The 230,686-nt window shown below is 52.7% G+C and carries 172 protein-coding genes, 1 tRNA gene and 1 riboswitch (1 of these 174 cut by a window edge); of the genes, 42 read left to right on the forward strand and 131 right to left on the reverse strand.

What is annotated here, in order from left to right; translation table 11 throughout:
* Positions 1 to 29 precede the first annotated feature (29 nt).
* The 12 genes from ACFPOF_RS32170 to ACFPOF_RS32225 form a co-directional block, all read right to left on the reverse strand.
* Complete coding sequence (locus ACFPOF_RS32170; RefSeq protein WP_378140471.1) at positions 30 to 608, reverse strand: SCO family protein; 579 nt, start codon at positions 606 to 608, stop codon at positions 30 to 32.
* 24 nt (positions 609 to 632) lie between these two features.
* The gene (locus ACFPOF_RS32175; protein ID WP_378140047.1) at positions 633 to 989 is read right to left on the reverse strand and encodes a c-type cytochrome; all 357 of its coding nucleotides are present in this window, start codon (positions 987 to 989) and stop codon (positions 633 to 635) included.
* 39 nt (positions 990 to 1,028) lie between these two features.
* Positions 1,029 to 1,496, reverse strand: a complete 468-nt coding sequence (locus ACFPOF_RS32180) for a FixH family protein (RefSeq protein WP_378140049.1) — start codon at positions 1,494 to 1,496, stop codon at positions 1,029 to 1,031.
* A 173-nt stretch (positions 1,497 to 1,669) separates the two neighbouring features.
* The gene (locus ACFPOF_RS32185; protein WP_378140050.1) at positions 1,670 to 3,880 is read right to left on the reverse strand and encodes a helix-turn-helix transcriptional regulator; all 2,211 of its coding nucleotides are present in this window, start codon (positions 3,878 to 3,880) and stop codon (positions 1,670 to 1,672) included.
* Between the two features lie 38 nt (positions 3,881 to 3,918).
* Positions 3,919 to 5,571 carry an extracellular solute-binding protein gene (locus ACFPOF_RS32190; protein ID WP_378140052.1) on the reverse strand — a complete coding sequence of 551 codons (1,653 nt, stop codon included), beginning with the start codon at positions 5,569 to 5,571 and terminating at the stop codon, positions 3,919 to 3,921.
* A gap of 27 nt (positions 5,572 to 5,598) precedes the next feature.
* The gene (locus tag ACFPOF_RS32195) at positions 5,599 to 6,501 is read right to left on the reverse strand and encodes a carbohydrate ABC transporter permease (protein ID WP_378140054.1); all 903 of its coding nucleotides are present in this window, start codon (positions 6,499 to 6,501) and stop codon (positions 5,599 to 5,601) included.
* Positions 6,502 to 6,512: 11 nt separating this feature from the next.
* Entirely contained in the window at positions 6,513 to 7,331 is an 819-nt protein-coding gene (locus ACFPOF_RS32200) for an ABC transporter permease (RefSeq protein ID WP_378140056.1), read from the reverse strand.
* 256 nt (positions 7,332 to 7,587) lie between these two features.
* Positions 7,588 to 9,486 (reverse strand): family 20 glycosylhydrolase, encoded by a 1,899-nt coding sequence (locus ACFPOF_RS32205; protein WP_378140058.1) that lies wholly within the window; start codon positions 9,484 to 9,486, stop codon positions 7,588 to 7,590.
* A gap of 475 nt (positions 9,487 to 9,961) precedes the next feature.
* Positions 9,962 to 10,162, reverse strand: a complete 201-nt coding sequence (locus ACFPOF_RS32210) for a cold-shock protein (RefSeq protein WP_378140060.1) — start codon at positions 10,160 to 10,162, stop codon at positions 9,962 to 9,964.
* A 298-nt stretch (positions 10,163 to 10,460) separates the two neighbouring features.
* Complete coding sequence (locus ACFPOF_RS32215; RefSeq protein ID WP_378140062.1) at positions 10,461 to 11,918, reverse strand: S-layer homology domain-containing protein; 1,458 nt, start codon at positions 11,916 to 11,918, stop codon at positions 10,461 to 10,463.
* A 133-nt stretch (positions 11,919 to 12,051) separates the two neighbouring features.
* Positions 12,052 to 12,744 carry a response regulator transcription factor gene (locus ACFPOF_RS32220; protein ID WP_378140064.1) on the reverse strand — a complete coding sequence of 231 codons (693 nt, stop codon included), beginning with the start codon at positions 12,742 to 12,744 and terminating at the stop codon, positions 12,052 to 12,054.
* On the reverse strand, positions 12,741 to 14,219 hold the full coding sequence (locus tag ACFPOF_RS32225; RefSeq protein ID WP_378140066.1) for a sensor histidine kinase: 1,479 nt from the start codon (positions 14,217 to 14,219) through the stop codon (positions 12,741 to 12,743). The genes ACFPOF_RS32220 and ACFPOF_RS32225 overlap by 4 nt, the downstream gene beginning before the upstream one ends.
* A 169-nt stretch (positions 14,220 to 14,388) precedes the next feature.
* Between ACFPOF_RS32225 and ACFPOF_RS32230 the strand changes: the two genes are divergently transcribed.
* On the forward strand, positions 14,389 to 16,443 hold the full coding sequence (locus ACFPOF_RS32230) for a molybdopterin-containing oxidoreductase family protein (protein WP_378140068.1): 2,055 nt from the start codon (positions 14,389 to 14,391) through the stop codon (positions 16,441 to 16,443).
* 262 nt (positions 16,444 to 16,705) lie between these two features.
* Here ACFPOF_RS32230 and ACFPOF_RS32235 read toward each other — a convergent pair whose 3' ends face one another.
* The gene (locus ACFPOF_RS32235; protein WP_378140070.1) at positions 16,706 to 17,707 is read right to left on the reverse strand and encodes an oxidoreductase; all 1,002 of its coding nucleotides are present in this window, start codon (positions 17,705 to 17,707) and stop codon (positions 16,706 to 16,708) included.
* Positions 17,708 to 17,726: 19 nt separating this feature from the next.
* Positions 17,727 to 18,887: an acyl-CoA dehydrogenase family protein gene (locus tag ACFPOF_RS32240; protein WP_378140072.1), complete on the reverse strand. Its 1,161-nt coding sequence runs from the start codon at positions 18,885 to 18,887 to the stop codon at positions 17,727 to 17,729.
* Between the two features lie 113 nt (positions 18,888 to 19,000).
* Here ACFPOF_RS32240 and ACFPOF_RS32245 point away from each other — a divergent pair, with 113 nt between their 5' ends.
* Positions 19,001 to 20,098, forward strand: coding sequence for a carbohydrate kinase (locus tag ACFPOF_RS32245; protein WP_378140074.1), 1,098 nt, complete (start codon positions 19,001 to 19,003; stop codon positions 20,096 to 20,098).
* A complete protein-coding gene (locus tag ACFPOF_RS32250; RefSeq protein ID WP_378140076.1) occupies positions 20,095 to 21,027 on the forward strand; it encodes a pseudouridine-5'-phosphate glycosidase in 933 nt (310 codons plus the stop codon). The genes ACFPOF_RS32245 and ACFPOF_RS32250 overlap by 4 nt, the downstream gene beginning before the upstream one ends.
* 52 nt (positions 21,028 to 21,079) lie before the next feature.
* On the opposite strand, the gene infC is transcribed toward ACFPOF_RS32250, so the two are convergent.
* Positions 21,080 to 21,568 carry a translation initiation factor IF-3 gene (gene infC / locus ACFPOF_RS32255; protein ID WP_378140078.1) on the reverse strand — a complete coding sequence of 163 codons (489 nt, stop codon included), beginning with the start codon at positions 21,566 to 21,568 and terminating at the stop codon, positions 21,080 to 21,082.
* A 271-nt stretch (positions 21,569 to 21,839) separates the two neighbouring features.
* On the reverse strand, positions 21,840 to 24,242 hold the full coding sequence (locus tag ACFPOF_RS32260; protein WP_378140080.1) for a type IA DNA topoisomerase: 2,403 nt from the start codon (positions 24,240 to 24,242) through the stop codon (positions 21,840 to 21,842).
* A 109-nt stretch (positions 24,243 to 24,351) separates the two neighbouring features.
* Between ACFPOF_RS32260 and ACFPOF_RS32265 the strand changes: the two genes are divergently transcribed.
* Positions 24,352 to 24,753: a DUF1761 domain-containing protein gene (locus tag ACFPOF_RS32265; RefSeq protein ID WP_378140082.1), complete on the forward strand. Its 402-nt coding sequence runs from the start codon at positions 24,352 to 24,354 to the stop codon at positions 24,751 to 24,753.
* Between the two features lie 67 nt (positions 24,754 to 24,820).
* On the opposite strand, the gene ACFPOF_RS32270 is transcribed toward ACFPOF_RS32265, so the two are convergent.
* Positions 24,821 to 25,420: a Uma2 family endonuclease gene (locus ACFPOF_RS32270; RefSeq protein ID WP_378140084.1), complete on the reverse strand. Its 600-nt coding sequence runs from the start codon at positions 25,418 to 25,420 to the stop codon at positions 24,821 to 24,823.
* Positions 25,421 to 25,753: 333 nt separating this feature from the next.
* Between ACFPOF_RS32270 and ACFPOF_RS32275 the strand changes: the two genes are divergently transcribed.
* Genes ACFPOF_RS32275 through ACFPOF_RS32285 form a run of 3 tightly spaced genes read left to right on the forward strand, consistent with a single transcriptional unit; the run spans position 25,754 to position 26,677 of the window.
* A complete protein-coding gene (locus ACFPOF_RS32275) occupies positions 25,754 to 26,038 on the forward strand; it encodes a hypothetical protein (protein ID WP_378140086.1) in 285 nt (94 codons plus the stop codon).
* A complete protein-coding gene (locus ACFPOF_RS32280; RefSeq protein WP_378140088.1) occupies positions 25,966 to 26,466 on the forward strand; it encodes a hypothetical protein in 501 nt (166 codons plus the stop codon). The genes ACFPOF_RS32275 and ACFPOF_RS32280 overlap by 73 nt, the downstream gene beginning before the upstream one ends.
* 25 nt (positions 26,467 to 26,491) lie before the next feature.
* Positions 26,492 to 26,677 (forward strand): hypothetical protein, encoded by a 186-nt coding sequence (locus tag ACFPOF_RS32285; RefSeq protein ID WP_378140090.1) that lies wholly within the window; start codon positions 26,492 to 26,494, stop codon positions 26,675 to 26,677.
* Between the two features lie 114 nt (positions 26,678 to 26,791).
* Here ACFPOF_RS32285 and ACFPOF_RS32290 read toward each other — a convergent pair whose 3' ends face one another.
* Complete coding sequence (locus ACFPOF_RS32290) at positions 26,792 to 27,085, reverse strand: hypothetical protein (RefSeq protein ID WP_378140091.1); 294 nt, start codon at positions 27,083 to 27,085, stop codon at positions 26,792 to 26,794.
* A 113-nt stretch (positions 27,086 to 27,198) separates the two neighbouring features.
* Between ACFPOF_RS32290 and ACFPOF_RS32295 the strand changes: the two genes are divergently transcribed.
* Positions 27,199 to 27,666 carry a hypothetical protein gene (locus ACFPOF_RS32295; protein WP_378140093.1) on the forward strand — a complete coding sequence of 156 codons (468 nt, stop codon included), beginning with the start codon at positions 27,199 to 27,201 and terminating at the stop codon, positions 27,664 to 27,666.
* Positions 27,667 to 27,721: 55 nt separating this feature from the next.
* On the opposite strand, the gene ACFPOF_RS32300 is transcribed toward ACFPOF_RS32295, so the two are convergent.
* From ACFPOF_RS32300 to ACFPOF_RS32310, 3 genes are all read right to left on the reverse strand, one after another.
* On the reverse strand, positions 27,722 to 29,131 hold the full coding sequence (locus tag ACFPOF_RS32300) for a sensor histidine kinase (protein WP_378140095.1): 1,410 nt from the start codon (positions 29,129 to 29,131) through the stop codon (positions 27,722 to 27,724).
* On the reverse strand, positions 29,128 to 29,808 hold the full coding sequence (locus ACFPOF_RS32305; protein ID WP_378140097.1) for a response regulator transcription factor: 681 nt from the start codon (positions 29,806 to 29,808) through the stop codon (positions 29,128 to 29,130). The genes ACFPOF_RS32300 and ACFPOF_RS32305 overlap by 4 nt, the downstream gene beginning before the upstream one ends.
* A 101-nt stretch (positions 29,809 to 29,909) precedes the next feature.
* A complete protein-coding gene (locus tag ACFPOF_RS32310) occupies positions 29,910 to 30,311 on the reverse strand; it encodes a hypothetical protein (RefSeq protein WP_378140099.1) in 402 nt (133 codons plus the stop codon).
* Between the two features lie 674 nt (positions 30,312 to 30,985).
* Between ACFPOF_RS32310 and ACFPOF_RS32315 the strand changes: the two genes are divergently transcribed.
* Positions 30,986 to 32,116, forward strand: a complete 1,131-nt coding sequence (locus ACFPOF_RS32315; RefSeq protein ID WP_378140101.1) for a hypothetical protein — start codon at positions 30,986 to 30,988, stop codon at positions 32,114 to 32,116.
* 435 nt (positions 32,117 to 32,551) lie between these two features.
* Here the strand turns inward: ACFPOF_RS32315 and ACFPOF_RS32320 are convergent, their stop codons facing one another.
* From ACFPOF_RS32320 to ACFPOF_RS32350, 7 genes are all read right to left on the reverse strand, one after another.
* Entirely contained in the window at positions 32,552 to 32,911 is a 360-nt protein-coding gene (locus ACFPOF_RS32320) for a DUF1304 domain-containing protein (RefSeq protein WP_378140103.1), read from the reverse strand.
* Between the two features lie 27 nt (positions 32,912 to 32,938).
* Positions 32,939 to 35,266, reverse strand: coding sequence for an MMPL family transporter (locus tag ACFPOF_RS32325; protein WP_378140105.1), 2,328 nt, complete (start codon positions 35,264 to 35,266; stop codon positions 32,939 to 32,941).
* 143 nt (positions 35,267 to 35,409) lie between these two features.
* Entirely contained in the window at positions 35,410 to 36,006 is a 597-nt protein-coding gene (locus tag ACFPOF_RS32330; RefSeq protein WP_378140107.1) for a TetR/AcrR family transcriptional regulator, read from the reverse strand.
* A 282-nt stretch (positions 36,007 to 36,288) separates the two neighbouring features.
* Positions 36,289 to 39,009 (reverse strand): discoidin domain-containing protein, encoded by a 2,721-nt coding sequence (locus ACFPOF_RS32335; RefSeq protein ID WP_378140109.1) that lies wholly within the window; start codon positions 39,007 to 39,009, stop codon positions 36,289 to 36,291.
* Between the two features lie 38 nt (positions 39,010 to 39,047).
* Positions 39,048 to 39,869 (reverse strand): carbohydrate ABC transporter permease, encoded by an 822-nt coding sequence (locus ACFPOF_RS32340; RefSeq protein ID WP_378140111.1) that lies wholly within the window; start codon positions 39,867 to 39,869, stop codon positions 39,048 to 39,050.
* A gap of 4 nt (positions 39,870 to 39,873) precedes the next feature.
* The gene (locus ACFPOF_RS32345) at positions 39,874 to 40,755 is read right to left on the reverse strand and encodes a carbohydrate ABC transporter permease (protein WP_378140113.1); all 882 of its coding nucleotides are present in this window, start codon (positions 40,753 to 40,755) and stop codon (positions 39,874 to 39,876) included.
* 100 nt (positions 40,756 to 40,855) lie between these two features.
* Positions 40,856 to 42,241, reverse strand: a complete 1,386-nt coding sequence (locus ACFPOF_RS32350; RefSeq protein WP_378140115.1) for an ABC transporter substrate-binding protein — start codon at positions 42,239 to 42,241, stop codon at positions 40,856 to 40,858.
* Positions 42,242 to 42,431: 190 nt separating this feature from the next.
* Here ACFPOF_RS32350 and ACFPOF_RS32355 point away from each other — a divergent pair, with 190 nt between their 5' ends.
* From ACFPOF_RS32355 to ACFPOF_RS32365, 3 genes are read left to right on the forward strand one after another with little or no spacing between them, the layout of a single operon-like run.
* A complete protein-coding gene (locus tag ACFPOF_RS32355; protein WP_378140117.1) occupies positions 42,432 to 44,264 on the forward strand; it encodes a cache domain-containing sensor histidine kinase in 1,833 nt (610 codons plus the stop codon).
* The gene (locus ACFPOF_RS32360) at positions 44,261 to 45,835 is read left to right on the forward strand and encodes a response regulator (protein WP_378140119.1); all 1,575 of its coding nucleotides are present in this window, start codon (positions 44,261 to 44,263) and stop codon (positions 45,833 to 45,835) included. Before ACFPOF_RS32355 ends, ACFPOF_RS32360 begins: the two co-directional genes overlap by 4 nt.
* Before the next feature lie 3 nt (positions 45,836 to 45,838).
* Positions 45,839 to 46,393 carry a DUF1697 domain-containing protein gene (locus tag ACFPOF_RS32365; protein WP_378140121.1) on the forward strand — a complete coding sequence of 185 codons (555 nt, stop codon included), beginning with the start codon at positions 45,839 to 45,841 and terminating at the stop codon, positions 46,391 to 46,393.
* A 137-nt stretch (positions 46,394 to 46,530) separates the two neighbouring features.
* Here ACFPOF_RS32365 and ACFPOF_RS32370 read toward each other — a convergent pair whose 3' ends face one another.
* From ACFPOF_RS32370 to ACFPOF_RS32535, 34 genes are all read right to left on the reverse strand, one after another.
* Positions 46,531 to 47,268, reverse strand: coding sequence for a tyrosine-protein phosphatase (locus ACFPOF_RS32370; protein ID WP_378140123.1), 738 nt, complete (start codon positions 47,266 to 47,268; stop codon positions 46,531 to 46,533).
* Positions 47,268 to 48,101, reverse strand: coding sequence for a carbohydrate ABC transporter permease (locus ACFPOF_RS32375; RefSeq protein ID WP_378140125.1), 834 nt, complete (start codon positions 48,099 to 48,101; stop codon positions 47,268 to 47,270). Before ACFPOF_RS32375 ends, ACFPOF_RS32370 begins: the two co-directional genes overlap by 1 nt.
* Positions 48,102 to 48,119: 18 nt before the next feature.
* Positions 48,120 to 49,100, reverse strand: a complete 981-nt coding sequence (locus ACFPOF_RS32380) for a carbohydrate ABC transporter permease (RefSeq protein WP_378140127.1) — start codon at positions 49,098 to 49,100, stop codon at positions 48,120 to 48,122.
* 109 nt (positions 49,101 to 49,209) lie between these two features.
* Positions 49,210 to 50,589, reverse strand: coding sequence for an ABC transporter substrate-binding protein (locus ACFPOF_RS32385; protein ID WP_378140129.1), 1,380 nt, complete (start codon positions 50,587 to 50,589; stop codon positions 49,210 to 49,212).
* Between the two features lie 77 nt (positions 50,590 to 50,666).
* Positions 50,667 to 51,491 carry a metallophosphoesterase family protein gene (locus ACFPOF_RS32390; protein WP_378140130.1) on the reverse strand — a complete coding sequence of 275 codons (825 nt, stop codon included), beginning with the start codon at positions 51,489 to 51,491 and terminating at the stop codon, positions 50,667 to 50,669.
* 8 nt (positions 51,492 to 51,499) lie between these two features.
* Positions 51,500 to 52,504, reverse strand: coding sequence for a metallophosphoesterase family protein (locus tag ACFPOF_RS32395; RefSeq protein WP_378140132.1), 1,005 nt, complete (start codon positions 52,502 to 52,504; stop codon positions 51,500 to 51,502).
* 511 nt (positions 52,505 to 53,015) lie between these two features.
* The gene (locus ACFPOF_RS32400) at positions 53,016 to 53,663 is read right to left on the reverse strand and encodes a GntR family transcriptional regulator (RefSeq protein ID WP_378140134.1); all 648 of its coding nucleotides are present in this window, start codon (positions 53,661 to 53,663) and stop codon (positions 53,016 to 53,018) included.
* A 78-nt stretch (positions 53,664 to 53,741) separates the two neighbouring features.
* Entirely contained in the window at positions 53,742 to 54,962 is a 1,221-nt protein-coding gene (locus tag ACFPOF_RS32405; protein WP_378140136.1) for an MFS transporter, read from the reverse strand.
* A 161-nt stretch (positions 54,963 to 55,123) separates the two neighbouring features.
* Positions 55,124 to 56,683 carry an aminomethyl-transferring glycine dehydrogenase subunit GcvPB gene (gcvPB, locus tag ACFPOF_RS32410; protein WP_378140473.1) on the reverse strand — a complete coding sequence of 520 codons (1,560 nt, stop codon included), beginning with the start codon at positions 56,681 to 56,683 and terminating at the stop codon, positions 55,124 to 55,126.
* A gap of 34 nt (positions 56,684 to 56,717) precedes the next feature.
* Positions 56,718 to 58,118: an aminomethyl-transferring glycine dehydrogenase subunit GcvPA gene (gene gcvPA / locus ACFPOF_RS32415; RefSeq protein WP_378140138.1), complete on the reverse strand. Its 1,401-nt coding sequence runs from the start codon at positions 58,116 to 58,118 to the stop codon at positions 56,718 to 56,720.
* Positions 58,119 to 58,394: 276 nt separating this feature from the next.
* Positions 58,395 to 59,177 carry an SDR family NAD(P)-dependent oxidoreductase gene (locus ACFPOF_RS32420; RefSeq protein ID WP_378140140.1) on the reverse strand — a complete coding sequence of 261 codons (783 nt, stop codon included), beginning with the start codon at positions 59,175 to 59,177 and terminating at the stop codon, positions 58,395 to 58,397.
* Complete coding sequence (gene ebgA, locus ACFPOF_RS32425; protein ID WP_378140142.1) at positions 59,170 to 62,367, reverse strand: beta-galactosidase subunit alpha; 3,198 nt, start codon at positions 62,365 to 62,367, stop codon at positions 59,170 to 59,172. Before ebgA ends, ACFPOF_RS32420 begins: the two co-directional genes overlap by 8 nt.
* Positions 62,368 to 62,449: 82 nt before the next feature.
* Positions 62,450 to 63,262, reverse strand: coding sequence for a carbohydrate ABC transporter permease (locus tag ACFPOF_RS32430; protein WP_378140144.1), 813 nt, complete (start codon positions 63,260 to 63,262; stop codon positions 62,450 to 62,452).
* Positions 63,259 to 64,236, reverse strand: a complete 978-nt coding sequence (locus tag ACFPOF_RS32435) for a carbohydrate ABC transporter permease (protein ID WP_378140146.1) — start codon at positions 64,234 to 64,236, stop codon at positions 63,259 to 63,261. The genes ACFPOF_RS32430 and ACFPOF_RS32435 overlap by 4 nt, the downstream gene beginning before the upstream one ends.
* A gap of 97 nt (positions 64,237 to 64,333) precedes the next feature.
* Entirely contained in the window at positions 64,334 to 65,623 is a 1,290-nt protein-coding gene (locus ACFPOF_RS32440; protein ID WP_378140148.1) for an ABC transporter substrate-binding protein, read from the reverse strand.
* Between the two features lie 262 nt (positions 65,624 to 65,885).
* Complete coding sequence (locus tag ACFPOF_RS32445) at positions 65,886 to 68,177, reverse strand: beta-glucosidase family protein (protein WP_378140150.1); 2,292 nt, start codon at positions 68,175 to 68,177, stop codon at positions 65,886 to 65,888.
* Between the two features lie 7 nt (positions 68,178 to 68,184).
* Positions 68,185 to 69,366 (reverse strand): response regulator, encoded by a 1,182-nt coding sequence (locus ACFPOF_RS32450; RefSeq protein WP_378140152.1) that lies wholly within the window; start codon positions 69,364 to 69,366, stop codon positions 68,185 to 68,187.
* The gene (locus ACFPOF_RS32455) at positions 69,347 to 71,125 is read right to left on the reverse strand and encodes a cache domain-containing sensor histidine kinase (protein ID WP_378140154.1); all 1,779 of its coding nucleotides are present in this window, start codon (positions 71,123 to 71,125) and stop codon (positions 69,347 to 69,349) included. The genes ACFPOF_RS32450 and ACFPOF_RS32455 overlap by 20 nt, the downstream gene beginning before the upstream one ends.
* A 9-nt stretch (positions 71,126 to 71,134) precedes the next feature.
* A complete protein-coding gene (locus ACFPOF_RS32460) occupies positions 71,135 to 71,956 on the reverse strand; it encodes a carbohydrate ABC transporter permease (RefSeq protein WP_378140156.1) in 822 nt (273 codons plus the stop codon).
* 15 nt (positions 71,957 to 71,971) lie between these two features.
* Positions 71,972 to 72,865, reverse strand: coding sequence for a carbohydrate ABC transporter permease (locus ACFPOF_RS32465; RefSeq protein WP_378140158.1), 894 nt, complete (start codon positions 72,863 to 72,865; stop codon positions 71,972 to 71,974).
* Between the two features lie 65 nt (positions 72,866 to 72,930).
* Complete coding sequence (locus ACFPOF_RS32470; RefSeq protein ID WP_378140160.1) at positions 72,931 to 74,274, reverse strand: extracellular solute-binding protein; 1,344 nt, start codon at positions 74,272 to 74,274, stop codon at positions 72,931 to 72,933.
* A 64-nt stretch (positions 74,275 to 74,338) separates the two neighbouring features.
* Positions 74,339 to 75,451 carry a Gfo/Idh/MocA family protein gene (locus tag ACFPOF_RS32475; protein WP_378140162.1) on the reverse strand — a complete coding sequence of 371 codons (1,113 nt, stop codon included), beginning with the start codon at positions 75,449 to 75,451 and terminating at the stop codon, positions 74,339 to 74,341.
* 25 nt (positions 75,452 to 75,476) lie between these two features.
* A complete protein-coding gene (locus tag ACFPOF_RS32480) occupies positions 75,477 to 76,328 on the reverse strand; it encodes a sugar phosphate isomerase/epimerase family protein (protein ID WP_378140164.1) in 852 nt (283 codons plus the stop codon).
* Positions 76,329 to 76,641: 313 nt separating this feature from the next.
* Positions 76,642 to 77,844: a response regulator transcription factor gene (locus ACFPOF_RS32485; RefSeq protein ID WP_378140166.1), complete on the reverse strand. Its 1,203-nt coding sequence runs from the start codon at positions 77,842 to 77,844 to the stop codon at positions 76,642 to 76,644.
* Positions 77,804 to 79,579, reverse strand: a complete 1,776-nt coding sequence (locus tag ACFPOF_RS32490; protein ID WP_378140168.1) for a cache domain-containing sensor histidine kinase — start codon at positions 79,577 to 79,579, stop codon at positions 77,804 to 77,806. Before ACFPOF_RS32490 ends, ACFPOF_RS32485 begins: the two co-directional genes overlap by 41 nt.
* A 158-nt stretch (positions 79,580 to 79,737) precedes the next feature.
* Positions 79,738 to 81,468, reverse strand: coding sequence for an amylo-alpha-1,6-glucosidase (locus ACFPOF_RS32495; protein ID WP_378140170.1), 1,731 nt, complete (start codon positions 81,466 to 81,468; stop codon positions 79,738 to 79,740).
* 172 nt (positions 81,469 to 81,640) lie between these two features.
* Entirely contained in the window at positions 81,641 to 82,465 is an 825-nt protein-coding gene (locus ACFPOF_RS32500; RefSeq protein ID WP_378140172.1) for a hypothetical protein, read from the reverse strand.
* A gap of 36 nt (positions 82,466 to 82,501) precedes the next feature.
* On the reverse strand, positions 82,502 to 84,229 hold the full coding sequence (locus ACFPOF_RS32505) for a polysaccharide deacetylase family protein (RefSeq protein WP_378140174.1): 1,728 nt from the start codon (positions 84,227 to 84,229) through the stop codon (positions 82,502 to 82,504).
* 16 nt (positions 84,230 to 84,245) lie between these two features.
* Positions 84,246 to 85,244 carry a zinc-dependent alcohol dehydrogenase gene (locus ACFPOF_RS32510; RefSeq protein ID WP_378140176.1) on the reverse strand — a complete coding sequence of 333 codons (999 nt, stop codon included), beginning with the start codon at positions 85,242 to 85,244 and terminating at the stop codon, positions 84,246 to 84,248.
* Between the two features lie 40 nt (positions 85,245 to 85,284).
* On the reverse strand, positions 85,285 to 88,965 hold the full coding sequence (locus ACFPOF_RS32515) for an RCC1 domain-containing protein (protein ID WP_378140178.1): 3,681 nt from the start codon (positions 88,963 to 88,965) through the stop codon (positions 85,285 to 85,287).
* A gap of 46 nt (positions 88,966 to 89,011) precedes the next feature.
* Entirely contained in the window at positions 89,012 to 89,827 is an 816-nt protein-coding gene (locus ACFPOF_RS32520) for a hypothetical protein (RefSeq protein WP_378140180.1), read from the reverse strand.
* 25 nt (positions 89,828 to 89,852) lie between these two features.
* Positions 89,853 to 90,536, reverse strand: a complete 684-nt coding sequence (locus tag ACFPOF_RS32525; RefSeq protein WP_378140182.1) for a carbohydrate ABC transporter permease — start codon at positions 90,534 to 90,536, stop codon at positions 89,853 to 89,855.
* Positions 90,537 to 90,716: 180 nt separating this feature from the next.
* A complete protein-coding gene (locus ACFPOF_RS32530; RefSeq protein ID WP_378140183.1) occupies positions 90,717 to 91,586 on the reverse strand; it encodes a carbohydrate ABC transporter permease in 870 nt (289 codons plus the stop codon).
* A 137-nt stretch (positions 91,587 to 91,723) separates the two neighbouring features.
* Positions 91,724 to 93,106, reverse strand: a complete 1,383-nt coding sequence (locus ACFPOF_RS32535) for an ABC transporter substrate-binding protein (RefSeq protein WP_378140185.1) — start codon at positions 93,104 to 93,106, stop codon at positions 91,724 to 91,726.
* Positions 93,107 to 93,377: 271 nt separating this feature from the next.
* Between ACFPOF_RS32535 and ACFPOF_RS32540 the strand changes: the two genes are divergently transcribed.
* Positions 93,378 to 94,748: an extracellular solute-binding protein gene (locus tag ACFPOF_RS32540; protein WP_378140187.1), complete on the forward strand. Its 1,371-nt coding sequence runs from the start codon at positions 93,378 to 93,380 to the stop codon at positions 94,746 to 94,748.
* A 16-nt stretch (positions 94,749 to 94,764) separates the two neighbouring features.
* Here ACFPOF_RS32540 and ACFPOF_RS32545 read toward each other — a convergent pair whose 3' ends face one another.
* On the reverse strand, positions 94,765 to 95,346 hold the full coding sequence (locus ACFPOF_RS32545; protein WP_378140189.1) for a Uma2 family endonuclease: 582 nt from the start codon (positions 95,344 to 95,346) through the stop codon (positions 94,765 to 94,767).
* 195 nt (positions 95,347 to 95,541) lie between these two features.
* Between ACFPOF_RS32545 and ACFPOF_RS32550 the strand changes: the two genes are divergently transcribed.
* A tRNA-Asp gene (locus ACFPOF_RS32550) sits at positions 95,542 to 95,618 on the forward strand.
* Positions 95,619 to 95,708: 90 nt separating this feature from the next.
* Positions 95,709 to 96,674 carry a tRNA glutamyl-Q(34) synthetase GluQRS gene (gluQRS, locus tag ACFPOF_RS32555; protein ID WP_378140191.1) on the forward strand — a complete coding sequence of 322 codons (966 nt, stop codon included), beginning with the start codon at positions 95,709 to 95,711 and terminating at the stop codon, positions 96,672 to 96,674.
* Positions 96,675 to 97,190: 516 nt separating this feature from the next.
* Here the strand turns inward: gluQRS and ACFPOF_RS32560 are convergent.
* The gene (locus ACFPOF_RS32560) at positions 97,191 to 98,150 is read right to left on the reverse strand and encodes an alpha/beta fold hydrolase (protein WP_378140193.1); all 960 of its coding nucleotides are present in this window, start codon (positions 98,148 to 98,150) and stop codon (positions 97,191 to 97,193) included.
* 115 nt (positions 98,151 to 98,265) lie between these two features.
* Entirely contained in the window at positions 98,266 to 100,317 is a 2,052-nt protein-coding gene (locus ACFPOF_RS32565) for a Na+/H+ antiporter (RefSeq protein ID WP_378140195.1), read from the reverse strand.
* 178 nt (positions 100,318 to 100,495) lie between these two features.
* On the opposite strand from ACFPOF_RS32565, the gene ACFPOF_RS32570 reads away from it, so the two are divergent.
* The 8 genes from ACFPOF_RS32570 to ACFPOF_RS32605 all read left to right on the forward strand — a co-directional run bounded on the left by ACFPOF_RS32570 (position 100,496) and on the right by ACFPOF_RS32605 (position 109,040).
* On the forward strand, positions 100,496 to 100,900 hold the full coding sequence (locus ACFPOF_RS32570) for a CBS domain-containing protein (protein ID WP_378140197.1): 405 nt from the start codon (positions 100,496 to 100,498) through the stop codon (positions 100,898 to 100,900).
* A 197-nt stretch (positions 100,901 to 101,097) separates the two neighbouring features.
* Positions 101,098 to 101,451 carry a VOC family protein gene (locus ACFPOF_RS32575; protein ID WP_378140199.1) on the forward strand — a complete coding sequence of 118 codons (354 nt, stop codon included), beginning with the start codon at positions 101,098 to 101,100 and terminating at the stop codon, positions 101,449 to 101,451.
* Between the two features lie 4 nt (positions 101,452 to 101,455).
* A complete protein-coding gene (locus ACFPOF_RS32580; protein ID WP_378140201.1) occupies positions 101,456 to 102,883 on the forward strand; it encodes an MDR family MFS transporter in 1,428 nt (475 codons plus the stop codon).
* 168 nt (positions 102,884 to 103,051) lie between these two features.
* Complete coding sequence (locus ACFPOF_RS32585) at positions 103,052 to 103,627, forward strand: PadR family transcriptional regulator (protein ID WP_378140203.1); 576 nt, start codon at positions 103,052 to 103,054, stop codon at positions 103,625 to 103,627.
* 431 nt (positions 103,628 to 104,058) lie between these two features.
* Entirely contained in the window at positions 104,059 to 104,418 is a 360-nt protein-coding gene (gene nrdI / locus ACFPOF_RS32590) for a class Ib ribonucleoside-diphosphate reductase assembly flavoprotein NrdI (RefSeq protein WP_378140205.1), read from the forward strand.
* Positions 104,405 to 106,489 carry a class 1b ribonucleoside-diphosphate reductase subunit alpha gene (gene nrdE, locus ACFPOF_RS32595; protein ID WP_378140207.1) on the forward strand — a complete coding sequence of 695 codons (2,085 nt, stop codon included), beginning with the start codon at positions 104,405 to 104,407 and terminating at the stop codon, positions 106,487 to 106,489. Before nrdI ends, nrdE begins: the two co-directional genes overlap by 14 nt.
* Before the next feature lie 54 nt (positions 106,490 to 106,543).
* Entirely contained in the window at positions 106,544 to 107,503 is a 960-nt protein-coding gene (gene nrdF / locus ACFPOF_RS32600) for a class 1b ribonucleoside-diphosphate reductase subunit beta (RefSeq protein ID WP_378140209.1), read from the forward strand.
* 61 nt (positions 107,504 to 107,564) lie between these two features.
* Positions 107,565 to 109,040, forward strand: a complete 1,476-nt coding sequence (locus ACFPOF_RS32605) for a glycosyltransferase family 39 protein (RefSeq protein ID WP_378140211.1) — start codon at positions 107,565 to 107,567, stop codon at positions 109,038 to 109,040.
* A gap of 10 nt (positions 109,041 to 109,050) precedes the next feature.
* Here ACFPOF_RS32605 and ACFPOF_RS32610 read toward each other — a convergent pair whose 3' ends face one another.
* The 15 genes from ACFPOF_RS32610 to ACFPOF_RS32680 form a co-directional block, all read right to left on the reverse strand.
* On the reverse strand, positions 109,051 to 109,944 hold the full coding sequence (locus ACFPOF_RS32610) for an NAD-dependent epimerase/dehydratase family protein (protein ID WP_378140212.1): 894 nt from the start codon (positions 109,942 to 109,944) through the stop codon (positions 109,051 to 109,053).
* Positions 109,941 to 110,933: a zinc-dependent alcohol dehydrogenase gene (locus ACFPOF_RS32615; RefSeq protein ID WP_378140214.1), complete on the reverse strand. Its 993-nt coding sequence runs from the start codon at positions 110,931 to 110,933 to the stop codon at positions 109,941 to 109,943. Before ACFPOF_RS32615 ends, ACFPOF_RS32610 begins: the two co-directional genes overlap by 4 nt.
* 265 nt (positions 110,934 to 111,198) lie before the next feature.
* A complete protein-coding gene (locus ACFPOF_RS32620; RefSeq protein ID WP_378140216.1) occupies positions 111,199 to 117,048 on the reverse strand; it encodes an S-layer homology domain-containing protein in 5,850 nt (1,949 codons plus the stop codon).
* Positions 117,049 to 117,075: 27 nt separating this feature from the next.
* A complete protein-coding gene (locus ACFPOF_RS32625) occupies positions 117,076 to 119,514 on the reverse strand; it encodes an alpha-L-rhamnosidase-related protein (RefSeq protein ID WP_378140218.1) in 2,439 nt (812 codons plus the stop codon).
* Positions 119,515 to 119,551: 37 nt separating this feature from the next.
* Entirely contained in the window at positions 119,552 to 120,385 is an 834-nt protein-coding gene (locus ACFPOF_RS32630; protein WP_378140220.1) for a carbohydrate ABC transporter permease, read from the reverse strand.
* A gap of 17 nt (positions 120,386 to 120,402) precedes the next feature.
* Positions 120,403 to 121,281 carry a carbohydrate ABC transporter permease gene (locus ACFPOF_RS32635; RefSeq protein ID WP_378140222.1) on the reverse strand — a complete coding sequence of 293 codons (879 nt, stop codon included), beginning with the start codon at positions 121,279 to 121,281 and terminating at the stop codon, positions 120,403 to 120,405.
* 89 nt (positions 121,282 to 121,370) lie between these two features.
* Positions 121,371 to 122,903 carry a type 2 periplasmic-binding domain-containing protein gene (locus ACFPOF_RS32640; RefSeq protein WP_378140224.1) on the reverse strand — a complete coding sequence of 511 codons (1,533 nt, stop codon included), beginning with the start codon at positions 122,901 to 122,903 and terminating at the stop codon, positions 121,371 to 121,373.
* A 71-nt stretch (positions 122,904 to 122,974) separates the two neighbouring features.
* Positions 122,975 to 125,203 (reverse strand): alpha-amylase family glycosyl hydrolase, encoded by a 2,229-nt coding sequence (locus ACFPOF_RS32645; protein ID WP_378140226.1) that lies wholly within the window; start codon positions 125,201 to 125,203, stop codon positions 122,975 to 122,977.
* The gene (locus ACFPOF_RS32650) at positions 125,200 to 125,379 is read right to left on the reverse strand and encodes a hypothetical protein (RefSeq protein ID WP_378140228.1); all 180 of its coding nucleotides are present in this window, start codon (positions 125,377 to 125,379) and stop codon (positions 125,200 to 125,202) included. Before ACFPOF_RS32650 ends, ACFPOF_RS32645 begins: the two co-directional genes overlap by 4 nt.
* Entirely contained in the window at positions 125,369 to 126,286 is a 918-nt protein-coding gene (locus tag ACFPOF_RS32655; RefSeq protein WP_378140230.1) for a hypothetical protein, read from the reverse strand. The genes ACFPOF_RS32650 and ACFPOF_RS32655 overlap by 11 nt, the downstream gene beginning before the upstream one ends.
* 185 nt (positions 126,287 to 126,471) lie before the next feature.
* A complete protein-coding gene (locus ACFPOF_RS32660) occupies positions 126,472 to 127,506 on the reverse strand; it encodes a LacI family DNA-binding transcriptional regulator (RefSeq protein ID WP_378140232.1) in 1,035 nt (344 codons plus the stop codon).
* Between the two features lie 172 nt (positions 127,507 to 127,678).
* Entirely contained in the window at positions 127,679 to 127,993 is a 315-nt protein-coding gene (locus tag ACFPOF_RS32665; RefSeq protein ID WP_378140234.1) for an EthD family reductase, read from the reverse strand.
* Positions 127,994 to 128,026: 33 nt separating this feature from the next.
* On the reverse strand, positions 128,027 to 128,374 hold the full coding sequence (locus ACFPOF_RS32670) for a YciI family protein (protein ID WP_378140235.1): 348 nt from the start codon (positions 128,372 to 128,374) through the stop codon (positions 128,027 to 128,029).
* Between the two features lie 174 nt (positions 128,375 to 128,548).
* Positions 128,549 to 129,064 carry a DUF1003 domain-containing protein gene (locus ACFPOF_RS32675; protein WP_378140237.1) on the reverse strand — a complete coding sequence of 172 codons (516 nt, stop codon included), beginning with the start codon at positions 129,062 to 129,064 and terminating at the stop codon, positions 128,549 to 128,551.
* A 28-nt stretch (positions 129,065 to 129,092) separates the two neighbouring features.
* Positions 129,093 to 129,566 (reverse strand): NUDIX domain-containing protein, encoded by a 474-nt coding sequence (locus ACFPOF_RS32680; RefSeq protein ID WP_378140474.1) that lies wholly within the window; start codon positions 129,564 to 129,566, stop codon positions 129,093 to 129,095.
* A 188-nt stretch (positions 129,567 to 129,754) separates the two neighbouring features.
* Here ACFPOF_RS32680 and ACFPOF_RS32685 point away from each other — a divergent pair, with 188 nt between their 5' ends.
* Both ACFPOF_RS32685 and ACFPOF_RS32690 read left to right on the forward strand, forming a co-directional pair.
* Entirely contained in the window at positions 129,755 to 130,369 is a 615-nt protein-coding gene (locus tag ACFPOF_RS32685) for a TetR/AcrR family transcriptional regulator (protein WP_378140239.1), read from the forward strand.
* A gap of 67 nt (positions 130,370 to 130,436) precedes the next feature.
* Positions 130,437 to 132,743 carry an MMPL family transporter gene (locus ACFPOF_RS32690; RefSeq protein ID WP_378140241.1) on the forward strand — a complete coding sequence of 769 codons (2,307 nt, stop codon included), beginning with the start codon at positions 130,437 to 130,439 and terminating at the stop codon, positions 132,741 to 132,743.
* Positions 132,744 to 132,828: 85 nt separating this feature from the next.
* On the opposite strand, the gene ACFPOF_RS32695 is transcribed toward ACFPOF_RS32690, so the two are convergent.
* The 9 genes from ACFPOF_RS32695 to ACFPOF_RS32735 form a co-directional block, all read right to left on the reverse strand.
* The gene (locus tag ACFPOF_RS32695) at positions 132,829 to 133,350 is read right to left on the reverse strand and encodes a hypothetical protein (RefSeq protein ID WP_378140243.1); all 522 of its coding nucleotides are present in this window, start codon (positions 133,348 to 133,350) and stop codon (positions 132,829 to 132,831) included.
* A gap of 1,443 nt (positions 133,351 to 134,793) precedes the next feature.
* Positions 134,794 to 134,919: a YwiC-like family protein gene (locus ACFPOF_RS32700; protein ID WP_378140245.1), complete on the reverse strand. Its 126-nt coding sequence runs from the start codon at positions 134,917 to 134,919 to the stop codon at positions 134,794 to 134,796.
* A gap of 303 nt (positions 134,920 to 135,222) precedes the next feature.
* Positions 135,223 to 135,792, reverse strand: coding sequence for a dihydrofolate reductase family protein (locus ACFPOF_RS32705; protein WP_378140247.1), 570 nt, complete (start codon positions 135,790 to 135,792; stop codon positions 135,223 to 135,225).
* A 194-nt stretch (positions 135,793 to 135,986) separates the two neighbouring features.
* The gene (locus tag ACFPOF_RS32710; protein WP_378140249.1) at positions 135,987 to 137,177 is read right to left on the reverse strand and encodes a hypothetical protein; all 1,191 of its coding nucleotides are present in this window, start codon (positions 137,175 to 137,177) and stop codon (positions 135,987 to 135,989) included.
* A gap of 67 nt (positions 137,178 to 137,244) precedes the next feature.
* On the reverse strand, positions 137,245 to 138,261 hold the full coding sequence (locus ACFPOF_RS32715; protein WP_378140251.1) for an HD-GYP domain-containing protein: 1,017 nt from the start codon (positions 138,259 to 138,261) through the stop codon (positions 137,245 to 137,247).
* 17 nt (positions 138,262 to 138,278) lie between these two features.
* Entirely contained in the window at positions 138,279 to 140,168 is a 1,890-nt protein-coding gene (locus ACFPOF_RS32720) for a flagellar assembly protein A (protein WP_378140253.1), read from the reverse strand.
* Between the two features lie 130 nt (positions 140,169 to 140,298).
* A riboswitch (cyclic di-GMP riboswitch) is annotated at positions 140,299 to 140,390 on the reverse strand.
* A 239-nt stretch (positions 140,391 to 140,629) separates the two neighbouring features.
* The gene (locus ACFPOF_RS32725) at positions 140,630 to 143,392 is read right to left on the reverse strand and encodes an alpha-mannosidase (protein ID WP_378140255.1); all 2,763 of its coding nucleotides are present in this window, start codon (positions 143,390 to 143,392) and stop codon (positions 140,630 to 140,632) included.
* Positions 143,393 to 143,403: 11 nt separating this feature from the next.
* Positions 143,404 to 145,740, reverse strand: a complete 2,337-nt coding sequence (locus tag ACFPOF_RS32730; RefSeq protein WP_378140257.1) for a family 78 glycoside hydrolase catalytic domain — start codon at positions 145,738 to 145,740, stop codon at positions 143,404 to 143,406.
* Between the two features lie 141 nt (positions 145,741 to 145,881).
* The gene (locus ACFPOF_RS32735) at positions 145,882 to 148,200 is read right to left on the reverse strand and encodes a helix-turn-helix domain-containing protein (protein WP_378140258.1); all 2,319 of its coding nucleotides are present in this window, start codon (positions 148,198 to 148,200) and stop codon (positions 145,882 to 145,884) included.
* 251 nt (positions 148,201 to 148,451) lie between these two features.
* On the opposite strand from ACFPOF_RS32735, the gene ACFPOF_RS32740 reads away from it, so the two are divergent.
* From ACFPOF_RS32740 to ACFPOF_RS32755, 4 genes are all read left to right on the forward strand, one after another.
* Positions 148,452 to 149,339 carry an ABC transporter permease gene (locus tag ACFPOF_RS32740; RefSeq protein WP_378140260.1) on the forward strand — a complete coding sequence of 296 codons (888 nt, stop codon included), beginning with the start codon at positions 148,452 to 148,454 and terminating at the stop codon, positions 149,337 to 149,339.
* Between the two features lie 12 nt (positions 149,340 to 149,351).
* Positions 149,352 to 150,269 carry a carbohydrate ABC transporter permease gene (locus ACFPOF_RS32745; RefSeq protein ID WP_378140262.1) on the forward strand — a complete coding sequence of 306 codons (918 nt, stop codon included), beginning with the start codon at positions 149,352 to 149,354 and terminating at the stop codon, positions 150,267 to 150,269.
* A gap of 120 nt (positions 150,270 to 150,389) precedes the next feature.
* Positions 150,390 to 151,940, forward strand: a complete 1,551-nt coding sequence (locus ACFPOF_RS32750) for an extracellular solute-binding protein (protein WP_378140264.1) — start codon at positions 150,390 to 150,392, stop codon at positions 151,938 to 151,940.
* A 97-nt stretch (positions 151,941 to 152,037) separates the two neighbouring features.
* On the forward strand, positions 152,038 to 155,223 hold the full coding sequence (locus tag ACFPOF_RS32755) for a DUF642 domain-containing protein (RefSeq protein WP_378140266.1): 3,186 nt from the start codon (positions 152,038 to 152,040) through the stop codon (positions 155,221 to 155,223).
* 160 nt (positions 155,224 to 155,383) lie between these two features.
* Here the strand turns inward: ACFPOF_RS32755 and ACFPOF_RS32760 are convergent, their stop codons facing one another.
* The 12 genes from ACFPOF_RS32760 to ACFPOF_RS32815 all read right to left on the reverse strand — a co-directional run bounded on the left by ACFPOF_RS32760 (position 155,384) and on the right by ACFPOF_RS32815 (position 178,580).
* A complete protein-coding gene (locus ACFPOF_RS32760) occupies positions 155,384 to 161,098 on the reverse strand; it encodes an Ig-like domain-containing protein (RefSeq protein WP_378140268.1) in 5,715 nt (1,904 codons plus the stop codon).
* Positions 161,099 to 161,125: 27 nt separating this feature from the next.
* Positions 161,126 to 162,658 (reverse strand): extracellular solute-binding protein, encoded by a 1,533-nt coding sequence (locus ACFPOF_RS32765; protein WP_378140270.1) that lies wholly within the window; start codon positions 162,656 to 162,658, stop codon positions 161,126 to 161,128.
* Positions 162,659 to 162,698: 40 nt separating this feature from the next.
* Positions 162,699 to 163,583 (reverse strand): carbohydrate ABC transporter permease, encoded by an 885-nt coding sequence (locus ACFPOF_RS32770; RefSeq protein WP_378140272.1) that lies wholly within the window; start codon positions 163,581 to 163,583, stop codon positions 162,699 to 162,701.
* Positions 163,584 to 163,594: 11 nt separating this feature from the next.
* Entirely contained in the window at positions 163,595 to 164,515 is a 921-nt protein-coding gene (locus ACFPOF_RS32775; RefSeq protein WP_378140274.1) for an ABC transporter permease, read from the reverse strand.
* 152 nt (positions 164,516 to 164,667) lie between these two features.
* A complete protein-coding gene (locus ACFPOF_RS32780; RefSeq protein WP_378140276.1) occupies positions 164,668 to 167,049 on the reverse strand; it encodes an alpha-L-rhamnosidase-related protein in 2,382 nt (793 codons plus the stop codon).
* On the reverse strand, positions 167,036 to 169,216 hold the full coding sequence (locus ACFPOF_RS32785) for a hypothetical protein (RefSeq protein WP_378140278.1): 2,181 nt from the start codon (positions 169,214 to 169,216) through the stop codon (positions 167,036 to 167,038). Before ACFPOF_RS32785 ends, ACFPOF_RS32780 begins: the two co-directional genes overlap by 14 nt.
* A gap of 18 nt (positions 169,217 to 169,234) precedes the next feature.
* The gene (locus tag ACFPOF_RS32790) at positions 169,235 to 170,143 is read right to left on the reverse strand and encodes an amidohydrolase family protein (protein WP_378140280.1); all 909 of its coding nucleotides are present in this window, start codon (positions 170,141 to 170,143) and stop codon (positions 169,235 to 169,237) included.
* Between the two features lie 27 nt (positions 170,144 to 170,170).
* Positions 170,171 to 170,986, reverse strand: a complete 816-nt coding sequence (locus ACFPOF_RS32795) for an AAC(3) family N-acetyltransferase (RefSeq protein ID WP_378140282.1) — start codon at positions 170,984 to 170,986, stop codon at positions 170,171 to 170,173.
* A gap of 12 nt (positions 170,987 to 170,998) precedes the next feature.
* The gene (locus ACFPOF_RS32800) at positions 170,999 to 172,585 is read right to left on the reverse strand and encodes an ABC transporter substrate-binding protein (RefSeq protein WP_378140284.1); all 1,587 of its coding nucleotides are present in this window, start codon (positions 172,583 to 172,585) and stop codon (positions 170,999 to 171,001) included.
* Positions 172,586 to 173,278: 693 nt separating this feature from the next.
* Positions 173,279 to 175,546 (reverse strand): AraC family transcriptional regulator, encoded by a 2,268-nt coding sequence (locus ACFPOF_RS32805; protein WP_378140286.1) that lies wholly within the window; start codon positions 175,544 to 175,546, stop codon positions 173,279 to 173,281.
* A gap of 70 nt (positions 175,547 to 175,616) precedes the next feature.
* Positions 175,617 to 177,305: a polysaccharide deacetylase family protein gene (locus ACFPOF_RS32810; protein ID WP_378140288.1), complete on the reverse strand. Its 1,689-nt coding sequence runs from the start codon at positions 177,303 to 177,305 to the stop codon at positions 175,617 to 175,619.
* Between the two features lie 42 nt (positions 177,306 to 177,347).
* Positions 177,348 to 178,580, reverse strand: a complete 1,233-nt coding sequence (locus ACFPOF_RS32815) for a DegT/DnrJ/EryC1/StrS family aminotransferase (protein WP_378140290.1) — start codon at positions 178,578 to 178,580, stop codon at positions 177,348 to 177,350.
* 193 nt (positions 178,581 to 178,773) lie between these two features.
* On the opposite strand from ACFPOF_RS32815, the gene ACFPOF_RS32820 reads away from it, so the two are divergent.
* Both ACFPOF_RS32820 and ACFPOF_RS32825 read left to right on the forward strand, forming a co-directional pair.
* A complete protein-coding gene (locus ACFPOF_RS32820; protein WP_378140291.1) occupies positions 178,774 to 179,334 on the forward strand; it encodes a dihydrofolate reductase family protein in 561 nt (186 codons plus the stop codon).
* A complete protein-coding gene (locus tag ACFPOF_RS32825; RefSeq protein WP_378140293.1) occupies positions 179,331 to 181,589 on the forward strand; it encodes an ATP-binding cassette domain-containing protein in 2,259 nt (752 codons plus the stop codon). Before ACFPOF_RS32820 ends, ACFPOF_RS32825 begins: the two co-directional genes overlap by 4 nt.
* 44 nt (positions 181,590 to 181,633) lie before the next feature.
* Here ACFPOF_RS32825 and ACFPOF_RS32830 read toward each other — a convergent pair whose 3' ends face one another.
* Genes ACFPOF_RS32830 through ACFPOF_RS32850 form a run of 5 tightly spaced genes read right to left on the reverse strand, consistent with a single transcriptional unit; the run spans position 181,634 to position 184,216 of the window.
* Positions 181,634 to 182,398, reverse strand: a complete 765-nt coding sequence (locus ACFPOF_RS32830) for an ABC transporter permease (RefSeq protein ID WP_378140295.1) — start codon at positions 182,396 to 182,398, stop codon at positions 181,634 to 181,636.
* A 1-nt stretch (position 182,399) separates the two neighbouring features.
* Positions 182,400 to 183,158, reverse strand: a complete 759-nt coding sequence (locus ACFPOF_RS32835; RefSeq protein ID WP_378140297.1) for an ABC transporter ATP-binding protein — start codon at positions 183,156 to 183,158, stop codon at positions 182,400 to 182,402.
* A 14-nt stretch (positions 183,159 to 183,172) separates the two neighbouring features.
* Positions 183,173 to 183,532, reverse strand: coding sequence for a DUF1048 domain-containing protein (locus ACFPOF_RS32840; protein WP_378140299.1), 360 nt, complete (start codon positions 183,530 to 183,532; stop codon positions 183,173 to 183,175).
* Between the two features lie 13 nt (positions 183,533 to 183,545).
* Positions 183,546 to 183,893, reverse strand: coding sequence for a DUF1048 domain-containing protein (locus ACFPOF_RS32845; RefSeq protein WP_378140301.1), 348 nt, complete (start codon positions 183,891 to 183,893; stop codon positions 183,546 to 183,548).
* A complete protein-coding gene (locus ACFPOF_RS32850; protein WP_378140303.1) occupies positions 183,890 to 184,216 on the reverse strand; it encodes a PadR family transcriptional regulator in 327 nt (108 codons plus the stop codon). The genes ACFPOF_RS32845 and ACFPOF_RS32850 overlap by 4 nt, the downstream gene beginning before the upstream one ends.
* A 194-nt stretch (positions 184,217 to 184,410) precedes the next feature.
* Here ACFPOF_RS32850 and rnz point away from each other — a divergent pair, with 194 nt between their 5' ends.
* Together rnz and ACFPOF_RS32860 are read left to right on the forward strand one after the other, a co-directional pair.
* Positions 184,411 to 185,334, forward strand: coding sequence for a ribonuclease Z (rnz, locus tag ACFPOF_RS32855; protein WP_378140305.1), 924 nt, complete (start codon positions 184,411 to 184,413; stop codon positions 185,332 to 185,334).
* A 79-nt stretch (positions 185,335 to 185,413) separates the two neighbouring features.
* Positions 185,414 to 185,851, forward strand: a complete 438-nt coding sequence (locus ACFPOF_RS32860; RefSeq protein WP_378140307.1) for a CBS domain-containing protein — start codon at positions 185,414 to 185,416, stop codon at positions 185,849 to 185,851.
* Between the two features lie 53 nt (positions 185,852 to 185,904).
* Here the strand turns inward: ACFPOF_RS32860 and araA are convergent, their stop codons facing one another.
* The 8 genes from araA to ACFPOF_RS32900 all read right to left on the reverse strand — a co-directional run bounded on the left by araA (position 185,905) and on the right by ACFPOF_RS32900 (position 198,652).
* On the reverse strand, positions 185,905 to 187,329 hold the full coding sequence (gene araA, locus ACFPOF_RS32865) for an L-arabinose isomerase (protein WP_378140309.1): 1,425 nt from the start codon (positions 187,327 to 187,329) through the stop codon (positions 185,905 to 185,907).
* Positions 187,330 to 187,334: 5 nt separating this feature from the next.
* Positions 187,335 to 188,033, reverse strand: coding sequence for an L-ribulose-5-phosphate 4-epimerase (locus ACFPOF_RS32870; protein ID WP_378140311.1), 699 nt, complete (start codon positions 188,031 to 188,033; stop codon positions 187,335 to 187,337).
* A gap of 2 nt (positions 188,034 to 188,035) precedes the next feature.
* Complete coding sequence (locus ACFPOF_RS32875; protein WP_378140312.1) at positions 188,036 to 189,649, reverse strand: xylulokinase; 1,614 nt, start codon at positions 189,647 to 189,649, stop codon at positions 188,036 to 188,038.
* Between the two features lie 128 nt (positions 189,650 to 189,777).
* Positions 189,778 to 192,681 (reverse strand): hypothetical protein, encoded by a 2,904-nt coding sequence (locus ACFPOF_RS32880; RefSeq protein ID WP_378140314.1) that lies wholly within the window; start codon positions 192,679 to 192,681, stop codon positions 189,778 to 189,780.
* A 53-nt stretch (positions 192,682 to 192,734) separates the two neighbouring features.
* Entirely contained in the window at positions 192,735 to 194,999 is a 2,265-nt protein-coding gene (locus tag ACFPOF_RS32885; protein WP_378140316.1) for a discoidin domain-containing protein, read from the reverse strand.
* A 37-nt stretch (positions 195,000 to 195,036) separates the two neighbouring features.
* On the reverse strand, positions 195,037 to 195,930 hold the full coding sequence (locus tag ACFPOF_RS32890; RefSeq protein WP_378140318.1) for a carbohydrate ABC transporter permease: 894 nt from the start codon (positions 195,928 to 195,930) through the stop codon (positions 195,037 to 195,039).
* 17 nt (positions 195,931 to 195,947) lie between these two features.
* Positions 195,948 to 196,847, reverse strand: coding sequence for an ABC transporter permease (locus tag ACFPOF_RS32895; RefSeq protein WP_378140320.1), 900 nt, complete (start codon positions 196,845 to 196,847; stop codon positions 195,948 to 195,950).
* Positions 196,848 to 196,927: 80 nt separating this feature from the next.
* The gene (locus ACFPOF_RS32900; protein WP_378140322.1) at positions 196,928 to 198,652 is read right to left on the reverse strand and encodes an extracellular solute-binding protein; all 1,725 of its coding nucleotides are present in this window, start codon (positions 198,650 to 198,652) and stop codon (positions 196,928 to 196,930) included.
* Positions 198,653 to 198,847: 195 nt separating this feature from the next.
* Between ACFPOF_RS32900 and ACFPOF_RS32905 the strand changes: the two genes are divergently transcribed.
* Positions 198,848 to 200,581: a sensor histidine kinase gene (locus ACFPOF_RS32905; RefSeq protein ID WP_378140324.1), complete on the forward strand. Its 1,734-nt coding sequence runs from the start codon at positions 198,848 to 198,850 to the stop codon at positions 200,579 to 200,581.
* 24 nt (positions 200,582 to 200,605) lie between these two features.
* Positions 200,606 to 202,261, forward strand: coding sequence for a response regulator (locus ACFPOF_RS32910; RefSeq protein WP_378140326.1), 1,656 nt, complete (start codon positions 200,606 to 200,608; stop codon positions 202,259 to 202,261).
* A gap of 65 nt (positions 202,262 to 202,326) precedes the next feature.
* On the opposite strand, the gene ACFPOF_RS32915 is transcribed toward ACFPOF_RS32910, so the two are convergent.
* Together ACFPOF_RS32915 and ACFPOF_RS32920 are read right to left on the reverse strand one after the other, a co-directional pair.
* Complete coding sequence (locus ACFPOF_RS32915) at positions 202,327 to 203,271, reverse strand: sugar phosphate isomerase/epimerase family protein (RefSeq protein WP_378140328.1); 945 nt, start codon at positions 203,269 to 203,271, stop codon at positions 202,327 to 202,329.
* A 26-nt stretch (positions 203,272 to 203,297) separates the two neighbouring features.
* Positions 203,298 to 204,497, reverse strand: a complete 1,200-nt coding sequence (locus tag ACFPOF_RS32920; RefSeq protein ID WP_378140330.1) for a hypothetical protein — start codon at positions 204,495 to 204,497, stop codon at positions 203,298 to 203,300.
* Between the two features lie 172 nt (positions 204,498 to 204,669).
* Between ACFPOF_RS32920 and ACFPOF_RS32925 the strand changes: the two genes are divergently transcribed.
* Both ACFPOF_RS32925 and ACFPOF_RS32930 read left to right on the forward strand, forming a co-directional pair.
* Positions 204,670 to 205,524 (forward strand): AraC family transcriptional regulator, encoded by an 855-nt coding sequence (locus ACFPOF_RS32925; RefSeq protein ID WP_378140332.1) that lies wholly within the window; start codon positions 204,670 to 204,672, stop codon positions 205,522 to 205,524.
* 31 nt (positions 205,525 to 205,555) lie between these two features.
* Positions 205,556 to 206,650 carry a GntR family transcriptional regulator gene (locus tag ACFPOF_RS32930; protein WP_378140334.1) on the forward strand — a complete coding sequence of 365 codons (1,095 nt, stop codon included), beginning with the start codon at positions 205,556 to 205,558 and terminating at the stop codon, positions 206,648 to 206,650.
* Positions 206,651 to 206,680: 30 nt separating this feature from the next.
* On the opposite strand, the gene ACFPOF_RS32935 is transcribed toward ACFPOF_RS32930, so the two are convergent.
* A complete protein-coding gene (locus tag ACFPOF_RS32935) occupies positions 206,681 to 207,526 on the reverse strand; it encodes a helix-turn-helix transcriptional regulator (protein ID WP_378140336.1) in 846 nt (281 codons plus the stop codon).
* A 149-nt stretch (positions 207,527 to 207,675) separates the two neighbouring features.
* On the opposite strand from ACFPOF_RS32935, the gene ACFPOF_RS32940 reads away from it, so the two are divergent.
* From ACFPOF_RS32940 to melA, 3 genes are read left to right on the forward strand one after another with little or no spacing between them, the layout of a single operon-like run.
* Positions 207,676 to 208,791, forward strand: coding sequence for an FG-GAP repeat domain-containing protein (locus tag ACFPOF_RS32940; protein WP_378140338.1), 1,116 nt, complete (start codon positions 207,676 to 207,678; stop codon positions 208,789 to 208,791).
* Positions 208,788 to 209,849, forward strand: a complete 1,062-nt coding sequence (locus ACFPOF_RS32945) for a Gfo/Idh/MocA family protein (RefSeq protein ID WP_378140340.1) — start codon at positions 208,788 to 208,790, stop codon at positions 209,847 to 209,849. Before ACFPOF_RS32940 ends, ACFPOF_RS32945 begins: the two co-directional genes overlap by 4 nt.
* 19 nt (positions 209,850 to 209,868) lie before the next feature.
* Positions 209,869 to 211,281 carry an alpha-galactosidase gene (melA, locus tag ACFPOF_RS32950; RefSeq protein ID WP_378140342.1) on the forward strand — a complete coding sequence of 471 codons (1,413 nt, stop codon included), beginning with the start codon at positions 209,869 to 209,871 and terminating at the stop codon, positions 211,279 to 211,281.
* A 584-nt stretch (positions 211,282 to 211,865) separates the two neighbouring features.
* Here melA and ACFPOF_RS32955 read toward each other — a convergent pair.
* The 11 genes from ACFPOF_RS32955 to ACFPOF_RS33005 form a co-directional block, all read right to left on the reverse strand.
* On the reverse strand, positions 211,866 to 212,375 hold the full coding sequence (locus tag ACFPOF_RS32955; RefSeq protein ID WP_378140343.1) for a hypothetical protein: 510 nt from the start codon (positions 212,373 to 212,375) through the stop codon (positions 211,866 to 211,868).
* A gap of 17 nt (positions 212,376 to 212,392) precedes the next feature.
* Positions 212,393 to 213,013 (reverse strand): DUF3990 domain-containing protein, encoded by a 621-nt coding sequence (locus ACFPOF_RS32960; RefSeq protein WP_378140345.1) that lies wholly within the window; start codon positions 213,011 to 213,013, stop codon positions 212,393 to 212,395.
* A gap of 689 nt (positions 213,014 to 213,702) precedes the next feature.
* On the reverse strand, positions 213,703 to 214,839 hold the full coding sequence (locus ACFPOF_RS32965) for a glycosyltransferase WbsX family protein (protein WP_378140347.1): 1,137 nt from the start codon (positions 214,837 to 214,839) through the stop codon (positions 213,703 to 213,705).
* Between the two features lie 19 nt (positions 214,840 to 214,858).
* Positions 214,859 to 215,824 (reverse strand): AraC family transcriptional regulator, encoded by a 966-nt coding sequence (locus tag ACFPOF_RS32970; RefSeq protein WP_378140349.1) that lies wholly within the window; start codon positions 215,822 to 215,824, stop codon positions 214,859 to 214,861.
* Between the two features lie 250 nt (positions 215,825 to 216,074).
* Positions 216,075 to 217,136, reverse strand: a complete 1,062-nt coding sequence (locus tag ACFPOF_RS32975) for an alpha/beta hydrolase (RefSeq protein WP_378140350.1) — start codon at positions 217,134 to 217,136, stop codon at positions 216,075 to 216,077.
* Entirely contained in the window at positions 217,133 to 218,485 is a 1,353-nt protein-coding gene (locus ACFPOF_RS32980; RefSeq protein WP_378140351.1) for an alpha/beta hydrolase, read from the reverse strand. Before ACFPOF_RS32980 ends, ACFPOF_RS32975 begins: the two co-directional genes overlap by 4 nt.
* 25 nt (positions 218,486 to 218,510) lie before the next feature.
* On the reverse strand, positions 218,511 to 219,434 hold the full coding sequence (locus ACFPOF_RS32985; protein WP_378140353.1) for a LacI family DNA-binding transcriptional regulator: 924 nt from the start codon (positions 219,432 to 219,434) through the stop codon (positions 218,511 to 218,513).
* 60 nt (positions 219,435 to 219,494) lie between these two features.
* Positions 219,495 to 221,246 (reverse strand): glycoside hydrolase family 13 protein, encoded by a 1,752-nt coding sequence (locus tag ACFPOF_RS32990; RefSeq protein ID WP_378140355.1) that lies wholly within the window; start codon positions 221,244 to 221,246, stop codon positions 219,495 to 219,497.
* 41 nt (positions 221,247 to 221,287) lie between these two features.
* On the reverse strand, positions 221,288 to 222,121 hold the full coding sequence (locus ACFPOF_RS32995) for a sugar ABC transporter permease (protein ID WP_378140357.1): 834 nt from the start codon (positions 222,119 to 222,121) through the stop codon (positions 221,288 to 221,290).
* Positions 222,121 to 223,437 (reverse strand): sugar ABC transporter permease, encoded by a 1,317-nt coding sequence (locus ACFPOF_RS33000; protein WP_378140359.1) that lies wholly within the window; start codon positions 223,435 to 223,437, stop codon positions 222,121 to 222,123. Before ACFPOF_RS33000 ends, ACFPOF_RS32995 begins: the two co-directional genes overlap by 1 nt.
* A 12-nt stretch (positions 223,438 to 223,449) precedes the next feature.
* Entirely contained in the window at positions 223,450 to 224,763 is a 1,314-nt protein-coding gene (locus ACFPOF_RS33005; RefSeq protein ID WP_378140361.1) for a sugar ABC transporter substrate-binding protein, read from the reverse strand.
* A gap of 350 nt (positions 224,764 to 225,113) precedes the next feature.
* Between ACFPOF_RS33005 and ACFPOF_RS33010 the strand changes: the two genes are divergently transcribed.
* Complete coding sequence (locus tag ACFPOF_RS33010) at positions 225,114 to 225,728, forward strand: deaminase domain-containing protein (protein ID WP_378140363.1); 615 nt, start codon at positions 225,114 to 225,116, stop codon at positions 225,726 to 225,728.
* A gap of 62 nt (positions 225,729 to 225,790) precedes the next feature.
* Positions 225,791 to 226,282 carry a hypothetical protein gene (locus tag ACFPOF_RS33015; protein WP_378140364.1) on the forward strand — a complete coding sequence of 164 codons (492 nt, stop codon included), beginning with the start codon at positions 225,791 to 225,793 and terminating at the stop codon, positions 226,280 to 226,282.
* A 69-nt stretch (positions 226,283 to 226,351) separates the two neighbouring features.
* Here the strand turns inward: ACFPOF_RS33015 and ACFPOF_RS33020 are convergent, their stop codons facing one another.
* The 3 genes from ACFPOF_RS33020 to ACFPOF_RS33030 all read right to left on the reverse strand — a co-directional run.
* Positions 226,352 to 227,287 (reverse strand): fumarylacetoacetate hydrolase family protein, encoded by a 936-nt coding sequence (locus ACFPOF_RS33020; RefSeq protein WP_378140366.1) that lies wholly within the window; start codon positions 227,285 to 227,287, stop codon positions 226,352 to 226,354.
* A gap of 84 nt (positions 227,288 to 227,371) precedes the next feature.
* On the reverse strand, positions 227,372 to 228,526 hold the full coding sequence (locus ACFPOF_RS33025; protein WP_378140368.1) for a Gfo/Idh/MocA family protein: 1,155 nt from the start codon (positions 228,524 to 228,526) through the stop codon (positions 227,372 to 227,374).
* Positions 228,527 to 228,549: 23 nt separating this feature from the next.
* Positions 228,550 to 230,686 carry the 3' portion of a hypothetical protein gene (locus tag ACFPOF_RS33030; RefSeq protein WP_378140370.1) on the reverse strand. It continues 524 nt past the right edge of the window, so the window shows 2,137 of its 2,661 coding nt (coding positions 525-2,661); the start codon falls outside the window, past its right edge — the gene reads right to left on this strand; it ends in the stop codon at positions 228,550 to 228,552.

The raw sequence follows: 230,686 nt of genomic DNA on the forward strand, positions 1-230,686 counted from the left end.
GATGGCGCAGACGATACCCCTTTTTCAGCTTATTTCAACAGTGATTTCACATCTTTGACGATCTGCTTGTAAGGCGGATCTTGCCCATCATAGCTAGCGACAACGGTGCCTGTCTGATCAACCAAATAAAACGATGTGCCGTGGATCACTTGATCGGAAGACGCATCTTTCTCAACGGCTACCTTATAGTTCGTTCGAGAAAAGCGCCGGATCTCTTCGAATGAATATCCCGTTAGGCCGTGCCAGTTGACGTCGTCCTCGCTGAACTTGCCAAAATACGCCTTCATGCCTTCCGGCGTATCGTTCTTGGGATCGACGGAGAACGATACAAGTTCGGCCTGAACATCCGCTTCCTGCAATTGTTGCTGCAGCTTCGCCATATTGGCGGTTAGCATTGGGCACACGGTCGTGCATTGGGTGAAAATAAAGTCGGACACCCACACTTTGCCGCTCAGATCGGATAACGCGAAAGGTTTGCCAGACTGATCCGTATACGTGAAAGGTTCGAGTTTATAGTTCAGATCGTTCGGCTTGTTATTGCCGCACGCCGCAATCGCCAATGCGCACGCCAGCAACAAGGCCGTCAAGAGCAACTGTCTTAACTTCATCAAAGCAATGCCCCCCCCCCTATCTTATTTTTTGGCAGCCAGCCATCCGGCGATTTGGTCGATTTCGTTCTGCGATAACTTCTTCTTGAATGCCGGCATCCCCCGCCTTCCGCCGCCGATCGTCTCCGCCAGCTCTTCCTTCGAGCGTTTGGCTCCGATCGTTTGAAGATTCGGTCCGACCCTTCCGCCCAGATCGGCGGCATGGCAAGCGATGCAATTGCTTTTGTACAGTGCCATCGCTTCCGGCGAATCCGATTCGGGTGCGGACACGGCGGCGCTTGAAGCGGCAGGGTCCGACTGTTTGCCCGAGCCGGAGTTACTTCCGCAAGCGGAGAGCAACAACATATTGATGAGCATGAATGCGACAATGGATAATTTCATATCAAAATCCCGCCTTTTCCGAATAAATGTAGTACCGAATCAATGCTTGTACGTGCTTTTGTCCGGCCTGGCGGCAGCTTCGGCAATCTCTGCGGCAGAAACGTTGCCGACGATAAGCTGCTTGCGCGGCATATTGTGCATGTTTCTCCCGGAACAATGCGCAATCACGTAATAAATGCCGGCCGCTTCGAACGTCTGCTCCATGTCGTATACGCCGTCGGTTCGATGCTCGCCTTTCACGGTGTCATGATTTTTCTGCCCCCTTTGCCATATTTCAAATTCAACTTTCTTGGCATCGTCAACCGGTTCGCCTGCTTGCGTGATTCTCGCTTCGATTCGGACAGGTTGCCCAGGCAGCGGCTTCTCCGGAATCGAACTGATCTGGACTTGAATAATCTCCTGTACTTCATTTTTATTAGCGGAATCGCCTTGCGCACAACCTGTCGTCAACCATACGGCAACAGATAGGGCGATCATCGATGCGGCTACACTTTTATTCCGGATCACCAGCTTCATGCTCCTTTGCTTCGAACGTTATTGTCCATGTTAGCAGAGCATCGAAACGGAACGGGATAGCTATAAAGAGCTAAAGAAGCGTCCGATTGTTACCGAATGATGAAAAAAAAAAAAACTTCCCACTGGATCTCTGTCCAGTGAGAAGCTTCTTTTCATTCGGGTAGTTAAAGGGGCAGCTGCGCGTATTCGTCGGGCTTGATCCCTTCGTAGCGGACGAAAGCCCGTTTGAACGAATACACATTTTCGTAACCGACACGGTGCGCAACATCGTCGACGCTGTTCTTGTCGCGCAACAGTTCCTTTGCGGTTTCCATCCGCAGCCTGCATAAATAATCGTAAAAGTTAATGCCGGTCACTTCTTTAAACAGCTTGGAAACGCCCGAAACCGACATTTGAAACAGCTCCGCGAGTTTCTTCAGCGATACGTCCGAAGCCGTATAGTTGTCGTTTACATACTGTAGCAGCTTTCCGCCGGCCTCCATCGTCAAAGGCGTGTTGGAGTAACGAACCCGCTCGCAAATAAGCATCCCCACTTCAGCCATGTAACCCCACATCGCATCCACATTTTCGGCTTTGCGCCTATTCTCGAACTGTTTGGCATAAATACCCGCGTCGATATTCAGCTCGCGAAGCACCCTCAGCATCGTTTCCATAAGCAAGGTGATCAGCTTCGCCATACTTGCCTCGGGAAGCTGCCGCTTCCGATTTTCTACCCCGATCTCATCCAAAATATGCGTCAGCGTGTCCAGATTGCCGACTTTCAGGTTGTTAATCATCTGCACTTCCCAATCGGTCGGGTAGTAATATTCCACATCCGGAAGATAGGCTTCCTTATCGTGGAGATGACTGCGTGCGAACAGCGCAACCTGCAAGCTTTCGTTAGCTGCATAATAGGACTTGCTGATGCCGACTAGTCCCGATTCGACCGCCCCGTGGAAAACGTCCGGCTGGAAGCCGCAGGCTTCCATGATTTGTACGACCATCTCGGAAGCGATATGCGCCATCGCGCCATCGCCGCCGAAAGGCTGATTGGAAGAGATAATCAATGCCTTGTCCGCGTTCGTCACCTCAAACAGTTCGTAACGAAGCTTGTGCCGGGTCATCACGCTATCCGCCGCCATGATCGTCGCGATCTCGCTCTTCCGCATCGTGTCCGCGTCATCCCTGGCGTGATTGGCGTGAAAGCTGATAACCATCGCGCAGTAAAACATCTCGTCCGTGTAGCCTAGTCGGAATTTGTTCAATTCATTCCAGTGCTGCTCGTCCGTAAAATAACCCTTCAACAAGCGCAGAAGCAGATTCGACTTCGCCGCGCTTTCGTAGTCCTGAACGGCCTGCTGAAGCCTATCGTTCTCCGTCATCAAGCGATCGAAAGATTTCTCGATCAGATTGTACTCCGATCCCGTATCGTCATTTCGTACAGCGACAGATAACTTACGCAGCAGAGCCGCAAGCGGCCGATAGCTGATCTTCGCCAGCAAGAACGCCGCGACGGCGCCGAGCGGAACGGAGATGAGAATAACAAGCAACGGGCCGAGCAGATTTTGCATGTCGAGCAGCGTATTCACCGGGTAGGTCACCGTATACTGCCAATTGCTGGCCCGAGACGGAACATCGATTCCATAGGTTGCATCTGCTTCTTGACTGTTGCCAGCCGCAGGTTGCATCAGGCGATAGATGGGCTTTTCTTGATCGGAAATGACGATTTCACTGTAGTCGCTGCCGCCGGATCGCTTCAAATAATTAGTGAAATAAGACTGGTCGATAAATAACAGCAGCACAGCGCGCGGGTTGTTGACGACCTCCAGGCTTTGAAGAACGGGGATGACCCGTTTCTGGTCATCCCATAACTTCATATTGACCGGCTGCATGATTGTAAAATAAGCGTAATCCCGCAATGCTTCGGCGAATTGCAGTCTCGTCTTCTCATCGAACTCAGCGACCGACAACATGAAGTCATCTACGGCGTATTCGCCCCACGGCGAAAAAACAAGCTTCTTCTCCGGGTAAATGACAACGCCGAACGAAAGAATGTTCAGTCCGTCGATCGTGTTCTGAAAGCTGTTCCGAATTTCCAGCTTTCGTGTCAAGTCGAACTCTTGATCGTACACATTCGAATTCGCCATCAGCTTAACGACCCATGATTCCTCGCCGAGCGCTTTGCCGAAGTTTTTCAACTCGTTTAATTTGTTATCTACGCTATCCGCAATTCGCTTCGCGTCCACCGCATGCTTCTCATGCAGCTCTCGTTTCTGCTCCATCACGTTCCGATACATGTTCAATACGCTGAACACGATGATCGGGATGAGCAGGATGGCGGTGTAGGAAAGAAACGTTTTTCGAAACGTACTGCTGGAGAAGCTTCTGTTTCGCAAGTTCGCACCTTCCTTCACCTTGATGTCTGAATGTTCTTTTACTTGATGCTGTTATAGCGGTCAAGCAATTGCTGATCGATCTCAATGAGCTGGTCGAGACCAAGCTTTTTCAACTCCGAGATGTATTGATCCCAATTGTCGAGCGACTTCTGCCCTAATGCCAGCTTCGTGGCGAGCTCGGCGGAGTACGTGTTCAGATTCGTCAAAATTTTCGTTTTGGTCTCCAGTTCCTTCTCATCCGGAATCGCCAGATAAACATCATTCATGTTGACGAAATACGGCTTGTATGTCAACATGTTCAACTCATGATCTGCCTTATACTTCGGAGCGGAAGCCAGCTCCGTTTCCAAGTTGGCGAATTGCACGCGCGGGAAGACCGTGTCCCCGGCCAGCTTCCCCCCCGACACTTTCCCCGTTTTGGCCAATTCTTCATCCGTAATACCACTAAGCATGTTCACTTTGACGCCGTTTGCTTCTGTTTTATATGTCTGACCTTCTATACCCCATAGCATCAGATCCGCATATTGTCGCGAATAGACAACATCGAAAAACTTGATCGCCGCTTCGACATTTTTGGCGTCTTTCGTAATCGCATACTTCGACCATACGAGGAACGGCGGCTCCAGTTGGGCGGCAGGCGTAATGTTATCGACAGCCTTAAGGGGCATCAACGGTTGATATTCGCCGCCTCCATTGATCGTCGGCTCCAGCCAGCTCTCCATATTATAGCTTTTTACGGAAGCGACTTTGTTTTCCGTCATTTTTTGCTGGATCTGCTCATCCTTTGCGCCGATCAGGCTCGTGTCGAGAAGCCCTTCCTTCGCAAGCCGCTGCAAATAACGGAAGTAATCTTTAATTCCTTCCTGGTACCAAGGGGAAACAATCTTTTGATTTTCTACATCGACCGCCGTAATATCCGTGCCAAGTCCGAACCACTGGGCAATTGGGCTAGCGAAGTTTGCCGGATTATACACGAGCACTTCGTCCTTCTGGCCGTTGCCGTTGACGTCCGAATCCTTCATCTTCTTCAACGTTTGGAAATACTCCTCGGCCGTCGTCGGCGCTGGCAGGCTCAGCTTGTCGAGCCAGTCTTTACGCAGCATCATCGTCAAAGCGACAGGAGCAGGATCTTTTTCCTGATACGTTTTTTTGTGCAGATTGCTGAACCAGTACATTTTTCCATCAGATGTGGTCGTCGCTTGCTTGGCAAAAGCGAACTCCTTGCTATACATTTCTTGAATATTGCCGTTGCTGTATTTTTCAATCAGAGGATTCAGATCCAGCAGGACGCCTTGCTTGGCCAAATTCAACACGGTTGTATTGTCAAGAGCGGAAATGTTCACGATATCGGGAAGGCTGCTTCCTGCCGCCATGCGCGTCTTGATTACGGTGTCATATTGCTCCCGCGGGACGAACTCGTAATCCAGCTGAAGCCCCGCGCCGCTGAAGAGCTTGTCGAGCTCCTTCCACACTGGATACTTGTCTCGCTCTTCGAATTTGATGTATTTGTTCCCGTTGGAAGGACCGAGCAGTTTAACCTCGCTTACCTGCTGCGATGACGAAGGGGAGCCTTGGCTGGAATCCGCGTTCTCCTCCGGCTTTGCGTCGTTTTTGTTGTTGCTGCAAGCCGTAACGCCAGCCAGTAAGACAACGGTAGCCAAAGAGAATAGTGCTGGTTTTTTCCAATTCATATCGTTTTCCTCCTCATAATAGGGCCGCTATTCTTTCAATGAACCAAGGAGCGCTCCCTTAATGAAATATTTTTGAAAGAAAGGGTACGTAAAAATAACAGGCAATGTCGTAAACACAATGATCGCGTATTTCAACTGAATATTCGTCAGCATGGCATACGCCGCATCTTTGGCATCTTCCATCGTTAACGCTTTCAAATCTACGGTTTGTTGGACAACGACGCGGTATAAATACATTTGCAGCGGGTGCAGCTTCTCGTTCGGCAAATAAACGAGAGCATCGAACCAACTGTTCCATATGCCGACAACCGTATAGATCGCAATAACGGCCAGAATCGGCTTCGACACGGGAACGATGATACGGAATAGCAGCTGCCAATGCGATGCGCCGTCCACGCTCGCCGATTCCTTGATCGCTTCCGGTATCGTCGCAAAGTAGGTCCGGACCAAAATGATGTTCCAAATGCTGACCGCGCCGGGAATGATCACCGCGAACATCGTGTTGTACAGTCCCAGCTTATTGACTAACAAGTAGCTTGGGATGATCCCGCCGCCGAAATACATGGGGATCAGCAGGAAAGCGATCACCCATTTGCGCCCCTTCAACTTGCGTACGGTAAGCGGGTAGGCGCCCAATATGGACATCAGGCAGTTTAAGAGCATTCCGCTGACGACATAGATGATCGTATTGGAATACGCCCACCACATTTTGGAGTCTCTGACGATCAGTTCATACGATTTAAGGAAGAACCCTTTCGGGTACCAGAAAACGTTCATCGCGGCCACTTCCATCGGGGAACTGATCGACATGATGATAACCAGATAAAACGGATAAAGCGTCGCCAGGCAAATCACGAGCGCAATCGCATACAGGATGATATCTACTGCGGTCGAGCCCTGTCTGATCCGATTGTTGACCACGACGGACATCGTGCTCCTCCTTACCACAAAGCATAATCTGAGTATTTACGGCTCAGCCTGTTCGCCATATAGAGCAGCGTAAAATTAATGATCGAGATGAGCAGGCCAACTGCCGTGCCCGAGCTGAAATTGCCGCCAAGCAAGCCGTCGCGATACAAATAAGTGCCGATGACGTCCGCTGTCTCGTACAGCGCAGGATTATAAATCAGCAAAATAAATTCGCTGTTCGCCGAAAGCAGGTTGCCGATCGCGAAGATGAGAAGGATAAATATCGTCGGTCGAATCGATGGCAGCGTAATATGGACCATTTGCTTGAACCGATTCGCCCCATCCATCTTGGCCGCTTCATACAAAGCCGGATCGATTGACGACATCGCCGACAAGTACAGGATGCTGCTCCAGCCGAATGACTTCCAAATGCTCGTAATCGTATAAAGCGCCGGAAAGTAGCGAGGTTCCGTTGTAAAAGAAATCGGCGTTCCACCGAACAGCTTAATGATGGCATTCACGACTCCGTCCGAACCGATAAAGGACAGGATCATGCCCGCTACGACGACATTCGAAATAAAATGGGGCAAATAGCTTGCCGTCTGCACGTACTTTTTGAACAAACCATTTTTCAGTTCATTCATCAGCAGCGAAAACAAGATCGGCACCCAAAATCCGAATACGAAAAAGTAAAAGCTGAGCATAAACGTGTTGCGCATCAGTCTTGAAAAATACGGTCCGTTAAAGAAATCGACAAAATGCTGAAATCCAACCCAGTGAACGCTCCCGTCAAACGCAAGAAAAGATTTGCCCGGATAGTAATCTTGGAAAGCGATTACAACTCCGTACATCGGAATGTAACAAAAAATAAAGATGTGCAATAAAACAGGAAGCATGATCAAGTAAAGCTGTACATTCTCGCGAAAGTGAAAAGGCGAATTTTTGTTTGATTTCCTGCTCGCGATAATGCTCTTCCCCCTTTACCAAGCGACTGCGGCAATTCCGGGCCCGTTCCGCATGCTTAATCATACAGGCGCCTTTCAGAATTGAGCAAGAAACATAATTTGTGCGGCTTCGCAATTTTTGAACGCCGTATTGGCGGGCTTGTCAGGTCACTTTGTTAGGGCTGGCGATCAGATGATAGGTCGTATAATAATCCGTCTGTGTGCCGCTGTGCTCCCGATCGTCGAAAAATAACCGTTCCTCCTCCAGTTCTTCAATATGCGCGATTTTTTCCGATAGAAAATCTTCTATTCGATCCTTCGCTGTCTTGATCCTCGCCGTCAAGCCTCCGTAGCGAAGATCTAGAACCTCCCAGCCGAAGGGTTTGTTCGTACTCATCCATTGCTGACGATGCGCGATTCGCAATTCGTCGATTTGAAGCAACAATGTCGGCAATTCGGTCCTCGCCATCGTCTCCAAAGCTGGTCTGTTCCCAGCATCGTACAGCTTCTTGAGGCGTATGCCTAGATCCGCTTTGCTGCTCAACACTGCGCTTATTCGGGCCGGAACCTCGAAAATCCGTTTCGCTTGCGGGCCGTTCGCTGCCAGCTCTGTATACCGCTCCTTCAGGTTACGGTAGTGCGTTGAAACATCCAGCCCTTCGATATGCTTGTCGAATAAGCCTAGCAGCACATCTTGCCAGAGCAAGTATTTAGAGGTATTGGAGATGTCTCTTTGTTTGGTGAGCAATCCGGGCACGTCGTCCAACCGTTCGATCGTCGCGAAATCCTCATACGGAATGCCGGTGCACAATGCCGTTCTGCTTCTGTACTTCGCTTCATCCCACTGCTTCGCATATGCGTGCTCGGCAAATAATTGCAGCCCGGGGAGCACTGTCCACAAATTGTTTTCCGCGCCGTTATCTCCCCATGCGGTCGCGAAAACTTCCCGCACGCCTTCTTGTTTGCATGCTTGCAAGGCAGCGTTCGTGCACTTGAAAGTCCGCTCGTAGTGCGTGCACATCCCGAGCCAGGTCCATATGCCGCCGGCGAATAGGGGCGTCGTCCCCAATTGGCGATGCTTGGAGATCATCGATTCGTATACTTTCTGCTCATAGTGATAGTAGTCCCAATAGACCAACTGCGTTCCGGAAGGAACACGCGCCGCATCCCTTGCGTCGAAGCTGACCTCCGTATCGTAATAATCATGCGTGGCTGACGCGTTGCGGAAATACATATCGCTCCAAATCATCGGCTGCAAGCCATACGATTCAACGATCTCCGCAACCTTGGCCAAGTGCGCATCCATAAGCGCTGCCGGTTCCTTGTACCCGTTCAGATCCAGAGAGCGCCCCCGCCCCAGATTGCCGGCCTCGTCCATCCCGATATGAATTCTGCGACTGCGGAACGTACGGGAAGCTTCGCTCACTAGCCGATCAATAAATTCATAAGTCGCATCGTTCCCGACAAGCAGTACGTCCTGGCTGTCCCTTAGCCGGGAGGCGGACTCCCATTTTAGGAAAGTATCCAGATGTGCCAGCGTCTGAATACATGGAACCATCTCAATACCGAGGCTAGCTGCATATGTATCCAGCTCTTTAAGTTCCTCCGACGAATATCTTCCTCGCATGTAGCCGAAATAAGGCTCCTTCTCGACTGCATAAGTATCTTCGGTGTAAAGCATAACCATGTTCATGCCCATTACGGCCATACGGCGCAACAGTTCTTTAACGCTGCCCACGGTAGGAACGGCATTCCTCGAACAATCCAGCATAAAGCCAACGGTATCGAACTGCGGTTGTTCACTAAGCTCGAACCGCTCCCCCGTCTTCATCGCTTCCGCGAGAAGCCCGATTGCCCTGTACAAATGATGGGGACTGGCATACGAAATCATCGCCTGAACACCGTCATATTCCACGATCAAGTCAGAGTTTGTGGAGGATCGTATCAACTCGACCTCCATGCCGGAATCAGACACTTTGACGCCGATCTCGGAGCATACAAGCTCAATACCTCTTCGTACTTCGTCCAATACGCCTGCAAATCGCAATTCTAGTTGTGTCATTTTCTGCTCACCCTTTCGCGGCACTTCAGCGTGCTCGTGATTTTCCGGCTTTATCTTATAGAAGTGACGCGTACCGGGGCAAGCAACATAATTTGATTGGCTGAGCAATTTTTTCACGGGGCGTTGGAACAAAAAAAACTACGACGGCACAATTCACAAACAAGCGAAAGCCCCCGCGGGAGAGAATTGCGTTACAGGCTCACCCTATCAACTGCTCCGGCGCCTGTTGAAGAACAAATAAGGATACGGCGTAAAGTTATTCCATACAAAAACCCTAATATGGGTCCTGTGGAATACCAATAACGTTATACCACCATCTTATTCTCGCTGCCGCAGCCATTTCGGGACGAATAAGACTGTGCCATAGCGCTATTTCGCTGCAAATCGGACTTTTGTTTGTCGATTGTGCCGTCGTAGAAAAAAAAACGCACCCCCTGATTGCTCAGAGAGTGCGTTCTTTCGTCAGTCGACGATATTACAGTTTAACAACGTTCTCGGCTTGCGGTCCGCGGTTGCCTTGAACGACGTTGAACTCAACGCGTTGACCTTCGTCCAGCGTTTTGAAGCCGTCGCCTACGATCGCGCTGAAGTGCACGAATACGTCGTTGCCGCCTTCAACTTCGATGAAGCCGAAGCCTTTATCAGCGTTGAACCATTTTACTGTTCCTGTTTGCATGTATTTCACCTCCAACATCCGTTGCCTCATGAACATGTTTTTATTCGGTAAGAATAAAAAAATCACAAAAAGTTAGGGTTAAGTACTCCAAAAGCATAACCCTTCCATTTTGTGAATGCAGGTCACGATTTCGATAGTATTGACTATACCAGACTCCGTTGTAAAAAGCAATCATGTACCGTTTATTCCTTACGTCATTCGCACAACCCCTTTTGCAAGCAAAACCGGCAGCGCCGTAACTGACGCTACCGGATAGCTTTGCCTTGCGGGGCAGTTTTTATTCTTCTTGAGGTTTCATTTAAGATCCGAGAACGACAGGTGCGGAAATTTTCGCCCAATCACCTACCGGTACAACGGTGTAAGCGCCGGCTTGCAGCTTGCCGCCTTGGACGTCGAAGATGCCGACGATGCCTTTGCGGGAAGAGAACCGGTATGTCGCCGTCAATTCCGATCCGTCTGCGGCGACGAGCTTCACGCTTCTTCCGGCGAGCATTTCATCGCCCGGATCTACTGCCAACGACACTTCAATCGTCGTTTCGCCCGTACGCTTCGCGGAAGCGATCGTGAGCGGTTCGGCTGCTTGGGCTACGAATGTCGGATCCTTCACCGTGAACCAATCTGCACTAACGGTATATTTCGTGCCCGATTGCAGCTTCTGACCTGCCGGGAGCCGGAATTTCGCCGCTTGTCTGCCGTCCGTCGACTGCGTGAATGGTACGTAGGCAGCAACAATCGGCTGTCCGCCTTCCGGCGTAATGGTTGCCGTGCGGCTGCGCAGCGAAGAAATAATTTGGAACGAGCGGCCTTCGAATGCATTGTTCTCGTCAAGAGCAAATGCAAGCGCACCGCGTTCACCCGCGTAAGCCTGGATCACGTAGCCGTAATCGGTCACGCCGTCGGCGCGGAACGATTCGACTTCGAACGTGTCAGAAGAGACCGAGCGCGTGCCCGCCATCCGAATGTCTTCCTGACTGGAAGCGAACGAGCCTGCTTGTTTGCCCTTGAAGGAGAAAGTATAGGTCGATCCTGGACGCTGCGTCGTTACTGGCACGATGTAAGAGGACTTCGAACCGCTCTTCAGCCGCGGCACGTTCACGATAGTCAAACCGTTATCGAACGTCAAATCCTTCATCGCCATATCGAGATTCGCTTCTTCGTCGGCGATCGCCTTGGACAAGACGACTTCTACAGTAACTTTATTTAATGCCTTCACGCTCAGCACTCTGGCCGGAGCTTCCGCTACCGCTTGCTGCGCCGCGATGACGACTTGGGCGACTTGAGCTCGAGTGACCGGGCTTAATGGGGTGTATCCTGGCAGCCACGATGTCACGTTAGCCATGTCCAACTTGGCTGAGCGAGAGACGACAAGCGCAAGCTGCGCTTGCGTGACGGGCGCCGTCGGGCTGAACTTCGTCGCGCTCGTGCCGTTCATGATACCAAGCGCGCCGAGTGCGCCAACAGGTTGCGCGTACCATGCGCCTGCTGGGACGTCTTCGAAGGAGCGGGTTGTCTGGGCTTCCAACTTAAAAGCAAGCTGTGCGATCTTCGCCAGTTCGGCGCGGGTCGCGATCCGTTCAGGCATAAGCCCGGCTTGCGTGCCATCGCCTTTCAGTACGCCCTGTTCGGCGAGCTGCGCCATCGCGTCCTGCGCCGAAGTTGTCGCCGCGCTTTCAGTCGCTGCGAAAGCCTGTCCGGTAAAAGCGGATGCCAACGTTGCAACTGCAGCCGTAGCCGCTATCGTTCTATTACTTTTCATGAATCAATCTCTCCTTTGGGGGTGCGTTATGAAGTGGTTTCTTGTTCCTGAAACCTATCTTAAACGCCTCTTCTAAACCCCCTCTAAACGAGAGATTATCAATTTCTTAAATCCCGAATACCATTTGATGAACTCACATGGCAAAACGATAACCCGCGCCCCAGACCGTCTCGATATATTGAGGATCGGAAGGATCGGTCTCGATCTTTTCCCTGAGCTTGCGGACGTGCACGGTTACCGTCGACAGATCACCCGCCGCGTCCAGTCCCCACAATTGCTCGAACAGGTGCTCCTTGCTGAACACCCGGTTTGGATGTTCCGCGAGGAAGGCAAGCAAATCAAACTCCTTCGCCGTTACCGAGATTTCCGCTCCGTTCACGAACACGCGCCTGGCTGTTCGGTCGATTTTGAGCCCGCGTACTGTAATTTCGTCGCGTTTCGTCTCGAGATCGCCTCCCCGCAGACGCTCATACCTCGACAAGTGCGCTTTCACCCGCGCGACCATCTCGCCCGGACTGAACGGCTTGATCATGTAGTCGTCCGCCCCAAGGCCGAGCGCACGGATTTTATCCACTTCTTCCTTCTTGGCGGACACGAACAGAATCGGAATGTCGAGCTTCGCCCGAATTCTCCGGCAAGCTTCGAAGCCATCGGCGTTCGGCAGCATGACGTCAAGCACGATCATATCGTAACCGCCCTGCAGCGCCTTGCGAATGCCCGCTTCTCCATCGCCTTCGATATCCGCCGAGTAGCCATTGATCTCCAGATAATCCCTCTGCAGCTCCGCGATACTCGCCTCGTCTTCGATAATCAACACCTTTTTCATCGTTCGTTCCCCCTGTCCCCGCTCCATTTTTTCAAGGCAATCGTCACCTTCGTCCCTTCTCCCGGGACACTGCTCGCCGCGATGTTCCCGCCATGCTCCTCCGCAATCTGCTTCGCGATGGCAAGTCCGAGTCCGCTGCCTCCCGTGCCGGAATTACGCGAGTTTTCCGCTCGATAGAACCGCTCGAACAGATGGGGAAGCGCCTCGGGCTTAATACCCGGACCGTTATCGGTAATCGCGATTAGCGCCTCATCCCCATGTGCGGATAACCGAATAACGATCTGTTTATTCTGCTTGTCCGCATATTTCGCGCTGTTATCCGTAATGTTAAAGAGCGCACGCTTCAGCTTCTCCCGGTCGAGCTTAACGAAAGTCGTCTCCGGCAGCTCGTCCTCATATTCGACTGCAATGCCCTTCCCCGCACAGTCGAGCGCGAGTTCCTCAGCCCAGTCCGCCGCATAACGGCCGATGTCGGCTTTCTCGAAATGAAACGGCACTTTGCCCATATCGAGCTTGGAAAACAAAAACAGTTCATCGATCAGCTTATCCATCCCGATCGCTTTCGCATAGATCGTCGACAGATAGCGGTCGAGCTTGTCCGGCGTGCCGGCGACGCCGTCCCGAATGCCTTCCACATACCCTTTAATCGTCGTAATCGGCGTTTTCAAGTCGTGCGAGATATTGGCCAGCAGCTCCTTGCGGTTCTCCTCATCCTGCAGGCGCACCTGCACAGACTCCTCCAGCCTGCGCCTCATATCTTCGAACGAGCGAAACAGTTCCCCAATCTCATCCTGTGAACGAGTTAGAACCTCGAACCCCAGCTCTCCTTCCCGGATACGGTCGGCCGCCAGCTTAAGCTCCTTAAGCGGATTAACGATACTTCGCGTCATAAAATAATTGAGCAGCCCGTTCACGACAAAGGGCAGCAGAAGCAGTAATCCGATCAGTACCGGGAACCACCGACTCGTCATTTCCCCGTAAGGACTGATTTTTTTGACAATGTACAAACTCCCCGAATCGCCGTCCGAGTAACGAAAATCGAACTTCACATAAGAATGTTTCTGGCCGTCGTTCGCCCATGTTCCCCGCACGTTAATGTTGACCATCTCATACGGCGGAAGCCGAATGTCATCTAGTTTCAACCCAAGGCTCGGCGTCGCGTAGATCGCTTGCTCTCCTTTGCGGACGATCAGTCCGGCTTTGACGGAAGGCAGCTTGTCATCCAACGTGGCGAGCAATTTCGTGTCCAGCATGCTGTCTGGCGTCTTCTTCGCGTAATAGCGCGCTTCGTCGAACGCATCCTGCTCTTGTGCCGTCACTGGCTTTAAAGCGTACTGGCGATCGAATAGATCGCGCACTCCCGTCCAGTCGCCGGTAATCGCGATCGCGACCGTCAAACCTAAGCCGACGATACATAGTACCGAAGCGAGCATCATCAGCGTATAAGACAACAGCATTCTCCGGCGTATCGGCATCGCATATTCCCCCATCATCTCACAGGATGTCCTGATCGTCCCATCGTATCGAAAAGAAATTACCGTCTTCTAACGCTGCGATTAATTTTATATTAAATGAATCTGCGGACCACAGAAACGGCGGTGCTTTTTACGGTATACTGGGGGAAGAACGGAGCGTGACTGAACAATGGCAATGACAACGACCGCGGTCGAAAAAAATAAAAATATCGTCAGGTCAGTTTGCCCTTTCGATTGTCCGGATACGTGCAGCTTGCACGTGACGATGGAGGATGGCGTCATCAAGGGCATCGACGGCAATCCGGACCATCCGGTTACGAAAGGCGCGATCTGCAACAAAGTGCGGCACCTGCATGAGCGGGTATATCACCAGGATCGGCTGATGCACCCCATGAGAAGGATCGGGGCGAAAGGAACGCTCGAGTTCGAGCCTATCACTTGGGAAGAAGCTTATGAAGAAATCGTCCGGCGGATGAAAGATGTAATTGCGCAGGACGGGGCGGAGGCGATATTGCCTTACAGCTTCTACGGCAACATGGGCATTCTAAGCGCGGAAGGGATGGACCGCCGGTTTTTCCATCGGCTCGGCGCGTCTCAGTTGGAACGGACGATATGTAACGGCGCCGGTTCGGCCGGATATCGCTATACGATGGGCGTGGGAGCAGGCTGCGATCCCGAGGACACGGTGCATACGAAATACGCGCTTGTCTGGGGCTGTAACATTGTATCGACGAATATGCACCAGGTCGTCTATTTGACCGAAGCCCGCAAACGCGGAGCGAAAATCGTCCACATCGACGTGCATCGCAACCGGACGTCCGCTTGGGCCGACGAGTTCGTGGCTATTTTGCCGGGTACCGATACCGCGCTCGCCTTAGGCATGATGCACGTTCTGATCCGAGACGGGCTGGTCGATCAGGCATTCATAGACACCAATACGGTCGGTTACGATGAGTTGGTTGCCCAAGTCGAGAAGTATCCTCCCGAGGCGGTCGCTGCGATAACCGGCGTACCTGCGGAGACAGTCGAACGACTGGCCCGCGAATACGGCACCGCGTCCCCTGCGTTCATCCGCATCGGCAACGGCTTGCAGCACCACGACAACGGCGGTATGGCCGTCCGCTCGATTGCGATTTTGCCTGCACTGACCGGTCAATGGAACGTACGCGGCGGCGGCGCCCTTAAAGGTAACGGCTACTATTCTTCGCATAACGTTCGGAAGGTCGAACGGCCGGATTTAATGCCGCGGCCATTGCCGCGTTGGATCAATATGAATCGGCTTGGCGACGCGCTGCTCTCGGCCGAACCCGCTGTGAAGTTTTTGTTCGTATACAATTCGAACCCCGCCGTCGTCGCGCCGGATCAGAACCGCGTGCGGGAAGGGTTGATACGAGATGACTTGTTTACAGTGGTCCACGATTTGTTTCTGACGGATACGTGCCGTTATGCGGATATCGTCCTGCCGGCAACGAGCCACTTCGAGAACTTGGACTTGTACGCTTCTTACTGGCATTTGTATTTGCAATTACACGAACCGATTCTCGAGCCGCTAGGCGAATGCAAATCCAACTTCACCCTATTTAAAGAGCTTGGCTTGCGCATGGGGTTCGAGGAGGATGTGTTCGACATTTCCGAGGAACAGATGATTCGGGAAGCGCTCGATTATGATTCGCCGCATATGAACGGCTTGACCTATGAGACGCTGAAGCGGGATGGCTGGGCGAAAATGAAGCTGGAAACCCCGGCGCTGTTCCCGGGACGTATTCCGACGCCTTCCGGCAAAATCGAACTGTACTCCGAGTCGATGCGCCGCGCCGGTCTGCCTCCCGTGCCGGAATATGTGCCGCTTCGGGAACCGGACGATCTACCGTTCCTGCTCGTTACCGGGCCGAACCACAGCTTCATCAATTCCACGTTCGGCAACCAGGATCGGCTGAAGCGGTTGGAGAAGCAGCCGACGGCGGACATGAACAAGGCTGACGCCGAGGCGCGCGGCTTGGTTAACGGCGATCGTGTCCGCCTGTGGAATGAACGCGGCGCAGCGTGGGTGACGCTGAAAGTCGGCGCGAACGTGCTGCCCGGCGTGCTCGTCACGCAAGGGCTGTGGTGGGAGCACGGCAACGACGGCGTGCAAGCCGTCAATGCCTTGACCTCGCAGCGGCTGTCCGACATGGGCGGCGGTGCGACGTTCTTCTCGACGCGCGTGGACGTCGCGAAGGTGTAAGGTTGTGGAAGGCCGGACATGCGGAGGTTGGCTCCGTTTGTCCGGCCTTTTTAGGATTTACTTCGGTTTTTGATGTCTGCGGAGCATGGCGTAGTTGGGTCTAGTTGCCTAGCAGGCAACTACGGCGCAGCGACGGTGCTGCGTGGATGGACGTAATTGCCCGGCGAGCAACTACAACGCTGCGATGCTGCTGCGAGGATAGACGTAGTTGCTTGAGGAGCAACTATATCTAAGGCAGCCAACAGATCCGCGTTGCTCCCAACTAATCGATCTTCCCGCTAACGTTAACGATGACGCGGCCGCGCGAGCGTCCTGCCAGCATCGCCGCGAGAATATCCGGCACCTCAGCCATCCCGACCTCAGTGGCGAGGGTAGCGAGCGCCTCCGGCTTGAACGCACCGGCCAGCGCGTCCCATACACGGATTCGCAGCTCCATCGGCGCGAAGACGGAGTCGATGCCGATGAGCCGTACTCCGCGCAAAATAAACGGGTACACCGTCGTCGGCAAATCCGCCCCGCCGGTCAAACCGCTGGCGGCGACCGCGCCGCCGTAGGAGACCGCGCCTAACACGGCGGCTAGCGTCGGACCTCCGACGCAATCAATGGCGCCCGCCCACTTCATCTTATCCAGCGGGCGCGGCTTCTCCGGCAGCAACTCCTCACGGCCGATTACCTTGCTCGCTCCCAGACGAAGCAGTTCATCCGCTGCTTCTTTCTTGCCCGTGCTTGCAACAATTTCGTAACCAAGCTTCGCCAGAATCGCGACGGACACGCTGCCAACGCCTCCAGTCGCCCCCGTCACGAGCACCGGTCCCTTGCCCGGCTTCACCCCGTTCTCTTGCAGAGCGAGAACGGACATGGCCGCCGTAAATCCTGCCGTGCCATAGATCATCGCTTCCCGCAATGTCAATCCTTGCGGAAGCTTAACCGCCCAATCGGCACGTACCCGTGCAAATTCGGCAAACCCGCCATAATGACTGACGCCCAGCTCGAAGCCCGTTACGACGATCTCGTCACCGGGCGCAAATGCATCGCTCTCGCTTGAGACGACAACACCCGCCAAATCAATGCCCGGAACAAGCGGATTGATTCGCGCGACGTTCCCGTCTGGGCTGCAAGCAAGCGCATCTTTGTAATTCACGCTCGAATAAGCGACGCGTACGAGCAGTTCGCCTGTCGGAAGTTCCGTCAGTCCAATGGCCTTCACGCCAAATTCAGTCCCGCTTCCACTTTGTTCAACAACAAGAGCATTTAACTTCTCCATCCGTTCGCCCTCCCTCCTGTTATACCGACGACAGAGCTGAGTGCTGCGCAACCGTGTGCAAATCGCGCCAAATCCGGTTAAGCGGCAAATCCTCCATTAAAGCCGTCATGCCGAGCAGTGGAAATATCATATGCGCATGCGCTAATGCGTCCCGAGCCATTCCTTTGCATATCGCCCCCACCTCGTCCGATTGCACCTCATCCAGCGTCCCGTTCATAACGAAAGCATCCCATGTTCGTTCGACCGTCTCGTAGAAGCGATCCGCGGACACGAGCAACGCAGCTCCGCCCTTCTCCACCTCATCTCGAAGCGCAGCCAACCTTCCGGGGCGACTGTTTGCCCAATCCGCTTCTCGCGCTTCCGCGAAAACACGAGCTTCCTCAATGAAATGTCGGCATACGCCAAGACAAACGGCAGCGAACGACGTCTGTGCGAACGGCAGAAAAGGATAACGGAATATCGGATCGTCAAACCGCGGTTCGCTCATAATATCGAATGTTCGCTCTGTCGGCACGAACGCGTTGTCAACGACGATCGAATGGCTCTCCGTCGCCTTCATGCCAAAAGCGTTCCAGTCGCGAACAATGCGGACTTGGTCCGGCAAAAAAGCGAACGAGCGAATCGCCTCCTCGCCAGCGGAATAATCTGAACCAGTTGAGCTAGTCAGGTCGTCCTCGCCCATTGAACCACCCGAGCGAGCCAAACCTGCTACACCGCCGGTCTCTTGCGCGCCACCCGCCTTCCGAATGCGGCAATTCGCTGTAAACAAGCTCGCGTACACGGCACCGCTGCAATATTGCCAGCGACCGCTGACCAGATAACCGCCTTCAACCGGAACAGCTATGCCGTTCGGATGACCGCTTCCCGCGACGAGCGCTTTGTCATGACCAAAAAGCTCCTGCGCCTGCTCGGACGGCAATGTCGCAGAGAAGAAACCGCCGCCCGATCCAATCGTCGCCAGCCACCCGAAGCTGCCGTCCGCCCAGGACGCTTGCTCGAACACGCGCAGCGCTTCGGGCAACGTTAGCCCAGATCCGCCAAGCGCTGTCGGCACGAACAGCTTAAACAATCCCGCTTCGAACATATAGTCGACGATGGCGGACGACAAAGAACCGTTCGCCCCTCTTGCGTCAGCGTCTTTTCTAATTTCCTCGACCATGCGATTCGGTATGCGTACCATACGTTCAACTCCATTTTTTGAAATAAAACAAAAGTTTATACAATAGACATTTGTCTATAAATGCATTACACTATCGGTATTGAAGCCACCACGGCGGGAAGGAGAGTAACCGAATGGATCGCGAACAACAAATTATGTCCCTTATCCGCCGCAATCCGTTTATATCGCAGAACGAGATCGCTGCCGCCATCGGCATTTCGAGATCGGCCGTCGCTGGCTACATCGCCTCGTTAACGAAAAAAGGCAATTTGCGCGGACGGGCTTACGTGCTTCCCGAAGATAACTCCGTTCTTTGCATCGGCGGCGCCAACCTGGACAGCAAGGCGACAAGCAAACGGCCGATCCGTCCCGCTTCTTCCAACCCTTCGAACGTGAAGGAAACATGCGGCGGGGTCGCCCGCAACATCGCGGAAAATCTCGGTCGGCTATCCGCAACCGTCTCGCTGCTAGCCGTCGTCGGCGATGACCAAGCGGGGCAATGGGTATTGAAGGAAACTGGCCGAACGGGCGTCGACACCTCGCTCTGTCAAGTAATCCCTAAGGAGAAAACGGGAACGTATACCGCTTTTCTTGACGTGACCGGGGAGATGCACGTCGCTTTCGCCGACATGGATATTTACGATAAGTTCGACGGTCGCCTGATCCAGGAAAAATGGTCGCACATCGCCGCCTCCAAGCTTGCGATTGCGGACGCCAATCTTGCCGAGAGCGGCTTAAGCGAGCTCGTCGCACGTTGCCGGGATCACTCGCTGCCGCTGTTCATCGACCCTGTCTCGTCAGAGAAAGCGAAGAAGCTGCCTGCCGATCTGACCGGCGTAACGGCGATTTTCCCGAATCTTGAGGAAGCTGTCGAGCTTGCCGGACTCACCGAAGCGGGCGTTACCGCGGATTACGCTGCGCTTGGCCGCGCGATTCGCGAACGCGGCGTGCAGCACGTCTTCATTACCGCAGGAAGCACCGGCGTCTTCTATTCCGGCGACGAAGGCGAGAAACTCGTCGCCTCTATTCCGACGGATGTCGTCGAAGTGACCGGCGCAGGGGATGCATTCGTTGCAGGCGTTGCTTACGGCATTTTGCAAGACTGTACCTATCTCGACGCTTGCCAATTCGGATTGGCCGCCGCACATTTAACGTTACAAACCGCAGATTCCGTTTCCGCCAGCCTGAGCGAGCAATCGCTACAACATACAGCCAAGGAGAGATTACAATGAACAAAATCACCAGCGAACTTTCCAGCAAATACTTGACTTTCACCGATGAAGTGCGCGAAGCGCTTGAACAAGGTCGACCGATCGTCGCCTTGGAGACGACAATCATTTCCCACGGTATGCCGTACCCGCAAAACATCGAGATGGCGAAGACCGTCGAGCGGATTATCCGCGAACAAGGCGCCGTACCGGCCACGATCGGCATGATGGACGGAAAAATCAAGATCGGTCTGAACGAGCAGGAGCTTGAAGCGTTCGGAACGACGCCGAATGTGGAAAAAGTAAGCCGCCGCGACTTCCCTTACATTCTCTCCTCCGGCAAAATCGGCGCCACGACGGTCGCCGCCACGATGATCGGCGCAGCGCTTGCAGGCATCGAAGTATTCGCGACCGGCGGCATCGGGGGCGTACATCGCGAAGGCGAGACAACGATGGATATTTCCGCCGACTTGACCGAGCTTGCGCATACGAACGTTGCCGTCATCTGTGCCGGCGCGAAGTCGATTCTCGACATCGGCCGCACGCTCGAATTCCTCGAAACGAATGGAGTGCCAGTCGTCGGTTACCAAACAAGCGAATTCCCGTCTTTCTACGCACGCGAGAGCGGCTACGGCGTCGACTTCCGCCTGGACGAACCCGCCCAAGTCGCCGACGTTCTGCGTACGAAATGGGCGCTGGGTCTCGAAGGCGGCGCGGTTATCGCCAATCCTGTTCCGGCTGAATCCGCCTTGCAGCAAGACGAGATCGAAGGTGTCATTCAGCAAGCGCTGAACGAAGCCAAGGAACAGAACATTGCCGGCAAAAAAGTAACGCCATTCCTGCTCGCCCGCATAAAAGAACTGACGAACGGACGCAGCCTTGATACGAATATCGCGCTTGTGTACCACAACGCGAAAGTAGCCGCTCAAATCGCAGTCGCGCTTAAAGCGTAACCGTCGTCTCCAACCTATTGCACCAGCTGCCAAGCGGCCGCCGAACGTCCGATTACTTCGGAAGCACCCGGACGGCCGCTTGTTTGCCGCTGAGCTGGATTCCCGTTTCTTTTTTGCCGCACGCGGCCAGATCGTTCAGCATTCGCTCCAGCAACGCTTTCGCTTTCGACCCTTCCTTGCCTTGAATTTTCACGACAAGCCGGACCGCGTTGCCCGAAGCGAGCAGCTTGTCCGCTTGCCTCATCTTCGTCTCGTAGTCGTGATCTTCGATGTTCGCGGTCAGGCGAATTTCCTTTTCCTTAAGCGGCTGATCTTTCTTCCGCTCCTCCTGCTTACTCTTGGCCGCATCCTGCTTGGCCATCCCCCGTGCAATGAGCTTGCAAGGCGGCGGGCTGCTGAACAACGACGTGCACACAAGATCGGCTTTGGCCTCCCTCGCAAGCCGTAATGCCTCGTCCCTCTTCACGACTCCCAGATTTTCTCCGTTCAAGCCCGTAAGCAGTACTTCCGAAGCTTTGATTTTCTCATTCATGACGATCATCCCGTTCACTCCTTCTTCCTATAGAAAAAAGCCTGCCCCGCGAAAGGGCAAGCTAGCGCATAGAAGCCGCTCGTAACAGCGGCCGCACGACTTATTACGTCTCTACGCTGGCATTACCCAGATCAGATCGACGGTCAGCGGCATACGGCCGCAATCTCAGCCCGACTTCATCGAGCACCCGTTTCCTTATTTCATCCACGCATGATACTTCTTCTCCACGATAGCCCATCGGCGACGAAATGGCAATGCAGCCAATCGCTTCGTTACTTGGCTATTCCCGTTCCAGCTCAAGTTCGCCGGTTGCAGGGTCTTTCAGACGAATTCTGGCTTCGAACGCTTCTTCGCCGGCACTGCCGCTCCCGCCGAATTTCAGCTTGCCAGTGCGCCCTTTTTCGACCAGCACCTTGACCATGGCGTCGGACAGCGTACGGCCGAAGCTTTCTTTCCAAATAACAAACTTACATCCGGCCTTATAATGACTGCAGCCGTAACCTTTGCGTCCCATGAAAATGCGACCGCCGCAGCCCGGATTCGGGCACATGCCGATGACCGTAGGTTCACCTGACGTTGGCGAAGCATCCGTAGTTTGGGCGGTAGAGGACCTCGTTGCGGAGGTCCTGGAGTCGGGAGCCTTGTCTGCGGAAGCGCCTTTCGGCGAGCTTCCTTTTGAAGAGGATGCCGACGATTTGCCGCTTGTTCCCCGCGTCTTTTTGGCGCCCCCAGTCCCCTCGTCACCGCTAGCCTTCGAGCCTTTCGCACCTTTAGCGCCCTTCGCAGGCGGTTCCGGTTTCGCAAATGCGTTCTTCGCCGCTGGTCTCTGAACGTTAACCTTGTCAATAATAAACCTCGTGAACCTTTTGACATTGCCCATGAACGTATCGGCCGACGCTTGTCCGCGGGAAATTTCCGTCAGTCTGCGCTCCCACTGGCCGGTCATCTCCGGCGACGTCAGAAGCTCCACTCCCGCGCCGCGGATAAGCTCAATCGCCGTACGCCCTTTCGGCGTAATCATAATCTTCTTGCCTTGCATGTCGACGTATCCGACGTTTTTCAGCCGCTCGATCGTCGCCGCCCGCGTCGCCGGGGTGCCTAGGCCGGAATCCTTCATCGCGTCTCGCAGTTCCTCGTCTTCGATCTGCTTGCCCGCGCTTTCCATCGCTTTCAGCAACGTGCCTTCCGTATAATGCTTCGGCGGCTGCGTCTCTTTCTCTTTTACTTCAACGTCGCTGCAGACAACCGGTTTGGCAGGATCGACTTCAAACGGAGCGTCGGTCTCCAGAGTCTCATCTTCGGCCGATCCGGCGCCGTCTTCCTTGTCCTTGCCGTTGTCTTTTTCCTTGGCTGAACCCGGCTTGGACGTTGGCGCATCCGCTGCATAGATCACCTTCCACCCGAGCGACAACAGTTGCTTCACCGTCGTCTTGAATGATTCCTTTTCCACCTCGGTGAACACGGTGTGTACCTTATATTCCGCCGCCGGATAGAAGTGCGAGAGGAAGCGCTTGACGATCAAGTCGTACAGCTTGCGTTCGTCCGGGGAAAGCCCCTGCGGCTTCTTCATCGTCGGCATAATCGCGTGGTGATCTTCGACTTTGGCCGGGTTGCACACGTTTTTGTTGTTTACGCTGACGAGCCGCTTGTTCGCGCCTTGCACGAAGTCTCCATATTCCTGAGAACTTCTCATCGCGTCGAGAATTTTGTGCATCTCCGGAATGTTCTGCTCGTTGACGTAGTTCGAGTTCGTCCGCGGGTAGGAGATCACTTTGTGTTTCTCGTACAGCGCCTGCGCGACATCAAGCGTCTTCTTCGCCGAGAAGCTGAACTTGCCGTTCGCTTCCCGCTGCAGCAGCGTCAAATCATACAATTTGAAAGGATACTCCTTCGTATCCTTCACCTCGTAACTTGCGATCGTTCCGGTTTTGCCCTTCACCTTGTTCGCGATCGCTTCCGCTTTCTCGGGATCGGTCAGCCTGTCCCCTTGCCATATTCCTTTATAAGGCGAGTTGTCTCCCTGGACAAAAATACCCGTAATATCATAGAACTTCAGCGAATCGAACGCTTCGATCTGTTTCTGCCTGTCGTAAATGAGCGCAAGTACCGGCGTCTGAACGCGTCCGACGGACAACAGTTCATTGTGCTTCGTCGTGAACGCGCGCGACCCGTTCATGCCGATCAGCCAGTCCGCTTCGCTTCGCGCCCTGGCCGCCTGCGTCAAGTTGTCGTATTCTGTGTTGTCCTTCAGCTGGTCGAACCCTTTGCGGATCGTCTCTGCCGTCAAGTCGGAAATCCAAAGCCGCTTGACCGGCTGCTTCAACGACAAGTGCCTAACGATAAGGGAGAAAATATGCTGCCCTTCGCGCCCGGCATCGCATGCGTTAACGAGTTCGCCGCTGCGGGCCGCCAGCTCCTCTATCACTTTCAGTTGGTCTTTCGTATTCGGGTTCGGCAGCAGCTTGAAATCATCCGGGATGATCGGCAAGTCGCCGAACCGCCATTTCTTGTATTTCTCGTCGTAGAGGTCGGGCTCGGCAAGTCCGATCAAGTGCCCGATCGCCCACGTAATAATATAGTTTTCTCCTTCTAGATAGGAGCGTCTATTCTGGGCTTTGGGCTCGATAACGGAGGCGATATTGCGGCCCATATCGGGCTTCTCCGCGATGACCAACGTCTTCAACAGCGCTCTTTCCTCTCCGATCATAGTCTCAGAATCATACCATGACACGACGGGATGTGCTATATTTCAGATAGATAACGTTTACACCATAAGAGGAGGCAACAAGAAAATGGTTCATTTGGCAGACATCAATTATTGGGCAGTGCTCGCCGCAACAGTCATGACGATGGTTCTCGGTTTTCTATGGTATTCGCCCGTTCTGTTCGCGAAACCATGGATGAAAGAAATCGGACTGAAAGCGGAAAATATGTCCGGAGGCGGGGCGGCGACATATGTATTAACAGCACTAACTGCCATTATCGGTACGTGGGTGCTTGCGGCGCTGCTTACGCTTACGGACGGTACGGTTGGCTCCGGCGTCTGCGTCGGTCTGCTCGTTGGTGTTGCCATCACCGTAAAAATCGGCATGAACTATTTGTTCGAAGGCCGCTCGCTTAAGCTGTTCCTTATCACGGTCAGCTACCACTTGGTCACCTTCGTGCTGGCAGGATTGATACTCGGGGCGATGTGAACGTAATAATGAACCCCGGTCAACGGTAGGCTGTCGGCCGGGGGAACCTTAACATCGAAACTCCTCATCAATTCAGCATCATAAACTTCTGTATGCCAGGGTCGCTAAATAACTCCGCAATAGAATATGAAATGCATGGCAAGCGCTCCGAGATTACCGTTTCGTCGCCCTCGAACAAACGGCCGATTATATAAGCTTCTCCGCTGAGCAAATATTGTTCTAACGTTCTCGACACCGGATCAATGACCCAATACTCCGGCACTTGATGTTGAGCGTATATTTTCATCTTCCTGACTTTATCCCGATTACGCGAGCCCGGGGAAATAATTTCAACGACGAGATCAGGGGCGCCCTCAATGCCGCGAAAGGTCACGATGTCGCTCCTGCTTCGATGAATGAGCACCAGGTCAGGCTGCAGGACGTTCGTCCGACTTAGAATCACGTCAAGCGGTGCGACCAAAATAAGATATTCGGAGTTGCAGCTTTGCGTCAGCGTGAAATGTAATTTACCGCTAACAACTTGATGAACTAAATTCGGACCCGACATCATCTCCAATGTCCCGTTCAACACCTCGTAACGATTTCCGTCATCTGGCATTTCCGCATAAGTGTCATATGTCGCCTGCTGTTCCTTCACTTGCTCTTTGTCATCCTTGTTTCTAGCCACTTCCACATCCTCCTCCGCAAACAAAAAATCCCCGACAAAGCAACACGTCCTGTGTTCGGCTCTGCCGGGGTTCTTCCCCGTTACATTCTTATACGACCAGTATGTCTAATGACCAGCAATCTGTCAAGCTATCAAGGTTTCTGGAAAGCCGCCAGCATTGTGCGATCCCCAGCCTAGATGAAACTCTTCATATTGACAGCATTGAGCGCCTCCTCGTACACTGAACCTGAAACGTCGCCGTCAGATGGCTCGCGAAGCACGCAGCCGCTTTTTCGGTCAGCCCCGCGCTGAACCGGAAGAGCGGCTTTATTTTTTTCCGGAAGGGTGGAGTTCATGGATTTCAACGCTACTTATGAGCAATGGCTATCGATGCATCGTAACTTGCGTTACGGCGAGCGGTTGAGACGACTGGAAGAAGGGCACGGTTACTTGGAGAAGCTAATACTCGAGAACGTCTGGTGGCCCGCCGTAGGACATTTCGATCATTTGCATCCCGAGTACGAGGTGTTCGACTTTCGAGACGGTACTCGTTTCCTGGATTTCGCATGGTTACCAGGTCCGATACGCTTGAACATCGAAGTGACGGCTTTGACTCCCACGCCCGCAAGATCAGCTTGACCGGGTTCGACGATGACCGGATCAGACAAAATCACCTGGTAATCGACGGGTGGAAAGTGCTTCGTTACACGCACAATATGGTCAAGGAGCGCCCACGACTATGTCAGCAAATGCTGCAGCAGTTCATCGGCACGGTGTACGGCAAACGAGGGTTGGGTGAGCAAACGAGGGGCCGCTTAAGTTCCGAGGAGAAAGACATTGTTCGTCTGGCCTTGCAATTGCGTAGACCTGTCGCCCCCATCGATGTGCGCAGACTGCTTGACGTCGAGTCGCAGAAAGCCCGGAGGCTGTTGCGTGGGTTGCTCGCCAAAGGGACTTTCGTTGCCGCGGGTAACGGCCAACGTCGCGTACATGCATACCGGCTGTCACTAACGAATCAGCAGCAGCTAGAAGACTGGGGATATGAGCAGGTAGGGAACATGCCCTGACATCAGGAAGCAGGCCCCGCTAACGATGAAAAACATCGCAACGACTTGGAATCGGCCCAGCCGGAGTCTTGGTGCGATGAATTTCATCGTTACGATCGCTCAACAGCCTCAAATCGACCGGTTTCTCTCCTCTAAATATGAAAAACATCGCAACAGCTTGGAACTGGCCCAGTTGGAGGCTTGGTGCGATGAATTTCATCGTTACAGGTAAGGCGAAAAGTTTGGACGGGTGGCTACGAGCTGCGGCCCATGTATAGTGTCAAAATGAGCGATCAAGCAAAACAACCTTAACTTGGGTCGTGCCCCCGAGTTAAGGTTGTTGCCATTACAACTTAATTCTCGTAGATCCGCTGGCTGATTGCCCCGTCTCCACTCCCGCCGTCGCATTCGCAGCCGTACGCTCTCCCTTATGCACAAGCACAAGAATCGCCGGGAGCAGCATGCCGCGTACGAGGAATGTGTCGATGAGGATGCCGGCTGCCATCGCGAAGCCGAACAAGTATAGCTCCTGCATCGGCTGCGTGATGAGCACTCCGAATGTCGCGAGACACAAGCATAAGATTGTAGTCGACGATTCGGTTCGTGAACGGACGATGAACGGATCTTTACAATCGCGCACGCAGTTGTCAAAATCTACATGGTGTCTGAAGCGCCAATAACGGGAACAATCCACTTCATCCTCGCGTCTATTGGGTAACACAAACGGAACTTTAACGTCAGGAGTGAACGCCCATGGTTTTCCCGCGCATTGGCCATACCGCACTTATCCGTATAGCCTCCCTGTTGTCCGTCGTGCTTGGCGCGCTGTACTTGCCGTCCGTTTTCCACATTCCTTCTGTACTCTCTGGTTTGAGTCAGGAGATCGGCTCGGAAGAGCGGGCCGTCAAGTTATGGGCGTCATGTTCGCTGTACGGCGGGTTGCTGATGTTCGCGGGCACGTTCATCTCTCGGCTGTCGGCTTTCGCATTGTTCCGTCGCTTGATTTGGAGTTTGACTTTCTTGTCGGTTCTACTCCTTATCGTCGCGCAGCTTCCGCCGCTGTTCTGGTGGATGTACGTCGGCAGCGCCTTCCTTTCATGGCATACGAGCGCCGGGATGCTCCCGCATATGCTCTTGCTCCTGATCGGCTTCTGGGGCGGATGGTCCACATTGCTGCTGACAGGTAGGCGCTCCGTCGAATTAGGCGGCGAACCTTCGTAATCGCACCATAACGAATAGAGCCTGCGAAGACGCAGGCTCATTCCAACTTATATCGCTACTGCCGTACCGTCCGCCGTTGAGGCAGCCGAACAACAAACGTTGTTCCCTCGCCCAATTTGCTCCGCACCTCAACGGTGCCGCCGTGCAATTCGACGATGGCGCGTACGATGGACAAGCCGAGCCCGCTGCCAGAAGAGGCGCGGTTTCTCGCCTTGTCGGCTTTATGGAACCGGTCGAATACGTAAGGAAGCTCGTCATCCGGTATACCTGCACCCGTGTCACTGATTTCGACGGCGACCGCATCCCCTTCTTCCCGAATTGCGACGTCGATCCGTCCGCCAGGCTCCGTGAATCGGATGGCGTTCATCAGCAAGTTCAGCCATACTTCATGCAGTAATTGTGCATCGGCGTCGCTCTCGATCTCAGGCATGTTTTCCATGTCCAGCTCCAGCTTTTTCTCGGACCATTGCCATTCCAGCGTGATCATGACCGTACGGATCTGCTCGTCCAGTCGGAATGTTGTCGTCTGCAGCCGCGCGCCTTCCCGATCAAGCTCGGCGAGCTTGAGCAATTGCTTGCTGAGCGAAGATAATCGTTTGCTCTCTGCCTCTATTACGGCCAGGTAACGATCGGTTTCCTCCGGCGTCGTCCGCTTGTCCAGCATCGCCCTCGAGAAACCTTGAATCGACGTCAACGGCGACTGGAATTCATGCGAGACGTTGGCGACGAACGCTTGCCGCATCCGATCCAGTTCCCCGAGAGACCGCGCCATATGGGCAAAATGTTTTGCCAACTCTCCGATTTCGTCCTTTCTGCCAGCAGAAGAAGCCAATCCCGCACCAATATCGAAATCGCCTTTGACGATCCGCTGCGTCGCCCGCTTTAATACGGTCAACGGTTTCACGATCAGACGGCTCAGCATGACGATCAGCACCAGACTGGCAGCGAAAGTAACGCCGAGCAGCACGGCGACGATGATCCGGATTTCCCCGATTTGTTTTTCCATATCCGTCCGGATAAACAACGCGACGGAACCTTCGGCCGTGCGAATCGGGACGCCTATCGTATTGCGCACGCTGTTCTCAAACAGCCCGATCAGCTGAAGGCGCCGATTTTCTCCCTCCATGCCCCTGTATGTCTCTCCCTCGAGCACCGAACGAATTTCCGCATCGGATAGCACCCCGCGCTTAAACGGCGCCCCATAGGAATGTGCCTGCATGTTTTCGTCAACCGCGTAGATTTGGAATCCAAGATCGGCAATATGCTCTAGGAACGCCACCAACTCGACGTTCGGGTTCTGCTCGTGCAGTTGGACAATGCTTCTGCTCATGGCGAGGAGTTTGTTCTCATTGTCGTTTTTCATATTCCGTTCGTAGTACCAGTTCGTCAGCGCGATGCCGATAATCCCGCTTGCGAACGCGACCGCTGCGAAAGTCAGAACGATGCGCACGTACAGCGTCTTCATTCGTCCCCCGCCTCAAGCTTGTACCCGAGACCGCGGATCGTCGTCAGCACGAAATCCGACTGCCTGTCCGCGAACCTCTCCCTCAATCGTTTAATATGCACGTCCACGGTGCGGCTGTCGCCTTCGTAATCCGCGCCCCAAATGAGCTGAATAAGCTGCTCCCGCGTAAAAATACGACCGGGCTGACTTGCAAGCAGTGACAGCAGCTCGAATTCCCGCAACGGAATCGTCATGGGTACATCGTCTACCCGAATCTCGTAGCCGGCGCGGTCGATGCTTACCTCTCCAAGGCGGATAATCTCCGAAGCTGCGAGACGGTATCTACGCAACAATGCCTTGATGCGGAACAGCAGCTCCTTCGGCTCGAACGGCTTCACCATATAGTCGTCCGTACCCGCCAAATACCCTTGTTCTTTGTCATCCAAAGCACCTTTGGCAGTCAGCATGAGCACCGGAATGTCATAATGCTCGCGGATTTCCCGGCATAACGCCAGCCCGTCCTTGCCCGGCATCATGACATCGACAATCGCCAGATGCACTTGCTCACGCTCAAGAAGACGAGAAGCTTGCTCCCCGTCTTCCGCTTCCAGCACCGCGTAACCTTCCTTGCTCAGCACGAGCCGCAGCAATTCTCGAATCGCCCGATCGTCATCCGCGACCGCAATATGGATTCTCATTTATGACGCCTCATCCTTCCGCAAGCTTCCGTATCAACGTTCGGCTTCAGTATAGCATAGCCGATGCGGCGAATACTTCCGCGAGAGGCTGTTCCGTACTGTTACGTATTTTTTGTTGCTTCACGGAAATGGGGAATCACATCGGTCATGATATCGTAAGCTTCTTGTAATGTTTTGACTGTTGCTCCGTCGTTATACTTCGTAATCAGCGAAGCCACATAACGAAGGTCGTTCGCCGTTCCTTCGTCGGGCGCAATGACAGCAGCGTCTATGAATATTTGAGGGTCAAATTCAGTAGTCATCAGTTGTACGGGGGAAAGCGACCCGTAGTTTTCAATAAAATCACCCAATCGTTCAGTCGTTTCGGTTATGCGTGTTAACGGCGTCGTATCGTCGAGCGTCCTGGATACCCAGACAGCAAGCGCGACAACTCCGATAATCGCTGCAATTAAGACAAGAGCGACGATATCACTCTTGATGCCTTTGATTTCACGGCTAGTCATTCGCTTGCTCCTCCTTTAATCAGTGGAATCCTGCAGGGCAATCGCTTACGAAAATCTGACATTACTTGCCCAGGCGATGTCCAAACATTCGCGAGGTAGTCCGTCAGCGGGCGTTTGTACGAAATTTCATACAAGGCGGTGCGCGAGGTAGTCCGTCAGCGGACGTTTGTACGAAATTTCGTACAAGGCGGGGCACGAGGCAGTCCGTCAGCGGGCGTTTGTACGAAATTTAGTACAAAGCGTGGCGCGAAGCAGTCCGTCAGCGGGCGTTTGTACGAAATTTCGTACAAGGCGGGGCGCGTTGTTCCAGCAATTTGCTCGATTGTATGATTATTCATCCAAACATCTGCGTTGCGGTGTCCGTTCGGCTGACTATGTATGATTTTTCGTCCATAGGCTCATCTTCTACTTTTCATGAGCATGCAGTCTGCTGTGTTCAGCCTAATTTCTATTCGTAAGCAATAGCCCTGTGGAATCCTGGAACTCCGATTCTCAAATTATACCTAATGTGCTATAATTCGGGCAAGATATGTTGAAACTGCAATTTTTCGCAACTAGAAGCCCTTGAGGCCGACTTCCCAACGAGCAAACGCTCGATAAAGAAGAAACGGCTTCAACAAGCGGCTTCTTTTTTCTCTCGAAGCGGCCCATCTCCAGTGAAAAGGAGTGAAGGAATGGAGAGCACGAAAAGAAATTATTACGATGACCTGCAAAAAACTGCAAAGCCCCTTGACGATTGGCTTATCTTAATGCGGATGAAGGAAGACGGCCATTGGTTCTGGCGTGCGTTAAAAGGCCCTGTTAAGATGATTATCAACGTCTTTAAGAAAGTGAAAGTTGCAGCAATCATAAAGTCGATTGCAACATCGACTTTACCTGTTGTCGTAGGCGCATTATCCTGGTTGAGTAACCTCGCATTATGGGAATCGATCGGGATTGGGGCTGCTGCTGCGGTTGCCGTGTATGTCATTTGTATTTTCAAATATCTGTCCTTGATGTGTACGCCCGGAGCAGACGAGTTTCATATTGGATATTTCAAAAAGAAACGGAAAGCCGAATACGATCGTTATTGGTCCCGCACAGTGGATACTGACTTTACTTTCGAGGGACTCCACAAATTTCTCGGCTCCGTCTTTGGATTCGCAGGCTCGGAGAAGATGCACTATGAAAAACAGCTTGAAATGTTGATCGAAGTGAAAGACAAGGAGATCGCCGAATATAAAGCTGAACTTGCAGAGTACGAAGAAGATATCAAAGATTTTGCGGAACAGCAGGAGCAGTCTGATCTAACCTTGGAGTATATTACCGATGTACTCAAAGATTTGAATGTTACATTATTTCGGATGGCGAACGGCATCATGGACTTCAACGACTTAGGGATCGTCGCCGGACTCACGATCTACGAGTACTCAGACGAGTTGCTACATAAAGTGGCCGACGTCAGAACGAGCGGCGTAAGCCCGCAAACCATTCATATTGAGGATCCGAGGTACAAAGACTTCTCGATCGTACAAATGGTGCACTCCTCTGATCGCTCTCCTAAGATGATGGAAGTTCGTCCCGGGTATCATCTGATCACCAATCGAATGAGAATGCACAATCACGTTACTTGGTACATCACGTTCCATGTGGATGCCGTTCGGAATCCAAAAGCGTTGTCGCTATTACTGCCATCTGATATGATAGAGATAAGAGAAATCTATCGGATGTTCCATGCGTTATGTTTGATCTTGCAGAGACGCGAATTATCCGCAAAGGACGGTGTTCAGGATGAGCTTACTGGCTCGCGAAGGGAATCGACTTAAAACCGTTGCGTTTAAATCCCAAAGAGATCTGAATGAAGCTCGCCGGAACGCGCGGGAACATGTTCTTAGGAAGATCGAAGCGAACGCGACTAAGCGTAATGCACAGAAGACCTTGGCGAAATAGTCGAGGTCTTCTCTTTTTATTCATCTTTTCCCCGCGTATAACATAAGCTACGACGGATAGACTGAGGGATAAAACAATGAGGTGAGCTTTTGGCGAACCGAAATAATCTAGTACCCATTAGAAGAAGAATGGCTTCTATCCCCTTCGATTCTCTGAAACAGCATCTTGCGGCAAGAAAGTTGAAACGGGAAAGAATTCTTCAGCGTGTACAAGATAATAAAGCCAAACGATGACCGAATGTATAAGAGAAAGAAGCCTGCCCTCGGGCAAGCTTCTTTTTCTTTTCGCCATGAACCAACCAGCAAGTTCGATCACCAAGTGAGCATTACCGCCACCCATGCCGCGAGCGCTGGGATGCCTTGCACGAACAAGATCGATTTCTTTACCGACCATCCTCCGTACAGCGCAGCAATGATCACACATACTAGAAAAAAAGTCTGGATCTGATACCCGACCGACGCGTCGGGGTGCACAAGTCCCCATACGAGTCCTGCCGCCAGAAAACCGTTATACAATCCTTGATTCGCAGCCAACGGCTTGGAATCCCGGGCAAAGCTCGAGGACGTCCCGAACCGTTTCCGCGTACCCGGAGATGTCCATAGGAACATCTCTACGATGAGGAAATAAGCATGCTGTAACGCGACAATCCCGACCAAGATCGCAGCGATCATTCTCGGCGGCCTCCCGTTTCGAAGTGGCTACCTTATTATTTTATTCGTCGAGGGGACCGATTTATCACTCCGCGCAGATGATTTCAACTTCCCGGAACCGACAGCAGCCGCACGTCCCGGGAACCACCAGCTCGCCCTTCCAAGCAGCTTCATCGTTACCGGCACAAGCAACATCCGGATAACGGTCGCATCAAGCGCGATCGCAACCGCCATGCCGAAGCCAAGCATCTGGATCGGCAGCACGCCGGAGAAAGCAAAGCCGGTGAATACGGCAACCATCAGCACGGCCGCCCCCGTAATGAGCGGGCCGGTTTTCTCCATGCCTTCGGCGATGCTGTCTTCGTGTGCGCCGGAGCGGTCGTATTCTTCCTTCACCCGGCTGACGAGGAATACTTCATAGTCTGTACTTAGCCCGAACAATAGTGCGAGCAGCAACATCGGCACGAAATGAATGATGTACCCTTGCGACTCGACGTCGAAAATTTGCGAGCCGTAGCCGAGTGCGAACACGAGTACAAGGATACCGTACGTCGCCGCGACCGAGATGAGGTTCAGTATGATCGCTTTAAGCGGCAACAGCACGCTTCTGAACGTCAGCACGAGGATCAGGAAAATGAGCACGAGCATAATGCCGAGCGCCGGCAACAAGTTGTCGTTGATGCCTTTCGATGTATCGATACCGGTCATCGTCTCCCCGCCGATATGGAACGAAGTGCCTGCAGGAAGTTGGAAAGAAGGCAGAACGTCGTCGCGCAAATGTTTCACAACATTGCGGCTAATATCACTGGAGGCGTGCTGGTCGAGCATGACTTGAAGAAGCGCGGTATGATGATCTCCGCCGTAATACCGGCCAAGCATGAATACTACATCGCTTGGCAATGCTGCGCTTCCAGCCTGAAGAGCGCCGGACATCGCGGCTGGCTCCATCCCCGGCAAGAACGATGCCGCGGAAGTGACCGCAAGCACGTGCTCTTGTTTGCCCAGCTCGGCCTGCAGTCGCATGATGCTGGCGATCGCGTCGGGCGAGCTCAAATCCCCGGTCGGGTTGTGCAGCACGACGTTAACCTGGTTCGCAGCGCCAACGCCGAACGATTTCTCCATGAGCGTGTAACCTTGCCGAACCGGTGTATCGGCAGGCAACGTGCTAATATCCGGCGAGCCAAGCTTCATATCGAGCGCCGGCGATGCGAAGGCGCCCAGAACAATGACGGTCAGAACGGTGATCAGCACAGGACGGCGCATAATCGCTTTCGTCCATTTCTTCCATGCGCTGAGCTTGCCAGTCTCGCGCGGCTTGAGGAACGGCAGGCTCCATTTGTTAATTCGATGACCGAGTATGACTAGAACGGCCGGCAGCAGCGTGAGGCTAGTTAACCCTGCCACGATTACGACGGCTATGCCTCCGAAGGCAATGGCTTTGATCGCATTAAGGGGCACGATAAACAAAGCGGACAATGCGGCGATGACGGTCAAAGCGGAGAAAAACACGGTATGACCGGCCGTTCCCAGCGTCGTAATAATCGCTTGTTGTTTCGTGTTGCCTGATTTGGCAAGCTCCGCCTTGAACCGGCTGACGATAAAGAGCGAGTAGTCTATGCCGACACCGAGGCCGAGCATCATTGCCGAGTTCGTAACGAATACCGACAACTCCACCTCTCTTGCGACAAGGTAGATAATCCCCATCGCCGACAACACCGACGCGATCGTCACGATAAGCGGAGTCACCGTCGCGACGACGGAACGGAACACGATGAGCAGGATGACGATGATGAGCGGAAATACGATCATTTCCGCCTTCGCGAGTCCTTCTTTGCTCTGCGTGCTGTTCTCTCCCCAGAACGGCGCTTCGCCGACAAGGTATGCTTCAACGCCAAGCTGCTTCGCTTGTTCGACGACGCGGTTCTGATAATCCGGGACACTATTGATCGCAAAATCAAGCTTCATGTTCATATCGACGAACGCGATGCTCAAATTCGGGTCTTTACCTACGAGCCCCTTCGCGATTCCGGGCGATGCGTCCAGGACACTGAATACGCCGGATACGCCCTCCTCCGTCTTCAGACGATCCGAGATTTGCTTCAGCTTCTCGTTGTACTCCGGCGTTCCGACAGCGTGATTCGGATCTCGCAGCACCAGCGTCATTGAGCTAGCCGATTTACCTTCGAACGCCGAAGCAAGCAGCTTGCCGGCCTCCAAAGATTGGGAGCCCGGTACCGCCCATCCGCCTCCGCTCAGCAGAGGGCTCAGCTTGCCGAATGCAACTCCTCCGAGCAAAGCTGCAACAATCCACAACATGACAACCGCCCATCTTAACTTATACAGCGCCTTCCCCCAACCGTGCAGCAAACCGTGCATTTCTCTCCACCGTCTTTCTCCCATTATTTTTCAAGTATATGCTTTTTATTGTTTGATCATTCAAACAATAAAAGAGATAAAAAGAGAGATCCGACTCAGGGCGTGTCTGAATACTCCGAGGACAGCGGGTTTTCAGACACGCCCTAAGGTTCTCGCTTTTCCGTCAATTGCTCGTAGAAGGCGTTATACATATCCCCTACCATCTCGTATGTCTCATCATATTTGAAGTCCGGATCGGTGATTTCCTGCAGGCCCAACCCTTGGAACACCGAATAGAAAATCGAAGCGAAAAGCGTCGCCTGCTCCGGCGGAAGTCCCGAAAGCTTGGCAATTTTATCGCTGATATGTTTGCGCTCCGTAGCAAGCATCACCTTAAGCGTCTCTCGTGCAGCTTCATTGCGGAGGCCAATCGCGAATAGTTCATAACGAAGGCGAAACCAATCGACGTCTTCGATGACCTTCTTCTTGGACGCTTCAAGCAATTCCCCAATCGCTTCTCTCGTCAAACTGGTAGCAGTATTCGGAATCAGATGATCGAACGATGCGCAGAATCGTTCCGTTTGCCTGCGGAACACTTCGGCGAACAGCAAATCTTTGCTCGAGAAATAGTAATTGATCAGCCCTTGGGCTACGCCTGCCGTACTCGCGATTTCCTTCGTCGACGCTTTGTCGTAGCCTTTCTCCGACAAGACGGTATAAGCGGCGGCGATTATTTTGTCTCTTTTGTCTGCGTCTGTCATCGGCACGCACCTTTGTCTTATTGGTGTGGGATGGAGTGTGTTTTGCAACTTGCGGCATGCGATTTCGAAATTTGAATGAACGTTCAAACAAAGATTAACACATCATTCCTTCGAGTGCAAGCGCTCGATGAACATGTCGTTGAAAATATATCATTGAGAAGTTGCTCGCTAACGTCGGCTTCATGGAATAATCCAGTTATTTGGCCCCTCGCTGAAAAAAACTACTCCCTCCAGGACGAAGTCTGAAGGGAGTACCCATAAATCGATTGTGATTACAAGCCATTATTTCAATACAACATCGTCAATTGTCGCCCAGCCGCCGGATGCGGTCGAATTGCCGTAGTACCAGACTTTAATCGTCTGCCCGGCCGTCGCGCTAAATGTGATCGTGTACGGCGCGTAGCCCACGTTAGCCGTAATGTTCGCCTGCCCGAACTGCGTTCCCCCGACGTCTACTCCAAGATAGATCGAACCGGTATTAGCCGCGCAATAGACCGTTAACGTATAACTCTTCGTCGCAGGCGCCGTAATGTTCTGCGAGATAGCGACATCGCCGCCGGAGGTCGGCCAGATGTAGCCGTCGTACATCGAAGCGTGCGGGTAGTTAGCTTCAATGCCCGCATTGGCGGGATGCCACTCGATGTACCAAGGCCCTTTCACTGCGGATTCAAAGTTCGGATTGCCGATCAGATTCGCCGTCGGTTGAGCGGAAGCGTACGCTTCGATCTCGGCGAGCTGCATCCGGTAAGGCTGGCCGGCTTCGTCGGTGATTCGCCGTAAATTCGTGCCTTCCACTTTGATATATCGCGCCGTCTGCGGGCTGAACGTGAACGGCTGAACGGAATTGCCGTTCAGCGAATAGTTCGTCTGTGTCGATACCGTCGTCCACGGACCTCCGGCATTCGTCGCAACCTGGATCGTGAAGTCGAGCGGGAAACCTTTGCCGAGATAATTCGTCGTATTGCTAGCCGCGTCGTTGCGCGGGTACAAATCGACTTCGCTGACCGTCTGGCTTACCCCCAAATCAAGCGTTACCGATTCGGTATGATTAACCGACTTATTGCTGTCGCTCGACCAGCCGTTCGAACTGCCCGACAGCCCGGCGGCGAACGGAGAAGAGTTGCGCAAGTCGTCGTTGATTCGCGTTAGCGCCCATCCGTCGGCCGTTCCTTCATACGAGCTCGTTGCCGTAACGGACGCGAGCGCCGCCAAATTCGTATACGGCTTGAAACCCGTCGGCAGCGCGAACAGCCTACCTTCCCCAGGGAGCAACGTAATGTTCAGCACGCCGGTACCGGAGCTGTACGTGCCTTGTACAAGCGACACTTCCGCACCTGTCGTCTTCGATACTTCCGTAATCGCCGACGGCTTCGTGCTGAAATTGAAGTCCAACGTCTTACTGTTGTTATAATCCCTGTTCGTCAGCATGACGTACGAGCGACCGCTCGGATCGGTGAAGTAGCCGATAATCATCGGTTGTGTCAAATCCGCCGGCTTCACGAAGAAATTCGAAGGTACGCCCCTCGCGCCATCCGGAAGAGTGTTGCCGGTATGGTACACCCTTCTCGACGTAAGGTTTTTCAACGTGTTGCCCAAGTTTTTCATCTCGGCGTTCAGCGTTTGAACTTGGCCGTACTTGATCAGCTTCGTACCGTCTGCATCGACAGGCGATTTGGAGAAATACTCATCCCCGTCATCCGGCCGCCAATACGTAAACCAGTTCAGCTTCTTGAAGCCATAGGTTAAATAAGAGTACACGTTCCAGCGCATCATGTTCATATTCGGATCGCGGATATAAGCCACGCCGGCAGAATTCGCGACCTGGATGCTTTGCAGAAAAGCTCCGTATACGACGTCGTTGGCCAACCCTCTGTCGCGCACCGTCTCCGCGTACTTGAAGTAATTGGGGTTGTCTTGCGTTCCGCCCCAGAACGGGTACGTATCGTGAAGGATGTAATCCGCACCGCTCATGTTCAGCCAATCGTCCCAATGGTTCTCGAAGGGCGTGCCGTAATTGTCGCGCTTCGTATACAGCCGAAAGAAGAAATCGTACGCCTTGGCCGTGCCGGCCTCGTACGCGGCGCCGTCGGCATACGTGTTGGCGTTGGAACGGATGACCCAACCGACGCTGTTGTCCCCGCCGCCGTTATGCGTGAGCTCCATGTAGTAGGTGGACCCCGGAGTGACCGTAGCATGAACCGGGAAATAAGGAAACTTCGCATTATCCCGCGTTTCGGCCGGAGTCCACCCCGTAACCGAAGCCTGCCCGAGCAGCGACGTCTTCGCCGAGCTGTTCCATAGTTTCAAAGTCAACGTCTCGCTGCTCGAACATTGAGACATATCGATGAACATGTCGATCCCGTCGAGGTACGACATGTTTGCCGGGACCTTGAACGTTTGCCCGATCGCATTGGTCGACGATACATAAGAGCCGTCGCCTCTGGAGGCCGAGTTGGACAGGACCAATTTGCCCGGTTCATAGTAATCCAAATCGTCGTCATAGAAGTTCATGTACACTTCAAGACTCGGCTTCAGCGATTTAATATACTTATAACTGTTAGCGAACCCTTCGGATTCCCATTCGCTAGGCTCATCTCTCAGAGCCAACCCTTTCACTCTGGAATCGTTGAGATAAGGCGTCACTGCGGCGTTAAGTGCAGCGTAATCCGCGGGCGTATAACTTTTGAAGTCAAAAATATTCGAATCGGTGACAAGCAGTTTAACGTTGTTAGCCGAACTGTAAGCGATTCCAGTTTCATTTAAAGCTTTGTTGATGTTCACCCCTTTCGGCTGACGGACCCCCACCATCGAATCAAAGTGGGCTGCAGCGATGTCGGCCCAGTTCGCGTTGGTGTTGAAATCGCCGCCAACGGTAATCGGGGGCTGCCAGAAGCCCCCGATTTCAAATGTGCCGATACCGGCCGCCGAACCGGCCGATCCCCCGGCCACCGTGCCCGCGACGACGACCGCAGACAGACATGCGCCTAATCTTCTTTTCTTCATTACCATGCCTCCATTCCATGTATTTTGGCTGAAGGCGGTCAGCTTTTGACGGCGCCCGCCGTTAACCCGGAAACGATAAATCTTTGGGCAAGTATATACACGATAATGACCGGAATCGATACGACGATGAGATCCGCGAAGATGAGGTTCCATTGGCTCGACTTCTCCCCCGCGAAGAAAAAGACGGTTAGCCCGAGCGTATATTTGCTTGCCTGGTTCAGGAAATAAAGCGCAATGCCGAAATCGTTCCACACCGTAACGAAGCCGAGCACAAGCGCGGTCGCGTTGATCGGCTTGAGCAGCGGGAAGATGACCCGGAAAAACAATCCGTATCCTTTCGTTCCGTCGATAATCGCCGCTTCGTCGATTTCGCGGGAGATGCCGTTATAGAAACCGATATACAAGAAGCCGATAACGGGATACATCGTAGCAACGTAGAGCAATATGACGGCTAGAAAACCACCCGTTAAATGCAAGTTGTACAACAGAATATAGGTAATAATGATCGACAATGGCAGAATCATGCCGCTTAGCAGCAGCACTTGCAGGAACTTCGTAAACTTGCTGTTTCTGCGCTGGATGACGAACGCCGAAGTGCTGCAGAGCAGGATGAGCAGCACAACGCTGGAACCGGTAATGAGAACGGAATTCCAGAACGCCGACGGAATTCGTCCGATCTTGAGCACTTCGGAATAGTTATCGACGATATGCCATACTTTCGGCAGAGAAATGCTCATGTCGGAAGCTTCACCTTCGGTTTTGAAAGAGTTGATCAGAACGATAAGAGAGGGGACTACGACGAGTCCGCTCAAACAGACGCCGATCACTTCCAGCACTAGCTTTTGCAGCTTGGGGTTCATCGTTTTACATCTCCACTTCTTTTCTGCTAATGAACAAATTCAGAATCGCCATCGTGACGAGAATAAGCAGGAACAAAATCAAATTCGCGGCGGTGCCTTCCCCGTAATATTGTTTGGAAAAGTCTTCGTACACCATGTAGTTGAGCGTCCGCGACACTTTGCCCGGTCCGCCGTTCGTCAGCGCGATGACGATGTCGAACACTTTCAGACCGCCGATCATCGACAGGAAAAACACCGATTTTATCGAAGGAAGCAGCAGCGGTAACGTAATGGACCGAAATTTCTGCCACGCGCTCGCCCCGTCGATCGTTGCGGATTCATAAGCATCTAAAGGAATCGACTGCAAACCCGCGAGGAAAAGCACCATGCCCATTCCCGTCCATTTCCACACTTCCACAGCGCTGATCGAATACATAACAAGCTTCGTGTTCGTGAGCCACTCTTGAGCTAGCGAATCTAGGCCAATCAGCCGTAAAGATTGATTCAATAGCCCCGTCGTCGGATGATAGATCGCCGAGAAAGCAAGCGCGACGGCAACCGTACTGAGGATGACGGGGAAGAAAAAGACGGTCCGCAAATAGAGCGTCGTCCTCAATTTCATGTTCAGGAGCAATGCGAGCGCCAAGCCGAGCGCCATTTTGAATACAGTCGTTACGATCGTAAAGACGATCGTATTTTGCAGGGAAAGCATGCTCTCTTCCGCATCGAACAAAGATTTGAAATTGTCCCATCCGATGAAACGCGCGGAATAGAAATCGAAATCCGTCAAATCCGTAAACGCGAAATAGAACGAACCCATCGACGGCACGATAAATAAAAGCACATACAGAAGCGCGCCGGGCAATAACATTCCGTACGTGTAGTTTCTGCGCATGAGTTTGTTCATGGAGCACCTCATCTTTCAACTTCTGAGAAAGGAAGGGGAACTGCACTGCCCGATTGCTCAGTGCGGTTCCCCACCCGCGTTTATCCGTTACGGATCGATTTTAGTGGAAGTTCGGATCCTTCTTCGCTTTGGCGTCTTTGGCGAAGTCTTTATCCATCGCGGCCAATACTTGATCCGGCGTCTTGCTTCCGACGAGCGCGTCTTGCAAGTACACGCCGAAGTTGCTGAGGTCATAGTCGAAGCCGTATTGCCAGTTCGCGAATTTGCGGCCCGCGTCGACAAGTGTTTTCGCATCCAGCTCAGCCGGCGTCAGCTTCGTTTTCGTTACGCCGTTCAACGCCGGAATCCCGCCTTCATTTTCGAAATACAGATTTTGCGTTTCGAGCGACTCGAAGTAATTCACGAACTTTTGCGCAGCATCCTGGTTTTTGCCTTTCGGAACGAACATGCCGTAAGGTGCGAATACAGGTAAAATATCAGTGTCATCGCCGTCGAACGGCATGATGAAGGAGCCGATGTCATTGACGTTGTCCGGGAACTTCGTCACGATGTCGCTCATCATCCACGTGCCCATGTGGTACATGGCGGCTTCGCCGGTTGCGAGCGCCTTCTCGGCGTTGTCGTACGTGTCGGACAAGAACGTTTTGTTGATATATCCTTTGTTCTTCAGATCGACCAGCGCTTCGATCCCTTTTTTCATATTGGCATAGTCCGTGAATTTAGCCTGGTTTTTGTTGATTTTGTCCGCCAGCTCGCCATAACCTTTCTTGGAAGCAGCATTAAACGGAAGCAATTGCAGCGTCCAGTTGTCTTTACCCGAGTAATAGACCGGCGTTTTGCCCGCTTTCTTGATCGCTTCGCACACGGCGAGGAAATCGGCGTACGTCTTCGGAATTTGGAGGTTAAGACTCTCGAACACTTTTTTGTTATAGAGGACGGCGGACACGTTGGAACCCCAATAAGGAGCCGCATAATAGCCGCGATCGCCGTTTACGTTTTCTTTCTCGTCGAGCGCTCTGATCCAGGATGATTTATCGAAGTTTGCCATCCACGGCTGGTCTTCTTGTTTGACGAAGTTGTCGGCAGGAGGTCCGATTTTGGAAAAAATGCTGCCCGGGAAGAAAAGCAAAATATCGGGCGTATCTTTCGTGGCGAACCGTGTTTTGATCAAGTCGTTGCCGGCATCCGTGTCCGGTACTTTCTCGACTTCGAGTTCGAAGCCGTGAGCTTCCGCATCTTTGACGACGGCATCCCAACCGGACTTGAACCAGGAAGCGTGACCGAGCACTTTTAATTTGACTTTCTCGACTGACTGATCCGATGCGGATGCGGACGGCGATCCCGATGCCGTTGCCGATGCGCTTGGCGAAGCGCTCGATGCACTTGGCGATGCCGTATTATTGTTGTTTCCGCAAGCGGCCAAGAAAAGCGTCATCGCTGCGATTGCCGATGTCAGTCTGACTCTCTTTGACAATAAACCCCTCATTCTACTTCCTCCTAAAAATGCGTTTATGAAACGGCTTACATTCGTAACAATATATTAACGTCGCTAAACAAGAAATAGACGATCGTCCACGCCAAAGTGGATAATTGTTCATCTTCGCCCGATTCGCATGATTCCTGTCGTTTTCACTTCGCGTTCGTGTTAATCTTGAGTCGCCGAGGTGATCCGATCGATGTTCTCGTTCAGAACGTTTCAGATGAAACTATTTATGAGTTACTCCGTCTTCCTCGTTATTTTCGCGCTGGCTATCAGCATTCCGATGTACTTTTACTTAAAGCATACGACGGAGAAAAATATCATTTTCAGCGTGCAGCAGTCGACACGAAGCATTACCGAAGGATTCGAGCTATTCTCCAACCAGTATGAGAGCATGACCCTCCAGCTCTACTTGAAGAGCGAGGACGACTCACGCAACCATGTGATGCGTTCGCTGCTCACCTTATCTTCGGAACCGAGCGAAGCGGAGCTGCTGAGAGCGGCCACCTTTATCGACGCGAATATCGCACTACTAGCCGAAGTATACAAAAATGTGTACCGGATCAGCATCTACACAGACCAAGGTGACTTCTTCTCCAACCTGCCTCACGATCAGCCGGTCGACCGCGCGATGCTGACGCAGCGCAATTGGCTTCGCAAGCCATTGCAAGCCGACGGAGCCGCCGCACTTGTGTATTCCGATAAAGATCCTTGGATCGGAGAAAACCGAACGCCCGTGTTTTCCTATATCCGCATGCTCAAGTTCGACAGCATTCATGTCGGCTATCTGGAAGTGCAAATGCGGGCAGACCGTCTGATCGCGCCGGACAAGCTGACGGATATCCCCGGCGCAACGCTATCGATCTTCAGCGACACGGATACGCTGTACTCCGGTCTGTCTCCGCAGTACGACGGCGCGAACCAGCCGATTCCCGAGCTTGCTTCGGTCACGTCCGGTGAGGACGCCGGCGTAACGAGCTTTACATTTAACGGCAATAAACAATCCGCCATTTTCCGTCATTCCGAGCGAACCGGCTACACGATGCTTTATGCCATTCCCGACAAGCGGTTGTTTGCGCCTCTGCGCCTTTTCCGCAACATTTCCTTGCTCGCCGTCTTCGTTCTCATCGCTCTGTCTATTCTCGTCTTTTACGTGTTATCCCGTACGTTGACTTACCCGATCAAGAAGCTGAGGAAAATGATCGACACGATCGATTTGGAAGACACGAAAGTAGAGATCAACAATGAATTCAGAATGGACGAAATCGAGCTGCTGAACCGATCGTTTCGCAAAATGAACCATCGGCTGCAAGGCTCTCTGGAGGAAATCGTACAATTTCGCACATTGCAGCTGCAATCCCATTTCGAAGTGCTGCAAGCGCAGATCAACCCCCACTTCCTGTTTAACATGCTCGGCGTCATCACGATCTTAACCGAAGAAGAAGACAATGCCGGAGCGGCCAACGTCTGCCGAAAGCTGGCGAGCTTCCTCCGATACACGATCATCCAGACCGACCCAATCACAACGATCGAGAATGAAATGAATTTCGCTCAAAATTATTTGGAGTTGATGAAAACAAGATATTCGCATCGCCTGCAGTTTCAAATAGAAATGCCGGAAGACATGAAGCAGCTCTCTGTTCCGAAGCTGACTTTGCAGCCGCTTGTAGAGAACGCGGTCAATCACGGGTTTCAAGGCATAGATCACGAATTGGTCATCGCCATTCGCGGGCAGATCGAGGGCAACCGATGGTCGATTGTCATCGCTGATAACGGCTGCGGATTCGAGTCCGCCCGCCTTGCTTCCCTTCGGCAAAAAATGGAGACGTTCGGAGAAAGTCTGGATACCGTCCAGAACAATGATCGGCTGTCGCTTGGCGGGATGGGCATTATTAGCACTTTCGCCAGGTTAAAGCTGCATTACAGGAATCGTATCGAATTCCAGATCGTTAATGATCCGGAAGGCGGCGCATCTATTTTTATATCGGGTTGGATGCCCGGCAGCCGGAGCGGGGAGGAACTCTCATGAACGTTATGCTTGTAGACGACGAACCGATTTTTATGAATAAAATCAAACGGATTATTGCCGAATTCAGCAGCGAAAGCGGAATTGAAACGCGTATTACGGCGGAAGTATACAGTGGTCAGGAAGCATTGCGTGCCATCGCCGTTCAGCCTCCCGACATCGTGTTCACCGATATCAAAATGTCCAACATGGATGGCATCGAGCTGTCCAAAGCGTTACACAAAGAATGGCCCGACATTGCCGTCGTCATTATTAGCGGCTACCCTTCGTTCGATTACGCCAGGGAAGCGATGCGCGCCAACGTGGTCGATTATTTGCTGAAGCCGATCGACCCGGAGCTTGTGAAAGCGCTGCTGTACCAAATCCAGCCCAAAATCCAGAGCAATCGCTATGCGCGCGGGAAAAAGCTGATCCAAAGCCTCATCGAATCCGAAGCTCCGAGCGGCGTTGAAGAGCCAGTCGACCTTCGGGAAATAAGAGATTACGCCTCCTATTGCGCATTCGTCGTTCAGAATCCCGAAGCGTTAGGCGACAAGGATGGGATTTTCTTGCAGCCGCCCGATCATCGGCACGAACAGTTCGCCGAACATGCGCAACGTCTTGCGAGCGCAATCGGAAACGTCTGGACGTTTAACGCGTCCGACGGGCGGTCCTACATCATCGTCGCTGGACTGCACCGTTACGACAAGCTGTCGAGCAAGATGATCGCAGAGGCGGCGCGGGATTATTTTGCGGCAAGCGGTGTTGCAATCTCCGTTGCCTGCAGCCACGAAGTAAGCAGCCTGACCGAGATGAAGGAAGTCGTTCAACGGCTCCATCAATTGCTGTATAATCGAATGATGATCGGCTGTTCGCAAATTCTCGCTCTGCAAGACGCGGTCAACGAGCCGAAGACACCCTATTCGCAAGCGGCGAACGTGCTGGAATCGAAATTGATGGCGTGGGTGTCCAAAAAAGACTGGCCTGCCTTAAAAAATGAATTTTTCCGTCTGTTTCAGCTCTGGGAGACCGAACAATATCCTACCATTCAAATCGAAACAAACCTCAAAAGAATCATTCATCTCGTTGAACGCCAACTGCACGCATCCGACGCGATGGCGAGCAAAACGTTGGAGAAAAGAATCGAGGAAATTTTGTATACCGCCGCTTCTTATGAAGAGGCAGCCGTATTTTGTTGGGATCGGTTGGATGGGCTTCTGCGATTCCAATCCGGCGAGACGCACCATGATCACGCCGAATCGGTATATCAACGCGTACAGGAGTATTTAATTGCTCACCTGAACGAGCCGATCGGCCTGAGCCAACTCATCGATCAGTTCGATGTGTCCCGCACATACTTGTGCAACCTGTTCCGCAACTACGCGAACGCTTCGTTCCTGGAATACTTCACGAAACTGCGAATGGACAGGGCGAAAGAGCTGATGCGCGATCATCCCGACATGATTGTGAAGGATATTGCCGAACTTGTCGGTTATGCAGACCACCATTATTTCAGCCGAGTGTTCAAAACGAGCTGCGGCAGCACGCCAAGCGATTACAAAATGTCTTTATTGAAAATTCGAGAGGGGAAATGAGGAATGACCGTCCATATCGCGCTGCTGAGGGGCATTAACGTCGGCGGACATAACAAAGTCAAAATGAGCGAGCTGAAGACGATGTTCGAGGGGCTCGGATTTAGCGGCGTTCAAACTTATATTCAAAGTGGCAACGTCCTGTTCTCGTCGGACGAGCCTTCCGAGGCGCTGCGTGCCCGGATCGAACAAACATTCGAGTCAACGTTCGGATTCCGGATCAGCATCCTTCTAAGAACGCAAGCGGAGTTCGAGACGATTCTCGCCCGCCTTCCCTTCTCCGAAGACGACATCCAAGCGGCTACAGGAACGCTGGGCAAAGAAGTGCTCTACGTCACGCTGCTTGACGCAGAGCCGACTCCGGAGGCTGTGGACAAGCTCGGCACATACGAGAAAGACAAGTACGTCATCGACGGTCTGACGGTCTACTTGCTGTTCGACCAGACGATCCTCGACTCCAAGCTTGCAGCCAGCTTGCCGAAGCTGGGCGTAACGATGACGATGCGTAATTGGAAAACGATGACGAAACTTACTTCTCTCGCCCAAGCGATGACTCCCTGAAGGAATACATGATAGTTTACGCATTTCCATGGTCTTGATCTGTCCGAACATGCGACGACAACGACAACAACGCATTCGCCCTTACCGGAGCGAATGCGTTGTTTCGTCTTCATATGGAAAACTAAAGCGTTATCGCATCAGCCAACCAGCTTGCTTTTCAGAACTTGCACAGTCTCGTCGGATAACCCGATCGTTTTCAAATAACTTTCCGCCCCGCCGTATCGATCCGTCAGATGGGCGAGCATCATCTCCATGTTTTCCGGCTCGGCGCCGAGAAACTTCTCGTACATTTCCGCAGACACGACGTCGGGACGCCCCTTGCGCAGCTCTTCCATAAGCGGCGACAGGCAAGCGGCCGTCATCGCGTAATCCGCAACGATGACATCGCGGGACACGCCGGCCAGATCGAGCAGCAACGCGGCGGTTACGCCGGTGCGGTCTTTGCCTGCCGCACAGTGGAATAGCACGCTCTCTTCCGGATCGGCGGCCAGAAGTTCGAACACCTGAAGAAGCTGCGGTTGAACGTTGTCGAGAATGTCGACATACAAGTCCCCGAGCGAGCGAATGTTCATGCTCGTCGATTGGGTCGGATTGATCAGACTGACGTTGTTGTACGCGACGCGGTCGGAGGACGCGAACACGTTCGCCGCCTCTTCCAGCTCTCGACCGTGGCGCAAATCAACGATCGCCCGCACGCCGCGCTCGACAATCTCTTTCTGGTCATCTGCCGTCAGCTTGTGCAGGCCGTCAGCCCGGTAGAACATACCGCGGCGGACGGCTCGTCCGTCCTTTGTCGGATAACCTCCAAGATCGCGGACGTTGTAAGCTCCTTCCATAGATACGCGTCGTTCGTTCGACGTTGTTGCAGCATTCATTAGCGTAATCCGCCTTTCACGAAGGAATCGATAATTTGTTTTTGCAAAACCAAATAAAGGACGAGAACAGGCAAGCTTGCGATCGTCGTCGCCGCCATCAGCGGCCCCCACAAGTTCATATCGGTCGACATGAACATTTGCAGCCCTTTCTGCATCGTCGAATGCTCGAGCTTGGTCGTGACGAGCAGCGGCCAGAAGTAATCGTTCCATGACGTGATGAATAGCAAAATGCCGATCGAAGCAACTGCCGCGCGCAAGTTCGGGAATATCGTCTTCCATAGCACGCTCCAATCGGACGCGCCGTCGAGACGAGCCGCTTCAATAAGCGCTTTGGGGAACGACTTAAACGTGTTGAACAGCTGCATGACGGCAAAAGCCGAAGCGATATTCGGGACGATCAACCCCATTAGGGAGTCGCGCCAGCCAAGATTGCTAATGACGACATAGTTCGGAATCATAATGACCTGGAATGGCACAAGCCATGTCAGACCGATCAGTCCGTAGATCAAACTGCTGCCCTTGAAGTTCCAACGCGTGAACGCAAAAGCGGCCAAAATGCTCGTGAACAACTGCGCAACCGTCTGTAGAAGCGCCACGACCATCGAATTCGTCAGCATTCTCGTCATCGGAACGGAATGCCACGCTTGAACGTAATTGTCGAACGTCCAATGATGTGGAAGCATGCTGGAGTTAAAAATTTCGGAGGACGGCTTAAACGATGTCGCCACCATCCAGTAGAGCGGGAATACGGAGAGGAAACCGAGCGCGATCAGCACCGCATGTTTCCCCGCTAGCGAAGCTTTCCAGCCTTTCAAACCGGCTTCGTTGCCCACGGGTATGCCTCCTTCTCCTTAGTCGTCGAAGAACGACAGCTTCTTCGTCAGTTTCATGAAGCCTAGCGCGATGATGCCGAACCCGATGAAGATGACGACCGCCGCCGCCGAGCTCCAGCCGACCGAGAACGTCTGGAAACCGTAAGTCCATAGCAAGTAGTAAATGTTCGTCGTCGCGTTCATCGGACCGCCCTGCGTCAGCACGTTAATGTAGGAGAAGCTCCACTCGGAAGCGAAAAGCGTGCTGAGCATCGCCATGAAAAGTATCGTCGGAGACAGCAGAGGCAATATAACGTGCCGGATAATTTGCCAGCGATTCGCCCGATCCATTCTTGCCGCCTCGAAATATTCCTTGTTGATGTTCGTCAGCGCCGCCGAGAAGATCAGCGTACTGAACCCGATCAGCTTCCAGCCGGTAATGAACGTAACGGACCAGATCGCCCATTTCTCATCGGTGAAAAAACGAATCGGTTCGTCCAAGCCGAAAACGGAGTGCAGCGTCTGATTCAAAATGCCGTTCGTCGGATGCATGATCCAACGCCACACGGAAGAGACGGCGACCGGCGCCATAATCATCGGCAGGAAAATAATCGCGCGATAGAAATTACGCGAACGCTTGCCGATATTGTCAGTTACGATGGCGATCATAATCGGAATGATCAGCGAGAACGGAACGACGCCGAGAGTGTAGATCAGCGTATTCCAGAGCGCGATGCCCATCTCGGGCAGCGTCACCAGGTTCTCGAAGTTGCGCATGCCGACGAATGCTTTCGGCGAAGTCGGCAGCAGGTTCCATTGGTAGAAGCTGAGCTGGAACGTCTGCACGAGCGGACGATAAATCCAGTAGCCGATCGACAGCACTGCCGGAAGCAGGTAAAGATAAGGCATGAAACCGCGCATCCGCACGGACAAAGCCTTGCGTTCCTTCGCCCGCGATTGCGGCTTTGGATTCGTCTTCGCCTGCGGCGGCAAGGGCGTCGCGACCGTCTCGTAGCTCATGAATGACCCTTCTTTCTCCGCTGTTGATGATTGACGAAGCCGGGCGAACGGAAGGGCTAGGTTGCCCCCCCCGTCCGCGACGGCCGATTAGGTTATCAGGCTGCTCTTGCTATTGGACTAACGCTTGCGCGCGCTTCTGTGCGTCCTGCATGATCGTTGCGACATCGTCCTTCGAGAGAATCGACTTCTGCACCGCATCGAGCAGAATCGTCTCGATCTGGTGCCAGTTCGCGCCCGGGTACGATACCCATGGCTGCAGACGTTCGAGTTGGGCAAGGTTCGGCTTGATGAGCGGGTTTTGCTCAACCCAATCTTTCAAATATTGCGGGTCTTCAACGATGGACGGACGAAGCGGGAGATACCCGATCTTGGACGTAATGATCGTGTAGCCGCGCTCGCTCGTCGCGAATTTCAGGAATTGCCATGCCGCTTGCTGCTTCGCTTTGTCGTTAGACAAGATGAACAGCGCGCTGCCGGAATTGACCGGCGTCGTCGGCTTGCCGTCGAAGGAAGGCATCGCAGCGGCTTTCAGCTCCCAGCCGCCCGCTTGCGACGCGCCGAGGAACATGTTCTGAAGCGCGCTCGTGAACAAGAGCATGCCGACTTTGCCTTGCGAGAACGCCTCGATCACTTCCCCGTCGTTCAGCTTGTCGGAAGCACCGCTTGCGATCATGTCTTGCCACATCTTCATTGCGCCGACCGCTTCCGGAGAACCAAAGGCTATCGTCTTGCGATCGTCGGACAACACTTTGCCGCCGTTGCTGCCGATAAGCGCCTGCACAATCCAGTCCGCTCCGGCAGAACCGCCGATATGAACGCCCGACGCTTTCGTCGCCTTGTTGATCGCGAGCGCGTCTACCTTCACTTCCGCCCAAGTCGTCGGCGGCTTCTCGGGATCGAGGCCCGCGTCTTTGAATAGCTTCGCGTTATAGAACAGGACCGGCGTGCTGAACGTGAACGGCAGCCCGTACGTCTTACCGTTCAGTTGGCCGAGCTTTAAGCCGTTCGGGGAGAATCCTTTGAAGTTCTCGGCGAGCTCGTCGGCAGGGACGACTTCCTCCAGCGGCTTCGCTCCGAAGTTGTTGACCGCGAAATCCAAGCCGTCGAAGACGAGCTGTGCGACGTCCGGAGGAGAGCCTGCGGCGAGATCGGCCTGCACTTTCGCGTTGATCTCGTTCGACGCAACGGGGATGCCTTCGACTTCGATGTTCGGATAAGCCGCTTCGAATTCGTCGATGAGCAGTTGCGTACCTTCCTTCTGACCGGCCGTTGCGAGATTGTAGCTGTAAAATTTGATTTTCACTTTTTCGCCGGAAGCTGTCGCCCCTGTCTCCGATGCCGATGCGCCCGCCGAGGATGCAGGTGCGCTGCTGTCATTCCCTGCGGATGCGTTCGCGCCGTTGTTGTCGGACTTGCCGCAAGCGGTCATCGCCGTCGTTGCTACCGCCAAAGTCAGTAAACCTGTCGCCCATGCCTTTTTGTTCGCCATTTCTTCGTTTCTCTCCCTTTTATCGAATCTCTTATTGGATCGTAGGAACTTTTGCTGCGCGTCTTGGCGCCATGCGTTTAAGCGTGGGCCGGATGTTTCGCAGGGTCCCATTCGTAGAGCAATTTGTGCTCGCCGGGCAAGTAAGTCGGCTGTACGGCCATCCGACCGTTCTTGACGGTAACGAGGTTGTAGCCGCTGTTGTCCACGAAACGCATAGTGACCGTTGCCATCGGGTCGAGGCCGAATGCCACGCCGGTCGCCGCCGCGCTGACGATACCGTTTAAGCTGCCGATGTTATGAAAATGAATGTGCCCCGACAGCAAGCCGATCACGTTCTTGCCGAGTATGGCGCTCGCGAGATCGGTCGGGTTTTGCAGCAGATAACTATCCATCAATGCGCTTGGCGTCGGCGTGACCGGGTGGTGTAGCACGACGATCGTCCCTTCCGGCGCCGGCTCGGACAGCGTATCGGCCAGCCAGGCGAGTTGATGCTCGTCCAGGCGGCCGTCATGAGTGCCGGGCACTTGAGTGTTCAGCATAACGATCCGCAGTCCGCGCTCCATGAAGCTGTAGTAGTAGGATTGCTCCGACGGCTCTTCGCCAAGAAACCCTTCGCGGAACGGTGCTCGGAAATCATGGTTGCCTAGGCCGACGTGAATCGGGATGCCCGTCGCGGCTGCTTCTTCGTCTAGCACTTGCTTCAAGTGGACGTAGTCGGCGAGGTCGCCGTCCTGGGTCAAGTCGCCGCTAATGATCGCGAACGCCGGTTTCGTCCGCAGCGTTCGGATTTCCGCGAATACCGCGCGAAGCTTCGCCGTCATGTCGATGCCGAACATCGGGTTGTTTTTGCCCGGGGCGTTAATGTGAATGTCCGTCAGGTGCACGAAAAAAATCGGCTCCATATCGTTCGTCATCCTTCCGCGTGAGTATTGTGATGATGAGCTTGCGGAGCATAATCTGCGATGTCGCCTATACCGTCGAGGTGAACGACCCGGTAGGAAGGAACGCCGGCTCTCATCGTCACCCAGAGGACCAGGTTCTCGTCGCCTTTGCCGTGACCGTGCGCTGCCGCGCCCGTGCGTCCGAGTTGAATGTATTCGCTATTGTCGTTGCGCGTATATTCCATCGCATGGAAGTGACCGGCGAACACTGTGTAAGGACGCCCGGAAAGCAGCTGTTCCAACTTTGCGAATTCGGGGCTTTCGGATTTCCAGCCTGGCTTGTGCATGCTGACGAACGTATGCTTCGCGTCCGCGTTATCTGCGAGCACCTTCTCGAAAAACGCCAGTTGCTCTTCGCCGATGCCGAGCTTCACCTTCGACATGCCTTGCAGCTGCTCCGGCGACAGCCCGCCGACGATCTCGTCGTAGAACGCCTTCAGATGCTCCGCCGAACGTTCCGGCTCGCGTTGCACGTTGGCCGTGGCGCGCTTGATCATATCGATGAAAGGTTCGGACAACTCCTCGAAAGGGTCTTCCGTATTTACCGTCAGGAAAAGCGTGTCGCCAACGCGGAAAGCGTAATACTCCATCCCTTTGCGCTCGCGCCAGACATCGGCCATCGCTTGCGTGCCGTAGTCGTGGTTGCCGACCGTCTGGAAGAAGGGCAAACCGGTCGCGGCGATCTTGGCGTCGATATATTCCCACTCTTCGCGGGCGTCCTTCGCATCTTTCCAATACCCTTCGACCAAGTCCCCTACGAACAGGACGAAGTCCGGCTTCATGTCGGCCAGTAGCTCCAGCCCTTTCTCGAACACGCCGGCAGTCGCCATGCCGCAGCGATCTCCCATGACCGCGAACGTGAAGTCATCTTCAAGTTGCTCCGGAAGCTTGCCGAACCACGGGCGCCGGTCCGTGTTGAAGCGGCCTTCGTCTATGAATATTTCGTTGCGATTGCGGGTTGCTTGCAAAGTCATCTTCTATTCTCTCCTTTCGGATTTACAACTGTTTTGGCCGGTTCAGCTGGTTCAACCGGGTCAGCCGGTTCAGCCGGTTCTCGTGCGTAACAAGATCAGTATGCAGGTTGTATGTAAGTTGGATATTAACGAGGCTAGCTTCTTTTGTTAAAAAGTCGGGGAACCGTCAACGGGGTGCAAAAACGGCTGGGGGGCAGCGATTACGTGAGTATAGTGGTATGGGAGAACATTATTTCGGCGGGATTCGGGCATCCGAGGCTGTTAGTGGTCTGGGAGTACATTATTTCGGCGGATCGCGGGCATCCGAGGCTGTTAGTGGTCTGGTGGAACATTATTTCGGCGAGACGCGGACATACTAGGCCGTTAGTTGTCTAGGAGAACATAATTTCGGCGGGACGCGGGAATCCGATTCTGTTAGTGGTCCGGGGTATCATTATTTATGCGGGATGCGGGTATCCATCGCCCCCATATACAGAAGGAGCCCCCCAGCAGGAGGCTCCTTCTCAGACACTTATATGATGCCGTTCATGACCAGTTGCTCGTACGTGTTCGTGTAGTTTTCCAGCACCGCGGCTTTCGCTTCTTCCAGGTCGCCCCGCTCGAGCGCTTCATAGGCCCGGATGTTCGACTCGAGAGATTTGTGCGGCCTGTGATGAGGATATTGCTTGCGGTAAGAGATCATTTTGAACAGGAATTTCCCGCGCGTCTGTTCGAAAAATCCGATCATATGCCGGTTATGGATCGTTCTGATCATCGTCTCGATAAAATGCAGAAAGCTCTCGTAATACGCCGGGATGTCGTTCGACTCTTTCGCTGCGATCTGCCTGTCCAGATGCGTGCGAAGCGCGGGCAAATCGAGTTCCAACTGTCGCCTTTCCGCCTTGCTGAGCACATAGAGCTGCATGGAGACGAGCGCCTCAAGCATCTCCGCATATTCGCGGAACGTAATATCCTTCACGAGAACGCCGCGTCCGCGAAGCGACTCGACGAATCCTTCCGTCACGAGCAGATTGATGGCGGCCCGAATCGGCGTCCGGCTCATCTGCAATTGCTCGGCCAAGTCGTTCTCCGACAGCAAAGTGCCTGGCAAATATTCCGCCGAAACGATTCTGCGGCGTAGCTCCTGGTAAGCCCTCGTTTCCAGCGATGGTGCTGTCATGTTCACACGGATCCTTTGCAATGTTTGACTCTAATGTTAACAAATCGACTACTCGTTGAAAAGAACGAAGGAGACATTTTACGCCCCGTTAACAATCGGACGCACCCAGCGAACATAATAGCCCCACGCGAGCAGTAATGCGACCGCCGTCAGCAGAAACGGCAGCCGGTAATCGCGTCCCGCCAATATCCAACCGGCGGCGAACGTCGCGCCGGACGAGCCGATGCTGCGAAGAATCGACCGCATGCCCGCGAACAAGTCCCGCTCCCGGTCCGAGAACGCGGACATGAGCCGGCTATCGACCATGTTCGAAAGCATCGTCGAACCGCCGCCGCGCATTAGAAACAGCGGAATGAACAGCCATGCAGGCACCTGGCAGTACAAAATCGAGAACAGAATGACGTTCACCCCGAACACGGACATAATCGCAGCATGCGAGCCGAACCGCTCGACAATGTAAGGCGTAAGCAAAGAACTGACGAACAGGACGAACCCGTTGGCCGCCAATAGTAGCGAGACGCGATCGTCCGTCCAGTCCATTCGGAATTTGACGAGAACGTTCAGCAGCGAGCCCGATAACGCAAACGCTCCGCCGAGCAACGCCACGAACAAAGACAGCACCCATGCGGATCGGCCCGGCTTCATATCTTTCCAGCGAGGAACGCCTTGCCATGTCCGGCCGGCATCCGAGGAAGCGGGAGAGCGGCGCTCGGCGGGCAGCCACGTTCCCCGCGCAATGCACAGAACGATCAGGAGTCCCGCCGCGATTAACAACGGTATCCGGTAGTTTGCCCCCTCTCCCCCGCCGATGCCGGACATCCGTCCCGCCGCGAGCGTGCCCGCACCGGCGAAAGCGGTAAATACGGCGAACATGAGCGAGTATGCCCTCGTCTCCTCTTTGCGCGACGCGCAGTAATGGAACAGCAGCTGCACTTCCGTCGTCTCCACAAGCGTAAGGCCAATCGAGACGAAAGCTTGCGCCAAGTAGAAGGAAGCGAGACTCCCCCCGAATGCATAAAGCGCGCACCCCGTCGCAATCATGCCAATCCCCGCCGTTAGCAGCCGTTTGCGGCCGAACCGTCTGGCCGACATCGCGATCGGAATGGCGGATGCGCCCATTACCAGAATTCCGACGGAAGCAAGCGTCCCGATCTCGTCCTCCCGCAATCCCGAGGCAAGCAGATGCAAGTTCAGGACAAGCGTGTACATCCCGATACCGATACCGTACAGCGCCTCGGTCATCAGAAATCGGCGTACACCGATAGGCAACCGCAGCAGGTCAAGCAAATAAGCAACCATCCGTACCTCCTATTTCAAGCAAAAACGCTTTCGGCGTCCTCTGAGGGCCGAAACAGCTTTGCGTAGACGATACAAGAAATGATACGCGTGAAACTTATGATCTCTGTATTGTCAAACAGGAAAAGCCCCTCGCGGGGCTTCCCGATATGCAAGACGAACCGTCAGTCCGCCTTTGCTTTTTTCAAATACGCGCGCCACGTGATGCACCATAGCTTCGGATCGTCCAGCGATGACTCGTCGTTCCGGTGAACGGTACTGTTGTGCGGCGCCGTTTTCACAATATTCGGATTCGTGTACGCTTCTTCGGAAATGTGCTCCAACGCGTGAATGTATTCATCCAAATCTTCTTTCGAATACGATTCTGTCGGTTCCAGCGTGAACGGCTGAGGCACGATGTACGGATGGTGCGACGTCCAGTAGTGCAGACCGAAATCGCACATCCGGCGCGTAATATCTTCCGTCGTCACGCCCGTCTCATCCGTAAGCTGCTTCCAGCTGTAGCGCACTTGCTCAAGTCGGCGGCCTTTAATGTACGGCGCGCTCGCCCCGCGGATTTGCAAAATTTTGTGATACAAATAGTTGTTGTTCAACACGGCGATGCGAGCGACGTCTTTCAGCCCGTCCGCACCCAGCGCCATAATCCAGGCATACGCACGCAGTACCGTCTGGGCGACGCCGTGGAAGCTGCGGACTTTGCCGATGCTCTCTTCCGGCTGCTCGCTCAGCGTATAGCGGTTGCCATCATACTCGACAAGCGGCCCCGGCAGAAAACGTCTGAACTGTTCCGTCACGCCGAGCGCGCCCGTCGCTGGACCGCCGCACATGTGAGGAGCCGCGAACGTTTTGTGCAAGTTAAAGAAACACATGTCGAAGCCCGCTTCTTTCGCCCGCGTGATGCCGAGCAGACCGTTGGCGTTCGCCTGATCGTAAAAGCATACGCCGCCCGCCGCATGAACGACGTCGGTGAACTCCTTGATCCGGTGATTGTAGATGCCCGTATCTTCCGGATTGGCAACGACGAAACCTGCGGTGCGCGGGGATATCGCCTGCTTCAGCTTCTCCAGATCCGGGAAACCATCCTCGTCCGGGTGCAGCGTGATGATCTTGTAACCTTTGACCGCAGCGGTCGCCGCTTGGGACGGGTGGGAGAAAATCGTCGTGATGATCTCGTCCCGCTGTTCCCCTTCTCCACGCGAATCGTGGTACGCGCGCACGATCGACGCCATCGCGAGAAGCGCTTGCGTGCCGCTGCTCGGCTGGAATGAGAACGCGTCCATCCCGGATATTTCCCGCATGGCGAGGTCGAGCTTATGGAAAACCTCCAGCATGCCCTGAACGGTGTCCACGTCTTGCAGCGGATGCAGCTCCATCATGTTCGGCGTGCGGATCAGCATCTCGTTAATACGCGGAATGTATTTCATCGTGCAAGTACCTTGCCCGATCTCAACGTTGAAGTCGGAGCCCAGCGTCTCCTGCGACAGCCGCAAGTAATGGCGCAGCACTTTCGCTTGCCCGATCTCCGGCAGCTTCGGCGCTTCGCTTCTGCGCATGGCGGATGGCACCCAGCCGCTTGCCGCTCCGACTTCCGCCGCGATGCCAGCGTCTGTCCCCGGAGGAACGACGCCGCGTTCGCCCGGACGATGGAGTTCGAAGATGACCGGTTCATCCCACTTCGCCTGATGGAAATTCCGCACCTTAGAGTCTCTGCGGATTTTTTTCATGACGGATGGTCCGTCTTGGCGCTTATGCGTATCGTTATGCACGGACGATCACCTCCAGAGCTGCCGCCAGCCGATCGAGATCAGCCTGCGAATGAATTTCGGTCACGCAATAGAGAGCGCATTGGCCCCATTCGGGATAACCTTCGGACAAGTCTTTGCCTCCGAAAATGCCGGCATCCAACAGACGTCTGTTGATGTTAGCGACTGTCAAGCCAGTAGCATTGAAATCGACAACAAACTCCTTAAAAAAAGCCGTCTCGCCGAAACGAAGGGAAACGCCGGGAATCGCGGCAAGTTTCTTCGCGGCGTAGCGGGACTTCTGCATGATCGTCTCGCCGAGTTCGCTCATGCCATGCGGTCCAAGCAACGACAAGTACACACCTGCCGTGATGCCCCAAAGCGCGGTTTGCGTGCCGACGGACTCTTTGCCTTTCTCGCGCAGGGCGAAAGACGTACGTTCGTAAGCGACATCGCCGAAACCGTACTCTCCTTCGACTTCGGTCGGCACGATGCCGAACAAGCGAGAGGGGTACTCCATGACGAACGTCTCGTCATCGTGGGTAGCGATAAAGCCGGACTGGCCGCCACCGTAGTTCATATGCATACCGAGCGGCTGCAAATCCCCGCAAACGATGTCGGCGCCATAACGGCTTGGCGGTTCGAGCGCGCCGAGAGAGATCGGATCGACGCCGACGACGGAGATTGCGCCTGCGCCATGGGCAAGCGCGGAGATGTCGCTGCCTTGATGCTCGATCATGCCGAGGTAACCCGGATTCTCGAAGTACACGGCGGCTACATCGCCCGCGGCAATCTTGTCGCGCAGATCGTCGAGGTTCATAAGTCCTGTCGCGGTGTCGATGTCGACGAAGCGCAGCTCCATAACCGGCGTGCAATAGTTGCGGATGATTTTGACTTTGTCGGGATCGACGGACTTCGGCAGCAGCGCAGCGGGCTTGCCGGTAATACGTCCCGCCATCCGGATCGCCGTCGAAGCGGCTTGCGCCCAGTCGAACGTCGGGACGTTCACGACGTCCATATCGACCAGTTCCGCGACAAGGCTCTGGTATTCGAACAGCGTCTGGAAACGGCCGTGGTCTTCGTACGGCTCGCCCGCATACGCCGTCACGAATTCCGAACGCTGATTGATCTCATCGCAAATCGCCGGAATGAAATGCTGCCAGCAGCCCGCTCCGAGAAAATTCAAGTTGGCGCTCGCGTGTTTGTTCTTGGCGAGCAAGCCGTCGACGTGACGGCGCAGCTCGTATTCGTTCATCGCCGGCGGAAGGTTCATCGGCCGGTTGAGCTTTAACGTCGCCGGAATCGCGTCATGAAGCTGTTCGATGGACTCGAGGCCGATCTCCCGCAGCATGGCCGCTTGCACTTCCGGCACCGTGTTCGGGATATAGGGATGGGCAAAAGCTTTGTTCTCTGACAAGGCCAACGCCTCCGATCTTAAAATGGGATGATGAATATGCGGTAGATATAGCGTTATCGCATCGCTTTATTTCTTGGAATTCAGTAGTAGCGACGGGGAATAGAGCGATGGCATCACGTTATTTCTTCCGAACGAACCCATTTGATGCATTACATAAGGAAGTTAGGTGATGCCATCATCTTATTGCCCCCCGCCAGCGCAAATGATTCGGCAATAAAGCTATCTCATAACGTTATTAATTCGGGGGAAGCACACGGTCCAGAGACTTATGCCGCTTTACGCGATGCCGCCGCCGTCGACGACGAGCACGCTTCCGGTCACCCAGGAAGACAGGTCGCTGGCGAGGAACAGCACTGCGTTCGCGATGTCGCGCGGCGTGCCCAGGCGCTCCAGCGGGCGGCCTTTGGCCGAATCGACGAGAAACTTCGCTTCGTCCTGTTGCAATTGCTTCGCTTCGTCGCGCAGCAAAGGTGTGTCCGTATCGCCCGGCGATACACAATTCACGCGGATGTTCTCGACGCCGTGGTCGATCGCCATCGCTTTCGTCAAGTTCACGACGCCGGCTTTCGCCGCGCAGTAAGCTGCGGCGCGATCTCCGCCCTTCAGGCCCCAGCCGGAGCCGGAATTGATGATGCTGCCACCGCCGCCCCGAGCCATAATCGGAATCACATATTTAGAAAGCATATATACGCCTTTCAGGGAGACGTCGATGACGAGATCCCAATCCCGCTCCTCCAGCTCGACGACCGTCTTCCGGCGGATAATGCCCGCATTGTTGAACAAAATGTCGATTCGCCCGTTAGCCGCGTCGATCTCGGACGCTACACGCTCGCAATCCGCCGACGAAGAGACGTCGCAGCGGTAGAAGCTGGCCAGTCCGCCTTTCTCGCGAATGCCCGCGACTGCCTGCTCCCCTTGCGCCTCGTTAATGTCGAGCAGAATCGCATGCGCTCCGAATGAAGCGAGCAGTTCCGCCGTCGCCAGTCCGATACCGGAAGCTCCTCCGCTCACGACGGCGACCTTATGTTCCAAATTCAAGACATCAAGCGTATTAAGCATCGTCGTTTCCTCCTTGTTCGTTCGTCGCGCCGGGCATACTTGCCGACTCCCCGCCGCTTGCCGCCGCAGTGTTATCAATCACCCATGCTGCCGCTTCCGCGGCCATCTTGCGGCTCAGCCGCTCGGGAGCGATGTCGCCTGACGAATAGGCCCTAAACATTATCCGGAAGCGGAACTCTTCCGCCTTAACCGCATATGGCGGCAATTGCGCCGGCCCGCAGCTATTGCTGCCGAGCCCGTTCTGGCGGTAGTCCAAGTTTAATGTGACGAATTCGCGCGGCACGAGATCGCTCTCGTGTTTCGCCTGCTCCAGATCGCGGTCGGTGTAACGTCTCGCGCTGAACTCGAGCGTCGGCGATCCCGTCGCCAGCAATCCAAGCCCGGAGCCGTCCGTGATCGATGCCCAGCGGACGTCCGTGCGATTGCCGTATTCTTGCGGATAAACGTACGGCGTGTACATGTCGTCGACATCGCTGTCGTAAACGCCGATCCTACCCGCTTGCTTGCTGTCGGAATAATTCTCGCCGGGGCCGCGGCCGTACCAGCGAACGATGTCGGTATCTCCCGGAATCTCAAGCTGCAGCCCGATCTTCGGCAGCATGGCTGGAGGCGTACCTTCGGGAACGCCGTGCACGTCGATGATGATCAGCCCGGAGCCCGTCACCGTATAAGAAGTCTCGCAGCGGAAACCCCAATCGAGTACCGTAGGCGCGACACGCGACTTCCACGTCAATCGAACTGCGCCGTCGTCCAGCCGCTCGCAACGGTAGCCGTCGATTCTTTCCGTCAGCTTGTCGAGGTACGCTTTACGCCAATCTTCCACGACGTACATATCGTTGTCGATCGGTGCCCGCCAGAAGTTCAGACGCGGACCGGACTTCACAAGCTCTTTGCCGTTTACGCGCAGCGAGGAGATCGTCGCCCGCGAAGTATCGAACGCGACGCGGAAACCGTCGCCGGACAATACCGCGTGCCGTCCTTCTTCCGTGCAAGCTAGCGGCTCGCGCTTCGCAACGTCGACGCCCGCACCAACCGCACCAACTTCGCTTTCAGTTTCCACTGCGAATTGGGCCCACGCGATCTCATGACCGCGCTTCGCCCAAGCGGTGTCCGCCGCAAGCGAGAAGCCGACGTTCAGCCAACGCTCCGCGCCTTGCGGCGCGCTCTTGAACGCGTCTTCGAACGGGATGTCCATCTCCGCGCTTTGGCCAGCTCCGATTCGTGGCAGTTTCAGTACGCCGCTGCCTAGCGTCTTACCATCCGCCTCTACGCTCCATTCCGCATGCAAGTGATCCAGCGTAACGAAGTCATAACGGTTGATGATGCGCACACGGCCCCCACCAAGCCATTCGACCCGAACCGGCTCGATAATTTTCTTGTACTCGATGAGTCCCGGAGACGGCGTCCTGTCGGGACGGACAAGCCCGTCGATGACGAAGTTGCCATTGTTCGGCTCGTCCCCGTAATCTCCGCCGTATGCGTAATCGCTGCGGCCGTTCGGTTTTTTCACCCGGATGCCGTGATCGATCCACTCCCAGACGAAGCCGCCTTGAAGTCGGCGATAAGCATCGAACGTATCGAAATATTCTTTCAGCCCGCCGGGACCGTTGCCCATGGCGTGGGCGAATTCGCAAAGGATATGCGGCTTCGGATGGTCTTCCAGCTTGCCGAAGCCCTCCATCTTCTCGACGGAGGAATACATCGTGCTGACGATGTCGCACACTTCCGCTTCCCGATCTTCCTCATAATGGACGAGACGCGTCGGATCGGCTTCCTTGCACCACTTCGACATCGCCCGGAAGTTGCAGCCGAAGCCAGACTCGTTACCGAGCGACCAGAAAATGACGGAAGGATGGTTTTTGTCGCGCTCGACCATTCGCCGTACCCGATCGACGTACGCTTCTTCCCAAGCCGGGTCGTCGCTCAGCTTCGACAGGTTGCCGACGAGCTGGAAGCCATGCGTCTCCAGGTCAGTCTCTTCCATGACATACAAACCGAGTTCGTCGCACAGATCGTAAAACCGCGGATCGTTCGGATAATGCGCCGTTCGAACCGCATTGATGTTGTGCCGTTTCATCATGAGGATGTCCTCGCGCATCGTCGCCAGAGACACCGTACGTCCCGTATCCGGGTGGTGGTCGTGACGGTTGACGCCCTTCAGCAGGATCGCTTTGCCGTTGACGAGGAATTGACCGCCCCTTACTTCAACTTGGCGGAAACCGACGCGCTGAGCAATCGCTTCCGTCAGTTGGCCGTCCGAACCGATCACACTCATCATTAAATCGTACAAATAAGGGCTTTCGGCGGTCCATAGCTCCGGCGAAGCAACCGGTACAGCGAACTCAACGAACGGACGCCCGGCTTCGACACTCATACTCGTTTCTGCCACCAGCGCCCCTGACGCATCTGTCAATCGCAACGCCACATTACCCGCAACTTCTGTTCCAGCCAATTCCGCCTGCACGCGCAGCAGCGCATCCCGATAATCCGCATCAAGCTCGGTTATGACGCGATAATCCGCAATACGGATGGCCGATGGCTCCGAGATCAAGTAGACATCGCGGAAAATACCGCTCATCCACCACATGTCCTGGTCTTCCAAATAACTGCCGTCCGACCATTGGTACACCCGCACCGCCAGACGATTAACGCCCTTAACGATGTACGGCGTTAAATCGAACTCGGACGTCAAACGGCTGCCTTGGCTATAACCGACGAACGAACCGTTCACCCAGACGTGGAACGCGCTGTCCACCCCGTCGAACTTGATCGACACGACGCGTCCGTCCCAATCTGTCGGCACTTCAAACTCGCGAACGTAACTGCCGGTCGGATTATCGTTCGGCACGCGAGGCGGATCGACGGGAAACGGGTAATACAAGTCCGTGTAATGCGGACTGCCGTAACCTTGCAATTGCCAGTGGCCCGGCACCCGGATCTCGTCCCAGCCCGAGATGTCGTAGCCTTCTTCGTAGAACGTTTCCGGCGCCCATTCCGGTCCTTCGGCGAAGTGGAATTTCCATAAACCGTTCAAAGACTTAAACAAAGGGGAACTTCCCCGGTCATAGTTCAACGCTTCCGAACGATCGGAATGAGGAATGAAGTAAGCCCGGCTCCTCGCCCTGCCCCGCTCCAGTACCTGCAGATTATCCCAGTCTCTCTCGACTTTGTGCTCTCGTATGTCTCGCATGGTTTTGCCGCTCCTCTCGATGCTCTCTCTATAAGTCCATATAATCCAATCAGTCCGACCCCGAACATCCGGAGGCGCATTTTTATCCTTTAATGCCCGTACCCGCAAGTCCGCCGACGATGAAGCGCTGCGCGAAGAAGAATACCGCAAGCGGCGGAATCGAGATCAGACATGTGATCGCCATGATCGATTGCATATCAACGCCGTACATACCCTTGAACTGCGACAATCCGAGCGTCAGCGTATATTTCGATTGGTCGTTCAGGAAAATCAATGGTCCCAAGTAATCGTTCCAGCAGCTTAACATTTGGAACACAGCAACCAGAATAAGAGAAGGACCCATAAGTGGAACGATTATTCTCACAAAAATGCCCAGTTTGCTCGCCCCGTCGATCGTCGCAGCTTCGTCCATCTCGCGCGGGATCGTCATAATGAATTGCCGCAGCAAGAAAATGAAGTAAGCGGAACCGAAAAACGAAGGCACAATAAGCGGCTTTAAAGTATTGATCCAGCCTAAATAATTGAACTCCATGTACTGCGGAATCATGGTAACTTCCCAAGGAATCATCATCGTCGCCAGAACGACGAGAAACAAGAAATCGCGGCCTTTGAACACAAATCTGGCGAAGCCGTAGGCGACGAGCGCGCACGACAGCACTTGGCCGAACGTCGCCAGAGCGGTCACGATAACCGTATTTTTCAGAAAAAGGTTAAACGGCTGTACCGACCACGCTTCCGCGAAATTGCCGAACTTCCAGACGGAAGGAAACCATTTCGGCGGGAACAAGTATAACTCCGTCTGCGACTTCAGAGCGGTCGTCAGCGCCCAGAACAGAGGAGCGATGAACAAGAGGGAGCAGAAGATAAGCAGCCCGTACACGATCGCTTTTCTCATGACGGCTTCCTCCTCTTCCCCGGTTTCGCAGTGCGTTTCATTTCACCCTCGTAATACACCCAAGCCGCGGAAGACCTGAATACGAGGAACGTCAAGCTAAGCACAATCAGGAACATAAACCACGCGTTGGCTGCGGAATATCCCATTTTGAAATACTTGAATGCATTCTCGTACATGTACATCGCGTAGAAATACGTCGATTTGAGCGGACCGCCTCCGGTCAGCACGAGCGCCAGCGTCAACTGCTGGAACGCCGCGATGATCGAGGTGATCAAGTTAAACAAAATCGTCGGGCTGAGCATCGGGACCGTAATGCTGAAGAACTGTCTCATCCTGCCTGCGCCGTCGATAGAAGCCGATTCGTACAGGTCCTTCGGAATGCCTTTTAGCCCCGCCAGAAAAATAAGCATCATCGAGCCTTGGCCCCACAAGCTGGCCAGTACCATCGCGCCGAGAGACCAATGCGTATCGTTCAGCCAATCCGGACCTTGCACGCCGACGAGAGACAGAAAATAGTTCAGAATGCCGTATTCGCCGCTGTACACCCATGCCCAGATCATCGCCAGCGCAACGCCGGAAATGACCGATGGCAAGTAGAACGCCGTCCGGAAAAAGGCGTTGCCGCGCGTATTCTGATTAAGCAGAATGGCGAGTCCGAGTGCGACAATGATATTTAACGGCACGAACAATGCAGCGAACTTCAACGTTACGCCGAACGATTTCCAGAACAGCGGATCGTCCGTGAACATATCGATGTAGTTGCCCAGCCCGATAAACTTCACCTGGCCGACGATCGGCCAATCGAATAAGGAGATAACTAGCGAAAATAGCAGCGGACCTAACGTGAATACGAGAAAACCGAATATCCACGGGAAAATGAAGAGGTAGGGCGTCACCCTACCCCATTTCCGTTTCTTTGTCGGCTTGAGGCTGGCCGCGTATTCCCCCGCTTGTTGAGGGTAAGTTTGAGCCATCTCCATACCTTCTTTCCGAGAGGTTGTTCAAAATGCCCGCTTTTGATCGCGAAGCCTATCAGAAAACGAGCATTTTGAACTTCCATATTATTTAGATCTACTTCAAATACCGCTCGCTGTCTTTAACCGCCTGGTTCAACGCATCCTGTGCATCGCTTCCGTGCACGACAGCTTCGACGGCTGCCGACAATTGCCGGTTGATTTCGTTCCACTTGGCGTTGAGCAAGAACGCAGGCGTGTTGTCGGAGCGCTCGAGCATCGTGTAGAACGGCTTATACAGCGGATCTTGGTCTTTCTTCAACTCGTTGACGACGCTGACCCGGATCGGCAGATCGGCGGTGCGCATTTTGATCGCTTCGTCGGATACGTAATACTTCACGAATTCCCATGCCAGCTCTTTCTGCTTCGAATCTTTGGCGATGGACAGCGCGGATTCGGCGATCACGCCTTTCAACGGTTTGCCCGGGAACGCCGGCATTTCCACCGTGCCGACATCGATACCCGCCGACTTGAAGCCTTCGAGCGGCCAAATACCGCTTTCCCACATCGCGAGTTTGCCGGCTTTGAAAATATCTTCGCCGCCTTGCTGGCCTTTGCCGCCGACCATAACCGCAGAGCCATCCTTCACCATGTCGCCGAACGTCTGAATGACTTCAGCCGTTTCTTTGCTATTCATAAAGCCGTCGATCGTCTTGCCGTCGTCGGAAATGAACGAGCTTCCGTTGCTCCATACGAAGCCTTGCAGATCGTACGTGTCATTCGAAGCACGTACGCCGAAGCCGTATTGCTTGGCGGATTTGTTCGTCAGCTTCTTCGCCGCTTCCCGGAAATCGCTCCAAGTCCAGCCGTCTTGCGGATAAGGCACCTTCGCCGCATCGAACAATTTCTTGTTGTAGTACATTACCCGTGTCGTGAATCCGACCGGGATGCCGTACAGCTTGCCGTCGATTTTGTCGTAGTTGAACAGTCCCGGATAAATATCTTCCATCTTCAGACTGGCGTCGCCTTGCGTATAGCTGTCTAGCGGTTCCAGCGACTGGTGGTACGTCGGGAAATCCCACATGTACATCACGTCCGGAGGATTCGTCGCGCCGAACCCTGCCGCGAGCTTCTGGTCGAAGCCGTCCGCGTACGCTTCCACCTGAACTTTCGTCCCTGGATGCGAAGCTTCGAATTTCTTGGCGATATCCTGCTGAATTTTCAGCGCGTCGCCTGTATCCCACGTTGCAAAACGAATCGTTTTCGTACCTGTCGATTCGCCGCCGGACTTGCTTGGCGATGCAGATGCTCCGGCGTTATCATTACCGCTATTATTGCCTCCGCATGCCGTCAACACGGTTGCGACCAACGCTGTGGCCAGAACGGCTTTCGAGCTTTTGTTTATCATTCGAGCAGCCTCCCCTAATTCGTTCGAGAAATAATTTGAACCGCTTACATCGTTATTGTAACAACGATGTAAGCGGTTCAAAACCGACAACTATTCGAGTGTTCGCGTTCTTTTGTTCGATTCCTGCTTCAAGGTGTCATTCTGTTCGGGACACGCCGTCTTTTTGTTCCGTACGGCAGCGATTCAGCACCTCACAGGCGCATAAAAGGTGTAATTCCCATTATTTTTCTCTCCTGAATTCCTGCCTATACATTCCACCGCATTAACCGCAGACGCGTTCGTACTCTTGAATCATCCCTCGTACATACTGCTCGGGAGATTGATCAACCAACCAATCTTGCCCGAACATCTGGAACAGCTTAATGAGAGGAGCATCTCCGAAGAAACCAATCACGCCCGGCTCTTCAATCGACACCTGATCTTTGCTGTTACGGTTCATCTCCGCCAAAGACTTCATGAGAATCGGAGACGCTTGCGGATTGTCCAGCCATTCTTTCAGCAAGCTATATTCGTGATAGCGGAAGCCGGTAGCCGGGAACTCGAGTAATATGCGATGCGACAGCCTTACATCCGCAGACGAACTGCCGATGATGATTTCAAAATCCCCCGAGTCCGCCGTCCATTGCTTCCGATCCGGATCATAATAGGAGAAGTCCCTTGGCTCCAACAAAAATACAATTTCCGTTTCCTCGCCCGGATGTAGCTCGATCTTACGGAACGCCTTGAGCTCTTTCACCGGGCGAATCCAGCGGCACTGCTCGTCGTGAACGTACAGTTGAACGACTTCTTGTCCCGTCATGGCCCCGCTGTTGCGTACGCTGCACTTGACCGTAACCCCTTCCGCCCCGCCGGACATGGACAAGCCCGAATATTCGAAAGTCGTGTACGACAAGCCATGCCCGAACGGAAACTGCGGTGCAAGTTCCTTCTTATCGTAGTAGCGATAGCCGGTAAATAAGCCTTCCGAATAGACGGCTTTGCCGCCTTCGCCGCCAAAAGACAGAAACGACGGATTGTCCGACAGCTTAACGGGAAACGTCTCGGACAGCTTGCCTGAAGGATTCCGCAAGCCGAACAAAATGTCGGCGATCGCGCTGCCGCCCGCTTGTCCGGCCAGCCACATATCGACGATCGCCGGAACGCCGTCGATCCAGGACGACATCGCGATTGCGGAGCCATTGCTCAGCACGACGATACATTTCGGCTGCACCGCAGCGACCGCTTGAATCAGCTTCACCTGCTGCGGCGGCAGATCGATATCTTTCAAATCGAACCCTTCCGATTCCGCGCCTTCCGGCTTGCCGACGAATAGCACAGCAGCATCCGCTTGCGCGGCAAGCGCAACACTTTCCGCGATCAGCGCATCGTCCTGTGCTTCGTCCTCTACCTCGTCGGACCGATAACCTGCCGAGAATGACACAGCTGTGTCATTCCCCGCCACGCGTACGATTTCCTCGTACGGGATATCAAGCTTGGTCGGGTTCACGCGCGCACTGCCTCCGCCTTGATAGCGGGGAGCCTTAGCAAGCCCGCCGATCACGGCGAGGCTCGCCAGTGATTCCGCCCGCAGCGGCAACGTGCCGCTCTCGTTCTTGAGCAGCACGATGCTCTCGACCGCCGCCCGGTAAGCGAGCGCATGGTGGGCTTCCCAGTCGTAAGCTTTGCCTAGCTTTTTACCCGCCTGTACTTTGTCGTACAGTGCCAGCATTCGCCTGACGCTATCGTCCAGCGTTGCTTCGGCCAGCTCTCCCGACTTAACGGCTTCAATGATCAATGTCCGGTTATGATGAGCCTGCCCCGGCATCTCCAGATCGAGCCCGACTTTCAAGGCGCGAATCCGATCATGCACGGCTGTCCAGTCCGACATGACGACGCCGTCGTATCCCCATTCTTCTCGTAATATTTCGCGTTGCAAATGGTCGTTCTCGCTTGTATATTCGCCGTTAAGTAAGTTATAAGAGCACATGATCGTCCAAGGGTTCGCCTTCTTGACGACGCGTTCGAATGCGTTCAAATAAATTTCGCGCAGCGTTCGTTCGTCGACTTCCGAGCTCATCGCCATCTTCTCGGTTTCCTGATTGTTGCAGGCGAAATGCTTCAAAGAAGCGCCTACGCCCTCGCTTTGCAGCCCGTTCACGAACGCGGCTCCCAATTCGCCCGACAGGCAAGGATCCTCGGAATAGTATTCGAAATTCCGGCCGCCAAGCGGTGAACGTTTCATATTAATGCCCGGTCCAAGCAGCAGATCGATGTCCAGGTGTTTGCCTTCGACGCCCAAAGCCTCGCCGATCTCCCTCAGCAACTCTACGTTCCAAGACGCCCCGAGCGTAGAGCCAGTCGGATAACAAGTTGCAGGAATGTTGTTGCCCGCAAAGATCCCCAGCTCGTTAGTCGTCTGCGTCTTGCGAATGCCGTTCGTGCCGTCGTACATATAAATCGAATCAATGTCCAGTCGCTCCAACGACGCCGTTTTCCACATATCCGCGCCGGCGACAAACGCCGCCTTTTCTTCCAAAGTCATCTGGCTTATTTGATGATCGATAGTTGATGTCATGTCCGATTCACGCCTCCCCTTGTTGATGTTGCTGACGATACTCCGTCGGAGTCGTCTGATAGGTTTTGCGAAACACTTGCGTGAAATGGCGGATATCCTGGAACCCCGCACGATAAGCGACCTCGGTTACTTTCAACTGTGTATGCCGCAGCAGCTCCGCCGCTTTGTCCATGCGCAGCCGGGTCACGTATTCTTTGTAGCCTTGGCCTGTCTTCGTCTTGAACAGTTGGCTGAAATAGGCCGCGTTCAAATAGACGGCCGCTGCCACCTTCTCCAGAGACAGCTCTTCCCGGTAATGCTCCTGAATGTACTGGATCGCGATCGGAATGACGCTTGTAGGGCTCTCCTCCGCATGCCTACCCTCATCCTCCGCGCCCCGCGCGGCGGACGGGCTGCGCATCCCCCGAATAACGGCGGGGATGTCTCGCAAATCGTTCATCGGCTTGCTGGATTGAATATCGAAGCCGCATTTCAGACAGCGGTCAAGCATCATCTTCAACTCGCTGACGAAAGCCTCGGACTTCTCTTTCGTCGCCAGCAAACCAACGATCGTACGTCCGTCCAGACTGAACACGAACCCTTGCTCTTTGGCCGCGACCATCTCCGTCATAATATTTTCCGATATAAAATGATACAAAGAGGCTTCCTTATGTTCATGCAATTCGATCATGATCAGATGGAAGTCGGCGTAACGCTCGGCCAGCTGCGACAGATCGAGCGAGCCGATATCAAGCCCATTCGCGAACCGCTGAAAGACCGCTTCTCTCAACAGATGCAAGTTGCGAGCCAGCAGCTTCTCGCCCGACAGCAGCGCCTCCTCCTGCTTGATTTCTTCGCTTAATCGCGCGAGCAGCTCGATCAGCTTCGGTTTGCCGATCGGCTTCAGCAAATAATCGCGCGCGCCTTGGCGAATCGCTTCCTGAGCGAACTGAAAGTCGGAATGAGCGGAAAGGACGATCCAGTGGATTCGTTTGTACAACGCTTTGCCGGCAGCGATCAATTCCAGCCCCGTCATGCCGTTCATCATAATATCCGCGATCACGATGTCGATCGATGTTTCTCGCAGCGTATCCAGCGCCTGCTCCCCGGATTCGGCCGTCCACACCTTCATCGACAGGAGCGATGACTCGATCGTGCGCTTTAACCCTTCGCGAATATGGATTTCATCGTCAACGATCAGAATGTTCATCGCGGATCCGTCCTTTCGGCATGACGATCGTTACTGTCGTGCCTTCTCCTGGTTCGCTGCGTATACGTAAGCCGTAACGAGGCCCGAAACGAAGGGCAAGCCTGGCGTGCACGTTGCTGAGCCCTATGCTTTTCCCATGCTCGCTTCCCCGGTCAAGATTGGCCGTCACGCGGCGGACAATCGCCTCGTCCATCCCTACGCCTTTGTCCATGACGTGAACGAGCAATTGATTGCCTTCATCTTCGACTTCGATGCGGATTGCCGCTTGGCTTCTATCCTTCAGCTTGTCCAGCCCATGGATGACGGCATTCTCGACAATCGGCTGCAAAATCAGCTTCGGCACCGGCGAATCGAGGAACGGCTCCGGCACATTCACCGTGAAGTCCAATTTCCCGCCCAGCCTCGTCTTGATAATGAGCAAGTAGTGATCTGCCTGCTCCAGCTCTTCGCGTAACGTGACTAGCCCGGCATTCTCCCAATCGCTGCTGTAACGGAACATATGGGATAAGGAGAGCACGACATCGCCGAGCTTGCCGCGCTCGCGGTCGTCGTCGACCATCCAGTAGATCATGTCGAGCGTATTAAACAAAAAATGAGGATTGATCTGGGATTGCAGCGCGGTAAGCTGTGCGTTCTTCTCGCTCGCCGTCGCGACGCGCACGCGCTCCAGCAGTTCATGAACGCGCTGTACCATACGGTTGAAGCCCGCCACCAGCACGTTGATTTCGTCGAACGACTTCATTTTCATCGTGTCCAAGTTCCCATGCTCGACGCGCTTCATCTCCCTGGTCACCCGCTTGATCGGACGGGAAATCAGATTCGACACTGTAAACGCTAGAATGGCGGACAACGTCACAAGCAAAGTTAGCATGACGAGAAAATATCTTTTGGTCGCGTACAGCTCCAGGGAAAGATCCGATTTCGGCGTAATTCCGATCAGGCGCCAGTCGGCTTTCTGAAGGTCGGAGGTCACAACCATCTCTTTCGCATTCGTCTGTAAGCCAGGCGACGTATCCGTCACCGGATTCAAGTCGTCAATATCCAGCTTGCGCTGAAGCAGCGCAACATCCTCGGCCACGACGGCAACATTGCTGCGGTCGACCAAATACTGGCGGCTATTGGTGGTAATATGCAGATGGGTCACCATATTGATGATGCCTGCCGGCTTCATTTCGACGACAACAATGCCGATCGGTTTCGTCTGAAGGACATCGTACATTTTTTTGCCGAAGGCGAAGACGGGCTCGGCTTCGCCTTTGTCAAGAATGGAACGCGGCATAACGCCGAACCATACGATCTCTCCGGAGGTGTGCGTCAACCGCTCATACCAATCCCGCTTGGCATAATCGGCGTCGATCAGTTGCGTGCCCCGCTGCCCGTAGCTGTAAGCAGCTCCGGAATCGCTGAGAACATAGATCCCCTCAATATCTTGCCATGCGTAAAAAATAGCTCCAAGCGCGTTATTGATCATTCTTTCGTTAATGGTCCGCAGCGCGCCGTTCGTTTCCTTCTGTCCCACGCGTCTTTGAATATCGGAATTGCCGGCGATCGACTTCGCGAGACCTTCGTAGCCATTCAGCAGCAGATCGACCGCTTGTCCCGCTTGCGATACGTTCTTAAGGGCAACGTCTCCGACTCTCGCGTTAACCTGATCCGCCGAGCGCTGATAATACAGCGCCGACATCAAAGTCAACAGAACGAGCGAGCACAGAAAAAACAGCACGAACATACGGAAACGCAAGGAGTTTAGCTTGACCATGGAAGATTCCTACCCTTTGACGGCCCCGGCAACCATGCCTTTGGCGATTTTTTCGGATAGCAGGAAATAGACCAGAATGACCGGAAGGGATGCCAGTACCAAATACGCGCCGATCGCACCGAAATTCGTCGTGAACTTCCCGACGAAGCTGTATACGCCGAAAGGCAGCGTCTTCAAGCTGTCCGTCGAAATAAAAGTTGCAGCCATAATATACTCATTCCAAGTCGGAATAAACGTCAAAATCGTAACGGTCATCAGCGGCGGTACGGCTAGCGGGACGATGATGCTTAGAAACGTCCGGTTGACGGAAGCGCCGTCGATGGACGCCGATTCTTCCATTTCGCGCGGTATCGACTTAAAGAAGGTCGCCAGAACGAATACGGCAATCGGCAATGCGAAAGCAACATAAGGCAGCAATAGCGAAATATAAGAGTCCAAAATGCGTATTTTCTTGAATACGACAACGAGCGGCAGCAGCGTCGACTGCAGCGGAATCATCATTCCGATGATAAAGATCAGCAGCACCGGATTGCCCCACTTCCAGTCGAAGCGGGCGATCGCATAAGCGACCATGGAAGCAAGCAATAAGGTGAACAGCACGGTTACTGCCGTAACGAAGACGCTATTCGTAAAATATTGCCCGTAGTTGCCCGTATAGATCGCATCGTGATAGTTGCTCCACTTCAGCGCCTTGGGGAACTTCAGGATGCCGCCGGACAAAATTTCCTCGTTCGATTTCAGCGAATAGAGCAGCAACCATACGAGCGGATACACTTGCGTGACCAGCAATGCGGACAACACAAGCCACATGAACTTTCTTCCGATTTTCATCACTTTCGTCCCCCCTTACGACAGCGCATTTTTCTCGGAGCGTCTAAACATCAGATTGAGTACCAGCGTCGCGATGAGGCATTGCGCAACAAGTATGACCGAAAGCGCGCTTCCATAACCGTACTGCATGGACAGAAATGTTTTGTTGTACATGTAAGAAGAAATGACTTCCGTCGCATGTCCCGGCCCGCCGCCCGTGACGACCATGACCATGTCGAGGGCGTTCAAGGAACCGATAACGGCGAGAACGACGCAGATTTTGATGACCGGTACGGCAAGCGGAAGCGTAATGTACCAGTCAGCCTTGAGCCCTTCCGCTCCATCGATCCGCGCTGCTTCGTAAATGTCGCTCGGAATATTTTGCACGCCCGTAAACAGGATCAGGATGTTGTAGCCGAGATATTGCCAGATGGCGATAAAAATAAGCGCGTACATCGCCGTATCCGGTTCGCTCAGCCAACCGTGCGTCCAGTTGCCGAGACCGACCTGCTTCAGAACGGAGTTGAGAAGCCCGCCGAACGACAGCGGATTATAAATGTTTTTCCACAATTGGCCCACGATCACGACGGATAAAATGACCGGAACAAAGTAGGCGGAAACGAGAAAGTTAGAACGTCTCACGTATCGGCTGAGCACAACGGCGACCCAAAGCGCGAAGACGATCTCGGCGACCGAGAACAGGGCGAACTTCCACGAGTTGGCCATGGCCGGCCAGAATACCCGGTCCTTGGTCAGAATCATCGTGTAATTGTGCAAGCCGACCCATTTAGCCCCGCCGATGCCGTTCCACTTCATCATGGAATAATAAACGGAGACGATGACCGGCACGATCACGACCGCCAGAAATAATGCCAGACAGGGCAGCACGTATAAGGCGATCGTTCTTTTCGGTACTTTCATGACGCTCATGATGCTTTCCTCCCGGAAGAGAGAAGGGAACCGGCAAACCCGATTCCCCGCTCGTTTCTCTTATGTTACGGGTTGTTGATCTCGAAATCGTTCTGATGCTCCTTCGCTACCTCTTCCGCATTCGTGTCGGAAACAAACAGATTTTGCACGGCGTTCAAATGCGTCTGGGTCGTCGTCGGATCGATCGTATTGTCGAAGGCGAGATCTCCGCCCGTCACCGTCTTGAACAATCCAAGCACGTCGATGGCCGCTTGCGAGTACCCCGCCGCCTTGAAGTCGCCGTCCACGTTTTGCGCCAAGCCTACGCCGCCCTTAAGCTCGAACATCGTTTTCGGGAAATTCGTCATATAGAAGTGCAGGAAATCCTTCGCTTCGGCCATATGTTTGCTCGCTGCCGATACGACGTAGGAGTTGCCCGGCGAAAGCATGAATTGACCGACGTCCCCTTTGCCGTCTACCGTCGGGAACGAGAAGACGCCAACTTTGTCCTTGATCGAAGACGATTCAATCGAACCGGAATCCCATGAAGCGGAGAAGTACATCGCCGCCTTGCCGGTCAGGAACAAGTTCATCGCCGTGGCGTAATCGACGGAAGGAGCGCCTTCTTCGAAACCTTTCGCTTTAACGAACTCTTTGAACTTGTTAATCGATTGTACGAAGGCGGGATCGGTGAACTGTTTTTTCTTCTCCAGTACGTCTTTCAGGAAACCGGGGCCCGATTCGCGCAGCAAAATATTCATCAGGAAAAACGAGCCCGTCCACGTTTCCTTCTCGCCGATCGTCATCGGGACAATGCCCTTCGCGTTGAATTTCGCGGCGCTCGCGACCAACTCTTCGTACGTCTTCGGCACTTCTACGCCTGCTTCTTTGAACAAGTCCTTGTTGTAATAGATGTAGGCAATGTCCAGTTGCTCCGGCAACCCGTACGTGTGGCCGTTGAACGTATAATTGTTCAGCAAGTCTTTCTTGAACGTGTCCCTAAGCCCGTCTTTGTCCAAAATGTCGTCGAGCGGAGCAAGCAAATCTTCGTCGACGAACGGCTTCATCTGGGCGCCCGGATTCAAGCTTGTAATGTCCGGTATTTCGTTGGACGCCGCTTGCGTCTTCAGCTTCAGCTTCTGCTGATCGGTCGGAAGCGCATCGATCGTGAACGTAATATTCGGGTGCGCCGCCGTATACTCGGCAACGAGCTTCCTTAACGTCTTTAAGTTCGGATTCGCTTCGTCCGCATACGGCGTCTGTACGGACAGCGTAATTTTTTTGCCGCCTGTACTTCCGCTGCCGCTTGGGGCGGATGCACTTCCGTTCGGCTGCCCGCCTTCCCCGTTGGAAGAACCGCATGCGGATAAGGATGCCGTTGCAACTGCGCCGACAAGAAGAAAAGATGCAATCCGTTTCGCTTGAGCCATGTTGGAATCCCGCCTTTTGGAGAAATGTTGTGATATTGCCGCTGTTACTGCCGTCGTCTATGCTTCAATCGACTCGTGTTTTCGTGCTGAATCTATAGCCGTCCATTGGAAGCGGCTCTGGCTGCGCGCACGTACTGGCGACGTCGTAATGCCGACCTTCGTTCGACGAGATTTCGAACCCGTGCATCGCTTCGAGGACATGGTACGCCAGCTCGCCGTTCGCACGATGAGACTGCTTGCTTGCAATGCCATGCGCCATGTCCAGCAGCCCAAGACCTCTATGGTTGCCGGTAAAGCCGTATACCATCGGAATTTCTTTGAACTCCGGCCAATCGTGTCGTTTCACTAGAATCGGACCGCCAAAATCGTTCGGATCGGGCACGATCATCGTCCCGTGAGTCCCGTATATTTCGATGTGCGGCAATTTCGAGCCCCATACGTCGAAGCTGGTGATCATCGTGCACACCGCGCCGCTATGGAAATCAAGAAGCCCCGCGGTATGGGTAGGCGTCTGTACTTGTATTTTGTCCCCATAATGGTAATCGTTCGTGATCATTCTCTCGGGGTACGTGATCCGCGTCGATCCGGATACCCGACGAATCGGACCGAGCAAATGAACAAGCGCGGTTAAGTAGTACGGCCCCATGTCGAACAGAGGACCCGCGCCTTTCTGATACAGAAAACCCGGATTAGGGTGCCAGCTTTCCGGTCCTTCGGACATCATGAAAGCGGTTGCGCCGATCGGTTCGCCAATCCATCGATCGTCGATCAGCTTCCGGCATGTTTGAAGGCTGCCGCCAAGGAACGTGTCCGGTGCGCATCCGACCGCCAAACCTTTCTCCCGTGCTAGCGACAAGATTCGCTTGCCGTCTTCGAGATTTAACGCGAGCGGCTTCTCCCCGTAACTGTGCTTGCCTGCTTCCAGCGCCCGAAGATGAATGTCCGCATGCGCCGCGGGAATCGTTAAGTTAAGCACGATGTCGATGTCGGGATCGGCCAACAGCTCGTCCGCTCCGCACGCTTTAGGAACGCCGTACAAAGCCGCTTGTTCTTTCGCCCTCTCGAGATTCAAATCCGCGCACGCGACCACCTCAAGCATGTGAAAACGTTTCAAGTTCGTAAAGTAAATCGAACTGATGTTGCCGCATCCGATAATGCCGACTTTGAATTTACTCATCGCGTTGCTTCGCCTCCTAATGTGCCTAATCTGCCATCTGCCATAACTTGCTGAAGTTCATATAACTGCGCTCTACGCTGTCTAAAGCCGGCATTCTCGTCATATCCTGTTCGACGAATACGTATTTCGCGAAGCCGAGCTTGCGCACTTCATCCAAAATGTCGCGAATATTCATCACGCCGTCGCCGATCTCCGTGAAATCGTCCACTTTCCATAGCTCGGAGAAGCGTTCTTCTGTAATGATTTCATCCTTACGGAGGATCTCGAACATATTGACCGGATTCGTCGTCGCAGGGATATCCTTTTGATGCAACAGATCGCAGCGGCTGCCCAACTTGCGAAGATATTCAATCGGGTCAACGCCGCCCCTTAACGCCCAGTACGTATCCAGCTCGATCTTGACGAGATTTTCATCCGTCGTATTCAGCAGCCGATCCATAATCGTCTGACCGTCCATCGGTTGAAACTCATGGAAATGATTATGGAAGTAGAAGTCCATGTCATTGTTGCGGCAAATCTCGCCCCACTTGTTCATGTTACAGCTCAAATCCTGCACATCCCGTAAACTCGAGAAGAAATGGATTGGATACACAATCGCAGTGCTTCCGACTGTTTCGTTAAAAGCAATGATTCTATCCCAATTGTCGTTGTCGAGCGGATACACGTGGGTTGATACAGCTTTCATGCCGAGGCGATCAAGCTGAATGCGCAGCTTGTCAGCCGTTAATCCGCCTGTCAGTATGTCCCCGCCGTCATTCGCGACCGCCAACTCCAAATTCTTGTATCCAATTGCGGCAAGCCGCTCGAGCGTTCCGATAATATCTTTGTCCCATTGTTCCCGGACAGAGTAAGCTTGAAGACCGATTTGCGCGTTCATCCGGATGATCCTCCCTGCTTCCGCCTCTTGTTCTGCGGTGTCCTCATTATCTCTCGGGTCCGAAATGCGGAACATACATAAACTTTGTATCGTTGTTTGATTTCTTTGGATGTTGGCAAGCCGAACCCGTCGCCAGTTTCAGAAAGAGAAGGGTGCAAAATGTGACAATGGGGAGGCTACTGGGGCGAATTCGTGGCTCATTGCTGCAAAATGTGACTATGGGGAGGTGGACCCAAAAAGAGCAATAGCGGCGTGGGAATCTCCCCCACACCGCTATTTTTCAAACATTTATTCTCAAATGAGCTGTCTAGAGTCATTCCGTTCTGGACACGCCGTCTTTTTGTTCCGCGCGATAGCGGCTTGGCGTCTCGCCCGTGCAGCGCTTGAACCACTTGCTGAAATATTTGCTGTCTCCCAGCCCCGTCCGTTCCGCAATTTCCTGCATCGTCAGCGAAGTATCTTTCAGCAGGCCGGTCGCAAGCTTCAGCTTGCGTTTATATTGAAAGGCGACGTAACTGTGCCCGACCGTCTTCTTGAACAGGATGGAAAAATGGCTGCGGCTGAGCCCGACCTGACCCGCAACGTCGCTGACAGACCATTCGGCTGCGGGATTGTCGTACAGCAGCTTCACCGCTTTCCAGATCGGCTCCGGCCAATCGCCCGGCGTCACGCCGTAAGTTTTCTCCAGCTCCGCGTCCCGATGCATCGACTCGATCGCCCGAAGCCTGCCTTCCGTATCGCTGATCGGCCCTTTCTTCGTCCATTGCAGCTTCGGGTACGCGCTTTTTTTCTCGACGAGCCAGCTATCCGCCGCTTCCTTGAATGATTCGGGAAGTAGCCAATAGTGGCGTTCATCGCCGAATGGAACAATCGCGCCTTGTTTTAGCAACGACTCGTTATTCGAATCCGCCTGCAGCTCAGGCCAAGTGACATTGTCCGCGGATGTTTTGATTAAATAGACGTAGACCGGTTCGCCGCCCCATGACCATTTTTCCCGGCTTAGCTTCTCCATCTCTTGCTTAAACTTGTCGCTATGACCGCTTAGCCAAGCATACAGCATCGTGCCGATTCGCTCGTCGTCCGCTTCCGCATCCGAAGCACGCTCCTGCTCCTTCGACGGAGGCGCACACAATTCGTCCCGGAACTTCTCAAGCATCCCTTCCAGCTCATCGTCTTCGAAGGCGGTTTTTAGCAAGTAGCCGGATGCGCCGAGTTTCAGCCCCTCCTTGGCATATTCGAAATCGCGATGGCAGCTGAGCAGCACGATTTTGGTGTCGGGAGCTTCCAGCTTCACTTTGCGCGACAGCTCGATGCCGTCCATCTCGGGCATAACGATATCGGTAATGACGATTTCGGGGCGATGGACAAGAAACGCCTCCCACGCTTTGCGCCCGTTCGGAGCGTCCGCCACGACTTCCATACCGTACTCGCTCCACGGAACGGTCGCGCGGAGTCCTTTGCGCACGATGCTTTCGTCATCCGCGATCAACACTTTGATCGTTCTCGTCGTTTCCATTTCCCTCCTCCTCCTTCTTCGGCCATTGAACGAGAATCGTCGTCCCTTCCCCTTCGACTGATTTTACATTTAATCCGTATTGTTGCCCGAAATGCAGCTTGAACTTCTGGTCCACGTTTTGCATCCCTAGGCCCCCTCTGCCCTTGCGCTTGACGCCAGGCTTGAAGAGCTTGTTCAGTTTCTCCGGCGGAATGCCTGCACCATTGTCCGCGAGAGTAAGCTTCAGCAAGCTGCCTTCTTCTTCGACCGTCAGACAGATACGGCCTTCCCCATCCTCGAACCCGTGGAAAAAAATATTTTCGAACAACGGTTGCAGCGTCATCCTCGGAATCAAGTAACGTTTCAACGATTCGTCGCATACGAGCTCGAACCCGAATACAGACCCGTAACGCACTTCCTGTATTTTCAGAAAATGCTCGATCATCCGTAGCTCCCTGCCAAGGGGAACGAGTTCTTGCGTAATATCCAGATTGCCTTCGAGCACCATCGTCAGGTGATACAGCATCTCGCGAATGTCTTCGGCACCTTGGAGCTTTGCCTTCCATTGGATCGAGTTGAGCGTATTGAACAGCAGGTGAGGATTGATCTGATAGTGAAATGCCTTCAGCTCTGCTTCTTTCTTCAGCCGCTCGTTCCTTTCGACTTCCTGAATGAGTGACTGAATTCCGCCCACCATATTATTGAAGCTCATGTCGAGGCTGCCTAGCTCGTCGTTCGTTTCCACTTTCGTGCGCGTATGAAGCTTGCCGAAGCTGACCTTCTGCATCGAATCCTTCAGCCGCCGAATACGCGCCGTGAATCTCGACGAGAACAAGTAAGCGAGACCGAAAGCGAACAAACACGACGCAAGCGCGACGACGATCGTGTTCGAGCGGATGATACTTGAAGAGCGATAGAACGCGTTCGACGACAGCCTCGCTTCGATCGTCCAGTCGTTAGGCTCCAATCGCCTCGTCCAGACGATATCGCTGTCGTGCGGAGCGAACTCTGCTTGCGTCTCGTAGACGACACGCCCTGTCGAATCCGCGATGCGCAGATGGGCTCTTGTATCGTTCTCGAACAATCGGAACATTTCAAGCAGCGGCTCCGCATCCTCTTCGATCAATATTTTACTCCCCCGCAGCGCACCGTATGGATTATTAATCGGAACGGCCAAACCGAGCACGGGCATTAGCGGCTCCGTCGTCGCATCCTTACTGTCCATCATGTGATCTTGCGGATAGAAGCCAAGCCAATATTCGCCCGTATACGAATCCGGCATCGCGCGCCAAGTCGGAATGCGGTCAAGCTTCCTGACGTCGAGATCGTTGTTGCCATAGTAGTATCCCGAACGAGTAATAATATAGATGCCGGATGTTCTACCTGTCTTAAGCGCTTTCAGGAAATCCTCCAAATCGTTTTTGTCCATAATTTCTTTATAGGTTGTCGGAATGCCTTCGCCGAGACCTACTCTCGCCGGATCGAGCAGGTAGGAATAGATCGTTTCCGTCGTCTGGTTCATCCGATTCAAATACGTGCTCGTCTGCTGATCCAGTTGCGCCACCGCATTCTGTCCGTATTTGCCGAATTGGGAGTTGACCGTCTTCGCCGATTGATAATAAGAAAGAGCGCCAAGCGACAGTAGCGGAATGATCGTCACGATCAGAAAACAAACAAGCAGCTTCGTGCGAATACTGCGAAAGGAACCGGACAGTAGACGGGAGGAAATTCGCTTGATCGAATGAATAACGTTCATGGCAGCTCCCCCTTGTCCGCGAATCGGAATTGTTGTACAAGCAGTGTAGCATAAACGAAATTCAGCGCACAATTCGAGTAAAAGCGGCATTAGAAACGGGAAAAGCACTTCTCCCGCAGCCTTTGTCGGCTTGCCTGGAGAAGCGCATGGATTATCGTTTATACCTTGTCGTGATACTCGTGGGCTAAGATCAGATAAACGCTGGATGTCCAAGTGAACGCCCGATCCCTTAGCCCTGCGCCGGTCAGTGCGTCGAAGTTCTCTGCCATACCGCTGCGGGAAAGCATCGCGCAGAACCGGCGGGCAACTTCTTGGGCCAGTTCGCGATCGCCGGCCGAGTCGACGCCGTCAACGAGCAACATGGTCGACGGCGCCCAGATCGGCCCGCGCCAATAGCCGTCGTCCTTGTAGTACGGGCTGTTGATGTTCTCGGTCGCCCACCCGTTCGCCGTTAGGAAGCGATTCTCATCTCGCAGCCCGTTCAGCAGCGCGTTGCGGATGTCGTCCGGCAGCCGCTTGCCAAGCAGAATCGGTACGAACAGAAGCAAGCTGTCACCTTGAGACGTTTCGTGCGTGCCGGAACGGCATGCGACGAAACGGCCATCCTTCCAGAAGTGAGCGAGCATCTTCTCTAGCGTGCCCGCCGCAAGCCGCCGCCATCCTGCGGCCTCTTCGGACAATCCGAGCTGATCCGCAATGTCCGCCAGCACTTCCGCTTGCACGATCAAGTAAGCGGTCAAATCCGGGCTTTCGATCGGAATGCCGTTATTAAAGGCGGTGCTGTTGTCCCAGCCGGAATCGTTGCCATGGTTGTATTGCGGAATGCCGTCCCTGTCGTCGTCCCGATAACGGAACCACCAATTCGTCCATTTCGACAGTGGGCCATAGACTTCGCGAAGCTGCTGCTCGCCGATGAAATCCGTCCGCTCCATCATCCAGCGAAGCGTCCAGCCATGAATCGGCGGCTTGTTGCAATTCCAAAGCTCGAACTTGTCGTTGATAAAATCCGGCAGAAGCCCGCTCTCGTCCTGGCGGTCGAAGAAAATCATAAATTGATCCCAGGCCAGCTTCGGATCATGTCTTACGAGCGCCATCGCGTTAAAGCAGTGGTCCCAGCTCCAGATGTTGGTCATCCAGTTCTTGGACATATACATCGCCGGACGCGTTAGATGACCTTCGGCAGGTACAAGGCAGCTCCACGTAATGTATGCCGCGAGCTCCCGCCCGGCTTGCAACTGTTCGGGAGCGCTCAGCGAACGGGAGAGCCATTCGGCGAACTCCGCTTTCACCCGCGCGACGGCGTCATCGAACGACTCCCATTCGTTTCTTGGCACCATTACCGTCCGGAACTCCTCGATCGCGAAGTCCGCAACACCCGAATCGGCATCCGGCAAGAAGTCGGCGATGACATAAGAGCTCTTGATCGCATCCCACGGCACTTCCGTCTTCAGTTCTCCTTCGAGCGCCGTCAGCATAAACCGGCATTCGTGCGTAAAGCTGTTCACTTCCCAACGATTATCGGCGGCTTTATAAGCGTAGTCGTATGCAGCGGTCCGGAACGTGAGCCGAATACCGCAGCCGCTCGTCCGGAAGCGCGCCACACCACGTTCAGGCAGGCAAATTTCTGCCCATACATTAGCGTCTATGCTAGCGTCCTGGCCTGGCGATGTCAGCCGGATGCGCTCCGGAGAAGCGATCGCCTCGAACGGGATCGGTTGTTTCTCATTGTCGATCAGCTCAATGCGGAATGCTTCACCGAACTTATCGTCTCCTCCGCGCACCGTCCGCAAATACAAGCCTTCTATTCTATCTTTCGCCGCAGACAGCAAGGAAATCGCCAGAAACGATTCTCTTCTGCTGAACGGAACAATATTTAAATCGAAGTTCATCGGCATGCCCTCCCGTTACAGTATGCGCTTTCATTGTAACGAAACCGGACAAACGAGAAAACCGACGGTTGTTCTCGTCGGTTCGCGTTAATGTCGGATAGGTAAGCCCGTCGCTTCGGGTGGTGTCCGTTTGTTCGATTGTTTTCCCCTTTTTGTTCGATCGTCCATTACATTATCGTATAAGCGCCAGCATCTGCACGACCGGCCTTCCGTCGCCGCTCAGCTTAATTTCGCGGCTGCGAAGCTGCGACGAGCCGTCGCCGTCTAGGAAAATGCCGTTCTCAAGCCGCCCCTCTCCGATCTGCTCGACGATCGCTTCGCGGAAGTCGGCCAGCGTCCCCTTCGTCGTGCCGACGATCAAGTACAAATTGCCATCCGCATCATAAACCGCCGCGGAGCGCAGCCGATCTTCGAACGGATACGGCGCATTCTCCGCAGCGATCCGCTCTAGCCATAGATCGTCCCGGTCCAGGCTCATGCTGATCCCGCCTTGCGCCCAATAGCGCAGCCGGTCCGTTACCGCCAGTTCTTTCGTCGCGCCCGCGATTTGTACCGTCAATCGATCCGTCGCCCCGTCCCAAACAAGCGTGCCGCGGGCATATTTGACATTGGTGGATCCATCGCCATACGTTCCCGCCACTTCATTAACCGGCTTATCATTCACGACGGCGATGCTCAGCAGCGCTTGCTGGTAGAAGAAACCGCCGTTCACGCCGTAATAGGGAGAGATGGACACATTGTTGTCGATCTCTTGCAGCGTTACGTTAGACGGCCTTGTCCGCAAGACGTGCATCTCCATGCCATTGGAAGCGACGAAACGCGTGTAGACATAATCTCTCGGCATGTTCAGTTCTTCGTCCTTAGGCTTACCCGAACCGCCGCGCGTCGCGTACACAAGCAAGACGATAAGGATTGCCGCTAGGGCGATGACGCCTAACGCAATTTGCCGTCCGTAGGGTTTACGATTTTCAACTACCTGATCATCAACTGCATTCATGGGAAGTCGGGCCTCAAATTCTTTTTTCTTTCATTATTACCTTGCAGTGGCCTCCGTCGTCAACTTGTTCGCGTTCGATTCAGCCGATAGCGTTACTTTCCTGCACGGGATGCCGTATTTAAAATGCGTCTCTTCTGCATCGCCAAGTTGGTTACGAAAAATTGGAATCCAGACGACAGCATTAGCGGCAATTCCCGGATTTGTACTCAGGACGCTGCCGTCCGCCGCGATTCCTTCGATTGCGATCTGGCGTCTTGCTCTGACCCAATCATTGATCTGTCGACTCGTCCAGAACGTAAATCCCGCTTTCATCCCTTCTTCGATGACTTTGATCATCGCTTCTCGCACGTTCGGCTGCTGTAAAATATGAACCGGATGGAATAAGAAATGCGCGACCCCTCGTACTTTCTTTACTCCAGCGAGAAAAGGGGCGATCACACTGCTGTCAGCCAATGTAGGATAATTAAGATCTTGCGTCAGAAATCCGATTTCAAGAACCGAATACATTCGATTCCGTTGATCGAACCACGAGATTGGAAAATAGGGATGGCACGTTCCGAAAATAAAGCCGATATTCCCTTTCTTGCTCGGCCCCCTAGTCTGATCGACGGCAATGCCATATCGTTCGCACCAATCGAACAACTCGCCCCATCCTTCGAATCGCGTATAGTGATTTTTATTGGATGCCGCTTGGGAAGAGCCCGTTGCCGATTGGAACCATTCGAGCTGGCTGACGAAGTCCTGCTCGGACCAATGACCGTTATCCTGCTGCAGTGCATTATAATGAAGAGCCAGCTCATGTCCATCCCTGCGAATGCTGTCGTGCACATTCGACGAGTAGCCCGGCTCAATCATGCACCAAGTCGATTGTACCCCATGGTCTTTTAAGATTTGCAACGTGATCTGCGCGGATTCATCGATATTATGATCACTGTCATGCGAGATCGTGGCAATCTGTTCGATACCGTCCGGCCAATAATCAACGAACGGGAGCGCTGATCCTTGTGCGTAGGCGACGTGTACAAGGCGTCCCGCGAATGCTTGTTTCCACATGTCCGCGTAAGGATAGGCAAAATAACCCATCCCCGTCTCGGTCGATAACCGATCGTATTCCCAATCCTGCTGAATGTCGTCGTCCGCTTTAAGAATCCAATCATCGACAGCCCCCGTAAGATCTGGAGCCGGCCAACCGTCCGTAACGACAGGCGCTTTGCCTTGCTGCAGTCTGACGATCGTCGCCGGCAGATCGAATGCCCACCGATCCAAGCGGCCTGCGCCTATTTGAAAGCTTTGCAGGGCAGAACCGCATGCCTCTCCATCCGGTTTAGAGTGAAGAAGCGAACCAATCAGCTCGCTCGGGAACTCCGTAGAACGAATTTTTTCCCAAGGTCGAAGCTCAAAGCAACGAATGGCCGCGTCGTCGAACCACGATTCATGAAGGTCGGCATAACCCACCGCAACTTCTCTCATCGGCCTGAAGCCTAATTGACCTGCCAGAGTCGTAAGCCCGCCAAAGGAGATAATCGTTCCGCCTTGAAGCATGAACGCCCACAGTAACGCCACATCCTCTTTCCGTTCGCTCGCCAAGGCTACAATCACGATATCGAACGCATCGCGTTTCATTTGCTCCGATCGAGACAGCTTTGCATATGTGAAGCCCGAATGCGCCAGCATCTCGTGAATGTAGTTTTGAAAAACGTTTACTCCGTGCCGGTGCCTGAAAGCCTCGGCTTCTTGGTCTATCCACACTCCGATGCGAGCCATCTTCTGCCCCTCCTATTTATGCGTAAGACAATACGGCTCCGAGCATCTCGCCCGGCGAATGGCGATAGAGCTCATATAACTCTTCGGCACGGTCGAACGGCAATTCATGACGGATGAGAGGGCTCATATTTAACTTGCCATTTGCCAACAAACGAATAAACTCTGCCATATTGCGACCTTCGGTCCAGCGGACATACCCTATGGGATAATCGACGCCTTCCCTTTCGTAATTTAAATCATACCTCCCCGCACCGCCGGCTCTGGAAATGAGCACCTGTATTTCCTTGGCAAACATCTCATTGCGATTAAAGGTTGTCGCGATGTCGCCTACCACAACGACTTTCCCGCGATCTCGCAACCAACCGATCGCCTTGTCGATGATGCCCGGATTAGAGCCTCCTGCGCATAGGAGCACCGCATCGAAGCCATGTAATCCAAGCTCTCCAACAGCCATTGCCCTTTCCAGTTCGGCGAAACTCTCATACACAGACTCGACGCCTCCGGCCCGCATCGCTTCGCACCGGGTAGACAATACATCCACCGCGCCTACCCGATAACCGGCCGCTTCCGCGATTTGTCCGATCAATTGGCCCAATACCCCTAGTCCGATGACGGCTACCGTTTCCCCGAACTGCAAATCCGCTTGCCTTAAAGCATGGATGGCGATCGCCCCCAGTCCAACGAGAGATGCCTCTTGGGAAGCTACCGAGTCGCCGATCGGCACGCACAAATGTTTAGGAACTGCCAACTTCTGAGCATGCCGAACGTAGGGAGCGCCATAACATGCTACTCGATCCCCGATTCTCACATGGTCAACACCGTCCCCGACCGCTCTAACGACTCCCATTGCGCTATATCCTAGAGGAATCGCTCCCGGCTTGGCTTGAAGAATCAATTCCGTACCGGGACTAATCGCGGAATATAAGGTTTCGACGAGCACGAAATTCGACTGAATGATCGGCTCGTCGATGTCCTCAATGGCGACTCTCCCTTCTCTGGATACGAGTAATTTCATGCTTGCCCCTCTCCCTCGGCACTTCGTAAGTCACGACTTCCTATCTGGTGAATTTGAAAGCGGTCGTAGAGTACGCGCCGCCTTCGACCCGCATAATCTGACTGATCCCCGTCGCCTGCACGGGCGCGTTGCGATTCGTTGTCGTGCCGTCTCCCAGTTGGCCGTAGCTGTTATCGCCCCAAGCCCATACGGAACCGCTATTGTAAGTGACCGCTAAGCTATGGTATAGTCCTGCTCCAATCGTTTTTACATTGGTCAGATTAATCACTTGCGTCGGCGCTGTCCGATCGGTAGTCGTTCCGTCTCCGAGTTGGCCTTTGTCGTTAGCTCCCCACGCAAACACCGTTCCGTTCGTCTTCAAAGCCAAGCTGTAATAACCGCCGGCGGCGATCGCCGTGACCTTATTCAGGCCCGCCACTTGTGCGGGTACTTTGCGATTGAGGGTCGAACCGTCGCCCAGTTGCCCGCTGTTGTTATAGCCCCATGTCCACACCGTTCCGTCTTTTTTCAAAGCCATGCTATGTCCCACGCTCGCATCGATAGCCTCGACATTGGACATGCCCGTTACTTGCACGGGTGTGACTCTATTCGTCGTGCTATTGTCGCCGAGCTGGCCGGCCGTGTTTGAACCCCAAGCCCAAATCGTCCCATCCGATTTCAATGCAAAGCTATGGAACCCTCCCGCCGCGATCGCGACGATATTGCTTAAAGAGGTAATCTGAACGGGACTGCTACGGTTCGTCGTCGTGCCGTCTCCAAGTTGTCCGCTGTTGTTATAGCCCCAGCTCCATACCGTACCATCCGATTTGAGCGCCAGACTGTGGTAATGCCCGGCTTTCACCGAGATGACGTTCGTCAAGCCGCTCACGGCAACGGGTGCGGAACGGTCCGTCGTCGTACCGTCGCCGACCTGCCCGTAAACGTTATTTCCCCAGGCGGATACTGTGCCGTCCGCATTTAATTCGACCCCGTGGTATTCCCCAGAGGAAATTTGAGTCGCCCCCTGCAAAGTCAAAGCGGCTGGCGTCGAATGCGCACTCGTCGTACCGTCGCCCAGTTGTCCGGAAACGTTATTGCCCCATGTCCATATTTTCCCTTTCGTTGCGGCAATACGGGCAAACTCGTTAAAGTGAGCTAAAGGCGCAAGTGAAGGCACGGATGGCTGCGTAGCAAACAGCTTTCGGGACATATGAAATATTCTGTCGTCCCATGGTGCGGTTTTCATCCATTGCGTAGCGAAAACCTCCTGAATCGCGGGAGCAATTCCGCCCGAGCCGTCAACCGCGAAGTTCAGCTTCGGCATGCCGCTTCCGTCGTAAGTCAGCACGTTTCGCGTAAACGTATTGGCAAACCGCTGCATGTCTTTCTCATCGAATACAATGCCATTATCGTAAGCCAACACGGCAAAATCCACTTCTATTGCGGCATAAGGAATTTTGTTGACATCCTTGTCCGCCGTCCAGCAAGCGCTGTATTCATGATTGATAGTCGTGCCTGCTCTTTCGTCCCAGCCGTTATATGTCGCGCTTTGCGTCGGATAGTACTTCCATACGTAAGCGTCTCTCACGTCATCCCAAGTTAAGTCATTCTTGTACCGGTTCGCCATTCTTGTCGCTTTATTTAAAGCTTCGGCTTGGCGCGGGCCGGGAATCTGCGACAATTCCACAAACGTTTTGCCGAGGCTGAGATAATGATTGAATTGGTTTTCCGAGCCGTCGACGAACATGGGAGCGCCCTTCGGATAAATATACCAGCCTTCGTTATTGGTATTTTCCACCCATTGGTAATCGTGTGAGGATGCCGCATCCCAAGCAGCCTGGAAGTACCGATCTGCCGCTGCTTTATAGGTCGGGTTTCCGTTTAATGCCGGCGTACTGTAAACGACTCGCGCAAACGTGGCCATCGGGTACGTCAACAAGCCGGTATGCACCGGGAAGCTCATGCGAAGCGGCACAAAGCTCGCCAAACCGCTCACCGGATTTCGACTTGGGAGCGAAGAAGTCGAGCCCAGGTCCTTGACGGAGATTCCGTTCGTCAAGCCGTCGAACGAGCAATGGGCTCCCGCCCTTACTTTGGTCACGACATAATTCGGACTCGCCGGGTCCATCGTAAGGTTATCGAACACGTCCGAACGTTCCATATTGGTAAAGACGACGGGAGTACCGATATTAATCAGGCTATTGTTGCCTAGCTGTCCGTAATCGTTCTTCCCCCATGAAACAGCCCTGTAATCGTTCATAATCGCCATGTTATGCTGTTTCCCTGCCGCTATGGCATTCGCGGTCAATCCGCTAACTTGGACTCGGGTCAATCGCTGCGTCGTCGTGCCGTCGCCAAGCTGACCTACATCGTTCGCCCCCCAAGACCACACTGTCTTGTCGGCTTTCAGAGCCACGCTATGGTACCCGCCGGCGGCAACTTGAGTCACTCCCCCGAGCGAGCTGACTTGTACGGGAGTGCTCGCGGAGCCTGTCGTTCCGTCGCCTAATTGTCCGTTCCCATTTAAGCCCCAGCTCCAAACCGTACCATCGTTCTTCACTGCCAGGCTGTGGCCCAAACCGCCGGATACGCCGGTAACGTTAGATAAGGCGCTGACTTGCACAGGCGTCAAACGATCTATAGTAGTTCCATCGCCTAATTGCCCGAATGGATTGGACCCCCAAGCCCATACCGTGCCGTCGGATTTCAAGGCCAGACTGTGGTACCCGCCGGCAGCAATCGCAATAACACCGGTTAATGCGTCCACTTGCACGGGGACCGATCGATTGACGAGCGAATGATCCCCAAGCTGTCCGCTATTGTTATAGCCCCAGCTCCACACGGTTCCATCCGACTTGAGAGCCAGGTTGTGGTAGTAACCGGAGGCAATTTGCTTCACGTTCGACAGGCCAACGACTTTGACAGCGCTCGAGCGGTTAGTCGTCGTCCCGTCTCCCAATTGCCCGTAGGCGTTGTATCCCCAGCTCAATACGGTCCCATTCGTTTTCAGAGCCAAGCTATGGAATTCTCCGGCTGAAACAGTCTTGGCGACATCGAGCACATTATAGTAATCGATAACGCCGTCCGCAGGATATGGAATGCTTTGGTTTGAAGTACCGAACGCCAATTGACCGTAATAGTTATTGCCCGCGTTCCATACCCTTCCGGTTGAATTCGCGGCCACGGAATGAAGACCCCCCGCGGCGATCGAGTCGACCCGGGTATACGCCTCCAGCTTAAACGTACCCGGATTCGTTCCGGGCGAAACTTTCAATTCATTCTCCGAAGCATCGAAGAGAAGAGAGCTTCTCACTTCCAGGGTAGGCACTCCGTTGGCGTCCAGCAGCGTAGTTGTGCCCGAGGTAAACCGCGTAGCGGCCGGCCATGTAGGCTGAGACAGCCCGCGGTAATCGCTTTTCCCGCGCACCGAATCTCTTAAATTCAGAACTTGATCCGCTTGAGCAATAAACTTGTTCAAATACGCGGTATCCCCGTGCTGCTTATACATCGATATATAAGAGGCAAGAGTGGGGCCTTCTACCCAAGCTAAGCTGCTTGTCCCTTCATCGTTCGGCGATATGCTGCCATTCCCGCCATTAAAGGAAGCATCAACCGCATCAAACGAGGATTTCGCAGTCACATCATAATTAAGCGCATACGCCGACGGAGAAAATGGAGCCAACCAGATTGAAATCACGAAAACGGATAACACAAAGCTAACGTATCTGACTGACCTGTTCATCAATCAATCGCCTCGTTTCATAGAATTATTCGTATCGTCATTCGATCTAACGGTTTTGCGACAACGCTGAAACGATATCCCCCTGCCGATAAACGAACCCGAAAAACAAGGATACGCTCCAAAGCGACAGCTCCTTCGCTTCTTCCCGCCGCGCGGTCTCCTTGTTCTCGACAGCGGTTACCGCTTCAGGAATAACCGAACAAAGGAGCCCGTGCCGCCGCATGTCGATCATGCCTCCCGGGTTCATCAAGATGCAGGCGTTCACTGCGAAACCGGTATAAATCAAATGGTTGATGCCTTGCTCCCGGCATAACGCGAACAATTGTCCCGATGTAGCGGCAACCCCTTCGTCTCCCAACGGCTTCATCGTCTCGGGAATATCAAGTCGGGCGAATCCAGCTTGAATGTCCACCGCATTATGCGTACCCGGGAACGCTTGCGCTTGATGAAAGGCTTGCAGGCTCGCAAGCGATTCGTCAACCGGAATCCTTTCCGGTTCCGGGTCCGCCTCCCCCGCCAGCTGTACCGCCCTCATATAGCCGGGATACTTCTTGTAGTAGTCGCCGATCGGTTCTACGACATGAAATACGGCCATCCCCGCGTCGCGGCAAACACCGAGCAGCTCTGGCAACTCCTTGTCGCAAATGGCATTGGCCCTCGGAATAAATTCGACCGCCCGATGCCAGCCCGGAAATTGTTCTCGTGTCCCGAAATCCCATGCATGCATAACGACCACCGCCGTACGGGACAAGTCAAGCTCAAGATCGGCCTGGCTCCATCCCCCGTAACCTTCCCCCGGGACATCAAGCGTGAAATCCGCGTCATAATGCCTGTAATAACCCGTCGGCACCTTGATCTTCAATGCTCTTCACCTCCTGGGAGCTCCCCTATCCTTTTACGGCACCGATCGTAATCCCCTTGACGAAGAACCGCTGAAACGCCACGAACAAGATAACGACAGGCGCCATCGTCCACGTTGCTCCAGCCAGCACGAGGCCATAGTCGACATTCTGCAATTGCATGGAAGCAAGGCCTACCTGCAATGTCCGCATATTCCTCGATTCCGTCGCCAGCAGCGGCCAAAGGAAGTCGTTCCACTGCGTAATGAAGCCGAAAATCGCGACAATTGCCAGCACGGGCATGGACACTGGCAAAATGACACTCCAGAAAATGCGCCACTCCGAACAACCGTCGATTTTCGCCGCGGAAATCAGTTCTCCCGGTATCGTCTGCATAAATTGCTTGGTCAAAAACACGGCAAACGGCGAAACGAGAATCGGCAACAAAAGCGCCCAATACGAGTTAAGCAGCCCCATATCGCGCATCTGCATGAACAGCGGCACCATAATGACCTGCGTAGACGTCATCATAATGCTGACGATCGCCCAGAAGAGCACTTGCTTGCCGGGAAACTCTTTCTTGGCAAACGCATAACCCGCCATAGAGCAAAGAATAACGTTGCCCAGCATACCGCCTATCGCAACGATCAAACTATTGGACGTCCATACCCAAATGAGCTTATCCGCCGTCAGTTTCTCGAAATTAGCAAGCGTAAAGTGTGCCCAGGACAAATCCGGGGGCGTCTGAATGGCTGATGTAGATTGCTTGAACGACTGCAGCACCATCCAATAGAAAGGAAACAGCAGCGCGATTGCCGTAACGGCGAGCAGAATGAAGCTTACGATTTGAAATCCTTTAATGCTGCGGATGGAACTCCCCTCCCATTCTCCGTATCCTGATCGATGTCCTCATCAATACTCTAAATCTCCGGCCATCGTGCGGAACTGGAATATGGCGATAACCATGACGATGAGGAGCAGCACGACTGCCTGCGCGGAAGCAACGCCGAAATCGAACTTCTTGAACGCATTCTCGTAAATCAGAAATCCTAACGTCGTCGTTGCCCGGTTCGGCCCGCCCGATGTCAGCATGTAGACAGGTGCAAATACCTGGAACGATCCGACCGTGTTAACTACGATTAAATAGGTGAGCGTCGGCTTTAGCATCGGCAGCTTGATGCGGACCGTTTCTTGCCAGAAGGTCGCCCCGTCAATACGGGCCGCTTCCTGATAATCTTTCGGAATGCCGCCGAGCGACGTGACCAGAATCAAAATGTTCGAGCCTTGCGAGACGGCAATCGTCATCAGCATAATCGAAATAAGCGCAACCTTCGGATCGCCTAACCACATCACAGGGGCGATTCCCGCCGAATCCAGCAAATAATTAAGCAAACCGAACGACGGATGATACAGCCATAGCCACAATATCGAAACGATAACGATCGGCGCCACGCTAGGCAAATAAAACGCGGCCTTAAATATCGATTGAACCTTTTCCTTAAAAGGATCGATCATGAACGCGGCCAATAACGATAGCAAAAGTCCCGCCACAACCGTAATGACCGTAAATTGCGCAGTAATGGAGGTGGATTTCCAAAAGACCGAATCGCTGAGAACCTTCTCGTAATTACTCAGTCCGACCCATTCATAACCGGAAATCGTCCACTTCTGAAAGCTCAGTTGAAAACCTTTGAATATAGGCATAAACATGAATGCCGCGAACAGCGCGCAAGACGGAAGCAAAAACAAATATCCCGGCAATGCGTTTCGAAAACGGTACATCCTTCTCACCTCGATGGCTTACTCTCGATTGTTGCTTGCCCGGCCATCCGTGACGGCAATCCAGCCAACAAGTTGGATGGCAAAGCTCTTGGCCAATTGCCGTCGTCTTTTTGAACCGAGCTTACTTCTACGTTGCGTTATCTCAATTTTTCCTGCAGCGTCTTGTCCAAATCGGCTATGGAAACGTCAACCGTCTTGCCACCGGTCAGCATCGCTTGCAATTCTTTCTCCCAATCGCCGACGTCAACAAGACCGAACGAGCGGGAAAATAACGAATTCCCGTATTTGGACAGCTCGTCGAAATACGTCATGACCGGATCTCCCTCGTAAAGATTCCCCGAAGAATTACGCGCTGGAAACGTGCCGATCTGCTTCACGATCTTCGAATTCTCGCTATTCGTGATGAACCGGCCGAATTCCATGACCAGCTTTTTCTTTTCTTCGTCTTCCTGTTTGAACACGATGAACCCGCCTACGTTGTTCCAGGCTGCAGTCGGTTGGCCCTCGCCGTGAGGCGGCGCCACAAAACCGATTTCGAAAGGTTTCGGTGCCTTCTTCGCTTCCTCAAGCAGGAATGGCGCATCCGGCATCATCGCGATCTGTTGATTCAGGAACATTTCCTTGGCGTTCATGGCGCTAATGCCCGCTCCTCCCGGAGGCGCTACCTTGTACTTATTCGCGAGATCGATCGTGAATTGAACGCCGTCAGTAAACTTCTTATCCGTTATCGTCACCGCATCGAACGATTCGTTAACGATGTTGCCCCCATTCGCCAAACCGTTCAAGTACATATAGAAAGGTGCGTCTTTTCCCCAAACCGCCGTTCCGTATACGTCCGGCTTGCTCCCATTGCTGCGACTGAATGTCGTCGCTTGTGCCGCCTTAAGGAACTCATCGAACGTCCAATCGCGAAGCGGACGATCCATCGGCAGCAGATTCGTCGCATTGCGTTCCTTGAACAAATCCAGATTGACGGCTACGCCGGACACCATCTTCAGCCAAGGCCACATATACGTGTTGTCCCCGTATTTTATCGCTCCTTTGACTGCGTCCGAATAATCGTCCCAGTCGCTCTGTGTCAAGAACGGATCAATCGGTTCTAACACCCCCATCTTGCCGTATTTCGTAACTCCGCCAAAGTTATTGATCGTGTAAACCAGATCGGGCGGCGATCCTGCGGCTACGGATACATCGATTTTTTCCGTTCCCCCGGCCCAATCCAGCAGTTCAACGGAAATGTTCGCATTCGGGTGTTGTTGTTTGAACTGACGCGCGTATTCTTTGGCCCAGTCATCGGGATTGCCATTGCCATCCCCGTTGATGCCATTCATCATCGGGTAAATCCAGAGCTTAATGGGGATCTCTTTTTGGTTACCCGAAGAATTGGTAGCGCTTTCAGATGGATTGGCCGAAGAAGCTTTCGGAGAGTTAGCCGCCCCCTTATCCGAATCTTTGCCGCAAGCCGAAAGAAGCATGACCAGTGCCATAGCAGTTGCTACGAAAATTGACCTTTTACGCATATTCAATAACCCCTCTCGATTGTCGTTTGCCTCGCTTGTATTCATGACCACCCTGCTAATGCTTTCCATCCCTTGCTAACTATAGTTGTTTCGCCCTCCTCTTTACCTATATTTGCTCTTCAACTTTCACACAGGATGTGGTAAAATTCATGTAGATCAAGTAGGGAATATGTACCGTACCTGTACCCTTTATGTTAAAGAGCAATATTGCGGATGTCAAACCCTTTTTATTTGAGGGGGCAGCACTCTACCAATGAATAAGAGGGATCCTATGCGGAGAGACAATGAATTTCTGTACACCAAGCTATATAAAACCCTAAAGGAGCAAATTCAGACGGGGCTAATTAAACCGGGGGAATACTTGCTGCCCGAGAATGAATTGAGCGCTTATTACGGGCTTAGCCGCAAATCCGTGCGTGCCGCGCTCGCTTTACTTGATAAGGATGGTCTTATCGTCAAACGTGTCGGTCTCGGTACGATGGTTCCCGAGGATTTGGTCGTCGAAAAATCGGAGCAACGGGTTCTGCGCATTCTGGCGCCTTCCCCCGCTTTCTTCATCGATCGGGGGCTGCCGATTTTGATTGAAGCCTTTAACCGGAAATACCCGAATGTCGAAGTAAAGGTGCTTGGTCTCCCGCCGGGTCAGTTCTGGGAATCCTTTCGTTCCAGCAGCGAAATGGGGCTGACAGCGGACCTCGTGCTTGTACCCGATATGAAGTTTTCCGGAATGGACAACATCGCCGATTTCGTCGACTTGGCCCCGTACCTAGCTGACATAACGGCCGATATCTATTCTAAAGTGATGAACCATTTCAGCGATAGCAACGAATTAAAGGCGGCGCCCTTTACCTTCTCGCCGGTATTCCTCGTTTGCAATCCTGAATTGTTCGCCCGGAACGGCTTACCTATTCCCGAATCGGAGTGGACTTTCAATGATTTTGTCGAAGCCGCTCAAAAGTTAACCGTCGTACAGGACGGTATTATTACTCAATTCGGATTTTCAATCCATCCGGTCATTAACCGCTGGCTCGTATTTGCGTTGATGAACGGTTTTAAACAGACGGAGGCAACGCGGCAGAAAGAAGTGTTGTCGCTTTCTCTGTCGGTGATCCAGGATTTGTTCTTCCGCAAGAGGATTGCGACTACTTTCCCTGAGATGGTATGGCCGCGAACGCCGTTTATTCATGGGAAGTCGGCGATGGTACTGACCACGACATTCGAAATGGCGAACTGGCAAAACGACAGTATGAGCTTCTCGCCACAGGTTATTCCGCTTCCGTTTGGCGCCGATCGGAATACGCTATTGTTGGCGAATGCCTTCATGGTTCCGTCTTCAAGCGACAATGTGCAATTAGCCGCAGACTTCATCCGAACGGCGCTGGAAGACGACACGCAACGGGCCATGGCCGACAATACGCTGTTTCTGTCAGTCAAAGAATCCATTAACCAAATGGTGAATTCCGATAGCTATTTACGACTTCTCAATATCGCTGGCAGCGACATAAACAATAATTTCTTTATCAACGAATTGTTCGACGACAATATCGTGCATGCGCTCGAAGAAAAGATGAGCATGTTCTGGCTCGGACTCGAACCCGCATCCTCTATTGTTGAACTGTATGAACAGCTTGTCAGGAAATAGGAAAAAAAATCGGCGATCAACCCGGCAATTCTGCAGCTGTCTCCAGAATTTGCGCCATCGTGAACGAGATACACGGCAGTCTCTCCGAACGAACGATGTCATCTCTCTCGTACAAGTTGATCAACTCATACTTGCCGTTGGCGAGCATATATTGCTCCAGCGCTTCGTTGCCCGGATCGATAATCCAGTACTCGGGAATTTCATATTTCGCATACACATGCAGCTTCCTTTGCTTGTCCCGTTTGACGGAATGGGGCGACAAAATTTCCCCTACCAGATCAGGGATGCCTTCAATGCCTCTGCGCGTTACGATTCCCATATTGCCCCGGTGTACCATGACCAAGTCCGGTTGGCGAACTTCAGTCGCGGACAATATAACATCTATCGGGGAAGCAAATACGATGTAATCCGATTGGCAGCTGTTCATAAGCAGTTGAAGCATGTATCCACCGACAACTTGGTGCTTCGGGGACGGCGCCGATAACAATTCGAGCTTCCCCTCGTCTACCTCATAACGGTGGCCGTCATCGATTGTCGCGTAGATGTCATACGTCACTTGCTGCTCTTTCACCCTGTCGTCTTTCTTGTTCTTTGTCATATAAGCGCTTGTCTCCTTAGAAAAAAACACCCCACAAAGCAACACATATTGTGTTTAGCTTCGCGAGGTGCTTCCCCGATTCACGTTACTTTAATTATGTTAAACATTCGTATATCTGTCAATGTTACGCTTGCCAAGCGGTAACGCGACGTGTTATGATCATGAACGTGTCTTGGACATGATCTTTGCGAACGTGGAGCCGTGGTGTAGTGGCCTAACATGCCTGCCTGTCACGCAGGAGACCGCGGGTTCGAATCCCGTCGGCTCCGCCATTATCGATCTTGTCCGGTATATATTATTTCTACCAACGAATGAGCAGATCATCTGCTCTTTTTTTGTATTTCCGAGGAGGTCGGAATGCAATGATTCGACGCGGACGTTTCGCTCCGACACCGTCGGGACTTCTGCATATCGGCAACGCTTTTACCGCGCTCGCCGCATGGTTGCAGATCCGCCAAGCCGGAGGAACATTTATCGTGCGAATTGAAGACATAGACATCTCACGTTCTCGCGTTGCCTACGCCGAACAGCAACTGGACGACTTGCTGTGGCTCGGGCTCGATTGGGACGAAGGACCGCGCGTCGGCGGGCCGTTCGGTCCTTACGTTCAGAGCGAGCGGCTGCCGCTCTACGAGAAGGCACTCGAAAGGCTTCGAGCAGCCGATCAGCTATACCCGTGTTATTGCAGACGCAGCGAACTTGCTTCGATCGCAAGCGCGCCGCATGGATTGTCCTCGGAAGGCGCGGCGTACCCCGGTTTTTGCCGCTCCTTAACGGATGACGAGCGCCGCGCGAAAGCTGCGCTCAAGGAACCCGCCTGGCGGTTCCGAATGCCGGAGCGCGAACTCCGATTCGACGACGGCATGTGCGGACCGCAGTCGTTCGACGGCGCGGCCATGGGAGATTTCGTCGTCAAACGTGCGGACGGTATGTATGGGTATCAACTTGCCGTCACCTTAGACGATGCCGCGATAGGCATCACGGACGTGCTGCGCGGTGCGGACTTGCTCGACTCGACGCCGAGACAACTCGCTTTATACGAAGCACTCGACTTTGGACCGCCGGCTTTCGCCCACGTCCCGCTCGTAGTCGACGCCGAAGGAAAACGACTGTCCAAGCGCGACCGGTCGATTACGCTCGCATCGCTTAGGGAAGACGGAGTCGCCCCGGAACGACTGATTGGCGCCCTCGCCTTCCTCGCCGGATGGATCGATCGGCAGGAGCCGGTGTCCGCCCGTGAGTTGATCCCCTCGTTCAGTTCGGCCCGCACCGCTGCCAAAGACGTATTGTCTATCAACGATGAACTGACGAAATTTATTCGAGCATAAGGCCAGTGTGACAAGATTAAGCGATTTTGTAATCAAATCTTAATATAGGCTTCACGTTCCCTTCATGTTTCAGCGGTAAGATACATACATGACCCCCCTTTGAAATATAAACCTTGAGGCTTGCGGCCCGATGCCGCAAGCCTCCTTTTTTTTGTTCATCGGTAAACGTAAGAGCCCCCTTTCGTCTGCGGGGCTAGCTGAGTTAGCGTCTGTCAGTGCGTTATTGGTGGGCTGGCGGGTTGGTTATACTTCGATAGCGTCTGTCAGTGCTTTATTGGTGGGCTGGCGGGTTGATCGGACGACAATAGCGTCTGTCAATGCGTTATTGGTGGGCTGGCAAGTTGGTCATAGTGCGATAGCGTCTGTCAGTGCGTTAGATGAGCTGGCGAGTTGGTCGGACGTCGATAACGTCTGTCAGTGCGTTCCCCCAGGGAGCTGGCGGGTTGGCCACCAAACCTTTTCCTAAAAAAACCTCCGGAGCCCGGCGAACCGGGCTTCGGAGGTCGTTTCTACATCTTAATCTTTCAAGAAAAACTGTATCGTCTTGTCTCCCGACCCCGGCAAATGCTCGTGTCCAAAGTCCGGATAGATGACCAATTGCTTCGGCGCGGTCATTTTGTTGTATGCCGCAAATTGCGTGGACGGAGGGCAGATCGTATCCATTAGTCCGACGAGCATAAGCACTTCGCCGCGGATACGATGCGCAAGAAACTGCAGATCGATATAACCAAGCTTCTCGAAAATCTCATCTTCGCGCTCGTGCAACGGATCGAAGAAACGGAAATACTTGCGAAGCTCCTCGTAAGCGTCCTTCGCCAAATCCATTTCGTACGTCCTTTTGTAGTCGCACAAGAAAGGGAAAACGGTGGACGCCTTCTTCACGCGCGGTTCAAGCGCCGCGCAAGCGATCGTCAGCGCACCGCCTTGCGAGCCGCCGTGTGCATACACTCGTTCCGCGTCGATTTCCGGCAAGCCCATCGCGATGCCAGCTAGCTGCGCCGTGTCCAAGAAAATATGGCGGAACAGCAAATTGTCCGGATGATCGTCCAAACCGCGGATGATGTGGCCATGGTGCGTGTTGCCTGTCGTACCGCCGACGTCTTCGGATGAACCTCCTTGACCGCGGCAATCCATCGCCAGCACAGAAAACCCGAGCGAGGCATAAGCCAGCTTGTCGCCCCAATCCCCCGCGTTGCCCGTATAGCCATGGAACAGCAGAACTGCCGGATGCGGCTCGGATACGCCTTTCGGACGAACGTACTTCGCGTGAATTCTCGCCCCGCGCACGCCTGTAAAGTACAAGTCGAAGCATTCGGCCTGCGGCGTCTGGAATCCGCTCGGCACGAGCTCGACTTGCGGATCGACTGCGCGCATCTCGGCGATCGCCCTTTCCCAATATTCGTCGAAATCCGCAGGGCGCGGATTGATTCCTTGATATTCCTTTAACTTCTCTAACGGCATATCAACTAATGGCACGATCGTTCTCCCCCAATACAAATGATGATCCGCAGTAAACGAAATTAGTTTACCATAATCTTTCATTCAACGGTGGGATGTTTTTACGAAATAGAACAGGCTCGCCCTTCGTCTCTTATGCCAGCGTCAACGTCCCCCAGTTGTCGTTCATCATCTCCGCCTCATGCATGCTCAGTTGGAATTGCAGCTTACTGAGCTGCTGTCTGCCGATATTCCCGTCCTGAAATTGTTGACGCAAAGCATCGCGTTCCGCTTGAATCGACAGCAGCTCGAGTGCCTGAACCTGTTGTTCCGTCAATTCGCTTGTACCGGAGGCGGACTTCAATTGCTCATTCATCATATAGATCATCTGCTGATAATAGCCTGCCACCCGGGTGACCGCCGATGCCGAACACGTACAATCTTCTTTGACCGCCTCCGTCGCGAACGCAGCCGTCCGAATCCGGTATCCGGCGAATTTGCGGCGAGCGTCCGACGAGAACAACCGGAGCGGTTTTCGTTTGCCCGGAATGAACGATGCGATCACTTGGCTGACAAGGCCCTGGAGAAGCAAAAAGAAAACATGCCTCTTGTTGGAGAACGCCAACTCGATCCGCCGGAAAAGCTGCTGCATCACCTCCGCGTCGTCGGGCGCGATTTCTCCATCGTCCAGCATAAGCTGCACGCATTTCTTCTCGTTCGCCAATGCCACCTGGCGCAAGTACAATTCTTCTTCGCGGGACTGCCTCGAGATCAGATCAACGTTGTTTCGCTTAATATCGGCCAGCCGCTGTTGATTGTTCGAGATGACAATCGCCGCCGCATGGTCATTTGTGCCGTCGATCGCTTGCCTGACCGATTGAATGGCCGCTTTGATCGATTGAATCTGCGCGTTCACTTCCGCCTCCCTGCCCGACTGCCCATCGTGGACAGCGGCATCGTTCCTGGCTAGGAGAGGCAGCATGACGCTGGCCAGCACGAGCGATACGAGGATGACGCCTGCGGATAAAAACAAAATGAGATCCCTTTCGGGGAAAGGAGTTCCGTCATTCAGCGCAAGCGGAATCGTAAACGCGCCCGCAAGCGTAATTGCCCCCCGCACGCCCGACAACGACGTAAGCCATAGCGCTTTCCAGCTCGGCTTCTCCTTGTCGTCGTCCATTCGGAACAACGTGCCGGTCACCGTACTCGATAGCGTCAGCCACAAGAACCGCAACACAATCAACATGACGTAGATGACGAACACATACCCAATCACCTTCAAGTTATCGTACGTGACGTTATGGAATATCGCTTTGGCAACATCCGGGATTTGCACGCCGAGCAGGACAAAGACGAGACCGTTCAAGACGAACAGGATGATCGACCACGTAATCTCCGAGACGAACTTCTGCTCGATCGTCGTGAAACCGGAATGATCCTGTTCGATGGAGATTATGACGCCGCCCGCGACAGCCGCAAGAATGCCCGACAGGCCAATATGCTCCGCGACGTAATATAAGATGAAAGGCGTCAAAATTTGAATGAGCACGTGAACGGACACGTCATCGATGCCGAATCGACGGAGCGCCATTCTCACCCAAATGACGAAGATGGCGAGTACCGCTCCCGCGAGCAACCCTCCGACGGCGATAATGACGAAGCTCCACGTCGCTTCCCAGATCGAGAAGGCACCTGTAACTGCGGCCGCGATGGCGAACTTAAACGCGACAAGACCCGACGCGTCATTCATGAGCGACTCGCCTTCGAGCAAGCGATGGATTTTTTTCGGGAGATGGACTTTGGAGGCGATTGCCGAGACCGCAACCGCGTCCGTCGGAGACAGAATAGCCGCCAGGCCGAAAGACGCCGCGAGCGGTATCGTCGGGATGAGTGCATGAATAAGATATCCGACAACGACAATCGTCACGAACACGAGGCCGACCGCAAGCAGCAAAATCGGCAATCTGAGCTTCCATAGCTCGTCCCTCGGCGTTCTCCGTCCGTCGTTAAACAGAAGCGGCGATATAAACAACAGGAAAAAGAGTTCCGGCTCAAGCGGCACATGGAAGTGCCAGGGAAGCAGTACGATAGCCGCTCCAAGCGCGATCTGAATGATCGGTAAAGGAATAAATGGCGCAAGCCGCTGCGCAACTTGCGATACGGCAAGAAGGATGAGCAGCGCCAAAACAGCCAGCAATAGTTCCACAGCTAACAACCTCCAAAATAGCGGAATCGGCGTTCAGGCGAACCTACGATGTACAGGATGCCCAGTGCATATCGTTTCCAACATAACAATTGAGTGAACATTTTACAATGCAAAGACGTTTTATCTATGTCATAATAAACATATGTCTATTATTCTGGACAAAAAGGAGCGAACCCCAGTGGAAATCAAATCGTTTTTGTTGCCTAAGGAAAAAGTGTCTTACTTGACGACCTCCGCCTCTATGAAAGAAGCGATAGGCCAGCTGGAAGCTTGTCAATACACCGCGATTCCCGTAATCGACGACGAAGGCAAGTATATCGGCACGTTATCGGAAGGAGATTTGTTATGGAAGCTGAAGCGGACGCCCGGCCTCGGCTTTGATAATATGGATGAAGTTCTTGTCTCCGATATTCAGAAAAGAATATATAATGAATGCGTCGCGGTAGATGCCCACATGGAGGACATGCTGACGCTAGCCGCCGACCAGAACTTCGTTCCCGTCGTTGACGGAAACCGCGTCTTCCTTGGCATCATCCGCCGAAGAGATATTATCGAGTATTATACGAGAAATATTACGGACTAACTTAACCGCTATCCCGCGCTTGCGCTTCGGATAGCGGTTTTTCGTTGCCGTTTTCGTTTCTATATGGAATACCATTAAGGTCGCGTAAAATGCGGCTTTTTTTAATTGCTTTTTATTTTATATCTTAAAATTATATTTACACAATATATCTTTTAGATATAATAAAGACGATCGAACATAAAAGGAGGCAATATCCCATGTTTAAGAGCGGCAATGTGACTGTGATGGTAGCGGATTTACAAAGGGCTGTGAAATTTTACGTCGAAACCCTTGGATTAAAGCTGCAACACGAAACGGAAGGGCATTTTGCACAGATTGAAGCAACAGGATTGACGATTGGACTCCTTCATCTGCACGGAGGACAAAACTCACAACAGGAAAAATCGGGCAGCATGTCTATTGGTTTTGAGGTTGAAGAACTAGAACCTGCAATCAAGACGCTGAAATCCCGCGGGGTTGAATTCAATGACGCCGTGGAAGGCGAAGCGGCCCAAGTCGTACACTTCAACGATCCTGACGGAAATGCCCTCTACTTGGTATGCAGCCGTTAATTCGATGAGAAAAAAAGAGGCAACGCAAAGAGACATCCCGATTCCGGAAACCAATGTCAAATGGGTCGTCGCCGGACTGCTGGCGGCGATGTTTATTGGTGCGCTTGACGCGACCGTCGTCGCCACCGCCACGCCGCACATGATCGCGGATTTGCACGGCGAGACCCTATTCAGTTGGGTGTTCGCAGTTTACACGTTGACCACCTGCGTAGCGACGCCTATTTTCGGCAAGCTGGCCGATTTGTTCGGGCGCAAAGCTGTGTTCGCGGTCGGTATCGGTTTGTTCGTGCTCGGCTCCATATTGTGCGGGGCCGCACAGTCGATGACGGGGCTCATTTGGTTTCGGGCTTTGCAAGGATTTGGTGCCGGGGCGCTGGCACCTGTGTGCTTCACGATTCTCGGAGATGTGTTCTCGGGTAAACAGCGCGGCAAAATGATGGGTGTCTTCTCATCCGTTTGGTCCGTGGCAGGTTTGCTCGGTCCGCTTATCGGAGGTTACTTCGTTGATCGGTTGTCGTGGCGCTGGATTTTTTATATCAACGTACCGATCGCCGCCGTCGCTGTGCTGCTGGTTGTCGTATTTTTGCATCAACCGATTAAACGCCAAGCGAAAAAAATCGATTACTTCGGCGGACTTACGTTTACCGTCTCCTTCTCTGCTCTCCTCTATGCCCTGCTGAGCGGAGGGTCCGCATATCCGTGGGATTCTTCGTTGATTGTAGGACTGTTCGCAGCTTCGGTTGTATTTCTACTGTTGTTCCTATGGATTGAAAAGAGAGAAGCAGAGCCGATGATACCGTTGTCGATTTTCCGCATCCGCGTATTGAACGTAACCAATATGAGCGGTTTTCTGACATTTAGCATCACGACGGGATTGACGGTTTACTCTCCGATCTGGATTCAATCCGTGCTCGGTCACTCCGCAACAAGCTCCGGCCTGATCGTCATGCCGATGACGTTAGCCTGGCCGCTCGCTTCCAACATCGCCGGTCGGCTCATGTACCGGATCGGAGTAAAAGCATCGATTGTATTCGGTTCTTCTCTCGTAGTGGTCGGCTCCATCTGGCTTGTTGCGCTTCAGATAAACTCGCCCTACGTATACTGGATTGGCATCCTCATTCTAATCGGGCTGGGGATGGGTTTTGTCGCGACGCCTTCCACCGTTGTCGTGCAATCCGTCGTCGGCTGGGAACAACGCGGCGTCGTCAACGCTTCGAGCATGCTATTGCGCTCATTGGGCCAAACGATCGGCATCGCGGTGTTCGGTACACTTTACAACCAACATGTGACAATGCTCGGCTCCCCATCGGAGCTGGCTTCGGGAATACATGTCGTGTTTTGGCTCATGTGCGCCGTTGCGATTGCGAACCTGATCGTCGTGCAGCTCCTACCGAAGCACCGCGAGGTGATGGCGCAGCAGCAGTCAGCATGACGAAAGCCCGAAAGAAAGAACCCTGGCTGCAAACAGATAACGCCTGAAAAAGTCGCGAAGATCGCGGCTTTTTCTTTTTTGGGACACCGTTCGCGACACTTTCGTTTACTAATTATATCTTCACGATATAATGAAAACAGTCAAAGACGATTAAGGGAGGCTATTCGCTTGAACGAATTGTTCATTCTCGGCGAAGTGAAGAATAACCCGATGCATGGCTATTTGCTGCATCAGATTTTGAACGCGATTATCGGACCGACTCGAAAAATCAGCTGGGGAGTGCTTTATCCGCTCATTCACGGCATGCTTGCAGACGGGTTGATCGAGCAGGTCGCCGATGAGCAACCCGACAGCGATCGGCAAGGAAGAGGGAAAAAGAAAAAGCTGTACACCATCACAGAAGAAGGCAAGATGCGATTTTTTCGGTTGATGGAAGAACCGATTCCATACTCGCCGGAGTACGAACTGCATTTTTATACGAAGTTGAAAAATTTTGAGCTGATCAACAAGGAATTGCAGTTTTTAATCTTGCACCAATACAAGGATTACCTGCGGTACGAAATCCGCCATGAGGAAGAAAGGTTGGAATATGCAAGTAAGGATGAGCGGATTCCCGCCGGAGAACAACAGTATATTCTGATCTTTTTCCGACATCGGTTGGAAAAGCTCCGTTTTGATGAAGAGTGGATTTTACAGTTGATCAATAGCCATCGAATGAATGAGGAAAAAACCGGACGGGAGTGAGCCCGGAATCTTTAAGCAAAGTATATATGTCATGGATGAGGCGACCGACAGAAGATCATCAGCCTCCTCCCCCTCCATATACCCCTCCCTTCCACCCCCCGCCACAACATCTTGTGTACGCTGTCATTCCCCCTTCGAAAAAAAGTCTTGAAATTTGTCAAAACGTATTGACTTTCCGGACATTCCCGCGAGCCCCGACGGGGCAAGCTTTCATCTGTTTTCAATGTTGCGCGCGTGCAAAAAGCAGGACGTTATGCCTACTCAAATTCGGGTTTGAAACGATTGACTTTCACAATATCTTGATGTAAATTTAGATTCGCGGACTACATATAGTGAAGTTTTTCACCCGCCATTTCAAGATTTCCACATAGATTTCCCCCATGCGCCACACTCGCCTAACCTGACTAACCTTCCTGAAGGGAATGAAGATCGTGCTTATCGCTTTTGACTCCAGAACGGGTAACGTACGCCGATTTGTCGATAAATTGAATATTCCTGCAGTCCAGATCGAGGAAACGATGACGATCGACGAACCGTTCGTGCTCGTCACTTATACGACGGGTTTCGGTCAAGCGCCCGATAAGGTTCTGTCTTTCCTGAAGAAAAATCACAAGCGGATGGTTGGCGTCATGGCCAGCGGCAATCGCAACTGGGGCGAAGGCTTCGCGCGTAGCGCAGATACGATTTCCGCACTGTACGGCGTACCGGTTCTCGGCAAATTCGAGTTGTCCGGAACGTCCAAAGACATTGAAAGATTTTCTCAGGAGGTGCTTGCAGTTGCGTCATATTGAATTGAACAACTTGCTTATGCAAAGAGATCCGCAAGGATTTTTCCAATTGGATAAAGACCACGAGGCTGTCGAAGCGTTCATGGCCGAAGTCGAACGCAAAAGCATCAAGTTCGCCGATACGGCGGCGAAAGTCCGCTATATGGTTAACGAGAATTATTACGAGAACGTCTACGAACGTTATTCCGAAGCGCAGATCGATGAGATCTATGCCCTTACCCATAGCTACGGGTTCCAATTCCAATCGTACATGGCTGCTTCAAAGTTTTACACGGACTATGCGGTCAAGACCGACGACAAGACGCTATATCTGGAGCATTATCCGGACCGCGTCGCGATCGTAGCGCTGCATCTCGCTCGCGGCAATTACGAAACCGCTCGTTCCCTCTCCTCTGCCATGATGGAGCAACGCGTTCAACCGGCGACGCCGACTTTCCTGAACGCAGGCAAGAGCCGGCGCGGCGAGATGGTAAGCTGCTTCCTGATCGAAGTCGACGATTCCTTGAACTCTATTAACTACGGCATCGGCACGTGCATGCAGCTATCCAAGATCGGCGGCGGCGTCGCCGTCAATCTGTCCAAGCTGCGCGGGCGCGGCGAGCCGATCAAAGGCGTCGAAGGCGCCGCCAAAGGCATTATGCCGGTGTTGAAACTCATGGAAGACGCATTCTCGTATGCCGACCAGATGGGCCAGCGTAAAGGCTCCGGTGCGGGTTACTATAATATTTTCGGCTGGGACGTCATGGAGTTCCTCGACAGCAAGAAGATCAACGCCGACGAGAAAACACGCCTGAAGACGTTGTCCATCGGCCTTATCGTTCCGAATAAATTTTACAAGCTCGCCGAAGAGAACAAGCCGCTTCACGTCTTCGCGCCTTACACGGTGTACAAAGCTTACGGCCAATTCCTCGACGACATGGATCTCGACGAGATGTACGACACGTTGCTTGCCGACGACCGCGTAAAGAAAAAAGTCGTACTGTCGGCGCGCGAAATGCTGACCAAGATCGCCACAACGCAGCTTGAGTCCGGCTATCCGTACATCATGAACAAGACAAACGCCAACGAAGCGCATGCGCTTAAAGATATCGGACAGATCAAAATGTCCAACCTGTGCACGGAAATTTTCCAACTGCAAGAGACGTCCACTATCGGCGACTATAATGAAGAAGATACGATTCGCCGCGATATTAGCTGCAATCTGGCTTCCTTAAATATCGTAAACGTTATGGAAAAACGCAAAGTGCGCGAATCCGTTCACGAAGGCATCGTCGCCTTGACGGCGGTCAGCGACATGACGTCGATCATGAACGCTCCTGGCGTAGCGAAAGCGAACTCCGAACTGCATTCCGTCGGCCTTGGCGCCATGAATTTGCACGGCTACCTCGCGAAGAACAAAATCGCCTACGAAAGCGCGGAAGCTCGCGACTTCGCCCGCACGTTCTTCATGATGATGAACTACTATTCTTTGGAGAAAAGCATGCATATCGCCCGCGATACGGGCACGACTTTCCAAGGGTTCGAGCAATCGGAGTACGCAAAAGGCACCTATTTCGAACGTTACGAGGCGACTGACTATCGTCCGATGACGGCGCGCGTGAAAGAGTTGTTCGCAGGCATCGACGTTCCGTCTCCGCAAGACTGGAGCCTGTTGAAAGCCGAAGTCGCCAAACACGGCCTATATCATGCTTACCGTCTGGCCATCGCGCCAACGCAAAGCATCTCGTATATTCAGAATGCGACGTCCAGCGTTATGCCGATCGTCGAGCCGATCGAGACACGTACGTATGCCAACTCGACGACGTATTACCCAATGCCTTATTTGAGCCGCGACAACTTCTTCTTCTATAAGTCCGCCTACCAGATGGACCAGATGAAGGTGATCGATCTGATCGCTGAGATCACGCCTCATATCGACCAAGGCATCTCGACGATTCTGCACGTCAACAGCGACGTGACGACGAGACAATTGTCCCGCTATTACGTGTACGCTGCGAAAAAAGGGCTCAAGTCGCTCTATTATACGAGGACGAATCGGCTATCCGTCGAAGAATGCATCACTTGCTCGGTGTAAGGAAGTTCAAAAATCCGATTTTGATCACGAAGCAATTCAGGAGGCACGGAATTCATGGCCGTTATGAAAGCTGTTAACTGGAACCGTCCGGACGACGATTTTACGATCACGTTCTGGAATCAAAATATTATGCAATTTTGGACCGACGAAGAAATCCCTCTCTCCGATGACAAAATGTCGTGGATGGAGCTTAGCCAGGATGAGCGCGACTTGTACATCAAAGTACTCGGCGGCTTGACGCTGCTCGACACCGTGCAAGGCGGCGTCGGCATGCCGAAAATTCTCGAGCATGTCGAAGGCTTGCAGCGCAAAGCGGTGCTTGGCTTCATGGGTATGATGGAGCAAATCCATGCGAAGTCCTACAGCAGCATTTTCACGACGCTTGCGACGAACGAAGAGATTGACAACGTCTTCCGCTGGGTCGAGAAAAACGAATATTTGCAGACGAAAGCCGACACGATCTCCGGCTACTATAACAACATCGAGAGCGACAAGGACTTGTACTTGGCGATGGCCGCGTCCGTCCTTCTCGAAAGCTATTTGTTCTACAGCGGTTTCTTCTACCCGCTCTATCTGGCCGGCCAAGGCAAGATGACGAGCAGCGGCGAGATTATCGACTTGATTTTGCGCGACGAGAGCATTCATGGCTTGTATGTCGGCGTGCTTGCGCAGGAACAATTCGCCAAGCTCGAGCCAGACGTCCAGAAGGACGCGCTCGAAATACTTCGCGGCTTGCTCGACTTCCTGCACCAGAACGAAATGAAGTATACAGATGAGCTCTACTCGTCCATCGGCCTTGCCGAAGACGTGAAAAAGTTCATTCGCTATAACGCCAACAAGGCGTTCATGAACCTCGGCCTTGATCCGGTATTCCCGGAGGAAGAAGTGAACCCGATCGTGTTTAACGGCATTAGCACGCGGACCAAACAACACGATTTCTTCTCCAAAAAAGGCAACGGCTACGTCCGCACGATCCATTTCGAGCAGATGACCGACGACGACTTCGTATTTTAATCCGATTTACGTACAAGTCCCGATGAGGAACTCTCATCGGGACTTATGTTTAGGAGCGATTATGACTTTATCAAATTTGCCAACCCGCGTTCTCGTAGCTGTAGGTGTTCTCTTCTACGCGACAGTATCCGTCTCTTCATTCATTAGCACAACGTCCGCGTTCGGCTCCGTATGGAAACCGCTCGGCGCTTTGATTGCAGCTCTCGCAGTGCTATATATCGTCTATCAGGCCAGTAAACGATTAAATGCCGCCACATTCCTGATCGTGCTGCTGTCGGCTGGCTTCGCCGTACGGCTCGCTTGGGTGCTATGGAACCCGGCGACTCCGCAGTCCGATTTCCTGTTCATGTATGATGCAGCGCGGTCTGCCGCTTCAGGTGACTATTCATTCGGCAACTCCGCCTATTATACGAGTTTTCCGTACCAATTCGGCTTCACCATGTACGAAGCCGCGATCATCAAGCTATTCGGCAGCCACTCGCTTCTCGCGCTTAAGCTGTTGAATGCAATGTACTCGATCGGTATCGCGGCCATTCTTTACGTTATCGCTTCGAAAGTGTTTAACGAGGGATGCGGCCGGATCGCCGTTCTCGTGTATTTGTTCTACTTACCGAATATTCTAATGTGTTCGGTGCTCACCAATCAACATCTGTCTGTCTTGCTGTTCCTGCTCGGCTGCCTGTTGCTCCTGAAGAGTCCCGAACAGACAACAGCCCAATCGTTGCTCGCCGGAATGTTCATCGGCCTGGGGCATCTCATTCGCCCGATCGGCGTCATCTATGTGGCAGCGATCGTGTTATTTCTATTGCCAAGCTTATGGAGAAAATTTCGCTCCGCCTCCGGAAAGCGGACAGCTGTCGTAGCCGCAGCCCGGATCGCCGCCATTGCCGCCGCCTTCTACGCGGTTCAGTTTCTCGCGAGTACGGCGTTAATCTCGGCAGGCGTGAGTCACGGGCCCTTGTCAGGCGGAGACCGTTATTGGAAGTTCATGGTCGGCCTTAACGCGCATACGAAAGGCGGCTGGAATGCCGACGATGCACGTTACGCCAATAGTTTCACATTCGGGGAAGAGCGTAATCGCGCAGAATTGGTCCGCATTCGGGAGCGGCTCGCCGACAAACCCGAAGTCGTGGCACTCATGGGAAGGAAACTTGTATCGATGTGGGGGGCGGCCGATTCGTCCGCTTATTGGAGCTTGCTGGGGTTGAACGAATGGCGGCTGGAACGATCGCTAAGCAAATGGGAAAGCCCGATGTACCTTCTAATCAACATTTGCAGTTTGGTCGGATTAGTCGCGATATGGAGAACGAAGCGTTACCCAGCTTCCTCTCTCCTCTTGCTTGTGCTACTGCTCTATGCAGCCGCACATCTAGTGATAGAGATCCAGACGCGTTACCGGCTCGATCTCATTCCCATCGTCATCCTGCTTCAAAGCTACGGCGCTTATGTGATATGCGAATGGCCGAATACGTCGGTATTCGGCCAAAGACGTCCACGATATGGTACGGAGTCGGACACAAGTATCCGCCTCACTTAACTGCTCTGATCTATTCCAACCGGAATTTCGGTTCGAACCCGAATGCTGCGCGTGCTTTGGCGGAAGAAATCAACGCGCCCCTTCCTTCGATCGGCGACGTCAACATTGCAGCATAATCCGGACGCAAGCGCTGCAACAACTCCATCGTCGGTTCTGGGCACGACGTGTCCGCCGCATTCAGCGTATAAGCGCCCGATCCAGGCAAGTCGGGCGCTTCAAGCGCCTGTCGGATCCCCGTCGCGATATCCCGCACATGAACCCATGTATACAAATCATCCAGCCACGCCGTCGTCGGCGGAAGACCTTGCTCCATCGCCCGATCGTACACTTCGTCGCTCCACACGCCGCCGAAGCGAAGAGCTGCGGTCTTCATGCCGTATGCTCGGTGAAATGCATCGCAGGTCAGTTCGTTGACCAGTTTGCTAAGGCTGTATGGGTCTTGCGGCTCCGGAGGAAAAGCTTCCGTCAGCGGCAAATGCGTATAGCGGACCGGTTCCTCTCGAATACGCCAGTAAAATGTACCATAGGCGTTGATGCTCGATGCCGCAACGAAACGGGAAACGCCGGCCAGCCTGGCCGCATCCAGCAGCATGTATGTTCCGCTGGCATTATAATAGAACGCTTCTCGGCCCGCTTCGGGCAACCCCGATGGAACGGCCGCTAGATGCACGACGGCGTCCGCTTGCTTGACGACACGCTCCATCGCTTCCCCATCCATAATGTCGGCTTTATAGAACGGCCAATCCGTCTTGAACGGCGCGCTTACCCGAGATCCGGGAACGAATATCGTTGCCTCTTCCGGACTTTGCCGATCGACAAGATGAAGCTCGTGTCCGCGTTGTTCCAACTCTTCGATCAGCCTTCTGCCGATAAAACCGCAAGCTCCAGTAATGACAATTCTCATTGCTCCGTACTCCAATCGATAATTATTCCGAGAAAAGGCTCTTTATTATCCAGCAGCATACGATAAAAGCCTGGTGCTTCGTCCGCTGTCCCCCGGTGAGTGACGAGCGGCGCCAGATGGATTGCACCTTCATTCATGAGCGAGATCGTCGCTTCGATTCTCTCCCTCGTCCAGTCCGATACGTAATGGCAAGTTAATCCTTTCTCTTGCATCAGCGGCATATCCGCCCAAGCTTTGTCCAGCGAATGGCCGCAATACACAACCTGTCCTTTGCCGACTTGCAGCAATGAAACGTATTCCCGCTGAAGCGCCGGTTGTTGCAGCGTATCGATAATTGCGGTGACCGGCTGACCACCAGTAATCTTCAACACTTGCTGCGGAATATCGTCTGATCTGGCGTTAAGCACGTAATCCGCGCTAAATTCGGCTCCGAGCGCGAGTCGCTCCTTCCGCCGTCCGACAAGAATGGTTCTGGCCCCCCTCGCGCGAGCCGCTTGAGAAGCGCAATGCCCGATGATCCCGTCACCATAGATGACGACCCAATCCCCTTCGCTCATCGCGACCCGGGAAGCCGCATGATAACCGACTTGAGCGACAACGACGCCGGACGCGTCATCATTCCGAACCCCGTCGGGTATTTTGTAAATTTCGGAGCTCGACGTGTTCGCAACTGCCAGGTGCGCTCCCCAGAATGACTTCGTCTCTCCGGTCCAGCTTCCGCTCGTGGCGATAACGCGTTCTCCCACATGAATGTTCGACACTTCCGCGCCGACTTGCGTGACGATGCCGACTCTCTGATAACCCGGAACGCATGGATATGGAGTGCCTGACGAGGAAAAACGGTCCGTCAAAATCCACCTTTCCGTTCCCGTGCTAATGAATGAAGAAATCGTGCGGACTTGCACCTCGCCTGGCTGCACGTCGTCGATTTCCACTTCTCCGAGTCTTGCGTCATCCCGTCCTTGAAAAAGAAGCGCGGATGTTCTCATCGTTGTGCATTTCACCTTCTCCTGGAATCTTTTGTATACTCCATGTCAAGTGTACAATAGAAAGCGCATACAGTCTTTGCACTGGATGTTGTAGCTTCTATGTGGAACGCTAATAATTACAAGCGATAGAATACATTTTCCTACTGCATTTATTGCACGATATCTACTTTTCAGCGAGCGGGTGCGGATCAAGAAAGCGGCCGGTATGTAAAAAAGGGGATGCCCTTTGTCATTCTCATGACTTAAAGGACATCCCCTTCGTGCACTAGATCAAATCTGACTCGTTCAATGCTCGCCGTACCAGAACGGCGGCTTCTGCGCGGTTCATGCCTCCCTGGGGCAGAATATGACCGTCATTGCCTTTCACGATTCCTTGCCTAATCAAGTATGCAATGGACTCTCTGGCCCATGCGGCTACGCGATCCCCATCCCGATAAGCGGATAAGAGCCGATTGGTTTCTTCCTCACTCAGCGCGGAAGAAGCGCTTCTTTGAATAGAACGCAGTACGTTCGCGAGCATGACCATGGCTTGTTCGCGAGATACAGCTGCCTGCCCATGAAACAATCCGTCACCGTATCCTGAGACGATTCCTCGCTCGGCGGCGATCCCTACAGGCGTCTGGTCCCATGCTCCCTGCTTCACATCGGGAAACCTGCTTGGGACTACATCAGGATGCATCCATCCAAACCCTCTCACGAGGATGGCGGCGAATTCCGAGCGTTGAACAACGCGGTTCGGTTCGAACTTCGCGCCTCCCGTGCCCGACACGACTAACCGCGCTCCCATCTCGTTGACTTCGTCTTTCGCCCAATGGGCTTCAAGGTCGGAAAATCGCCGCGGGTTCTCGATGACGGCATAAATATCGTGTTCGGCCAGGTCATGAATGACCGCGAATGTACGGTCATCCCGGCGCTCAACGGTTGTCGGCAGAGAGAACATAGAACCGTTCGGATAGATGGCGACTCCGATCGGAATTCGGCGACTATCATACGTTCCCATCTCTCCAGATAGAACAATCGATTTCGACATATCGCTCCCCGGAATCGATATAGCGTCAACCGTATGACTTGCATGCGTAAAGGTTAACTTGACGACAACCGGATCGGCCAGCCACAAGTAACCTTGCGCCTTCGCCGCTTTTTTCGCTCGATCGAGAATGTCATCCGGCAAGCGCTCAATGGTCAATTTCGCCTCTATCTCGCTAAGGGACACAGAGCCGAGACGTTTCGCGATCGCCTGCCAATCCAATCGGTCTGCATGTACTGGAATCGATAGCGCTTGAGTGTGAATTTCAAGAGACGCGCCTTTTTCGGCCATGCTTGCCAAGTCTCCGGCCGTTAATCCTTCGATCGCGGCATCGTTTGCCGTCGTCAAGTAGACGCCAAGCACGCTGCCGCCATTGCCTGCGATAAGCGACTTGATTTTACCCGCATCGAGTATGACTGTTGACACTTGACGGTTTCCGCTCATCTTTAGCGTCATCTTCGCGTAGGACTCGGCCTTACCGTTCAGCTTCGTCAAGAGATCTGCGGCGGAATCGGGCAATGTCACTACGCCGTTACTTCCAGGTTCATTCCCTCCGGATGATCCCGAATAGGAAATGACGGGCGTCACCGCCTCCGCGCTACGCTCTCCGATGAGGTTCGAACCGGTCAACACATAATGCCATGAACCTTTTCCCGTCATTTGAACCTTGATCGCGAATTCGGTTTCACCGCTTCCCAATTGCTGCTCTCCCGCGAGCGTATCCTGATCGTCCAGCCAGCCGTTTTCGTTCCGATCGTTCCAGATTTGGACCCGCGAGCCCGCTGCGGAAGTCCCTTTTATCGTATAAGCGGATTCGTTCGTCTCAACGGCTTGCTCCGGCCATGTCACGGTCGGCGATGGCATGACGGGTTCCCTGATATGCAAGCCCACATACCTGTAAGATACATCCGCTTTATCCACCGGGAATTGCGGCAGCCTCTCCAGGCTAGTCCATCGATAAGGGTCCGCGGCTTGCCCCCTTGTCAGTCCATCCGACCGAACTTCGACGACCATTTGCGCGCGCACGGCACCCATGTCCGCTTGAACGATGGCGACGCCAGGCTTTAGCGCCGTTATCCGACCATTCGCAACCGAGACGACGCCCGTTTGTTCGCTACTCCACGTCACCGGCGACGAAGGCGTACGGTAAACGCCCGTATCCGTCAATTCGGTTACGGATAGGCTCGTCTCTCCGCCTACCCCGAGCACGGAATAGGGTTTATCCGCGATCAAGGCGGCAGCCCCCGACTCGACGGGCAGCTTCACGCGGAAGCTAAGTTCGACCAGCCCCATCTCCATAACGGATCCGTTTGGTTTCAACAAATAAATATCCGTATTGTCCAACGTTTGCCCCCGAAAGGCGGAAACGTCGATATCGAACGTTCCAAGCTGTCCGTCGTATGCGATGGAGTATGACTTGTAAAAAGGCTGCTTGGGATCCCACGAACGCATGTAGAAAGTCGCCGTTTGGCCTTCATAGTCCGTATTGCCGACGAAGCCGAATTTGCCGGTCAGATGAACGTCCCGCTCATCGGGAACCTTCATGGCAATACGCCCGTTGACCCCCGTACCGCTTGCGCTTCCCGAAATCACGATCGGATTCGCATAGATATGGCCGTCTTCCATCGTAACGGACTCCGGTCTAGAAGCCCCGCCGTATTCCGTCGAAGTTCCGAACGGAAAAGAAGCGTAAGTCGGTTCGACGGTCCATGTCCCTTCCTCGGCATATACGGGCAGCAAATCGGTATAAACATATTCATCTCCGATGACATGGACATAACTTCTGGCAACGAATTCATCCGTTACCAAAGTGATTTCCGCCGTCCCTTTGCCTAAGGCCTTTACGACGCCTTGCGGAGATACGGTCACCAGATCGGGACGGCTGCTATAGAAGACGGCGTTCCCGCCCGGCGCCCATAACTCCCGGCTTCCATCGTCATAAATTTTCTGAACGACCAGCGATTCCGTCGAATCCGCTTGCAGTGTCTTGTTCATATCCGCAAACGCAAGCTTTAGAAGCTTCTTCTGCGGTTGCTCGTCCTCGTACACCATTTTGAGCTCCGTCAGATCGATTTTCGCATAGGTGACGTCCGTTGCGGATTTATTCCGTACGTTCACGTCGATTCTGATCTTTTGCCCCGCGTATGCCGACAGATCGACTTCCATTGTCGTTCCCGCTCCCGTGACAGACAGATCCTTCTGCAGCACGAACAGGCTTCCGGCGCCGCCTTCCTTATAACCTTCTAGAATTAGCGAATTGTACGTTCCTTCCGGCGTGCCTAATGGATAGCGGAACGTGGCGACGGCTTTAACCCCTTTCTTGTTGGGTACCTGCAAGGAATCCAACGATCCGCTTACTTGTTCGCCGGACTGCAGCGGCTCATAACGGTACGCGCCACCGTAGGAATTACCGTCTTCCGATACGACCTCCGTCATGACGTTCGAAGTTCCGAAGGCGTTGCCCGTCCCGAATTCGTAAGGATGCCAGCCATTCGTCATCGACCAGGTACTCCAAGCTGCGTTCTCCATAAGCGGAAGAAGCGAGATTTCCAGCGGCTGCTTAACCGTCAAAGTAACCGAATTGCTAATTCCGCCCACGGTAGCCGTGATAACGGTTTGGCCCGGGGCAAGGGCGGACAATCGGCCGGACTGCGTAATCGTCGCGACGGCTTCATCGCTGCTCGACCATGTCGGGGCTTCCGACATTTCGTCTTTATAGAAGTAATATCCATCCGGCGTTATGCCCGTTACGTCAAAGCTAAGCAAGGATCCGGCTATCGCATCCATCGTCCGGGGTTGATTCGATTCCAGCTTCTGATGCTCCAGCGTCTCGCCGGTTAAACGGACGACGAGCCGACCCAACGTTGTTGAATAGGCATTGCTGCTGTTCAAATGAAGGTCTTCCTTGCTTCCGTTGTAATATACTAACGTTTGCGGTCCGGTCGTTACAATCTCCAGTTTCCCGTCCGGGCCGGGCTGGACCGTCCTGTCGTTCGTCACGTCATACTTAGGCCTCGCGTCTGGAAAATAGACCGTATCCGCTCCGGCCGCCGGTTTCGTTACGGTTACGAACGATTCGTTCGCGTTGACCTGAAGGCCGCTTCTGGAGTATAAATGAACTCCCGCTTCCTCAGCCAAATTGCGATAGAAAGGTACGGAAGAGATGGACGGCGAACCGATCCACACTTCCTTGCCGTCGTTATGCTGCTTATACGCGGCGGTAACCTTGGAGCCGGTCCGGCCGAGCACATGAACGCCGTCCGTTTCCTCGGCCGCGAACAGCGGAATCGGCGTAGCGGAGCCGCCCAGTTCTTCTCCCGGCGCGATTCCGGCGAGCAGCGGCTCGGCGTTGTCGTCGACCGCGGCGATCCGATAGGATTGGGGCGCCGCTTCCGTCGTCGCTAACCCCGTTATTTCGCCGATCTGATCCGCTGAGCGCCGATCGGTTTGACTTGCATCCCTTTTCCAATAACCCGACGCATAGAGCCAAACGACCGTTTTCCCAGACTTGTCCCACTGACCCAGAGTCGTTCTCTGTTCATCTTTTAAAGCGAAGGCATTAGCGAACAGATACAGCTTGTACGAATCCGCTTTGCCCGCAAGTACATCGGACAAAAGCACGATATCATATGGCGCCCCGGCCTTGGACAGCTCCTCTCGAATGAGCCGAAGCCTCTCGTTCACGGACGAGCCGGAGACGGATTGAACCATCTGCGAGAACTCGTCGACGACCAGCGCGATTTCAGCACCCGACTTGCGGGGAAGGTTCAAGGCGGCATTCGCCAATTGATTCATTTTTCGGATTTCGTTGACCATTCTAGCGTTGTTAAAACCGCCGTATCCCGCGTCGTCGTACCAATGCAGACCATAGGACTTCGTTAAAGCAAAACCGAAATTCCGCCACAGCAGGGCTAGGGACCCATCGGCGTTATCGGACAGCGGGGGCGCACCATGCGTGTCCGTCCCGATATGAGTGGCATAATCGTCTTCTCCGACGTAAAGCTTGCCGTGCAACCGCGCCGAATCCATCGCCCCGTGAACGCTGGTAAATCCGTCCGCCAGGCTGCGATGCGTATAATCCAGCGGGGAATAGAGCAGATCGATATCCGGACTATTCAACAACGTTTCCAAGTCCAGTTCGCCGGAGAGCGGACCATACTGGCCGAATGCCATCGTATAACCGCTGTATATGGACATCAGCTTAGCTCGCCCTGTCTCGTCCTTCACGACTCCGGCCAGATCTACGATAAACCGGGATAATTGCTTGTTCTGATACTGTACATAATCGATTACGCTGCGATTCGTTGCGGGATTTAGGAACGGATCGCCGCTAGCCTTCGCCGGAATGGAAGCGGATTCAAATGTAACCGCAGGATCATTCCAAGCGTGGCGCAGCTTGCCGAGATCCGAACCGTACTCGAGCTTCAGCCATTCCCGGAAGGACGCCGTATTGCTGACGCTGCGGTCGAAATCGCGATTGGCCCACGTGTCGACGTTAAACCATTCGCCGGTGCTTCCCCCAGTAAGCATGTAACCCAGAATTCGATCCTTCATCGGACTGGCTTCATAACGGCGAATTTGTTCCCTCAAGAACAGCTCCGCGCGGTTTTTCCACTCCTTGGAGCCATAAGAGTTCGCTCCCCATGAAGCACCTTTGTCGACATTCACTTCCGCGGTGTTGGCGCCGTTGAATCCGAAGGAAAAATCCGTGCCGAGCCATAAGACCGGCAGAAAATATGCATTCGGATCTTCTTGCGCGATCTTCTGCATCTCGGGCAACCATACTTCCAGCGTCGGATAGCCGGTCGTATGTCTAGGTTGGTAGATGTGAATGCCCGCATAGCTAGCCGTCTGCGTCATTCTCGGATACCAGTCCCATTGGAACCAGCCTACGAGAGGCTGGGGTTTGCCGTTGACGTGAAGAGTGGGATTACCGTCGATATCTTTGACGGTCGCGGTTTTTACCGGTTGGAAATTCGCGGACCCTTCTGCGTTAACGCTCGCATGGGCCTTAGGCGCAACCGGCAGGGAGAAGCAGCTTGCGCATAGCAGGACACAACAAAATAGGGATAAGATCAACCGTCTCATTTTCCATTCCTCCTCAAGGATCAAGCGTTATCCAACAATCGAACCCGCAGAACGCAAATGAACGACGACTTCGTAAGGGTCCGCTTCCGGTACCGTGAACGATTGTCCGTTCGGAAGCTCCACGGTTACCGGAATATGTCGGGGTCCCTGAACGCGCAATCGAAACCGGTCTTCGCCATCCAACTCCCATTTGACGTAAACCGTCCCTTGCGCCGTAGCCACTTTGCCTTCCGCCCAAGCGAGATGGCCTAGCCGAGGTTGAACCTTGATCCGCTTAAACCCCGGCTCGGCGGGTTTCACGCCTAATATTTCCGCGGGAAACTCATAGAGAGGGGTCGCTCCCCAACCATGGCAATCGCTTCGTTGGGAGACGGGATCCTCTACCCAAGTCGTCAAGTTAAGCTCCGCTAGCCGTCTCCATGTATCCCATAGCGGGAACGACCGTTCATAGAGTCCGGTATCGGACATAGCTCGGAACAAGTAAAACGCCATGGCATAGGAAACGACGGGCAATGATTGATCGACCATCATCGTTTCCAGCAGTTTCCGCGCTTCCGCTCCGCTCGCCGTACCGGATAATACCGCCCATATTTGGGCGTGCTGCGAAAATTCCTCGGCTTCAGGACCGTCCCTGAACATCTGCCGCCCTTCCGACCAGCAATTTGCCCGAATCGCTTCGTTTAAACTATCTGCGCGCAGCCTGTACTCCTCTGCCGTTGCGGTTCTTCCGGCAAAATCGTTCAGCTCCGCGGCCGCTTGCAGAGCCGCAGCGTATTGCATGCTAAGTATGGCAAGGGGTCCCTTTAGATTGGCGGCAGGCACTCCCGCGAAATCCCGCCATTGTTCGACCCAATCCACGAAAGACCAATACTGCGGAGGCATTCGATCGACGAGCCCCCGCTCGTCAAGCTGCCGCTCGAACCAACCTAGCACCGCGTCCATCGTGGGCAAATACATGCGGACGAGGTCCGCATCGGCGAAATACCGATAGTGGTCGTGAACCATCATGATCCAGTAGAAGGAAAACCCCGGAATGATTTGCGGATACAGCGAAGGATAACGGCTTTGCAGCATCCCGTTCGGGAGCAGCGAACTATGGAAATCGAATATCGCTTTGCGGGCCAGCCGGTCGTCTGCGCTCAGATGATAAGTAAACAATACCTGCAGCCTCGTATCCATCGCGTACTGCATCTGTTCGTAAAACGGACAATCTTCATAAGTCTCGTGCATGCAGCGTTTTAACGTATTCATGCTAATGTCCCACAGCTTCCGCAACGATTCATCCGAGCTGCGGAAATCCGCCTCGATCTCTAACGGATATCCCGTCTCCCGGTAATTGAACCGATGAATGACTAAAGGCTCGCTGCCGACTTCGACAGATAACCGCACGAAGCGGAACGTACGGAACCAGAACGGTTCGTAGCTCTCATAACGTCCCAAAGACGGATCACCGAAACCTTGAATGCTGTAGATATCCTCCTCTCCAAGCAGCAATCCTTTCGAATGATCGTCGCGAATTCCCTTGTTGCGGCGAATCGTGGATTCGGGAGGATCCTCGTAGCACTCGGCGCACAGAATACGAACGCTGCTCCCCCGCCCTCCGGTCATCGCAAGCCGCAAGTACCCCGTCGTCAGTTCCCCCGCGTCCAGTTCGATCAAGAAACGCTCGCCTGCTTTCAATTCGAACCCTTGATCTCCTTCCGGCATCCGGCCGTCATGCGGTAGATGAAAGCTGGGCTCAGCCTCCTGTCCGCCTACGATTCTTGCAATCGAACGAAATCCTCTTTCTTCTTCATACAAGGGAGGGATCGGACGCGGCGTAAGCGGCCAAGGTGTAAGCTGACCATATGTAGAATCGTATGCGTCGGCGATTACCGAAGCTTTATCCCAATGCCGGTCGTCATACTCGATCTCTTCCCAGCCGTGCGGCAACGAAGCCCCGTCTACCCGCTCCGCTCCCCCGACATACAGCGTTTCAAGTTCGCCAGGATGAAACGAAAGCGCCCTGTCTTCAAGACAAACCCATTGTTCGCTGCTGCTTAGCTCAATGATAGCGCAACCATTTTCGTCGACGAGATCGCCTTCCAAGAAAAAGGCGCCCGTATTGGAGCGCCAGACGGATGCTGGCCCCCCCACGCCCAAAACAAAAGGTTCCGAAACGGTGAAATGAAGCACCTTTGCCGCCAACACGTTCATCCCTGGCAGCAAATGTTCCGTCAAATCGACCGTCTCGTAATGATGGGTATAACGATCTCCTTTACAAGGGCCGACCGAAACCGATTTGCCGTTCAAATATAAACGGTATCGGCTATCCGCCGATACCCGGACAACCAGCTTGCCGGCACCCTCGGCGGGAAGCGCGAAGCTCCTTCGAAAATAGACGAGCTCGTGGCGGCCTTCCGTCGCCGAGACCTCCGTCCTTTGCTTCCATATCCAATGCGCTTTCCATGCTCTATGCTGCTCCATTCTAACCTCCTGTTGATCGCGAATATTCGAATTAAATTTACAGCTTCAACGCGCCGCTGGTCATGCCGGAAATAAACTGCCTGGAAGCCGCGATAAAAAACAGAAGCAACGGCAAACTGGAAAGGAGGTACCCGGCGAACAACGGTCCGCCTTGATCGTTGAATTGGGACGTAAACGTCAATAAGCCAACGGCCACCGTCTTCTTGGCATCATCGGTCAATACGATGGAAGGAAGGATAATGTCGTTCCACGTATTGAGAATGTTCAAGATGACCAATGTCGTAATAATCGGCCGGCTAAGCGGTACGGCGATCCTCATGAACGATTGAAAGATCGAGGCCCCATCGATATAAGCCGCCTCGAACAGTTCCCCGGGCAGCTTCTCCATGAATCCGCGCATCAAGAAAATTCCGAACGGCACCCCTCCCGCGATATAAGGGCCGATCAGTCCCCAACTCGAATCGATCAGTTGCAGATCGCGGATGAGAATAAATAACGGAATCAAAGATAAAATGCCGGGTATCATCATGAGCGAAATAATGACGTAGAAGATGGCCTCCCTCAGCGGAAACCGGAACCGAGCCAGGATGAAACCGCTGATCGAAGACAATATAACGATGCCTAACGTCGCGGCGACGGTAATGATTGCCGTGTTCATCAAGAAAGGACGAACCGTCTCCCAAGCGAGCGAATAATTTTCGAAGTGGACAGGAAGAGTGAATCCCCAAGGATCATGGGTATCCTGATCGAAGTTTTTGACGCTTTTCAAAATCATCGAGATAAACGGATAAACCGTGAGCAGCAGCAATATCCATAACGCAAGATGAGAAACGAGCTGCCCGGTCGGGAACCGTCTGGATAATACTTTCATATATCGTTCCTCCGAATCTATTGATCCGCTTTAATGAATTTCATATTGATGAACGTTATAGCAAGGATCACGATAAAAATAACGAAACCGATCATCGACGCATAACCGAAATTGCTATAAGAGAAGGCTTGCTCGTACATCAGCCATCCCGGGACCGCCGTAGAGGAGCCTGGTCCTCCCTTCGTAAGCACGAGCTGAACGCCGAATCCTTGAAGGCCTCCGATAATGCCCAGCACGACCATCAGCTTGATTTGCCCGGTGATGAGCGGCAAATCGATACGGAAGAAACGTTTGACACCGACCGCCCCTTCAACTTCCGCCGCTTCGATCACTTCTTGGGAAATGCTTTGGAACCCGGCCAAGTAGATGAGAAATCCCAGCCCCGCCACCCAAGGAAAACCGATCAACACGATGGAGTTCAAAGCCATGGAAGGGTCTCCGAGCCATCCGTATTCATGCGGCAAACCTAAAGATGCGAGCGCAGTATTGAACAACCCCGTTAACGGGTCCATTAGGCTTTTCCAGAGAAGCAATATGACGACTCCGGGAACGACCATCGGCAAAATGAACATGTAGCGAAAAAATCCGGACAGCCCGGCATTTTTGAGATTAAATACGAGCGCCGCTCCGACCAGACTCATGACATTCCCGCAGATTAAACCTACTATGAGCAGGTACAGCATGTTCCATATGGAATCCAACAAGAAGGAGTCTTCCATCATATACTCGAAATTTTGCAACCCTACCCATTCGGCCGTCGCCCCGTTCCAGTTCGTGAAAGCATGGTATAAAGCGGATAACGGGGGATAAAAGCCGAATAGGAGCAGAATCGCCAGCGTGGGCAATAAAAACATGTAATAGAGCTTTGCCCGGTAAAGCCGCCTAACGTATCCCATGAGATCTTCTCCCGTCAAAAACAAGAATAAGTCATGATGACGGAGCGCAATCGATGCCGCCCCGCGCTCCGTCATCACATGAAGTTACCTTACCATTTCGACTCGTCGTATTTGTGCTGCTGAAGTAGACTGTTTACGCTCTTCTTCATCGCTTTATCGAGTTCGGCGAGCAATTTGTCCAAACTGATCGAGCCTAACAAATAATCGACGGACAGCTTCTCGTAGGCTTGGCCGTACTCGGGACCCGCAAGCACCGCGGCGTAGAAAGCGCCCCAAGTTAAATAGCCGTCTTTATAATCCTGTTGGAACTGGTCGTACATAGGCTTGAACATTTCTACGGCTTCCGCGCCGTTCGCAGCCGGAATGGCCGCTTCCAGCTTGTTCACCAGACGGGCGTTGTTCTTCGGAGCGGTTAAGTACATCAGGAAGTCCGCCGCCAGATCGGCCGTTCCTTTCTTCTCGGCCGAATTGGTCAACTGCCATGCCGTGGCATAACCTGCCGTTCCACGAATCGTGTTGGCTCCCCCGAATGGGGATTCTTCCTGCGATAAGATCGGGAATGACATCGTTCCGTACTCGAATTTGCGTTCTTTATCGTCTTGGACATTGCGCATATGAATGCCGACCGCTTCGATCATGGCTACTTTTCCGGTTACGAACGCCTTATAAGCGTCCGTGCTGTTCCAGCCTTTAGGGTATCCGTCAGTCTTTTCTTTTTTCAGCTTGTAGTATTCGCGGTTTTCCGGGGAATCGACTTTATATAAGCCATTCTTGTACGCGCGAACGAATTCTTCCTGATCGACGATGCCGTTAGGCGTAAGGACGTCCCATTCTTTGATCTTCTTGGCGAATACCGCCGTTTCGAGCGTAATGTCGGACCAACGGTAGATAGGCATATAAGGAGCGACGCCGATCGCCTTCAGTTTTTTCTCCGCATCGAAAAACTCGGTATATGTGACCGGCGGCTTGTCTATGCCGGCTTTCGAGAACAACTCTTTATTGAAAATAATGCCGATCGGTACCGCGTCAATCGGAATGTAATACACTTTGCCGTCGCCGGATTTGTTTAACCAAGACTCGTTATACAAGTCCTTCCATTTCGCGTTTCCTTCCGCGTACGGGTTAGGCATGTCCAAATATTTGTCGAACGGCAATACCCAGCCCTTCGGATAGTCTTCATCTTTGAATGTTCCAATTTGATAGATAATATCCGCAGCTGTTCCGGCGGCAAGCTGCGCGACGGCTACTTTGCGATCTTTGGATTTGGTGGGCGATAAAATCTCGATTTTCGCTTCCGGGTGCAGCTTCTCCCATTCGTCCGCCAATACACGAATTTCGTTGTAGGGGTGAGGGTTCGCATCGGATTTTTCCATGCTCGTCGTCGGCGCATAGTCGGTGAAATCCCCGCCCGGATCGACTACGATGACTTTTTTCTCGGCGGATTGTTTCGGGTTCTCCGCTTTTGCCGATTCGCTCGCGCTCGCGCTTGCGCTTGCGCTTGGCTTCGGCTGATTGTCGCCGGATGCCTGCTCTTTATTTCCACCGGAACTGCAAGCCGACAGAACCAGCGTCGCAGTCATGGCGACAGCCAATGTTTTGTACCATTTATTAGATTGAATCATTTCATGACCCCCACATTTTTGAGATAATGGTAACGCAACCATTTTGTTGTAGACTTCCGCCCGGCCACCCGTTAATGGCTCAGGGGAATCCCTTCCAGTACATATACGCCATAGCCGTCAAGCTTCATCGGCCAACCCGAAGCCATTTCGGAACCGTTCAATTCGAAAGTTCCTTCAGAAGACTGCATAAGATCGCATACTTTCCATCGTTCGGAATCCGCCGTAATAAAACTTTCAGTTCTCAATTCCCCGATACTCAATTCAACGCGTTTCGTATCGTTATCCGGATTGGCGATAAACAGCAGCCAACGCTGCCTATATGTCCAGAGGATCGCGATGATTCTCGGATCGCTTGCGACTATTCCGCGATAGTTGCACTCCCCCGCCGCCATCGTTTCGTTATGCTCGCGTATTCCCATAATGGATCGGTAAAATGCCTCGTTTCCTTGTTCGGCGCCGTAGAACGACATGAATCCGCCGTTCATGAACGCCGCGGTGCCGACCAACACTCGGTGCGCTTCGGGTCCGAATGCTTCTCGGTTGAATTGGCCATGATGGAAGCCGGCCCATTCGTGCGAATCGTGAGAATCGGTTTGATGAACGACGCTTATCCCTTCGGGCATTGCGGCTTCCGCCTCTTCAAGCCATTCCGCCAGGTCTCTCCAGGTCAACGTATTCTCCGAAGTTTTCCTCCAGAACTTGTCGGACATGCCTCTCGGATCGGTAACGTTGGCCATCGCCGGATAAATCCAGTGATAGTCGTAGTTGTAGCGATACGGATGATATCGGGCGACAAGCGGCCCGCAGCCTTCGGTGTACATGATTTTGCCAGGGTAAGCCGCGGCAACCTTCGCTCCGATTCCTTCCATCATGCGATAACCCGCGTATAACGCCTCGTAAGCCGGCCTATCGATAAGCGGGTCCCAGTTCGGGAAGAAATTCCACGTTTGCGCATCCAGCCTGAAGCCGTCGATGTCGAGTTCCCGGATCAGATGGATCATCGCGTCGGCGATGTGCTTCTGCAGTTCGGGATTGGATAAATCGAACGATCGCGTATACGTGCGGGCGAATTCCCCGTTCTCATGTCGCGAGAACCATTCCGGATGCCCTTCAAGATATGGCGAATCGAAGCGATAATCCCCTTCCGGCATGCACCAATCCTTCGGTTCTTCCTCAAGCGGCCCATGGAACACGATGTCGATGATGACCTTGATTCCGACATTTCGGGCTGCCTTTACGAGGTTTCTTAATCCGCTCCGATCCCCGAACGTCGTATCGATATCGAAGAAGTCGTAAACCGAATAGGACGGAAACGGAAACCTCGGCATCACTTCCAGCGCGTTGTATCCCAGCTCCCGAATATAAGGTATTTGCCGGATCGCATCGTCATAGCTCGAGAATACGGTTCTGCCCATTTTCTCGCCGATTTGGATTTCGCAAATGCTCAACTTTCGGCGGTCGGACAGTTCCTGCCCGGCGTAACGATACGAACCGAAGCTTCTCGCGGCCTGCCTAACCGCCTCGACTCTGTCGCCGGAATATCGGCCGAAATAAAAAGTTCCGACCTCCAGCGTCTCTCCCGGAGCTAGCAAGCACGGGCAATACACCGTACTTTCCCGCAAAACCTGATCGTCGATGCGAAGAAGCCTCGATTTCATCGGATACACGTCGCTCGCCCACCAGGTCAACGCGGCGGCATTTTCCTTGGCGTCATATACGCCCATAATCCCGGAACGATTACCCGGCTCATCCGATCCGTAAGGCGTTGGCCGCTCCGAAGCGAACTGCATGGGGTTCGGATAATGCGCAACCTTTCGGCGGAGTTCATAAGGCAAATCCGCTTCCGGCGCGTATCCGGGCATTAAAATCTCGCAATCTCCGAGCCTGTCCTTTCCCAATCCCTCGACGATCCATTTCAGCGAACGGATCACGCGTTTCTCTGCGCCAAGATTCGCAAGATTAACCTGTAACGATACGTCGGATTCTCCAATTCGGAAAATAAGGGATAGTCTCCAATCCGTCCCCGCTAAGAGGTTCAGCTTAAGAAACGCTTCTTCGTCGGCTGCACCCGGCTTGAAATCGACGGATTCCAGCACCCCATCTTCTCCGATCCGGTTCGTTCCCCGAACGTTTATCATCTGCCCTTCGTTGTTAGGACCGCTTTCGCCATCCACGTCAAACCGAACGGGCTGCCGGGAGAAAGCGAATTCCTCCCGTCCATCCACCGACATGGACAAAGGCTGTCCCGTCATCGCGTCGTAGCCGATTCGAATTCGCCGATGTTCGACATAGTTGATCAACTGTTATGTTCCCTACTTCCCGGGACGGCTTCCGTTTGAACGGGCGGTCCGTTTTCCGTCCTGAACCGTTCCATTTCCTGCAGAACGGCAGCATGCTGCATATGAAGCAGTTGCATTTGGGCTTCGATCAGGCGCCTTTTGAGCTCAAGGTTTTCCAAATACAATTCAAAGTGCATGATCGGCTCCATTTGTATCGATATAACCGACCCGGTTGGAACCGTTATAAAATTCGATCTTCTGCGTCGAGGAATTGTACTTCATCTTAATCGTGTTGGTCGATTCAAGCGCGATACTCTCGTTCGCCTTGATTCGGATAGCCGAATCGGAATGCGTACCTGTCGATAGATCCAACCCGACATTGTTCGTACCCGACGATCGAAAGGCATAGGTACCATTCGACTGAACGTCTACGCCGGTCGTTACGCTTCCCGTCAAGAGCAGCCCTTTTTGAAAAGAGCCTTGGTTGGCATCTCCGTTAACCGGCCCGAGCCGTATTCCCGCATACGCCTGGCATGCCGACCCTGCGGCTACCCCTTTACCGACTACGATATCGATCCCCAACCGGATATGGTTCGTATCCAGACCGTTGGCGAATACATCCACTTCCAAACCCAGAAGCCCGGTCGTGCCCGCGTTCTGAGTATGGTCGCGAGCTTCGAATACGCCGGCCCACGTCGGTCCCGTTCCATGCCGGTTGCCTTGCCCGTAAAGGGCTACATTCTCTCCCGCGCTGGCGAAATTGTTAAGCACGCTTGTAATGCCCCACTCATAAGCGGCTACTCCATTCCGAACCGTATCGACAACATACAACGCGCTGTTGACATAACCAGGACTTCCGCCTGAATAATTGGCGTCCCTGGAAATATTCATGGATGACGTCGTCGATGTGGCTGGCGCGTTGACTTGCACAGTTCCGGTAAAGTTCGTCGTCCCTTGATCCGCCGCCTCCACGAATTCGGCGGGTAGAATGCTGCCTGCCAACAAGGCAGCCCCTGCCGCTCCGACAGAAGCAAGGAATCTTTTTCTGCTTACGGTTTTCTCCTGGAGCGTATGCTTGTCACCGTACGGCGCTTCTTCGGGCATACCATCTCTCCTCGAATGATATCGCTACCATTTGTAGTTAACCAGAAATGCACGACTAGCGTTTACCGCTGCTAATTTCCCCTGTCATTACAAGATAATAAATAATGATTGCGCAATCATTGTGTTCATCATATCGAGCCATCTTATCTTTGTCAATAGAGAAAACGACTCATGCTGAATTGAATTTACTTCTGCGCTTCCGCCGTGCTCTCCCTGACAAGCAGAGCCGGTTTTAAGGTAATGTTGCTATTATCGTCGATACCGTTTATTTTCTTCACGAGCAATTGGGCGGCCACCTCTCCGACTTTATTCTGAGGATGGGCAACCGTCGTTAACCGCGGAAATATTTGATCTCCGACGTTTATTCCATCTATGCCGATAATGGAAAGCTCTTCGGGGATTTTGATGCCTAAGCGATGGGCGGCATGAATAACGCCAACCGCAAGAAGATCGTTCCCGGCGAAGATCGCCGTGGGCCGAGGTTCCTTCTGCAGCAAGCGGGTCGCCGCTTCTTGCGCTACTTTCACATCTTCGGACAAGATGAGTTCAACGAGGGATGTATCGAATTCGATTCCGAATTTGCGGTGGGCATCTTTATAGGCCCGAAGACGATCGATCCAAACATTGGCATCCCGCTCGACCGATATGTGCGCGATTCTCCGGTGTCCCAATGAATGCAGATGATCCATGGCGATTAGTCCAGCCATATAGTTGTCCACTTCTATGCATGACAAAATCGTTGAACGAGGGTTGGGATCCATGAGGACGATGGGAATGTTTTTTTGTTTCATGTTCACCAATTCCTCCAGATGGGAATGAAACTTTTCCTGGAGTTTCAAGGAATCGAATTCGATCGACGTGATGACGATCCCGTCCACACGCTTCTCCAGCAGGAGCTCCAGATTGTGAGTAGCGGTATCGTAATCCTGCGCATTGCATATAATGACATTTTTGCCGAGCGAGCGGGCCATCGTCTCGAGGCCAAGAATAAACTCGGGATAATAAGGATTGGCGATGTTGGACAGCAGCAAGCCGATCGTGTCGGTTCTGTTCGTGACCAAGCTTCTTGCTATGCTGTTCGGTTTGAAATTCAATTCTTCGATCGCTCTCGTTACTTTGGCCCGAGTAGCCGGTTTCACTTGCTCCGGGGAACTGATGACCCGGGATACGGTAATGGGAGAAACTCCCGCAAGTTTGGCGACGTCTTTCATCGTAATCATAAGGCTCTCCGTCCTAAAATAAATAATGATTGCGTTATCATTAATTATGATAGATTGATTTCTTGAAGGTGTCAAATCCCGCGGATTTAACACCGCACAAGAGACATCGCCCGCGTGGCAATGTCTCTTGTTCTGTGATTTATCTTTGTGTTGTTCACGATCCGACCGGGCTTTACACGATCTCCTCAAGTTCATAGATCATGCTGCGCACGCCCGGACATAATCTTTCAAGGTTCGCAATCACATCATCGCGAGCCGCTTCTCCTGCCGGTGACTGAAATGCTTTTTTAAGGTCATCCATACTGTCCCAATCCAGCTCGGCCACGAGATAGTATGGGCCCTCTGCTGAAATGGGCGCTATGTTACGGCTTAAGGAATAGCGGCGGAGACCCGGAAGCTTTTTGGATATAGGGATGTGAACCTCGCGGTAGTGCTTCTCGAATGCCTCAATATCTTTTGGCTCGTTGTACAGGATGACGAACGTCATGCGTTCGGTGCGGAATTTGGCTTTAGCATAGAATCATCTCATTGGCGGAAGATTCTCCCGGACTTCAGCTGCGTTAACAGGGCTGCGTGCGGCCCACTCAAGAGCTGTATCAAGGTCGGGTACTTCGATAACGAAAATACCGCCGATCTGTTCCTTTGTCTCGGAAAACGGACCGTCTTCCACGAACATCTCGCCATTACGACGTCGTACTGTCGTAGCCGTTTCGGGGGCGTGGAGGCCACAACCGCTGACGACGACTCCGGATTCGAGAATGGCTTTTACATAATGGGACCAGCCTGCAAGGTATTCCTGTTGCTTGGCTGGGTCACTTCGTGCGGCGAAGTCCTCAGGGCTTTCGTAAAACATAAGGGTGAATTGCATGTTTGTTGGCTCCTTTTTTGGGTTAGTAATTTCCTCTCACATGATAAAGTCGATCTAAGAATGACGATTTCTACATTTCCGAAAATATTTTTTTCGAGGGACTGTCCCGAAAGTAAAGGACCTCTACTCCACTGAAGCGGGGCCGAGGTCCTTTTTGCCAACTTCAAGCATGATCTATGATTTCGACTTCATTAATTCTTTTATTTCATTCAATCCGTTGTTCACTTCTTGTCTAAACGCTGCAAAATCTGCCTCTAATCTATGTAGATGGCCCTGCATATCGTCAATTTCTTGCTCAGCTCTATAATTGATAGCATAGTCAATGATAGATTCTTTTTTATCCCTTGCAGCTTGGCGATTTTGAGACATCAAGATGATTGGCGCTTGAAATCCGGCAAGAAACGATAGTACCAAATTCAGAAGAATAAATGGCGGTTCGTCAAAATGAATCACCCTCGTAAAAGAAAGAGAGTTCATGACGACCCATGCGGCTAGCACGATAAAGAAAATAATAATAAATCTCCAACTTCCGCCGAACTCTGCAATTTTATCTGCCAGTTTCTCCGACCATTTCGTTGATTTTGTGTAGTTTTCATTCAATTGTGAATGAATCTGTTTCTCAAACTCATCGACCAATCGATTGACTCTTTTTCCATAGCTTGAAAAATCTTCAGCTGCTTTATTCTCCATCGCTCACGAGTCTCCCCTCACAAAATAATCAATTTATGTCTCTTATATAAATGCCATGCGGATGGTGACCCTTAGCCATATCAATAATGTAAGGAATCAATTCTCTCGGAAAAAATCTAAATTCCTCAATATATTTTAAAGAAATCCATTCGATCTCTAGAGCGTCCTCGTCCGGGCCTGTTCCACTTCCTATGTTTTGCTCATCCAATATCTCGCACAAAAACATGTGATCTATCACATGAGTATGAGAACCACTTAAACTGCTTCCAGTGTGGTTTGCTCCAATGTATTCTCTCAGAATGGCAAATTGCTTAACTTCAATATGACAGCCCACTTCCTCTAAAAAATTGCGCTTTAAAGCCTCTATTAAATGTTCACCATATTGTTGTACCCCGCCCGGCAAAGAGTATTCGGCATTGAATTTCTTGTCACTCCTCTTGATCGTTAGCAGTCTGTTGTTTACAACTACAATGCCCTTTACACCGCTCCTCACGTTCACCATTAACACCCCTTAGCTCCAAATTACTCCTTAAATATTCGCCCGAAATTATAACTTTCCCTTTAACTATCAAAAGATACTTTTCGCACATTTTTCTGCCTCCCTGTCACAAAATTGCCCAAACTGCAAAATTGCACTTTGGGCAAAATTCGTGCTATGATTCAAAAAAAGAACCGGGGTGAATCAGGGGGATGAGCAAACCTAGCTTAAGGGATCTGAAAAAGGAGGCGACCGCTCACGCCTTGGCGGAAGCGGCATTCGAGCTCGCGTTGGAGCATGGCATGAACGGCTTCGTCGTCGAGGACATTGCGCAACGCGCCGGCTACTCCCGAAGAACGTTCGCGAACTACTACTCCTGCAAGGAGGAAGCCGTTGCAATGGTGGCCTTACCGTTCCACGGCTTTGACGAAGGTCTTGAATTAGTGGAGAAAATGCCCGAGAACATCACTCTGCTGGACGCGATGTATCAGATGATGAAGCTGCAGATGACGGCGGATTACTTTCGGATTATGCGCCAGCTCACATTGTTAGCCAAAGAGTATCCGACGCTCTATCCCTATATTCTGAGCACGCAATTCAAGCAACAGGAGATGGCGCAGGATATTATAACCCGCTTGTTCCATGGAAGGTACCCGGAAGGGTACTCCCATCTGTTCATCGGCGCTTTGACCGGCGCATTTAGACCTCTCCACGACGGAAGCCTCAACGTGCTCCTGCCGGGGCAATCGCAGGATGAAGCGCCCGGCGCCATCACGTTCGATGCGTATTTGGACACGATTTTCGGTTACTTGCGTAACGGATTCTAGAGCATCGCACCCGCTATGCGGGATATACAGAATAGAACGCTATACGAAGAGAGGGGAGACATTTAACATGTCTAATTTATTGTACCGAATCGGCAAGACCGCTTACGACAATCCCTGGCGCTTCATCGCAAGTTGGGCCGTCATTCTCGGCATCGTGCTGGCCATTCTTGGCGTCAACGGCATCCATACGAGCTCCGAAATGAAAATCGCGGGTACGGAATCCCAAAAGGTGCTGGACAAACTCGCACAAGAGCTTCCGGCGGCTTCCGGCGGACAAGGGAGCGTCGTGTTTACGGCTCCGAAGGGCGAACGGCTGGATACACCGGAACGGTTAAAGGCGATCAGCCATGCCGTAAAAGAAGTCTACTCGCTCGACTTGGTCCTTAACCCTGCGGACTATGCCGACAAAGCTGCTGCGGCATCCGCAGACGCCCAGAACACCGCTGCCCAACAGAACGAACAGGCTTCAACTTCGGCTGAATTGCCTCCTTACGGCCCGTTAATCGTCGACGGCGCACCGTTGGGTAACACTTTGATCTCTTCCGACGGCAGCGTAGCGTTGTTCCAGTTCCAATTTACGGTTCAACAGACGTCCGTGCCGGATGACGTCAAAGCCGCTGTCATCGATGCCGTCAAGGTAGCTGAACAAGGTACCGGCATCGTCGCTTTACCTGGCGAAACGCTGTCGCCGAAGCCCCCGATGGGCGCGACGGAAGCGATCGGTATTGCCGTTGCCGCGGTCGTTCTGTTTCTTACGCTCGGCTCCGTCGTCGCAGCCGGCCTTCCGCTACTCATCGCGATCGTCGGCGTCGGCATCGGCGTCGCCGGCGCATATGCATTCTCAAAATTCATTACGATGACCAGCATCACGCCGGTGCTTGCGCTCATGATCGGACTTGCCGTCGGCATTGATTATTCCCTGTTCATCATTAACCGGCAACGCCGAATCATTCTCGATCAAGGACTGAGCGCTCGCGAAGCGGCGAGCAGAGCGATCGGCACGGCCGGCAGCGCCGTGTTCTTCGCGGGTTTGACGGTCGTTATCGCCTTGGTCGGCATGCTCGTCATCGGCATCGGTTTCTTGTCCACGATGGCGCTGGTCGCAGCGGCGACCGTATTCATCAGCATGCTCGTCGCTTTAACGTTGCTGCCGGCGGTGCTCGGCTTGGTCGGCGAGCGCATCTGCTCGGCGAAATTGCGCGAGAAAAGCAGATCGAACGCATCCGCTCATTCGCATAAAACATCGTCGAAATGGGTGAATAGCGTCGTGAAGGGACGCTGGGCCGTCATTGTCGGAGTAGTCGCTCTTCTCGGTGTTGCTGCCATTCCCATCGCGCGAATGGATCTCGGCATTCCTTCCAGTGCTACGGCAAACTTGGATACGACGACAAGACAAAGCTACGACGCGATCGCCGGCAGCTTCGGGGAAGGCTTTAACGCTCCGCTGCTTATCGTCGCCGAACCAACGGACTCCGCCGGCGCAATAACGCCGGAAATGCTAGGCGGCCTCGTTCAAGAGCTTCAGCAATTGAAAAACGTCTCGTTGGCGACGCCGATGGGCGTGAACGAGACCGGCAAGATGGCCATCCTGAACCTCATTCCGCAATCGGGTCCGACTGACAAGGAAACGAAAGACCTCGTCAAGGCGCTGCGCGATCCCGCTTCAGCCTTCGCGAAGAAATACGGCGTCACGCTTGGCGTAACCGGATTTACGGCCATCAATATCGATATGTCGGCGAAGCTTGCGGAAGCTTTCCCACTCTACGTCGGCGTCATAGTCATCCTATCGATTATCATCCTTCTGCTCGTGTTCCGTTCCGTCATCGTTCCGATTAAAGCGACGGTAGGTTTCCTACTCAGCATTCTGGCTACCTTCGGCATCACGACGGCCGTGTTCCAGTGGGGATGGCTCCACTCCCTCTTCGGCTTCGATACCGGCGGTCCGCTGCTTAGCTTCCTGCCTATTCTAGTCACCGGCATTCTGTACGGCCTGGCGATGGATTATCAAGTGTTTCTCGTCAGCTCGATGCGCGAATCATACGTCCACGGACACCAGGGGACGGATAGCGTCATCGACGGTTACAAGCAATCCAGCCTTGTCGTCGTAGCTGCCGCGGTCATCATGGTCTCCGTCTTCGCCGGCTTTATTTTCGGCCACGATATTATGATTAAGCAGATCGGCTTCGCGCTCGCCGTCGGCATCCTGATCGACTCCTTCCTCGTCCGCATGACGCTTGTCCCGGCCATCATGGCGATCTTCGGCGACAAGGCATGGTGGCTGCCGAAATGGCTGGACCGCCTCTTGCCGAATCTCGACGTCGAAGGCGATAAGCTGCTCGCCGACCTGAAAGCCCGTGAGCATAGCGCCGTTTAATATTAGCGTCGTTAAACATACTAGAACCCCCGACCTCAATTACAGGAGGTCGGGGTTTCGGGTTTAGTCGGACAACGTCGTGATGTCACCGACTTTTCGAAAACGCTTTTGTCATTTCCAGATTTTCCAGCATAAATTTGGCGTTATTCTTGTAAAGCTCAAGAATGTTATAGATCTCTGTTGATCTGTTTGTCTTAATGGTAACAAGCACCTTCTGATAAGTATTTAACATTACAAAAAGTTCATTGGCATTTTCAATTGGCTGTAATTCTCTAAGCGAAACACCTTCTAATTCCTTTATGTTTTCCTTAAATACCCCTCTAATTTCATCATCCACATAAAGGTCAGCTACAGCTTCGGAATAAATCGACTCAACAATGTCATTGCCTAAAGTTAATGGGTTATTCTTCATTTTTGGAGGCAACATTAATGCACAACTGTATATAAAAGACAGACCCACATAGAAAATCAAAAACGATAATACAAGATCGCCTATCTCGAAATCGTCATAAAAAAGGCTAATCATTGCGTCAATTGAAATAGTAATGATCGTCATTTTTAAAAAGAGAAGCGAAATTGAACTGAAATCAATCTTTAAACCCTTCATCTTTCCACAGCTCTCCTTGATGTAAAATATATCCTAGTATTATATCAGGGACTGTCCCAAAAGCCATTTTGCGCTTTCTTGTGCCCCGCGTGTTTCTCGTCCACATCCCCCTTTTGGTTGCCGTTCTGCCCGATTTTGTACGAATTTTCATACACATACGCTCGTCCAATTGAGGATCCTCCCGATTTTGTGTGAATTTTCATACACACACGCTCGTCCGGTTGCCGACCTACCCGATTTTGTGTGAATTTTCATACACATACCCATCCGGTCGCCGATCCTCCCGATTTTGTACGAATTTTCGTACACATTCGCTCGTTTAGTTGTTAATCGTTCGACGCTCATTCGAAGCAATCGTCGGTTATTCGTCGATTGTACCGTCGTAGAAAGGACCTCAGCCTCCACATTGAAGTGGTGGAAATTGAGGCCCTTTCACGTGTGAATAGGGACGTTCGCCTGTCAAGCGAACACTTTTTATACGAAAATGTAAGTCCCTAAAAAGCGCAAAAAGAAGAACGGGTCCCTTCGCTCAAGGGGGTCGTCTTTCATTTTAAGGTGCAAAGTCACGAGTGAGGAAAAACCAGACCAATAGCGCCCCACCTCCAAGAAATACTACCAATCCAATCAACAGAAATATCCCAATTTTTTGTTCTAACGAAAGCTTTTTTTTCAAAATTACCCCTCCAACTTACTCAAATAGCCTCTCGGTTGTCACCGAGGCAAATGGGACAAGGGTTTCCTCGTTCTAACAAGTATAATTTCCTCCTACTCTCGTAGGGGGTCTTGTATTTCAGCTAATTACTCCAAATGGAAGATTGTTGATCTTGGATGAGTACCTTGCAACATGTTAATACAACTGCACAATACCATTTTCAACACAACTTTATCAAATACTCCCATCAAAAACAACGATTTGATTTCTTGATTATCAGCACTTGAGTACTCTTTACAGTTGCCGCTCAATTGTTACTGACAGAATTGACTGCCAAAGATTGTCTAATAAAATGACCGTATCTCAATAAAGAAAAAGGATGCCTCCATTTTTATGTAGACCTGTTGGACAGGATCTCTGGAGACATTCCTCGAAAAAGTATCGTAGATATTGTATCAAAGTATGAGATGTTTGAGACGAAAAAAGGTGTTTTTTCACAGGGCAATCGCTTCCGGAATTAATCTGCAGCTAGGGATGGAGTTTTTTTAATTGTGGCGACGCTAAGGCCCACTGTCACTTTCTCCGATTTGCGCTTGGCATGCCATTGATTAACGAGCAAAAGCGCCAGAAGCGGAATGCCGAAATACAAGAGCGACGGCGTATCCACGAGCCGAGCTATCAACAAACGAGCGCGACAGACCATAATCAACGCCCCACTTGATCCAGTACACATTGTTTGAAGTTCAATTTGTTGCTTGAAGGAACGGGTACGATGACAAAAACAATAATAATCACACCAGAAATAGAGGAACATGCGCCCATCGAGGGATGCCCGCCAACATTCCGAGAAGAATCGGTACGCTGACCATCGCCCAATCGCCTTGTTCGTGAGGAATCACGACACTCCGATTATTCAAGACATCACCCCCTCCCCCCTCCAGAGGAATGATTCACGATAATGCTACGGACAACACAGATGTCTTCGGGTAAAATAATAGCTAAACGACATGAAGGAATTTGTTCCATGAAACAAGAAAAAGCGTCCGTGTTTCTACAACAGATGATTTTGTTTCATCATCTAAACGAGCGGTTGTTCGTCGATTGTACCGCCGTAAAAAGGACCTCAGCCCCCACATTGAAGTGGTAGAAATTGAGGTCCTTTCACGTGTGAATAGGGACGTTCGCCTGTCATGCGAACACTTGTGGGACATCCCCCTCCATCATTTCTCCAACTCATAGCGGACCGCGACAACGCCCGACTTGAACGTTCGGTTCGCCAGCAACTTGAGCTTGGTTTTCTCGCCGACGCCGCCGAATATCGATTTTCCGCCGCCCAGTACGACCGGACAAATCGTAAGCAGAAGTTCGTCGATTAGCCCGAGCTCAAGCAACGTCTTGGCCGCCCCCGGGCTGCCAAAGATGACGAGGTTTTTGCCAGGTTGCTCCTTGAGCGCGTTGATTTCCTCTGCGATATTGTCTTTGATCAGCAATGTATTGTTCCATTCAGCCTTGTCCATCGTGCTGGAAATGACGATCTTCTGTACATCCTGCACCCATTTGGCATGCTCCATTTCATGCTCCGACGCATTCGGATCGTTCAGCACCGTGGGCCAGTAGCTCTCCATCAACTGATAAGTCGTGCGTCCGTAGACGGGAGAGCCGACTTCGGCTACGACTTCCTCGGCATATTTCTGTAATTCATCGTTGTATGGAATCCAATCCAGAGCACCATTCGAATCCGACGCATACCCGTCAAGCGACACATGCATGAACAATACAAGTTTTCTCATTTCGATTCTCCTCCGATTTCGAAATTTGGCTCAGCTTTCCGGGTCGTCGGCTCGCGTTTCCTACTGCCCTTACGTAAACTATAAATCATTACGTTACGTTAGGTTCAAGTGGTTTCTGAATTTTTTTGAAGACAACAACAGGCTCGACCGTTAGCCTGAGCGCATTCGCTATCATCGCCGCCCTAGTTCACCGATTAATTCAGCAAGTAGGCGTAAATTTTGTTCTCACCCCAGTAGTGAACGAAGATTCTATTGTTTTTATAATCAAGGATATCGCCTTTAATTCCTGGTTTGAATTCATGCAAAATAGCAAAGGTGACCGGATCCACTACATATTGGCGACTGACGAGATCAATTAGCAAATTTCCGGCAGATGTGGTTTTGCCCGTCGGTAATACGTCGCCCTCAGGCATCGTAAATCCGTTTAGTGTAATCTCCTTAACCAGAACATTTCGATTAAAATAGCTCAGTTTGTTCGATGCAAAATTAACGAACAGATACCCGCTTCCAGCCGAGAATGCAAGTCCATTCCTATCAAACGATCTTTTCCAACTCTCCTTACCTGCGGAAGAAAGAGCGATCAATGTTTGCTTCTGCATGTTTTCAGATGTACCCGTTGGAAAAACAATCGTTCCATCGTTAAGAGTGAAGGCCGTGTACTCATTTACGTAAGCACCTTTAGGAAAAGAATACTGATAGATTTGCTTTGACGATGAATCGTAGCCAGATACTTTTTCCACCGCTTTGGATGTAGACGACACTTTTACGATAATTCTATCCTTAGTCACAGCAACAAATTTGCCTGGTACGACTTTATTGAATTTAGACTTCCCCTCCGGATTAATGCCGATGAGTTGGACTGTTTCCTTCCCTATTGCCGTGGACTTTTCGGCGACAATAACAAGAGTCCCATCCGACAGGCGCTTTAGTTTCCCATTGAAAGGTACATCCGCGGCAAGCTGTTTACTCCATTTTTCTTTACCATCAGGATTTACAGCATACAGTAATTTGCTTGAAGGGAAATAGGCATAGATGCTACCATCCGGTGCATAAGAAAAAGGCTCTTCCGTACTTGGCCATCCATAGCCTGGTTTCGCAAACGAAAAGACCCATTTTACTTTCCCCGTCATGTAATCTACAGCACGAATCGTATCGGGCGACCATATCTTCGTTTGGGATGCCTTCTCCTCTCCCATATGAAGATACAGGATATTGGTACCCGGCACTAGAAAGATGTCCTTCTGTACTGGAATATAGTTCGCATTAGGCTCCTGTACCCATACTTCCTGAGGCAGCTTCTCATAGTTCTTTGCGTTGACCGCCCCAGAGACATTCGAAATTGCAAGAAGAGCTGTAAGGATAGCTGTAACCATTTTCTTTTTCACTTTTCCTGTCCACCTTATTCCAAAAGTAATGGGTTCTTTTCCTATAGTGACGACGCCTTGGTTGCCCTCAACCCGTCGAAAGAATCCGCTCGAGCACGATTTGCTTCTCTTTGCTCAAATCGATGTACATTCCGTTCGCTTCAACGAGCGGGTTGACCGGATCGTGCGGGCTTACCATCACGATTTTTGCTTCGGAGCCGTTGGACAGCAGCACCGTGTTGCCGATCAACAAATCCATAATCCGCTTCATGAAATTAAGCGTAATCTCGGGTTCAAGCGCACCGAAGGCATTGCGCGACATCTCTTGCAACACTTGATAGAACGAGACGCTGCTCTTGTATACCCGCTTGGAGATCATGGCGTGGAACACGTCGGCCACGGCGACGATCTTGCTGTTGCGTAGGGTGGCATCGCCCTTGAGTCCATACGGATAACCGCTTCCGTCCTCCCGTTCATGGTGCTGAAGAGCGACGAGCGCATGGTTTTCATCCAGTCCCGGCGATTGCCGAATAAGCTCATAGCCGTAGATCGTATGTTTCTTCACGCACTCGAATTCCTCCGCCGTTAACGCGCCGGGCTTGTTCAGAATGTCGAGCGGAATTCGGGACTTGCCGATATCGTGCAGGAAAGCGGAGGTAATGAGCTCGGTCAGTTCGTCCCCCTGATAACCGCTTGCCGAACCGATCATCTTGGAAAGCAGGGCAACTCCGATACTGTGCCGGTAAAGATACTCGTCATGTTTCTCCAGGTGAGCCAGAATGCGGCTGATGTCCGGGTGCAGGCTCATGAGCAGCACGACCGGCAATATCCTCTCCCGAATCGCCTCGAACGATATCCGATCGGAATGACGCGCGCTTTGGAAAATGTCTCTGATCTCCGAGATCGCAGCATCGACGAGATGAAGGATGGCTACATCCTCTACGTCCTCATCATGCAGCAAGACGCCTTGCCGGAACAGTGTATCGATCTCTTTCGGGCTCAGCACAGTATGGATCGGAACGAGCAATGTCCCGAGCGGGCTGTACATATTTCTGACCAATCGCTTGCCGACATACCTATAGCGAGTGGAATGTTCTTTTCCCACTATGTTCCCTCCATTCCTCATTTCATCTGCATGGCTTCCTGGGACGTAATCAATTGCAGCAGACTCTCGCTGTCGAACACCTTACTCTCGACTACGTCGAGTATATCTCCGCAATATTTTCCGACGCATACTCGTCCGGAGTACATTTTACGCACGTCCACTTGCCTCTTCGCTTTCAGCACGGAGATTGCGCCGGTCTGGCCGCCAACGTTCTTCGCCGTAATGCTGTCGCCCGCATCCAACTTTGAGCCTCGGCACACGCTGTTCTCATCTATGAAAACGATGTTCCTCGTGGAGAACAAATCGCTGATGATTACCCCTTCGCAATGGACGATGATGTCCCCGTTAGACTTGAGCTCGCTTCGGTGGCATTGATTGATGCTGATCTCCACATGCTCCTCCTGCATCCGGGCCACCTCTTGGTGCGTTTCCCGAAGAAGGTCGTGGAATCCCTGAACAAGCTTGACTGTAACATGCTCCAGCAGCTTCGCCGGTTTCAGGAATAATTCCGCCAATTCCTTCAGCTTCACATATTCCCCTTGCTTAATTTGCTGTATGTTGGAGATGACGACGATCAGTTCTTTCAACAAATCCGGGATGTCCTTCATCTTGCTCTCCAACAGGAGCAGAACGATCTGACCGAAGCGTACCGCAGTCTTCTTCGCTTCCAGCGCTTGCGTCAATACTTTCGAAGCGGCAACCAGCGTCTCGAAGCGATCGTACAGCATCTTCGTCGTATTGTATAAGCGGTTGAACAATACGCCGAAATAGCCCGCATACAGTTTGCTGGACATGACGTTGCCCCGCACATTGATGCTTCCTGTGGCGGTAATGGTGGAATTGTAAACACTTCCATATACGTATACACTGCCCAAAGACTCGATGATCATATTATCCGTTACATCCCCATGGACGATTACGTCCCCGGAGAATACGATGTTGCCCGTCCGTATATCCACATTGCCCGCGACGGTATACGTCGTAGCAACGTCGAACACCTTCACTTTGCTGCCCGTAATGCGGGGCCTGCCCTGCTTAAGCGCAACGACGACTTCGTCCGGGGTCAGTTCCACGCTAGGCTTGGCAGTAATCGGGATGTCCTTGGGAGAAGAAGGCAGCTTGACGCTCCCGAATACGTCATAACCGGGCGTGCCGTCTATTAACGGTATCTTCTTCGCCATGACGTCCCCTTGGTTGACGATGGGGATACGCAGATGATTGCGGAAATCGACTTGACCGTCTTCTTCGAAGAAGCGGCTTTCCACCTTCTGGGCAAAATAAAGCTCCAACTGCGCGTCGACGCCGGGAACGGCCGCTTTGCCTTGGGCGATAAGAACCGGTTGGTGAGTAGGAGACATCAATTCCTGCTGAATGGCGGCGAGATCGACCGGCACGTACAAGGAGAGCACGTCCAGTTGCGGGGCTATCTCCTTCAGGTGAACCGTTCCGAGCACATGGTTCCTGTCCTGCTCCGCAACGAGCGTCATGCGGTTGGCCGGCTCCTGGTTCAGCAGCCGCCAAGGGAAACGTTGCTTCGAATGAAGCAGAAAATAGACGGCCAACTTGTCTTCCGACACAATAATTTCAAACAACGGCTTCTCTTCTATCGTCCAATTGATCGTGTCCCTCTCGGAAACCGTCATCTCCGTCTGAACTTCCTTTTCGTTAACATAAAGCTTAACGGGCTCAGTCGTATGAATGCTCGGATAGTTGCCCCCTCCTACCGGGTTCCTCACATGAATCCGCTGATCCTTCACTTCCACCCAACCGTCCTGCACGTTATAATCTTCCTCGGAGCCATAGGCCCCCCGACTTACCCTCGCCCTGCTGTAATCTGCGTCCAACTGATCCAGGTTGAGCTTCCTGATCAGTGCGGCCAGTTCTGTCTCGGATATATTCTTATTCAACAGATAACACCTCTCAAGAAAATCATTGAAAATCGCCGAATATTCAGACACGCCCTATGAACGCAAAACAAGCCCTTCCGGCCAACGCCAAAAGAGCATCATCCGAATGGACGATGCTCTCCGCACCTCCTTCGGTAACTTGGCAACCATAGAACGATAACTTCGTCCCTTAGGCCCATAGCTTTGCGTCCCTTCCTTTAGAAAGGTTTGCCTTTTCGTATGAGGAATATATCTGGAGTTAATCTTGGTGTCGAGTTATGCAACTTAATCTCTATATGAAATAATTCATTTTACTTATTTACAAGCTAATCGCACTACCATTATATGCCTACGCGTTGATTTATTTCAATAGGAAAAGAGAACTGCACTGCGATTGCATAAAACGGAACAAGCTGGATCCGGTTGCGTACCGTCTCCAGCTTGTCGAGAATGGATATTTAGAAATCCTAGCCACTGCTTTCTTACGAATGAGACCATTTGACCTTAAGAGTCATGATCTGCTTGGCACGGAGCGTCAGCCGAATCTGCGAGGAACCCGGGACAAAACCTTCCAATTCGCCGACATCCTGTTCGTCGAGGTTGACTTTGCTCAACTCCAGCACCTTGCGGCCAAAAGAAAGATCACCTTCAACGCTTCCGTCGGTCGGATTCCACACGCGCACGATATAAGCATCATCTTCGTCTTCCGCTCGCTTCAAAGCGCTCAGCGCCAAATCGGGCGTACTGATTTGGAGGTAGGAATGCGTTTTAGGCAACGTACGTTCCCGGCGCTGCAGATTTCCGTATCGAACTTTGTCCCGATTCGTATGAGCCGTCCGCAGCCCAACCGCATATCGTTTCTGTTCTTCAACCAAATCGGCTGCTTCGGTCTCGGCTCCAAACGGGCGGAACGCGAATTCGAACGTTAGTTCCTTCAGCAGTTGCCCGCCATCCCCGCCATCCGACAGCACTTCGTTTCTCGTGCCGCGGAACAACGTCATCGCGATCGTCTTCGCTTCGTCGTCTCGCGCCGACACTTCGTACATGCCTTTGGCGAACACGGCGAGACCGCCGCCATCGTCCTTCGCCAGTACGAGCCCATTATGAGGCATGTCGTGACGGGCGAACTCGAGATGGCGAGGATAGTCAGGCGCTTTAAATGGACGCTCCACCAGATCGAATGGCGTGCTTGTGAAGTAGTAATCCGTTTGCAAATGAGTCGGGACAAGCATTTTCATCCGGTGATTACGCGCCGTGTTGTCAATAACGGTGCGGCACCGCAGCGTCGGATCGTCGCAACGCAGTTCCACGTACGTCTTCATTCGTACATCGGCGGTCGAGTCGGTTCGCCTGCTTTCGTCAGGCACGACGCCATCGGGCACGTGAAACACGCGTTCGATGCATAACAAAGCAGCGAGCGGGCCATCTGTCAGGGCGGAAACGCTTCTGACTTCCCCGCATGACCAATAGGTCTGGTTGACGAGCGGAGCCACGTGATTCCAGCCTTCGCCGACATCCCCCTCGTCTTCGAAGGAAAGCAATCCCTCATAGGTGCGACCGCTTGCAAGATCCGTAACATCCATCGTCCCGTCCCGCTGCACCTGAACGCGGAGCTTGCCGTTCTCCCATATGCCCGAACCCCTATTCATCGTCCCGAGAAGCCGATTCGGCTGCACGGGATCGGCCGAATATTGTCCGAAAGGCGGCATCGGAATACGCTCCTTCGCCATCGAATAGACCGCATAGCCGTATGCAGGAATGTGTGCCCGGAAGGCTATTCGTAGCCTGTCGACTTGCTCCGCTCCCGGAATATCCCGGTATTTCCGGAAACGGCGCACGCTGTTCTGGCGGATCGACACGAGCTGATAGGGAACTTCTCGATTGTCGCAATCGAATAGCCGCATATGAGCGCCGCCGAACACCGCTTGCGAGATGCCGCCATTCGCGTCGCGCGGCATTTCGACGTCAACGACCACAATCTCGTCAACAGGCAACGGCGACGGATTGAATACGGCAAACAATTCCGATCCTTGCAAATCCGTTGCATCGATATGATGGACCAAATATTGAAGCTGTTCATCCAGCATATGCTCGGCGATCAAGCGACTCTGGTCGAATCTGTACTGCATGTCGCTATGCACCTGATCGATGGAGCAGCCGCAAATCGAATCGTGCGGATGGTTCTGCAACAGAAACTCCCAGGCCCGCCGCAAAAATGAATAAGGGTACGCGCGTCCTTCCAGTGCGGCGAAGACGGCCCACGGCTCCACCCAGCGTTCCAGCAACTGCTCCACCCGCTGATTCATCTGTTTCAAGTGAATGCGCGAAGAAAGCACGTTCGCGAGCACCCAGTTGTTAACGCCGTTATACCCCGGGCTTCGCTGCTCGCCGCGATATACGCGCAAGTCGCCGATTCGGCTGCGCAATTCGGTTAAGTAGGTCTCGAGCGTGCTGTGTTCGAACTTGACCCCTCGCAACGAAGGCGCCTCATTCAGCGTCTTCAGGATCCAGGGAAGTCGAGGCTCTACCTCAATATGATCGACACCGTCCAAACCGAGCAACAGACCGGTTGTCGCGCGTTTCTCTTTGTAATCGAGCATTTGGCTCGCGCGGCGAACGAGCTCTTCCTCTTCGTAAACGAAATCGCGTTCCGCGAACGGCCAGCGAATAAAGAAGTAGAAATCCCCGTACGAACGATCCTCGTCCAGCTTCAGACCGAGCACGCGGCTTCCGTCAGCACCCTCCCACCAAATCTCGGAAGGGTCGGCGTCGCCGTGGAAACCGCGGAACAATACGGCGTTGTCGATTCCGAACCCTTGCAAAATTTGCGGAAATTGGCTGTTATGCCCGAAAATATCGGGAATGTATCCGGATTTGACCGGTTCCGCTCCTATCGCTCTGGCACTGCGAAATCCTTTCAGCAGATTGCGGATCAAAGACTCGCCGCTGACGAGAAATTCGTCTGGCATAACGTACCACGGACCGATCCCGATTCGGCCGTCGCGGATCAACTTCAGCAGACGCTCCCGATTCTCTCCGCGAATTTCCAGATAATCATCCAGAACAATCGTCTGCCCGTCCATCAGGAAGTAGCGATAATTCGGCTCCCTTTCCATTAAATCCAGCAGTTCGTCGATCAAGTAGACGAGCCGAATCCGAAAACCCTGAAAATCCTCGTACCATTCGCGATCCCAGTGCGTATGCGAGACAACGTGCACCGAATCGAATTTTCGTGAATCAGACATGCTTCATTCTCCTATCCCACAGAATGTTCCGGCAGCTTAATTGTATAATTCAACCCTTCGGGCGCTTGAACTTCAACCTGCACGGTGTTCCGAACGATTTCCCATGCCACATCAATCCTGCCTTTCGGCGTAGGAACCGAGCCTTTGGCCCAGTTTAACCCGCAAGGCTGCGGGGCGATCAGCACTTCTTCGAATCCCGCTGCCGCCGGTTTTACGCCCAAAATGCCGGACAAGAACTCATACCCGGGACTGCACGACCAAGCATGACAGTAGCTTCTCGCCAGCCACGGTTCTTCCGGCCAGGTCGTCAGGTCGGAATCCATCATCAAATACCACCAATCGAGCAGCTCCGCAAACTTTCCGTAGCTTCTCCCTGCTTCGAGAGCGCGGAACACGTAGTATCTTCCGTAAAGCGTCGATTTGGCGAGGGAGCCGTTCCGGTTGAATTGAGCGCCGATGGCTTCTGCCCGCTCCCTGGAAGCACAGCCTGCGATAATCGGCCACGCGTTCCCCAATTCGCTGTATGTCTCGAGCTGGGGGCAATCCTTATACAAGCCTTTGCTTTCATCCCAGCAATGCCGATTGATGCCGTCAACAATCTTCCCGGACAAACGGTTATAATGTTCGGCGACGTCGGCTTGTCCCAGCGTATCCATAAGCCTTGCCGCCAGCTTAAGACAATGCGCATATTGGGCGCTGATCAGCCCGGTTTCGCCGCCATCCGCACCCGGAGGGCTGCCCGGCGGATTGTCCCATTCCTTCACCCAATCGACAATTTTCCAATAGGGGAGCTTATTCAGCAAATACCGCTCACTCAGGAATCCTTCGAACCAATTCAGCGTGGACTTGATGACATTTTTGCAAAGCGCCGCCGTTTCGATATCTCCGGTATGCCACCAATATTCGTAAACCATCACGATCCATAATAACGACCAGGATGGAATCACTTGCGGCACCCTGGCCGGATAACGGCTCTTCGTAATCCCTTCGTAATCCGCCGACCAGTTGAATAACAGGACAGCCTGCCGCGCCAAGCGCCAATCCCCTGTCATGTAGCCCATAACCAACGCGACAATCTGGGAATCTCCCGAATATTGGTTTTGCTCGTAGTAGGGGCAATCCTCGAACGTTTCGTGACAACAAAGCTGCAGCGTCCTGAACGTCATCTCCCATAGCCGGCTGTGCCTTTCGTCGGAGGATGCGAAAGTCGCCAACAATTCCATTGGATATCCAACAAAACGATAAAAGAAGTCCCGTATGTCCAGCGGCTCCTCGCCGACTGCAATATCAATCCGAATATACCGGAACGTTCTCCAATGCAAAGGCTCATAGGCATGGTCTCTGCCGTCGCACTGAAAGCTGTCATATAATCCTTCTACCGTGCCGCCCTCCAATACTTTCTCCACCGTCTTGCAGCCATCCTTATATAAAGCTTCGGAGTATGTGACGGTCACCAACGACCCGCGGCCGCGCTGAAAGTTTACAATCGGATAGCCGGTCGTAAGCTCTCCGGCATCCACAATGAGCGAAACTTTCCGTCCCGGCGGAATTGAAATGGCCTCCCCGTCCCTTATCCACCGCTCCGCTTCATCCCGATCGATGAGGTCGGACCGATATACGCCGGCGAACCTTCTGGTCTCCTCCCGCATCATGGGGATCATTCGAGGGAATAGCCTGAAGGGCAATGGGCTGTCCATCACGGTTTCTCTTGTTACTCCCGCGGCAAGCACTACGGCGGGCTGCCACCGATTTGCGGTGTCTGTGCCGTTTTGCCATCCTAGCGGATATTGCTCATAATCAAGATCCTCTCCAAGCCCGGATACAATGCCCGGCGCGTCTTCGGATCGATGATGCGCATAAGCCCGATCCGATAAACTGCTCCAGGTACTATTTGTGTGCAACGTCTCCAAAATCCGCTCTTCATCCTTGTCTATCAGAACGCCGTCAAGGATAAATGCCGGCGTTGCTGTCATGATGCTTAACGGAACGCCAAGTTTGCTATAATCCGGATGGGTTGCCGAAAAGCAAATCACGACGGCGGAAATGTTATTTTCCCCCGGCTTCAAGTATGAATCCAGCACAAGCGTATCGTAGAACTGATGGGCGATATCCCCTTTGGCGGGTCCGCAACAAATTCGAATTCCGTTCACGAACAGCGTATATCGGCTGTCCGCCGAAACGTGTACGGTTAGTTTTGCGCCCGCCGCCGGAACATGAAACGATTTTCTGAAGTAGCAAGTACGAAACGGCGATCCGTTGTTAAATTTGTTTTGCCAGTTGCCGCCCGGCCCCCAAATCCATAGCGCTTCTCCTGTAAAGGGACTTTGATCTGTCCCAGATCGATGCATCCGCGGACCTCCTATCCTCCACTCCGATTTACTCCTCCAGTATGAAACGCGATTTCGTTCCGGAATACTGTACAATGGGTCGCGGACTGCACAAAAAGCCTGTACTTTTCGTTCCCGGCTGTTATTTCCGCATAGCGTTCTTTACTTCATCTGAAGCGCAAACTCTTTGGGGGTCATCCCATACCTGTTTTTGAACATCCGGTAAAAATAGGACTCGTTCTCGTATCCGACCCGAAGCAATATCTCATTCACGCTTAACTTGGAATTTCTGAGCAGATCGGCCGCCTTCTCCATGCGCACTCCGTTCAAGTAATCGGCAATGGATATCCCCATCGCTTGTTTAAATGTCTTGGCCAGCCGTCTCGCATTCATGCCAAGGCTGTCGGCAATCTGATCCGCGCACAGGGCATTGTCGTTATAATTCAACAATATAAGTTCGGTAGTAGCTTCCACGATGTTCTTATCCGTCGACGATTCCGATACCGTCTGTTGAAACATTCGTTCCAGGAAAACCAATGTGGACTGAAACGCATCATCCAGAGTTTCATAATTCGAAAGAGATTTCCAGATGTCCAGAATACCCGAACCGTATCCGCTTGGCGCGATTCTGCCTGATGCGAATAGTTCGTTGTAAATGGCGGTCATCAAGTGCATGAAAGAAGAAAGCGCGTTTTCATAGCTCATTCCGGCAAGCTCTTCCTGAATTTGTTCAAACGCTTGTTTCATTCCCTTAACGCTGCCTTGGCGCAAGTTGTCCAGCAGAATCGTTTCCCACTTCGGCGAATGGGATTGACGAGGATTTTCCTTGTTCTGCATGACTCGTTCCGTTGTAATCAAGCTTCCTTTGCCGAACAAAAAGCGATAGGCGGATAGGTTATAAGTATGCCGTACTTCGACGGGCAAATGATGGATGCCGTTCACCCGCCCGCTAACGGATGTCGTAAGCGAGACGGGGTAATATTGGCTAACCGTTTCCTGGAATCGCCTGATGACGGCTTCGATCATTTTAGCGTTAAACATCGGTTCATACTGACGGGTTTCGAGCAGCATCACAGCGTCGTTGTCGTTCAGGCTGACTCCGACCGCAACGCCTAGATCCCGGATCATTTCCTCGAAAATATTGATGGCGGCATACTTGAACAAGCCGATGTCCTTGGAAGAATAGCGGGCTTGCAACTGGTCGAAATCGTCGAATTTGACCACAAACGCATAATAATCGGAATCATATTGCAAATGGAGGCCGTACTCCCGGCAGGAAGCGGAAAATTGCTCGCGATTGACCTCGCCGGTAAGGATCGTTTTGATAAAATAATCCCGCAGTACATGGTTATAATCGGACTTCTGGCTGTCGTATTTCTGCAGTCTGTCGAACGAATCCCGGTATACGCTGCTGAGAAAGGCGATTTCATCCCGTTCCATCGTTTTGCCGTTTCCGCCTGCAGCCTGGTTCACGAGCCTGCGAATCGGATTGTACACGATGCCGGATACCTTCATTGAAAAGAACAGAGCAAGCACGAGGAAAACAGCGAAAATCACAAGCAAATACAAACTGAAGGCATGCAGATATCGGAATACGAACTCGGAGGGCTGAACTTTGAAGATCGTTAAGCCTAGATCCTTCAATTTCATGTAACTGACGACATAAGATTTGTTGTTCAACACCATCTCCGAGGAGCCGGCGTCGGCGTCGGCATTCCCCATTTCTTTCCGGTAGGCACCGAGAAGCGATTGTCGCAAGCCTTCATCCTTTACCCCGGTTTCCAGAAACCCGCTGGCATCGCTGTATATATACGCGGTTTCTCCCGCTTTTTCATTCAGCATGCTGATTTGCTTGATGTTATCGATCATCCAATCGGAATTCACGTTAATGGCAACCGCGGAAGAAATGGAGGCCGGGTCTCCCGAAGTTTCGTACATCATGTAGGTAATGACGGTTTCCTTTACGATTTTATCCCCGAACGTATTCTCGATCGTCCGGAAGATCGGGATCATCCGCGGCAAATCCGGGTAACGGCCGATCAGCCGTTTCAAGCCTTCGTCGTTGTAATAGACCTGTTTGCCTACATAGTAATACTGGCTGTGATAGTCATTGTAGAGTCCGATGGAATGGATGAACGTGTTGGAAGTCAGGACGGCCCCCGCGATACGATTGATCCTCCTGTAAATTTCGTCGGTATCCAGATTGCCGGTCGCGTTCAAAATAAAAGTCGTATCGGGATTCACGAATAAATATTGAGCGATATTTTGCACGGATGCGCTCATCAGCTCGATATTGTACTTGGCCTGGTTCAGCACCTGCTCATTATGCTGAGACTGAATCTTGAAAAAGGCTTGTTTGCCGTACAAATACATCGCCATCGATAGACTGCCCACTAGCGTGACGGCGACGAGACTAATAGAGATCATGACGCGCATGTAGTATTTTTTGCGGTAAAAGTTTCGTTTTGTAAGCGCAACCATATCATTCACCTCTGGATGTTCATGCAGATGCATCCAGTGTACATTCCGCAAACAAACGAGTAAAGACTTCCAGTCCGAAAGAACATGATTTGCATATCTTTGCGATTTGTACAGTCTTCATATGCAATCCTCTTTCGGAATTTGCAGTATTTTCTCGCCTCGTCTTCCTCCAAAATAGATTTCAGACACAGAACGCGATATGGAGGATGTGAGAGAGATTGTCCAGAACCTTGTCCAGATGGATCCATTCTATGAAATCCAATTCCGGACTCACCCTGCTTGCTTTACCCGCCATCGTTTTTATCTTTATTTTTTATTACATTCCTTTATACGGGCTTGTACTGCCGTTCAAAGACTACAACTACGCGCTCGGATTTTGGCATAGTCCTTGGAGCGGGTTCACGAACTTCGAGTTCTTGTTCAACTCCAACCTAGCCCAGATCGTACGGAACACGGCCGTCATGAATGCCTTGTTCATCGTAGTCAACGTCATCGTGGAAGTCACGACCGGGTTGCTTCTGTTTGAGCTCGGGAAAAGATCAAGCAAAGTTTATCAAACGATTTTGTTCCTGCCCTACTTCATTTCGTGGGTCGTGGTATCCTACGCGCTATCCGGCTTTCTTGATCCGGACCTCGGAATCGTCAATAAGATCATCACGGCTTTAGGCGGCCAACCCATCCTGTTTTACAACGAGCCGAAATACTGGATTTTGATTTTGGTACTGTGTCATGTGTGGAAATGTCTGGGTTACGGCACGTTAATGTATTACGCTGCGCTGACGAGCGTCGATCCGGAGTATTACGAAGCTGCGAAGCTGGATGGCGCGGGCCGCTTCCGCCAAGCCTGGCATATTTCTTTGCCGATGATTCGGCCGGTTATCCTCATTCTGGTCATCGTCTCGATCGGAAATATATTCTATGCCGATTTCGGACTGTTCTACACCGTGCCTCAGGACAATCCGATGCTGTACCCGGTTACGGATGTCATTGATACGTATGTATTTCGGGCGCTCCGCGTGTTGGGCGACTTCGGCATGTCTGCGGCGGCAGGGTTGTTCCAGTCGGTTTGCGGATTCGTTCTGGTACTACTGTCGAACTATGTCATCGGTAAAATCAGCAGTGATGATAAACTGTTCTAGGAGGGACATCCATTGAAAACCGCGAGTGTAACAGTTACCGGCATAGGCAGCGGCAAGCGCAAACAAAATCAGCAGCGTTTCTACTTATCCGTCCATCTCCTCTTCATCTTGCTGTGCGTTATCGTGACCGTGCCGTTCATCGTCATTGTGTCGGCGTCTTTCTCCAACGAAACCTCATTGTTCAGAGACGGGTACGGAGTATGGCCGAAGCAAATCTCCCTGGACGCGTATGAAGTTGCTTTCGCCAATGGCAAGCAGCTAATCCAGTCTTACATGGTGACCATCTTGGCTACCGTTGCCGGCACTGTGCTCGGCCTTTGGCTCATGACTACGCTAGGTTATGTGCTCAGCCGAAGCGATTACAGGCACCGAAATAAGCTGAGCTTTTACGTATTCTTTACCGTGTTGTTTCGAGGGGGGCTTGTGCCGACCTATATTCTGGTTGCCAGTTGGTTTGGCATGAAAAATACGATTTACGCGCTCTTCGTTCCAGCTCTCGTCAACTCTTTCTATGTTCTGATTATGAAAGGTTTCTTGAAAAGCATTCCGCACGCTCTCTATGAATGCGCCAAGCTGGACGGCGCCGGCGAGCTTCGCATTTTTCTGCGGATCGTGATCCCGCTTTCGACGCCGGCCATCGCGACGGTCGGTTTGCTGACGGCTTTGCAATACTGGAACGACTGGTTCTCCAGCATTCTCTATACGGACGACAGCCAATTGCAGACCTTGCAGGCCTTGTTATACCGCATGCTGAGCAATATGCAGTTTCTCAGCGTCATCCAGCCGGCCGGCCTCGACAGCTCGATGCTCCCGCAAGCCTCGTTCCGAATGGCCGTGTGCGTGCTGGCCGTCGGTCCGTTGCTGCTCGTATTCCCGTTTTTCCAACGGTTCTTCGCCAGAGGGCTGACGGTCGGTTCCATCAAAGGTTAGGTTAACCGGGTCTCTGCCTTGAGCGCTCGCAGAAGACCGTTAACATAGCTCCTCTCTTGATCGGCCAATCAACGAAGGAGCGCTGCAAATAGATCATGAAAATCATCGGGAGGTTATGAAATGCGATCGAAACAATCGAAAAAATTCAGCTTCGTCTTCTCCACTCTTCTCGTCGCGATTATCGCCCTGGCGGGCTGCGGCCAAAATAACGCATCCCCGAGCGGTTCCGCTAGCGCTCCGGAAACCAAGGAAACCGCTTCGCCAATGGAAACTTCCGCATCTTCCGGCACCGACGCGCCATCGGCGGACGATACCAAGGAATTCGTCAAACTTACCTGGTATATGACGGCTCCGCTGGATCCTCGCGCCAATGAAGAGAAAGTCATGAAGGATCTGAACGACAGGCTCAAAGAAAAAATCAACGCCAACGTCGTGTTCAAATTCGTGGACGGCGCCACCTATGCTCAAAAGATGAAAGTCGCGGCGGCGGCAGGCGAGCAATTCGACATTTTCCTCGACTTAAACCAATTGGGCTTCAGCCAGATCGTTTCCGGCGGCATGGCGATGGAAGTGGACGATCTCTTGAACAAATACGGTCAGGACATTCTCAAGAAAGTGCCGGAACAAGCATGGCAAGCCGTGACCGCCAAAGGCAAAAAATTCGGCGTTGCGAATCCGAGCGCATGGGTATCCTCTTACAATATCTCGCTCCGGAAAGACATCGTGGACAAATACGGCATCGATTACCAAAGCATCCACACGTATGAGCAGCTTGAACCGGTTCTGCAAATGTTGAAGGAGAAAGAGCCGAATCTGATCCCGTTCATGGGCGATTTCTCTGCAGCCATGCCGAATACGATGGATAAAATTTCTCCGATGATCGGCTACGACAATCTTGACGGTCAATGGAAATCGCTGCTGGACAACCCGGAATGGGTCAAAGTCCAGAAATTGCAGCATGACTGGTATTTGAAAGGCTATGTTCCCAAGAAACAGATTACCGACTATATCGCGGAATTCAAAACCGGCAAATATGCAGGCTCGACCTATCATATTTACGATGCTTCGTTCACCAAAGTATCCACAGATTTGGGAACGTCGATGGTTTCCACGCCGCTTGATTTCACGAATTACGTCACCGGTTCGACGGTCCGCAGCGCCGTTAGCTACATCAGCAAAACAAGCAAACATCCGGAGCGGGCGATGATGCTGCTCAACCTGCTTTTCAAAGACAAAGATCTTTTCAACAGATTCTGTTACGGGCTAGAGGGCGACGACTGGAACTATGTTTCCGGCAAAGGCACCGACAATCCGACGATCAAGACTAAAGACAAACTCGAGTGGGCAATCTGGCATCCTTTCATCGGCAGCCTCTGGGATCAATGGCCTTCCAACTGGAACAGCCAGGAAGTGCTCGACGGCTTAAAAGCCGCGATCGACAAAGCCAAATACTCGCCTTACGTCGGATTCACGTTCGATTCGTCTCCGGTTAAGAAAGAGATGGCGCAAATCGACGCACTGGAGCCGGAGCTGAAAACGATTTATATGGCGAAAGACGTGGATGCCAAAATCGCCGAGTACAAAGAAAAAGTCAAAAAGGCAGGCCTAGACAACGTAATCGCGGAAATTCAAAAGCAAGTAGACGCGTGGAAGACGGCCGACGGTAAATAAGCTCCGTTTATATCCTTAAGCATTTCGCTATCCCGGCAGTTCATCTGTTGCTGCCGGGATAGCGATCACTTTAAACGCACAGAAAAGAGGAATCAGGATGATGACAAGAAAAGTTTTGCTCTCCTCTGCGTTTGTACTATTTCTATGTTTGGCGGCGGCTTCCGTCGCGTACGCTTCCAACTACTATATAAGCAGCACCGGATGCAGCGACAGTAATCCGGGCACTTCATCGGCGGCTCCGTGGTGCAGTTTGACGAAGGTTAACGGACTGGCACTAAGCCCCGGAGACCAAGTGCTGTTAAACAGGGGCTCAGCATGGACCGGCCAGCATATGACATTCACGAACAGCGGCACCCCTGCCAGCCATTTATCGCTGGCGGACTACGGTCCATCTTCCAATCCGCGTCCGCGAATCGTCGGCAACAATTCCGACGCGGAGCGAATGGTCGCTTTCCTAAATCCGTCCTACTGGGATGTTCGCAATCTGGAAGTTTCGAACGCCGGTGTCGGCATTTATGTGTTGTATAGCACGTTAATGCACGAAGGTTTGAATTTTAACAATATATATGTTCATGATATTCGAGGGGTTTGGGCGGGGCATACGATCGCTTACCCGGGACCGCTAGATGACATCCATCCCTTCGATCCGAATGCGCTTCGCGATTCCGTGTTTATGTCATCCGGTATTCTATTTACGGCTGCCCAGGTACCGGTGACCAATGGCGGCTTCGAAACTCCTGCCGCCAGCACGTATACATCCGGACCGTTCACGAACGGTTGGACGTTCAGCGGCAATTCAGGCGTTCAGCATAACGGAAGCGTCTGGGGAGCAGCCAATGCTCCGCAAGGGGTGCAAACGCTATTCCTGCAGGGCCCCGGCAACATCAGCCAGAGCGTCAACTTCCAGACCGACGGCTACTATTCCATCAAATTTCAAGCCGCGAAGCGAACGACTTCGGGCGGCACCCAATCTTTCGATGTCTATTTCGATAATACGGCGGTCGGCAGCTTCACCCCGTCCTCTGGCAGCTTCAGCCAGTTCATGACGAACGGTTTCCATGCGACCGCGGGAAATCATACGATCAAATTCGCGGGAACGACGACCGGCGATAACACGGACTTTATCGATGCGGTTCAAATTTCCCTCGCATTCGACGATACGCAATACGCAGCTCGCAATTTGAACTTTACGAATATCGAGGGCGCGCATAACGTAGACAGCATCTCTATCGATCCGTGGAACGGCATGGATTCCAGTACGCCGGGCTCGAACGGAAGCTCGTTGTTCCAGAACATCGTAATGAAAAACTTGTATTTGCACGACGACGACGGACATGCCGCCGCAGCGTATCAGAACGCGACGATGGGCTGCAGCGACTCCTTGCGTTTGTCCAGCGCTACTAATGTGAAAGTAATCGACTCTATCCTCGATAACGAGGCAGCTTGCCATATTTATTCCGGGACCGCTGCCGTCATCCTGCAGCGCGTCAAGGACGTCACCTTTGCCAATAACATCATGACCAATGTGCCGAATACGAACAGTCCCGACAGCGGGGCGATCGACTTGGAATTTTCCACCGAGAACGTCGCCGTGCGGAACAACTACATCGCAGGTAACGCGGGTCCCGGCTTGGAGATTCTGAATATACACGGGGGAGATCCCGACGATCGCAGCCTCAACACGGTATTTAGCGGTAACCTGTTCTCGCAGAACGGGAAAGCAAACGCCTATGGATCGGTGTATTGGCTGAACGGCGGAACGACCCCGGTAACCCCGACGGGTACGTTCAGCAACAACCTTTACTACGAACCCGGACAACCGTTCCTGACCACCAGCGGTCCGGGCAATCCGTTCATACAATCCAACAATGTCCGTCTGAACCAAACCGGCTATTATGCCGCCAACGATTTTTCCGGAACGCAAAGCGAGAATCAATGGAAATATCAATATAAGAACGCGGGCGTCTGGACTGATTTGACCTTCGATGCGAACAACCAATGGTGGTATCAAAATTCCGCTTATCCGTGGTTGCAGCGCGTTGAAAAGTTCGAAATGCACCCCGGCAATTGTTCAGCTTGCGATGTCGCCAGAGTATGGATTGCTCCAGCCTCCGGTACGATCAGTATTCGCGGCAGGGTGTTGAAGTGGGATACGGGCGGCGATGGCATAACTGCTCGCATCAACAAGGTGTCCGGAGCGTCGACGACTCAGCTCTGGCCAGCCTCGGGCACTTACGCGATTGGCGCATCGGACCAGGTAGGCGTGGATACGGATCTCGACAATATTCCGGTATCCGCCGGCGATAGGATTCGCTTCGAGATCGGCAGCGGGCCGAACGGAGACGAGAGCTACGATGAAACGAGCTGGGTGCCGACCGTCGCCTACCGTTCCTTTACGAGTGGTTCTCTCGCTTATGATTGGGGTTTCAATGCGGATGGCAATGCGGAGGGCTGGACGAACGGCAACCAAATCTCCCAGTCCGTATCGGGGGGAATCAACACGCTGACTTCGAGCGGCACCGATCCGTATATCTACTCTGATCCGAATCTGAGTCTCAACGCCTCCGCTTATAAATACGTCAAGGTTAGAATGAAAAACAATACCGGTTCCAACGAGGCCCAAGTATTCTTCATTACCGCAACGGATACGACCTGGACGGCCGCCAAAAGCATACTGAAAACGATAACGGCAAACGATAGCGATTACGCGGAGTACGTATTCGACTTTTCAACGAACAGCGCTTGGACCGGAACGATTAAGCAGTTGCGATTTGACCCGATTGCATCGAGCGGTACGGTCAACGTGGATGATATCCGCGTCTCGAACAGCGCCGCAGCTGCGGTCCCGCTCGCTGTCTCGGGATTTGAATTGCCGAGCACCGGTACTTACGCTTACGGTCCGTTTACGAACGGTTGGACCTTCGATAGCCAGTCCGGCATTCAACAAAACGGCAGCGCTTGGGGGGCTCCCAATGCACCAGAAGGCGTGCGGACGGCATTTCTGCAAAATAACGGTACGATCAGTCAGACCGTAAACTTCTCGAGCGGCGGCAGTCATACGATTAGCTTTAATGCCGCCAAACGAACAAGCACTGGAGGGACGCAGGTGTTTAACGTCTTGTTCGATAATACGGTCATCGGCAATTTCTCGCCTTCTTCCGGCAGCTTCAGCTTGTTTACGACCAATAGCTTCTATGCGACGGCAGGAAATCATACCATTAAATTCGTCGGCACCACGAGCGGCGACAATACGGATTTCATTGATGACATCACGATCAACTGAACCCTTAGAAATGAAAGGCCGGTGCTCGTGAACGGAACTGCGGGCAATGGTTACTCTCCTTCAAATTGCCAAAAAGTCCCGATGCAAAATGATCATCGGGACTTTTTGGCTAATTAGAGCAACTATTTCTAGTTTGCTTCAAATAGGAGGTTTTAAAGATTTAACTCGATTGCTCGTTCGAAAGCGGGATACGGAAGGATGCTCCCGTTGCGAAACCGTAAATAAAGCCTTGGCTGAAATCCGCGTAATCCCGGTAAGTCAGAATCGGCGTCGCGTCTCCCACGTTCAACCGGTACGTATTTCCGCCAAGCGACGTTACCCCCTTAATCTCGTAAGCGCCGTTGCGCACGCCGCTCGTCTCGATATAAATCCAGCGGCCGACCAGTTCGTTCGCCGCGACTCCGGACAGGGACATCTGCACGTCGATTGAATTGCTCGCGCTCAGCGTCTTCGTGAAGTCGACGACCGTGCCTTGCAAAGCGGCTGTCGCCTGAACCGGCGTCTCGCTAACCGGGGCAATGAACGATCCATCGTTGACGTAACGGTAGACCGGCACGCCGCCTGCTTCGGAATAGACCCCAAAAAATCCGCGGAACTGAATTTTATTGTCGATCGTATAGGTCGTATTCGGATCTAACGAATAGACGATATAATCGACTCGACCGCTATTCAGCGTGACTTTGACTGCCTTGACATCCGCATTGTCGACGATCGTTCCGCCGGACCTGACGACGGCCGGAGATATGGAGCCGATAAACCGCGCGCCCTTATAAGGCTCGATAACGGAAGTAAACAGACTATCCAGATTCGTGCCGTTGCGGTGAGCGAGCAAATAGGTCAGTTCGGACGGATTGCCCGGCTTGTTCTGCGGAGGAAGCCCCGTCGCAAGCGCGACGTCCGACAGCGCTCCCAGCATCGTCAATCGCAGATGCGTGTTCGTATTCGCCCCGGCTCCCCCGTTGTACATGTTCCAGGTGTCCTTCATTTGCCAATCGACGCTGAACTGCTGTGCCGGATTCGTCGTCTTCCGGACATTTTTCAGCCAATGGAACCCGCTTCCCATATAGTTGGCCCCGGCCACATCGTCCGCGCGTTGTCCGAATCCCACTTGGGAGCCGGCGTAAGTGCCCGTGGCTTGCGCGGTTAAGGTGAGCCCCTCCACGGCGGCCGTCCCTTCGCCTGCGTGGAAGCTGAAGTGATGATCCGTGCCGCCCTTCACCTTAAAGAAATCGACGGTATAGGAATTCGTTTCCTCTACTTTGATCATCGCGGTCGTTCGTCTGTATGCCGAAGTTTGCGTATAAACGTTCGGCGCAGCTACATCCATCAGCTTCACTTCTCCACGATCATCGAAATGCTGCGGCAGCGCGACTTTCTGAGGAAGCTGCTTCTTCTTGTCGACGACAACGGTATTGTGGCTGACCGTATTGGCAACCCACTCCGAGCGGTTAGCGCCGTCAGAGTATTCCGGATACCCGAGATCGGGCGCGAGATCGAGTCCGAACGCATGAAGACCCAGATTCAACGTATCGCGGTGGCCATGGCCGTCATTGATTCCGTAGTACATCCATGCGTCCCTCAAGGTGTCCGTGCCGACCGGCGCGGCGCCGCCGGACGTATTGCGCAGGCGCAGCTCGGTAACCCCCATCTTGAAGCCGCCCGATGCGGATGTCGTTCCTGCATACCTGAACGACAATTGATGGGTTCCCGTAGTCAATGCCAACGTGCCGATCGATTCCAGTTCGGTCAAATAACCGTTGAAATCAATTTCCTTCAGGAACTGGTTGTCGACGTATACCCCGTATTTGCCATAGCTCGGATCCCGCCAAGGACGAACGTACAATTCATAGGTGCCGCCGGTGGTTACGGGAACCGCGAACGTGATCGATTGACCTGCAGACTCCGCCTCAAGCTGCACCGTATTCGTCGTCTGAAATGCGGAATAGGGTGCCGAATGCTGCGATACTGTCAGTCCCGTAAACAAATGGCTCGTTCCGAAGGACGGCTGCGTCCGCGTTCCATCCCGCAGCGCCGCCAGCCCGAAGCCCGCCATATTCGTACTGCCCAAATTCAGCGGTCCGTATTGGGCGATATCGGCGGCGACGCTGGCCGCCAGCCCATCGGGATTCGCCGAGAAAATATCGCCTTTCAGCCCCTCGGTCCGGTTATGGTTGAGGAAATAGAGCAATTGCGCGAACAGGGGATCTTGGTAAACGTCGAACGCCTTTCGCATCGTGTTGATGTTAAATTCCAGAAGCGGATTGCCCGTAAATCCCGTGTCCCCGATCGTCGGCGTGTAACGCTCGGCCATCATCATCTGATACTTGGACATGAACATTTTCTTGAGCTTGACGTTCTGATACAGATCCGCTTGCGGGTACTTGTCATAGCCTTGTAAAATGTCCGCCAATCCCAGGAACGAATACGATTGCAGCCATTCCGAATTGTAGCCCGGCGAGCCCTCGTTCCCTTCCCCGTCCCGGTCGATATCGTTAACTAGGCCGGCCAGAATATGGCCTCCGGTCGTCTGGTCCAGACTCGGGACATAACCTCCGGCCCGAAGCACGAAGTCGAGCCAATCCTTCGTCTCGGGCAGTGTGTCCAGCACGACTGCAGCCATCGCCAACGTACTCTGATGGAAGCCCATGTTGCCGTAGATGTCCGCATTGCGAACCGCCTTGTTGATTTCTCTCAGAATGCCGTCTTCGATATTTTTGCGAATCCCCTTGGCCGTCGTCTTGAACGACAAATTATACTGTTCGCCTTTCGCGCTAAGGAATGCGATGACGTCCGTCATCACGGACGGATCATTCGTCGCCGGGTAGAAAGCGTCGTACGCGCTGGCAAATCCTTTGGACAGACCCGATTCCCATATCGAACCGACAGCCCTGCCGTTAATCCCCGATCTCAAATAGACGGAACCGTCGTACGCCTTCGCGCTGAGCGTCGGGTATATATCCGCAATGCGGTCGAGCAAGATCAAACCCGCTTTGGCGTACTTCGCGTCGCCGGTATAAATGTACGCGTCGCGGAAGCTGGCCAATTCCTTCTCTATGCTCCCGCTGAACCATAACATCCAGTGCGTATAGTAGGCGATGAACGTATAACGGTTCCCGTTCGCATCCACCCAGCCGTATCCGTCGTCAACGCCCCAAGTCGGTCCCTTCTCCGGATACAGCACATTCACGAGCAGGCTGCGGTTCGCCAATTCCGGCCGGAAAATACCTTGGGCGTCCAGCCCGCTGTTGTAATACGCGCCGAAATCGTTGGTCGGGTAACGATAATACTGACCGTTCGCGTCCTTCGCGCTCGGGTCGATAATTTTCCAGGGCTCGGCGTATGGATCTCCCAGGTAAGGATAAGAGCCGAACTGGTCGATCTGCTTGCCGGAAATCGGGCTGCCTAGCGCCTGGTTTACGCCGTAGCTTCGAGGCAACGTCTGCGGCGGAACGAGATGCCAGATGAAATCGTAGCCTTGGGCCAAATATTGATCCGCCGAAGCGACAGCCGAGTTCCGCATGGTTGCGGCCCAATCGTAGGTCAACACGTTCTGGCGCGCATTGGCCACTTTGGCAGCCGTGTAGTACGTGCTTCTCGTTTTATCGCTTTTCAGTTCTCCGACAGTGACCGTTTGGCTGCTCGTTTTCGTCACTCCGCCAAGCGTCACGCTGACGGTTATCGTCGTCGTGCCTTGCGCAAGCGCTTTGAAATAGCCGCTGTTCGCTTTCGGACTTAGAATCTGGTTATTCGCGCTCGAAAACACCACTTGCGCTTGCGACAAATTCACGGGCGTGCCGATATCGTAATAAGCCTTCACCGTTGGCTTCACGACTTGCGTCTCCACGACGGGGCCCTCGAGCGTCAGCTCCGCCTTCCCCAGCACGTTAGGTCCAACGGTCACCGATAACTGCGCGTTAACGGTTACGCCCGCCAACGTTACGCTCGCCCGGAGCGTCGTCTGCCCGAGCTGATGCCCGGTCGGGACTCCGCCGGCATCCACGCTCGCGATAGCAGGATTATCGCTTTGGTAAACGATGACCGCTCCGGTCAAGTCGGCCGCCGATTGGTCGGTTAACGTTCCTCGTACGATAAGTTTCGCCGTATTGTTCAACGTCAACGCGTTCGGCGACAATTCGAGCGACGCGCCGTTCAAATGCTCGCCAACGACTTGGACACTCCACGTTCGTTGGGCGGTCAGACTCCCCAGAGTAGCCGTAACGGTAATGTTTGTCGTCCCCGCCGCGACGGCGGAAATTTTCCCTTGCGAGTTCACTGTCGCCGCAGCGGGATTGCTGGAAGCATATTGATAGACGACCGTTTCGGACGGGTCTGGCCGATAACCGTCGCTCCACTGCACGTAAGGCTGGAGTTGTGATTGCTCGCCGACCAGCAATTTCAGCTTAACGGCATCCGCTCCCGTTTCGAATGTGGGCAGCGCCGGTTTGCCAGTAAGCGTAAGCTTGTGCGGATACGCGCCATAATTACTGCCGCCATCGATAGCGCTCGCGTTTTTACCTACCGACGTCAGAGAAAAGATGTGCGTGCCGCCCGTCAGTTCGAACGTACGGAACGCAACGTTCGGACCTTTGCCGAAGGACGGAGCATAGAAATCGTAGCGCCCGGCTTTGATCCCGTCGACATACAAATCCCAGATGCCGACCCGATTTTCCCGAAAGCCTTGAAACGAGACTTGGTAATAGCCTTTCTCCGCCACGTCAATCGCGAACGATCGACTTAAACCGAGCGCTCGGGCATCAACAAGAGCGCCCATTTCCTGATCGTACCCCACAATAGGAGACGCCGTTCGGTCGCCCTGAAGGCGAATATTCGATACTCCATTAGACGCGTCGTAGAAGTTATATTCCTGAACGGGGAGAGACGCTTTCGGAATAAGCGCCAGCTTGTGCGGGTACGCCCCATAATTGCTGCCGCCGTCGATCGCCGCTGAATTTTTGGCGACTGAAACTAGCTTGAACGTATGAGTGCCGCTCGTCAAAGCCACCGTCTGCAGCACAGCGGACGGACCTTTGCCGAAGGACGGTGCGTAGAAATCGTAAGTGCCGATCCATTGATTATCCATGTACAGATCCCAGATGCCGACGCGGTCCTCCCGGAAGCCTTGAAACGTGACCTGGTAATAACCGGCCTTCGCCACGTCGATCTCAAACGAGCGGCTTAAACCGAGCGCTCTGGCATCTACAAGGGCTCCCATTTCCTGATCGAAGCCCACGTGCGGTACCGCAGCAGGGCTGCCGACCAGTCGTATATTCGATGAGGCGCTTTGCGCATCGAAAAAGCGATATTCGACTGCAGGCTGCTTCGTTAGCACGAGCTTGTGAGGATATGCCCCATGATTGCTCCAACCGTCGATAGCCGCGGTGTTTTTGCCGACGGACGTCAGCTTGAACTGGTGCGTCCCGCTCTTGAGCTCCATCGTGGCATACGATTGCTGCGGCCCGATGCCGAAGGACGGCGCGTAAAAATCGTATTGGCCGATCTTGTTCCCGTCGACGTACAAATCCCAAATGCCGACCCGATCTTCCCGATAGCCTTGGAACGAAATTTGATAATAGCCGTTCTCGGGCACGTCGAACTCAAACGAACGGCTTAAACCGAGTTGCCTAGCGTCGACGAGCGCCCCCATCTCCTGGTCATAAGTAACATGAGGCTCGGCTGTGGGGTCGCCAACTAGTCGAATGTTCGACGTTCCGCTCGACGCGTTAATGAATTTATATTCCGTGACTTCCCCCTGTGCGGCGACAGAACGCAGCGTCTGCGGAGCAACTACCGAGAATGCGGAAAATACAATCATGAAAACCAAAGTGAATACGACGGATTTCCTTGAACGCGATCGTGCTTTGTTATTAAATGCCATAACCTCGACCTCCGTGGATGGATTTCGTTAAGGCTTGAAATAATCTAGCAGTTGTTGCCTCATTTCCGCCAACACTTTGTCGCTACCAGCCGCCTTCAGTTTGCTTCTCAGGTTTTCTAGATCTTTAGCCGGATCTTTCGTGAATCCCCACCTCAGCGGAACCGCGTATTGGATGTACACTTGCGACATCGCCGCCAGCTCCGCCTTCACGTTGTCCCGGTTAAACACAAATCTACCCATAAGGTCCGGTGTCGTGAACTCGTCAAACTGGGGATTGATGATTTTCCGCTTATCCGGCCATTCGTTCGCGTCCTGGGTTTCCATCGATGTCACGACAAAGCCCCATTGTCCGTTGTTATTCGCCAAGTATCCGTTCTTGTCCGGCGTCACCCCCGGCGGATTTTCCCGTTTTCCCTCCGCGTTAATGATGTAGTTTCTTCCCTCGATACCGTAGTGCAGCAAGTTGTAATACGTTTTGTCCGTCCGGAATTTATCCAGGATCATGAGCGCTCTCTCCGGGTTTTCCGCGAATCTGCCCACGGCCATCCCTTCCGACATAAAGCTCAGCTTGTGAACGCCCGCCTTCGTTTTCAACCGGAAACTGACGAATTCGGACTTCCATTCGGGATGCGTGATTTGCGTGTTCGCCAGCACGTTGAAGATTTGGCCCGTATTCCCGACGCCTACCGCACTCGTGCCTTTCTCGTAAGAGCCATACGAATACCCTTTGTTCGTTAACATGCCTTTGGAGAAATACCCCTTGTCGTTCCATTCCTTCATGCGGTTAACAAAAGGCTCGAACGCGTCCATGAACGCAAGGTGGTTGATTTTCCCTTTCTTCAGGTCCTCATACGAGTACGCGTAGATGGCTCCGTCGATAATCTCGTAGGGCGTCGCCGGAATGAGCAGATCCTCTGAAGCGTTTGCATCCAGCGGCACCAGGTCAGGCTCGTTTTTCTTGACCGCTTCCAGATAGACGCCCAGCGAGTCCAAATCCGTCACCGGAGGGACGCCGTATTTCTCGCGCAAATCTCCCCGAATGACCATCGCGTCTGTTAAGTAATCATCCTGATAGGAAGGAATGCCGACGATTTTGCCGTCGATCTTCACTTCGTCCCACGCTTGCGGAGGCAACTGCTTTACCGTAGCAGGCGCATACTTGGGCAGCAGATCGTCTATCGCCATGAATGCCCCTTTGCGGGCGTAATCGGAAAATCCGGCCCAGTTCGATGCGTAGACCAAATCGTACTTTTCGCCCGAAGTCAGAATGAGCGGGTACTTGGTGCCCCAATCTGACCAAGGGATGTTGATGATTTTGATCGTGGCGTTCAAATCTTTCTCTAGCAGCTTGTTAATCTCTTGTTCGACGAGCGGGGAATCCGCGCTGGCGTCGCCGGCCAAGTACATCTTAACTTCCACTTTCTTGGAAATGTTCGGCGTGTCCGCGCTAGCGGAAATCCCCTCTTCCTTGCCTGCATTGCCAACGCAGCCCGCCAGCAACGCGAACGCTATAGCCGCCGCGATCCATGTACTGCCGAATTTGAGCATCGTGCTTTTCAAAACATAACCCTCCCAACGGTTTGCATATGCGATCTGGTTGTCAGCCTTTCACGGAGCCTACGACGATGCCTTTGACAAAATATTTCTGGATAAATGGAAATACGAGTAGAATCGGACCGGTGGAAATGACGGCTGTGGCCATCTTGATCGACTCCGCCGGTAACTCCGCAAGGGAGACGGCAGCGCCCTTCTGGCTTGCCATTTGCAGTCCTTCGACCTGCTGAATCGTTTTGTAAAGCAAATATTGCAACGGGTATAAATTCATGTCGTCGATGAACAGCATCGCGTTAAACCAGTCGTTCCAATATACAAGCGCTACGAACAGCCCGATGGTGGCGAGCCCGCTCTTGGAAAGTGGAACGATAAATCTCATGAATATCGTAAAATCCCCGGCGCCGTCGATTTTGGCCGATTCGATGATCGATTCGGGAACGTTCTTCATGAAGTTTCTGAGCAGCAGCAGGTTCCATGCGCTCATCATCGAAGGAAGCAGCATCGAAAGGAACGTATTTTTCAACTCCAGATAACCTACCATTAGCAGATAGAAAGGAACAAGTCCCCCGCTGAATAATAGAGTGAAATAGAAGAAGAAGGCGAAATAGTTGCGGTATTTAAAATCTTGCCTCAACAAGACGAACGCCGCCATCGCCATGAGGAACAAGCCCAGGAAAGTACCGAGGACGGTTAACGCGACCGTGACCGTATACGCGCTTACGATCCGGTCGGAATAGCGGAACAGAGTCTCGTAAGCTTTGAAAGAAAACTGCCCCGGGATGATGCTGTAGCCTTTTTTCACGATAGAAGATTCACTGCTGAATGAGCCGGAAATAATAAGCCAAAAGGGAACGAAACAAACAATCGACAAAATCGACACATAAGAATAACCGATGACGCTGAACAAATTTCGCTTCGGATCCGGTTTCACGATGCCCCCTCCTAGAACAATCCGTAATCACGGTCGTATTTTTTCACCAAATAATTCGCGATCAAAACAAGGACGAAACCGAACGAGGATTGATAGAATCCCGCCGCCGATACGAGGCCGTAATCTCTGGCGTTCAACAACGCGCGGAACACGTAAGTATCTACGACTTCGGTCGCGTCGAACAGCAAACCGTTATTTCCCGTGATCTGATAGAACAAATCCAACTGCCCCTTAAGAATGGAGCCTACGGAGAGCAGCAGCAAAGTAATAAAAGTCGGAATGATGAGCGGAATCGTAATGTAGCGGATTCTCTGAAAGATGCTCGCCCCGTCGATTTCGGCGGCTTCGTTAATTTCGTTGTTAATCCCCATGATCGTCGCCAAATAAATAATCATGCCAAAGCCTAAACCCTTCCACACGCTGAAGAAAACGATAATGTATTTCCAGATGCCCACATTCGAGAAAACGTCAACGGGGTCCATGTGCAGGGCCTTTAATATACCGTTTAATGTTCCGTGTTCGTAATTGAAAAACTGGTAGACGAAAACCCCGATCAAGACGTAAGAAACGAAATAAGGCAGAAACATCATGGACTGGGTCAGCTTCTTGAACGACTTGCCGGCCAACTCGCTGATGAAGATCGCCGCACTGATCTGAAACGCGCCGCCTACCAGGATGAAGGCCACGTTGTAAAGAATCGTGTTCATCGTGATTTTGGCCAATATGCCGCTAATGTACAAAAACTTGAAGTTTTCCAATCCTACGAATGGACTTTTGAAAATCCCTTTTACCAAATCGTAGCTTGTGAAAGCCATATAAGAGCCGGCCATGGGAAAATAAAAAAAGACGAGAAAGTAGGCGACCGCCGGCGCGATCATGACGAACAACCACTTATTTTTCCTGAATTCGTGCCCAAAGCTTCTTCTATGCAAGCCTCTTGCTCCTTCCTGTTCGTAACCTGCCGAATCTATAGACACAATATAAGGCCGGCGTACTCTGGTTGACTACTCAAAAAACCCCACTTCCCTCTCTTTTCATGACGGAGAAGGCTTAAATTTGTTCAAAAGCCTATCTGCGGTAGAGTTCACCCTCGATATTCACAAGTCAGCTCCCATCGACGGGCTTCTTCCCGCTCGATCGTCGTGCCGTCAGGAAGATTCACGACTACGGGTACTCCATCCGGTGCTGTTACGCTTAGCTCGAACCGGCCTTCGCGAACGCTCCATGACACTCGAACGTCTCCGCGAACTGTCGGGACCGTGCCCTCTGCCCACGTCAACGGACCTGGGCATGGCGCGATGCGTATTCGGGCATAACCTGGCTCCATAGGAGTCACGCCTAGCACTCCCGCGGGAAATTCATAAAGCGGAGCAGCGCTCCAAGCATGGCAGTCGCTCCGCTGGGAAACCGGATCTTCCGCCCAAGCGGTCAAATGCAACGCGGCAAGCTCTCGCCACGAATCCCATAGTCCGAACGACCGATCGTACAGCCCCGACGACGTCAAAGCGCGGAACAGAAAGAAACCGTACGCCCACGACGCCTTTGGAAGTTCCGGTTCGGCCAGCATCCGCTCAAGAAGTTCGGTCGCCGCCGGTCCGGTTTCGACGCCGGACAGCACAGCCCAGATTTGCGTATGTTGACTGTATTGATCGACGTACGAACCGTCGCGATACAGCTCGCGTTCTGAGGAATAGCAGCGTATACGTACCGCTTGTCTCGCCGATTCGGCTCTTCTTCTATACTCCGAAGCGATGCCTTCCCGCCCCGTATCGTTGTTCAGGTGAGCAGCCTTGTCGAGCGCATCGGCGTACATCATCGTATAGACGGTAAGCGGTCCGACTCGGCTCGCTGGCGGCGCGCCCGCCGTGTCCTTCCATTGATCGACCCAATCAACGAACGACCAGTACGCGGACGGCGCTTGCCCGACGAGTCCGTCCTCGCCGATTCTGCGGCCGAACCAATCCAGTACCGCGTCTATCGTCGGACGATAACGGGCCGCCAATTCCCGATCGCCGAAATGCATGTAGTGCTCGTAAACCATCGAGATCCAAAGCAAAGCAAAACCGACAATCGCTTGCGGTTGCATGGTAGGATAGCTGGACTGCAGCATGCCGCTAGGCAGAATCGAGCTGTGGAAGTCGAATATCGCCTTGCGGGCCAGACGGTCATCCCCGCTCGTATAGTAAGTAAACAAGCATTGCAGCCGAGCGTCCATCATATATTGCAGTTGCTCATAGAAAGGCGTATCCTCGTACGTCTCGTGCATGCAGCGGCGCAACGTGTTCAGGCTGATGTCCCATAAAGGACCGAATGACGAGTCCGAACAAGCGAACGATCCTCGAAGCTCCAGCGGGTACCCTGTATCGCGATAAGAGAATTCGCGCACGACGACATCCTCTTCCCCTGCTGCGACTTCGAAGCGCACGAATCGGAAAGCTCGGTGCCAGAACGGTTCGTACGTCTCCGGCTTTTCTTCGCTGCCAAAGCCAGCGACCCGATACTCGTCGCGCGGACCATAGAGCGCCTTGCCTTCCCGCCATTCGTCGCGCACGCCTTTGTTCCGCGGAGCCCCATCTTGCGGCGGGTACTCGTAACTCTCCGAGCAAAGAATGCCGATTTCCGCGTCGTGTCCCCCGCTTAGACTGAGCCGAAGATAACCGACAGCGTATTCTCCTGCATCCAGTTCAAGCCAGCAGCGCTGGCCTGCCGGTACGACGAAGCCGGACAACCCCGAGCTCGTTGCCTTCAAGTCGATGCCATCGCTCGCTCTAGCGATTCGCAGAAATGAACGCTCATCCTCCCTCATCGGCGGAATCGGTCGCGGAGCGAGTTGCCACGGCGTAAGCGCCCCCCACATTCCGTCATGCGTCTCGCTTACGATGCGCGCGCTCGCCCATCCCCCGTCATCGTAATCCGTCTCCTGCCAACCTTGAGGCACGAGCTCGCCCCGCGTCGATTCCGGACCGCCGACGTATAACGTCATTCGCTCCGGCAGGAACGCCGTCGACCGATCCCGGAATACTCGCCAGCGTTCGTCGCTATCCAGTCGCTCGATCTCACGGCCGTTTCCGTCGTTCAGCGATCCTTGAAGCAGGAACACGCCCCGGTCGGAGCGCCACACGGCTCCCGGGCCCGATCGACCGGGAGCGTTCAGCGCGTCGAAGCGATAATGCACGACTTTGGCTGCCAAGACGTTCTTGCCGGGTCTCAGCAGCTTCGTTGCGTCCACCGTCTCGTAGTAATGCGTATGGACGTCGCCTTTGCAAGGTCCGATGGAAACCGATTTGCCATTCAAGAACAAGCGATATCTGCTGTCCGCCGATACATCGAACGCGAGTTTGTATCCCCCGTTCAGAGCGATAGTATCCGGAACTTCGAACGAACGGCGAAACAGGACAATTTCGTTCTCGCACGCGAATTCGTCGCCATCCCAAATCCATCGTGCCTGCCAATTATGATCTTCCATGCCCATCATCGCTCCCTTGCCGTGACAGAGCCAACGATGCCCTGTATCGAGGAATTTCTACATCCAATACGGCTTGAACCTGCTCTTCCTTCCAAGCCAGATGCGCCGCATCGGTCATGTAATCCATGCTGGCTTCCCAGCCCAGCCGCGAATCCCTTTCCACCAGCGGAATCGCCGCTCTCGCGTTATCCAGCTCATCCCGAGCCAATTGCACCATTTCGTCGAGAATCCGGTTTCCTTTCTCGCCGTCCGGCTCCATGAACAGCCGCCGCTTTAAGCCATACCACAGCTTGACGTGAATAACCGTTCGAATGATACGTACGATGAACTCGTTCATTCCGAGCAACCGAACCGCTTCGTCCTTCTTGCGATCCGGCGTCAGTTCGATGGCGAGAGCCAACCGCTCATTGCCACTCTTCCATTTTTTCTCCATACGTTGTAACGATTCGATCTCGACGTTTATCCGCGCCGCGCTTGGCGATTGCCTCGGATCCTCCAGCGGCGCGTAATCGGTCAATACGATTTCATTGCCCCACATCGCGTGCCAGACGTCCGGCAGCTTCACGTCCTGCATGAAGATGAGCGGATAGGAAGGTCCTACTCGGAAAGGGCCGTACTGGTCTTCGTTCGTGGGAATATAATCGAGCATGGCTTTGCTCCAATGTTCCCACGCAGCCAGCACGTGAGGAATCGCTTCGGAAGAAAAATCCCTTCTCGCGATCGCCTCGTAAATCTGTTCGACCGGAGGCGTCGGCGTCCAATAGCTCCATTTCGCCAATTCACTGACAAATGACGGCCACCAGCCGAAGTGATGGTTTTCCATTAAACCGGACAAACCCCATTCCTTTCTTGCCTGATGCAGGGCCGCATGTCTTTTCGCCCACTGCATAGGAATAGGCTCGAAAGGGATCACGCCGAAATCCCAGGTTAAACCTCCCGTGTTGCTCATCGAGTAAAGCTTTAATCCCCGTTCCCGCGCCGCCTTCGCTTCTGACGCGAAATACTCTCCCGGCCCTTCGAACGATGCCGTGTAATCGACGCATACGTGGGTGACGCCGTCGCGCCGGATTTGCTGGAACATCTCGAAAGTGACCTGAAGCGTAATATCGTCCGGCAACGCACGGATGAGCGCCAACCGATCTGACTCCGGCGCCCATCCCCAGTTGTAAGTCCAGAAGACGATCTCCGTCTCGAGACTAATCTTGCGAACGACTTTCCGGATCATTTCCAGCCACTTCGGGAAATCGTCGCACGGCCACCAGCCCGGACTCGGCTTCGTCCGCATGCGGTCCGGTGGCCATTCCGTCTTTGTCAGCTCCGCCACGCGCGAATCCTTGCTGCGGAATTCCACGGATTCCCCTACGAGCACGATTCCTTTGAACCGCGGGCAAGCCCGGATGATACGACCGTACAGCTGGTCATAGAAGCTCTCGGCGCCCGGATCGTCGGGGTGCGGCTGAACGATGTTCGCCGAAGATTGGCTCACCATGTAGCTGTACATGTACACGTCGATACCGAACCTTTCCGCCCTGTCGATCAAATTGTTGAAGTCCAGGTATCCGCTCGGGGTGCGGTCCACATCTTCCACGAACACAAGAATCGAGTCGAAGCCGGCATGCGCCATCGCATTCAGATGCGTGTCGGGATATTGATCGAGTCCCCAGCCCGAGTGCGTCATCCGCGGAGAAAAGACTGGCGCTCGGATCGTGTCGGTCTGCTCGGCGAATGGAGCTTCCCGCAAGTTCAGCAAGTCCTCCAGATAATAGCTTCCTTGTGCAGCCCCCCTTCCGTCGTAGCCACAGATGACGATGCTTGGCGAACGAACGGCGACCCGATAGCTGCGGTCTTCCGTCAGTTCGCTCCCTTCTTCCGCCATTTCTCCCCGCGTGCCGAGCACGATGACCCGCTGTCCGGTTTCGGCCACCGAAGCAATGTCTTCGGACTTGCGCAGCAGCACGGATACGTTCATGCTCTGGAACAAATAGTCTTGCAAATCCTTTGCGGCCTGAACGACGACGGGGCAGGCGCGGAAGTCGATGACGATTCCCCACCCTTCTTTGATCTCCGTCTCGTTCGCTTCCACGCGCGCGGCAGGATCTCTCCGGTTCGGCTTGTGCACTTCGTCCAGCCTTCTGCGGAAAGCATAGTTAGGCTCCTTGTGTTCCACTTTTTACAATCCTCCTGCTCAATCGGACCCGTTCAGCCCGAATAGCTTAATCGCGTTTTCCCTGGCGATTTTGTTGAACACCGTTTCCGTTATTTTTTTCGTATCGCGCCACTGGATCAGCGTCTCGATCAGCGGAACCTCCATGCCGACGAAGCAAAAATCGGTGCCGAAATACAGCCGATCCTGAAACTCCTCCAGAAATTTCGGACCGTAGTCGGGATCGCGGGCAATCGCGTTGTGAGCCGTGAAGTCCGACAAATCGCCGTGTAGGTTCGGATACTTGCGGAATAGCTTGGGCACGACGCCCTCTTCCTTGATGGGGCCGCTCGGCAATCTGCCGACTTGATCGCCGTTCAGCTTAAAAATAAAGTTACGCTCTCCCGGGGTTTCCAACCGCCCGATCTCCGCCCAGAACATCGGACCGTGCCCGAATATTTTCAAATCCGGAAACCGTTGAAGCGTATGCTCCAGTTGGGGAAGACCGGGATCGTCGTAAAGTCCGAAGTCGCCGCCGATCTGGTCCGAGCCGTCGAACACGACCGGGAGCCCTACCCGTTCCGCGTGACGGAACAGATTTTGCACGAGCGGATCCATGAGCGGTACGTTGAGCATCACTTCCCCAAGCCCTTTGCAGCCCTTTTCCTTGTAGTAGGACAGCAGGCGATCGAGCGGAGCTTCCGCCGAGTTCGTCAACGCCCGGGGGTCAATGTTGCAATAAGGAATGAATCGGTCCGGATAGAGTGCCGCCATATCCAGAATATCCTCGTTCGCTTGCGGCAAATAAATTTCCGGGCTTACGACCGGGAGAAGCACCCCTTTCTCGATGCCCAATGCATCGTATTGCTGAATCAGCTCTTCCGCCGTGCAAAATTGGACGACGAACGGAACCGGCTTTCGGTAGGCGTGCGCGTGAATATCGATGAACATGATCCATAGTCTCCTTTATCAACCGCTTTATATTGCGCTCATGACGTCTCGCTCCAGCCAATCGAGGAAAGGCCGGTCGAACCAGTGGGCCGGATCGGCTTTGAAAGCTTCCAAAGCCAAGTCCACGTAGTCTTGCGCTTTAACGCTGATCAACGCAGCGTTGCCGCATGCCGCATGCGATACAAGCCCTCGTTCTTCCAACATAGCCTGCGTCTTGAGGCCTTCGTGAAACGGCCATACGCCGGGTTTATCGTGCGTTGCCAGCTTGGACATCGCGACGCATTTTCGGCGGGAATCCGTAATCAACCCGCAGTAATATTCCACCAGCACGTATTCGGCGAAATGTTTGAACGTGTTGTAGACAAGGTCCACGCCGATGAATAAAATTCTCGCGTTCTCGTGATACATCTTCTGCCACGGGGACGAGTAGGAAAAACAATAATCTCCGAATACGCCCATTCGCGGCCCGTAGGCGGAATGGGAATTCGTCAGCTCCTCCGCTTGCCTTCCCCATGCCGTAACCGAATGGGTCGCCTGATCGCTTCTCAGGCTGTCAGGCAATAAGCGGAACGTCTCGCTGATCAATCCGACATCGGAAGGCGACTTCTCCCTGTCCCAATTGCGATAGGCGTTGGCGAAATCCCGTTGCACGAGAGAGGGAAAAACAACGGTGCCTTTATTAGACACCGTTGCCTTGAGCGCATCAATGACGCTTAGCGGCCCTCCCTGTACGTCACCCAAACTTTTTAACGAGGAATGGGTAAGTACAATTTCCGAAGGAACGATTCCGGCTTGGCTGAAAGCCCGGATCATCTCTTCTTGCGTAACGACCGGCTTGCTCATGCTCTTCACCCGCTATTGATTGAAATAGGCCACAAGTTGTTGCTTCAATTCCGCCAATACTTTGTCGCTGCCGGCCGCCTTCAATTTATTTCTCAAGTTTTCAATGTCTTTCGCCGGATCTTTCGTGAACCCCCACTTCAGCGGTTTCGCGTATTGGATGTACACTTGCGACATCGCCGCCAGCTCCGCCTTCACGTTGTCCCGGTTAAAAACAAATCTGCCCATGAGGTCCGGCGTCGTGAACTCGTCGAACTGCGGATTGATGATCTTCCGCTTATCCGGCCATTCGTTCGCGTCCTGGGTTTCCATCGACGTCACGATAAAGCCCCATTGTCCGTTGTTATTCGCCAAGTATCCGTTCTTGTCCGGCGTGACCCCCGGAGGATTGTCCCGTTTCCCCTCCGCGTTAATGATGTAGTTCCTTCCTTCGATACCGTAATGAAACAGGTTGTAATACGTCTTATCCGTCCGGAGTTTATCCATAACCATCAAGGCTCTCTCCGGGTTTTCCGCGAATCTGCCTACGGCCATCCCTTCCGACATAAAGCTCAGCTTATGAACGCCCGCCTTCGTTTTCAATCGGAAGCTCACGAATTCGGATTTCCATTCGGGATGCGTGATTTGCGTGTTCGCCAGCGCGCTGAAGATTTGGCCCGTATTCCCGATGCCCACCGCGCTCGTACCTTTCTCGTAAGAGCCATACGAGTACCCTTTGTTCGTCAACATGCCTCTGGAGAAATATCCCTTATCGTTCCATTCTTTCATGCGTTTGACGAACGGCTCGAACGCGTCCATGAACGCAAGGTGGTTGATGTTGCCTGTCTTCAGGTCCTCATACGAGTTCGCATATATTGCTCCGTCGACAATCTCGTATGGCGTCGTCGGAATAAGCAGATCCTCGGAAGCGTTTGCATCAAGCGGCACGAGATTCGGCTCGTTTTTCTTGACCGCATCCAGGTAGACGCCCAGCGAGTCCAAATCCGTCACCGGAGGGACGCCGTACTTCTCGCGCAAATCTCCCCGAACGACCATCGCGTCCGTCACGTAATCGTCTTGATAGGAAGGAATGCCGACGATTTTGCCGTCGATCTTCACTTCATCCCACGCTTCAGAAGGCAGCTGTTTCATGATGGCCGGCGCATACTTGGGCAGCAGGTCGTCGATCGCCATGAATGCCCCTTTGCGAGCGTAATCGGAAAATCCGGCCCAGTTCGACGCGTAGACCAAATCGTACTTTTCGCCCGAAGTCAGAATGAGCGGATACTTGGTTCCCCAATCGGCCCAAGGGATGTTGATGATTTTGAGAGTAGCGTTCAAGTCTTTCTCCAGCAGCTTGTTGAGCTCTTGTTCGACGAGCGGGGAATCCGCGGCGGCGTCCCCGGCCAAGTACATTTTGACTTCCACTTTCTTGGAGATGTCCGGCGTGTCCGCGCTGGCCGAAGCCGTCGATTCTCCTGAGCTGGACGGAACGGGTGAAGCCGAGTTTGTTGCCGCTTCCTTGTTGCCATTGCCATCGTTGCCGCCGCAGCCCGCCAGTAACGCGAATGCCATTGCCGCTGCGATTCCTGTACTACCGAATTTGAGCATCTTGCTTTTCAAGACAAAACCCTCCCATAGATTTGTATTGACGATCCGGAGCGCCGCCCCGAACGACAGACTCAATATAAGCGGTGTGAAATCGGAATGACTACTCAAAATAAGTCACATCCCTCTCTATTTTTGATGAGCAAAGCATCAAAAAAGTTGATTTTTCTGCTAGGACGGAAAAGATAAGGCGGTCCTAGAAGCCCAGCATCTTTTGTGCCCACTTAGAACCGGATATCTTCGAAAATAGCTACGGTGGTACAATGAACCTGCCACTGCTGACGACTATGGGGTAAATATCTCTCGTCCGCATACTCCTTTCCAGCTGCCGATACGCCCGGTTTTGTATGAATTTTCGTACACATACTCTCGCCCAGTCGTCTATCCGTTCGATTTTGTATGAATTTCCATACACATACTCTCGTCCAGTCGTCTATCCTTTCGATTTTGTATGATTTTTCATACACATACTCTCACCAGTCGTCTATCCGTTCGATTTTGTATGATTTTTCATACACATACTCTCCCCCAGTTATCAGTCGGTCGACTCGTTCGCGGCACATTCTCGGTTGCTCGTCGATTGTGCCGCTGTACTAAAAAAAGACCTCAACTCCCACTTTGCAGTGGAAATTGAGGTCTTCTCATGCGAACACGGATGTTCCCATATCATGAGAAACTTTTGGGACACCCCCAATCGGGAGCCTATATTCACAATTTATCTCTGAAATGGTGCTTAAGCCTGAGCTCTCCCGGCGTAACTCCGTAATATTTTTTGAAGCATTTGAAGAAGTACGTCGTGCTGGAGAAGCCCACCTTCAAGGCGATCTGATCGATCGTATCGTCCGTGTTGCCCAGAAGCTCCTTCGCTTTCTCCATCCGAACGCGGTTCGTATAGCCGTTGATCGTCTCCGGCGTGTGTTGCTTGAATAATCGGCTCAGGTGGGTAGGAGACATCTTGATCATATTCGCGAAATATTCGACGGAAAGATCGGGGTTCATATAGTCCGTATGAATAAGCTCGACGATTTTATGGATCAAAATATCGCTGTTCGTATTTTTTCTGCTTTTCAGCAGGGAATCGATTTTGTCCAAAAGCTCCAACACTTTTTCGTTCAATTCGTCCAATGTTTCAGAGCCGTCGTAGATTAATTTTACGAAGCTGGCGTGGAACGACAACATGCCGTTGCTCTGAATCGTCTCCACGGCCGAATCGATAGCGTACAAAAGTCTAGTCACATTCATCATAAAGACGGAATAGGGTTGACTATGCGAGTCTCGGATCGTATCCAGATAGGTGCTTTTGCATTCGTTGATTTTTCCCGACATGAGCTGTTCGATCAATGCTTTTTCCTGTTGATCGGGATACTCTAAGCGATTGCTTTTGAAGCCCGCGACTTCGCCCGTATCGATAATACAGCCGCGGCCGTAAATAAACGTGTGGAGCGACGCCTCCAGCAATTCATTGTAATGGGCGACAATCCCTTCATCCGATTGGGTTAGTGAGCCGATGACGATCGAAACTGAAATTTTCAAATACTCCTTAATGCTTTCTTGCGTCTCCGCCAAACTTTTCATCACTTTGATTCGGGTATCATCTTTCTCGGATTCCGCCGATACATCCAAAATCAACAGCACTTGCCCGTCATTCATTTTGACGGTTTCCATCGCGAATGTCCGGGAACAGACCTCCTCCGCCACATTCAACAGCGCATATTGTAGAAGTTGGCGATCTTTGTGACCGTAATTTTCGTAATGCTTCTTATATTCGTCGATTTTGAGCAGCACGAGCAGCACGTCTCCGTCGATCAAGTCGACTTTAATGCCGTATTCGTCGATTTTGTTTCGCAGCGTCTTCGGGTCCGCCTTATCCTGCTTGGACACCCACTCGCGCAGAAAATGCTGCTTAAGGGTATGCACCGATTCTTGGCTTTGCGATTCAAGCTTTCTGAGCCTGGACACGATTTTGTTGACCGGACGGTAAAACAACTGAAAAATAAGCAAAGAAACGAGCAATCCCGTTACAAGGATGATCAGCGAAGTCAGCATCGTGTTCGTACGCAGCTTATCTACTTTCGCTATGATTTGACGATAAGGCGTTTCCTGAATGTATACCCAATCGCACGAGCTCAAATGAAGGTAAGCGACGACCGACTTCGTCCCGCCTGCTTCGCCGATGATGTAGCCGTCCTTGGCTCCGTCGGAACGAATACTTCTCATGAACGGCTCCCCGGACATTTCCTTCATAAAGGGGTATTCGGGATTGCCTGAAACGACTCTCCCTTCGGCATCCAAAATGTACATCTTATTCCCGTCTTCGCCGCTCTTTCCGTTCATCGTCCGGTCGACCCAGTCCGAGGAAACGTTGATGACGACAGCGTAGTCGGGTCTCTTGACCGATTCGTAGGCGCCGAAATACATAAAGCTATATACGATATCTGGGTCGTGCTTCTGCGAGGGATCGTTGATGACTCTCGGAACGGGATTGAGATTCTGATAGTTGGCGTAATTATCGATGACATGCCTGTCGTAAAAAACGTCAGCATCGTTTATCGCGTTGCTGACTTTGCTTGAGCTGACGTAAAACGTGCTCGCAGGACCGTTAAACACATAGATGGAATCGATATACGGATGGATGGCCCTGTAGTAGTCCAATTGCGCAAGCGCTGCCCTGACGTCCGAATTTTCGGACCCTGCCGCGTAAGTCAGCTTGGAGATAAGAGCATCGTTGTATATTCTTAAACTCGTCTGACTCGCGCTTTCCACGAGGTTATCGGTATTCTGGCCGGCCAACTGCAAGTCTTTGGACATCATCGTATACGTCTGCTGCATAATGATGTTTACGAAATACTGATATAAAATCGTTGTGAGCGCGACGATCGTGATGACGACTGACAGGATGACGGATAAAAACACCCTCGTAAACAGTCTCTTCTTCATGTATTTCTCGTGAATAGTTTCTCCTCTAATGAAGTCCAACCGAAGTCCCCCTAGTCGTGGAAAACCAATCACTCATTTCATCATAATTCACCCGGCGACCAACCGACAATCATATTCGTCTTCCCTTCACGCAAGGCACTCCGAACTTGGTCTCTCGCCGCCCGCCGGCATCCGATCCGTCACCGATCGGAATCCAGACGACGGCTTCGTCTGAGCGTCTGTCTCCTTCGACACTCACCCGGTAGTCGTCTTGCACGGCTCCGACTTTGAATGTTCTTCTCGTGCGTTCCCAATCGTTGATCATCCTGCTCGTCCAGAACACGAAACCCATTTCCCGCGACTCTCTTACGACCCCGCGAAGGGCATCGGCCACAGCTTCCTTCGTCACGTGTGCCTGATGGAACAGAAAGTGCGCCACTCCTTCTCTGCGGTACACCTGCTTGAGCAGCGGACGAACGATGCTGAAATCCGCCAACTGAGGCAAATCGATATCTTGCGAAAGAAAACTCAGCTCCAGCACATCATATAATCGATTGCGTTCGAAGCTCCAAGCCGTTGGAAAATACGGATGACACGTTCCGAATAAGAAGCCGACATTCCCTCTCTTGCTCGGACCTCGCGTCTGATCGCAAGCGATACCGGCTCTTTCGCACCACTCGAACAATTCTCCCCATCCCTCGAACAAGGTGTAATGATTTTTATTGGAGACTACTTCAGCGAGTCCGGCGGTTTGCTTCAAATGCGCCAGCTGGCGTTCGAACTCCCGTTCGTCCCACCAGCCTCCGTCCCATTCCAGCGCGTTATAGTGAAAGGCGAGCTCGTGACCATCCGCTTTTACTTGCTCGTAGATTCGCTCGCCATATCCGGGTTCAATCATGCACCAAGTCGATTGGATCCGGCAATCCTTGAGCACCTCGAGCATCTTCTGGGCGTTCGGCTCCTCGTTCCCATCGCTATCGTGCGAGATTATGGCTACCGCCGCCACGCCTTCCGGCCAGTAGCCGACGAACGGAAGCGTATACCCCGTTTCGACGACTCTCTTCAGCAGATGGGAAACGGCGGTCTCCCTCCATATATCGGCATAAGGGTAGGCGAAATACGGGGCTCCCGTTTCCGTGACGGCGCGATCCGTCACCCAGTCCATCTCGCATCGATCGTCCGCCTTCAGCAAGCCTTCCTGAATATTCGCGGATTGATCCAGCGGAGGAATGCCGTCTTCGACGACAGGTCCCGTGCCTTGCTGCATTCCGACCACCGTATAAGGGATGTTCACCGCCCAGCGATCGATCCAGCCGCTGCCGACAGCGAAACGATGCAGCGCTGCTCCCGAGGTGGCCGAGTTCGGCTGATCCGCATGCAACGTTCCGATCGCTTCAATCCCTTCACGGTTTTTACTGGAAACATACCAGGGCCTGGCTTGCAGGAAACGAAGATCGCTGACTTCCGGGTCGGGATTCCAATCTGCGAGCTTCGCGTAGCCAATCGAAAGCGAACGCTTCTCGTAACATCCTAATCTTTCCTTCATTGCATTCAAACCGCCGTAGGAGATGACAATTCCGCCCTCTTGCGCGAAACGCCACAGCGATTCCGAAGTAGCTTCCGATTCGTCCGCAAGTGCAACGATGGCGACATCGAACCGTCCTTTATCAATTTCATGCGACTCGTGTGCCCATTCGAATGCGATCCCCGCATGGGACAACATTTCGCCGATATAACTCTCGAACACGTTTAATCCGTTTTTCCAATATCTCTGGGCATGCTTTGCGTCTAGCAATACGGCAACCTTGGCAATTTTCATAGCGAAAGATTCCTTTCCAACATCGTATGTGATCTCATCGTTTCATCGTTTGCTATAGTACAGCGCCACTTTGCGAACGCCGGTTATAATATCCTCAATATCGCGCTCGGAATAGAACTCGCTTATCCCGATAGAGACAGACGTTTGCAGCACTTGTTCCGCGATCGGGCATAAGCCTCTCTCGTATGTCGTCCCGTTCAGATCGAACGGGAAGTGACTGCCGGGATAGGCGGTTCTGTTCTGGAACAGCCTGGTCATATACACGACGTCGGGAATATAGCCCGGCATATTCGGAATTCCTTCCGCATCCAATGCCTGGCAAAACTCCGCTCTCGTGCAGGTTAACTCTTCCCCGTTCAAACGCAGCATGTAGGAAAAATACGTGCTCGCGCAGCCTTCCTGTACTTTGGGAACGGCTATGCCCGGAACGCCCGACAGTCCCTCCGAAATTCGGTCTCCATGGCGCGTTCTGGTCTCGCAAATCCAGCGCAGCTTCTTCAATTGCGCGACGCCTACAGCCCCTTGCAGTTCGGTCATTCGGTAATTGGGCGCCAGCATCTCCACGTCCCGGTACGTTTCTCCCCTGTCTCTCCGGTAGTTTTTGTCCGCGAAGGCGTGCGTGAAGTGATAATCTTCTTCATCCTCCGAATTGATCGTCACGATGCCGCCGTCTCCGGTCGAAATATGCTTGAAATCGTTCGTGCTGAAGCAGCCGTAATCGCCGATCGTTCCGACATACTTCCCTTTATATTGCGATAAGTAGCTTTGGGCGCAGTCCTCGATTACTTTTATCCGATGCTTTTTGGCCACGGCCATGATCGCATCCATATCGGCGGGATTGCCCGCAAGGTGCACGACGACGATCGCTTTCGTTCTTTCCGTTATTTTGGCTTCGATAGAGGTCGGGTCCATATTGTACGTATGCGGATCTACATCAGCGAACACGGGAATCGCGTTCTGGTACAAAATGCCGATCAATGTGCCTTGATCCGTAATCGGGCTCGTAATGACCTCGTCGCCTACAGTGACGCCCGCAGCTCCGAGCGCAACATGAATGGCGGCCGTGCCGGATGAAGTCGCAACGCTGTATTTGGTACCGTATATTTTGTTAAAATCGGACAGGAATGCGTTGACTTTGCCGCCGAAGTAGTAGAACAACGTGTTTTGCTCCAGGGCTTCCAGCAGTTCCTTCGCTTCCTCTTCGCCGAACCGTTTGCCGCTTCCGAACGGCTCGGTGCGGGTAGGACGCCCGCCGTGTAAGGCCAGTAATTCCATTCGGGTTTGCACTTCCTTTCTTTAATTGAGTCAGCTCCAAATATAATCAAACCCGGACCGAATTGAATACTCAAAATAACTTACATAAGTAAACTTTACAGCCAATTTCGCTGATGAAGCCGATTAATATGACATAAGGTGACATATTGGAGGTCTACAATAAGGAGTAGATCAACGAAGGGAGCAATCAATCATGAAACGAAAAATCATTTTGGATTTAGCGGTTACTTTGGATGGTTTTATTGAAGGGAAAAATGGGGAAGTGGATTGGTGCATTATGGATCCTGAGATGGGGTTTACTGAATTCCTAAATCAAATTGATACGATTTTATATGGAAGAAAAAGCTATGATCAATGGGGACAATTCCCCCCGGAAATTGATTCTGCCGATTCTGAAAAGGAATTTTGGGAACTGGTTCATAGTAAAGAGAAATATGTGTTCTCCAGGACGCAAAAAGCGACTGATCATAAAGCAGTATTCATAAACGATCGTATTCTCGAAGAAGTAAACAAAATCAAGAATAAGCCTGGTAAAGACATTTGGCTATATGGCGGAGCAAGTCTGATTACCACTTTTGTCAACTTAGGACTTGTTGATGAATTTAGATTATCCGTTCATCCCGTTGTGTTGGGAGAAGGGAAACCGCTGTTCGTGGATATCAATCAGCGGTTGAATTTAAAACTGGTTCATACGAGGACGTTCTCCTCGGGCGTTGTACAACTCATTTATCATTTCGACGGGCCTGGTCTATGAACGTCGAACATATCATCATTAAAGGAGCACGCGAGAATAACCTGAAAAACGTGAATGTCCGTATCCCGAAGCGGAAAATCACCATTTTCACCGGCGTATCGGGCTCGGGAAAATCTTCCTTGGTCTTCGATACCGTAGCCGCAGAAGCACAGAGGCAGCTGAATGAGACTTTTACCGCATTCGTCCGCAATCGGCTGCCCCGGTTTAATCAGCCGGACACCGATCTTATCGAGAACTTGTCTACGGCGGTTGTGATTGACCAGAAACGGCTCGGCGGCAACTCCCGTTCGACGGTCGGTACAATCACGGATATTTATGCGATGCTCCGCTTGCTTTTCTCCAGAATCGGCAAGCCCTATGCAGGCCCTTCGCACTTTTTCTCGTTTAACGAACCGGCCGGTATGTGTCCGGAATGCTCCGGAGTCGGACAGGTCGTGCAGTTCGACGTGAACAAGCTGCTAGACAGGTCCAAGTCGCTGAACGAAGGCGCAATCCTGTTCCCCGTATTTAAAGTGGGAAGCTGGTATTTGAATTCGTATACTTATTCCGGCTTGTTCGACAACGACAAGCGGCTTGCCGACTATACGTCGGCAGAATGGGATACGCTCCTCTACGGCAAAGAAAGCAAGATCGTGTACCGCACCAAGGGCGGCGATATCGAATCGGATTATGAAGGTCTGCTACCCAAGCTCACTCGCTTGTACTTAAAGCGGGACAGCAGCGAGATGACGGAGGCCAAACGCGAAACCCTTGACCGCTTTCTATCCTATAACGAGTGTAGCCTTTGCGAAGGAAGTCGGCTTAATCAGGCGGCCTTGGACTGCCGGATTAACGAATACAACATTGCTGAGTGCGCAGCGATGGAGATCGGCGAGCTCATACGTATGATTGAAGCCATACGGGATCCCGTTGCCGGCCCGATGATCGACGGAATTCTGATCCGGTTGAACCACCTGGTGTCTATTGGGTTGGAGTATCTGAGCTTGAACCGTCAAACCGCAACCTTGTCGGGCGGGGAGTCGCAGCGCATCAAGATGATCCGTCATCTGAGCAGCAGTCTCACCGATATGATCTACATTTTCGATGAACCGAGCGTCGGATTACATCCGCGGGATGTCCATCGTCTGAACGACATGCTGTGCCAGCTTCGAGACAAAGGGAATACCGTACTTGTCGTCGAGCATGACCGTGAAGTGATGGAGATCGCCGATTATATTATCGATGTCGGACCTCATGCGGGAACCCGCGGCGGAGAAATCGTCTACGAAGGCGACTTTACGGGCTTGCTCTGCGCGGATACGTTGACGGGACGGTACTTGAAGCAAAAATTACCCTTGAAAACTTCAACCAGGGTGCCCAAGGGACGGATGAACGTAGCCGGCGTCAGCCTGCACAATCTGAAGGATGTGACAGTCGACATTCCCGTCGGTGTGTTGACCGTGGTAACGGGAGTAGCCGGCTCGGGCAAAAGTACGCTCATTAACGGAGCATTCCTGCCGTCCAATCCGGAAGCGATTGTCATTGATCAATCGGCAGTCGGCACGTCCATCCGCTCCAATCCGGCCACCTACACGGGGATGATGGACGAGATCCGCCGGCAGTTCGCAGCAGCCAACAAGGTGAGCGCCTCCCTGTTCAGCTTCAACTCCAAGGGAGCTTGTTCCAACTGTCAGGGGCTTGGGATGATCTACATGGATTTGGCCTTTCTCGAGCCGGTCAGGACGACTTGCGAAGTATGCGCGGGTAAGCGATTCAGCGATGAAGTGCTTCAGTATAAACTGAACGGAAAATCCATCAGCGATGTCCTCGCTATGACGGTACGGGAAGCTTCGGCGTTCTTCAGCGGGAAGGAGCTGCTCCGTCAATTGCAGACCTTGGAGGATGTGGGACTCGGATACGTTACGCTGGGCCAGCCTCTGAGCACCTTGTCGGGCGGGGAATGCCAACGCATCAAATTAGCCGGCGAGCTTCACAAGGAAGGCAGCCTCTATGTGATGGACGAGCCGACAACCGGACTGCATATGTCCGATATTTCTCGTCTGATGGACATGATGAACCGCTTGGTCGACGGGGGCAACACAGTGGTGGTCATCGAACACAATCTGGATGTGATCAAAAGCGCAGACTGGATCATTGACATAGGTCCCGAGGGCGGCCACCGGGGCGGCCGCATTGTTTTCGAAGGTACCCCGGCCCAGCTTGCTTCTTCCGAGCATTCGATAACGGGGGCGTATTTGCGCAAGGCAGAAACCTGACGGGGAGCGTCTTTTTATTGACCTAACGTTCCCATCGGTTCCCATCAGCGTCGATACGCGCGCATCGCAAACATATAAGCCACAATCATAATTCCGACGCACCAAGCAAGCGCGATCCATATATCATTGCCCACAGGCTGGTCTGACAACAGCGCGCGGATCGTTTCCACGATCGAAGTTACCGGTTGGTTATCGGCAAAAGCACGAACGACCTTCGGCATCGAATCGGTCGGCACGAAAGCCGAGCTGATAAACGGCAGGAAGATCAGCGGGTAGGAAAACGCGCTTGCGCCTTCTATCGTTTTGCCGGTCAATCCGGCAATCGCCGCGACCCAAGTTAAAGCCAGCGTAAACAGCACAAGTATACCGGCAACGGCGAGCCATGGCAGGACTCCTGCCGACGAACGAAAGCCCATCGCGAGCGCTACGAGAATGATGACGACAAGAGAAATGACGTTGGATACCACCGAGGTCAACACGTGTCCCCACAGCACGGCGGATCGCGCAATCGGCATCGAGTGGAACCGCTCAATGATGCCCCGTTGCTTATCCATAAACAGACGGTAGGCCGTATAGGATATACCGCTTGCTATCGCAATCAATAGGATGCCGGGCAACAAATAGTTCACATAGTTATCCGTACTCCCGGTCTGGATCGCGCCGCCAAGCACATAGACGAACAGCAGCATCATCGCAATCGGAGTGATGCACACCGTGATGATCGTGTCCATGCTGCGGAAAATATGACGCATGGAACGTCCAAGCATAACGCTCATGTCGCTAAAAAAGTGATTCTTTACCGTCTCCATATTAAATGGCCTCCTTCTTGCCGACGATTGCGAGGAAGATGTCCTCTAACGACGGCTGTTTCTCCACATACTCGACCTTCGCTTGCGGGAATAGCTTTTTCAGCTCCGAGAGCGTTCCATTCGCGATAATTCTACCTTCGTGGAGTATGGCGATTCGGTCGGCGAGCTGCTCAGCCTCATCCAAATACTGAGTGGTTAGAAATATCGTCGTGCCGCTGCTCGCAAGCTCCTTGACGGTTTTCCAAACCTCGATGCGAGCTTCGGGATCAAGCCCGGTAGTCGGCTCGTCGAGGAAAATGATCTGCGGTTTGCCCACAAGACTTAAAGCGATATCGAGCCTGCGGCGCATACCGCCCGAATAAGTCGATGCCTTTCGGTCCGCGGCATCTGTCAGGCCAAAGCGCGTAAGCATATCGTCAGCAACCTGACGCGGATTGGGAAGGTGCCGCAGCTTGGCGATCAAAATCAGATTCTCCCGCCCGGTCAATATCTCGTCAACTGCGGCAAATTGTCCGGTCAAACTGATTGACTGCCGCACATGGCCCGGCTTTGACGCTACATCGAATCCATTGACGGTGGCGACTCCGTCGTCATGCTTGAGCAGCGTGGTGAGGATTTTGACAACCGTTGTCTTACCCGCTCCGTTGGAGCCGAGAAGGGCGAAAATACTGCCTTTTTCCACCTCGAAATCCACGCCTTTCAGCACATGAAGCTGTTTGTAGGACTTCTGCAGCCTTTTCACTTGAATCGCTTTTTCCATCCCGATCGTCCCCTTTACTTTGATTTATTTGCAGCCTTTTTGATGGCCTTGTAAACCTCTTGGTCAACGGATTCTTGATAGCTGTCAGCGTAGGTTTTAGAATCTTGGATGAGATCGTCGCAGAAAGCCGCTACGTCGCTGCCCGTAACCTGGAGCACGCCTTTCCCCGCGGCCGCGCCTTCTTCAAAAAGATCGACAATCCCCGAGAGCAACCCCGTCCCCCCCGTCCCTTCGGTTAACTCGGCAGGGCCGACCTTAAAGAAATATTTTTGCATCTCTTTATACACAATCTGATAATCTTGCGGGAGTGCTTTGACACGCGCCATGTGCGCTCGCCATTCTTTTTTGCCTTCGATGATATCCCGAATTTTCATTTTATTTCCCTCCTTATTTACCTAATTTTTTTGCGATATTATCGTTGAGTTGCTTGCGCCACTTGTCGCGAACGGACATAGCGCCTTCTTCGCCGGCCAGCGCTGAAACGAAGCCTTTGATATCGTCGCCCAAAACCTCTTGGACACTCTGACCGTCCGCCGCCGATACTTCCAGCAGGCCAAGCACGCCATCAAGTATCGGCATGAGGTTGCGACCCGTGAAATTGGCATGACTCCAAAGATGAGTATTGATCTTTTCCCATGCCGCTTGATAATCAGCCGGCAGCTTTTTGGCTCGCGCTTCGAAAGCTTTGATTTCTTTATTCATGTCGCTGCCGGTGATTTTTTCCCAAAAATTCATTGTTGTCTCTCCTTTAGCTCGTTAATTTTCGAGGATACGAACTCCCACTTTTCCCAGAACCTCCGCAGTTCGTCGCGCCCCGCGTCGTTGATCGCGAAAAACTTGCGCGGCGGTCCCATGTCGGAAGGCTTCTTGGTGATCTCCACCAACTTGTTCTTTTCAAGCCGGATCAGGATGGTGTACACCGTTCCCTCTACAACATCCGTGAAGCCGAGGGCGTTCAGCTGCCGAGTGATTTCGTAGCCGTAGGTTTCTTGGCGGCTTATAATTTCAAGAACGCAGCCCTCAAGCGCCCCCTTGAGCATTTCCGTTAAGTTTTCCATTACAATCACCCTTCACTATTCTGTATGACAGGTATGCAGTGTTACTTACTACTGCTATAAAGTAACACGTAGTAGCTGATGTGTCAATAGCATTATGCCCCGGATTTTCTGAGGATGTCCAGATCATCGAAGCGGTTGACTATTCCGGAAGGCTTTTGCGGAAAATAGGTCAAACCATTCGAGGAGGTGCGCGATTGCGGATCATATTTCTAGGGACGAGCGCCGGGAGGCCGACGAAGGCGCGAAACGTGACTTCGGTCGCGCTCTTGCTCGATAAGCGGAATCGGTTCTGGCTTTTCGACGCGGGCGAAGGTACACAGCACCGGCTTCTCGGATCGAAGCTGAAGCTGAACAAATTGGACCGCATCTTCATCACCCATCTACATGGCGATCATCTGTACGGCTTGCCCGGTTTGCTCGCCAGTCGCTCCTATTTCGAAGGCGCCGGACCGTTGAAGCTGTATGGCCCACCGGGGATACGCGAATATGTCGAAAGCGCTTTTCGTCTAAGCGAAGCACATCTCGATTACGAGCTGGAAACGATCGAAGCGGAACCCGGCATGCTGATCGAAGACGACCAATATACGGTAGAAGTTCGCGAACTTGAGCATCGGATTCGGTGCTTCGGGTACCGCGTGACGGAACGTCCGTCGCCCGGCCGGCTCGATTTGGCCGCGCTCGAGCGGCTTGGCGTTCCTTTTGGACCGCTGCTCGGCAAGCTGAAAAGAGGAGAAGACGTTCTTCTCGATAACGGGATGCTCGTTCGGTCTTCGGACGTAACCGGCGCTCCGATCAAAGGACGCGCGGTTGCCTTTCTCGGGGATACGACGCCTTGTGACGATGCGGTCGTATTGGGCAAGGAAGCGGATCTGCTAGTCCACGAAGCGACTTTCGCGCCGGGCATGGAAGAAAAGGCGCTTGCATACGGGCATTCTACCTTCCGCCAAGCCGCCGAAATCGCGGCGCAGGCGGGAGCGAAGCGACTCGTCGTCACCCACTTCAGCTCTCGTTTCGACGACGAGGAAGTCGAGCGGATGGTCGACGGTGCCAAGATCATTTTCCCGAATATCGAAGCCGCTCGCGAATATGCCGAGATCGAAGTCGCGAAGCCGAAATGACGGTATTCCAATGCATGAAACGATAACGTATCAGCCAACCTATAGACGATTGCCATTTTGTTGAGGAGGATGATTATCGTTGGGTTCCATTCGCGAAATCATGAGCACGGATCTGAAGACGGTTACCGCTAAAGAAACAATATTCGATATCGCCATGCTGATGAAAAACAACGATATCGGATTCGTGCCGGTCGTCGAAGGCAATAAGCTGAAAGGCGTCGTCACGGATCGAGATTTGGTCGTTCGAGGGTATGCGAACAAGCAATCGGATTCGGTCTCGGCTGCGGAAGTCATGTCCGACAACATCGCGGTAATATCGCCCGATACGAGCATCGATGATGCCGCGCAGCTGATGTTCGACCAGAAAGTTCGCCGGTTGCCCGTCGTGGAAAAAGGCGGATTGGTCGGCGTCGTCGCCCTGGCGGATTTGGCCGTTCGCAAACAATCGGACGAGCATGCCGGAAGAGCGCTTAGCGGAATATCCGAGAACGTGGACCATCGAAATTACGTTCAGTAAAGAGTACAAAAGAGAAGCCGGCGATTCGGCTTCTCTTTTTGTCAGTTTATGAATTACTTAATAACGACGTACTCCAAGTTAACCAGTTTCGCATAGGTTATGATTTGGTCCGTTGTCAGGCTTAAGGAGACGACGGTATGATGGCCTCCGCCATTCTCGATCCAGGCTTTTACCCCGTCTTGGAAGTTCGGTTTCACGTTCCACAGTACGCGAGCCACGGGAAGCTTAGGGGCCGGAACTGTCGGCTCGAATGCGACAACCTCGTTGATAAGCAACTTATAATGAGTACCGAAATCAGCCATGGATACGACGACGCCCTCGCCTGCTTTACCGTCGAATACGAGGCGTGCCGGATCTTCGCGACCGCCGATTCCGAGCGGGGAAACGACGATTCTCGGTTGGTTGCCAGCCAATGTAGGGTCTACCTCAAGCATGTGGGATTGGAGGATCGATTCTTGGCCGATCGCCATCTCATAAGTATAATCCTCCATAAAGCCGGTGTTTTGATTGCGGCTCATCACTTTCAGCAGACGATCGAGCGCTGCCGTCTTCCAGTCGCCCTCGCCGGCGAAACCGTAGCCTTGAGCCATCAGACGTTGAACGGCAAGCCCGGGCAATTGGTTCATTCCATGCAAATCTTCGAAGTTCGTGGTGAAGGCATTGTAGCCTTTCTCATCCAAGAAACGTTTGATGGCGATTTCGTAGCTTGCTTGCACTCTGACGCTGGCTTTCCAACTATCTTTGCTGTTGGTGCCATAATCAAATTCGTATAATTCCGCATATTCGTCCATCATATCGTCGATTTCGCGCTCTGTAACGGATTTCACGTATTGAACGAGATCTCCGATGCCATAATAATCCACGGTCCACCCGAATTGAATTTGAGCCTCTACCTTGTCCCCTTCCGTTACGCCAACGTGGCGCATATTGTCGCCGAAACGGGCCACCTTGATGTGGAAGCTTTCATTAAAGGCAACCGCAACGTCCATCCACTCGGCAATCCGTTGCCGCACCTCCGGGCGTTCCCAATAACCGACAACGATTTTATTTTGCTTCTTCAGCCGGGCATTGATGAAGCCGTATTCGCGGTCGCCGTGAGCGGCCTGGTTCAAGTTCATGAAGTCCATGTCGATCGTTGCCCATGGAATGCTTTCATTGAATTGGGTTACGAGGTGAAGCAAAGGCTTCTGCAGCAATTTCGTTCCGCGAATCCACATTTTTGCAGGCGAGAACGTATGCATCCATGTGATGACGCCCGCCACCTCGTCACGATAATTGACTTCTTTCATGATGCTTGTTATTTTATCCGCGCTTACCGCCAGATCCTGCAAGACGAGAGGATAGGGCAGCGCGCCACTGTTATTCAAGGCATCCGTCATCAGCTGCGCGTGCGCTTTGACTTCTGCTAACGCTTCTTCCCCGTATAGATGTTGCGAACCTACGACGAACCAAAACTCTTTAGCCGCTGTTGTCGACATCCGAATCATCCTTTCTGCCCGTAATAGGCATCTTGTCCATGCTTCCGAAGATAGTGTTTATCCAGAATGCCTGCCGGCAGCTCTTTGGCAAAATGATTTAATTGCCGCGCGTATAAATTCATTTTGCAAACCTCTTCAAGCACGACGCTGTTTACGACCGCCGACTGCACGTCTTTCCCCCAAGTGAACGGCGCATGCCCTTGGAGCAGGATAGCGGGGATCGCCATGATATTCAATCCGCGCTCCGCGAACGTTTCAATAATGACACGGCCTGTTTCCGCTTCGTATCCGCGATCAATCTCCGTTTGTCTCAAAAAACGAGCGCAGGGGATCGCCCCGTAGAAGGTGTCCGCATGCGTTGTTCCCATAACCGGAACGTCCAGTCCCGCCTGCGCCCAAATGGTTGCCCACGTAGAGTGCGTATGCACGATGCCGCCGATTTCCGGAAAATGTTTGTACAATACAGCATGGGTTGCCGTGTCGGAGGAGGGCCTTAATTCCCCTTCGACCACATGGCCCTCAAGGTCCACGACCACCATGTCGCCGGGTTTCAACTTTTCATAGCTGACTCCGCTCGGCTTGATTACGAAAAGACCGCTTTCCCGATCGATTGCACTGGCATTACCCCAAGTAAATTTCACGAGGCCTTGCTTCGGCAGCTCCAAATTGGCTTGATATACCTCATCTTTCAGCTGTTCCAGCAAGGCTAACCCCTCCTGTTCTCCAGCAGATGGTTTACAGCAGCATGTTCGATAGCCAGTCCTGCCCTGTAACGCTCTATGAATACTTCAAACCCTCTCACATCCGCAAGATCCGGTGCCATTGCTTGCCCTTCGACATCTTGAAAAACCTTCTGTTCGAGAAAATCTTCCAGACCTTCATCGTGATCCTTGTTGACCATGAACGAGGCCAGCAGCGCAATTCCCCACGCCCCGCCTTCACCGGCCGTGGACATCACGGAGATCGGTACGTTCAGCGCTGCAGCGACTATTTTTTGTCCGACGACAGGCGTCTTAAATAGGCCGCCATGAGCCATAATGCCATCAATGCTCACCGATTCGTTTTCGGTCAAAATATCCATGCCGAGCTTCAAAGCTCCGAAAGAAGTGAATAGATGTGTGCGCATGAAATTAGCCAGAGTAAAGCTGCTTTCGGGCGAGCGAACGAACAACGGCCGGCCCTGCTCAATGCCCGTAATATTCTCGCCCGAAAGATAGCCGTAGCTGAGCAACCCGCCGCAATCCGGGTCGGCTTGGAGCGCCTTATTCAGCAGCACGCCGAACAGCTTCCCTGAGTCCGCCGCGTAGCCCATCGCCTCGGAAAACTCGCGAAACAATCCCACCCAAGCATTGAGATCGCTGGAGCAGTTGTTGGCATGCACCATGCCGACAGGACTGCCGTTCGGCGTCGTGACGATATCGATCTCGGGATAGACCTTTGATAATTCTTTCTCCAGCACGATCATCGCAAAAACGGAGGTACCCACGGAAATGTTGCCCGTACGTTTCCTCACGCTATTCGTTGCAACCATGCCCGTCCCGGCATCCCCTTCCGGAGGGCATAGCGGAATACCGGGTTGCAGGTCCCCCGCCGGGTCAACAATCCGAGCTCCCGCTTCCGTCAATACGCCCGCTTGCTCTCCGGAGAGATAAACTTTAGGGAGAAGATCCTCAAGCTCCCACGGATAATGGTTGGCTGCGATTCGCTCATTGAATGCCTTGATCATCAGCGAATGGTAGTTATGGGTTGCCTCATCAATAGGGAACATACCCGAAGCATCCCCGATGCCAATCGCTTTATTGCCCGTCAGAAGCCAGTGAATATATCCGGACAGCGTCGTCAAGAAATCAATACGAGGGACATGCTCTTCCTGATTTAAAATGGCTTGGTACAAGTGTGCGATACTCCAGCGCTCGGGTATATTGAATTGGAAAAGGCCAGTCAGTTCCCTCGCTGCCGCGCCGGTTGTTGCATTGCGCCATGTTCGAAACGGGACCAGCAGCTTACCGGTGCTGTCGAATGCCATATAACCATGCATCATAGCGGAAAGCCCGATCGAACCCACGGTCCTGAGGGTAATGCCGTAATTTCGTTCCACTTCCTGTTTTAGTTCACTATAAGCGGATTGGAGGCCAGTAAAGATGTCCTCCTGGTTGTACGTCCAATATCCGTCTTTCAATCGATTTTCCCATTCATAGCTTCCGGAAGCGATGGTCTTAAAACAACGATCGATCAACACAGCTTTGATCCGCGTAGAACCGAATTCGATTCCTAGCGAAGTTTCCCCTCTGGTTATCGCTTCCATCATGATTTCATTCATGCTCACGCATCACCCCTGCCGCTCTTAATGATACCTAAGTATATTTATTTGTACGTACATATGTCAATTATTATTATATTTTATACGTACATATTATTGGATGAACATGTCGCGACACCGTAAAAGAGTTAGCCCTTAATGGCTCCGCTCGTAATCCCCTTGTAAACGGTTCGAATGACGCCCGATTTTCCGTTCAAATTCCGCACCCATACCCATTTGCTATCTCCTGACGCCACGCAGTCGAATGGAATATCGCTCCCGTTCCAGAATGCGCGATCGATCTCGGCATCGGATGGAAAAGGTCCTAGGCGGACGCTGATACGATCTGCCGGACGTTGCAATTCGAAGCTGAACGTATGCTCGCACACGTCTCCAAGTTCATCACGGTCGTAAACATAAGCTATCGTTTGCCTCCTTTGGCCGGTCAGCACCGGATATTCCGATATGGACATCTTCGTCCAGGAAGCCGGGTAGCGGGGAACGAGTCGCAAATGATCGGGATCGTTGTCATCGATGCCGAGGAGCAGGCGAACCGCCTTGGTGCTGCCCGCGACGTGCGAATCCTGGCCCATGTACCCGTTGACCGGCAAATAATACGCGCCGGAGCGATGCACGATAATCCCCTCCGGAGCAGCCCAACCTTCCATGTGCGGCAAATAGGCATGGGTTAGCATCAAATGCAAAAACCTTTCCGCATCCGTCATCCGGTCGAGTAGCAGCGCCGACTGAGTCATCATCCCTTGACCATACCCATACATTCGCAAACAGTTGTAATTTTCCGTTCTCATCAGATGCTTGTATGAATTCTCGCTGATCTCCAAAAAGATTCGATCCGTGGAGTCGCCGGCCGCCCAGTCTTCCAACGGCGTATACGAGTCGCCATCCGTGGCCAGTTGGATCGGCACGAGCTTATGCGCATGGTCCTGCCAATAGCAGTCCTCTTCCGTATGCCAGATCGGTCCGTCCTCCGATTGATCGACCAAATGAAGCAGGATGCCTTGGCGAAGCCGCTCGTACAGCTGCTTCCAGCGTTCCGCAAGCTCCGTCTTTCCGAGCTGCTCCGCCATCCGGACCGAAAGCTTGATCCCGTGCAGGCAGTTGTAAGACGAGTAAATGTCATACGAGCCGTGAGCGCATTCGCTTTCGGTGAATAGCGCGTCTTTGCGAACGCCCGGCCGGATCAGATCGTTCGCGAGCTGCCACTCGATCCAGTTCACCGCCGCTTCCGTGGCGGCGAAATGCCGCTCGTTCCAGTCCGCCGGTCTGCCCATCCAATGCCAGACCATGTAACGGCCCCACATGCAGATTCCGTGACCGTCGTTTTCCCGATTTCCCTTCTCGACCGTCCCTCCAACCTCAACCTCGTACGTCATGTACCACGATCGGCCTACGATCCTGTTCCAATGAGGCGGATTCGCTTCGGTAAACAAGGCATTGTCCAGCCAGTCGACATAAGAGCGGACGAACTTGTCGTAGCCGAACGCCAGCGACTCCCTCAACAGCTCTCCGACTCCGCGAGCCCAAGCTTCGCTGATCCCCGGCAGCTCCCCGGGCGACCGCTCCCGGTACAGCTTGAACCAATTATCCAGGCTGCCGAAGACCGGGTCGAACCCGAACCAGATGCCCATCCCGTAAATATAGTGAGGGATGGCCTTCCTTGCCGTGGAAGATGAACAGTCCGTTCCGTTGTCTGCGATATAAGCGGCGCATTCCGGGCCGTTGCGGTACAAAAAAGTGCTCGCGTACACCGAATCGGGCGTCCCCTCGAAACGGTAGCGCGGCCCGAAATATCCGTCCGGAACCAGCGGTTCATTCAGAACGGGAAGCTCGTCGACATACGTATACAACAGCTTTTGCAGCCGCTCGACCCGATCTTGCCAGTCGCCTGCTGCAATTCGCTCCAGACTGACAGCCTTCCGAACGCTCTTGACCGAACCGAAATCCGGCAGCGTCGGCAGCTCGGAGCAAAGCTCCGCGGTTTCCAAAGTAACGGCCGATACGACGGGATGACCGTAAAGCATCGGGTCACCTTTCAAGGAGATGGACGCCACTTCGCGCCCGCCCAAGTCGACGGAAAATACGAATCGGGCGTTAGAGCTTAAGGATCCCATGGCCCGAATGCCATCGACGAGAGCGACGGCTTCCTCGACGATTTCCCTTCCGTCTTCCCGGCCGCTGAACATTTTATCGCCAAGATGGCCGATATACTGCCCGTACATCCACCAATGCCAGAACATGTCCCACGCGCGGGAATACCAAATATTGAATCCGAATACGAGCGGAATGACGGACTCTTCTCCGTCCATCCAGCGAATCGAGATTTCCCCTGCCCTGTCTCCGACAAAGTGAGAGAATCCGTGATCTCCCTTCGGCGAAAACCATGACCCGTTCGCGATGTCGATACTGTGGATCATGCCGAGGAAATGGGCGGTTCCGACTTTCGCGCCGTGACACGGAAGCGTCATCCCGTCATTCCAAGGGTGCAAGCTTCCCCGATCCCCGGGGGAGTCCTTCAGCAGATCGTTGATCTCGAACTCGTTGAGCTCCGACATATGGAACGGGATACCTCTGACGATTGCCAGTTGCCCATCGGAAAACGGAGGAAGCGCTTGATACGCGCCTCCTCCGCTATTCCGACCGGCGTTCCCGATCAATCTCGTATACAACGGTCTTGAAGCGCACAGGGCAAGCGCGAGCTGCAATTCTCTCTCTGAACCTTGAGCCTCTTCCAGCTGGACAAGGGCGCGGTATCCTTCCCTTGCCCCCTCCATACGCTGAAAAGCCAACCGTACGGATAAGCCGTTAATGCATAGACCGTCGAAGCCGTCGAATTTCTGCTCGATCGCTTTGCCCAAGCGGCTGTCCTGATCCGGCCAGTAGACCAACTCCAGGGCGTGAATTCCCGCAGGAACTTGCAGCCTTTGGCGGAATTCGATTGTCTGTCCCTGCTCCACTTTCGGTTCCCTCGTCTGAATCCGGTCGGCCGGCAAAAAATCGGATTCCCAATTGCCTGTAACATCGATAGCCTTCATCGGCAACATTCCATTCCTGTTTGTAATGGTTAGTCCACATTAACGCACGGCCATTAGTGCCGGTAATACAATTCCCATTCGTATACGATTGGCACGACGCTTCCCGACAAGTAGTAAATACGTGCCTTGCTGCCGGTTACTGCCGGAAATACGATCGTTTTCGTATGGTAAAAGTCGCCGATCGTCGTTCCCGAATAAGCGGTCAGCCAGTCGGAGCCGTTCCAATATTCGATGCGGTAGCCTGTCGTGCGATAGCCATATTCGGATATGACAGCTTCGTTAAATGTGGTGGCGGCTCCAAAATCGACTTGCAGCCATGTCCCAGTGTAGCCGGTGCCGGCTGCCGCTTGCCAGTTCGTGACCGGCGACAGATCGAACGCCTTGGATGCCGTCTGGGTCGCATCCAGATTGGAGGAGCTTGCATACGATTTGCCCGTTGCCAGGTTGGAAGCCGAGGGGCGGTTGTACAGCTCGAATTCGTAAATAATCGGCGAACCGGTTCCCGAAGTGAAATATAGGCGCGCTTTGCTGCCGGTGACGGCTGGGAACGTAACCAACTTGTAGGCGTTGTAATCGCCGATCGTTGTTCCCGTATATGCCGTAAGCCAGGAGGAGCCGTTCCAATATTCGATCCGATACCCACTCGTTCGATTGCCGAATTCGTTCAACACGGCCGTATTAAATGTCCGATTATCGCCAAAATCGACGGCCAGCCATTGGCCGCTGAACCCCGAGCCGTCCGATTGCCAGTTCGTCGGCAGCAGTTGGTCGAACGCCTTGTCGGCCGACTGGCTTGCATTCAAATCAGACGAACTGGAAAACGTTTTTGTGTGAGCCAGGTTGATAGGTGATGGGTCGTCGTACACCTCGAACTCGTAAATGATCGGCACTACTGAGCCCGAGGTGAAATAGATACGCACTTTTTGGGCAATTACTTCGGGAAAGGTGATCGTCTTCGGTACTTGGGTCGCACCGATCGAAGTGCCCGTATAGGCGGTTTGCCAAGATGCGCCGTCCCAGTACTCGATGCGATAGCCGGTCGTCCGGCTGCCGTATTCCGTCAGCACCACTTTGTTGAACGGCGTCGCAGCGCCGAAGTCAGCCATCAGCCATTGTCCGTTAAACCCGGAGCCTGCCGCGGCCTGCCAATTGGTAAGAGGAGAACGGTCGAACGCTTTATCCGCCGTTTGGGTAGAATGCAGATTGGACGAGCTGGAATAGCTTACTTTACGGGTTATGTTTTCTAGTGCCGGATAGGTCGCTGCGGTCGTCGTTCCTGCCAGGTCGATTGTCCAGCGGCGAACGGCTTTATCGGATTCGTATGGCTTGAGACCGCTGTAGAGATAGAAGGTTTGCCCGACGGTACCGTTGCTGTTGCCGTTCGTCCCGACGATCGTTACATACTGAAAGCCGGCATTCGGAGCGAGATTGCCGCCGATGTCCTCGGCAACGGTTTGCGACAGGGTCCAATTAATGCCATCCGATGATTCCCACAGCTTGATCCACGTCGGCGACTGCGAGCCGTACCACGCCATGACCGTCGTGGCCAAATAATATTTGCCGGAATAGGTGCTGTAAGCCGCGCTCGTATGGGTAATGCCATTCGCTTGAACGAGCGGGGTGAAGTTGCCGCCGATTCCGGACTCGCTCCACGCGCCGTTGTAATATTTGCTCCAAGACGTTACCGTACCGTTCTTGGCTGCGGCGATCACATCTGATACTTTCGCCCGTGCAACTGCGGCTCCTTGGACGTTGGGCGCGTTCGCATCGGAGTAATAGACGTAGAAATAGCCCTCTTTAATAATATAGGGCGCGCCTTGCACATTGATGAAGTCGGGATTGCCATAAGGAACGACGATATCGCCCAAATACGTGAACGTGTTGCCAAAGTCCGTCGACCAGGCAAGGCCGATCTTACCTTTATCGGTGCTTGCTCCGGCATGCTCGACGTGGACGAAAGCGAGAAGCCCGTTCGGGTCCTGGTAAGCGCTCACGAGCCATGGCATGCCTTGAATGGCGCTCGGATTGGTGAACAGTTGGGCGCGTGTTTTCTCCCACTCCAGCGTGCCGCACGGCGCATCCAGCGTACCGGAGAATAGCTGGAACGTGTCGCCGGAGTTTTCCGAATGAATAAAGTACCGGCTTGCCCCGACGGTGTAAGTGATGAGCGGCGCGTCCAACTGATTCATACTCATGGCGGCAAGCTCCGACGATTGACAAACGGTGACAGGGTCCGAATGAGAAGCGGCGAGTGCCTTGGCGCCCCCTTCCAGGAGCAGGAAGAATAAGAATGCATAAAGCAGGCCAATTTTTTTCACGGGTACGACATCTCCTCTTGGCAAGCCGGTGAGAGCGCTATTCTTTTACACTACCTAGCACGATCCCGGACATAAAATACTTTTGCAGGAACGGATACACGCATAAAATCGGCAAGGTTGCCATGAAAATTTGCGCGGCTTTCACGGTTCGATCCGAAATTTCGCCTAGCAATTTCGCCTGCACAGGGTCGATGTTGGCGAACGTCGAAGTGTTCATTTTTACAACCACGGTTTGCAAATAGCTTTGCAACGGATATTGCGTGGGCGAGTTCATCAGCACGATCCCGTCAAACCAGGAGTTCCAGTGACCTACGACGGTAAACAGCGTAACGGTAGCCAATACCGGGGTCGAGAGAGGAACAAAGATACGTCCTAACGTCGTCCAGTGACTCGCTCCGTCTACGAACGCCGCTTCCTCCAACGCCTTGGGCAAGCCGCGGAAAAAATTCAGCAGCAGCAAGCAATTGAACACCTGTACCGCTCCAGGGAGCACCAATGCCCATATGGAATCCAAAATACCCGTCATTTTAATCGTCATATACCAAGGGATTAATCCGCCGTTAAAGAGAATCGTGAAGACGAAAACCCAGGCATACAACGTGCGTCCCGGGAAAGCTCTCTCTTCCTTGGAAAGCGGATAGGCAGCCAGAACCGAGACGATCATGCTTAACGCGGTTCCCAGCAGCACGCGTTCGAGCGAAATACCTAATGCCGTAAAAAATTCGTGCCGTAAAAAAACGAACTTATAGGAAGAGAGGGTGAAATCGACCGGCCACAGCTTGACCAACCCCGCGGCGGCAGCCGTCTTGTTGCTAAGAGACAGCGACAGCACGTTCAGGAAAGGAAAGAGCGCCAGCACGGACAATAGCGTCAGAAAGCTATAGTTAAATAGGTTAAATACAATCCCAGAGGTCGTCTTTTTTCCAACCATATCCGTTACACTTCTCTCTAAAATATTCGATAGCCCGCTAGACGGTATGCCAGGACATACGAGACGGTAATGAACACGCACGAGATGACGGATTTGAACAAGCCGACAGCGGTTGCCACGCCATACTGCGTATCGATCAGACCGATCCGGTATATGAACGTATCCAAGATGTCTCCCGAGCTATAAACCTGCGGACTGTATAAATTGAAGATTTGGTCAAATCCTGCATTGAGCACGTTGCCGAGACTGAGGGTAGCAAGCAAAATAATAACCGGCAGCATAGACGGAAGCGTAATGCTCAGCGTTTGTTTCCAGCGGTTCGCCCCGTCGATCACGGCAGCTTCGTACAGGGACGGATTGGCGTTCGTGACCGCTGCCAGAAACACGATCGTGTTAAAGCCAGCTTCCTTCCATAAATCGGTGAAGACGACCGTGAACCGAAACCAGCCCGGGTCTCCCAGGAAAAACACCGGTTTGAATCCGAAAGTACGTAAAATATCATTGACGATACCTTGAGACGGCGACAAAATATCGATCAAGATGCCGCCCAGCAACACCCAGGATAAAAAGTAAGGCAAGTAAATGACCGTCTGCACGGTTCTTTTGAACAGCTTCAGGCGAACTTCATTCAACAGCAGCGCCAGGACGATTGGCACCAGTAAGTTCAGCACGATTTTGAAAAGCGCAATGATTACCGTATTCTCCAGCACCTGCTTCGTGTCCGGCAAATTCCACACATATTTAAAGTTATCCAGTCCAATGAAAGGCGAATGGAACATGCCTTTGGAAGGCATAAACTTCTGGAATGCGATGACGATTCCTGTAATCGGTCCATATCCGTATATGAGCAGCAGCGTCAGAGCGGGCAATAGCATCAAGTGCAGCGGCAGGAGCCTTTTCCATCGATGTGAGAGCATTGGACTCCCTCCAAATTCCATTAGTCGGTTAGGCGGAAGATGCGGAAGCGTCGGACTCCCGCACCTCCCGCTCCATCCATTTATTTGTTCGCGGCGTACCATTCATTTACTTCTTGCGTAATCGCATCGCCGCCAAGCTTCTTCCAATCGGAGACGAACTGGTCGAATGAATCGACGGAAGCGGCCCCCATCACGATCTTCGTGAACGTTTCCAACTGCATCTTTTCCAGCGTCGACTGCTTGTCGATCATCGTGTCCGTCTTGGAACCGTAAAATTTATCCGACTGCCCGAGTTTGTTATTCAAGTAATAGTCGAGGACGCTCAGCCCCGAGTTTTGCGGGCCAGACCAGAGCGCGGTCGCATACTGGGTCTTATCGCCGTCTTTGGTGAATTTCGTGTAATTGTCGTAGTTGTCTTTCACCTGCAAGTTTTTCAGCGCGTTCTGATCGTTGTTTTCGACTACCGCTTTGACTCCGCGGTAAATGTTGATGTTCTGCTCGGGATCGGTCGCGAACACGGGAGCGAACTTCCAGCGGACGTAACCGTTCGGATTGGGTACGGGTTGATGGAACGACAGGTCGATGCCGCCCGTGTCCCACCCGTATTCTTTGTCCGCATAATAATTCGCGAGCTTAACGATCGCTTCCGGATGCTTGGCACCTTTTTTGAATACAAAATAGTTTGGTGCGCCAGCGCCGAGGCCGATGGACGGTATAGCCGGCTTGTCGTCCGCCGATACGATCGGGTACGGCTTCCAGACGGCGTTCGGATCTTGTTTGTAGGCATCCGGCAGCGGCCAGAAGGCGTTCCAGTGCGCGCCGTAGAACATGCCGATTTTACCTGCGACGATAGACTCGTTTACTTTGCCTGCATCCTTCACCCCGAACTCGGGATCGATCTGCCCCGCCTTAAACATCTCTTGCAGCTTGGCGAGAGCGGTCTTCATTTCCGGCTGAACTCCGCCGTAGACTAGCTTGCCGCTGCCGTCCTCAACCCACTGATTTTTATAAGCATGATACCCTTCTAAGAAGCCGGTCACATCGTGCAACGCTCCGTTATACAGATCCTTGCCGACCCCAAGACCAAAGGTATCCTTCTTGTTGTTGCCGTCCGGGTCTCGATTCGTGAACGCTTCGGAGATGGCCAGAATATCACCCATCGTCTTCGGCTCCGGCAGCTGCAGCTTATCCAGCCAATCTTTCCGGATCCAAATCATGGGCGCATCGTCGATGCCGGCGGTCGTTTGCGGGAGTGCCAGCACTTTGCCGTCGAAGGTGGCCGTTTTCAAAGCCAATCCGCCGTTGGACGCCAGAAATTTCTTGTACAGCGGAGACGCGTATTTCTCGATAACGTCGGTCAGATCTTCCGCCATATTGTTATCTACCAACTGCTTCAATTGCTTGGCGTTAACCGGGATAATGTCCGGGATATCGTTCGAAGCAATCGTGATGTTCAGCTTCTGCTCCCCCGCTCCGCCGGGCTCATCGCCGACGACAGACCAATTGAGCTTGATGGCGATGCCTAGATCCTTCAGGATTGCGTCCGTCCAAGTGTTTTTCTCCGGCGTTTCTCCCGGTTCGAACTTATCGGCCGCCGCAAAAATTTTTACGGTCGACAGCGTTAAAGGAGGATCGTACTTCCCGAACGGATCGGGCGATTCTTCTGAAGCGGACGGCGACGCGGTCGACGCCGGGGGCGAAGACGGCGTATCGGACGTTTTGGCATTTTCATTGTTCTTGCTGCAGGCCGTCAACCCTACGAGCATCGATGCGAGAGCTATCAGGAGCAATTTGTGGCCTTTCATTCTGTGTTTCCCCTTTCAATCGACTGATTGGAATCGCTTGCAAATTTGATTATAATGGGCTCGACCTTGATCAAATATAGAACTCTTTTTACGTTTATCGTTTTCTGTTGACGTGGAGGCCAGATCGACAGGAATCAAGCCCTTTATTAGCGAATCAAAACATTTATATCATGTCGAAGCAGGGTGGGAGCCATTATGAAAGCGCTTTTCGATACGATTAAAATTTACCCGAAGCTGATCATCACCTTCCTGATCGTGCTGACGCCGCTGTTCGCGCTCAGCCTCGTCATGAATCTCTACGGCTCGGCCAGCGTCAAGACGGAGATCACCAACTCCATGTTATCGAAGGTTCATTTCTACAATAACACGCTGGAGAACGAATTCACGCGCACGATCAAAATCATGAGGGAGTTTGCCGGTTACGATGACCTGGATTTATTGAGTAACCGCACAGAGATCATGAGTTATTACGAGCAACGAGGAGCAATCCGAAGCCTGCAGAAGGAATTGTCCGTCATCAAAAATTCGAGCAACTATATCCAGGAGGCTAGCGTTCATATTCCCGCAATCGACAGGACGATCTCCGACGACAACTTCGGCGTCATCCGACAAGACGAGTTCGAGGCGCTCAACGTCGTTACCAACATCTTCGAGTCGCCTTTTATCTACTGGCAGAATCGGCTTTTTATCAGCTTGCCGTACCCGATCAAATCGAATCGCCTGACGCCCGATTTTGTCGTCGATATCGAAATCTCGATCCCTTTGCTGAAAAACGCTTTACTGCAATTTACGAGCCAAACGGCCGGCAATACGATGCTGGTCAATTTCGAAGACGGCTGGAGAATCGGCAGCGACGAACCCGAAGGCATTCTGAAAGCCATCGATTCCGTCATTCAAGCGGACGATACCATCGCCGCAGACCTTCATTCCGTGACCGCCGACGGACAGAACTACTTAGTCGCCTTCGAGCAATCGAAAGTTTTAGGGACGACATTGATCATGTATGAACGGGAACGAACCGTACTCGGCCCGCTGCGCCAATATACCGTATGGTTCTGGATGATTTCCGCCCTGACTTTCGTGGTCATTCTGATCGTGTCGTACTCCGTGTACCGCCTCATCCATCAGCCTTTGAAAACCTTGGTACGTGCTTTTCGCAAAGTGGAGCAGGGCAACTTGAACATCGCTTTCGACTATCGGGGCCGCGATGAGTTCAAGTATTTGTACACGCAATTCAACACAATGGTTCAAAGGCTTCAGCAGATGATCAAAGAAGTATCCGAGCAAAACTTTCGCGTTCAGCATGCCGAGCTCAAGCAGTTGCAATCACAGATCAACCCCCATTTCCTGTACAACAGCTTATTTATTTTGTATCGACTGGCCAAAAAGAGCAGGGACGAAAATCAAATCCGATTCACCAAGTACTTGTCCGACTATTTTCAATTTATGACGCGCAACTCCAGCGATAACGTCACCTTGGCCGAAGAAGTGCAGCATGCCAAAAACTATGTGGAAATCCAAAAAATCCGATTCGCCCACCAGATCGAGGTCGTATTCGGAGAGCTGCCGCCAGCTTATGCGGGCTTGATGGTGCCTCGGCTCATTGTGCAACCACTCCTTGAAAATGCGTACAAGTACGGTTTGGAAAAGAAAGAAACCGGCGCGAAACTAACGGTACAATTTGCCGAACAACAGATGAGCTTGCTCATTCGAGTGGAAGATAACGGGGGATACACGGATCAGGCCCTGATCGAAAGCCTTCGGAAAAAGCTGGAAGCCCAAGACGCCGGGTTGGAGACGACGGGTCTCATCAACGTGCACCGACGCCTGCAGTTTCAGTTCGGTTCCCGATACGGTCTTAGGATTGACCAAGGGGAATCCGGGGAGTTCCAAGTGACGATCAGGCTACCGCAAACAACATCAATGTAGCTGGAGAAAGGAAGGTTCCGCTTTATGTACAGATTATTGCTTATCGACAATGAACCGATCATTGTAGATGGATTGTACGACTTATTCCTGGAGCTGGATTCATTGGAGCTCGATGTGCTGAAAGCCTATTCGGCCACGGAGGCGCTCGCCCGACTGTCGGCGCATAAGATCGATATCGTGATCGCCGACATTCAGATGCCCGGCATGAGCGGGCTGGAACTGCAACAACTCATCAAAGAACAGTGGCCCTTCTGCAAGACGATCTTCCTGACAGGGTATAACGATTTTTCCTATGTGCAAACCGCCATGCGTCATGGGGGCTTGGATTATGTGTTAAAGACGGAAGGCGACGAAAGGATTCTCGAGGCGTTCCACAATGCCATCGCCGGCTTGCAGGAGGAATGGGAGAAAGAACAGTTAATGGAAGAAGCCCGGCAAGAGTTGCATCTGGCCAAGCCGCTGCTGCAAAAAGAGTATTTGTTAAGCCTGCTGAGCGGGGAACGTCTGCACAATGAGGGCATTCAGTTTCGATTCGCGGAACTCGGTATCTCCTTAAGCACGGCTCTTCCCGTATTGCTTGTCGTCGGCCGCGTAGATGAATGGCCGGGTGACTATTCCTTTGCAGATCGAGAGTTGCTATTGTTCGCCATTCACAACATTTCTCAAGAATATTTTTCTACCTATTCGATCGCGACCCTGTCGTATGACCGTACCAAGTTCATTTGGCTGATCCAACCGAAAGAAGTCGACGACGGAAACGGGCCCGCGTTCGTTCAACGCATCCACGAAACGCTGGATTCCGTCCAGTCCGCCAGCCGCAGCGTGCTCCATATTCCGGTTTCGTTCGTGACCCACGGCAGCTTCTGTTCATGGAGCGAACTGCCTTCCGTCTTCAACAGGCTGACCCGTTTGCTCGGACGCGGGCTCGGACTGGGCAGAGAAAGTCTCCTAACGGACATTCCTGCATCGGAGAAGCCATCCGCAGCCTTAAAAAGCGCCGGTTCAACCGGAGACAACGCGAACATAGCGAACATCGCGAGCCAAAGAAGAACGATTCCCCTGCTGGAATCTTATTTGGAAGGGGGAGACGCTCGGGAGTTCGCCTCCCTATGCAGCGGGATGCTTCAATCCGCAGCGCACGATCCTTTTCTCTATACGGAGATGTATTACAACATAGCCACGATGATCTTGTCCTATCTGAACCGGGTGGAGGCGACCCAAGATCTGCTGGAACGGCAAGACTTCGACGGGCTGATGAGAATCGACGACCATCCGGATTGGGAAGCGGCTGCGCATTATTTCGAGAACGTCGCCGCGCAACTGTTCGTCAAGCGGCATGACGAACGAGAGGAAAAATCCCATTCGATCATCACCCGCTTGAACCAGTACATCAAAGAGCATTTGCATGACGATCTCTCTCTGACCAAGCTTTCCGATGTAGTGAACCTCAATGCCTCGTATTTGTCCAGGTTGTACAAGCAAACGGCCGGGTACGGACTCGCGGAATACATTGCCGAGAGGAGAGTCGACAAAGCCGCCGCGCTGCTAAGGGAAACCTCTTTGAAAATCCATGAGGTCGCGAGACAAGTGGGGCTGGAGCAAGGTTATTTCATCAAAATGTTCAAGAAATACACGCATACGACCCCGCAGGAATATCGCGAGCTGAAGCTGTACGATTAGCTCCTCCCGTAGCGATCAAAATACGAAGAAGGTGGCACAGGAACAATCCCCCGTGCCACCCTTTTTTATTTAAGAAGCTCGTTTTCGCGCTCGCGGAAATAGGACGCGGTCTGCATCACCATATGATCTAACCTCGCTTTGTCCAGTTTGCCGTACATCGCCGGATAGGGATCCCCGCCGGGACCGAGCGGCTCGGGAGTGACATATCTGCCTTCCCGATTAAAACCGAGCAAGTAAAGCGACATAATGATGGTATCCAAATCGAGCGAGCCCTCGCCTAGCGCGCAGCGGTTACTATCGGCCATATGCAAATTGAGCAATTGATCTCCGGCCGCCAGCAGCGCTTCCCCGATATGGGACTCCTCCGATTGCATATGGTATACATCCGCGTTAATATGCTGTACGCCGGGATGATCGACGGCACGAATATAATTCTGCGCGTCCGCGATCGTGTGCACAAAGCTCACTTCGGCGGAGCGAATCGGCTCGACTGCAGCCTTGACGCCGTATTGCACGAATAAATCCGCAACGAGCTTTAGCGTTTCCACGCTTCTTTCCAGCTCCATGTCATCGTATTTCCCCGGCCGGCCGACTGCTCCGGGTACGACAAGAAGATAAGAGCCTCCCATCCGGGAAGTGAACTCGATTTCCCGTTTCAGGTAGTCTATTGCCGCTTGGCGATCTACGGCGCGATTGCTCGACAAGTCGTTGTCCTTCGAGAACATGCCGCATACGCCAGCCGTCCGGATCCCGTGGCCTTCCAATATAGCGCGCGTTTCATCGACGCGGTAACCAAGGTCGGGACCATAATGATTGCCGTGCAGCTCGATATAGCCGATGCCTGCCTTCTGCAGTCTCTTCGCCGACTCTTCAAGCGACTCCATACCGAAGCCCCAATTGCTCCAAGACAAATTCAGCCTGTTTTTCAATCTCTCGGGATAATTCTTCTTCAGCTCTTGGAATGCCGTTCTAATCTTATCGTTCTTCTGCTCGAATACTTGTTTCGACATAATAGAAAGTCTCCTCTTGAATGGTTTTATCGGGGCATGTCCGGATGGTTGGGTCCAAAATGCTTCAGGAACACCATAGGCTCCCACTTGCTCCGGTTCGTGACGGTAATTCCTTGCCTTGCCGCGCTTTCGCTGACGAAAAATTCGTCCCCGCTCATTTGTCCGAAGCGCAGCATGCCGGCTGCCTCCGCCTCGTGCACCCCGAAGGTACCGTGTCCCTGAATCAGAACGGTTCCGTATGCTGCCGCATCCTTGACGACGACCGTCCGGCCAGGCTGCACCGTCAGCTCTTTCGCTCCGAAATATTCGTTGCCGTAGGTGATCCATTTTTCCGTATGTCGCTCATCGGAATGCCCGCAAGCGATCGGAGGACGGAAATAATTTTTCTTGTAATGCGGATCGACGTTTTTCTCCCAATCCATTAATCCCATAATATAATCGATGTTGCTCTTTTCCTTATCCGGGCAATTTTCCGCCAAAAATTCATACGGGTAAACTTCGCCGGAAACGACGTTCTCGTGTACGGAATTGACGTCGCTGTTCCATTGAGGTTCGTAAGTCAAGTAAGATCCGGGGGCGTGCACAACGCCGGGAGGCGTATACCAGCCGGTGCCAAGCTCTATGCGGTAAGCCCGTGAAAGCTCCGTAATCCGGTTGTCCCCGCTCTCGAATTGCAACAGACGATCGCGCACTTGCTCCATTGTCACATCCGGGTCGTACCCGAAATAAGTAACCGGAAATAAACCCGGATGGTTGTTGAGCTGCGGCGGAAAATAGTAGGCTTCGGGTTTCCCCATCCTTCCGACTAAGTTCGCCGAAGCTTCATCCAGGTGAAGATGGTGGAACAGCGGCGTCTCAAAATCGAAAAACTTGGAATACATGGGCCATGTCCCGTATTTACGATACAACTCGTCTCCGATGATGGCTGCACCCAATTGCTCTATCGCATCGCGAAACAGGAACTTATCGCTGGCATCCTCATTAACGGCTACATAGCTCATCCCTTCATCCGCCTTCGCAAGCGGTCCGTTCATGGCCGGAATGACCGAAGAAAACCACCTTTCCTTGATCGACCCGCGCTGGGCTCCATAAGCATAATAATCATCCGGATGCAGGCGAAGCCGCTTCCCTGCCTGAGCGAAACGACGCGGAACGAAAACCGGAGCCATCCGGAAAACGCCGTCCCCTTTCTCCAAGGTTAATGCGATTTTCTGCTGCATATTCATTCTGTTCTTCGTCCTCCTCTTGATTTCGCTCCTAACAAAACAAGCATAACCCGCTATATACAGCGGGTGAATACTTGTTATTGCTGATCAACCCCGTTTATCTTCACTTTCTTGTTGTCATTGGCTGCTATTGTTTATAATGTGGTTACAACATGGAGAGAGTAGGTCGACCATGGTCCAAATTCCATTCGAACGAAACGACGAGGGCATTTTCCGGCAGGATCGATTTCCTACTCTTCTCTACGCGGGACAAATATCCGAAGAGCCGAACTGGAATTTCCCTAGTCATAAACATGACGACTTCAGCGAGATCATCTATATAAGCGAAGGCGAAGGTCAATTCAAAATCAATGATCACGACTACTTTGCAAGCAAAGACGACATGATCATCTACAATTGCGGAGTTTTGCATGAAGAGCGCTCCAACCCCGCCAACCCTCTCAAAACTTATTTTTGCGGCATAGGAAATCTACAGATTAAAGGGATCGAGGCAGGCAATATCATTCCCCTGAACGCCACCCCTGTCATTTCAACCGGTTCTAATAGCCGGCAGGTGGAAGGGTATGTTTCTACTTTGTTCAGAGAACTCCGGTCGCAAGATTTCGGATTCGAAACGGTGTGCCAGAATATCATGATTTCGTTGCTGGTGTCCGTTCTTCGGATCGTGAACGCGCATGAGCCGCAAAAGTTATTGGTCAGGAACGATTCTCTCGGCTACAGGATTAAACAATATATCGACTTGAATTATTCCCAAGACATCCCTCTTCATGAAATTGCCAACCATCTGTATATTAGCCCCTACTATTTGTCGCACATCTTCAAAGAGGAAATGGGCTACTCGCCCATCCATTACCTGATCCAACGACGAATCGGCGAGGCTAAAACAATGCTGTTGAATACGCAATTGTCCGTGCAGGAAATTGCCGAATTAGTCGGATATTCCAACGCCAACTATTTCAGCACCCTCTTCAAGAAAGCGACGGGAAAATCACCCAGCGAGTTCCGGAAAACGCACTTGTTGAGCTAAACTTCAAACGCCGATGAAAGAAGTGAACTGCGTGAAGCCAAAGTACCAAGTCATCATTGACGATATTAAAAGCGATATCCTGTCGGGAGCGTACAAAACTGGCGATCGAATTCCTACGGAGTCCGCTTTGCAGATCAGCTACGACGTTAGCCGGCAGACGGCGCGAAAGGCGATTCTGGAGTTGTCGAACGAGGGATTTCTAAGAAGCGAAAAGGGATCCGGTACCTACGTCAGCAGTCAATACCGGACTAGGTCGAACGGGCAAGCCGTGAAAAAAACGATCGGCGTCATCACGACCTACATCTCGGATTACATCTTCCCCTCCATTATCCGCGGAATCGAAAGCCGATTAAACGAAGATAACTATTCATTGCTGCTCGCGAGTACGAATAACGATGTTGCGCAAGAAAAAAAAGCGTTGGAGACGATGTTGTCCTACGGCGTGGATGGATTGATTATCGAGCCCACCAGAAGCAACTTATACAATCCTAATATCGCTTACTACCTGACCTTTAAGGAGCAGGATGTTCCGTTCGTGATGATCAATGCCTACTATGAAGAGCTGGATGTTCCTTTCTTCTGTCTTGATGACGTTCAGTCCAGCTATATCGCAACTCGGGAACTGATCTCTAAAGGACATACACGGATTGGCATTATCGCGAAAATGGATGATTTGCAAGGGAAGCTCCGGATGAAGGGATGTATTAAAGCTCTTGGGGAAGCCAAGTTGCGGTTCCATCCCGAGCTTGTGCTTTCTTTCGATACGACGACGAAATCAGATTTGGGTGCCAACTTGGAAAAGTTTCTGACGGACTATCGGGATGGATTGACCGCGCTAGTATGCTATAACGACGAGGTAGGCGTGGAAGTCATGCATGTCTGCAAGAGATTAGGGATCTCGATTCCAGACGAATTATCCATCATTGGACAAGACAATTCGTATATCGCCAAAAACGCCAGTATCCCACTTACGACGCTGACGCACCCCCAAGAACAAATGGGACGCGACGCAGCAGACTGGGTCATTAAAAATTTGCAGGGCAAAAGAGATTTGCCCGCAAATAACTATTACCAGCCCGTATTCATTGAGGGTGACACGGTAAAAGCGATCGAAAGCAATATTTAATAGCGCTAAAGTTAAACAGCGACAAGGATCTTAAGAATCGATCCATGTCGCTGTTTTGTTTTCCCGATAACGATTTGGCGTCGTACCGACGGTTCTGCGAAATACGTGAAAGAAGGACGGTTCGCTCTGGTAGCCGACCCGCTCCGCAATTTGACCGATTGGATAATCCGTCTCCCGCAAGTAATAACAGGCGACCTCCATACGGTAACGGATCAGGAACTGAATCGGGCTTTGCCCCAATTTCTCCGTGAATTGATGCGCCAGATGGTATTTGTTCGTATACGTCTCTTTCGCAAGCTGCTCGAGCGTGATCGGATTGCGATAATTTTCTTCCATATATCTTCTGGCATGCAGCACCGCATCCCGCACCGGTTTGGCAGCACGGTCCGGGGTAGGGGCGTAATGGACAATTCGAGCCAGCTTCGCGAACAGAATGCCCAGATGATGGTTTGCGATCATTCCCGCCTCGGGCTCCCCGCTCCGCATCGCTGCAGTGCATTCATGCATCAGGCCGCGGATTTCGGGATAATGCTCCCCAAGCTGCAGCACGGGCTTAACGCCCGGCGCAAAGAAGTGATCGCGATCCAGCCCTTGCAACTGCAAACCGGCAAAGCCAATATACGTCATTCGGAAAGGATGCTTAAGCGACGCCTCCTTATGCCACACGCCCCGCTGGTAAAACAAAAGCGTGCCTTCCGTCGCTTCATAGACGACGCCTCCGATTTCAAACTCGCCCGCGCCTTTTTCCACGAGCAACATTTCGCCTGACATATCGTGCTTGTGCAGGTCGAACCGAAACGGGTCGTCCTCTCCTTTCTCTAGCGTGAACCCCCCGATCACGGCCGGGGCGGAGATAAAAATCGAATGGCTGTCCAAGTCGGCACCTCGCAAGATCAGATAGGAAGTACGCAAGCACAATTATTGTTGCAAACGCATTCCTCCGCTACATTTAACATTAGATTCATGTTTACTTCTCTTCTTAGTGTAATGATTGTAACTGGTGATTTGCAAGAATCAATAATCGCATGAAGGAGGAGCTTCCACTGATCCGTTTTGTCAAAAGAAAGCTGTCCGACGAGAAGTACGAAGCTTGCGCGGTATTCGACGTGAACGGCGACGGCATCGCCGACATCGTAAGCGGGGCGTACTGGTACGAAGGCCCGGACTATGCGCGCAAACACTTCATCGCCGAAGTCATGCCGATCGATGGGTATCATGACGACTTCTCGGACTACCCGATGGACGTTGACGGCGACGGCTGGCCCGACATTATAACCGGAGCCTGGTGGGGCCGGACGTTGCGCTGGCGGCGCAACCCCGGCGAGGCGGGCGTTCCGTGGGAAACGTTCGACATCGACGAATGCGGCTGCATCGAGACGATCCGCTTTTACGATATCGACGGGTGCGGCGTGCCGGAAATTTTCCCGAACACGCCTGGTGAACCGCAAGCCTTCTACAAGCTTATCCGGGATGCGGATGGCAAAGGAACTGGACGTTTCCGCAAGACGGTCATCAGCGAAGGACCGAGCGGCCACGGCATGGGCTTTGCGGACGTCAACGGCGACGGCCGGATGGATATCGTGCTGAACGAGGGCTGGCTGGAGCAGCCGGACGATCCGTTCGCCGGGCCATGGCGGTTCCACCCCGAATTTTCGCTCGGCGGTGCCAGCGTGCCGATTCTCGGCTACGACGTCACCGGCAACGGACTGACCGACCTGATCGTCGGGCAAGCGCACGATTACGGCTTGCACTGGTATGAGCAGCGGCTGGCGGAGGACGGGACGCGAACGTGGATCAAACACCTGATCGACGACAGCGGTTCGCAGTTCCATGACCTATGGCTGGCCGATCTGGATGGCGACGGACAGCCCGAGCTTATAACCGGCAAAAGATATCGCGCGCACAACGACGGCGATCCCGGGGCGCACGATCCGATCGGCATCTATTATTACCGGATCAACGGAGGTGCGTTCGAGAAGCATGTCATTGATTTCGGTCCGGCCGGGGAGGCATCGGGCGCGGGCATCTACTTCTGGGTGCAGGATTTGACCGGCAACGGCTATCCCGATATCGTCGCGCCGGGTAAGGACGGGTTATATTTATTCGAAAATCAGGGGCCGGAGGAGAAGGATCAAGCATGAGCAAGCTGAGAATCGGATTTGTCGGCGTCGGCGGCATGGGCCAGATGGCGCATCTGAGCAATTACGCAGTGCTGAAGGAAGAATGCGAGGTCGTCGCGCTGGCCGAGCCGCGCCCGCGGCTGGCGCGTTTGGTCGCGGACCGCTACGGGGTGCCCGAAGTATACGGCAGCCATCTGGAACTGCTGGAAAAAGCGAAAGTCGACGCCATCGTCGCCCCGCAGATGTACAGAAGCCATATAGCGCTCATTCCGGATATTTTGCGCGCCAAAGTTCCGGTATTTACGGAGAAGCCGCTGTCCCTGACCGTCGAGGCGGGGCGGGAGCTCGTCCGGATCGGCGAGGAAAGCGGCACGCTGCATATGGTCGGTTACCATAAGCGCTCCGACCCGGCGATGGAATACGCCAAAAAAATCGTCGACGAATGGAAGGCGTCCGGCGAATACGGAGAGCTCCGTTACGTCCGGGTCACGATGCCGCCCGGCGATTGGATCAGCGGCGCGGACATGCCGATCGGTTCCGACGAGCCCTATCCGCCGATCGACTCCGAGAAATTCCCGGCGTACTACACGGACGCGCAGTCGCAGGAACTCGACATCTTCGTCAACTACTACATTCATCAGGTGAATGCGATCCGCTTCTTCCTCGGAGAAAGCTACAAAATCACTTACGTCGACCGCAAAGGGGTACTGTTCGCGGGCGAAAGCGATTCCGGCGTGACGGTCGCGCTCGAGATGGCGCCTTACCACAACAGCTACGACTGGCAGGAACGCGTTCTCGTCGGCTTCAACAACGGCTCCGTACGCGTCGATCTGCCGGCGCCGCTCGTTCGCCAGCGCGCGGGTACGGTGACCGTCATGCGCGACCAGCCGTCTATCGCCCCGCCTTCGGTCGTTCAGCCGAGCTTGCCGAACGTGTCCGCGATGCGCAATCAGGCGCGCAACTTCCTCGCAGCCGTGCGAGGCGAACGCCCTGCTCCAAGCGATGCCAAGGACGCGATTAACGATCTGATCATTGCCAAGCAGTATATCGATTACAGAATCCAAAAATATTCCATTTAGAATGATGGAGGTCAAGCCCATGAGAAGAGTCGCGATTATCGGAGCAGGAAGCGTTGTATTTTGCAAAACGCTCATTCTCGACATCATGGCCACGCCTGCGCTCGAAGATACCGAGTTCGTCCTGATGGCGCCGTCCACGTCGAAGACGTCGCAAGTGAAAGCGTACATCGACCGTGTCATCGACGCGAACGGGCTCAAAGCCCGCACGGTCGTTACGACCGATCGCCGGGAGGCGCTGCGCGGCGCGAGCTATGTCATCTGCTCGTTCCAGATCGGCGGCTTGTCCGCCTTCGAACTCGACTACAAAATTCCGCTTAAATACGGCGTCGATCAATGCATCGGCGACACGCTCGGACCCGGCGGCGTGTTCCGCGCCCTGCGCAGCATTCCCGTCGTCCTCGACATCGCTCGCGACATGGAAGAACTGTGCCCCAAAGCCGTCCTGCTCAACTACGTCAATCCGATGGCCATGATCTGCTGGGCGCTCGGCGAGACGAATATCCAGTACGTCGGTCTGTGCCACGGCGTGCAGACGACGCTCGACCTCATCTCCGGCTACACCGGCGTGCCCAAGAACGAGATCGACTTCATTACCGGCGGCATCAACCATATGGGCTGGTTCCTGAAAATCGAGCATAAGGGCAAAGACTTATACCCGCTGCTGCGCGAGAAGTTCGAGCAGCCCGAGTACTATGTCAACGAGAAGGTGCGCGCCGAAGTGTTCCGCCACTTCGGCTACTTCATGACCGAGTCGACGGGCCATCTGTCCGAGTACGTGCCATGGTTCCGCCAAAGCTCGAAAGCGCTGGGGCTGTACTGCGACGAGCCGGCATTCGGCGGAGAATCGGGCGCTTATTACAACTGGTGCACGTACGTGGCGAACAAGTACAAGGAAACCGATCTGCTCGCGGACGAACCGGCGGACCTGCCGCCGCGAAGCGTCGAGTACTGCGCCTATATCATCGAGGCGTTGGAGACGGGCAAGACATTCAAGTTCAGCGGCAACCTGCGCAACAAGGGCATGATCGCGAACTTGCCGGAGGACTGCTGCGCGGAAGGGCTCGTTTATGCGGATCGGACCGGCATTCACCGGACGATCGTCGGGGAACTGCCGCCGCAGTGCGCGGCGCTGAACTTGACGAACATCAACGTGCAGCGGCTGGCCGTGCTGGCAGCCAAGAGCGGCGATCCCGAGACGGTCGTACAGGCGGTGGCGCTTGACCCGCTGACATCGTCGGTGCTGACGTTGAAGGAAATCCGCGACATGGTGACGGAGATGCTGGAGGCGGAGGCCGAGTGGCTGCCTCAGTTCGCCGGCAAGCGGCCGCGCCCGACGCCGACGATCGCGATCCCGGCGGACGTGCAGCGCGCCGAAGTGCCGATCGACCCCGCGCTCGCCATCTTCTCCAGGTTCGGCGAGCTTGCGAAATAAAAAGACAAGGAGCTGTATTCCGGGGCGGCAGATGCCCCGGCGTACAGCTCCTTCCTTCACGTACGCGCAGATTGCCCTTGAGCCTAAGGCTTAATCATTGCTTCCAGAGCTTCTGCGGCTATGGCCTTGGCTGCCTCATTACCTTGTTCAGTACTCTCCGCTATGGTCTGCAGCGCTTTCTTCGCGATCTCTATCTGTTCGGTTAAACGGTCAGCAATTTGTGCGATTTCGATCGTAAAATCGTCTGTTAACTCGCCATTGCCTATTAAAACAACAGCAGTAAATTCGAATCTATTCTTAATCTTTATTCATCTCCTTCAGGTTGGGTGAACTAAGTAACAATGCATCCTTGACTTTGATTTTCCCCATCTCGTCACATCCTAATATGACTAATGTTTCATTTTCCATATTACAACATATCACACTGAAGATAACTGCCCAGTTTAGCCGGCTGGAAAGCCTTCAGAGCAAAAAAAAAGAATGAGCGCAGCATATGCTGTGCCCATTCTTATTATTGCACCTCTTAGCGAGGAATTATCAGCAAATCACTTGCGCCTCTTAGCGTGGATATCGTTGAGCATCTGTTATTTGTGAATACCGCTTTCTGGCGATTCCCCTCCGTGTGAATGCACGGTAGCATGCAGTGACTTACCAGACTTCGATTCATGAGTAACTTTAATGCCATATTTAATTTCTAGTGCTTTGGCTTTACTAGCCGCGAGCACAGCCCGTTGTTTCCGTGATGTTGTTCTAGCCCTTTTAGAAGCAAGTTTCGATTGTTCGAGGGCTCTAGTGAACGCAGTTCGCATCATGGAACCACTATCTAGCTGCTTTTTTACTTCCGACTGCTTAGCGACACGCAGAAGCATATCACCAGGTTCAGGCGCTCGATGAGCCATTTCATCTAACCAGAGCATACGATCAGCAAATTCTCCAACGTTAGGTTCGTGTCCATACGTGTCTGCAATAGGCTGATAATACTTGCGAAAAGTTTCATCGGCATCGAAGCGACCTGAAGCGGCCAATTTCTTGGCAAGAGATTCCTTCACCGCTGTACGATAAACGTCGCTCGCATTATTCCTAGCTGTCTGCATGGTATGTCCACTCCTCTCTATAATTTTGCTGAAAAAGCGATTTGATCGCCAAGCTCTAGCCCATTCAGACGTCTTCCCTCTCGCGTTCGAATGATTTGCGTCCAAAACCATTCTAAGTCATCCCTGTTATGAATGTCTCTACCCTGACTCCGAAAGTCCTCAATAATTTGACCTGTATCATTATCCGCCATAAGGCCGCAAGCGATATGAGGATGGATCCACCCAAATTCATTAAGACAAAGGCAATTATCCACTGTGCTGCTGTGCCGGTGGGAAAGAATAAACTGCGCCCACGCCCGACTCTCGCCTCTATAATCGTGCAGGATAATGTTATCGGTATAAAGATTACTATTACAGTCGTAAACTGCGACAACCGGAATTTGATCTTTTGGGAGACTTCGAACCATAGCACTCGGGTCTGTACCTTTATTCAATCGTTCCATTGCAACTACCGGCTTTCTCGCCCAAGTTGTCGCTTGAAACAGATCAATCGTTGTATAAAAACCCGCGCCGAAGTCCTTCGCATCCTTCCAGAATTCTTTATTGATTGGTTTTATCCTTAATCCTTGAATGGCTCCCATTGTGGATCCATGATACAGCGTATCAGGCAAAACCAGCGACACATCAAACTGAGCCATTATATGTCTTCCACCTTTATATTATCATATCCGCATTCAATCTAGCTTAATAAGCTTGCAAATAATTGTAAATGTATGCTTACCTATTGCAATAAACAGTGTATTTTCACTATATCCTCCACCCACTTAATTTACAATCAGTTAGTATTTCAAAAACAAATCGTGTTAAAGAAGAGCTGCAGCGCAGCTCTTTACCTTTCCGGGGCGCACAAAAAAGCACCGGATTTCTCCGATGCCCTCTCTTCCCCCATGATCGACGCGTTCTGCACGTTAGATAAGCTCTATGCTGCCATCCCCGCCTCGACGTTAGAATCGTCACCAATATATTAAGATATATAACGAAAATTGTTGTTAAGGCGGTGTTCTCGTGTATTACAGAAGAAATTACAGAAAATATTACGAATTCAAATTACATACCCCTCACCAGCACCAGCCGAGAACGTAAACTCCTCAAATGATTTTGTCGTTAAACTTACTTGAAATAATACCCCACCTTTGGGCGGGGGGGCGTACCGCACTATTTGCGCATCCAAAGGAAGCCCTCTCATGACCGAATTCCGGAAAAGGCAGGGCAAATAATTCCGGAGATCGTAGCCGTTGCTGCGTTCGAATTCAGCAGCAAACCAGAAGCTGTATGGAAGAAATTGACCCCCTTCCTGAAACAAGTTCCCGGGAGAAATCTCATTATCTTACGGCCGTGGGCCGAACACGTCGCGAATCGCTTCCAAATAACCCATTCCATTGACCGTATCCGGCTCCAGATAACTGCCTTCCGTCCATTCGTTCCAGGAATTCACCGTGAACATGGGTGTCGGCAGACTGCTGCGGTCCAGATAGTCTTTCACGGCCAGCAGCGCTTTCTTAAACTCCTCCGGCGTGTTGTCCACTAGAACGGGAGTGTAGGGGTAGCCAATATTCGCAAGCGTATCCGACTGAACCGTCCGCGGTGTAGAATCCCAGCCCATCGATACGTTCGGGTAATACGGCAAGCTGTGTTCGCTTTGCAGCGTATCCCAATACTCGAACGACTTCTGTGCGTATTCCGGATAGGAAACCGTCGGATAGCCGTCGAGCTCGACATGATGCACCCAGACGTAAGAAGTAGCGGTATCAAACCCAAGCTCCTCCACCATCTTCTTCGGCTCCAGCACCTTGACCTCGGTCGGCAGAATTTGCAAGCCCCATACGATGACATTGAGGTTCAACTCGCCTAGCCCTGCCTTACGCACCCGCTCCCGGAAATCGTCCAACGCGGCCCTCGTGCTCTCCACGCCGCCCAATCCCGAAATCAGACTGCCCAAATCATAGATCGAGAAATAGAGCTTGCCGTCGAGACGCCAATAGGAAGGATGGCTGAAATACTTCTCGATCATATAATCCGTCGCTTTGACGAATGACTCCAGCGGTGTCGGACCCGGGGTTAGCAACGTAATATCGGTCGATCTCTTGAGCGGAAAAATATTGACCCAATCGTGGTTCGCCCACATCAAGGAAAATTTCAAGCGATCGTTGTTGGCGGCGTTCAGGAAACCTTCCTCGAGCGCGCGCTGTAGAAACGGCTTGCCTTCATACCAATACCAATCGTAGATGAAGGCGGTAATGCCGTGATCGGCCGCGGCCGCGATTTGCTGTTCGGACACCCGCGGATCCGCTTCGTCCTGGTATCCCCATAGCGGAACCTTCGGCTGCTGATGGCCGGGAAAGCGGGGAGTCGCTGCCTTTACCAGATTCCATTCCGTCCAGCCTTCGCCGTGCCACTCTTCATTACGGGGCTCGAGATGATAGTTGGGAAAATAATAGACGGCCACTTCGTAAGGTTTACTCATCAATAATCCTCCTATGATGTTAAAGTAAGTTGTCTCCGCCATCGGAAATCGGCAGCGAGATGAGGTAATTCCGAGGCGACAGCCCTTCAGCCTTCTTGAACACTTTGCTGAAATGATGCCGGTCCTGATATCCGACCATACCGGAAATCTCATTAATCGTGTATTTGCCTTCAGCCATTAGCTGCTTGGCCTTGTCGATCCGCAGCATCGTCAAATATTCCAAGGGCGTTTTCCCCGTTGCCTGCTTGAACAGGGTCCGGAAATAATTCGGGGACAGAAAGACGGACTGCGCAATATCGTTAATTTCGATATCCTCATGCATATGGCCGTACATGTACTGGATCGCTTCGATCGCTTTATCGCCTTGGGGGTGGCTCTTCTTGACCCCTTCTTCGGTGGACATGTCCTTGACCATCTGATGCAGAATGCGAAGCATGATTGCCCTCATAATAAGATGACAGCCGTAAGGCTTCGTCTGGAATACCGTCAGAAGCTCGCGATAAAGCGACAAGTAAACGTGCGGCTCCGACGAATGGATCACATACGGGAAATCGATTTCCGCAAGCTCGATAACCGGCCTTTCCACCAGCTTTTCGTTAACCGGCACATGGTCGATATGAAGGTAATCCACATCCGTATAGACACCTGGGTCGAAATCCAGCGGCTCCCCCATGTAAGCAAGGTCAAAATGAACGGCATAATACTGAAACGTATTTCCGTCCGGGTCATAGCAGTGGTGCTTGACGTGCGGTCGCATGAAGTGCAGATCGCCCGGTCTGAGCAAATACTCCACGCCTTCGATATTGTACAAACAGCCTCCTTTGGTCACATATATGAGCTCGTAATCATAGATGACTCTTGGAGGCACGCGATACCCTGATCTTGAAGGTCCACCGCTCTCTGACTGCGAATTGTGCTCGTGAATATAGCGAACATAAGGTGCCAGGTTCATGAAATCGATTTTTCTGACCCGTTGCTCGTTCATGGATCGTACCTCCGTAGGTATCGCCGCTAGCGACTACAAATATCATAAACCTTTATAATCGGAAAATAGTTGGTCAAAACGGCTGTCTTGGGTGCTTTTTTACGCTTTTGACTATCTATTATAGACTATTGAATGCTCCCAAGGTGTATAGATGGAGTCTCCCCCAGTGGGCAAACTAACTTCATCTAGAGTTGTCATAACCAAAGGGGGCTGTCCCAAGACAGCCCCCTTTATCGTTCTATTGATTAAGCTATTCGCCGGTTATACGGACAATAGCGGTTGCCTTAAAACCCTCGTATTCGACCGTGACTGCTGTCTTCCCTATTTGACGGGGTACAATCGTGCCATCCACGCGAACATCCAACACCGAACTGTCATCTACCGTATAAGACGGTCTCAAGACCGTTATGGCAACCCCGTCTCCATAAGCCGCAATCGGATTCAGGCGGCATGCGGGCCCTGCAAGATTTACTTCCTCGTAGCCGAGTAAAGTCAACGACTGGACCTCTCCCCTGTTCCCAAACATATGGACGAGAGGAGAAGCCAGTCTTGCTGCCCAGTCTTTCTCCACGTGTTCGGCCTCGGGATCGCAATAATACGCTAGCTGGACATCAGCGGCGTAACCCAAATCGAGCAGTTGCTCCGCAACTCCGCGCACATGTTTCTCCATCACTAAAGTGCCTTCGCGGGCGCCGAGATCGATCCAGATGTTGGACAACGGAGGCTTCTGCCGAAAGACGTGCAGTTGGGGCGCTTCCGTACCGCTCACGGGGTCTACGCAGTAGAAATACGGCGACACGATCGCCAGCTTGCCGAAAATATCCGGACGCCGGAACCCGATATGGTAGGTGACCTGTCCTCCTCGCGACGATCCCATCAGTGCCGTATGCTCCGGGCCGGACAACGTCCGAAACACAGCATCGATATAGGCTTTCACTTCTTCGATGACGAAGGATTCGTACAGATCGCCTTTCGGCTGGATACGCACTTTATCCGATCGGTACAGTACGCCTTCCAAGTCATGAGTAAACTCGTCAGCCCGCTCCATCCCCATGTTCGCGATGCCGACGACGATGATTTCTTCCATCCGGCCAAGGGCGACCAACCGATCGACTGTTTCATGCACGTTCCAGGAGTAACCGTTGAAGGCCGGGTGAAAAATGTTTTGCCCATCGTGCATATATAACACCGGATAACGTCTGGCCGTATCCTGTCCGTAACTTGGCGGCAAATAGACGAATAAATCTCTGCGGTTGTTCAAACTGACGGAGTAAAAGTTTTCGATTCGCAAAATACTGGATCGGTTTGTCATCGCAACCCCTCCGCTAAGCGTTCGTCCGCCGTATCTATCCAATTCTCTACTTCGTAATACAAACGCAATCCGTCCGCGGCTTTAAAGCTTCGGTACGGAACTTCGCGCCCCTTCCCATCGGTCTCGTGTTTGCCAAGTCCGCGGGATATGCGGAACATAAAAGCGACGTCCCTCGGCACCTCGAACGTACCGCCGAACAGTCTCTCTTGTACGGGCGGCAGCTCGATTCCCGCATACAGTCTATCCGTCTGCGGCGTGTTGTCCGGCACTTTCACGTACATCTCCATCGTCACCATCTCGGAAACGTAAGGTACGACTTCAACATCAAATCTGGCTGTCAAATCATATCCGATATAGGTAATCGTCGTTATGCCAGTCTTCTTGGGCAGCAGCTTTCCATCTGCGCGGGCCTCGATCATCTCCGGATCGGCCACCACGTAACGGGCGTTCAAATCCGTCATCACAAAACCGCTGTCATAGTGCACGACTGCATTTAGCGAGCATCGCTGTCCTTCCAGGCCAACGGCTTCAGGGCCGTGCAATTCAATTCGTATCGGCGTACCGATCTCGCCGAAGAAATAGAGAAGCGGTGCATGGACTCTGGCGGCCCAATCGTTCTGAGAATGACCGGAGCCGATCGCCACGTGAAACATCAAGTCCTCTCCCGTCTTAAAGCCTGCCTGGACGAGGCTGTCCGCAACTTGGCGAACGTGCTTCTCCATGACGGTATAGCCTTCGGAATCGCCAACATCCATCCATATTTTCAGCTCTGCCTTCTCTTTGTACACCCGGCTTAGCCATTGTTCACCTAAAGTGGCTGAATCCACGCTGACAAAAAACGGGCACAACGCGCCGATCATGCCGAACGTCTCCGGATGACGAAAGCCGATATTGTACGATACGAGCCCTCCGGCAGACGATCCCATCAGAGCGGTATTCGCCTTGTCCGGCAAAGTCCGATACTCCTTATCGATAAACGGCTTAACTTCCTGCAGCAGAAATTGCTCGTAGAGCTCCCCCTGGTTCTTCATGCCGAACGCGTTGTACCCATCCGGATTCGCATGCATATATTCGGCGATTCTTGCGTCCTCCACATGGGCGACGGCCACGACGATGATTTCCCGCATTTTTCCTTCCGCGACCAACCGATCGACGGCGAGATGAACGTCCCACGACTCGCCCGTCCGATCTTGCAAGAAGACATGCTGCCCGTCATGCATATACAGAACCGGATATCTTTTATCGGCTTCGCTTGCATAACTAAGGGGCAAATAGATAAACATATCTCGATCGTTGTTTAATAGATTAGAATGAAAATTTTTGATTGCAATGAATCGCGACGCATCCACCAGTCTTCTCCTCCTACCCGGGGAGTCACGATGTAACGGACAAATAAATGAATTTCTCGCGATTGCTGTAATCCGCATCTTGAATGTTGCCGTTCATCATGCCCACCACCGGCTTATAATCGTTCAATTCATACGACAGCTTCGCAACGCCAATCGGCAAAATATCCGGGCAATGGCTCGTACAGAGTACCGCAATCCGCTCCAGCGTTCCGCGGTTCCGCATAACTTCATTCGCCAGAAACTCATTCATGACAAGTCCCTTGCAGTCTGTATACTTGCGTAGAAAATCTTCCAATCCTTCTTTACTCTCGTACACGTAAATCCGCTCTTCATCCAATCCGGACAGCTGTTTGACGGTATCGCCCAGCTTCGCATTGTTGTAGGCATCCATGACAAGAAATTCCGGGGCAGTGCCGAGCAGAGCTCCCGCTGCCCGGAAGCTGCTCTCGAAGTCGGGCATAATTTTATGAAACAACGAATCCTCGATATGGCTGTCAATGACAAAGACAGGAATCCCGAAACCGAAAAACCGGGTCACGCTCGAAAATCTCTCCTGATCTACGTTAATCAGAAAGACGCCGTCCAGATTTCGCTCGCGGATCATGTCATAGGATGGAGCGTCGCCGTCAACCTGCATAAAAATGACATGGTATCCAAGCTCTCCGCATAACCGTTCGAGCGTATACAACGTTTTGACGTATTTTAAATCGGACCACGGCTGAGGAGCTATATCGCGGAACAATAATATGCCGATCAATCCGGTCTTCTGAAGCTTTAAAGAGCGGGCGCTGCGGTTCGTGACATAGTGAAGCTGCTGAGCGATTTTCAGCACCTTAACGCGAGTTTCATCGGAAATCGACTGAGTCTTAACATCGTTCAAAATATAGGAAACGGTCGCGATCGATACGTCCGCCGCTTTCGCGATATCTTTGATTGTCGCTTTTTTCATCTTTACCATCCGCCCTCGCTTAAACGTTTCAGGAGATTTAATCATACGCCATATCGTTTGTCAAGCGCTCGCAGAGCCCCCTATTAATACGAGCCAACCGAACCCGGGAAAGGTAACGGTCATCGTCGTTTCGTCTGCCATTCGGGAAGTACCGTTGCCGCCGATCGTCACGAAAGATGTCGCCGACTCCACAGTGAACGAGATCGATTTCTCGGTGTCTTCATGATTAAAACAAACATACACGAGTTCGCCGGCATGCGATCTTCGCACGACAAGCTGGTGGCCTTGCGCATACACGAATTCGAAAGAGCCTTTCTGCAGGGCGGGATGTTTCTTGCGCAATGCAATGAGCCGACGGTAGAAGTCGAGCAGTTCCGCATCCTGGCGCGCTTCGTCCCACACCATCGGTTTCCGGCAATCGGGGTCGGCGCCGCCCGTCATTCCGATCTCGTCTCCGTAGTAGATGCACGGCGCTCCCGGTAATATAAATTGAAGCAACGCGGCTTGCATGACCTTGCGTACGTCTTGAGCAACGGTAAGCACCCTTGGCGTATCGTGGCTCCCGATAATATTAAACGCCGCTTCGTTCACTTGCTGAGGATAGCTGGCCACAATCCGGCCGATTTGAGAAGCTAAAGTCTCCGCATCGATGGCGTCTTGCGCGCAGAACTGAAGGACTGCCTCAGCGGCCGGGTAATTCATCACCGCATCGAACTGATCTCCGCGCAACCATGGCATCGCGTCGTGCCAAATTTCGCCCAAAATATAAAAGTTGGGCTTTAGGGATTTTAAGGTTTTGCGGAACTCGCGCCAGAAATCGTGGTCGACCTCGTTCGCCACATCCAGCCTCCAGCCGTCGATATCGCATTCCTTGACCCAAAATTGAGCGACGTCAAGCAAATATCTCCTCACTTCCGGATTGGCCGTGTTCAGCTTGGGCATATGCGCTTCGAAAGCAAAGCAATGATAAGGCGGCACAGCCCCGTCCGCAATCGGTTCGTCCCTCATCAGGAACCAGTCCCAATAAGCCGATTCCCTCCCCTTCTCCAGCACATCGCGGAAAGGAGCGAACCCTTTGCCGCTATGATTGAACACGGCGTCGAGGACAACGCGTATCCCCCGCTCATGAAAGGCTTGAACAAGCTTTTTCAACAAGCTGACGTCGCCAAAATGCGGATCGATCCGGTAATAATCGGTCGTATCGTATTTGTGATTGGTGTTCGCTTCGAATAGCGGCGTAAAGTATATGGCATTCACGCCAAGCGACTGAATATAGTCGATCCGATCCAGCACCCCTTGCAAATCCCCGCCGTAATAATCGTGCGGTCCCGGATTGTCCTCATCCCAAGAGCGAACCTCCTCAGGATCGTTCGACAAGTCGCCGTTCGCGAAACGTTCGGTAAATATTTGATAGAACACCGCTTCTTTAACCCAAGCCGGCGGCTTCAACACTTCGCTCGACCATATAAACGGATAATCGAAGAAGGTCAACGGGTTTTGCGGTTTACGCTCCGTAAAGCCTTGCTCCGTATACCACAGCTTCCGCTCCCCCGAATGAAGCTCGAATGCATACCGAAGCCTGAAATGCGGCGGAGTCAGCTCCGCTTGCCAATAATCGAACAGCTCGTCGGACGCCATGATCCGCATTTGCTTTTCCGAGGCCGTGTTGTTCCAGTCGTACTTATCCCCGTGCAGCACGGTTACGGTTTGCAGATCGCCTTTCTTGGCGCGCAACCGAATATGAATGGTACGGTCGTCGTAAGCGTAACAATAGCTGTCCGCGGAACGGTGATAAATCGCTTCAATCAGCATGGTGCTCTCCCTCCATCCACTCTCTCTATTGCGAGCTCCCGTCAGCCTTTATCCGCACCCGACGCAAGTCCGCCAACCAAAAACTTTTGAAAAAACATATAAAGAAGCGTAATCGGCAGCGCTACGAGGACAGCACCGGCGGCGAATAACGTAAAGCTGGAGTTCGTTTCATTGGCGACCATATTGTACAGTCCTTGCGCCAGCGTCATCTTGTCGGACGATCTTAATATAATTTGCGGCAAAATAAAATCCATGAACGGCGTAATAAAGCTGTTCAGTGCCACGAAAGTTACGGCAGGCATCGACAACGGTAAAATGATTTTGAAAAAAATGTCCTTATGGGTTGCTCCGTCCAGAAAGGCCGCTTCCTCCAGACTGCGAGGGATCGTATCGAAGTGGCCTTTCATAACCCAAGTCCCCATCGAAACCGCTCCTCCGGCATACACCAGAATAATGCCGAGATGCGTGTCGAGCATCTTTAACTGCAACAGCAGCACGAAAATCGCCATAATGGACAAGAATCCCGGGAACATTTGCAAAACGAGCAGCACCATCAAGCCTTGTTTCCTGCCGACGAACCGAAATCGGGAAAAGGCATATGCCGTCAACGATACCAAAGCTGTCGACAATACGGCGTTGACGGTTGCTATCTTGATTGTGTTCCAGTACCACAGCATGAAATCGGTATTCCTTATGAGCTCGGCGTAATGATCGGTCGTCGGATCGGCGGGAAACATATTGCTAACCAACAGCGACGTGCCCGGATTCAGCGATGTGCCGACAACCCAAAGGATCGGATAGAAGATGGCGACCAGCAAAACGACGAATACCGCATAAATACCGATGACGACCAGTTTATGATTCAGCTTGGACATCAGACCAAATCCTCTTCTCGTGTTGACTTCATTCGCCTGTAATTCCATAAGGAAAAAGCCGCGATGAACAAAAACATCAGGATGGATACTGCCGATGCCATGTTGAACTGGCTCTGGTTCAACGTCATCTTGAATATCCACGAAATCAAAATATCGGTGCTGCCCGCGTAATAATAATCAGGATTATTCGGTTGCCCGTCCGTCAGCAAATAAATCAAGTTGAAGTTATTGAAGTTAAAAGCAAACTGCATGATGAGAATCGGCGCGGTCGCCGTCAGCACAAGCGGCAACGTAATGCCGAAAAACTTGTTTCGCCCGGTGGCTCCGTCCACCTCGGCAGCTTCATATAGATCTTTAGGCAGCGTCGTTAATACGCCCGACATGAGCGCCATCAGAAACGGAGTCGAGAACCATAAGTTGACGAGCATGATCGATATTTTCGCCATCGTCGGATCGGACAGCCACGGTACCGGCGAGATACCCAGCTTCGCAAGCAAATCGTTGATGGGGCCAAACGATCCGTTGAGCAGCACCCGGAAAGTCAGAATCGCAATAAATTGCGGCACCGCCCACGGCAGGATAAATACCGTTCTCCAGAAACGCTTGAACCGGATGCCCGGATGATTCACCATCATCGCCAGCAGCAGGCCGCCGAAGAAAGTGGTACCGGTCGCAGCCGCCGCCCAGACGATATTCCAAACGGCTATTCCGAAGAAGGTTGACCGCCATGCCTCTTGGGTAAACAAATCAGCAAACGTCCGGAGACCGACCCAGTCCACGAGCGACCGATCCGGAATGTGCGCCGGAGCCGAGTAATTCGTGAATGCGATGAGCACATTGAACACGAGCGGGATGACGGTAACGAACAGCGCGAAACCGACTGCCGGCAACAGCAATAAATAAGGCAGTTGCCGGAATTTCGCTTTTCTGAACGAATCGAGCATACCCGGAACGCGGGCTCCTTCGTCACGAAGCTCCCCGTTTTTGCGCGCGTCGACGATATTGAATGCGTAGAAGCCCACAAACAGCAGGATGATGGCTAGCGTGATGAGACCGTTAACGAGCAGAAAAATGGAATGATCTCCTTGTAAGACTTTACCGCCGACAATTCGGGTTGGCGTTTCCCCCAGCGTAAGCAGACCTAAGATGCCTTTGTAAGCGATCGGGTAATAGGTCCAGAAAAACAACTGCGTCATCATCATGAACAACAGGCCTTTGACATACTGCCTATTGTATAGCTGGCCTAGTCCGATGAAGACCGCGGAACATACCGCGGCTTTCGTTCGGTATCGCAGAGCACCATGATTGGAGTACATACGCAAACCGCCTTATTTCGTCGTCTTGGTTGCTGTTTTGATTTGATCGACTGCGCTATTCAACGCGGTGGCAGGATCTTGCTTGTCGTTCCATAAGGTAGCGAGCGCAGTGCCTGCCGGTACCCACACGTTGCCCATTTCCGGAATGGACGGCATCGGGGTGGAATACTTCGCTTGCTCCAGGAACGCGGCAGCTTTCGCGTCTTTCGTGATGATCGGGTCCTCCATCAAATCTTTTCTAGGCGGAAGCTGTTTCGTCATCTCGAATCGTTTGATCAGATTGGTCTTGTTCGTCGCGTAGCTCGCAAACAATTTGGCTGCGTTCGGGTATTTCGTGTACGAATTCACGTACAACCCCCTGATGCCCGAGAAGCTGATCGGATGCTGTCCGTTCGGCAGCAGCGGCAACGGCGCGACGCCGTATTCGAAGTTTACGTCGGTCAAGCTCGCCTGTAGCCAAGGTCCGTTAATGACGGCTGCCGTCTTCCCTTCCTGGAAAAATCCCGTAATGATATTGTCGTTGATGTCGTTTGTGTTTACCGGAAGTATTTGTTTAAGCGATTGCAAATATTTGGCGCCTTCGACCGATTTGTCCTTGTTTAATCCGATATCGTTCGGATCGCTGCCATTGTTCCCGAATATATATCCTCCGTAACCGGCAAGAAACGAATACGATTGGTACAACTGGCCGACGTTCCACATAAACGCGAACTTCTTGTTTTTCGGATCGTTGTACGTTGCCGCGAACTTGACAATGTCCTCATACGTCTTCGGAGCCGTCGGCATGAGGCTTTTGTTGTAAAACAAGGCGTACGTATCAATAGCCGTCGGAAATCCATATAACGTACCTTGGTTACTGATCCCCTGGATAGCAGATTCCATAAATTCGCTTTTCGCCTTCTCGTCGTACACATCGTTTTGCAGCACGAGCCCCGCCATAACGGCATTGCCCAACTGATCGTGCGGGGCAGAGAATACGTCTGCGCCGATTCCGGCCGGCCCGTCCGTTGTCAGCTTCTTCACGGAATCGATCGCTGGAACCGCATCTACCTTAACTTTTACTCCATACTCCTTCTCAAACTGCTCTGCGACCGCTTTCAAATAATCCAATTCCGGGCCTTTGGATTCCCAAATAAGCAGCTGTGCGCCGTCCTCCGGCTTCAATTCTCCCGGATTAGGCTTGGGTGTCTCCTCCTGCTGATTGCCCTGACTTTGCGTTGCAGACGGGGTCGCACCGGTATCGGCTTTCTTGCCGCATGCGGTTAACACTGAAATCGTGCAAAGAATGGCGAGAACGATGACGGTAAACATACGCTTGGACTTCATATTCGAATCCCCCTTGTGAGTTGGAATAAACGTATTATTACTCAACGTTTTGTAACTTATACGTTTAAGTACTTATACGTTTAAGTTGTTATTTGCCCATATGATAACGTGTATGTTAACTCGAAGTCAATGGAAATAAAAGGAGCACTGGCATGAGCCGATATTATCATGAGTGCAAAGTATTAGACTGATGCGATAAACGAAACAGCAGCGGCAGCCGAAATGTATCCACACATGAAGCTAGCCTCATAGCAGTTTTCAACAGTAAACGAATAGATAATGTTTGTAACCATTCTTTTCGGCAAGTAAAATAAATTATGTAAACATCTTATATTTATTAGGAGTAAACGATGAAGGTTCACGTGAAACATTATAAGAGTAGCAATGAAGGGATAATTCTCAAGAGGAAGTATTTGGACTGGAAGGATATGCTTTGTACGTTCAAGAAGGAAAACTTCTTTCAAGAAAAAGCATTGCTTAAACATCTGAGCGGCAATTATGCGGTAGGGTTACTAAAAACGGATACCTTGGAAAAGTACTATTACTCCTCGACCAGAATAAAAGACGAGAATCAATTTCGCTCATTTAAAGACCACATTGCAAGAAGCGGTGCCCCTACAGCTATAAAAGAGAAATGGTTGAAAATGGTTCAAGACTTATACTATACCTCTCCATTTGTGTTCAAGTACATTAACGTCGATCGGTCAAGGGGTATTCGTACGGAAGAGGCATTTCCGCGGTTTCATGATAGCGAAAGTAAAATAATAGAAAACATGAGTGATTATATGTTCACGCACGGTATAGCAAACGTTAGCGCGTATATTTACACGCACAAGGAGCCTTGCTTAAATTGCGAGCTTGTTTTCCAACAGTTCATAGATAGATACCCCCTTTCAGAAATTACAATTTTTTATAATCAATTGAATTACGTCTCCGTACCCTCGAAATATAACTGGAGGTATTAATCTACGATCCTATGGAGATAAACCAAAACTTAATAATGAGCATGGAAAAAGAAGAAGCGAACATGAAATTAGAAAAGTTGTTCAGTGACGAAGAACTAATTACCATAACTTATTCGATCATAAATGATTATTTGAAAGTATCTGCGCATTACACCCAATCTATCGACCGCACAATTGACGAGCTGTATTTGATGTATACCGAGAGTGCTAAGACTCGGTATATTTTGTTGGCTTCTTGTGCTTTTACACTTTTAAAGCAAGACAGACCCGAGGAGTATATGCAGGTCAAAAAAAGCATTACGGAACACATCATCCAAGAAAAGCGTGGTTCCCACGAAAATCCGTTGTTGAACTGGTTTAACAAAATTTCTAAAGACCAAATACTTCGATTAGACTCCTCCAATAATGAGGAAACAACTCCACATATCCAAACTTACATCCGTAAGCTTATTGAAGAGTTAGAGCCTTTGTTACCACGAAATATGAGCGACAGGTTTAAGTCGTTAAACTTGAAATTGCTAGACATGCCTAAAACAACGGACCGGTCTCGATGATCCAACTATGCATCATCGAGACTGTTCTAGTAGTTCCACACTTTTTATCAAAAAACTTGATGCAATATTTCATGTTTTTGTTACTCGGGCGATATATCGATTTCCTACATTTTTTTTTTCTACAACAAACCTGTTCGTCAGACGGCCCAGCTTCTCGATCTCGATCGTGACTTCGTCCCCGTGCTTGAGATAAACACGCTGCTCCGGCGGAAGGCCGAGCACGACTCCTTCCGGTGTGCCCGTCAATATAATGTCTCCCGGCACTAGCGTCATATATTGCGAAATATAGCTGACGATTTCATCGCAGCGGAATATCATGTCCGACGTGTTGGAGTTCTGGCGCAATTCCCCGTTGACGATCGATTTGATCGCAAGAGCGTTCGGGTCGCCCACTTCGTCTGCCGTGACAAGGTACGGGCCGAGCGGACTGAAATCATCGCAGCATTTCCCTAACATCCATTGCTGCGTACGCATTTGCAGGTCTCGTGCCGACAAGTCGTTAACCGCAGCGTAACCGAATACGTAATCGAGCGCTTGTGCTTTAGAAACGCCTTTCGCTTTTTTACCGATGACGATCACTAGTTCGGCTTCGTAATCGAGTTCTCGCGTCTCCTTTGGTATGGAGATATCCGCTTTGTGACCAGTAAGCGTGTTATGGAACTTGTTGAACAAAATCGGATACTCCGGGATCGGCAAATTCGTCTCTTCCGCATGTTTCCTGTAGTTGAGCCCGATGCAGATGATTTTTTTCGGACTGGTAACGCAAGGTCCCCATTCTAGCTTATCTTCGTTCAACAAGTAATCGCCGCCACCAGCAGGCAAATTGCGGACATACATTTCCAATGCCGCTAGCGTTTCATCTCCGTTTTCGATGATATCCATGACGTCAGTCGCAACACCGCTCTGCGGATGCTTGATTAACGCGGCCGCGATATCGATGATGCCGGCTTCTGTCTTGACGCCGAGCACGTATTTCCCCTCCCTGACGATTGAAACTATTTTCAAAATCGCTCCGTCCCCTCGAATGTTAGATAATCGTATGAAGCAGGCTGTCGAATGAATTTGAACTCTCAGATCGAATGGCCCTCACTATATAGTAATAATCTGTTCCGAATATAAACGGCTCCTGAAATCCGGCATCTGCATCGCTTTTCCACCGTTCATAGCAGAGAGTTCTGACAACAGTCCGACCGCGGTCCATTCGCACGCTTCATAGACATCGACGTAAGGCTTAGTTCCCTTGATGATCGCATCGACGAAATCCCGTACAATGAAATAATCGCCGCCCCAGTGACCGGCCGCCCGTTGCTCGTCAGAAGCCTGTTTATAACGGTCGGGCAGCAAGTGATAATAGTCCTCCAATGGCTTCCACTCAAGATTGTCTTTGTCATCTGATGAGTCCGTAAAACACACCTTGTGCCGATCCCCCAAGCCTCTCGGTGCTTCGAAGCAGCCTTTGGTTCCTTGCAAGGAATAATAAGACATGTTGTGAGGCCGATTGGAGATGCAATCGATACGAATCTTGATCAGCTTACCGCTGGCCAGACGACATATCGTAAGCGTTGTATCCTCCTGCCTGTATTGAGGCGAAGTATGCCAACCGGCCCCAAAACACGATATACTTTCAATTCGGTCGCCTTTAAACCACTTCATCACAGGCCCAAGGCTGTGGGTTGGATAGAACGCTCCGCGTTTGCCAAGTTGCCAATATTTTCTCCACGACGTTTTCTCACTTTGACCACCTGATGTGTCCGGACGATTGTAGCCTTTCGTAAGACTTTTCAGATCGTGTAAATATTCGCCTTCTCCGAAGTACAATTCTCCGAACATCCCCATCTCAACCATGTTGTTGATTAATTGAATTTCCGGAATGTAGCAGTAGTTTTCCGACATCATATATACAAGGTTGGACTTCTCCACACTCTCTTTGAGCCACCATAACTCATCCATCGTCACGCCGGCGGTTACTTCACTCATGACATGCTTCCCGGCATCAAGAGCGGCCAGCGTCTGGGGTACATGCAACTGCATCGGGGTCGAGACGACAACGGCATCCAGATCTGATTCAAGCATATCGTCGTATATACGATATGTGTTCGGAATATCGAATCTCTGCGCCGCTTCCGTGAGCAGCGATTCGTCCAGGTCGCACAGGGCAACAACTTCAACCTCCGGGCAAGCCTTAAAACCGATCATCGTGCTTAGCCCTCTCGCCCCAGATATGCCTACTTTAATCTTTTTCATATAAACTTTTCTCCTTAGCTGTATTATCGTCCGGCAATTATATCTGCTTCGGCTTGCCTTAGTTGTCCGGTAATATGCGCGCAGTTCAACATCTTTTCCATCAAATCCTGCACGGTATAGTAATAATGATTGCTCGCTTCGAAGCCGATTCGCGAATCTCGATTGACCAGTGCAAGAAGCTGCCGGACGTTGTCAGCTTCCATGACGGCTAACGCGATCAGCTTGCGGCACGCTTTAAGGCGGACATCTGCGGATTTCGATGTCAGATAACGATTGCGCGCACGAACAAATTCAATCTGTAAGTATGTGCTATAAAAATGCAGATAAGCGCCAGTCGCCGCAGTTGCCATGTCGTCGAAGTCGCTTTCGGACGATCGAGGTACATGCTTGCGGGCTTTTTCCAGCAAACCAAGCCCCTTCTTCCAACCGACCGACAGCTTCTTGAACTGTGCGGCAAACGAAGATTCCGGATATATCGAACGCCAGCCTGCAAGATCGTCATACGGATAACCGATCATCGTCGCTGTTTGTCCGGTCGGCTGCAAATGCAGCAGATTTGCCGGGCCGTAATTTTGTGGAGCGACATATAGGACACTCAGTTCGAACGGAAACTCCCGGAATGCCTGGCTGAAAGCGGCTGTCGCTTGTATGATCGCCCGCCCCGCCGCGTCTCCGAATTTGCCCTGCAGCAGCTCAGAAACACCAGATTTTGTTACAATACCGGATCTCGTCGCTTCGGTTTCCCAATAATACTCGGCCGCCAGTTCCAAATTAAGCGACGGATAGCCGCCCAATGTCCAGCTCAGCATCAAAGTGCTAACTCCGGAAGCCGCCAGCCGGTTCAAATGGGTCTCGATCTGCTGAAAAACGGGCAGGAACGGGATGGCGGAGCATTCCCACGTATTGTTGAATTGAACTTTGGCCGCGGTCCTCAATCCCCGCGCTCTCGCTCTTTGCCAAGTTTGCAGCGACTTCTCACCCGGTCCGATGACGGATATCGAATAATCGATCACTTTGCCCGGAATGCCGGCAATATTAGTCGGAATCGCTTCTTCGCTGACGCACATAACCGTTACGTTATTCGGCAATCCGGCGATTGCCGTGTTAAACTCTTCGTCCGTCCAGCCCCAGTCCGCCGCCCAGCCCCATGTCCAGACCAGAATGCGCGCATCCGGTTTTTCCCTGAACGCACCTTGAGCGATGAGGCGATTAACTTCCGACGTCACTTCGCCGGGCGACCGCTTGCTGCATCTCGGACAGTTGGTCTGGCCTCCCGCCGCTCGCGAGTAACAGTGCGTCCAATTTTCCGACATAGAGATCGTAAACAAACCTGCCAAATCAGGAACTTCGCGGAACAGAAACGATACGGCGCCACTGAGCAATTCCTGGACTTCCGGATGGGAGGTGCACAGCATCGCCTGTCCGTCCTCGGTATGTCCTTGCCACTCCGGCCTGCTGTCGAAAAAGGAAACGGGCATCGACCGAGGCTCATTGCAGTATAAATAAACGCCGATGCCGTATTTCGCCGCCCGCATGACTAGCAGTCGCAGCCCGACGATGCGCTTCTCCCAATCCACGGACAATTCGAGCGCGGGCACCCATGGCACAAGGCTGTACAAAACGCTTTGCAACCATACGCCGTTGACGCCCAGCTCGGACAAGCGTTCCAGCAGCTCGTCCGGATACGGGTCCAGCTCGGGCTCGAGAAACGGATCTCCGTATACGGCGCTGTACGAGTAAATAATGCGCGTGTCGATTTTCGAGTTGCGCCGGTACGTTCCGGCTATGACGTATGGAACGCCGGTTCGTTTCATTTGCCCGGCAAGCCACTGCAGCCCCCGCATCGAGCCGGCTTCATCGACTGCGCCGATCGTGATTTCATCCGCCTCAACCGCGATCGTATGACTTTCCGCCAACCGAGAAGCGTCCGGTGCGACAGCAAAGCGCACAACAGGTCCATCTTCCGCTGCGAACCGCGATGCTTGTTCTTCCCGAATGGCCCATCGTACACCCCAAGCTTGGGCGTGATTGTTCACGAATCGCTCGGCTGAAGCCGCAATCAGCGGCATACCGATTGGGACCTCAATCGTCCACGGCACGTCCAGCCTGATTTCGTCCGCAGCCGCTTCCCTGCCCGGTATATGCCGCGTTACAGTTTGC

This window comes from Cohnella soli (assembly GCF_042655525.1).
GTDB lineage: Bacteria > Bacillota > Bacilli > Paenibacillales > Paenibacillaceae > Cohnella > Cohnella soli.

Bases quoted from the DNA above. Each gene is read 5' to 3' on its own strand.
- ACFPOF_RS32170 (WP_378140471.1), bottom strand. From the start codon at position 608: ATGAAGTTAAGACAGTTGCTCTTGACGGCCTTGTTGCTGGCGTGCGCA.
- ACFPOF_RS32175 (WP_378140047.1), bottom strand. From the start codon at position 989: ATGAAATTATCCATTGTCGCATTCATGCTCATCAATATGTTGTTGCTC.
- ACFPOF_RS32190 (WP_378140052.1), bottom strand. From the start codon at position 5,571: ATGAATTGGAAAAAACCAGCACTATTCTCTTTGGCTACCGTTGTCTTA.
- ACFPOF_RS32195 (WP_378140054.1), bottom strand. From the start codon at position 6,501: ATGTCCGTCGTGGTCAACAATCGGATCAGACAGGGCTCGACCGCAGTA.
- ACFPOF_RS32200 (WP_378140056.1), bottom strand. From the start codon at position 7,331: ATGTACGGAGTTGTAATCGCTTTCCAAGATTACTATCCGGGCAAATCT.
- ACFPOF_RS32205 (WP_378140058.1), bottom strand. From the start codon at position 9,486: ATGACACAACTAGAATTGCGATTTGCAGGCGTATTGGACGAAGTACGA.
- ACFPOF_RS32210 (WP_378140060.1), bottom strand. From the start codon at position 10,162: ATGCAAACAGGAACAGTAAAATGGTTCAACGCTGATAAAGGCTTCGGC.
- ACFPOF_RS32215 (WP_378140062.1), bottom strand. From the start codon at position 11,918: ATGAAAAGTAATAGAACGATAGCGGCTACGGCTGCAGTTGCAACGTTG.
- ACFPOF_RS32220 (WP_378140064.1), bottom strand. From the start codon at position 12,744: ATGAAAAAGGTGTTGATTATCGAAGACGAGGCGAGTATCGCGGAGCTG.
- ACFPOF_RS32225 (WP_378140066.1), bottom strand. From the start codon at position 14,219: ATGCCGATACGCCGGAGAATGCTGTTGTCTTATACGCTGATGATGCTC.
- ACFPOF_RS32230 (WP_378140068.1), top strand. From the start codon at position 14,389: ATGGCAATGACAACGACCGCGGTCGAAAAAAATAAAAATATCGTCAGG.
- ACFPOF_RS32235 (WP_378140070.1), bottom strand. From the start codon at position 17,707: ATGGAGAAGTTAAATGCTCTTGTTGTTGAACAAAGTGGAAGCGGGACT.
- ACFPOF_RS32240 (WP_378140072.1), bottom strand. From the start codon at position 18,887: ATGGTACGCATACCGAATCGCATGGTCGAGGAAATTAGAAAAGACGCT.
- ACFPOF_RS32245 (WP_378140074.1), top strand. From the start codon at position 19,001: ATGGATCGCGAACAACAAATTATGTCCCTTATCCGCCGCAATCCGTTT.
- ACFPOF_RS32250 (WP_378140076.1), top strand. From the start codon at position 20,095: ATGAACAAAATCACCAGCGAACTTTCCAGCAAATACTTGACTTTCACC.
- infC (WP_378140078.1), bottom strand. From the start codon at position 21,568: ATGATCGTCATGAATGAGAAAATCAAAGCTTCGGAAGTACTGCTTACG.
- ACFPOF_RS32265 (WP_378140082.1), top strand. From the start codon at position 24,352: ATGGTTCATTTGGCAGACATCAATTATTGGGCAGTGCTCGCCGCAACA.
- ACFPOF_RS32275 (WP_378140086.1), top strand. From the start codon at position 25,754: ATGGATTTCAACGCTACTTATGAGCAATGGCTATCGATGCATCGTAAC.
- ACFPOF_RS32280 (WP_378140088.1), top strand. From the start codon at position 25,966: ATGGTTACCAGGTCCGATACGCTTGAACATCGAAGTGACGGCTTTGAC.
- ACFPOF_RS32285 (WP_378140090.1), top strand. From the start codon at position 26,492: ATGAAAAACATCGCAACGACTTGGAATCGGCCCAGCCGGAGTCTTGGT.
- ACFPOF_RS32295 (WP_378140093.1), top strand. From the start codon at position 27,199: ATGGTTTTCCCGCGCATTGGCCATACCGCACTTATCCGTATAGCCTCC.
- ACFPOF_RS32300 (WP_378140095.1), bottom strand. From the start codon at position 29,131: ATGAAGACGCTGTACGTGCGCATCGTTCTGACTTTCGCAGCGGTCGCG.
- ACFPOF_RS32305 (WP_378140097.1), bottom strand. From the start codon at position 29,808: ATGAGAATCCATATTGCGGTCGCGGATGACGATCGGGCGATTCGAGAA.
- ACFPOF_RS32310 (WP_378140099.1), bottom strand. From the start codon at position 30,311: ATGACTAGCCGTGAAATCAAAGGCATCAAGAGTGATATCGTCGCTCTT.
- ACFPOF_RS32315 (WP_378140101.1), top strand. From the start codon at position 30,986: ATGGAGAGCACGAAAAGAAATTATTACGATGACCTGCAAAAAACTGCA.
- ACFPOF_RS32320 (WP_378140103.1), bottom strand. From the start codon at position 32,911: ATGATCGCTGCGATCTTGGTCGGGATTGTCGCGTTACAGCATGCTTAT.
- ACFPOF_RS32325 (WP_378140105.1), bottom strand. From the start codon at position 35,266: ATGCACGGTTTGCTGCACGGTTGGGGGAAGGCGCTGTATAAGTTAAGA.
- ACFPOF_RS32330 (WP_378140107.1), bottom strand. From the start codon at position 36,006: ATGACAGACGCAGACAAAAGAGACAAAATAATCGCCGCCGCTTATACC.
- ACFPOF_RS32335 (WP_378140109.1), bottom strand. From the start codon at position 39,009: ATGAAGAAAAGAAGATTAGGCGCATGTCTGTCTGCGGTCGTCGTCGCG.
- ACFPOF_RS32340 (WP_378140111.1), bottom strand. From the start codon at position 39,869: ATGAACCCCAAGCTGCAAAAGCTAGTGCTGGAAGTGATCGGCGTCTGT.
- ACFPOF_RS32345 (WP_378140113.1), bottom strand. From the start codon at position 40,755: ATGAACAAACTCATGCGCAGAAACTACACGTACGGAATGTTATTGCCC.
- ACFPOF_RS32350 (WP_378140115.1), bottom strand. From the start codon at position 42,241: ATGAGGGGTTTATTGTCAAAGAGAGTCAGACTGACATCGGCAATCGCA.
- ACFPOF_RS32355 (WP_378140117.1), top strand. From the start codon at position 42,432: ATGTTCTCGTTCAGAACGTTTCAGATGAAACTATTTATGAGTTACTCC.
- ACFPOF_RS32360 (WP_378140119.1), top strand. From the start codon at position 44,261: ATGAACGTTATGCTTGTAGACGACGAACCGATTTTTATGAATAAAATC.
- ACFPOF_RS32365 (WP_378140121.1), top strand. From the start codon at position 45,839: ATGACCGTCCATATCGCGCTGCTGAGGGGCATTAACGTCGGCGGACAT.
- ACFPOF_RS32370 (WP_378140123.1), bottom strand. From the start codon at position 47,268: ATGAATGCTGCAACAACGTCGAACGAACGACGCGTATCTATGGAAGGA.
- ACFPOF_RS32380 (WP_378140127.1), bottom strand. From the start codon at position 49,100: ATGAGCTACGAGACGGTCGCGACGCCCTTGCCGCCGCAGGCGAAGACG.
- ACFPOF_RS32385 (WP_378140129.1), bottom strand. From the start codon at position 50,589: ATGGCGAACAAAAAGGCATGGGCGACAGGTTTACTGACTTTGGCGGTA.
- ACFPOF_RS32390 (WP_378140130.1), bottom strand. From the start codon at position 51,491: ATGGAGCCGATTTTTTTCGTGCACCTGACGGACATTCACATTAACGCC.
- ACFPOF_RS32395 (WP_378140132.1), bottom strand. From the start codon at position 52,504: ATGACTTTGCAAGCAACCCGCAATCGCAACGAAATATTCATAGACGAA.
- ACFPOF_RS32400 (WP_378140134.1), bottom strand. From the start codon at position 53,663: ATGACAGCACCATCGCTGGAAACGAGGGCTTACCAGGAGCTACGCCGC.
- ACFPOF_RS32405 (WP_378140136.1), bottom strand. From the start codon at position 54,962: ATGGTTGCTTATTTGCTTGACCTGCTGCGGTTGCCTATCGGTGTACGC.
- gcvPB (WP_378140473.1), bottom strand. From the start codon at position 56,683: ATGAAAAAAATCCGCAGAGACTCTAAGGTGCGGAATTTCCATCAGGCG.
- ACFPOF_RS32420 (WP_378140140.1), bottom strand. From the start codon at position 59,177: ATGCTTAATACGCTTGATGTCTTGAATTTGGAACATAAGGTCGCCGTC.
- ebgA (WP_378140142.1), bottom strand. From the start codon at position 62,367: ATGCGAGACATACGAGAGCACAAAGTCGAGAGAGACTGGGATAATCTG.
- ACFPOF_RS32430 (WP_378140144.1), bottom strand. From the start codon at position 63,262: ATGAGAAAAGCGATCGTGTACGGGCTGCTTATCTTCTGCTCCCTCTTG.
- ACFPOF_RS32435 (WP_378140146.1), bottom strand. From the start codon at position 64,236: ATGGCTCAAACTTACCCTCAACAAGCGGGGGAATACGCGGCCAGCCTC.
- ACFPOF_RS32440 (WP_378140148.1), bottom strand. From the start codon at position 65,623: ATGATAAACAAAAGCTCGAAAGCCGTTCTGGCCACAGCGTTGGTCGCA.
- ACFPOF_RS32445 (WP_378140150.1), bottom strand. From the start codon at position 68,177: ATGACATCAACTATCGATCATCAAATAAGCCAGATGACTTTGGAAGAA.
- ACFPOF_RS32450 (WP_378140152.1), bottom strand. From the start codon at position 69,366: ATGAACATTCTGATCGTTGACGATGAAATCCATATTCGCGAAGGGTTA.
- ACFPOF_RS32455 (WP_378140154.1), bottom strand. From the start codon at position 71,125: ATGGTCAAGCTAAACTCCTTGCGTTTCCGTATGTTCGTGCTGTTTTTT.
- ACFPOF_RS32460 (WP_378140156.1), bottom strand. From the start codon at position 71,956: ATGAAAATCGGAAGAAAGTTCATGTGGCTTGTGTTGTCCGCATTGCTG.
- ACFPOF_RS32465 (WP_378140158.1), bottom strand. From the start codon at position 72,865: ATGAGCGTCATGAAAGTACCGAAAAGAACGATCGCCTTATACGTGCTG.
- ACFPOF_RS32470 (WP_378140160.1), bottom strand. From the start codon at position 74,274: ATGGCTCAAGCGAAACGGATTGCATCTTTTCTTCTTGTCGGCGCAGTT.
- ACFPOF_RS32475 (WP_378140162.1), bottom strand. From the start codon at position 75,451: ATGAGTAAATTCAAAGTCGGCATTATCGGATGCGGCAACATCAGTTCG.
- ACFPOF_RS32480 (WP_378140164.1), bottom strand. From the start codon at position 76,328: ATGAACGCGCAAATCGGTCTTCAAGCTTACTCTGTCCGGGAACAATGG.
- ACFPOF_RS32485 (WP_378140166.1), bottom strand. From the start codon at position 77,844: ATGGAAACGACGAGAACGATCAAAGTGTTGATCGCGGATGACGAAAGC.
- ACFPOF_RS32490 (WP_378140168.1), bottom strand. From the start codon at position 79,579: ATGAACGTTATTCATTCGATCAAGCGAATTTCCTCCCGTCTACTGTCC.
- ACFPOF_RS32495 (WP_378140170.1), bottom strand. From the start codon at position 81,468: ATGAACTTCGATTTAAATATTGTTCCGTTCAGCAGAAGAGAATCGTTT.
- ACFPOF_RS32500 (WP_378140172.1), bottom strand. From the start codon at position 82,465: ATGAATGCAGTTGATGATCAGGTAGTTGAAAATCGTAAACCCTACGGA.
- ACFPOF_RS32505 (WP_378140174.1), bottom strand. From the start codon at position 84,229: ATGGCTCGCATCGGAGTGTGGATAGACCAAGAAGCCGAGGCTTTCAGG.
- ACFPOF_RS32510 (WP_378140176.1), bottom strand. From the start codon at position 85,244: ATGAAATTACTCGTATCCAGAGAAGGGAGAGTCGCCATTGAGGACATC.
- ACFPOF_RS32515 (WP_378140178.1), bottom strand. From the start codon at position 88,965: ATGAACAGGTCAGTCAGATACGTTAGCTTTGTGTTATCCGTTTTCGTG.
- ACFPOF_RS32530 (WP_378140183.1), bottom strand. From the start codon at position 91,586: ATGTACCGTTTTCGAAACGCATTGCCGGGATATTTGTTTTTGCTTCCG.
- ACFPOF_RS32535 (WP_378140185.1), bottom strand. From the start codon at position 93,106: ATGCGTAAAAGGTCAATTTTCGTAGCAACTGCTATGGCACTGGTCATG.
- ACFPOF_RS32540 (WP_378140187.1), top strand. From the start codon at position 93,378: ATGCGGAGAGACAATGAATTTCTGTACACCAAGCTATATAAAACCCTA.
- ACFPOF_RS32545 (WP_378140189.1), bottom strand. From the start codon at position 95,346: ATGACAAAGAACAAGAAAGACGACAGGGTGAAAGAGCAGCAAGTGACG.
- gluQRS (WP_378140191.1), top strand. From the start codon at position 95,709: ATGATTCGACGCGGACGTTTCGCTCCGACACCGTCGGGACTTCTGCAT.
- ACFPOF_RS32575 (WP_378140199.1), top strand. From the start codon at position 101,098: ATGTTTAAGAGCGGCAATGTGACTGTGATGGTAGCGGATTTACAAAGG.
- ACFPOF_RS32580 (WP_378140201.1), top strand. From the start codon at position 101,456: ATGAGAAAAAAAGAGGCAACGCAAAGAGACATCCCGATTCCGGAAACC.
- nrdF (WP_378140209.1), top strand. From the start codon at position 106,544: ATGGCCGTTATGAAAGCTGTTAACTGGAACCGTCCGGACGACGATTTT.
- ACFPOF_RS32605 (WP_378140211.1), top strand. From the start codon at position 107,565: ATGACTTTATCAAATTTGCCAACCCGCGTTCTCGTAGCTGTAGGTGTT.
- ACFPOF_RS32610 (WP_378140212.1), bottom strand. From the start codon at position 109,944: ATGAGAATTGTCATTACTGGAGCTTGCGGTTTTATCGGCAGAAGGCTG.
- ACFPOF_RS32615 (WP_378140214.1), bottom strand. From the start codon at position 110,933: ATGAGAACATCCGCGCTTCTTTTTCAAGGACGGGATGACGCAAGACTC.
- ACFPOF_RS32620 (WP_378140216.1), bottom strand. From the start codon at position 117,048: ATGAGACGGTTGATCTTATCCCTATTTTGTTGTGTCCTGCTATGCGCA.
- ACFPOF_RS32625 (WP_378140218.1), bottom strand. From the start codon at position 119,514: ATGGAGCAGCATAGAGCATGGAAAGCGCATTGGATATGGAAGCAAAGG.
- ACFPOF_RS32630 (WP_378140220.1), bottom strand. From the start codon at position 120,385: ATGAAAGTATTATCCAGACGGTTCCCGACCGGGCAGCTCGTTTCTCAT.
- ACFPOF_RS32635 (WP_378140222.1), bottom strand. From the start codon at position 121,281: ATGGGATACGTTAGGCGGCTTTACCGGGCAAAGCTCTATTACATGTTT.
- ACFPOF_RS32640 (WP_378140224.1), bottom strand. From the start codon at position 122,903: ATGATTCAATCTAATAAATGGTACAAAACATTGGCTGTCGCCATGACT.
- ACFPOF_RS32650 (WP_378140228.1), bottom strand. From the start codon at position 125,379: ATGCACTTTGAATTGTATTTGGAAAACCTTGAGCTCAAAAGGCGCCTG.
- ACFPOF_RS32655 (WP_378140230.1), bottom strand. From the start codon at position 126,286: ATGCCCGAAGAAGCGCCGTACGGTGACAAGCATACGCTCCAGGAGAAA.
- ACFPOF_RS32660 (WP_378140232.1), bottom strand. From the start codon at position 127,506: ATGATTACGATGAAAGACGTCGCCAAACTTGCGGGAGTTTCTCCCATT.
- ACFPOF_RS32665 (WP_378140234.1), bottom strand. From the start codon at position 127,993: ATGACGTTCGTCATCCTGTACAACGAGCCAAAAGATATTGAGGCATTC.
- ACFPOF_RS32670 (WP_378140235.1), bottom strand. From the start codon at position 128,374: ATGCAATTCACCCTTATGTTTTACGAAAGCCCTGAGGACTTCGCCGCA.
- ACFPOF_RS32675 (WP_378140237.1), bottom strand. From the start codon at position 129,064: ATGGAGAATAAAGCAGCTGAAGATTTTTCAAGCTATGGAAAAAGAGTC.
- ACFPOF_RS32680 (WP_378140474.1), bottom strand. From the start codon at position 129,566: ATGGTGAACGTGAGGAGCGGTGTAAAGGGCATTGTAGTTGTAAACAAC.
- ACFPOF_RS32685 (WP_378140239.1), top strand. From the start codon at position 129,755: ATGAGCAAACCTAGCTTAAGGGATCTGAAAAAGGAGGCGACCGCTCAC.
- ACFPOF_RS32690 (WP_378140241.1), top strand. From the start codon at position 130,437: ATGTCTAATTTATTGTACCGAATCGGCAAGACCGCTTACGACAATCCC.
- ACFPOF_RS32695 (WP_378140243.1), bottom strand. From the start codon at position 133,350: ATGAAGGGTTTAAAGATTGATTTCAGTTCAATTTCGCTTCTCTTTTTA.
- ACFPOF_RS32705 (WP_378140247.1), bottom strand. From the start codon at position 135,792: ATGAGAAAACTTGTATTGTTCATGCATGTGTCGCTTGACGGGTATGCG.
- ACFPOF_RS32725 (WP_378140255.1), bottom strand. From the start codon at position 143,392: ATGTCTGATTCACGAAAATTCGATTCGGTGCACGTTGTCTCGCATACG.
- ACFPOF_RS32730 (WP_378140257.1), bottom strand. From the start codon at position 145,740: ATGCATCGATCTGGGACAGATCAAAGTCCCTTTACAGGAGAAGCGCTA.
- ACFPOF_RS32735 (WP_378140258.1), bottom strand. From the start codon at position 148,200: ATGGTTGCGCTTACAAAACGAAACTTTTACCGCAAAAAATACTACATG.
- ACFPOF_RS32740 (WP_378140260.1), top strand. From the start codon at position 148,452: ATGAAATCCAATTCCGGACTCACCCTGCTTGCTTTACCCGCCATCGTT.
- ACFPOF_RS32750 (WP_378140264.1), top strand. From the start codon at position 150,390: ATGCGATCGAAACAATCGAAAAAATTCAGCTTCGTCTTCTCCACTCTT.
- ACFPOF_RS32755 (WP_378140266.1), top strand. From the start codon at position 152,038: ATGATGACAAGAAAAGTTTTGCTCTCCTCTGCGTTTGTACTATTTCTA.
- ACFPOF_RS32760 (WP_378140268.1), bottom strand. From the start codon at position 161,098: ATGGCATTTAATAACAAAGCACGATCGCGTTCAAGGAAATCCGTCGTA.
- ACFPOF_RS32780 (WP_378140276.1), bottom strand. From the start codon at position 167,049: ATGGAAGATCATAATTGGCAGGCACGATGGATTTGGGATGGCGACGAA.
- ACFPOF_RS32790 (WP_378140280.1), bottom strand. From the start codon at position 170,143: ATGTTCATCGATATTCACGCGCACGCCTACCGAAAGCCGGTTCCGTTC.
- ACFPOF_RS32795 (WP_378140282.1), bottom strand. From the start codon at position 170,986: ATGAGCAAGCCGGTCGTTACGCAAGAAGAGATGATCCGGGCTTTCAGC.
- ACFPOF_RS32810 (WP_378140288.1), bottom strand. From the start codon at position 177,305: ATGAAAATTGCCAAGGTTGCCGTATTGCTAGACGCAAAGCATGCCCAG.
- ACFPOF_RS32815 (WP_378140290.1), bottom strand. From the start codon at position 178,580: ATGGAATTACTGGCCTTACACGGCGGGCGTCCTACCCGCACCGAGCCG.
- ACFPOF_RS32820 (WP_378140291.1), top strand. From the start codon at position 178,774: ATGAAACGAAAAATCATTTTGGATTTAGCGGTTACTTTGGATGGTTTT.
- ACFPOF_RS32825 (WP_378140293.1), top strand. From the start codon at position 179,331: ATGAACGTCGAACATATCATCATTAAAGGAGCACGCGAGAATAACCTG.
- ACFPOF_RS32830 (WP_378140295.1), bottom strand. From the start codon at position 182,398: ATGGAGACGGTAAAGAATCACTTTTTTAGCGACATGAGCGTTATGCTT.
- ACFPOF_RS32835 (WP_378140297.1), bottom strand. From the start codon at position 183,158: ATGGAAAAAGCGATTCAAGTGAAAAGGCTGCAGAAGTCCTACAAACAG.
- ACFPOF_RS32840 (WP_378140299.1), bottom strand. From the start codon at position 183,532: ATGAAAATTCGGGATATCATCGAAGGCAAAAAAGAATGGCGAGCGCAC.
- ACFPOF_RS32845 (WP_378140301.1), bottom strand. From the start codon at position 183,893: ATGAATTTTTGGGAAAAAATCACCGGCAGCGACATGAATAAAGAAATC.
- ACFPOF_RS32850 (WP_378140303.1), bottom strand. From the start codon at position 184,216: ATGGAAAACTTAACGGAAATGCTCAAGGGGGCGCTTGAGGGCTGCGTT.
- araA (WP_378140309.1), bottom strand. From the start codon at position 187,329: ATGTCGACAACAGCGGCTAAAGAGTTTTGGTTCGTCGTAGGTTCGCAA.
- ACFPOF_RS32875 (WP_378140312.1), bottom strand. From the start codon at position 189,649: ATGAATGAAATCATGATGGAAGCGATAACCAGAGGGGAAACTTCGCTA.
- ACFPOF_RS32880 (WP_378140314.1), bottom strand. From the start codon at position 192,681: ATGAAGGCTATCGATGTTACAGGCAATTGGGAATCCGATTTTTTGCCG.
- ACFPOF_RS32890 (WP_378140318.1), bottom strand. From the start codon at position 195,930: ATGGTTGGAAAAAAGACGACCTCTGGGATTGTATTTAACCTATTTAAC.
- ACFPOF_RS32895 (WP_378140320.1), bottom strand. From the start codon at position 196,847: ATGCTCTCACATCGATGGAAAAGGCTCCTGCCGCTGCACTTGATGCTA.
- ACFPOF_RS32900 (WP_378140322.1), bottom strand. From the start codon at position 198,652: ATGAAAGGCCACAAATTGCTCCTGATAGCTCTCGCATCGATGCTCGTA.
- ACFPOF_RS32905 (WP_378140324.1), top strand. From the start codon at position 198,848: ATGAAAGCGCTTTTCGATACGATTAAAATTTACCCGAAGCTGATCATC.
- ACFPOF_RS32910 (WP_378140326.1), top strand. From the start codon at position 200,606: ATGTACAGATTATTGCTTATCGACAATGAACCGATCATTGTAGATGGA.
- ACFPOF_RS32915 (WP_378140328.1), bottom strand. From the start codon at position 203,271: ATGTCGAAACAAGTATTCGAGCAGAAGAACGATAAGATTAGAACGGCA.
- ACFPOF_RS32920 (WP_378140330.1), bottom strand. From the start codon at position 204,497: ATGAATATGCAGCAGAAAATCGCATTAACCTTGGAGAAAGGGGACGGC.
- ACFPOF_RS32925 (WP_378140332.1), top strand. From the start codon at position 204,670: ATGGTCCAAATTCCATTCGAACGAAACGACGAGGGCATTTTCCGGCAG.
- ACFPOF_RS32940 (WP_378140338.1), top strand. From the start codon at position 207,676: ATGAAGGAGGAGCTTCCACTGATCCGTTTTGTCAAAAGAAAGCTGTCC.
- ACFPOF_RS32945 (WP_378140340.1), top strand. From the start codon at position 208,788: ATGAGCAAGCTGAGAATCGGATTTGTCGGCGTCGGCGGCATGGGCCAG.
- melA (WP_378140342.1), top strand. From the start codon at position 209,869: ATGAGAAGAGTCGCGATTATCGGAGCAGGAAGCGTTGTATTTTGCAAA.
- ACFPOF_RS32955 (WP_378140343.1), bottom strand. From the start codon at position 212,375: ATGCAGACAGCTAGGAATAATGCGAGCGACGTTTATCGTACAGCGGTG.
- ACFPOF_RS32960 (WP_378140345.1), bottom strand. From the start codon at position 213,013: ATGGCTCAGTTTGATGTGTCGCTGGTTTTGCCTGATACGCTGTATCAT.
- ACFPOF_RS32965 (WP_378140347.1), bottom strand. From the start codon at position 214,839: ATGAGTAAACCTTACGAAGTGGCCGTCTATTATTTTCCCAACTATCAT.
- ACFPOF_RS32970 (WP_378140349.1), bottom strand. From the start codon at position 215,824: ATGAACGAGCAACGGGTCAGAAAAATCGATTTCATGAACCTGGCACCT.
- ACFPOF_RS32975 (WP_378140350.1), bottom strand. From the start codon at position 217,136: ATGACAAACCGATCCAGTATTTTGCGAATCGAAAACTTTTACTCCGTC.
- ACFPOF_RS32985 (WP_378140353.1), bottom strand. From the start codon at position 219,434: ATGAAAAAAGCGACAATCAAAGATATCGCGAAAGCGGCGGACGTATCG.
- ACFPOF_RS32990 (WP_378140355.1), bottom strand. From the start codon at position 221,246: ATGCTGATTGAAGCGATTTATCACCGTTCCGCGGACAGCTATTGTTAC.
- ACFPOF_RS32995 (WP_378140357.1), bottom strand. From the start codon at position 222,121: ATGTCCAAGCTGAATCATAAACTGGTCGTCATCGGTATTTATGCGGTA.
- ACFPOF_RS33000 (WP_378140359.1), bottom strand. From the start codon at position 223,437: ATGTACTCCAATCATGGTGCTCTGCGATACCGAACGAAAGCCGCGGTA.
- ACFPOF_RS33005 (WP_378140361.1), bottom strand. From the start codon at position 224,763: ATGAAGTCCAAGCGTATGTTTACCGTCATCGTTCTCGCCATTCTTTGC.
- ACFPOF_RS33010 (WP_378140363.1), top strand. From the start codon at position 225,114: ATGAAGGTTCACGTGAAACATTATAAGAGTAGCAATGAAGGGATAATT.
- ACFPOF_RS33015 (WP_378140364.1), top strand. From the start codon at position 225,791: ATGAAATTAGAAAAGTTGTTCAGTGACGAAGAACTAATTACCATAACT.
- ACFPOF_RS33025 (WP_378140368.1), bottom strand. From the start codon at position 228,526: ATGAAAAAGATTAAAGTAGGCATATCTGGGGCGAGAGGGCTAAGCACG.